This window comes from Paenibacillus sp. QJM3NY_38 (genome assembly GCF_056173265.1).
This window is the reverse complement of sequence record NZ_CM149665.1, coordinates 1,157,843-1,388,528: the sequence shown is the minus strand read 5'-3', so window position 1 is coordinate 1,388,528 and position 230,686 is coordinate 1,157,843. Positions and strand designations below refer to the sequence as shown.

196 protein-coding genes, 4 pseudogenes and 1 riboswitch (2 of these 201 cut by a window edge) are annotated in these 230,686 nt (G+C 46.9%); of the genes and pseudogenes, 45 read left to right on the top strand and 155 right to left on the bottom strand.

Annotation, left to right across the window (positions count from 1 at the left end; translation table 11 throughout):
* Together pyk and AC0VZ8_RS06060 are read left to right on the top strand one after the other, a co-directional pair.
* A protein-coding gene (gene pyk, locus AC0VZ8_RS06065) for a pyruvate kinase (RefSeq protein WP_475486365.1) crosses the window boundary here: on the top strand, nucleotides 1-919 show its 3' portion. It extends 497 nt beyond the left edge of the window; the window shows 919 of its 1,416 coding nt (coding positions 498-1,416); its start codon lies beyond the left edge, outside the window; its stop codon occupies nucleotides 917-919.
* A gap of 145 nt (nucleotides 920-1,064) precedes the next feature.
* Complete coding sequence (locus AC0VZ8_RS06060; RefSeq protein ID WP_475486364.1) at nucleotides 1,065-2,285, top strand: L-dopachrome tautomerase-related protein; 1,221 nt, start codon at nucleotides 1,065-1,067, stop codon at nucleotides 2,283-2,285.
* 133 nt (nucleotides 2,286-2,418) lie between these two features.
* Here AC0VZ8_RS06060 and msrA read toward each other — a convergent pair whose 3' ends face one another.
* The 3 genes from msrA to AC0VZ8_RS06045 all read right to left on the bottom strand — a co-directional run bounded on the left by msrA (nucleotide 2,419) and on the right by AC0VZ8_RS06045 (nucleotide 9,138).
* On the bottom strand, nucleotides 2,419-3,423 hold the full coding sequence (msrA, locus tag AC0VZ8_RS06055; protein ID WP_475486363.1) for a peptide-methionine (S)-S-oxide reductase MsrA: 1,005 nt from the start codon (nucleotides 3,421-3,423) through the stop codon (nucleotides 2,419-2,421).
* A gap of 243 nt (nucleotides 3,424-3,666) precedes the next feature.
* Entirely contained in the window at nucleotides 3,667-6,285 is a 2,619-nt protein-coding gene (locus AC0VZ8_RS06050; RefSeq protein ID WP_475486362.1) for a glycoside hydrolase family 95 protein, read from the bottom strand.
* A 72-nt stretch (nucleotides 6,286-6,357) separates the two neighbouring features.
* A complete protein-coding gene (locus tag AC0VZ8_RS06045; RefSeq protein ID WP_475487647.1) occupies nucleotides 6,358-9,138 on the bottom strand; it encodes a discoidin domain-containing protein in 2,781 nt (926 codons plus the stop codon).
* 286 nt (nucleotides 9,139-9,424) lie between these two features.
* Here AC0VZ8_RS06045 and AC0VZ8_RS06040 point away from each other — a divergent pair, with 286 nt between their 5' ends.
* Nucleotides 9,425-11,254, top strand: a complete 1,830-nt coding sequence (locus AC0VZ8_RS06040) for a glycoside hydrolase family 97 protein (RefSeq protein WP_475486361.1) — start codon at nucleotides 9,425-9,427, stop codon at nucleotides 11,252-11,254.
* 105 nt (nucleotides 11,255-11,359) lie between these two features.
* Here AC0VZ8_RS06040 and AC0VZ8_RS06035 read toward each other — a convergent pair whose 3' ends face one another.
* The 9 genes from AC0VZ8_RS06035 to AC0VZ8_RS05995 all read right to left on the bottom strand — a co-directional run bounded on the left by AC0VZ8_RS06035 (nucleotide 11,360) and on the right by AC0VZ8_RS05995 (nucleotide 23,100).
* Nucleotides 11,360-13,201: a cache domain-containing sensor histidine kinase gene (locus AC0VZ8_RS06035; protein WP_475486360.1), complete on the bottom strand. Its 1,842-nt coding sequence runs from the start codon at nucleotides 13,199-13,201 to the stop codon at nucleotides 11,360-11,362.
* Nucleotides 13,198-14,223 (bottom strand): response regulator transcription factor, encoded by a 1,026-nt coding sequence (locus AC0VZ8_RS06030; RefSeq protein ID WP_475486359.1) that lies wholly within the window; start codon nucleotides 14,221-14,223, stop codon nucleotides 13,198-13,200. The genes AC0VZ8_RS06035 and AC0VZ8_RS06030 overlap by 4 nt, the downstream gene beginning before the upstream one ends.
* 212 nt (nucleotides 14,224-14,435) lie before the next feature.
* Nucleotides 14,436-16,016 carry an extracellular solute-binding protein gene (locus AC0VZ8_RS06025; protein ID WP_475486358.1) on the bottom strand — a complete coding sequence of 527 codons (1,581 nt, stop codon included), beginning with the start codon at nucleotides 16,014-16,016 and terminating at the stop codon, nucleotides 14,436-14,438.
* A 140-nt stretch (nucleotides 16,017-16,156) separates the two neighbouring features.
* A complete protein-coding gene (locus tag AC0VZ8_RS06020) occupies nucleotides 16,157-17,029 on the bottom strand; it encodes a carbohydrate ABC transporter permease (RefSeq protein ID WP_475486357.1) in 873 nt (290 codons plus the stop codon).
* Between the two features lie 17 nt (nucleotides 17,030-17,046).
* On the bottom strand, nucleotides 17,047-17,997 hold the full coding sequence (locus AC0VZ8_RS06015) for an ABC transporter permease (protein WP_071221298.1): 951 nt from the start codon (nucleotides 17,995-17,997) through the stop codon (nucleotides 17,047-17,049).
* A gap of 573 nt (nucleotides 17,998-18,570) precedes the next feature.
* Complete coding sequence (locus AC0VZ8_RS06010; protein ID WP_475486356.1) at nucleotides 18,571-18,798, bottom strand: hypothetical protein; 228 nt, start codon at nucleotides 18,796-18,798, stop codon at nucleotides 18,571-18,573.
* A 21-nt stretch (nucleotides 18,799-18,819) separates the two neighbouring features.
* A complete protein-coding gene (locus AC0VZ8_RS06005) occupies nucleotides 18,820-19,605 on the bottom strand; it encodes a glycoside hydrolase family protein (protein ID WP_475486355.1) in 786 nt (261 codons plus the stop codon).
* On the bottom strand, nucleotides 19,602-21,422 hold the full coding sequence (locus tag AC0VZ8_RS06000) for an alpha-L-fucosidase (protein WP_475486354.1): 1,821 nt from the start codon (nucleotides 21,420-21,422) through the stop codon (nucleotides 19,602-19,604). The genes AC0VZ8_RS06005 and AC0VZ8_RS06000 overlap by 4 nt, the downstream gene beginning before the upstream one ends.
* A 310-nt stretch (nucleotides 21,423-21,732) precedes the next feature.
* A complete protein-coding gene (locus AC0VZ8_RS05995) occupies nucleotides 21,733-23,100 on the bottom strand; it encodes a helix-turn-helix domain-containing protein (RefSeq protein ID WP_475486353.1) in 1,368 nt (455 codons plus the stop codon).
* A gap of 297 nt (nucleotides 23,101-23,397) precedes the next feature.
* Between AC0VZ8_RS05995 and AC0VZ8_RS05990 the strand changes: the two genes are divergently transcribed.
* Nucleotides 23,398-23,718 carry a helix-turn-helix domain-containing protein gene (locus AC0VZ8_RS05990; protein WP_260067122.1) on the top strand — a complete coding sequence of 107 codons (321 nt, stop codon included), beginning with the start codon at nucleotides 23,398-23,400 and terminating at the stop codon, nucleotides 23,716-23,718.
* Between the two features lie 280 nt (nucleotides 23,719-23,998).
* On the opposite strand, the gene AC0VZ8_RS05985 is transcribed toward AC0VZ8_RS05990, so the two are convergent.
* Both AC0VZ8_RS05985 and tnpA read right to left on the bottom strand, forming a co-directional pair.
* Nucleotides 23,999-24,136: a hypothetical protein gene (locus tag AC0VZ8_RS05985; RefSeq protein WP_475487809.1), complete on the bottom strand. Its 138-nt coding sequence runs from the start codon at nucleotides 24,134-24,136 to the stop codon at nucleotides 23,999-24,001.
* 6 nt (nucleotides 24,137-24,142) lie between these two features.
* Nucleotides 24,143-24,426: pseudogene (tnpA, locus tag AC0VZ8_RS05980) on the bottom strand (IS200/IS605 family transposase); the annotation flags it as partial.
* A gap of 702 nt (nucleotides 24,427-25,128) precedes the next feature.
* On the opposite strand from tnpA, the gene AC0VZ8_RS05975 reads away from it, so the two are divergent.
* The gene (locus AC0VZ8_RS05975) at nucleotides 25,129-26,592 is read left to right on the top strand and encodes an Msr family ABC-F type ribosomal protection protein (protein ID WP_475487646.1); all 1,464 of its coding nucleotides are present in this window, start codon (nucleotides 25,129-25,131) and stop codon (nucleotides 26,590-26,592) included.
* 310 nt (nucleotides 26,593-26,902) lie between these two features.
* On the opposite strand, the gene AC0VZ8_RS05970 is transcribed toward AC0VZ8_RS05975, so the two are convergent.
* On the bottom strand, nucleotides 26,903-27,568 hold the full coding sequence (locus AC0VZ8_RS05970; RefSeq protein WP_071221305.1) for a GntR family transcriptional regulator: 666 nt from the start codon (nucleotides 27,566-27,568) through the stop codon (nucleotides 26,903-26,905).
* Nucleotides 27,569-27,743: 175 nt separating this feature from the next.
* On the opposite strand from AC0VZ8_RS05970, the gene AC0VZ8_RS05965 reads away from it, so the two are divergent.
* Genes AC0VZ8_RS05965 through AC0VZ8_RS05955 form a run of 3 tightly spaced genes read left to right on the top strand, consistent with a single transcriptional unit; the run spans nucleotide 27,744 to nucleotide 29,979 of the window.
* Nucleotides 27,744-28,277 carry a YbhB/YbcL family Raf kinase inhibitor-like protein gene (locus tag AC0VZ8_RS05965; RefSeq protein ID WP_071221306.1) on the top strand — a complete coding sequence of 178 codons (534 nt, stop codon included), beginning with the start codon at nucleotides 27,744-27,746 and terminating at the stop codon, nucleotides 28,275-28,277.
* Nucleotides 28,278-28,308: 31 nt separating this feature from the next.
* Nucleotides 28,309-28,590 carry a hypothetical protein gene (locus AC0VZ8_RS05960; protein ID WP_475486352.1) on the top strand — a complete coding sequence of 94 codons (282 nt, stop codon included), beginning with the start codon at nucleotides 28,309-28,311 and terminating at the stop codon, nucleotides 28,588-28,590.
* 9 nt (nucleotides 28,591-28,599) lie between these two features.
* On the top strand, nucleotides 28,600-29,979 hold the full coding sequence (locus tag AC0VZ8_RS05955; protein WP_475486351.1) for an MFS transporter: 1,380 nt from the start codon (nucleotides 28,600-28,602) through the stop codon (nucleotides 29,977-29,979).
* A 179-nt stretch (nucleotides 29,980-30,158) separates the two neighbouring features.
* Here AC0VZ8_RS05955 and AC0VZ8_RS05950 read toward each other — a convergent pair whose 3' ends face one another.
* The 9 genes from AC0VZ8_RS05950 to tenA form a co-directional block, all read right to left on the bottom strand.
* A complete protein-coding gene (locus AC0VZ8_RS05950; RefSeq protein WP_475487645.1) occupies nucleotides 30,159-31,409 on the bottom strand; it encodes a DUF4073 domain-containing protein in 1,251 nt (416 codons plus the stop codon).
* 625 nt (nucleotides 31,410-32,034) lie between these two features.
* Nucleotides 32,035-32,664, bottom strand: a complete 630-nt coding sequence (locus tag AC0VZ8_RS05945) for a TetR/AcrR family transcriptional regulator (protein WP_475486350.1) — start codon at nucleotides 32,662-32,664, stop codon at nucleotides 32,035-32,037.
* A 136-nt stretch (nucleotides 32,665-32,800) separates the two neighbouring features.
* Nucleotides 32,801-33,967 carry a dicarboxylate/amino acid:cation symporter gene (locus AC0VZ8_RS05940; protein WP_216533247.1) on the bottom strand — a complete coding sequence of 389 codons (1,167 nt, stop codon included), beginning with the start codon at nucleotides 33,965-33,967 and terminating at the stop codon, nucleotides 32,801-32,803.
* A gap of 423 nt (nucleotides 33,968-34,390) precedes the next feature.
* Complete coding sequence (locus AC0VZ8_RS05935; RefSeq protein WP_475486349.1) at nucleotides 34,391-36,406, bottom strand: fructose-specific PTS transporter subunit EIIC; 2,016 nt, start codon at nucleotides 36,404-36,406, stop codon at nucleotides 34,391-34,393.
* 262 nt (nucleotides 36,407-36,668) lie between these two features.
* Nucleotides 36,669-38,621, bottom strand: coding sequence for a BglG family transcription antiterminator (locus tag AC0VZ8_RS05930; RefSeq protein ID WP_475486348.1), 1,953 nt, complete (start codon nucleotides 38,619-38,621; stop codon nucleotides 36,669-36,671).
* Between the two features lie 249 nt (nucleotides 38,622-38,870).
* A complete protein-coding gene (thiE, locus tag AC0VZ8_RS05925) occupies nucleotides 38,871-39,545 on the bottom strand; it encodes a thiamine phosphate synthase (RefSeq protein ID WP_475486347.1) in 675 nt (224 codons plus the stop codon).
* A complete protein-coding gene (thiD, locus tag AC0VZ8_RS05920) occupies nucleotides 39,542-40,558 on the bottom strand; it encodes a bifunctional hydroxymethylpyrimidine kinase/phosphomethylpyrimidine kinase (RefSeq protein WP_475486346.1) in 1,017 nt (338 codons plus the stop codon). The genes thiE and thiD overlap by 4 nt, the downstream gene beginning before the upstream one ends.
* Nucleotides 40,555-41,397 carry a hydroxyethylthiazole kinase gene (gene thiM, locus AC0VZ8_RS05915; RefSeq protein WP_475486345.1) on the bottom strand — a complete coding sequence of 281 codons (843 nt, stop codon included), beginning with the start codon at nucleotides 41,395-41,397 and terminating at the stop codon, nucleotides 40,555-40,557. The genes thiD and thiM overlap by 4 nt, the downstream gene beginning before the upstream one ends.
* A gap of 55 nt (nucleotides 41,398-41,452) precedes the next feature.
* Complete coding sequence (gene tenA / locus AC0VZ8_RS05910; protein WP_475486344.1) at nucleotides 41,453-42,139, bottom strand: thiaminase II; 687 nt, start codon at nucleotides 42,137-42,139, stop codon at nucleotides 41,453-41,455.
* A gap of 140 nt (nucleotides 42,140-42,279) precedes the next feature.
* Nucleotides 42,280-42,383, bottom strand: a riboswitch (TPP riboswitch).
* A gap of 262 nt (nucleotides 42,384-42,645) precedes the next feature.
* On the opposite strand from tenA, the gene AC0VZ8_RS05905 reads away from it, so the two are divergent.
* Nucleotides 42,646-43,146: a VOC family protein gene (locus AC0VZ8_RS05905; protein ID WP_475486343.1), complete on the top strand. Its 501-nt coding sequence runs from the start codon at nucleotides 42,646-42,648 to the stop codon at nucleotides 43,144-43,146.
* Nucleotides 43,147-45,608: 2,462 nt separating this feature from the next.
* On the opposite strand, the gene AC0VZ8_RS05900 is transcribed toward AC0VZ8_RS05905, so the two are convergent.
* Nucleotides 45,609-46,634: an ABC transporter substrate-binding protein gene (locus tag AC0VZ8_RS05900; RefSeq protein WP_475486342.1), complete on the bottom strand. Its 1,026-nt coding sequence runs from the start codon at nucleotides 46,632-46,634 to the stop codon at nucleotides 45,609-45,611.
* 197 nt (nucleotides 46,635-46,831) lie between these two features.
* Here AC0VZ8_RS05900 and AC0VZ8_RS05895 point away from each other — a divergent pair, with 197 nt between their 5' ends.
* From AC0VZ8_RS05895 to AC0VZ8_RS05885, 3 genes are read left to right on the top strand one after another with little or no spacing between them, the layout of a single operon-like run.
* Nucleotides 46,832-47,815 (top strand): FecCD family ABC transporter permease, encoded by a 984-nt coding sequence (locus AC0VZ8_RS05895; protein WP_216533128.1) that lies wholly within the window; start codon nucleotides 46,832-46,834, stop codon nucleotides 47,813-47,815.
* Nucleotides 47,812-48,858: a FecCD family ABC transporter permease gene (locus AC0VZ8_RS05890; protein ID WP_475486341.1), complete on the top strand. Its 1,047-nt coding sequence runs from the start codon at nucleotides 47,812-47,814 to the stop codon at nucleotides 48,856-48,858. Before AC0VZ8_RS05895 ends, AC0VZ8_RS05890 begins: the two co-directional genes overlap by 4 nt.
* A 20-nt stretch (nucleotides 48,859-48,878) precedes the next feature.
* Nucleotides 48,879-49,745 carry an ABC transporter ATP-binding protein gene (locus AC0VZ8_RS05885; protein ID WP_475486340.1) on the top strand — a complete coding sequence of 289 codons (867 nt, stop codon included), beginning with the start codon at nucleotides 48,879-48,881 and terminating at the stop codon, nucleotides 49,743-49,745.
* Between the two features lie 323 nt (nucleotides 49,746-50,068).
* On the opposite strand, the gene AC0VZ8_RS05880 is transcribed toward AC0VZ8_RS05885, so the two are convergent.
* Entirely contained in the window at nucleotides 50,069-50,251 is a 183-nt protein-coding gene (locus AC0VZ8_RS05880; RefSeq protein ID WP_113060721.1) for a hypothetical protein, read from the bottom strand.
* A gap of 341 nt (nucleotides 50,252-50,592) precedes the next feature.
* Between AC0VZ8_RS05880 and AC0VZ8_RS05875 the strand changes: the two genes are divergently transcribed.
* Nucleotides 50,593-51,021: a hypothetical protein gene (locus AC0VZ8_RS05875; RefSeq protein WP_475486339.1), complete on the top strand. Its 429-nt coding sequence runs from the start codon at nucleotides 50,593-50,595 to the stop codon at nucleotides 51,019-51,021.
* 137 nt (nucleotides 51,022-51,158) lie between these two features.
* Here the strand turns inward: AC0VZ8_RS05875 and AC0VZ8_RS05870 are convergent, their stop codons facing one another.
* The 19 genes from AC0VZ8_RS05870 to AC0VZ8_RS05780 form a co-directional block, all read right to left on the bottom strand.
* Complete coding sequence (locus AC0VZ8_RS05870; RefSeq protein WP_071221327.1) at nucleotides 51,159-51,737, bottom strand: YecA family protein; 579 nt, start codon at nucleotides 51,735-51,737, stop codon at nucleotides 51,159-51,161.
* A gap of 333 nt (nucleotides 51,738-52,070) precedes the next feature.
* Complete coding sequence (locus tag AC0VZ8_RS05865) at nucleotides 52,071-52,619, bottom strand: SGNH/GDSL hydrolase family protein (RefSeq protein WP_475486338.1); 549 nt, start codon at nucleotides 52,617-52,619, stop codon at nucleotides 52,071-52,073.
* Nucleotides 52,620-52,734: 115 nt separating this feature from the next.
* Nucleotides 52,735-54,051 carry an ABC transporter substrate-binding protein gene (locus AC0VZ8_RS05860; protein ID WP_475486337.1) on the bottom strand — a complete coding sequence of 439 codons (1,317 nt, stop codon included), beginning with the start codon at nucleotides 54,049-54,051 and terminating at the stop codon, nucleotides 52,735-52,737.
* Nucleotides 54,052-54,345: 294 nt separating this feature from the next.
* On the bottom strand, nucleotides 54,346-55,302 hold the full coding sequence (locus AC0VZ8_RS05855; RefSeq protein ID WP_475486336.1) for a glycoside hydrolase family 113: 957 nt from the start codon (nucleotides 55,300-55,302) through the stop codon (nucleotides 54,346-54,348).
* A 36-nt stretch (nucleotides 55,303-55,338) separates the two neighbouring features.
* Entirely contained in the window at nucleotides 55,339-56,169 is an 831-nt protein-coding gene (locus tag AC0VZ8_RS05850) for a carbohydrate ABC transporter permease (protein WP_475486335.1), read from the bottom strand.
* The gene (locus tag AC0VZ8_RS05845; RefSeq protein ID WP_071221331.1) at nucleotides 56,166-57,050 is read right to left on the bottom strand and encodes a carbohydrate ABC transporter permease; all 885 of its coding nucleotides are present in this window, start codon (nucleotides 57,048-57,050) and stop codon (nucleotides 56,166-56,168) included. Before AC0VZ8_RS05845 ends, AC0VZ8_RS05850 begins: the two co-directional genes overlap by 4 nt.
* A 114-nt stretch (nucleotides 57,051-57,164) precedes the next feature.
* The gene (locus AC0VZ8_RS05840) at nucleotides 57,165-58,670 is read right to left on the bottom strand and encodes a response regulator (protein ID WP_475486334.1); all 1,506 of its coding nucleotides are present in this window, start codon (nucleotides 58,668-58,670) and stop codon (nucleotides 57,165-57,167) included.
* Nucleotides 58,663-60,540, bottom strand: coding sequence for a sensor histidine kinase (locus tag AC0VZ8_RS05835; RefSeq protein ID WP_475486333.1), 1,878 nt, complete (start codon nucleotides 60,538-60,540; stop codon nucleotides 58,663-58,665). Before AC0VZ8_RS05835 ends, AC0VZ8_RS05840 begins: the two co-directional genes overlap by 8 nt.
* Nucleotide 60,541: 1 nt before the next feature.
* Nucleotides 60,542-61,600, bottom strand: coding sequence for a LacI family DNA-binding transcriptional regulator (locus tag AC0VZ8_RS05830; RefSeq protein WP_475486332.1), 1,059 nt, complete (start codon nucleotides 61,598-61,600; stop codon nucleotides 60,542-60,544).
* 244 nt (nucleotides 61,601-61,844) lie between these two features.
* Nucleotides 61,845-62,978: an SGNH/GDSL hydrolase family protein gene (locus AC0VZ8_RS05825; RefSeq protein ID WP_475486331.1), complete on the bottom strand. Its 1,134-nt coding sequence runs from the start codon at nucleotides 62,976-62,978 to the stop codon at nucleotides 61,845-61,847.
* A 75-nt stretch (nucleotides 62,979-63,053) separates the two neighbouring features.
* Nucleotides 63,054-64,469: a radical SAM protein gene (locus tag AC0VZ8_RS05820; RefSeq protein WP_194541143.1), complete on the bottom strand. Its 1,416-nt coding sequence runs from the start codon at nucleotides 64,467-64,469 to the stop codon at nucleotides 63,054-63,056.
* Between the two features lie 17 nt (nucleotides 64,470-64,486).
* Entirely contained in the window at nucleotides 64,487-65,275 is a 789-nt protein-coding gene (locus tag AC0VZ8_RS05815) for a prolipoprotein diacylglyceryl transferase family protein (protein ID WP_475486330.1), read from the bottom strand.
* A gap of 68 nt (nucleotides 65,276-65,343) precedes the next feature.
* Nucleotides 65,344-65,607: a B-box zinc finger protein gene (locus AC0VZ8_RS05810; RefSeq protein WP_071221337.1), complete on the bottom strand. Its 264-nt coding sequence runs from the start codon at nucleotides 65,605-65,607 to the stop codon at nucleotides 65,344-65,346.
* 224 nt (nucleotides 65,608-65,831) lie between these two features.
* On the bottom strand, nucleotides 65,832-66,278 hold the full coding sequence (locus tag AC0VZ8_RS05805) for a VOC family protein (RefSeq protein ID WP_071221338.1): 447 nt from the start codon (nucleotides 66,276-66,278) through the stop codon (nucleotides 65,832-65,834).
* A gap of 79 nt (nucleotides 66,279-66,357) precedes the next feature.
* Nucleotides 66,358-67,287, bottom strand: coding sequence for a sigma-70 family RNA polymerase sigma factor (locus tag AC0VZ8_RS05800; protein WP_475486329.1), 930 nt, complete (start codon nucleotides 67,285-67,287; stop codon nucleotides 66,358-66,360).
* Entirely contained in the window at nucleotides 67,287-67,892 is a 606-nt protein-coding gene (locus AC0VZ8_RS05795) for a DUF2087 domain-containing protein (RefSeq protein ID WP_475486328.1), read from the bottom strand. The genes AC0VZ8_RS05800 and AC0VZ8_RS05795 overlap by 1 nt, the downstream gene beginning before the upstream one ends.
* Before the next feature lie 217 nt (nucleotides 67,893-68,109).
* Nucleotides 68,110-68,298 carry a hypothetical protein gene (locus AC0VZ8_RS05790; RefSeq protein ID WP_074961888.1) on the bottom strand — a complete coding sequence of 63 codons (189 nt, stop codon included), beginning with the start codon at nucleotides 68,296-68,298 and terminating at the stop codon, nucleotides 68,110-68,112.
* A 220-nt stretch (nucleotides 68,299-68,518) separates the two neighbouring features.
* Nucleotides 68,519-69,061: a histidine phosphatase family protein gene (locus tag AC0VZ8_RS05785; protein ID WP_475486327.1), complete on the bottom strand. Its 543-nt coding sequence runs from the start codon at nucleotides 69,059-69,061 to the stop codon at nucleotides 68,519-68,521.
* A gap of 15 nt (nucleotides 69,062-69,076) precedes the next feature.
* Entirely contained in the window at nucleotides 69,077-69,523 is a 447-nt protein-coding gene (locus tag AC0VZ8_RS05780) for an NUDIX hydrolase (protein WP_475486326.1), read from the bottom strand.
* A 239-nt stretch (nucleotides 69,524-69,762) separates the two neighbouring features.
* Between AC0VZ8_RS05780 and AC0VZ8_RS05775 the strand changes: the two genes are divergently transcribed.
* The gene (locus AC0VZ8_RS05775; RefSeq protein WP_475486325.1) at nucleotides 69,763-71,001 is read left to right on the top strand and encodes an MFS transporter; all 1,239 of its coding nucleotides are present in this window, start codon (nucleotides 69,763-69,765) and stop codon (nucleotides 70,999-71,001) included.
* Between the two features lie 83 nt (nucleotides 71,002-71,084).
* Here the strand turns inward: AC0VZ8_RS05775 and AC0VZ8_RS05770 are convergent, their stop codons facing one another.
* On the bottom strand, nucleotides 71,085-71,330 hold the full coding sequence (locus AC0VZ8_RS05770) for a PepSY domain-containing protein (protein WP_071221344.1): 246 nt from the start codon (nucleotides 71,328-71,330) through the stop codon (nucleotides 71,085-71,087).
* Nucleotides 71,331-71,565: 235 nt separating this feature from the next.
* Here AC0VZ8_RS05770 and AC0VZ8_RS05765 point away from each other — a divergent pair, with 235 nt between their 5' ends.
* Both AC0VZ8_RS05765 and AC0VZ8_RS05760 read left to right on the top strand, forming a co-directional pair.
* A complete protein-coding gene (locus AC0VZ8_RS05765) occupies nucleotides 71,566-72,084 on the top strand; it encodes a cupin domain-containing protein (RefSeq protein ID WP_475486324.1) in 519 nt (172 codons plus the stop codon).
* A 25-nt stretch (nucleotides 72,085-72,109) separates the two neighbouring features.
* Nucleotides 72,110-72,838, top strand: coding sequence for a class I SAM-dependent DNA methyltransferase (locus AC0VZ8_RS05760; protein WP_475486323.1), 729 nt, complete (start codon nucleotides 72,110-72,112; stop codon nucleotides 72,836-72,838).
* 114 nt (nucleotides 72,839-72,952) lie between these two features.
* Here the strand turns inward: AC0VZ8_RS05760 and AC0VZ8_RS05755 are convergent, their stop codons facing one another.
* The 6 genes from AC0VZ8_RS05755 to AC0VZ8_RS05730 all read right to left on the bottom strand — a co-directional run bounded on the left by AC0VZ8_RS05755 (nucleotide 72,953) and on the right by AC0VZ8_RS05730 (nucleotide 78,512).
* Entirely contained in the window at nucleotides 72,953-74,425 is a 1,473-nt protein-coding gene (locus tag AC0VZ8_RS05755) for a DEAD/DEAH box helicase (RefSeq protein ID WP_475486322.1), read from the bottom strand.
* 211 nt (nucleotides 74,426-74,636) lie between these two features.
* Nucleotides 74,637-74,822, bottom strand: a complete 186-nt coding sequence (locus AC0VZ8_RS05750) for a hypothetical protein (protein WP_411553042.1) — start codon at nucleotides 74,820-74,822, stop codon at nucleotides 74,637-74,639.
* Nucleotides 74,823-75,037: 215 nt separating this feature from the next.
* Complete coding sequence (locus tag AC0VZ8_RS05745) at nucleotides 75,038-75,913, bottom strand: radical SAM/SPASM domain-containing protein (RefSeq protein WP_475486321.1); 876 nt, start codon at nucleotides 75,911-75,913, stop codon at nucleotides 75,038-75,040.
* A gap of 302 nt (nucleotides 75,914-76,215) precedes the next feature.
* Nucleotides 76,216-77,640: a M56 family metallopeptidase gene (locus AC0VZ8_RS05740; RefSeq protein WP_475486320.1), complete on the bottom strand. Its 1,425-nt coding sequence runs from the start codon at nucleotides 77,638-77,640 to the stop codon at nucleotides 76,216-76,218.
* 8 nt (nucleotides 77,641-77,648) lie between these two features.
* Entirely contained in the window at nucleotides 77,649-78,023 is a 375-nt protein-coding gene (locus AC0VZ8_RS05735) for a BlaI/MecI/CopY family transcriptional regulator (RefSeq protein WP_071221350.1), read from the bottom strand.
* A gap of 261 nt (nucleotides 78,024-78,284) precedes the next feature.
* Nucleotides 78,285-78,512 carry a glycine zipper domain-containing protein gene (locus AC0VZ8_RS05730; protein ID WP_071221351.1) on the bottom strand — a complete coding sequence of 76 codons (228 nt, stop codon included), beginning with the start codon at nucleotides 78,510-78,512 and terminating at the stop codon, nucleotides 78,285-78,287.
* Between the two features lie 247 nt (nucleotides 78,513-78,759).
* On the opposite strand from AC0VZ8_RS05730, the gene AC0VZ8_RS05725 reads away from it, so the two are divergent.
* From AC0VZ8_RS05725 to AC0VZ8_RS05705, 5 genes are all read left to right on the top strand, one after another.
* Nucleotides 78,760-79,782: an ABC transporter substrate-binding protein gene (locus AC0VZ8_RS05725; RefSeq protein WP_475486319.1), complete on the top strand. Its 1,023-nt coding sequence runs from the start codon at nucleotides 78,760-78,762 to the stop codon at nucleotides 79,780-79,782.
* 22 nt (nucleotides 79,783-79,804) lie between these two features.
* Nucleotides 79,805-80,914, top strand: a complete 1,110-nt coding sequence (locus AC0VZ8_RS05720; protein WP_260064845.1) for an ABC transporter ATP-binding protein — start codon at nucleotides 79,805-79,807, stop codon at nucleotides 80,912-80,914.
* On the top strand, nucleotides 80,911-82,566 hold the full coding sequence (locus tag AC0VZ8_RS05715) for an ABC transporter permease (RefSeq protein ID WP_216533079.1): 1,656 nt from the start codon (nucleotides 80,911-80,913) through the stop codon (nucleotides 82,564-82,566). Before AC0VZ8_RS05720 ends, AC0VZ8_RS05715 begins: the two co-directional genes overlap by 4 nt.
* A gap of 140 nt (nucleotides 82,567-82,706) precedes the next feature.
* Nucleotides 82,707-84,407: a sensor histidine kinase gene (locus AC0VZ8_RS05710; RefSeq protein WP_475486318.1), complete on the top strand. Its 1,701-nt coding sequence runs from the start codon at nucleotides 82,707-82,709 to the stop codon at nucleotides 84,405-84,407.
* Nucleotides 84,400-85,188: a response regulator transcription factor gene (locus tag AC0VZ8_RS05705; protein WP_260064851.1), complete on the top strand. Its 789-nt coding sequence runs from the start codon at nucleotides 84,400-84,402 to the stop codon at nucleotides 85,186-85,188. The genes AC0VZ8_RS05710 and AC0VZ8_RS05705 overlap by 8 nt, the downstream gene beginning before the upstream one ends.
* A 99-nt stretch (nucleotides 85,189-85,287) precedes the next feature.
* On the opposite strand, the gene AC0VZ8_RS05700 is transcribed toward AC0VZ8_RS05705, so the two are convergent.
* The 17 genes and pseudogenes from AC0VZ8_RS05700 to AC0VZ8_RS05620 form a co-directional block, all read right to left on the bottom strand.
* Nucleotides 85,288-85,839 (bottom strand): delta-aminolevulinic acid dehydratase, encoded by a 552-nt coding sequence (locus AC0VZ8_RS05700; RefSeq protein ID WP_475486317.1) that lies wholly within the window; start codon nucleotides 85,837-85,839, stop codon nucleotides 85,288-85,290.
* 93 nt (nucleotides 85,840-85,932) lie between these two features.
* Complete coding sequence (locus tag AC0VZ8_RS05695) at nucleotides 85,933-86,790, bottom strand: hypothetical protein (RefSeq protein ID WP_475486316.1); 858 nt, start codon at nucleotides 86,788-86,790, stop codon at nucleotides 85,933-85,935.
* Between the two features lie 205 nt (nucleotides 86,791-86,995).
* Nucleotides 86,996-88,471, bottom strand: a complete 1,476-nt coding sequence (locus tag AC0VZ8_RS05690) for a multicopper oxidase family protein (protein ID WP_475486315.1) — start codon at nucleotides 88,469-88,471, stop codon at nucleotides 86,996-86,998.
* Nucleotides 88,472-88,525: 54 nt separating this feature from the next.
* Nucleotides 88,526-89,482 carry an SDR family NAD(P)-dependent oxidoreductase gene (locus tag AC0VZ8_RS05685; RefSeq protein ID WP_475486314.1) on the bottom strand — a complete coding sequence of 319 codons (957 nt, stop codon included), beginning with the start codon at nucleotides 89,480-89,482 and terminating at the stop codon, nucleotides 88,526-88,528.
* Nucleotides 89,483-90,120: 638 nt separating this feature from the next.
* The gene (locus tag AC0VZ8_RS05680; RefSeq protein ID WP_071221372.1) at nucleotides 90,121-90,372 is read right to left on the bottom strand and encodes a hypothetical protein; all 252 of its coding nucleotides are present in this window, start codon (nucleotides 90,370-90,372) and stop codon (nucleotides 90,121-90,123) included.
* A 626-nt stretch (nucleotides 90,373-90,998) separates the two neighbouring features.
* Entirely contained in the window at nucleotides 90,999-93,098 is a 2,100-nt protein-coding gene (locus AC0VZ8_RS05675; protein WP_475486313.1) for a bacterio-opsin activator, read from the bottom strand.
* A gap of 177 nt (nucleotides 93,099-93,275) precedes the next feature.
* The gene (locus AC0VZ8_RS05670; RefSeq protein WP_475486312.1) at nucleotides 93,276-96,611 is read right to left on the bottom strand and encodes an S-layer homology domain-containing protein; all 3,336 of its coding nucleotides are present in this window, start codon (nucleotides 96,609-96,611) and stop codon (nucleotides 93,276-93,278) included.
* 311 nt (nucleotides 96,612-96,922) lie between these two features.
* A complete protein-coding gene (locus tag AC0VZ8_RS05665) occupies nucleotides 96,923-98,911 on the bottom strand; it encodes a DUF2207 domain-containing protein (protein WP_475486311.1) in 1,989 nt (662 codons plus the stop codon).
* Nucleotides 98,912-99,349: 438 nt separating this feature from the next.
* Nucleotides 99,350-99,781: a hypothetical protein gene (locus AC0VZ8_RS05660; protein ID WP_475486310.1), complete on the bottom strand. Its 432-nt coding sequence runs from the start codon at nucleotides 99,779-99,781 to the stop codon at nucleotides 99,350-99,352.
* A 98-nt stretch (nucleotides 99,782-99,879) separates the two neighbouring features.
* Nucleotides 99,880-99,984, bottom strand: a pseudogene (locus tag AC0VZ8_RS05655) (RNA 2'-phosphotransferase); the annotation flags it as partial.
* Nucleotides 99,985-99,987: 3 nt separating this feature from the next.
* The gene (locus AC0VZ8_RS05650) at nucleotides 99,988-100,371 is read right to left on the bottom strand and encodes a DUF6960 family protein (protein WP_475487644.1); all 384 of its coding nucleotides are present in this window, start codon (nucleotides 100,369-100,371) and stop codon (nucleotides 99,988-99,990) included.
* A gap of 694 nt (nucleotides 100,372-101,065) precedes the next feature.
* Nucleotides 101,066-101,467 carry a contact-dependent growth inhibition system immunity protein gene (locus AC0VZ8_RS05645; RefSeq protein WP_475486309.1) on the bottom strand — a complete coding sequence of 134 codons (402 nt, stop codon included), beginning with the start codon at nucleotides 101,465-101,467 and terminating at the stop codon, nucleotides 101,066-101,068.
* Nucleotides 101,468-101,602: 135 nt separating this feature from the next.
* Nucleotides 101,603-102,082 carry a hypothetical protein gene (locus AC0VZ8_RS05640; RefSeq protein WP_475486308.1) on the bottom strand — a complete coding sequence of 160 codons (480 nt, stop codon included), beginning with the start codon at nucleotides 102,080-102,082 and terminating at the stop codon, nucleotides 101,603-101,605.
* Between the two features lie 132 nt (nucleotides 102,083-102,214).
* Nucleotides 102,215-102,730, bottom strand: a complete 516-nt coding sequence (locus AC0VZ8_RS05635; protein WP_475486307.1) for a DUF4241 domain-containing protein — start codon at nucleotides 102,728-102,730, stop codon at nucleotides 102,215-102,217.
* Between the two features lie 147 nt (nucleotides 102,731-102,877).
* A complete protein-coding gene (locus AC0VZ8_RS05630) occupies nucleotides 102,878-103,630 on the bottom strand; it encodes a superoxide dismutase family protein (protein ID WP_475486306.1) in 753 nt (250 codons plus the stop codon).
* Between the two features lie 203 nt (nucleotides 103,631-103,833).
* Complete coding sequence (locus AC0VZ8_RS05625) at nucleotides 103,834-104,274, bottom strand: YhfM domain-containing protein (protein WP_475486305.1); 441 nt, start codon at nucleotides 104,272-104,274, stop codon at nucleotides 103,834-103,836.
* A 31-nt stretch (nucleotides 104,275-104,305) separates the two neighbouring features.
* Entirely contained in the window at nucleotides 104,306-104,458 is a 153-nt protein-coding gene (locus AC0VZ8_RS05620; RefSeq protein ID WP_475486304.1) for a hypothetical protein, read from the bottom strand.
* A 273-nt stretch (nucleotides 104,459-104,731) separates the two neighbouring features.
* Here AC0VZ8_RS05620 and guaD point away from each other — a divergent pair, with 273 nt between their 5' ends.
* Nucleotides 104,732-106,096, top strand: coding sequence for a guanine deaminase (gene guaD / locus AC0VZ8_RS05615; protein ID WP_475486303.1), 1,365 nt, complete (start codon nucleotides 104,732-104,734; stop codon nucleotides 106,094-106,096).
* Nucleotides 106,097-106,153: 57 nt separating this feature from the next.
* A complete protein-coding gene (locus AC0VZ8_RS05610; RefSeq protein ID WP_475486302.1) occupies nucleotides 106,154-107,509 on the top strand; it encodes a uracil-xanthine permease family protein in 1,356 nt (451 codons plus the stop codon).
* Between the two features lie 159 nt (nucleotides 107,510-107,668).
* Here the strand turns inward: AC0VZ8_RS05610 and AC0VZ8_RS05605 are convergent, their stop codons facing one another.
* Nucleotides 107,669-108,046 (bottom strand): winged helix-turn-helix transcriptional regulator, encoded by a 378-nt coding sequence (locus AC0VZ8_RS05605; RefSeq protein WP_194545057.1) that lies wholly within the window; start codon nucleotides 108,044-108,046, stop codon nucleotides 107,669-107,671.
* 149 nt (nucleotides 108,047-108,195) lie between these two features.
* Here AC0VZ8_RS05605 and AC0VZ8_RS05600 point away from each other — a divergent pair, with 149 nt between their 5' ends.
* Nucleotides 108,196-109,218, top strand: a complete 1,023-nt coding sequence (locus tag AC0VZ8_RS05600) for a zinc-binding alcohol dehydrogenase family protein (RefSeq protein WP_260065098.1) — start codon at nucleotides 108,196-108,198, stop codon at nucleotides 109,216-109,218.
* 132 nt (nucleotides 109,219-109,350) lie between these two features.
* Here the strand turns inward: AC0VZ8_RS05600 and AC0VZ8_RS05595 are convergent, their stop codons facing one another.
* Nucleotides 109,351-109,776, bottom strand: a complete 426-nt coding sequence (locus tag AC0VZ8_RS05595) for a DUF6157 family protein (protein ID WP_260064903.1) — start codon at nucleotides 109,774-109,776, stop codon at nucleotides 109,351-109,353.
* A 423-nt stretch (nucleotides 109,777-110,199) separates the two neighbouring features.
* On the opposite strand from AC0VZ8_RS05595, the gene AC0VZ8_RS05590 reads away from it, so the two are divergent.
* The 3 genes from AC0VZ8_RS05590 to AC0VZ8_RS05580 all read left to right on the top strand — a co-directional run bounded on the left by AC0VZ8_RS05590 (nucleotide 110,200) and on the right by AC0VZ8_RS05580 (nucleotide 112,572).
* Nucleotides 110,200-110,928, top strand: coding sequence for a MerR family transcriptional regulator (locus tag AC0VZ8_RS05590; RefSeq protein WP_194541096.1), 729 nt, complete (start codon nucleotides 110,200-110,202; stop codon nucleotides 110,926-110,928).
* A 32-nt stretch (nucleotides 110,929-110,960) separates the two neighbouring features.
* Nucleotides 110,961-111,437, top strand: a complete 477-nt coding sequence (locus tag AC0VZ8_RS05585) for a small multi-drug export protein (RefSeq protein WP_475486301.1) — start codon at nucleotides 110,961-110,963, stop codon at nucleotides 111,435-111,437.
* Nucleotides 111,438-111,702: 265 nt separating this feature from the next.
* A complete protein-coding gene (locus AC0VZ8_RS05580) occupies nucleotides 111,703-112,572 on the top strand; it encodes a helix-turn-helix transcriptional regulator (protein ID WP_475486300.1) in 870 nt (289 codons plus the stop codon).
* 24 nt (nucleotides 112,573-112,596) lie between these two features.
* Here AC0VZ8_RS05580 and AC0VZ8_RS05575 read toward each other — a convergent pair whose 3' ends face one another.
* Both AC0VZ8_RS05575 and AC0VZ8_RS05570 read right to left on the bottom strand, forming a co-directional pair.
* Nucleotides 112,597-113,181: a hypothetical protein gene (locus tag AC0VZ8_RS05575; protein ID WP_475486299.1), complete on the bottom strand. Its 585-nt coding sequence runs from the start codon at nucleotides 113,179-113,181 to the stop codon at nucleotides 112,597-112,599.
* A gap of 414 nt (nucleotides 113,182-113,595) precedes the next feature.
* On the bottom strand, nucleotides 113,596-114,330 hold the full coding sequence (locus AC0VZ8_RS05570) for an SMI1/KNR4 family protein (RefSeq protein WP_475486298.1): 735 nt from the start codon (nucleotides 114,328-114,330) through the stop codon (nucleotides 113,596-113,598).
* A 361-nt stretch (nucleotides 114,331-114,691) separates the two neighbouring features.
* Here AC0VZ8_RS05570 and ssuC point away from each other — a divergent pair, with 361 nt between their 5' ends.
* The 7 genes from ssuC to AC0VZ8_RS05535 all read left to right on the top strand — a co-directional run bounded on the left by ssuC (nucleotide 114,692) and on the right by AC0VZ8_RS05535 (nucleotide 121,497).
* On the top strand, nucleotides 114,692-115,471 hold the full coding sequence (ssuC, locus tag AC0VZ8_RS05565) for an aliphatic sulfonate ABC transporter permease SsuC (protein ID WP_475487643.1): 780 nt from the start codon (nucleotides 114,692-114,694) through the stop codon (nucleotides 115,469-115,471).
* A 22-nt stretch (nucleotides 115,472-115,493) separates the two neighbouring features.
* Nucleotides 115,494-116,282: an ATP-binding cassette domain-containing protein gene (locus tag AC0VZ8_RS05560; RefSeq protein WP_475486297.1), complete on the top strand. Its 789-nt coding sequence runs from the start codon at nucleotides 115,494-115,496 to the stop codon at nucleotides 116,280-116,282.
* 118 nt (nucleotides 116,283-116,400) lie between these two features.
* The gene (locus tag AC0VZ8_RS05555; protein WP_475486296.1) at nucleotides 116,401-117,417 is read left to right on the top strand and encodes an ABC transporter substrate-binding protein; all 1,017 of its coding nucleotides are present in this window, start codon (nucleotides 116,401-116,403) and stop codon (nucleotides 117,415-117,417) included.
* Entirely contained in the window at nucleotides 117,414-118,313 is a 900-nt protein-coding gene (locus tag AC0VZ8_RS05550; protein WP_475486295.1) for an aliphatic sulfonate ABC transporter substrate-binding protein, read from the top strand. Before AC0VZ8_RS05555 ends, AC0VZ8_RS05550 begins: the two co-directional genes overlap by 4 nt.
* Before the next feature lies 1 nt (nucleotide 118,314).
* Complete coding sequence (locus AC0VZ8_RS05545; RefSeq protein WP_260064912.1) at nucleotides 118,315-119,457, top strand: LLM class flavin-dependent oxidoreductase; 1,143 nt, start codon at nucleotides 118,315-118,317, stop codon at nucleotides 119,455-119,457.
* A gap of 27 nt (nucleotides 119,458-119,484) precedes the next feature.
* Nucleotides 119,485-120,471, top strand: a complete 987-nt coding sequence (locus AC0VZ8_RS05540) for an ABC transporter substrate-binding protein (protein ID WP_475486294.1) — start codon at nucleotides 119,485-119,487, stop codon at nucleotides 120,469-120,471.
* A gap of 363 nt (nucleotides 120,472-120,834) precedes the next feature.
* Nucleotides 120,835-121,497, top strand: coding sequence for a hypothetical protein (locus AC0VZ8_RS05535; RefSeq protein WP_475486293.1), 663 nt, complete (start codon nucleotides 120,835-120,837; stop codon nucleotides 121,495-121,497).
* Between the two features lie 192 nt (nucleotides 121,498-121,689).
* Here the strand turns inward: AC0VZ8_RS05535 and AC0VZ8_RS05530 are convergent, their stop codons facing one another.
* The 13 genes from AC0VZ8_RS05530 to AC0VZ8_RS05470 all read right to left on the bottom strand — a co-directional run bounded on the left by AC0VZ8_RS05530 (nucleotide 121,690) and on the right by AC0VZ8_RS05470 (nucleotide 131,070).
* Nucleotides 121,690-122,325 carry a hypothetical protein gene (locus AC0VZ8_RS05530; RefSeq protein ID WP_260064916.1) on the bottom strand — a complete coding sequence of 212 codons (636 nt, stop codon included), beginning with the start codon at nucleotides 122,323-122,325 and terminating at the stop codon, nucleotides 121,690-121,692.
* A 220-nt stretch (nucleotides 122,326-122,545) separates the two neighbouring features.
* Complete coding sequence (gene mazF / locus AC0VZ8_RS05525; RefSeq protein WP_475486292.1) at nucleotides 122,546-122,887, bottom strand: endoribonuclease MazF; 342 nt, start codon at nucleotides 122,885-122,887, stop codon at nucleotides 122,546-122,548.
* Nucleotides 122,881-123,111 (bottom strand): AbrB/MazE/SpoVT family DNA-binding domain-containing protein, encoded by a 231-nt coding sequence (locus AC0VZ8_RS05520; protein ID WP_071221400.1) that lies wholly within the window; start codon nucleotides 123,109-123,111, stop codon nucleotides 122,881-122,883. Before AC0VZ8_RS05520 ends, mazF begins: the two co-directional genes overlap by 7 nt.
* 414 nt (nucleotides 123,112-123,525) lie before the next feature.
* Nucleotides 123,526-123,942, bottom strand: a complete 417-nt coding sequence (locus tag AC0VZ8_RS05515; protein WP_475486291.1) for a hypothetical protein — start codon at nucleotides 123,940-123,942, stop codon at nucleotides 123,526-123,528.
* A 26-nt stretch (nucleotides 123,943-123,968) separates the two neighbouring features.
* Entirely contained in the window at nucleotides 123,969-124,379 is a 411-nt protein-coding gene (locus tag AC0VZ8_RS05510) for an EndoU domain-containing protein (protein ID WP_475486290.1), read from the bottom strand.
* Between the two features lie 361 nt (nucleotides 124,380-124,740).
* On the bottom strand, nucleotides 124,741-124,878 hold the full coding sequence (locus tag AC0VZ8_RS05505) for a restriction endonuclease fold toxin (RefSeq protein WP_475486289.1): 138 nt from the start codon (nucleotides 124,876-124,878) through the stop codon (nucleotides 124,741-124,743).
* 118 nt (nucleotides 124,879-124,996) lie between these two features.
* Nucleotides 124,997-125,494, bottom strand: coding sequence for a hypothetical protein (locus AC0VZ8_RS05500; protein ID WP_475486288.1), 498 nt, complete (start codon nucleotides 125,492-125,494; stop codon nucleotides 124,997-124,999).
* A 232-nt stretch (nucleotides 125,495-125,726) separates the two neighbouring features.
* Nucleotides 125,727-126,053, bottom strand: coding sequence for a ribonuclease toxin immunity protein CdiI (gene cdiI, locus AC0VZ8_RS05495; protein ID WP_475486287.1), 327 nt, complete (start codon nucleotides 126,051-126,053; stop codon nucleotides 125,727-125,729).
* A 100-nt stretch (nucleotides 126,054-126,153) separates the two neighbouring features.
* Nucleotides 126,154-126,591: a hypothetical protein gene (locus tag AC0VZ8_RS05490; RefSeq protein WP_475486286.1), complete on the bottom strand. Its 438-nt coding sequence runs from the start codon at nucleotides 126,589-126,591 to the stop codon at nucleotides 126,154-126,156.
* Nucleotides 126,592-126,999: 408 nt separating this feature from the next.
* On the bottom strand, nucleotides 127,000-127,464 hold the full coding sequence (locus tag AC0VZ8_RS05485; RefSeq protein WP_071221405.1) for a hypothetical protein: 465 nt from the start codon (nucleotides 127,462-127,464) through the stop codon (nucleotides 127,000-127,002).
* Nucleotides 127,465-127,482: 18 nt separating this feature from the next.
* Nucleotides 127,483-128,730: a WXG100 family type VII secretion target gene (locus AC0VZ8_RS05480; protein ID WP_475486285.1), complete on the bottom strand. Its 1,248-nt coding sequence runs from the start codon at nucleotides 128,728-128,730 to the stop codon at nucleotides 127,483-127,485.
* A 781-nt stretch (nucleotides 128,731-129,511) separates the two neighbouring features.
* Entirely contained in the window at nucleotides 129,512-129,859 is a 348-nt protein-coding gene (locus AC0VZ8_RS05475; RefSeq protein WP_475486284.1) for a hypothetical protein, read from the bottom strand.
* A gap of 2 nt (nucleotides 129,860-129,861) precedes the next feature.
* Nucleotides 129,862-131,070 carry a WXG100 family type VII secretion target gene (locus tag AC0VZ8_RS05470; protein ID WP_475486283.1) on the bottom strand — a complete coding sequence of 403 codons (1,209 nt, stop codon included), beginning with the start codon at nucleotides 131,068-131,070 and terminating at the stop codon, nucleotides 129,862-129,864.
* Nucleotides 131,071-132,056: 986 nt separating this feature from the next.
* Here AC0VZ8_RS05470 and AC0VZ8_RS05465 point away from each other — a divergent pair.
* Nucleotides 132,057-132,308, top strand: coding sequence for a helix-turn-helix domain-containing protein (locus AC0VZ8_RS05465; protein WP_007131103.1), 252 nt, complete (start codon nucleotides 132,057-132,059; stop codon nucleotides 132,306-132,308).
* A 439-nt stretch (nucleotides 132,309-132,747) separates the two neighbouring features.
* On the opposite strand, the gene AC0VZ8_RS05460 is transcribed toward AC0VZ8_RS05465, so the two are convergent.
* Both AC0VZ8_RS05460 and AC0VZ8_RS05455 read right to left on the bottom strand, forming a co-directional pair.
* Nucleotides 132,748-133,023, bottom strand: coding sequence for a hypothetical protein (locus AC0VZ8_RS05460; RefSeq protein WP_475486282.1), 276 nt, complete (start codon nucleotides 133,021-133,023; stop codon nucleotides 132,748-132,750).
* Nucleotides 133,024-133,058: 35 nt separating this feature from the next.
* Nucleotides 133,059-134,138 carry an endonuclease NucS domain-containing protein gene (locus AC0VZ8_RS05455; RefSeq protein WP_475486281.1) on the bottom strand — a complete coding sequence of 360 codons (1,080 nt, stop codon included), beginning with the start codon at nucleotides 134,136-134,138 and terminating at the stop codon, nucleotides 133,059-133,061.
* A gap of 174 nt (nucleotides 134,139-134,312) precedes the next feature.
* On the opposite strand from AC0VZ8_RS05455, the gene AC0VZ8_RS05450 reads away from it, so the two are divergent.
* Nucleotides 134,313-135,107, top strand: a complete 795-nt coding sequence (locus AC0VZ8_RS05450) for a hypothetical protein (protein WP_475486280.1) — start codon at nucleotides 134,313-134,315, stop codon at nucleotides 135,105-135,107.
* An 88-nt stretch (nucleotides 135,108-135,195) separates the two neighbouring features.
* On the opposite strand, the gene AC0VZ8_RS05445 is transcribed toward AC0VZ8_RS05450, so the two are convergent.
* The 19 genes and pseudogenes from AC0VZ8_RS05445 to AC0VZ8_RS05355 form a co-directional block, all read right to left on the bottom strand.
* A complete protein-coding gene (locus AC0VZ8_RS05445; RefSeq protein WP_475486279.1) occupies nucleotides 135,196-135,903 on the bottom strand; it encodes a nuclease-related domain-containing protein in 708 nt (235 codons plus the stop codon).
* A 258-nt stretch (nucleotides 135,904-136,161) separates the two neighbouring features.
* Entirely contained in the window at nucleotides 136,162-136,332 is a 171-nt protein-coding gene (locus AC0VZ8_RS05440) for a hypothetical protein (RefSeq protein WP_181469961.1), read from the bottom strand.
* Between the two features lie 237 nt (nucleotides 136,333-136,569).
* Entirely contained in the window at nucleotides 136,570-136,788 is a 219-nt protein-coding gene (locus AC0VZ8_RS05435; RefSeq protein WP_475487808.1) for a hypothetical protein, read from the bottom strand.
* Between the two features lie 360 nt (nucleotides 136,789-137,148).
* Nucleotides 137,149-137,574, bottom strand: coding sequence for a hypothetical protein (locus tag AC0VZ8_RS05430; RefSeq protein WP_475486278.1), 426 nt, complete (start codon nucleotides 137,572-137,574; stop codon nucleotides 137,149-137,151).
* A 14-nt stretch (nucleotides 137,575-137,588) separates the two neighbouring features.
* Entirely contained in the window at nucleotides 137,589-138,509 is a 921-nt protein-coding gene (locus AC0VZ8_RS05425) for a hypothetical protein (protein WP_475486277.1), read from the bottom strand.
* Between the two features lie 213 nt (nucleotides 138,510-138,722).
* Complete coding sequence (locus AC0VZ8_RS05420; protein WP_475486276.1) at nucleotides 138,723-140,006, bottom strand: McrC family protein; 1,284 nt, start codon at nucleotides 140,004-140,006, stop codon at nucleotides 138,723-138,725.
* Nucleotides 139,996-142,350, bottom strand: coding sequence for an AAA family ATPase (locus tag AC0VZ8_RS05415; protein WP_475486275.1), 2,355 nt, complete (start codon nucleotides 142,348-142,350; stop codon nucleotides 139,996-139,998). The genes AC0VZ8_RS05420 and AC0VZ8_RS05415 overlap by 11 nt, the downstream gene beginning before the upstream one ends.
* A 152-nt stretch (nucleotides 142,351-142,502) precedes the next feature.
* The gene (locus tag AC0VZ8_RS05410) at nucleotides 142,503-142,664 is read right to left on the bottom strand and encodes a hypothetical protein (protein ID WP_475486274.1); all 162 of its coding nucleotides are present in this window, start codon (nucleotides 142,662-142,664) and stop codon (nucleotides 142,503-142,505) included.
* A 421-nt stretch (nucleotides 142,665-143,085) separates the two neighbouring features.
* Complete coding sequence (locus AC0VZ8_RS05405) at nucleotides 143,086-147,408, bottom strand: sigma factor-like helix-turn-helix DNA-binding protein (protein WP_475486273.1); 4,323 nt, start codon at nucleotides 147,406-147,408, stop codon at nucleotides 143,086-143,088.
* An 11-nt stretch (nucleotides 147,409-147,419) separates the two neighbouring features.
* Nucleotides 147,420-150,548: a type I restriction endonuclease subunit R gene (locus tag AC0VZ8_RS05400; protein WP_475487642.1), complete on the bottom strand. Its 3,129-nt coding sequence runs from the start codon at nucleotides 150,546-150,548 to the stop codon at nucleotides 147,420-147,422.
* A 56-nt stretch (nucleotides 150,549-150,604) separates the two neighbouring features.
* The gene (locus AC0VZ8_RS05395) at nucleotides 150,605-151,888 is read right to left on the bottom strand and encodes a restriction endonuclease subunit S (protein ID WP_475486272.1); all 1,284 of its coding nucleotides are present in this window, start codon (nucleotides 151,886-151,888) and stop codon (nucleotides 150,605-150,607) included.
* Nucleotides 151,878-153,402: pseudogene (locus AC0VZ8_RS05390) on the bottom strand (class I SAM-dependent DNA methyltransferase). The gene AC0VZ8_RS05395 and the pseudogene AC0VZ8_RS05390 overlap by 11 nt, the downstream one beginning before the upstream one ends.
* 28 nt (nucleotides 153,403-153,430) lie before the next feature.
* Nucleotides 153,431-155,020: an N-6 DNA methylase gene (locus AC0VZ8_RS05385; protein ID WP_475486271.1), complete on the bottom strand. Its 1,590-nt coding sequence runs from the start codon at nucleotides 155,018-155,020 to the stop codon at nucleotides 153,431-153,433.
* A gap of 124 nt (nucleotides 155,021-155,144) precedes the next feature.
* The gene (locus AC0VZ8_RS05380; RefSeq protein ID WP_475486270.1) at nucleotides 155,145-156,584 is read right to left on the bottom strand and encodes a DEAD/DEAH box helicase; all 1,440 of its coding nucleotides are present in this window, start codon (nucleotides 156,582-156,584) and stop codon (nucleotides 155,145-155,147) included.
* An 11-nt stretch (nucleotides 156,585-156,595) separates the two neighbouring features.
* On the bottom strand, nucleotides 156,596-157,432 hold the full coding sequence (locus AC0VZ8_RS05375; RefSeq protein ID WP_475486269.1) for a hypothetical protein: 837 nt from the start codon (nucleotides 157,430-157,432) through the stop codon (nucleotides 156,596-156,598).
* 454 nt (nucleotides 157,433-157,886) lie between these two features.
* Nucleotides 157,887-160,637, bottom strand: coding sequence for a DEAD/DEAH box helicase (locus AC0VZ8_RS05370; RefSeq protein WP_475486268.1), 2,751 nt, complete (start codon nucleotides 160,635-160,637; stop codon nucleotides 157,887-157,889).
* Between the two features lie 15 nt (nucleotides 160,638-160,652).
* Nucleotides 160,653-161,888: a hypothetical protein gene (locus AC0VZ8_RS05365; protein WP_475486267.1), complete on the bottom strand. Its 1,236-nt coding sequence runs from the start codon at nucleotides 161,886-161,888 to the stop codon at nucleotides 160,653-160,655.
* Complete coding sequence (locus AC0VZ8_RS05360; protein ID WP_475486266.1) at nucleotides 161,878-162,612, bottom strand: OmpA/MotB family protein; 735 nt, start codon at nucleotides 162,610-162,612, stop codon at nucleotides 161,878-161,880. The genes AC0VZ8_RS05365 and AC0VZ8_RS05360 overlap by 11 nt, the downstream gene beginning before the upstream one ends.
* A 14-nt stretch (nucleotides 162,613-162,626) precedes the next feature.
* Nucleotides 162,627-164,498, bottom strand: a complete 1,872-nt coding sequence (locus AC0VZ8_RS05355; protein WP_475486265.1) for a hypothetical protein — start codon at nucleotides 164,496-164,498, stop codon at nucleotides 162,627-162,629.
* A 387-nt stretch (nucleotides 164,499-164,885) separates the two neighbouring features.
* Between AC0VZ8_RS05355 and AC0VZ8_RS05350 the strand changes: the two genes are divergently transcribed.
* A complete protein-coding gene (locus AC0VZ8_RS05350; RefSeq protein ID WP_475486264.1) occupies nucleotides 164,886-165,548 on the top strand; it encodes a 3'-5' exonuclease in 663 nt (220 codons plus the stop codon).
* 9 nt (nucleotides 165,549-165,557) lie between these two features.
* On the opposite strand, the gene AC0VZ8_RS05345 is transcribed toward AC0VZ8_RS05350, so the two are convergent.
* The 5 genes from AC0VZ8_RS05345 to AC0VZ8_RS05325 all read right to left on the bottom strand — a co-directional run bounded on the left by AC0VZ8_RS05345 (nucleotide 165,558) and on the right by AC0VZ8_RS05325 (nucleotide 174,355).
* The gene (locus AC0VZ8_RS05345; RefSeq protein ID WP_475486263.1) at nucleotides 165,558-166,514 is read right to left on the bottom strand and encodes a helix-turn-helix transcriptional regulator; all 957 of its coding nucleotides are present in this window, start codon (nucleotides 166,512-166,514) and stop codon (nucleotides 165,558-165,560) included.
* Between the two features lie 164 nt (nucleotides 166,515-166,678).
* Nucleotides 166,679-167,659 (bottom strand): hypothetical protein, encoded by a 981-nt coding sequence (locus tag AC0VZ8_RS05340; protein WP_475486262.1) that lies wholly within the window; start codon nucleotides 167,657-167,659, stop codon nucleotides 166,679-166,681.
* 127 nt (nucleotides 167,660-167,786) lie between these two features.
* Entirely contained in the window at nucleotides 167,787-171,086 is a 3,300-nt protein-coding gene (locus tag AC0VZ8_RS05335; RefSeq protein ID WP_475486261.1) for a UvrD-helicase domain-containing protein, read from the bottom strand.
* A complete protein-coding gene (locus tag AC0VZ8_RS05330; protein WP_475486260.1) occupies nucleotides 171,079-173,973 on the bottom strand; it encodes a PD-(D/E)XK nuclease family protein in 2,895 nt (964 codons plus the stop codon). Before AC0VZ8_RS05330 ends, AC0VZ8_RS05335 begins: the two co-directional genes overlap by 8 nt.
* Nucleotides 173,974-174,058: 85 nt before the next feature.
* Nucleotides 174,059-174,355, bottom strand: a complete 297-nt coding sequence (locus AC0VZ8_RS05325; RefSeq protein WP_475486259.1) for a DNA-binding protein — start codon at nucleotides 174,353-174,355, stop codon at nucleotides 174,059-174,061.
* 330 nt (nucleotides 174,356-174,685) lie between these two features.
* On the opposite strand from AC0VZ8_RS05325, the gene AC0VZ8_RS05320 reads away from it, so the two are divergent.
* On the top strand, nucleotides 174,686-174,913 hold the full coding sequence (locus AC0VZ8_RS05320; RefSeq protein WP_475486258.1) for an HTH-like domain-containing protein: 228 nt from the start codon (nucleotides 174,686-174,688) through the stop codon (nucleotides 174,911-174,913).
* Between the two features lie 64 nt (nucleotides 174,914-174,977).
* On the opposite strand, the gene AC0VZ8_RS05315 is transcribed toward AC0VZ8_RS05320, so the two are convergent.
* The 3 genes from AC0VZ8_RS05315 to AC0VZ8_RS05305 form a co-directional block, all read right to left on the bottom strand.
* Complete coding sequence (locus AC0VZ8_RS05315) at nucleotides 174,978-175,541, bottom strand: hypothetical protein (protein ID WP_475486257.1); 564 nt, start codon at nucleotides 175,539-175,541, stop codon at nucleotides 174,978-174,980.
* Between the two features lie 89 nt (nucleotides 175,542-175,630).
* Nucleotides 175,631-176,380, bottom strand: coding sequence for a DUF6308 family protein (locus tag AC0VZ8_RS05310; RefSeq protein ID WP_475486256.1), 750 nt, complete (start codon nucleotides 176,378-176,380; stop codon nucleotides 175,631-175,633).
* Between the two features lie 20 nt (nucleotides 176,381-176,400).
* The gene (locus AC0VZ8_RS05305) at nucleotides 176,401-177,141 is read right to left on the bottom strand and encodes a uracil-DNA glycosylase family protein (protein WP_475486255.1); all 741 of its coding nucleotides are present in this window, start codon (nucleotides 177,139-177,141) and stop codon (nucleotides 176,401-176,403) included.
* Between the two features lie 123 nt (nucleotides 177,142-177,264).
* Here AC0VZ8_RS05305 and AC0VZ8_RS05300 point away from each other — a divergent pair, with 123 nt between their 5' ends.
* Nucleotides 177,265-178,236: a helix-turn-helix transcriptional regulator gene (locus AC0VZ8_RS05300; protein WP_475486254.1), complete on the top strand. Its 972-nt coding sequence runs from the start codon at nucleotides 177,265-177,267 to the stop codon at nucleotides 178,234-178,236.
* A 114-nt stretch (nucleotides 178,237-178,350) separates the two neighbouring features.
* On the opposite strand, the gene AC0VZ8_RS05295 is transcribed toward AC0VZ8_RS05300, so the two are convergent.
* From AC0VZ8_RS05295 to AC0VZ8_RS05205, 19 genes and pseudogenes are all read right to left on the bottom strand, one after another.
* Nucleotides 178,351-179,178, bottom strand: a complete 828-nt coding sequence (locus tag AC0VZ8_RS05295; RefSeq protein ID WP_475486253.1) for a hypothetical protein — start codon at nucleotides 179,176-179,178, stop codon at nucleotides 178,351-178,353.
* Between the two features lie 560 nt (nucleotides 179,179-179,738).
* Complete coding sequence (locus tag AC0VZ8_RS05290; RefSeq protein WP_475486252.1) at nucleotides 179,739-180,344, bottom strand: hypothetical protein; 606 nt, start codon at nucleotides 180,342-180,344, stop codon at nucleotides 179,739-179,741.
* Between the two features lie 26 nt (nucleotides 180,345-180,370).
* Complete coding sequence (locus AC0VZ8_RS05285) at nucleotides 180,371-182,146, bottom strand: DUF6273 domain-containing protein (protein ID WP_475486251.1); 1,776 nt, start codon at nucleotides 182,144-182,146, stop codon at nucleotides 180,371-180,373.
* A 14-nt stretch (nucleotides 182,147-182,160) separates the two neighbouring features.
* Nucleotides 182,161-183,111, bottom strand: a complete 951-nt coding sequence (locus AC0VZ8_RS05280; protein ID WP_475486250.1) for a patatin-like phospholipase family protein — start codon at nucleotides 183,109-183,111, stop codon at nucleotides 182,161-182,163.
* Nucleotides 183,112-183,115: 4 nt separating this feature from the next.
* The gene (locus AC0VZ8_RS05275; RefSeq protein ID WP_475486249.1) at nucleotides 183,116-184,264 is read right to left on the bottom strand and encodes a DUF4145 domain-containing protein; all 1,149 of its coding nucleotides are present in this window, start codon (nucleotides 184,262-184,264) and stop codon (nucleotides 183,116-183,118) included.
* A 417-nt stretch (nucleotides 184,265-184,681) separates the two neighbouring features.
* Nucleotides 184,682-185,662, bottom strand: coding sequence for a restriction endonuclease PLD domain-containing protein (locus tag AC0VZ8_RS05270; protein WP_475486248.1), 981 nt, complete (start codon nucleotides 185,660-185,662; stop codon nucleotides 184,682-184,684).
* An 89-nt stretch (nucleotides 185,663-185,751) separates the two neighbouring features.
* Nucleotides 185,752-186,081, bottom strand: coding sequence for a nucleoside triphosphate pyrophosphohydrolase (locus AC0VZ8_RS05265; RefSeq protein WP_475486247.1), 330 nt, complete (start codon nucleotides 186,079-186,081; stop codon nucleotides 185,752-185,754).
* Nucleotides 186,082-186,451: 370 nt separating this feature from the next.
* Nucleotides 186,452-186,769 (bottom strand): hypothetical protein, encoded by a 318-nt coding sequence (locus tag AC0VZ8_RS05260; RefSeq protein WP_475486246.1) that lies wholly within the window; start codon nucleotides 186,767-186,769, stop codon nucleotides 186,452-186,454.
* A 125-nt stretch (nucleotides 186,770-186,894) separates the two neighbouring features.
* Nucleotides 186,895-187,164 (bottom strand): annotated as a pseudogene (locus AC0VZ8_RS05255) (transposase); the annotation flags it as partial.
* Between the two features lie 318 nt (nucleotides 187,165-187,482).
* The gene (locus AC0VZ8_RS05250) at nucleotides 187,483-187,830 is read right to left on the bottom strand and encodes a WXG100 family type VII secretion target (RefSeq protein WP_475486245.1); all 348 of its coding nucleotides are present in this window, start codon (nucleotides 187,828-187,830) and stop codon (nucleotides 187,483-187,485) included.
* 577 nt (nucleotides 187,831-188,407) lie between these two features.
* Nucleotides 188,408-189,550, bottom strand: coding sequence for a WXG100 family type VII secretion target (locus tag AC0VZ8_RS05245; protein WP_475486244.1), 1,143 nt, complete (start codon nucleotides 189,548-189,550; stop codon nucleotides 188,408-188,410).
* A gap of 261 nt (nucleotides 189,551-189,811) precedes the next feature.
* Nucleotides 189,812-192,091 carry a glycoside hydrolase family 3 protein gene (locus AC0VZ8_RS05240; RefSeq protein ID WP_475486243.1) on the bottom strand — a complete coding sequence of 760 codons (2,280 nt, stop codon included), beginning with the start codon at nucleotides 192,089-192,091 and terminating at the stop codon, nucleotides 189,812-189,814.
* A 43-nt stretch (nucleotides 192,092-192,134) separates the two neighbouring features.
* Entirely contained in the window at nucleotides 192,135-193,463 is a 1,329-nt protein-coding gene (locus AC0VZ8_RS05235) for an MFS transporter (protein ID WP_260065010.1), read from the bottom strand.
* Nucleotides 193,464-193,638: 175 nt separating this feature from the next.
* Nucleotides 193,639-196,167: a GH39 family glycosyl hydrolase gene (locus tag AC0VZ8_RS05230; protein ID WP_475486242.1), complete on the bottom strand. Its 2,529-nt coding sequence runs from the start codon at nucleotides 196,165-196,167 to the stop codon at nucleotides 193,639-193,641.
* A 192-nt stretch (nucleotides 196,168-196,359) separates the two neighbouring features.
* Complete coding sequence (locus AC0VZ8_RS05225; RefSeq protein ID WP_475486241.1) at nucleotides 196,360-197,136, bottom strand: histidine phosphatase family protein; 777 nt, start codon at nucleotides 197,134-197,136, stop codon at nucleotides 196,360-196,362.
* Nucleotides 197,137-197,403: 267 nt separating this feature from the next.
* Nucleotides 197,404-198,423 (bottom strand): Gfo/Idh/MocA family protein, encoded by a 1,020-nt coding sequence (locus AC0VZ8_RS05220; RefSeq protein WP_475486240.1) that lies wholly within the window; start codon nucleotides 198,421-198,423, stop codon nucleotides 197,404-197,406.
* A 320-nt stretch (nucleotides 198,424-198,743) separates the two neighbouring features.
* The gene (locus AC0VZ8_RS05215; protein ID WP_475487641.1) at nucleotides 198,744-201,071 is read right to left on the bottom strand and encodes an ABC transporter permease; all 2,328 of its coding nucleotides are present in this window, start codon (nucleotides 201,069-201,071) and stop codon (nucleotides 198,744-198,746) included.
* On the bottom strand, nucleotides 201,071-201,775 hold the full coding sequence (locus AC0VZ8_RS05210) for an ABC transporter ATP-binding protein (protein WP_475486239.1): 705 nt from the start codon (nucleotides 201,773-201,775) through the stop codon (nucleotides 201,071-201,073). Before AC0VZ8_RS05210 ends, AC0VZ8_RS05215 begins: the two co-directional genes overlap by 1 nt.
* Before the next feature lie 346 nt (nucleotides 201,776-202,121).
* The gene (locus AC0VZ8_RS05205) at nucleotides 202,122-202,571 is read right to left on the bottom strand and encodes an Lrp/AsnC family transcriptional regulator (RefSeq protein WP_339221886.1); all 450 of its coding nucleotides are present in this window, start codon (nucleotides 202,569-202,571) and stop codon (nucleotides 202,122-202,124) included.
* A gap of 187 nt (nucleotides 202,572-202,758) precedes the next feature.
* Between AC0VZ8_RS05205 and AC0VZ8_RS05200 the strand changes: the two genes are divergently transcribed.
* Both AC0VZ8_RS05200 and AC0VZ8_RS05195 read left to right on the top strand, forming a co-directional pair.
* Nucleotides 202,759-203,520, top strand: a complete 762-nt coding sequence (locus AC0VZ8_RS05200) for an MBL fold metallo-hydrolase (protein WP_475486238.1) — start codon at nucleotides 202,759-202,761, stop codon at nucleotides 203,518-203,520.
* A 298-nt stretch (nucleotides 203,521-203,818) separates the two neighbouring features.
* A complete protein-coding gene (locus tag AC0VZ8_RS05195; RefSeq protein ID WP_475486237.1) occupies nucleotides 203,819-204,997 on the top strand; it encodes an IS110 family RNA-guided transposase in 1,179 nt (392 codons plus the stop codon).
* A 358-nt stretch (nucleotides 204,998-205,355) separates the two neighbouring features.
* Here the strand turns inward: AC0VZ8_RS05195 and AC0VZ8_RS05190 are convergent, their stop codons facing one another.
* Nucleotides 205,356-206,531, bottom strand: a complete 1,176-nt coding sequence (locus tag AC0VZ8_RS05190) for a DUF4317 domain-containing protein (protein WP_194541054.1) — start codon at nucleotides 206,529-206,531, stop codon at nucleotides 205,356-205,358.
* 335 nt (nucleotides 206,532-206,866) lie between these two features.
* Between AC0VZ8_RS05190 and AC0VZ8_RS05185 the strand changes: the two genes are divergently transcribed.
* Both AC0VZ8_RS05185 and AC0VZ8_RS05180 read left to right on the top strand, forming a co-directional pair.
* A complete protein-coding gene (locus AC0VZ8_RS05185) occupies nucleotides 206,867-207,487 on the top strand; it encodes a TetR/AcrR family transcriptional regulator (RefSeq protein WP_475486236.1) in 621 nt (206 codons plus the stop codon).
* A gap of 26 nt (nucleotides 207,488-207,513) precedes the next feature.
* Nucleotides 207,514-209,904 carry an MMPL family transporter gene (locus AC0VZ8_RS05180; protein WP_475486235.1) on the top strand — a complete coding sequence of 797 codons (2,391 nt, stop codon included), beginning with the start codon at nucleotides 207,514-207,516 and terminating at the stop codon, nucleotides 209,902-209,904.
* A gap of 278 nt (nucleotides 209,905-210,182) precedes the next feature.
* Here AC0VZ8_RS05180 and AC0VZ8_RS05175 read toward each other — a convergent pair whose 3' ends face one another.
* From AC0VZ8_RS05175 to AC0VZ8_RS05110, 14 genes are all read right to left on the bottom strand, one after another.
* Nucleotides 210,183-211,760 (bottom strand): hydantoinase/oxoprolinase N-terminal domain-containing protein, encoded by a 1,578-nt coding sequence (locus tag AC0VZ8_RS05175; RefSeq protein WP_475486234.1) that lies wholly within the window; start codon nucleotides 211,758-211,760, stop codon nucleotides 210,183-210,185.
* Nucleotides 211,757-212,872 carry a DUF917 domain-containing protein gene (locus AC0VZ8_RS05170; RefSeq protein ID WP_475486233.1) on the bottom strand — a complete coding sequence of 372 codons (1,116 nt, stop codon included), beginning with the start codon at nucleotides 212,870-212,872 and terminating at the stop codon, nucleotides 211,757-211,759. The genes AC0VZ8_RS05175 and AC0VZ8_RS05170 overlap by 4 nt, the downstream gene beginning before the upstream one ends.
* Nucleotides 212,873-212,876: 4 nt before the next feature.
* Nucleotides 212,877-214,166: a cytosine permease gene (locus AC0VZ8_RS05165; protein WP_475486232.1), complete on the bottom strand. Its 1,290-nt coding sequence runs from the start codon at nucleotides 214,164-214,166 to the stop codon at nucleotides 212,877-212,879.
* A 38-nt stretch (nucleotides 214,167-214,204) separates the two neighbouring features.
* A complete protein-coding gene (locus AC0VZ8_RS05160) occupies nucleotides 214,205-214,792 on the bottom strand; it encodes a TetR/AcrR family transcriptional regulator (protein ID WP_475486231.1) in 588 nt (195 codons plus the stop codon).
* Nucleotides 214,793-215,002: 210 nt separating this feature from the next.
* A complete protein-coding gene (locus tag AC0VZ8_RS05155) occupies nucleotides 215,003-215,812 on the bottom strand; it encodes an AAA family ATPase (RefSeq protein WP_475486230.1) in 810 nt (269 codons plus the stop codon).
* A 13-nt stretch (nucleotides 215,813-215,825) separates the two neighbouring features.
* Complete coding sequence (locus tag AC0VZ8_RS05150) at nucleotides 215,826-219,197, bottom strand: HEAT repeat domain-containing protein (protein WP_475486229.1); 3,372 nt, start codon at nucleotides 219,195-219,197, stop codon at nucleotides 215,826-215,828.
* A gap of 206 nt (nucleotides 219,198-219,403) precedes the next feature.
* Complete coding sequence (locus tag AC0VZ8_RS05145) at nucleotides 219,404-220,564, bottom strand: cobalamin-independent methionine synthase II family protein (protein WP_475486228.1); 1,161 nt, start codon at nucleotides 220,562-220,564, stop codon at nucleotides 219,404-219,406.
* Between the two features lie 209 nt (nucleotides 220,565-220,773).
* A complete protein-coding gene (locus AC0VZ8_RS05140; protein ID WP_475486227.1) occupies nucleotides 220,774-221,763 on the bottom strand; it encodes a tRNA dihydrouridine synthase in 990 nt (329 codons plus the stop codon).
* A gap of 145 nt (nucleotides 221,764-221,908) precedes the next feature.
* On the bottom strand, nucleotides 221,909-222,613 hold the full coding sequence (locus tag AC0VZ8_RS05135; RefSeq protein ID WP_475486226.1) for a demethylmenaquinone methyltransferase: 705 nt from the start codon (nucleotides 222,611-222,613) through the stop codon (nucleotides 221,909-221,911).
* Between the two features lie 60 nt (nucleotides 222,614-222,673).
* Nucleotides 222,674-223,240 (bottom strand): SF0329 family protein, encoded by a 567-nt coding sequence (locus tag AC0VZ8_RS05130; RefSeq protein ID WP_475486225.1) that lies wholly within the window; start codon nucleotides 223,238-223,240, stop codon nucleotides 222,674-222,676.
* Nucleotides 223,241-223,695: 455 nt separating this feature from the next.
* Nucleotides 223,696-223,920, bottom strand: coding sequence for a YgiT-type zinc finger protein (locus AC0VZ8_RS05125; protein ID WP_475486224.1), 225 nt, complete (start codon nucleotides 223,918-223,920; stop codon nucleotides 223,696-223,698).
* 25 nt (nucleotides 223,921-223,945) lie between these two features.
* On the bottom strand, nucleotides 223,946-224,299 hold the full coding sequence (locus AC0VZ8_RS05120) for a hypothetical protein (protein WP_475486223.1): 354 nt from the start codon (nucleotides 224,297-224,299) through the stop codon (nucleotides 223,946-223,948).
* A gap of 24 nt (nucleotides 224,300-224,323) precedes the next feature.
* Nucleotides 224,324-224,623: a hypothetical protein gene (locus AC0VZ8_RS05115; protein WP_475486222.1), complete on the bottom strand. Its 300-nt coding sequence runs from the start codon at nucleotides 224,621-224,623 to the stop codon at nucleotides 224,324-224,326.
* A 61-nt stretch (nucleotides 224,624-224,684) separates the two neighbouring features.
* Nucleotides 224,685-225,365, bottom strand: a complete 681-nt coding sequence (locus tag AC0VZ8_RS05110) for a Fic family protein (RefSeq protein WP_475486221.1) — start codon at nucleotides 225,363-225,365, stop codon at nucleotides 224,685-224,687.
* A gap of 239 nt (nucleotides 225,366-225,604) precedes the next feature.
* Here AC0VZ8_RS05110 and AC0VZ8_RS05105 point away from each other — a divergent pair, with 239 nt between their 5' ends.
* Nucleotides 225,605-225,925 carry a toxin-antitoxin system TumE family protein gene (locus AC0VZ8_RS05105; RefSeq protein ID WP_475486220.1) on the top strand — a complete coding sequence of 107 codons (321 nt, stop codon included), beginning with the start codon at nucleotides 225,605-225,607 and terminating at the stop codon, nucleotides 225,923-225,925.
* Between the two features lie 132 nt (nucleotides 225,926-226,057).
* Here AC0VZ8_RS05105 and AC0VZ8_RS05100 read toward each other — a convergent pair whose 3' ends face one another.
* Genes AC0VZ8_RS05100 through AC0VZ8_RS05090 form a run of 3 tightly spaced genes read right to left on the bottom strand, consistent with a single transcriptional unit; the run spans nucleotide 226,058 to nucleotide 227,262 of the window.
* Nucleotides 226,058-226,393, bottom strand: coding sequence for a hypothetical protein (locus AC0VZ8_RS05100; protein ID WP_475486219.1), 336 nt, complete (start codon nucleotides 226,391-226,393; stop codon nucleotides 226,058-226,060).
* A gap of 16 nt (nucleotides 226,394-226,409) precedes the next feature.
* Nucleotides 226,410-227,003, bottom strand: a complete 594-nt coding sequence (locus tag AC0VZ8_RS05095; RefSeq protein WP_475486218.1) for a hypothetical protein — start codon at nucleotides 227,001-227,003, stop codon at nucleotides 226,410-226,412.
* Between the two features lie 46 nt (nucleotides 227,004-227,049).
* On the bottom strand, nucleotides 227,050-227,262 hold the full coding sequence (locus AC0VZ8_RS05090) for a hypothetical protein (RefSeq protein ID WP_475486217.1): 213 nt from the start codon (nucleotides 227,260-227,262) through the stop codon (nucleotides 227,050-227,052).
* Between the two features lie 384 nt (nucleotides 227,263-227,646).
* Here AC0VZ8_RS05090 and AC0VZ8_RS05085 point away from each other — a divergent pair, with 384 nt between their 5' ends.
* On the top strand, nucleotides 227,647-228,708 hold the full coding sequence (locus AC0VZ8_RS05085; RefSeq protein WP_475486216.1) for an amidoligase family protein: 1,062 nt from the start codon (nucleotides 227,647-227,649) through the stop codon (nucleotides 228,706-228,708).
* On the opposite strand, the gene AC0VZ8_RS05080 is transcribed toward AC0VZ8_RS05085, so the two are convergent.
* From AC0VZ8_RS05080 to AC0VZ8_RS05070, 3 genes are all read right to left on the bottom strand, one after another.
* Nucleotides 228,705-228,893, bottom strand: a complete 189-nt coding sequence (locus AC0VZ8_RS05080) for a hypothetical protein (protein ID WP_475486215.1) — start codon at nucleotides 228,891-228,893, stop codon at nucleotides 228,705-228,707. The two genes, AC0VZ8_RS05085 and AC0VZ8_RS05080, sit on opposite strands and share 4 nt — an antisense overlap.
* Nucleotides 228,894-229,219: 326 nt before the next feature.
* Complete coding sequence (locus tag AC0VZ8_RS05075; RefSeq protein WP_475486214.1) at nucleotides 229,220-230,329, bottom strand: DUF4238 domain-containing protein; 1,110 nt, start codon at nucleotides 230,327-230,329, stop codon at nucleotides 229,220-229,222.
* Between the two features lie 253 nt (nucleotides 230,330-230,582).
* Nucleotides 230,583-230,686: the 3' portion of a helix-turn-helix domain-containing protein gene (locus tag AC0VZ8_RS05070; RefSeq protein ID WP_475486213.1), read on the bottom strand. 541 nt of this gene lie beyond the right edge of the window; only the last 104 of its 645 coding nucleotides appear in the window; its start codon lies beyond the right edge, outside the window; the stop codon is at nucleotides 230,583-230,585.

Here is a 230,686-nt window from a genome sequence, read left to right as displayed (position 1 = left end):
CGGCGTCACCGAGCGTGACGTCATGCATATCGGCTTCGGCCTGGAGAACGACATTGAGATCATTGCCGCTTCTTTCGTGCGCCATGGCGACAACATCCGCGAAATCCGCAGCATCCTGAAAGAACGCGGCGCGGAGCATGTACAGATCATATCCAAGATCGAAAACGGAGAGGGCATGGAGAACCTCGACGACATCATTGAAGCATCCGACGGAATCATGGTTGCCCGCGGAGACCTTGGCGTCGAAGTGCCAATCGAAGAAGTGCCTATGATGCAAAAAGAAATGATCGATAAATGCAACCTGGCAGGCAAACCGGTTATCGTGGCAACGCATATGCTGGAGTCGATGCAGGTCAATCCCCGTCCAACCCGCTCCGAGGTGAGCGACGTGGCTAACGCGGTGATCCAGGGCGCTGACGTGGTCATGCTCTCGGGCAAATCCGCTGCCGGTAAATATCCGGTAGAATCCGTGCGCACGATGGCGGCAGTCGCCCGCCGCGCCGAGACGATGATTGATTATAAAGACCAATTCGCTTTCAAATCCAGACAGCAGGTAGCCGATATTACCGAGGTTATTAGCCAGGGTGCGGTTAGCTCCTCCCTCGTGCTGAATGCCAAAGCGATCATCACGGCAACGGAGAGCGGATTTACAGCACGGATGATTTCGAAATACCGTCCAAAGGCACCGATTATCGCGGTCACGCAGCATGAAGAAGTGCTGGCCAAGATCTGCTTGCTCTCCGGTGTCATTCCGGTAAAAGGCGACAAAGTCACAACGACGGACGAAATGTTCGAATCCGCTACCCGCAATGCCATCAAAACAGGCTACATCGAAAAAGGCGATATTATCGTATTGTCAGCCGGCGTGCCGATCGGTCAATCCGGCAACACGAATCTGATTAAGATTCTGCAAGTGTAACTTTATAATTTCCCAAAAGACCTCCCGGTGATTTAATCGGCGCCAATCCATCCCTCTGGGCATATAACTAACTTGAGGAATAAGCTCGAAGAATAATCTGCGCTGCGTTAATGGATGAACCGAGCATGTTATCGGAGGTATTGAAATGGTTGTACCGCATCATTCAATGAAGGGCCAGTGGCAGCAGCCTGCTGTCCCTCATTGTAAACAAACCCATAGCTATACAAGTCCGTACCAGATGCTCTTCCACTGGAGCCGCCTGGACTGGAACTTCCCGAACCCTGCGATGAAGCAGCGATTCGAGGAGCGTCAGGATTGGAAGCACTGCATGCCCGCAGGCGTCAAAGTAGACCGGCAGGGACGCTTCTATGTATCGGTTCCGCGCTGGGCTGAAGGGGTTCCCGCTACGCTGAATACCATTGCGATGGTGGACGGCAAGCCCGTACTGGAGGCTTTTCCAAGCTGGGAGTGGAATACGCCGGGGGATGTTCGGGTGCTGCAATCCGTCCTTGGCTACGAGATTGATGAACATCATCGGATGTGGATTCTGGATCAAGGAAAAATCGCATACGAAACCTCGCCCGTAGGCTCGCAAAAGCTGCTCATCTGGGATCTGAGCGCTAACCGCCTGCTCGACTCTATTGTCATTCCGGACGATATTGCCCCGCCCCGAACATCGTTCCTGAACGACATCGTGGTGGATAACCGCAACGGTTATGCCTATATTACCGATTCGGGCTCCGGCTGGCCGGACCATCCGCTGTATGGCGGAATCATCGTCTACAATATGAGAACGAAGAAATTTCGGCGCGTCCTCGACAGTCATTACAGCACGCAGGACGTCCCCCGTTTCCGGTTTGAGATCGATACCGAGCCGGTATACCGCAACAAGCCGATTCGGACCGGGGCCGATGGCATAGCGCTGTCCGCGGATCGCGGAACGCTATTCTACTGCCAGGTAACGGGGCGCAATCTGTACGCTGTCGATACGCGGCTTCTGCGGAATTTCAATATTCCCGATTCGATCATCCGGGATTCCGTTCAGACCCTGGGCAGCAAAGGAACGACAACCGACGGCATGCATGCCGACAATCAAGGCCATGTATTCTACACCATGCTCGAAGGCAAGGGAATCGGCTACTATTCACCGTACACAGGCTCGTTCAACAAGCTGCTGTCCGACGACAGAATGCTGTGGGTAGACGGGGTAGCTTTTGATCAGCGCGGCTCGATCATCTTCAACAACAACCGCCTGCACCGCATGTTCGAGGAGCCGCAGAACATCGACTGGGACGATCCTTACAATCTGATTGTATGGAGGGCCTACATCGGGCGGGACGTAAAGTCGTATTTATATGGTTGTTGAGGGTTGTGAAAAAAGGGTTAGGCAGATCGGGCACTCATGCCCTCTGCCTAACCCTTTTGTTATATAACAGCAGCAACTGGACCTCAATGACTGGCAGCCTCCCGCCTGAGATAATAATTCCTGTTCTTTCAGGCTATTCATGTTCTGACATCCTCCAACAAATTTCCCTGTTCCTACTCAAAAGCCCCGCGAATTCACCGTACCCTTCCCGAACCATCTCCCCCTCCGGCACAAAGCGCAGCGCCGCAGAGTTTATCTGGTAATGCAAGCCGCCAGGCTGAGGTCCGTCATGGTATAGGTGACCGAGGTAAGAGCCGGACAACCTGCCATATAGCGCGGTGCGTACCTTGCCGCCGCGAAGATCTCCTTTTTTGCTGATATATCCCTCATGCAGAGGTTTCATAAAAGCCGGCAATCCCGTTCGGGCATCATATTGGTCGGTTGAGCTGAATAAAGGGTCTCCGTTCACCACGTCCACGTAAATCCCCCGGCTGGTGTTATTCCAATACGGATTATGATAGGCAGGCTCGTCCAAGCCTTCTTGCGTCACCGTGTATTGGAGAACGGTAAGAAGCCTGCGCAGTTCATCCTTATCCTGTTTTCGATTCCAATGCCGCTCCGCAAACAAGTCCCGGCCGGAACCCTCATAATATCGGTTATAGTCATACCGGTGTGTAGTATAGTAGTTCTGGTGGACATCCTCCGCGGGATAAAAGGGACACGCCGGCAGGATCGGCGTCACGATCTTCCCCTTGAACCGGCCGCTAAGCTGCAGGTTGCGCTTGGAGGCTTCCGCCTGCTCGCGCTGCGCCTCGTTATGCACGAAAATCGCTGACCGGTACGACGCCCCACGGTCCATGAACTGGCCTTCCGCATCCGTTGGATCAATCAGGCGCCAGTAGATGTCCAGGAGCCTTGTGTACGGGAATACATCCGGTTCAAACCGGATTTGCACAGCTTCGTAATGACCCGTCGTTTCCGTTCCTACTTCTTCGTAGGTTGGATCCTCCGTATGGCCACCCGTGTAACCCGAAACCAAGGAAAGGATACCGGGAAGCTCGTCAAACGGCTTAACCATGCACCAGAAACACCCGCCCGCAAACGTCGCCAATTGCGTCTTTCCACTTGCATGTCTCAAGGCTGTCCCCCCTTTCATTTTGTCTGTTTCATTATGATACTAGTGTAGTCTTAAGGACTTAATCGCAGCAAGTATCCTTACTCTTCACTAGTATTTTGTGCAATCGATCCGTTATTGAGGTCTCAAGTCAAGAATGAGAGAGTAACCCACTTAGGCGCCAACCTTAGGAGTAGGTTACTTTCGTTGTTATAACATTCTATTTGTTCCCTCAAAGATAGATTTCTCTATTCTTTTAAATTAAATTTATTCTTCAACCGCTTTATATGTCTCCCTCACAGACTTTCCCCAGCTACAGCTGGCACCCTGCTGCATCAAGAACGAGTAGCAATACGCTCCTCCGGATATCGTGGTACTTGTCAACGTAATCTCCTCAAGCTGTATCTCCTCCATCAGGACCAGCGGTGAACGGGACCATATCCTGCATTCCCCCGCCTTGTCGGCGCGAATCTTCACCCCGGTCAGTTCGCCTTCCTCCCAGCGCATGTCGACAACAAAGCCGCCGCGGGCACGAAGCCCCTTCACCTCACCGCTGTTCCACTGCGGGGGCAGCGCGGGGAGCAGCCGTAACTCTCCCGTATGCGATTGCAGCAGCATTTCGGCGACACCCGCAATCCCGCCAAAATTACCGTCGATTTGAAAAGGCGGGTGGCAGTCCAGCAGATTCGGATAAGTGGAAGAAGCCAGCAAATGCACCAGTTGCTCGTGCGCTTCCGCGCCGCGCTGCAGCCTGGCGTAATAATTGATAATCCAGGCCCGACTCCAGCCCGTGTGGCCGCCGCCATGCGCAAGCCGCCGTTCCAAGGTCTTGTAAGCCGCATCGGCAAGCTCCTGGGACTTGTCAGGATCAATCTGCTCTCCCGGATACAGGGCGAACAGCTGCGAGATATGCCGGTGTCCGGGATCGGCCTCCTCGTAATCATCCAGCCACTCCATGATCCCTCCATGCCTTCCAATCCGCGGTGCCGGAATTTCTTGTATCGCAGTTTGGAGCTCTCCCAGGAAGGCAGCTTCATCACCAACGAGATGGCCGGCCTCTAGGCAGGCCCGGAACAAGGCCGTCGCAATCTGCGCATCCATGGCGGGTCCCATGCACAAGCTGCCGATGACTCCGTTCGGAAGCACAAATCGGTTCTCCGGCGATACGGAAGGGCCGGTTATCCGTCTTCCTTCCTCATCCACGGTCATGTAATCCAGCAGGAATACCGCCGCTTCCTTCATGACTGGATACGCTCGCTCCCGCAGAAAATCCGCATCCCCGCCAAACCGGTAATGCTCCCATAGATGCAGGCACAGCCACGCGGCTCCCATCGGCCATACGGTACAGGTCATCAATATTCCTTCAGGCCGGGTCTCTCCCCATAGATTTGTGTTATGATGCGCTGCGAAACCCCGGCAGCCATACATCTCGCGAGCCGTGTCCCGGCCATTCGGGAGCATGCGGTGAATCAGGTCGAACAGCGGCTCGTGGCACTCTGCCAGACCCAGCAGTTCTGCCGGCCAATAGTTCATCTGAATATTCACATTGATCGTATACTTCGATTCCCAGGGCGGGGTAAAGCTGTCATTCCATATGCCCTGCAAATTTGCCGCGAGAGATCCGGGTCTCGAGCAGGAGATAAGCAAATAACGCCCGTATTGGACATACAACGCGATCAATTCGGGATCGCTATTCTCTGCAGAGGCTCCCTCGGCCTTGACTCTTTCCTTCAGCAAATTCAACCGCTGATCGATGGGCAGGAATGAACAATCATCCTCTGCACAATCCGAATTTCCAACTGGATCTGAACCGGAGATACGGTCCGTCCCATTCGGAATGCCATTTTCCCTTTCAGTTATGCCTGCTCGATTCACCCCCTTCTTGCTGGAACCGAGAAATATCGAGAACCGTTCAAACTTCTCCCGATATTCCTCCAGATGACGGCTTTCCAGCTGCTCGAACGACATGCCTGCTGCATGATCCAGCTGTTCCAGACATACCTTGTCCGGCTGCTGATACCGAAAGGTCGTCTGGGCTGACAGCAGCAGCGTAACCGAATTCGCCCCTTCAACCGAGAGAAAATCACCGATGGTTCGGACCCTTCCTCCCACAGCGACAGCACGCAGCGCCGTGCAGAAGGAAATGCCGTCCGTACCGCATTCGCCCTTCATCAGCAAGGTATCGTCGTGCCCTAAAGAATCCGTTCCGCTGTCAAAAGGGCGACGCATCAGATTCGCCGCAAAGGTCAGCGCCCCCGGCCGATCGGCAGTTAGACGAATCACCATTACGTCATCCGGCGCACTGACAAAATACTGCCTGCGATAGCCTATGCCGCCCGAAGAATAGGATACGGTCACCATGGACCGTTCCAAATCCAGCTCTCGCTCGTAATGCTCCACCGCTTCCTCGGCATCCAGGAACTTGAGCAGCAGATCGCCCAGCGGCTGGTAAGGCTGCTCGTATTTCGGGGATGAAGTCATCGCCATCCGGGCCAGGTGCTCAGCCTCTGCCTGGCGTCCATCCCGCAGCATCTGCCTGATCTCGCTCAAATATTCAGTAGCGTCGGGATTGGCTCCCCTTCCCGGACCACCATACCAGAGGGAATCCTCGTTAAGCTGCACCCGCTCAAGCGAGGTCTTGCCAAAAACCATGCCGCCCAAGCGCCCATTCCCCAAGGGCAATGCTTCGTTCCACTCGGCCGCCGGGGAAGCGTACCATAACCGCATGCGCCGATTAGCAGATGTATCAGGCTGCCGCCATGCAGTTTCACCTACCGCTTCAATCTTGCCATGCTGTCTTGCACGATCCGACTCCGCATGTTGCCCCCCATGAGGACGTTCCGTATCTCTTCCAGTTGTCTCCCTCTCCACCTTCTCCACCTTCATACACGTCCCCTTCTTCGCGAAGAAGGGGATGATCAGCGTTTCCCCTGATAATCCCCTGTTCGCTCCATATAATTATGGCTGCTCTGGTATATCTATCGAACCGCCGCCCACAGGCGTACGTGCCAAATTATCCACTGCTTGCTGCCCCAGGCGATCCTTCAACTGCTGGACGAATAAGCTCTGAAGCGCTACATGCCGGTCGGCGTATTCCCAATAGCCGTCCTCGCGCGGTCTTGAATCATAATCATTCGGAACGAGCGGTTTCACATTCAGACCGTCTTCGGTCGGGATATGGCCGATGACATAGTTCTGTGCCGTTGGGGGCTTCTGGGCAACCAGCCCGCCTTCGGTATTCCACATGACGTAATTCGCTCCCGCCCAGCCATGTCCGCTGCCCAGCCAGCCGCGGTCGCGGACGCTGATACGCGCACGGACGTTGTCGTACAGGCCGCCCGTGGACCAGCGATGATGCGGCTCGCTTGTATTGTATTCGCGAGTGGCTTTATTGTAATACATGACATTCGGTCCTTGTACGCGGCTCTCAATAACATAAGCATGACGTGAAGTTTCAGCATAATTGCGCTGCACCAGATTTAGTTGCCCCTGGATGAAAAAGCTGTAACGACGACCGCCGGTAATCACGCTGACCATATCGTACATTTCGCTGTCCTGCACGGTGACCCACTTGGCCTGCCGTCCTACCTGCACCAAGGCGTAGGAGAAATGGTAGCCGTACACCTCGCGCACCCAGGCATTCTTCACGCTATTCATCATAATGAATCGTTCCGCATGTGCCTCATCGGAATAATACGGGGTATCCAGAACATCGTTATCCATCTTGGTATCGGTCTTGCTCGGATCAAAATCGGATATGGCTCGCATGTTCTCAATCCCAACCTGTTCGATTCGTGACTCATCCGTCGCCTTGAACAGCTTGCCTCCGCCCCATTGACGTTCAATGGCATTCGCTACTGGAGCATCCACCGTAATCCGGTTGCCGTCAATGGCCGTAATGACGCGGTCAAAATCCAGATTGAACGGGGACCACTGCTGCGTTCCCCCGGTCCCTGGCCGCATGTAGATATGGTCCATGCCGATCTCATGAATCCAGCGGTCATTGCCGATTCTTCGTACAATGACAGAATCGCCCACCTGATAACCGGAGGCATTCTGCACATGGAATGATCGCGATCCTGCCGGAACGTACAGATCCTGGATGTCCGTCTCCGTCCCGTCAACAATCACCGCACCATTCGTTCCGCCCACGACAATCAAATTTCTCGCCGTTGTTCCCGTGCCGCGGATGATGGTGCCGTCCTCGCTCTTGCCTTCACCCCGGAGCACGACCCCGCTGGCCTGAATGTTCAGGGAACCGCCGACCAAATATGTGCCCTTCTTCAGCAGCACCGCCCCCCGGAAACCATCCGCGTCACGCGGCATCCGGGACACCTCATCAATCGCCGCCTGCAGCATCGCCGTATCATCCCCGCCGGTCGGCTGTACGGCTATCCTCGCCTGAACGTCGGGCAGTTTCACACCGCCACCCCTATAACCGACGTTTGAGAAATCGATGATCCGGTTCCCCTTATAATCGGGAACGTACACCATCCTTCCGTCTTTTCCGGTATAGGCGATTTGGCTCTGGCCATCAGGAATTCCCTTCTTGGGCATGACGGTATAAAACAAGCTATCGTAGTACGTTTCCCCGTCAGCGGCTTGGAAAGTCATCCGCACCTCGTACGTGCCCGGTACCTTCATCCCAACCGGAAGCGTTAACGATTGCGTTACCCCTGCCTGCAGCGACTTCGTGCCCAGCGAGCCTCTGGATTGACCGTCCTTGAACCATCTGGCGGATACGGTTCCATCCAAGTTCGGAGCGATCGTTACAACTGGCAGCTCCTTGCCCTCCCCCAAGATCGCCGCCTCGCCAATCTTTTGGACCAATGACGGATGCGTGAACGAACTGAATGCAATGTATTTCGCATCCTGGAATTCCTGGTCGTCCTTCACCACAATCCAGAAATCCGGCGTACGCATCGCTTGGCCGTTGATGCTGGTTTCCGCATACATCCGGGTGGCGCCTACCTTGACACCGGTTACCGTGCCTTCGGAAGTAACCGCAGCGCTGGTTCCCATTACATGATATTGAACATGGCCTTGAGGCAGCGTCATCCCCCCGCCGTTCACCTGTTTGCCGCGCGCCTCCACGACAGATATACCTCCTATGTCCAAGGTAAGTTCATCATTGTTGTTATAAGGGGTTCCATCCGGCTTCACGAAGGCCAGCTCCGTTACATCGGACGGGATTCCTTGATCTCCATCCTGCATATAAAGCTCCAACTCCTTAAGCTGAACATTGAGATTTCGGCTTAGCTGCAGCGATACCCGAATTTGGGAAGCGCTTACGGAATCAAAGGTGATCGATTCCTGACCGTCCGCTCGTATACCCCCGTTCTTCGTGTAGGCTCTGGTCCAGGACTCACCGTCGCGGGAGTAATCCACCTCGATACTTCCCAAATTATCTCCCCGGTTCAAATCCAGGACGACCTGGTTCAAGGACTGCTCGCTTCCCAGATCCACCTGTATGTATACACTCATGTCCTCACGGTCTGTGCTCGCCGGCTGCCAGTAGGTATCACGACTACCGTCAATGGCCTTCACAGCTTCACGCCCGCTGATCTCGGAACTAGCCGTCGCCTGCTTATTCAAAGCCAGGTTGACCCGCTCCATGGCATCCGGAACAGCCGTTTCCCCCTGTATTGGCGGATTGCCGAACGAAAACAGAAGAATACCCAGCAGCAGTATGAAACTTCCTCTTCTTGCCTGCCTGTTACGCTTGCGTACCTGTCTCATCAATCATCACCCATCCTTTGTCATATGTAGTGATTACGATCCACCCGCGATTACATGATTCCCTCCTTTCAAACACCTTTTGATGATGCTTCCATGATAAAACGGCGACTGCCCGCCAGACCATGCCGTAACTTGCGGAATGGCCGTGTTTTTTTATGGAGTAACACAACGTAAGAAAACACAACCCGGAGCGAACGGAGCCGTATGCTAAGGCTTCGCTGTATCCGTTACAATGAAACTGCAATGGATACGACATTCTTGCAGCGACAAGGAAGGAGTTTCGTTTATGGATCATGAGTTATCCCGGCCTCCGTCAGCCCCCTTTCACGCACAGCTTCATTCGCCTGACGGGAATCTGCAGATCACACTGGAACAAGAACATAACGGCCCTCTCTTTTATACGGTTATGAACAAGCAATTCCGGGTTCTCGAGAAGTCACCGCTCGGACTGGTAACCGACAAATACAAATTTCAGCGAGGCATCATTCAAGGGGTTGAGCACAACACGATCACGGAGCATTACGAGCTTGTGACCGGCAAGCAAAAATCGCAGTCTTACGAAGCAAGCGAGATGTTGCTGCTGACTTCGGTGGAGAATCATCAGGTGAAGATTCGTTTCCGTGCTTTTCAAGACGGCGTTGCATACCGGTATGAGCTGCACGGAGAAGGAGATATTCGCATCGAGAACGAGCTCTCCGGATTCCATCTTCCGGAAGACCGGATGCTCAACGTTTGGGCTCAGCCGTTCATGCGGTGTTATGAACGAACCTATGACCATGCCATGCCGGGACATCTTCGGGGAGGACATTTTGGTTTCCCGCTCCTGGTCCAATCGGCAGAGGATCAATGGCTGCTGCTGACAGAAGCTGCCGTGGATGGCGGTTATGGCGCCAGTCATCTCGCAGTGGATGAGCAAGATGGCCGGAAGCTCCGCATTTCTTACGCCCCGGATCAGGAAACGCCGATTGCTGCGCAGCTTCCACTCTCAACGCCTTGGCGTGTTATGATCATCGGATCGCTAGGGGAGCTGGTCTCTTCTTCGGTAACGACTCACCTATGCCCCCCGTCCGTGCTGCAAGATATCTCTTGGATCTCCCCGGGCCGAGCAGCCTGGTCCTGGTACGCGGAAGGCGATTCCTGCGGCGATATGAATATTCAACGACAGCATGTGGATTTTGCCGCCGAGATGGGATGGGAATACAGCGTCGTGGACGGCGGCTGGGAAGGCAAGCTGGACGTGCCGCAGCTTATCGCTTACGCGAAACAGCGTGGCGTCGGCATCTGGCTGTGGACGCATTATAAAGGGCTGAATACGAAGGAGCTTCGTGAAGAGAAATTGCGCCTGTGGGCATCCTGGGGCACCGTTGGCATCAAGGTCGATTTCTTCGACAGCGACAACCAGGAGACACTCCAGGTTTATGATGCCATTGCCGAATCCGCTGCCAGGCATCGGCTGATGGTCAATTTCCATGGATCGACCAAACCAAGCGGCGAGCATCGGACTTGGCCTCATGTGATGACAAGAGAAGGCGTTTACGGTGCGGAATACTACCGGGCGCAGAGTGAAGGGCCTAACGCAGTTCATCTCTGTACGCTGCCGTTCACGAGGAATGTGATCGGCTCCATGGATTTTACGCCGGTCACGTTCAGCAGGCGGACCACGACCACCCAAGGGCAGCAGCTGGCCCTGGCCATCCTCTTCGAATCCGGCATCCAGCACTATGCGGATGCGATCTCGGTCTTCGCGGATCATCCCGGCAAACCGCTTTTGGCCGCCGTTCCAGCCGTCTGGGATGAGATTCGGCTGCTGGAAGGTTATCCAGGCCGGTTCGTTACGATAGCAAGGCGATCGGGTCCGGAATGGTTTGTCGCCTCTATCTGTGCCGCCGGAGGACGGGAAGTCCAGATCCCGCTGGATTTCCTAGAAGATAACCAAGCGTACCAAGCCGTGATCTATCAGGAACAGGCGGAAGCGGACGAATATCGATACCGTTCCATTCTTCCTCCCATTGAGGTCCATACGGAAACGTGCTGCGCCAAGGATACCATCAAGATACGTCTCAAGGTGTACGGCGGCGTTTCCATCCATCTCACGCCGCAAGCGGAGAACGAGTAAAGCCAATCATTCTTGGAGATAAGGAGGATAAGTCTCCGAAGGTTAACCTATCACATCTCTACACAAATGCAAGGCCTGTCCTCCAATCCGGAAGCAGGCCTTGCGTTATGCCCGCGGCGGACGTGGCATGACCATGCGGATAGTGGTTCCCGTTCCCTCGCCTGCCGAGGTTACACGGAGTCCGTAGGTCTCGCCGAATACCAGCTGAATCCGCCGATGCACATTCAGCAGGCCGATGCCTCCGGTACCACTGAGGTTCAGGGAGGATTCAGGCACATGATTCACGTGGTTGTACTCGTAGGACAGCCGTGCCGCAACCTCGCGCAGCTGTTCATCCGTCATGCCGATGCCGTTATCCGTCACGCTGACCCAGAAGGAATCATCATCGCATCCGGCAGAGATCATGATGTACTGCGATGCTTCGATTCCGTCCGGAAAGGCATGCTGGAATGCATTTTCGATTAAGGGCTGGAGCGTCAACCGCACCATTTTATATAGAAGCAGCTCATGGGGTACCTCCACCCGAAGATCGAACTCCAGGTCGTGCCGATGCTTCATGATCGTCATATAGTTCAACACATGCTTGAGCTCATTCGCGATCGTGATCTCCTCCAGCGACGTCAGCAAGGAATACCGCATCATAAAGCCAAGCGAGGACACCATTTCAGTAATCTCCGATGAACCTTCGACCTCGGCATAACACACGATGGTCTCCAGCGTGTTGTACATAAAATGGGGATTGATCTGGAGCTGAAGTGCCTGGAATTCGGCCTTCTGCCGTTCGATAATCGTTTTCTGCTGCTGCAGCTCGGTCTCGTATACCCGCTCGATTAATTCCGACAGCCGGGTCACCATCAGATTGTACCGCTGCATCATTTCCGTCAGCTCGTCCTCGCGTTTAGGAAGCTCTAAGGGAATCCACCGCCCCTGTTCCGTCTGGCGCATCCCACGGATAATCGTCTGGATGGGCTGCGTAATGGACCGGGTAAAGCGGTAAGCAAGCAGGCAAGCGGCAATGAGGCTGATCAAGCCGATCGTCCAGACCGTAGAACGAATGCTGGCAATCGGCTTGCGCCACTCCTCGAGCGGCATCGAAGCCACCAGACGCCAACCGGAATAGGGAGACATCCGCGTCATAAACACCCTCTGCTCTCCATCGGCCGTCGTATATTTGAAGGATTCCTCGTCTGCGCCCATAATGGCGGCAGTCAGCTTCGGGTCCTCGGCCGGAGACGAGGCGTTATGCACCAGTCCCTCAGGCTGGTAGACTACTTGGCCGCTGGCATCCGCGATATAGAAGTATCCGCGTTCGCCAAGATCAATTCCCTTCCAGAGGGAGGATAACTCCTGGGAACGCACTTCCATGGCGAGCACGCCTTTTTCCGCTGTGGAGGATAGACCCTTGATCAGTCTCGTCATGCGTACCACGCTGCCGCTGCGTCCTGGTATAATGCTCTCCGTATGAATCATGAGACCGCTTTCATCCTTCGTCGTATTGCGGAGATCCGTCAGCTGCTTCGCCTTCTCCTCTGCACTGAATACCGGAGCGGTAAAATCAGAGCCGAAGCTATATGTGGCATTTCCGTTGTAAGACAGGAGATACATGGTCAGCAGTTCGGGCCCCCGATCCATGAGGGGACGGAATACCGTATCCTTGATCGTCGAGCTGATTTGATAGTACTCGTAATGGTCCGCCGGGTTAGGCAAATCCACGAATTTCTTCAATTCCCGGTTGGTCAATAAGGAGATCATCGTGCGGTCGTAGGATTTAATGTACAGATCGGTATGGTTCAAGGCATTCTGTACGATTTGCGACATATGCCGGTCCAGCTGGCGGTCCAGCTCGGCTGATGAGCGCGTGTAGGTAACGATGCCGATCAACAAGGTAGTCAGCACAATGATGGATACAAAGTACAGAAACAGCTTGCGGTACAGTTTATTTTTCATCCGTTAAAGCCCAGCATCGTCCGATATTCCGTCGGCGTATGTCCCGTTACCTTCTTGAACATTTTCGTAAAATGGGGATAATCCTCGTAACCGACATTAGCCGCCACGTCGATGATCCGCATATGAGGGAGGGCCAGCAGTTCCTTCGCCCGCTCCATTCGCCGGTGAATCCGGTACCTTACAAAGGTATCGCCAGTCATCTTCTTAAACATCGCGCTAAAATACGTCGGCGTATAACCAGCCATCTCCGCCACTTCCTCAAGGGTGATCTCCTCGGACAGATGCGTGTCGATATACGATTTCACTTCATCCAGCGGGTTCTTGAAATTCCCCCACCGCTGCGTTACCAGATCGGCGGTCATCTGCTTGACCCTCAGCTCGAACCCGTTCAACAGCTGCTCCTGTACCGTGTGGTGACCGATGGGTTCAATTACCGAAACCTCCATGTACCCCTTCGAGACGAGACGTCGGAAAATCATGCCCACCGCATCATCCAGCAGCTGCTGAAGCTGTGGAACACTGAGTCCCGCCGCCTGCAGATGCGCCCTCCAATCGAGCAACAGCCGATCGAGCTGTTCAGTCTGCAGCATCCAGATCTCCTGCCCGATATTTTCAATCCAATCGACATAGGAAGCCAGCGATACAATACCTTTATTGCGGTGTTTGACAATCGCGTCAAACGTTTGGTGCAGCACTACGCCAGTGACCGGCTTTAGCAGATAATGCTTAACCCCGTAAGCCAGACATTGCTGCGCATATTGGAATTCGCCATAACCCGATATAACGATTATTTGAATATGCCCGTACTGCTCATGAAGCTCCTGACACAGCTCCAACCCGCCCATACGTGGCATGCGGATATCGGTCAGCAGTACATCCGGCTCGAATTCCTTGATCAGAGAGAGCGCATGCTCACCATTCACGGCCGTGTCGATGGCATCAAACTGCAGACGGTAGGTCTCCGCCATCTTGACCAGCCCTCTTCGGATTACAGGTTCGTTGTCAGCAATAAGCAACCGCATATCATTTTAGCCTCCTGTATGTAGAAGAATAAGTATGAGGCAAACATCGAATGGAACAATAAGGTATCCGCGGCGGATACCTGTGATGGTAATACCGGCGAATACCTTGATTTTTCATCCTTCGCTCATTTTTGTTTAAACGCTTACATATTGGATCTATTGTACACGATTTAAGGGGCAAACAGGAGATGCCCTGCTTCCTATCTTGGATGTTATCTCGTACGGTCTACCACATTCTCTTTGTTCTTCCAGCGCTCCGTCGCTTCCTTGATGATCTCATCCCCGCCCTTGGCCCGGTATTCCTCCAGCACCTTTGGCCAATCGGAGATCGGCTGTTTGCCGTAAATCATCTTCACCATGCTGTCCAGGATGAATTTAGGTCCCGTATCACCGGTCGAAGCCAAATCCGGGAACTTGGAGAAGCTGTTCAGATTGGCCATGAACGTAATGCCGCCGCGGCCTTCATTGCTCAGCACATCGCTGAATGCCTTGATCACGTCCTGACCATCCTCGGTAAGGGCCGTCTGCTTCTTGTTGTAAGTCAGCTCATGAACGAACCACAGCTGGTTGGCCCGGAAACCCGCCTCATCGACCTCTTGTTTGGTCACAGGCCACTTATAGTTGACATTCCCGTTCTCCATCGTGTAATTCTCGCCCTCAATCCCGAAGGAGAAGAACATATCGGCTTCCTCCGTCAGCATCCAATCCAGGAATTTAATGATTTCGATGGCTTTCTCCTTACCAACCTTGTTATTGATATAATACGTGGTCGATACCGAGCTGTATAAGCCGAGTCCGCCCTTGCCGTCCGGTCCGGTCGGGGACGGGTAAATATCCACCTTCATCGAAGGATCCACTTCCTTCAGCTTGGTGCGGAACCCGATCAGTCCCTCGCCGTTGGAGGCCCACATCCCGGATTTGCCGGCATTGATATTGCGTCCGTAATCCTCCTGGGAGAGCGAGGCGAAATCCTTCGGGATTAGGCCCTCATCGTACATCGTCTTATACGTCTGGAGCGCCTTGGTCATGTTCTCGACATCGAAGAACTTCGGTACGACCTCCCCATCTAGCTCCATGAACTGGAACGGCAGCACATCGTATGCCCCAAGGAAAGTATCCGCATATTTAAAGCCCTCTCGGTACTGGTATGGGTGCTCTACACCCAGCTTCTTAAAGGCACGCAGCATATCCAGGTACTCTTCCACGGTTTTAGGCGCTTCCTTGATGCCGGCCTTCTCCATGAGATCCGTGCGAATGAATGTGGCACGGCGGGACGGATTTTCCAGCCAGGCCGGGATGCCGTAGATTTTGCCGTTATAGGATACTTCCTCCCATGCTGCCGGAGTGACCATTTTCATCAAGTTCGGAGCATGCTCCTTAAGGAGGTCATCCAGCGGCATGAACACCCCGGCTTCCACCGAGCCTGACATGGACCCTGTTGTTGGACCTCCCCGCATATTTCCAACAACGTCCGGGATTTCGTTGCCTGCAAACATCAGACTCATCTTCTGATCAAATTCCTTGTGGGACATCAAGCGGATATCGAGATCGGTGTTCGTCATCTCCTCCAGCTTCAGCACCCATTTGTCCTTATTGATATCGGGTGACGATTCGATGTAGGTGTTGCCGCCCGTGGAGAAAGAAATCGAGAAGGACAGCTTGCTCGAGTCTGTACCTTGCTTCGTTTCTTCCGGCTTGGGACTGACAGCTCCCTCTTCCGGTTTCCCCCCGCATCCCGCGAGCAGTGAGATCATCATGACGCTGATCAGTAAGACCGTCCAACTTTTTTTCATCAACCTCTCCCCTTTTTCGCAAAAAATAGACAAGTGGCTCATTCATGAGGTAAGCGCTTTCGTTAAATCCATTTCATCGTAGCTCATAACCCACATATGCAGTATTGGCGTTCTTATTATGGGATTGTGTTCTTTTACGATCAAGATTTGATCGAACCGATGAGCATGCCCTTAATAAAATATTTCTGCAGAAACGGGTAGACCAGGATGATCGGCAGCGTTGCGATCACAATCGTAGCCATCTTGATGCCCTCCGGGGACATATTCGCCAAATTCTCAAACGTGGTGTCCATCTCTCCCATCTGATCGGTTATGACGATCTCTCTCAGACGAACCTGGAGCGGAAACAGCTGACGGCTATTGATATAGTATAGAGCGGACGAGTACGAATTCCAATGCGCAACGGCGTAAAACAACCCCATCGTCGCCATGACCGGCTTGGACAAAGGCAGCACGATGCTCGATATGATCCGCAGTTCCCCGCACCCGTCGATCCGGGCCGAATCAATAATTTCGTTCGGCAGATTCATGAAGAACGAGCGCATGATGAACAGGTTGTACGCGCTGATCGCGCCCGGAATGATAAGGGCCCATACCGTATCCAGCATGTTCAGCGATTTAATGAGCAGATAATTCGGAATGAGCGGCGCACTGAAAATAAAGGTGACCAGCACGAGCATAAGGATGGCTTTTCGCCCCCGATATTCATTGCGCGACAGCGGATAGGCCAGCGAGGCCGTTGCGATCAGGTTGATCCCGGTTCCCACGACGGTCACGAATACGCTGATCATAAAAGAACGCCATACGGAAGTATCGTTCAAGACGATTGCATAGTTGGAGAGTGTAAACTCAACCGGCCACAGGCCGACGTCTCCCCGCGAAATGGCCACATCGCTGCTGAACGATTGCGCCGCAACGTGCAGAATTGGGAATATCATGGCAGCCGACACAACAGCCAGGAAGATAAAGTTGAAAATTTCGAATACGGATTCACCTTTTGATCGTTTTATCATGTTTTTAAGTCACCTGCCTAGTATAAGGAATTTCCGGTCGTTTTGCGGCTTATGGCGTTTCCGCCCACAATGAGCAGCAGCCCGATGAGAGATTTGAACAGCCCAATGGCCGTGGTGTAGCTGTACTGCTGTCCGAGCAGACCGACACGGTAAATGTACGTATCCAGAATGTCGCCTTTATTCTCGTTCAAGGCATTCAGGAACACAAACACCCGCTCAAACCCGAAATCGAGGAAATTGCCGATGTTCAGCAGGAACAGAATCATAATCGTGGGCAAAATCGACGGAATCGTAATCGCCAGAGTCTGGCGCCACCGATTCGCTCCGTCTACGCGTGCAGCTTCATACAGATCCGGGTTGATCCCGGCCAGCGCCGCCAAATAAATAATCGTTCCCCAGCCTGCTTCCTTCCAAATGCCGGATCCGATCAGAATGCTGCGAATATAGCTTTCCTCGCCAAGGAAGTAAATCGGTTCGAGTCCCACCCACATCAGAATCTGATTAATGATCCCCGTGGTCGGAGACAGAATGCCTACCGCAATCCCCCCGATAATGACCCAGGACAGAAAGTGGGGCATGTAAATGACCGTCTGCAGCACCCGCTTGTACAGGACAAGACGAATCTCGTTTAACAGCAAGGCCAGAAGGATCGGTACCGGAAACGCAAATACAATGCTGTACATCCCGATCAGCAGGGTGTTCCAGAAGATCCGCAGAAACTCCTCGTACTGAAACATCCGGTAGAACTGATCCAGCCCCACCCATGGGCTTTCCCATATGCCTTTGAATAAGTTGTACTCCTGAAATGCCATGGCGCTGCCGAATAAAGGGACATATTTAAATACCAGAAAATAGAGGATGCCCGGAATCGAGATGAGGTATATCGCCTTGTACTTGCGAAAGCTGGATAACCATTCCCGGCTCCGCGCTGACGGTGTTAGCCGCGTGCTTGGGTTGATGTTCGCCATAAGGACCTCCCGTTGTAAGTTTTCCTTCGTATTCATCGTATAAGCGGAGGTCCATACCAACAATGGCGGTATTTGTTTGTCGATGTGTTTTTTTACGATTGTGTATAAGAGGTTGTTCAAAAAGTCCGCTTTTGATCACGAAGCGAATCAGGAAGCAGCTCGGCATCGAATCTTGAATTCAGCCGGGCCTTCCGGTGCTCACGTACCCAAAACGTACGCTCCGCTCCTGACGTCCCTAGCTTCATCCAACCTTCTCGGTGCTGAAAATCGACCTTTTTGAACACGCACTTAAAAATGGGGGATTTAAGGCGGAACAGAGAAAAAAAGCCCTGCTGCTAGCATGGTCTATCCGGCCATGGTAAGCAAAAGGGCTGGCAAGGGAAAGTAAACGCAGTACAGGGACCGCAGAGAACCATCGGGCATGCTTCCAATGATCCGGGCTTCCCCAACAATATGGATCGCGCCTATATATTTTAGTGTGTATTTCCCCTTAAATAGCGCTTCATGGGATACAAGAATACATCCGCTTCAGGTTCTTTTTATGTGATGCTCCGTTTCGGATATGGTTCGCTCCTACTCGTCGTCGTTCTCCGTAATCTCCCGAATCGGAATTGCCATGTTCCAGGTCTCCGTACAATCGTAAAACCCGCGGCTCCCGTCTGATGTCGCAGCAAACATCCAGGCCGGACGTCCGTCCTCCATGAGCAAAAACGGCCGTTCGAGGTTACCCATCAACCGTTCCGTTCCATCGTCCCACCGTACTCTGCGAGAGTATACGGGTTCCCCTGGTTTGGTTGTCATCTTCCACTGTTCCCCGTTCGCTTACCACGCATGGACTCCGCTATAACGCTCTCCGCAGATAGAGCCGTCCATGTCCTTGGCAATCATCTCGTACCCGCGAGCCGTGCGCCAAACGAAGGGATCTTCAATATGAATGGCTGGAGGGAACAGCGGTTCAGGCTGACGAACGTAAGGCCCGTATACCGATTTCGAGCAGGCCAAACCGAGCTGCATGTTGCCATAGGAATGCCTTTCATAGGGACGAGATTTATAGATGAGCTTCACCGAACCGTCCTCATGAACACAGGGGGCCGGATTAGACACCAAAAAGCTGTCAAAATAATTCGGGCGGGGCAGCAGAACCGGATGATCCCTTCGAGTCCACGGGCCGGTTACGGAAGGGGCAGTCGCCACGCCGATCCGTTTGTTGGCCCTGGCAACTGCGGCCAGCGGATCATTCGGCAGCAGCGCCTCCTCTTCGTCAGGCAGCCGGAACGGGAACGTCGTGCCCATATAATAAAGCACGTACGTGCCGTCCACCTTCACGATATGCGGATTGTGCACGCTGCATCCGTCCCAATAGGCCGGCGATCTGGCCCCGAGCACCGTCTCCTCGTATACATACGGTCCGGCAGGATGGTTGGAGACCGCACGGACGATCTCCGAGGCCGCAAGCCAGCCGGGATGCATGGGCAAGGATTTCGGCCAGCGTGAAGCAAACATATGGTACCGTCCGTCCTCACCCTTGATGACGCTGCCGCACCATATCCAATAACCCGGCATTCGAAAGCCTCCTGCAACCGGTGCAGGATCAAATACGATGTTCATGAATCCTCACTCCTCTTCACGGGTAGTAGCGTAACCTTGCGCAAATTCATTAAGGAATCCGATACCAGCGAAAGCCCCCGTACTTCAAGACGGTGTACGCCTGCCGAGAGAATGGTCAGTTGACCCATTTCAAATTCTCTCCAGCATCCGTCACCACCCGTATCTTTAACAGTGCAAGTCAGCTTCTGTTCATCTATGGACAACTCAAAATGTCCCCCTGCCTGATCCGCTGCGGCAGACAAGGTGACGATCACTCGACAGTGAATCGGTATCTCTTCCTCGGAACGAAATGTCCATTGAACAGCCGCACTTGGAGCAATCCAGCCGGTAACGCCATCATGACCACGTTTTCCATTATCGTATCGCAGGCCATCGCCCTCGATAACACCATCATAAGCCCAGAATGTATTCGCCATCTGGGATATAAACCTTGGAGTGAGATTCGTCTCCAACGCTCCATCCAGCCTCAGCTTGATCACCGTCGCATAGGCGCCCTGAGGTACCGAACGCACATCAATCTGCCAATCCCATGTCCCAAGCTGTCGGATCGGCAGGTTGTCTTCCTTTGCTCTCGTTCCAATAGGACTCGCATATTGAACTCCGCTAGCGAGACCGGGCAGTACCAGTAAACCATCCTGCGGCCATTCTCTCACCAGCAGGTACAATAGATTCTCATCCGGCTTCCATGTGCAATAACCCCACTGCGGCGTACCGATCGGACTGCCGCTCGTGCCGTATATCGCTTCGCCGTTCCGCTCCAAGAAGCCGCCCACCGTCTCCAGCAGGCGTCTCGACGTACCGTCAATCGCTCCGCTTCCGAGCGGCCCGATATTCAGTACCAGATTGCCGTTAGCAGCTGCCACGCGGAGCAGCTGTTCGATCAGTTCATCCGGACTCTTCCAGTTGTCATCGTCATAACGGAACCCCCAGGAATCATTTAGCGTATGAATCGATTCCCAGTCCAACTGCACCGGATGGAACCGGAGCTGGTTATCATGCGGATTGCCGTAATCCGCAAACCGGTCATCCCGCAGCCGCTTGTTAATCAAGCAATCCGGCTGCAGCCGGCGTACCAGATCATGGAACCACACGGCATGATCGTCGCTGATCTTATGACCGCAATCAAACCACATCAAACCAATCGGACCGTAGTCGGTCAGCAGCTCCTCCACTTGAGGAAGAGCTTTCTCGTGAAGGTAACGCTCAAAGCGTTCCCGCTTATCGTCATCGTCGATCCATTCCTCCAGCACATCCCACGCGCCGATATTCCCCGGATAATCCAGCGTGTTCCCCTGCGAATCGGGATGATGCCAATCCATGGCATGGGAGTAGTAGATTCCAAGGCGAATCCCCTCCGCTTCGCAGACCTCTGCCAGCTCCTTGATCGGATCCCTTGGAAAATGAGCGTGGCGAGTAATTGAATACTCGCTGACTTTGGAATCGTACATCGCAAACCCATCATGATGCTTCGCCGTCACGATCATATATTTTGCCCCGGACCGCTTGGCCAGCGCTGCCCATTCATGCGCATCAAAAGCCTCCGGGTTCATCCCGGCCGCTGCCTCCGCATACTCGGCCACCGGTATCTTCCCCCTGAGCTGGATATGCTCCGCATAATTCGCATCCACCCGTTGGCCGTTCCACTTCCCGCCCAGCATCGAATAAGGCCCCCAATGCACGAACAGCCCACAGCGAGCTTCGCGCCACCAGGCTATCCGACGGCTACGATCATGATCAATTAGCAGCTTATTGCTTGCGAGAACATAAGACCTTTCCTGCACCAAACCGGCCCCATCCATGTATTCGTCCCGCTTCATACACGCCCTCCTCGCTGGCAGGCCATCGGCCAGAACCGTCTAATAACCTCCATTATAGAAGTTATGCCATGACAGCCTCTTTGTTTTTTTGGGTTGGGGTTGTGTTTTGTTGAGGTTGGCGGGGCAACCTGGACCCATGAATATGATCCTATCTGGGTGCAAGAACAGTTGGAGAAGCTGCTGAAATAATGAACAGAAAAAAACCAAGCATTTAGGGGCAATCCCTGTGAATGCTTGGTTTTTATTATCATCCATTTATGTGCTTTTAGTCCAAGGACTCTACTATACCCACCAAATTACCTCATGGGAATTACCAACCGTAAAGGCCACGGTACTCCAACTGTTCCCATAAATCATTGTATCGTTGCTGAGCTGCATCAGATACTCCATGTCTGAACTGTTCAAATAATTTTACACATTGCAGTGTCGCGTTTTCATTGCGAATTTCAATAGCGGACGCAAGCCCATCCAAAGCAGATTTAGCTCCCTCATCATATCTTCCTTTTATAAAATAATAACGTGACAATTCAGCCTGAAATCGCACATATCGCTCTGCCCTTACTAAATAGTTATATGTGCCGTTGTCCTTTTGATTTAATGACAAAATATGATCTTCAAACTTTAGTAGAACATGATCTATATTGAATTGAAAACGATTAGCAGCTTGAACAATCTTGGTTAACGCAGGCAGAATCTCATCTTCTTTCGTTTCAATAAATTCCACATATTCATCAATAATTTCAAAGTCACCCATCATTACCTTATATAAATATGTATTCGCTATAGCCCACATTTTAAAATTATCCTTAATTGCAAGTGCTTCTTCCGAGACCTCTTTAACCCAGCTCAAGTCAGAATATAACGCCACATATCGTAATGCCTGCTCATAATCGCCACGCTCATCACAGACAGCTGAACACATCAAATATGAATAAATAATATATAGAAACAATGGCTTTTGGGGTTCTTTATCATGATGATAGCGAATGCCTTCATATTTAAAAGCATATTGAATTTTTGCCTTTCGCCCCATTTCTTTAGCCAACATTTCAACCTTACTCCAATGGCGCAGAGAGCAGAATACATTGGCCAAATCTTTTAGTGCATCAAGCTGATCCACTTCATCTAAACGTTCGACAAATTCCTCAAATTTGGTGGCTGCCCGAAGTTTTTTTTCCTGATCATGACCTAACGAGATTGTAAACAATCGGTAATGACATAGAGCTAACCGTTCAGAATGTTGATATTTCTCACATTCAGCTACTGATTCGTACATAATTGCGGCAGATGAATTTTTACCCTGATGAAACAAATCCTCTGCTGTGTCAAAAAGCATCGGCACATAAGCTAGGTTATCCGTCATAAATCGAACAACCTTCTGAATTAACTCCAGCTTATCCAGTTCGGCACAGCGGTACAAAAACGGCTTTAGTCTTCTCCAATTCAGCGGATAAGCAAAACATTCATCCGCATACAGCTCATAAAAGCTGCCTTCGGGAAGTCCCATCGCCGCTACCATTCGATCTAATTGCTGCATAGAAATAGGGCGTACACCCTTAATAATAGTGCTTAACGTCCCAGAGTTTATTTTTGATAGTTCCGAAAATTGATTTATAGTTAATCCCGTCTTTTTCAAGTGAAAATCCAATTCTGATCGTATCGTGGTTGTATGTATCAATTCAACAACCTCCAATAAGAATATCCGAGTTCGGAACATCTATAATTTAGTATGACTCTATAGTAATAGTATAAATGAGTCCAACACCTGTCAATTAATGCTTAAAGTTAGTATTGCACACATAACTCACTTTGCTAAAAGAATACCTTTTGCAATCACTCGCCATACTAGAATATATTTACAATTTAACACATGAAACTTTTAAGGACAATAATTAATAAATAATGGAACTTTTAGTGACTCCAATATTAACTACCTTTTGTCTACACTTCATATATAAGAGGAGTCGATACATATATGGATAAATCGGTTGCAGAGAGATTGGGAATTGCTATACGAGAAATAAGAAAAAACCAGAACTTAACTCAAGAGGAGCTTGCCGAAAAAATCGGGTCCTCGTTTAGCTATATAGGCAGGCTGGAAAGAGGAGAAGGCAATTTCACCGTACAAACCCTCGAGAAAATTACAATAGCGCTAAACATCGACTTCTTTGACTTTATGTCATTAAGTAAACAAGATAATGAGATCATACTTGAAATTAATTCGCTGCTATTGCAGCAGGATGAAGATAGCCAATTAAAAGGATTAAACATCCTTAAAGAGTTGTATCGGAAATAAAGAATGAACATTACTAAAGATACCTATCTTCCTATACGATTCTTTTGAGTCAACATTTCAATCCGATAACTAACTCCTGGTTATACAGGAGTTTTTTTATTTTATGGCTTTAGCCAAGTTGAGTGCGTGAAACGCGCGAAATCATGATCACCCGTCCAACGGGTGGTTTGCTCTTGGGTATAACTCCTTGTTGCCAAACTGCGCCTAAAGACGCTAGCCTGACCATAACTCTGTTCAGGCTCATTGTTATTTGTCACTTTCACTTACCAGTTAAACTGGTTTATTTCTTTTTGCCCCTGTTGCTGCTGAATGGATCTTCGTACTCTTTTACACTCAACTTATCCATGGCTTGATCATGTGTCTCTTGTTCACGAATGTACTTCGCTACTGTTGCTTCATTCAAACCTACTGTACTCACATAATACCCTTCTGCCCAAAATTTTCGATTTCCGTATATATATTTTAGTTGTGTATGCTTCTCGAAGACGAACTTTTCCCCTTTAGATATCCCATGAATGATGAGACTGATATTTTCGGTGGGATAGCCACCAACATATGGACATGATCGGGCATCATGTGGCCTTCTATAATTTCTACTCCTTTGTACTTACATAAGCGTTTGAAAATTTCTATTAAGTCTCTTCTTACTTGATTATAGATCTCTTTCCGTCTATACTTCGGGGTAAATACAATGTGGTATTTGCACATCCACTTTGTGTGAGCTAGGCTGTAGCTCTTATTTGCCATCTAAGACCATTCTTTTCTTTGAGCCTGAACATCTCAATTTTATTGGAATGGTCTCAGTGGTCAAACCCTCAAACCCTCCACCCGCTATGCGGGTGGAGGGTTTGAGGGTTTTTTTGTGCTCGTTTTGGATGGGGGCAGCTGGGGGAACGTCAGGGGCATGTTCGACTTTGGGATGCTGTAAAATCAAAAATCTACTCGGGTTATTGTGGACTGCACTCTACTTTATTGACAGGTGTAGCAGCCAATGTTATCATTCAACGTATCATTTATGAGGAGGCTCGTTATCTATGTTACATTCCATGCGTATAAGATAAGCTGGCAATAAAAAAGCGGATTTTCCAACCACAAATGTGGGCTTTTTTTGAGCTGCTTATTTCCTGCGTATGTAGACATAGATCGCGATCCGGATAGCTTTTTTTGCTATGCCTTTATATCGCCATCTTCTCTCATTATCCATGCAGATTTAAGCCCCGTTGTGGACTCGGATCTGTATTTTTTATTGCCAAAAAACAGCCGGACAATCCGAAATTTAGACAAGTAAATATGAAAAGGGGCAAATCTTATGAGATCCATGCATTGGTACTTCTTTATTTAAACCTCTCTTCTTCAATCGCAGGCAATCCTGCGAACAGAAAACTGCGATTTTTGAAGGAGGCAATAATGATGGAATTATTGATAAAAGCAAAAGATATTTTGGTGGAATATTCGGGGCGCGATGTTTTGGACATTGACGATCTCGAGCTTTACGAATATGACCGTATCGGCCTGGTTGGCGCGAACGGAGCAGGAAAAAGCACACTGCTAAAAGTGCTGCTGGGGGAAATTCCTTTGTCCCACGGTAAAGTTATTCGGGAAGGCAACTTCAGTTATATTCCCCAGTTGGATGATGTCATCGTGCAAGAGATCAAGGACTACGCTTTAATCGGCAAGCTGGGAATTGAAAGCCGCGAAGCGGAGAATATGAGTGGCGGTGAAGAAACACGCCTCAAAATAGCACAGGCCCTGTCCGGTGAGGTGCACGGAATTTTTGCCGATGAACCGACATGTCACCTGGATCGAGATGGCATAGACTTTTTGATCCACCAGCTTAAATATTATTCGGGCGCATTACTCATCATCAGTCACGACCGTTATTTCCTTGACCAAGTCGTTGATAAGATCTGGGAGTTGAATGAGGGGAAAATCACGGAGTACTGGGGCGGATATTCCGATTACCTGCGCCAGAAGGAAGAGGAACGGCATAGCCAGGCTGCAAAATATAAGCAGTTTACTGCTGAACGGGAGCGGCTAGAGAAAGCCATTACTGAAAAGCACAATCAAGCTCGGAAGGTGGATCAAAAGGCCAAGGGCGCATCGCGAAAAAACAGCTCCGATAGCGGCGGCCGCCTGGCTCATCAAAAATCAACGGGCAGCAAACAAAAAAAGCTCCATAATGCCGCTAAACATATGGAGCACCGAATCGAAGCACTCGGTGATGTGAAACCCCCTGAAGCCATGCGATCCATCCGTTTTCGGCAAAGCAAAGCTTTAGAGCTTCATCATCCGTTTCCGATCACCGGGAAAGAGATTTGCAAACAATTTGAGGGCAAGGAGATATTCGAGAAAGCCTCCTTCCAGTTTCCATTAGGTGCCAAGATCGTGATCACCGGCGCGAATGGATCAGGTAAAACGACGCTTTTCAAGATGATTCTCCATCGTGAACATGGTATTTCCGTATCCCCTAAAGCGGAAATCGGCTATTTTGCCCAAACGGGTTACAAGTTTGACCGTGATCAGGGTGTTATGGAGTTCATGTTAGTGAACTGTGATTATGAGGTATCGGAAATTCGCGCTGTTCTGGCATCCATGGGATTTTCTCAGCAAGATGTACGCAAGGATTTATCCGTTTTAAGCGGCGGAGAAATCATGAAATTGCAGCTTGCCAAACTGCTGTTAGGGAGATATAACATCTTGCTGATGGATGAACCCAGCAATTTTCTGGATCTCCCTGCGGTGGAAGCGCTGGAACAATTGATGAAGAACTATGCTGGAACGATCATTTTCATATCGCACGATATCCGTTTGATAGAGAATGTAGCCAATACCGTATATGAAATCGAGGATAAAAAAATTATCCAAAGGGCTTAGCGACTGTTCGTGTCTTCGAGTGGGTAAGCGGGTTTCAAACACAAAAAAATTTGAAGACAGCACTTCGTAATTTGATGAATTAGGGCACCCTTCTGGGTGCCCTAATTCAGTTTCCCCAATGGCCACTGGCGAATCTCAAACAGCCCCGTCCTATCCAAGTCCTTCGAAAACAACACGCAAACTTATGAACCGCGTGCATACAAAAGTAGTGCGGCAGAGCAGCTGTGCTCAAATAATGGGCAGCCACCTTTCCGACTATGTTGCACTTGTCTACAACGGGTTTGAAAGTTGGTATTTGTGCATAAACCCCTTAATGGTTGTCAAACAGGACATCCGCGGTGAGTTGGATGTGTTCCCTAAAGATCTGTACAGCACGATCACTGTCACGGCTAAGAACGGCATCTGTTAATGCCTTATGTTCAGCGAGGCCATCGCGAACTTGCTGTTTAGGGGGCGAATAATGTCGATAAAATTCGCTCAAATCCCAAAGGTTGCTGCAGATATCCAGGAGAACCGGATTGGGACATGCAGCTATAAGTTCGTAATGAAATTGACGGTGGATCTCGGACCATTCTTCGCGAATGGTAATCTTTTCATTTACTTCCTTGTGCTCAGCCGTCTGCGATAATTTGTGATGAACGGCGATTACATTGGACTCCCATGTGAGATCGCCATAAGCGATGGATAAGCGTAAAGCTTCGGATTCATTGATTAACCGTGCTTGTATGATGTTATTCAGCTCTTCTTCCGACGCCGTCTTTACTGAAAATCCGTGGTTAGGGTTTTGCTGTACAAGACCTTTGGTCGCCAATCGGGTCAGCGCTTCTCGAACAACGGCAACCGAGACCTCAAAATCTCTGGCTAATTCCGAAACTTTTAATGGAAAGCCGGGTTCATATTGTCCAGTCAGAATATCGGACTGTAGTTTCTTCGTGACATTCTCGCTTAAGGTCGGCGAACCGTTCCTTTTGGCCATGAAGCAGCACCTTCCTTCATGCACATTATAATTATACGTATTTCGATAGTTTACACCGAAATTTATAAAAAAACAAAGACTAAATTCAATAATGTACACATAAAACGATTATTCTTTACAGAATCGATTATGTTGTGTATTATCGACATTGTAAAATAAAAGGAGGTAATATACAGTGAACAACAATCCATTTTCCAAGTTGCCAGAAGTCGCAGTCTTTCAATTGACGAGTAACGACATTGCGGAGGGCCTTCCTCTACAGCCCCAGCAATACTCGGAGATGTCAGGATTGGAAGGCAGTAAAGATCTTTCGCCCCATTTGAAATGGTCGGGTGCGCCCGAAGGCACAAAGAGTTTTGCCATAACCGCGTATGATCCGGACGCCCCGACCGGATCAGGCTTGTGGCACTGGGCCGTCATCAACATTCCTGCCAATGTCACCGAACTGCCGACCGGTGCAGGTGACGAGCATAGCAGTGGTTTGCCGCAAGGCTCCTTGCAACTGCCGAACGATTTGCGACTTGAACGGTTTATCGGTGCGGCGCCTCCAGCGGGACACGGCCCTCATCGGTATTATTTTGTCGTTCATGCGCTGGATGTCGAGAATATTGGCGTCGCCCCTAACTCCACACCGGCTCTCCTTGGATTTACCATGCTGAGCCATACGCTGGGGAGAGCCGTTCTCATGGCAACAGGGGAAATCAAGTAATCCAAGCTGTTTAGGCATGGGAGACGACGGTATGAAAAATTTTGGTGTTCGTATACAACAAGAGCTGAAAAATCAAATGCTCCAAACGACGCAGCATCAAAATATATGCCCCAAGTGCCAGCAGCCCATTCTAGTTTTGAAGCATACGATCATTTGCGGCTGTGGGAGCAAGATAAAAAACAAATTCAAATTGTCCAAAGTAACTGAAATGTCCTCAATTTTGAGGACTTTTCAGTATTTTGGCGATGAGCATCTACCAAGCAAAGTATTTAAAGGCATTCCCCTGCAATGCTGTTTTATCCTACAGAAATGAGGCATTCCAATGCAATCCAATCAAAGCGTTCAAAAAAATAACAGAGGGTTATTACTTGGTTTACTTGTCTTTACGCTCATTATTTCCGTCATGAATGCAACCATGTTTAATATTGTACTTCCTAATATCAGCGAACAGTTTCAACTTTCTCCATCGCAAGCGAGCTGGATCATCACAGGCTATATGATTGTATACGCAATCGGCTCGGTAACCTATGGAAAATTGACAGACAGATACAGCCTGAAGAATTTGTTGACGTTTGGCCTGCTACTTTTTGCAATTGGATCTGTTGTAGGCTTAGCGGCTATTCAATATTGGATGGTAATTGTGGGTCGAATTGTACAGGCAGCTGGTGCATCGGTCATTCCAGCGATTGCAATGATCGTCCCGGTTCGTTACTTCTCTGCTGAAAGCCGCGGTCGTGCGTTGGGTACCGTTGCAATCGGATTTTCACTCGGGTTGGCAATGGGTCCGATCATTGCTGGAGTGGTAAGCAGTACGTGGAACTGGCGGGTTTTATTTGTAATTTCGCTTTTATCATTGCTTACGTTACCGATGTATCGGAAATATTTAGATGAAGAAAAGGGAGTTGCCAGAAAAATCGACTTTATTGGCGGATTGCTTTTGGCGGGCACAGTGGCCATTCTGTTACTGGCTTTAACAAACGGAAGTATCTGGCTTGCCTTAGTGGGTACTATTACTCTCATTTTTTTCTTATTACGTATACGATACACTTCGGCGCCATTCATTAACCCGGCTATATTTCGAAACAAACCTTTTACATTCGGTCTAATTATTACTTTCGTAATGATCGGGATTAGCTTTGCCATTCCATTCATTACACCTCAGTTGCTTTCTTCTATAAACCATTCGTCACCTGTTTTCATCGGAATGGTTATGTTGCCGTCATCTTTAATGGCCGCGTTTTTGGGTCTGCGCGGCGGCAAATTAGCAGATGAAAAGGGAAATCCGTTCCTTGTTTATACAGCAGCGGCACTTCTTCTGATTGGCTTTATCTCTTTATCTACCGTCGTTGGCATGTCGCCAGTTTTTATTGGGATCTTTCTTATTTTTGGTGCTGTTGGTCAATCGTTCATGCAAATTGCGATGTCGAACACCGTTTCACGAACGCTATCAAAAGAGCATATAGGAGTAGGTATGGGATTATTCTCCATGATCACTTTTATTTCTACGGCAACATCAACAGCTGTTATCGGCAAGATACTGGATTTGGGCACATCGACCATTCGCTTAAATCCGATACCACAAAATAGCACGACTATCATCTATAGCAATATTTTTATGGTGCTTGCTATTCTTATCGTTGTAGTAGCTTCGTTTTATTATGTACAGTTTGGGCGTGCAGTTAAAATGGATGCGGACGAATAGCGAACCAGTTACTTCGAAACGTTGATATTGAAATGCCCAAGTCAGATCGTGTTAGATCACCATCAAATCGGAACATGTTCTTGTGACTTCAATGGAACTATGTTGTTGTTCCCCGATACACATTGATGTACGCAAAAAACAGAGCGTTGATAGAATCAACGCTCTGTTTTTTTCTAACATTATTTTTTAAAAGTCACCTTCTTAGATAATCCATCTTCCAGGTTCATTTCACCTTTATGGCGAACGAATACATTTTGGTTTCCTTCAAATTTCGGAGGGTTCTTTGGATCATAGTCAACCCAGCGACCATTCCCATTCCCATTCCCATTCACAGAGTATTCCATGTATTGGGTAGCACCAATGAGTTCATTTTTTTCATCATCAGCTTGAACATTAGGTGGTAATTGAGCAACCGTACCATGATGCACACCCAGCTCTTTAATAACTTTATCTGTTTTATAATCATACGCTTTGATCTTTACATCATTTCCGTTCACTTCAACCTGAAGTCCCTGTTTAAAATCATTGCCCGTCGACACTTCACCACCATTAGGCCCTGCCGATGCCCAACCCGCTTGAATCCCAGCTGTGTTCACAACAGTAAAACCACGTTGATCTCCACCTTCTACTACCTTTTTACCTGCCCAATCCGGAAGATTCAGATCCCAGTGACTGTGGCTTGTAAAAAGAATGACTTGCGGGTAATCCTTTAAGATCGCTTCTAATTTAGCCTGGTCTAAGTAATCACCTGTATACGGCGATTGATTGGAGCCTGAAATACTGTCCTTAAGGATATGATGACTAAAGAGGAAGATCGGTTTATTTGGATCGTTCTTGGAATATTCCTCAAGATTCTGCTTTAACCAATCAAGCTGCTCATCGCTAAGATAAACCTCATCCCACAAAGACGCATCATGATAGTGCATATATTTTTCGGTTCCTAAGAAAAGGAACGGATATCCGTCTAGCTCTTTTTTATGGTAGACTTTCTCCTCGCCAGTAAAGTTATAAAAATTTTGGAGCATTTCGGATTCCGGCGTATGATTCGGCCACGTGTTTTGCGCTAATTTGTTCGGTGTTGCCCATTTCGGTTTATAAAACTCATGATTTCCTATGCTGTACCAAACATTGTCCGGATGAGGATTATGATCTAACACCTGTTGTACGGCTTGATATTCAAAATCCCAACCTCGGTCCGTAATATCACCGTTCACGATTAATGCTTTTGAAGCAGGGTTTACCTGTTTCATATCGTTAAGTACATGCTTAAAGTCATTGAGATCCCCTTGAATGTCACTGATGACATCAAAAGTAAGACCTGGATCTTTGGAGAATAGGTGTTCATCCAGTTTTGCTTGAGCTGATCCTGAAAAAGCACCTGCATTGAAAACAATAGATGCTGCCATGATACTTGGTAGTAGCTTTTTCACCATGGTTCCTCCTAGTTATCATCATTTTCAGAATATCATCCGCAAAACGCTATAAGTTCCTATTTTATAGTAAACCGGAAATATTAAGGTAATATTCTCCTAGAGTAAATATTGCACAAAAAAATGTAAATAAACTAGAGTTGCAACCATATTTATAGAAAATAAAAAACACATTCGATTAATCATACCAATCCCTTAGCTGCTTTATCTTCATAGAAAATACCATTATCCAAGTCGATCTCATCTAATTCACCAATTGGTTTTCCAGTGTGATCAACAATTTCAATTCTTTATTTGCATGCAAAAAAAAGAGTGCCGGTTCAGCCGACACTCGCTAGTCTTGCGCACTGTACGTCAAACTGTAGGCGTCGTTTAACTCTCCCCACCAAACAGTTCACGAGCTTAATCTTTTTATTGTTTTTCTTCCTTCTTATTTCCTAAGGAGATTAAAAATCGCCTCCAGCCGTACGCTGTGATTGCATGACTCGCAGGAATATTTCCCTTTCTGGTTTTCCTTGAAATTTTTATATCCCACGCTTCCTTCGTACAGCCGAAATGTCTTCTTGCAGCAAAAGCATTCCACCTCATAATAAATCAATATGCTTTCACCTCCCTGGGAGCGTTCTTATTTGCGCGTGGCGTGATCAAAGATCGTAATCAGCTCCTGCACATAAGCCTTTACATGAAGATCGGGGTTTCTCATCAATTCCAGGCTGAATCCATCGATGGCATGCCGGATAGCGAGCGCCATGACTCGGGAGGATAACGGGGTGAATTCTCGAAAGGTTCCTTCTTTCGCCCCTGCATGCAGAATCGCCTCAATCGGTTGAACCACACCTTCATCCGTATCCGCCGAAAAACGAGGTTTCCCCTCCTTTGTCCACATGCCCGTCACGATTTCCACAACGGCAAAAACCATCTTCCGATGCTCCACGATAAACTCCAAATTCGCTTCAATATACTTCTTGAGCCTGTTTCTGGGAGAAGCTTCGCTACGTAGAATCGGCTGCATAAAGGACTCATAGGCGATATAATACTCCGTCACCACCTGCTCCAGGAGCTCATCCTTGCCCGCAAAATGATAGGAAATCACTCCTTTGCTAACGTTGGCGCGCTTGGCGATTTGACCTATCGAAGCTTGGGCATAACCGACCTCGGCAATGGTTTCGATCGCGCATGCCACGATCTGCGCACGGCGAGCCTTCTCAATAAACGACATTTCCTTTTGGTCATCCGTTTTATTTTTAGTATTCATGATTATATTTTAGTACGATCGTACAGAAAAAATCAATAAGAAGCCTGCCCATCTCTTAGGAAATGGGCAGGCTTCTCCCTAACTCTTATAGGGTGATGGATTCTGATCATTCGCGATGTAAATGTGCTCACGTTATTCACGCAGGCTCAGATTTACTCACGCGGTCCGTAATCACGGCGATAGCTCCATCTCCGGTTACATTACAAGCCGTTCCGAAGCTGTCTTGCGCAATATAGAGGGCGATCATGAGCGACGTTAGCGTCGTATCGAAGCCCAGCATGGACTCCAACAAGCCGAGTGCCGCCATAACGGCGCCTCCGGGAACTCCGGGAGCAGCAACCATCGTAATGCCCAGCATCAGAATGAAAGGGAACATCATGCCAAGGGATGTCGGCATCCCTGTCAGCAGCATGACGGCCATCGAGCAGCTTACCAGCGTAATCGTGCTGCCGGATAGATGAATAGTTGCGCATAGAGGGATGACAAAATCAGCGACCTTCCCACTGACTCCGTTCAGCTTGGTTTGGCGCAGCGTAACCGGGATGGCAGCGGCAGAAGACTGCGTACCTATCGCCGTAAAATAAGCTGGCAGCATATTCTTCAGCATGGCAAACGGATTCTTATGCGCGACTTGACCAGCAACCAAGTATTGTATGATCAGGAACAGCACATGCAGGACAATGATCATAATAAATACTTTGGCGAATACCGACAGGATCATGGTCACTTGCCCGCCATAGGTTAAGTTAGCAAACACGCAGAGGATATGATATGGCAGCAGCGGAATGATGATCGAGGCAATCAGCTTCTCAACAATCTCGCGGAAATCAACCATGACCTTCTGCAAGGCTTGCCCCTTGATTACAGCCGCTCCCAGCCCCAGCGTAAAGGCAAGGAGCAGGGCAGTCATCACCCCGAATACAGGCGGCATGTCAACTTTAAAAAAGGGTTCCAGCAGCGCCTCTTCCGGATTGGTGTAGGAATTAACCAGCCCGCCAACCTCCAACATATACGGATACAATAGCGTCGCTGCCAAGAATGCCAGCAGTCCCGCGATTATGGTGGAGAGATAAGCAAGGCCCGTGGTTACGCCCAGCAGGCGACCGGCTCCTCTTCCCAGCTCCCCGATCCCGGGAGCAATGAATCCGATGATAATTAAAGGTATGGCAAACCCAAGAAAGTTTCCAAATAACCCGCTAAAGGTAGCTAATCCGGCAACCAGCCATTCCGGTGAGAACGATCCGATCGCAATGCCGAGCAAAATGGCTATAAGGATTTTCGGAAGTAAGCCAAGTTTTTTCATGTTCATGCTGTTATCACCCACAGATGTTATTTTCGTTTATTGTCCACTCTAAACGGACAAAATCCATTGGACACGGAATGAACAAACTTTATCATATTCTGGATATCATTGTCATTATGCAAAATATGACAGCAAAACATACCCTTAATAGATCAGATGACAGATATACAGATATGAGTACCAAATACATGGAAAGGCGAAATGCCTACTTCGGTTCAAGTATGTGCAAAATTGAAGCCAGCCCCGCTCATTTCTGTGCGGGGCTGGCTTCATTGGAATGGCTTCATAAAACCCTAATATGATGAGATAACGGCAGGATTATCTCCAATAGATCAGCCATCATCCTTCTGCGATAAGCCAAGCTCCTTGGCTACTTTTGCCCACCCAACCAATGGCTAGGTGGAATCACTTTAGCATCTTGAATCAATGCACCTGATCGAGCAATTGATAGGCCTCTTCCTTCGTTGTCACCGCCAAGAGCGCTTCTCTGAAATCATCGTCCATCAGCTTGCGGGACAACATTTGCAGCACTTTTAAATGCGCATTCTGTTTGCTATTACGCGGCACGGCAATCATAAAGATCAGTTTGGCTTCGCTGCCGTCAAGACTCTTCCAGTCTACACCATCCTGCTGGATACCAAAGACCACGCTTGGTTTCAGGACAGCATCCGATTTACCGTGAGGAATCGCAATATTCATGCCGATGCCTGTGGAGCTTTCTTGTTCCCGGGCTAATATGGCCTGTTTAAAATCTCCGTCAGCTCTTACCGCCCCATTCCGCTCCAATACACCGATCATTTCGTCGATAACCGCATCCTGTGTCGTTCCGACCAGATTCAGGTTAATGAGATCCGGTGTAACAATATCCGTCAATTTCTCAACGCGGATAGCAGAAACTTCCGTTGCTGTACCGTTATTCATTACGGTTGGAACCGCTTCGGCTGAGTCCGCAGCCAAAGGTGCATCCACATTTACTACGGACGCTCCACCTGCTTCGGCAGGATCCTCTATCGCTCCTTCTCCAACAACTGCCGGAGTCACAGCTGAAACGTCTTTCTTGAGCAGGCTCACCATGATAACCGATACGGCTGCGCCGACAATGACAGCGAGGAAGAACATCAACACATGATCAACGGCACCGAGCACGGCTACAATCGGGCCGCCATGGGCTACGCTGTCACCGACACTGCCAAACATGGCAACCACCGAACCCGTCATCGATCCGACCATGATGCTCGGAATGACGCGTAGAGGATCTTGCGCCGCGAATGGAATCGCTCCTTCGGTAATACCGAACAGTCCCATCGTAAATGTTGCTTTGCCTGCTTCACGTTCCGCAGGTGTAAACTTCTTTTTGTTAATCATTGCTGCCAGTCCCATTGCAATCGGAGGAACACAGATGGCTACGGCAATTTGGCCCATAATCTCATAGTTTCCTTCACCGATCATGGCCGAGCCGAACAGGAACGCAACCTTATTCACGGGCCCCCCCATGTCAAAAGAAATCATCGCGCCCAAGATAAGCGCCAACAGAATCGAACTTGTACCCTGCATTCCTGCTAGCCAGACGGTTAACGCTTCAAACAGATCCGCAACCGGAGCACCAATCACAAAGACGAAGATTAACCCTACAACTAGTGAAGCCAGTACAGGGATAACGATAATGGGCATAATCGGCTGCAGCGAGCGAGGAACCTTGATCCTTTTAATAGCAAGTGCAACATAACCCGCCAGGAAACCGGCAATAATCCCCCCGATAAATCCAGCTCCCGCTTCACTTCCATAAAAGCTGCCGTTGGCAGCAATGAACCCGCCGACCATACCCGGTGCCAGACCCGGCCTGTCCGCAATACTCATGGCGATAAATCCGGCTAGGATCGGAACCATGAAGGTAAACGCAGCCGCGCCGATACTCTCAATCGTTTTCCAGATCGAACCTTCCGGTATAACCAGCCCACCCGGCGTCTTTACGCCGCCCATCGTCAGTGCGATTGCAATGAGCAGTCCACCGATTACGATAAACGGTACCATATAGGATACGCCGTTCATCAAGTGACGGTAGATCGGATTTTGTTTAGGTTTGTTCTCTCCTGTCATATCTTCAGCAGCAGACTTGGACTGTGCTTGATAGACGGGCACATCCCCTTTCATCATCCGTTGGATCAGCTCTTCTGGACGACGGATACCATCCTGCACACCAACGACAAGCAGTTTTTTACCCACAAACCGGTCCTTCACCACCGTCTTATCCGCCGCGATAATAATGCCATCGGCTTCGTGGATATCCTGCTCCGTGAATTGGTTCTCCACGCCAATGGAGCCTTGGGTCTCCACTTTCATCTCAACGCCAAGCTTCGCGCCTGCCTTCTGCAGATTCTCAGCGGCCATATACGTATGTGCAATTCCGTTAGGACATGAAGTAATCGCTAATATTTTCATGTTCGTCATTCTCCTTTGCTGTCATGTTCCCGCTTACATTTATAGTGTACACGCTGAAAACGCTGTTATCGGATGAACTTTTTACCGGAACTTCCGGAAAAACAGGTTTATTTCGCAATAAAATATCCCACATAGCGGAGCCTATGCTGCGATGTTTTCTAAATACTTTGTAAGTACCCCGAAAAATGTAAAAAACAGGACGTATACCGCCCTGCTTCATCTTCACAGTTTCTAATACTAATCACGGTTTCTAATGCTAATGTTACCCTTTCAACGCACTCAGCAATCGCATCACATCCGTCTCCTTAGTCAACGCACTGACTAAAGCCGGCTGCTCACTGATCAGCGACAATTCTCTGAACAGCTGCCGCATCTCTTTCCGCTCATCATGTTTAACCGCAAGCAAGAACACAAGCTCTACCTTCTCGGTTCCCCAGGGAATCGGCTGCTTCAAAGTCACAACAACGATGCAGGACTGTTTAACCCGCTCCGAGCTGCCATGAGGGATGGCAATGCCACCCCCAATCGTCGTAGCAGACATATGCTCACGATCCAGCACACTTTCCGTATACCCTGCCTCGACATACCCTTTGTCCTCCAGCATTTGCGCAAACTTGGCGATTAACTGTTCTGGACGCTTTACCTCCTGCTGAGGAAAGACCAGAAAAGGAGTTGTATATTTCAAAAAGACCGACTCCTCAGCCGTCCTGCTGTCCGGCTCATCGATCCGCCGGATTGCTTGCTCCAGCTTCCGCTCGTCACTGGCCTCGAGCAGAGGGGAGACGAGGATATGTGGTGATTTTAGCTCGGGTAGATCAACGGTCGTAATGACAAGATCCACCTCATGAGCAGCCAGATAATCCTGCACTTCCGCTCTCGACATCGTTGCCTCCACATGCACGGACGGGAATCTCCGTTCCACCTTCGCGAGAAGCAATTGGGACATCCCAACGCCCATATGACACACAATAATGACCTTCTGAGGGTGGCTCTCATTCTGGTGAAGCCGTTCCACAGACGCCTGAAAGTGCAGTGTCAAATATGCGGCTTCCTCTTCGGGAAAGTACAGATGGAGCGCTCCCCCTACCTCTTCCAGTGCCATGATGACCCGATCGAACATATAGGGATACATCTTTTTGATCTCAGCCAGCATCGGATTGGACACAGCCAGCCCATAATGAAGACGGTTCATGGTCGTGTACAAATGCACTTTCAACCCGTTCAATAATACCTGGTCCTTGGAAAAAGGGATCATATTCAGCTCCGACATCCGCCGAATCAGTTGTTCAACCAATTGGGGCAGAAGGGGGTGGCTGTCTGCCAGATCGGTCCGCCCAGCGCCTCCGTCCTCTTGCGTGTATCGGAACTTCCCTCCAAGCAGGTGCAGGGTTAGATAAGCGGTTTCTTCCTTGGAAAAAGGTACAGCGAACAGCTTTTGCAGCTGCTTCAAAAAGCCTATCGCCCATTCAAATTCCGCTTTGTTCTCCAAAAAGGCCATGTCCTGCTCGGAGAGCGAAATCGGCTGTCCCAGCTTGGTCCGTTTGACCATGAGCAGAATATGCAGCATCAGGCTTTCAAAGGTTTCATCGGTGAAGCGGAGCTGATGCTGCTTTTGCAACGCCTTCAATTCATTGTATACGGTTGCAATCTCATGCGGTTCATACTGATTACGCATCATCTGTCCCGTCAACTCCGGACGGTTGATCAATTGGTTCAACCGCGCCAGCGCCATCCGTTTGTTCTTCTCCGTGCCCTCAATCATGAAACCTACACGCTGTTTCGTCATTAAGCTCAGATCAAAGCTGCGCAGCCAGTCCTCAATCTTTTCCATATCCCGACGGATAATTGCCTTGTTCACATAAAACGGTGAAGCCAGGTTCTGCAGGGTTACGGGCTTCGCGTTCATCAAGAGCCGATAGGCCAGGTGCAGCACCCTTTCCTCATCGGTTTCATTCTCGGTGGTACTCTCGTTGGAATACAAGCGGTGGAATAAATTAGCCTGATCCGCTTCTCCGATCTCCAGATATACGCCAAGTCCCGGCCTTTTCACCAGATGGCCACTGGAGTGCTGAACTATATGTTCTTCAATCACCTTCAGATCGTTTCGGATCGTCTTCTCCGAGCACTCGGTCTGATCCGCCAGATCCTGAACGAGCCACAGCCGGTTCGGTTCCATTAACAAATTACGAAAAATCTCTTTTTGCCTATTATTCATTCCGATCTCCTATTCAACTTATTTGGAGAGCTCACTCATCGTGGAGCAGGTACATTGTCCTACGTATATCATATCCGGGTCGCTATGGCAATCTGATCTGGTATGAAACGCGAGAATGGACCCAAAGAATGGCATGTTGAGGGATAAGCTGAACATATACAGTAATTTAAAATCTGACGTAAACAAAAAAAGAGTGCCGAAGAAATTCGACACTCTTTTTCATGATCCTTATCATGATCCTCTTACATTTTAAAAAATTCGTTCGGTTGCACAGCGTATCTTTCCTATAAAAGCCTCCACAGCCTCTCGCGCCGACTCCGCTCCCGTCACGGCGGATATCACGGCGACGCCATCCGCACCCGCCCCAATCACTTCCTCCACGCGCTCCACGGTAATCCCGCCAATCCCAACGATCGGCAGATGGATGCCAGCTTCGCGCATTTCTCGAAGAATCGCCGGGCCTTGCGCAGCCTTGGCATCATCCTTCGAGCGGGTCGGATAGATCGGCCCGATGCCAAGATAATCGGCACCGTGGAGAATGGCGCGCCTGGCTTCCTCAACAGAATGGGCCGAGACGCCCAGAATCCGATTGCCGATCCGTTCACGTACCGAAGCCGCAGATTCATCGTCCTGGCCGATGTGCACGCCGTCGGCGTTCAGCTTCAGTGCCAGTTCCACATCATCATTGACGATGAAGGGCACGCCTGCTTGGCGGCACTCGGCCTGGATACGGCGGGCCAGCCGAATCATCGGCTCGCCAACAAGTGCGCCCTGTCCCTTCTCGCGGAACTGGACCATGGTCGTGCCGCCAGCCAATGCATCCTGCACGACCCGGCTTGGCTCGACGATGCAATTCACGCTCCCAAGTACGAGGTACATCCGTAGATGCTGCCTCATCATCTCGGGTGTCACTCTGCCCGTCATCGCAGCACCTCCTGATGGCGGCGACGATATGCCCAATGATTTGTTGGGCCGTGTCCCTGTCCCAGGTTTAAGCCGTCCTCAATGGCCGCCTGGATGAATGTACGCCCGTTCTGAATGGCATCGAATGCGCTTAAGCCTTGGGCCAGGCCTGCGGTAATCGCGGCAGAGAAAGTGCAGCCGGTACCGTGCGTATGAACGGTACGAATTCTTTGTCCATATAATTCTGTAAAGGCGATACCATCGTATACGAGGTCCATGACTGGAGGACTGTCGGGATTACCGAATCTGTCATCATTCTTGATCATGGGGGAGCGTCCCTCATTAAACTCCCCGTTATCGCTGGCGGTTCTTGTTTGGCCATACGTACTTTCGGACTGAGACAACTCTTCCTGCTGCGTACCCGCCGCCTTAGCTGATCCCCTGTCTCTTTCGTGATCCGCAACTTCACCGCTGCCGGGCATTCCCTCGTCATGACCGCCTTTGATCACAACGATCCTGGGCCCCAGATCCCGGATGCGCCTCGCCGCTTCCTTCCGATCTTCTTTCGTGCGGATACGCATCCCCGCCAATACTTCTGCCTCCGGTATATTTGGGGTGACAATTAACGCCAGCGGCAGCAAATCCTCTTTTAAAGCCTGCACCGCTTCGCTTTGCAGCAGCTCCGCTCCGCCCTTGGCGATCATCACGGGATCCACAACGACCTTCTCCCAGCCGAATGCCCGAATCCGGTCAGCAGCCAGGCGAATGATCTCGGCATTGAACAGCATGCCTGTCTTCAATGCATCGACTCCGAGGTCCGAGCCAACCACTTCAATCTGCTCAGCAGCTGCTTCGGGAGGCAGCGGATAAACGCCTTGAACCCCCAATGTATTCTGAACCGTGATCGCCGTAATCGCTGACATGCCGTATACCCCAAGCTCCTGGAAGGTTTTCAGATCGGCTTGAATGCCGGCACCGCCGCCGCTGTCAGACCCCGCAATCGTCAGTGCCCGAGGAACGTGAGACTTGCTCATCGTGCGCCACCTGCAGCGGACGCTTCCGCTTCCCGGACAGCGGCATAGCCCTCCAGCGAGCCTGGATGAAGCTTTGCCAGCTCATCCAGGAAAGCAATCTGGAAGCTTCCCGGTCCCTGGTCCGCGGTTCGCTCTGCAGCTCTCGCCGCCGCGGCCCCGTAGAAGGCCAGGCCCGCCGTACCGGCAAGCAGCAGGTTTGCTTCTACTGCGGCAAAGGCACCCAGCACCGAGGTCAGCAGGCACCCTGCCCCGGTCACCTTCGTGAGCAGAACATCCCCGCCGGTAATGATACGTACCTCGTTTCCATCGGTAATCACGTCCTCTTCACCGGTAATGGCCACGATCGTGCCTAATTCGCGCGCAGCCCGCACAGCCAGTTCGGCATGATCACTGCCGGTGCTGTTGCCAGCGTCTACGCCTTTGATCTCGCGGGCCTCTCCGGCAAGGTGAGCGACTTCAGCCGCATTCCCGCGCACGAGCGATACCTTCACTTCGTTTAGGATCCGCAGCGCCGACTCCGTTCGAAAACGGGTCGCACCCGCACCGACCGGGTCCAGCAGGACCGGTACGCCGTGTGCGTTCGCCGATTGTCCGGCTATGATCATCGCATCCATAAGCTCGCGGTTCAGCGTGCCGATGTTCAATACGAGCGCGCCCGCGATGGCGGCCATATCCGCCACTTCCTCCGGCGCGTAAGCCATGACCGGCGACGCGCCCAGCGCATACAAGCCGTTAGCCGTAAAATTCGTAACCACCACGTTCGTCATGTTGTGAACGAGGGGGCTCGTCTGCCGCACCTTTGTTAAAAGCGCCGAAACCTCTTTTTCCCATGTATGCATATGAATCAGCCTCTCTTCGCTATATTGGAATTTATGAGCTTGTAGACTTCGTTCTTTACAGCACGGCAGCCTCCAACGGCACCGGCCATTCCTCCTGCTTATAAGCCATATCCCAAAACATATACTCCAGCTGGCAGCTCAGCATAAAATGCTCCTTCATCCGTTCTCGCTCGGCTGCCGTCGCACGCTCCGCCCATTCATCGACACGGCTGCAGAACTTGGCTGTCGCGTCTTCCCCCCGGTTGCCGTAGAAATAAATCCAATCGTAGAACGGATGGGATTCATCCGGCTTCACTTCATCCAGCAGCTTACGGCCAATCTCCAGGTAGGTCCACGGGCAAGGCAGCAGTACGGCCATAATCTCGCCCAAACTGCCCTCATGCGCCACCGTGAGCATATGACGGATATAGTGATGCGCGGACGGAGCCAGCGGATAGCCTTGAAGCTCTTCGTAGGTCACCCCGGCGGCTGCACAAAAATTCTGATGCGGATGCACCTCGCTATGCAGGATGAATGAAATCTGTTCATTAAAGGTCGCGATCTCTTCCCGGCTGGTCGATTTAGATATGGCGATGCCGTAAATTCGCATGTAGGCATTCAAATACTCAAAATCCTGCTTCACATAGTGGATCAGTTGTTTCCGCTCCAGTTTCCCCTCGGCAATACCTTTTACAAAGGGATGGTCGAAGATTGCTTGAAAAATGCCTCCCGCCTGCTGACGGAGCTCTTGCGTAAAACTCATTTTTGTCCCCACCTCCAACATTATTGAAGAGCAGGAAGTCCATAAGACACGACTTTCCAGGCAACGCTAAAAAGCCGCCCCGAAAACTGGAGCGGCTTCGTCAACAAGCCCGAGTGCGCCAAAAACGCACCAAGACCTTATATACGAAGGCTCCACTTTCCTACGCTAGTACGAACTAGATCAGGTTCAAAGGGTCCAAGATACGCTCTTGTCTCAGCCGCTAACGGCTCCCCTAGTGGACTTCCTATTCTTTTGTCTAATACTGTACATAGGTTTGTAGATGCTGTCAAACGTTAACGGTTCGCGGACAGAACCCCATGTGCGAAATCTTCCGTGATCGGTGGATCATGATGTTGTACGGTGGCAGAGGTCTTTCGCGAATAAAAAACGCCGGCTACCCGACACTTGTTTCAGAAACACTGACGCTGGGTTGTCATGTATTCCCCAACATAATGAGTACATAAACGTTATTCAAATAAATGAAGTTTAAAGGAGCGAGCTTATTTATGACGAACCCATCAAAAGCGGTTAAACCCATTCCGGATGGCTACACCTCCGTGACACCATGGATTATCTCAAGAAACTCCGCAGCGCTGATTGAATTCCTGGAGCAGGCTTTTCAAGCCGAAGAGTTAGCCCGCGTCTATGTTGGCGATAGTGTCATCGGCCATGCCGAGGTGCGAATCGGAGATTCCGTAGTGATGATGTTTGATGCAAAGCCGGAATGGCCGGATAGCCCGGCGTACCTCCGCTTATATGTTGAGGATTGCGATGCTGCTTACCAGCAAGCGCTCGCCGCAGGAGCCGTCTCGGTGACGGAGCCAACGAGTTTGTTCTTCGGCGACCGGGTGGGACGGGTACGGGACCCGTTCGGCAACTTATGGTGGATTCAGACGCGAATGGAGGACCTGACGCCCGAGGAGATGGAACGACGCGCCCAGGACCCGGATTACATGAAGGCAATGACCTATGTGGCCGGAGCGGAAATCGTGGTGAAGATTTCGTAACAAGGTGAAGTGAAGCAAAAGCGTTATTTCAGGGAGAACATCATGGGTGGTTCGGTTCCAAGGGGTATGCTTGGATGGCTGTCGATTATAATCGATGTAGGGACCGGGTAACTCAGAGTAGCTATGGTTTAGAGGTAGAAACCGAGGGAACACAGAGTATGTAGCTGAGGCTACTGCTGGGCATGGTGCTACCTGCTACTATTGGTGCGACTGCTGGGATTGATGCTACTGCTGGGATTGGAGTTACTGCTGGGCTTGGTGCGACTGCTGGGATTGAGGCTACTGCTGGGGCTTGGTGCGACTGCTGGGATTGAGGCTACTGCTGGGATTGGTGCGACTGCTTGAGGCTACTGCTGGGCTTGATGCGACTGCTGGGATTGAGGCTACTGCTGGGCTTGGTGCGACTGCTGTCTTGGTGCTACTGCTGGGCTTGATGCGACTCCTGGGATTGAGGCTACTGCTGGGCTTGGTGCGACTGCTGTCTTGTTGCTACTGCTGTGATTGGTGCTATTACTGATCTTGATGCGGCTACTAGTCTTAATGCGACTTGCTCGAGGCAAACGGACTTAGGATCCGTTATTTAGCCAAATGGGTGTTATTTTCGAGTGAAAGCGGACAACAGATACGTTATTCATAGAATATGATGGCAAATAGGCACCTTATTGAGGTAATAAGAGATCCTGTGTCCGCTAGATTTAAGAATTGGGACCGAATTAGGCAAATAAAGGAACTGGTGTCCGTTAACAGGTGGCCTTGGTGCTAACTGCTGGGATTGAGGCACTGCTGGGCTTGGTGCTATTACTGATCTTGATGCGGCTACTAGTCTTAGTGCGACTTGCTCGAGGCAAACGGACTTAGGATACGTTATTTAGCCAAATGGGTGTTATTTTCGAGTGAAAGCGGACAACAGATACGTTATTCATAGAATATGATGGCAAATAGGCACCTTATTGAGGTAATAAGAGATCCTGTGTCCGCTAGATTTAAGAATTGGGACCGAATTAGGCAAATAAAGGAACTGGTGTCCGTTAACAGGTGGCCTTGGTGCTAACTACAGGTGTTGAGGCTACTATTTGTATTGGTGCTACTACTGATCTTGGTACTACTGCTGGGATTGGTGTTACTGCTGGGATTGGTGTTACTGCTGATCTTGAGCTACTGCTGGTATTGGTACTACAGCAGTGATTGATGCTACTGCTCGAGGGCAAGCGGACTGAGGATACGTTATTTAGCTGAAAAGGCGTAATTTTCGAGAGCTAACGGACACCAGATACGTTATTTCTAGAGCTACTATTTGTATTGGTGCTACTACTGATCTTGGTACTACTGCTGGGATTGGTGTTACTGCTGATCTTGGGCTACTGCTGGTATTGGTACTACAGCAGTGATTGATGCTACTGCTCGAGGGCAAGCGGACTGAGGATACGTTATTTAGCTGAAAAGGCGTAATTTTCGAGAGCTAACGGACACCAGATACGTTATTTCTAGAATATGATGGCAAATAGGCACCTTTTTGCGGTAATAAGGGATCCTGTGTCCGTTAGATTTAGGAATTGGAGGCGAATCAGGCAAATAAGGGAACTGGTGTCCGTTAACAGGTGGCCTTGGTGCTAACAGGTATTGAGGCTACTTCTAGGCTTCTGCTGGTCTTAGTGCTACTACTGATCTTGGTGCTACCTGCTATTATTGGAGCTACTCCTGGTATTGCTGGTATTGTTGCTACTGCTGGTATTGGAGCTACTGCTGGGCTTGGTGCGACTTGCTCAAGGCAAGCGGACTGAGGATACGTTATTTAGCTGAAAAGGCGTAATTTTCGAACGCTAACGGACACCAGATACGTTATTTCTAGAATATGAAGGCAAATAGGCACCTTTTTGAGGTAATAAGGGATCCTGTGTCCGTTAGTTTTAAGAATTGGAGGCCAATCAGGCAAATAAGGGAACTGGTGTCCGTTAACAGAGAGCCTTGTTACTAACTGTTGGATTGATGCTACTACTGATCTTGGTGAGACTACTGATCTTGGTGCGACTAACTGGTCTTAGTGCAACTGCTGGAATTGGTGCTACTTGCTACTACTGGGCTTGGTGCTACTGTTGGGCTTGGTGCTTTGGTGCTACTGCCGATTGCCGACGTGGTGCTACTGCCTACACGCGATACTGCCTACGCGCGATGCTGACCACGCTGCGATGCGACGATGTTGGCTATGCTGTGATTGCCGACGTAGTGGTACTGCCTACACGCGATACTACCTACGTGCGTCGCTAGCGTCGCTGCGTTGCTGCCGACGCAGCGATACTGCCTACGCGGCGATACTGCCTACGCGGCGATACTATCCACGCTGCGATGCAAAAAAAGGAGGCATCCCTCAAGATCTAAGATCTTTTGGAATGCCTCCTTTTTTGCTTTTTCCTAGCATCATCCGCTATACGACAATACTAGTCTGCTGCATTCGTCTTCATTCATTACTGAATGCCGTAAAACTCCTGAAGCTGGTCAATCATCAGATTCGCTGCCAGGATGCCGCCTGCTGTATTCCAGATGGCATCGTCCACTTTGTGGGTTTGACCGTTCTTAACGACGTTCAGGTTTTTCCACAGCGGATCGTTGATCCATTCCTGCTCGGTTTGGTTGGCTCCGCCATCCCCGGTTTCATAAGTGAAGTAGAACAGTCTGTCGGCTTCCACCTCAGGTAAACGCTCCTTCGTGATCTCGTCAACGAAATCGTCCTTGGCGTTCTTGGTCATGTCGTTGCGAGCGATGCCGATTTTATCGAAAATAACGCCCGAGAACGTATTGGTATGGTACACGCGCGTCTTGCCAGCCATGAAACGGACCACGGAGACGGTCTCGTCCAGCTTGCTTCCGGCCTTCTCTTTGAAATCCTGAATCCGCTTGTCGTATGCAGCCAATAGCTCTTCGCCTTCGGATACCTTGTTCAGCGCTTTGGCATACAGCTCAAAATTGTTCTGCCACTCGCCGCGAAGATCCTCAGCAAAAACAGTCGGCGCGATCGCCTTCAATTGCTCGTATACTTTCTCCTGACGCATTTTGTTGCCGATAATCAGGTCCGGCTGCAGGCCGGCGATCAGCTCGATGTTCGGCTGGCTCTCTTCCCCGACAACGGTAACGCCTTCCATCTGGTCTTTAATATGCGGATACCATGGGTCGCCTGTCCAGGATCTAACGGCACCTACAGGCTTCACGCCCAATGCGAGAAGCGCCTCGGTTCCTTCGTTCGTAAGGACGACAACCTTTTGAGGCGTTCCCTTGATCGTCTCCGTCCCCATGGCATGCGTAACTTCATACGATTCGCCGCCGGCTGCAGCGCCGCTGTTGCCCTCTGCGGTTTTCGTTGTGTCGCTGCCCTCGTTGTTTGCATTTTCTTTTGCCGGGCTTGCTCCGCACCCGGCAAGAATCACGATCATGATCAGAGCCAGCAAGCTAAACTTGAGGCCTCTCGTTGGTTTATGTACCACTTTTTTTCCCATTCCTATCTAAATCCCCCTTGTGTCATATCCCTCTACTTGAAAATCATTATCAATCACTGATTCAAAACTATAAAGGGTTTCATGAAAAATATCAAGATATTTATGAGAATGATTATCAAGCTCATTGACAGATGGGGTCCCTTCACCTAAAATTCATATGAACTTAATTATTCATGGACTTAAGAAAGTGAGTATATATGCGCGTATTCGGACTATTCATATCGCTATTGGCGCTGGCTGCTGCGGTCATGGGCAGCATCGCATTTGGAGTAACGAACATACCTCTTCATCAGGTATGGGAATCGTTCACTCACTTCAACGGGAGCAACGAGCATCTGATCATTCTCACAGCAAGACTGCCCCGGGCGCTCATTGCGCTTGCCGTAGGAGCATCCCTCGCTGTTGCGGGTGCGCTCATGCAAGTCATCACGCGCAATCCGATTGCATCGCCCAGCACGCTGGGCGTAAACTCCGGTGCGGCCTTCTTCATTATTATGTCGGCGGGTTGGCTGGGCATCAGCGGACTCCAATCCCTAACCTGGGTCGCGCTGATCGGAGCCGCGGTAAGCGGCGGTATTGTGTTTTTCCTGGGCAGCATCGGCAGGGACGGCATGACGCCGGTAAAAATCACCCTCGCGGGTGCCTCTATAGCCGCCTTCTTCCATTCCCTGACGCAGGGATTGATGCTCTCCGATGGCAAAATGTTCGACCAGGTGCTGGTATGGCTGGTCGGTTCGGTAGCCGGACGCGATTTGAACCAACTCGCAGCCGTGTGGCCGTACATGACCGTTGGCATGCTGGCTGCACTCCTGCTGGGCCGTCATCTGAACGCCCTCTCCATGGGTGACGACATCGCCCAGAGCCTTGGGCAAAAAACAGCCCTCATTAAGCTGTTAGCGGCAGCGGCCGTTATATTGCTGGCTGGAGGTTCCGTTGCCGCTGCTGGACCCATCGCATTCGTCGGAATCATCATCCCGCATATCGTTCGGTATTTAATAGGAAATGATTATCGCTGGATTCTGCCTTACAGCGCGGTGCTGGGCGCACTTCTGCTGGTGACGGCCGATCTCGGTTCCCGATATATTGCCATGCCGAAGGAAGTCCCGGTTGGCGTGATGACCGCAATCATCGGCGTGCCGTTCTTCGTGTACATAGCCAGGAAAGGAAGACGAGCACAATGAGTAAACACCGCATATTCCGCTCCAGGAACGCAAAAGTATCGTTTATGCTGGAGAGAAGAACACTATGGGTATGCCTGATCCTATTCGTGCTTTGCATCGCCGCCATGATTATTAGCACAGGAACGGGAAGCCAGTTTGTTTCGCCGCTTCATGTCATAAAGGCATTGTTCGGCGATGCTCCGCCCATGGAGCAGGTCATCGTCATGCAGCTAAGGCTGCCTCGAATTATTATCGCCGTGCTGATCGGCGCCGCTCTCGCGGTGGCGGGGGCTATTCTGCAGGGCGTCATCCGCAATCCCCTGGCCTCCCCCGATGTCATCGGCATAACGGAGGGAGCATCGCTTGGAGCGGTTCTCTTCATCTTCATATTCACAGGCACCGTATCGATCCATTGGATGCCGCTATTCGCCATCCTCGGTGCTTTTTTCATTACCGGACTGCTGTATATGCTTGCGTGGAAGAATGGCGTATCGCCGCTGCGGCTTGTCTTGATCGGTATCGGAGTATCGGCTGCCATCAAATCAATCTCCTATATGCTGATCATATCCGGACCGCTGCAGTTGGCCGACCGCTCTCTTACCTTCATGGCAGGCAGCATTTACGGCATGTCCTGGGATAAGGACGTTATGACTCTGCTGCCTTGGATTGCGGTACTTCTACCGCTTACTTGGCTGCAAGCCCGCAATGTGAACATTCAAGCCTTAGGAGACGACGTTGCCAGCAGCACAGGCGCCCAGGTTCAGAAGCAGCGTCTGATCCTAATCGGACTTAGTGTAGCTCTGGCCGGAGCTGCCATCTCGATCGGCGGCGCCATCGCCTTCATCGGTCTGATGGCACCGCACATGGCTCGCAGGCTGGTGGGGCCTAACTTCGGAAGCGTACTGCCGGTCAGCGCACTGATCGGTGCGATTCTACTGCTTGTCGCCGACCTGGTAGCACGGACGGCATTTCTGCCGCGCGACGTGCCGGCAGGTGTATTCACCGCCGCGATCGGCGCGCCGTTCTTCCTCTACTTGCTGTATCGTAACCGCAATCGATTCTAGAAACGAAAGGAGCTGGCGTCATGAATACGCTGGAAGCAAAGGGATTGGGTCTGTCCTATGGGGGAGACTTTATATTCGAAAATCTGGATTTAACCGTGCCTATAGGTAAAATCACCGTGTTTATCGGCAGCAACGGCTGCGGCAAGTCCACTTTGCTGCGCTCCATGGCCAGGCTGTTGAAACCGCAGCGCGGCTCGGTTGTATTGAACGGAGCCGATATCGCAAGTTTGTCCACGAAGGACGTGGCGCGTAAGCTCGCTATTTTACCCCAAGGACCTACCGCCCCGGAAGGATTAACGGTGATGCAGCTGGTAAAGCAAGGACGCTATCCGTACCAGAGCTGGCTTCGTCAATGGTCACGCGAGGATGAGGAAGCTGTCACGGCGGCGCTGGCATCCACAGGTTTGACTGAACTGGCTGACCGTACGGTTGACTCGTTATCCGGCGGCCAACGCCAGCGGGCTTGGATCGCGATGACGCTGGCACAAGAGACGCCGCTCATTTTGCTTGATGAACCGACCACCTATCTGGATTTAACCCACCAGATCGAAGTGCTGGATCTGCTGTATGAATTAAATGTTCAAGAGCAACGGACCATTGTCATGGTGCTGCATGATATCAATCTGGCCTGCCGCTATGCCGATCATATCGTCGCCATTCGCGATGGAAGCATCAAGGCCAAGGGCGCACCGGGAGAAATCATTAATTCCGAGCTGATGCAAACCGTGTTCCAACTGCCGTGCGAGATTATTCCGGACCCGTTGTACGGGACCCCGATGTGCGTCCCGCGCGGAAAAGGCATGCGCAGGCCTTCAGCCGTCAAGCAAGAACCAGCGGAACCCAAACAACCAACTACGCCACCCGCCCCTGAACTGGCACCAGTGTAGCATACATGTAATAGAGTCGGCTCCCTTCCGCATTCAAGCGGGAGGGGCCGTTTTTTTAATTTGGGCTTTTCTCGCAGTATAGGTGCTATTATCTAAAACAGGTTTTCGCAAACCAAGACATGGCAGCCGGAACGGCAGCACATCATCTGTTAAACGAATCGGCTAGCCACCCGTCCATCATTTTGGAAACAACAACCGACAAGTGCGTTCTGGAAACATGCCGACCCAAAGAAAAACCACCCTAGCCATCAGGGCAGTCACTGTATTTGGAATAAGTCATGGATCTGTCTGCCATTGCTCACTACTGCTCCGTTATCGATACATCATGACCATTTGCCTACACGCAGGTCTTTTTTCCTTTGGCGATGCGGGAGTACTTTGAACAGCTTGGACTTTTCACGTTTTCGTTGTTCCAGCAGGTTCTTTACCCCTCGCATCAATATCCGGTACCTCATCTCATCCTCGTGGCCGAACTTGCGCATCTCATCAAAATACTCGTCTGTCATCCTATCACTCCACTGTATAAGTCTATAGAACTAGAATATAGGACCGAACTATACAATTTCTAAACAAGATTGGGTTGCACGCTAAGCCGATGACTCTTGCATAGCTGAGCTGCCGGCAGCCTTCAAGGTTTGCTTTCTTCGCCGGAGGAGAGCCAGCTCTTCCTCATCTCGCCAGGCGGCTTCAGGAAGAGCGGAAAGGGGGATTCACCTTTATCTGCCTGCCCTCGTACTCGCTCGATTCGTTCCAATGTTGAACAGCGAATGTTCGTTTCACATCGGATCGACAGGTATTATACAATGAACAAAAAAAGGGGGCGTTGTTCATATGGAGTATATTCAAGTTGAACGGGCCGGTCTGGGCAGGCATCGCGGCGGGCATTCTTCTTGGGCTGTTGCTCAAGATCACCCAGCACATCACCTCGCTGGAGGTCTACACGCTGCTCCTGAACGTCGATTACGTGCCTGTCCTGAAAGAGCTGAAGCTTCCCGAACTGATCGAGTTTGCGCTGCACCTCGTCATCTCCGTCCTGCTGAGCATTCTTCTAGCCATCTTTCTAAAGTCAAAGAACTGGCCTCGGGGGCGAAGCTTGTCTTGGGTTTCCTTGGTCTGTCTGGCCGTAGGACTTCTCCTGTATCCGACTACCGTTTTGTCTAAACGTACGCCGGAGTTAACTGACCTCGCTGCCCTCCTATTCTGGCTGGCCGGTCATCTGTTATACGGCATAACTTTGGGCTGGCTGCTGACGGGTTCATGCAAAGCTTCAGCCTAGGTCCGGTTAGCAGGCCTTACGGAAACGCCGGTTTATGGATTAACGCAAAATGACCGCCACACTTGGGGGCGGTCACAGCTATGAAACCGAATGCGCAAATGCCGCACTCAATACTATGAAGCTTCACTTTGGCAGTGCTAGCGTCCCAAGGACAAGTCCTTGTCCACTTCGCTATCGGATTCCTCATCCTCGACGTTCGCGTCGTCGCCGGATGCAGCTACGCCATCCATGAAATCTTGAATCTGACCGCTGTTGCGGGTCAATGTAGCAACGGAAACCTCATGCTTCTTCGCGATATCAGACTTCGTTGTTGAAATGTTAAGCGATGAAGTTACTATATATTCTAACGCACTTGCATATCCGCCCTGTTTGCGGTACTTCGGATTGGCTTCTCGGGAGAAGCTGTTCCAGACCATCAGAAGGCTGAACACTTGAAACAGCTGCTGATCATCCTGCAATTCGTAATCCCGGCAGATTTGAGGAAACACAGACTCTGCAAGCTCACGATGCTCATCAGCGTTCCAGTCCATCCATCCCAGCTTGTCGTTAATCATCTGCCGCAATTGATCGACCTGTAGCTTAGGCTCTGCTGCTCTCGCACCAGGGAACTGGATGACTTTACCGTATACCGTGCGTTCATCTCTTTCAAGACAACATCTTTTGTACTTTTTCCCGCTTCCGCAGTGACATAGATCGTTTCTTCCTAGCTTTTTCATTTCCTAGCTCCTATTTGAATGATTTCTTCTATTATACATGGAAAATATGAAAATGCGCATCCCAAGCCTGTAGACCCTTAAGGCATGCCGACCTTCCGTGTCATAACACTCTCTTACAGGGGGGGCTTCCGATAAGAAGGTGTCCAGGCAAGTTAGATAGCAAAAAAGCGCGGGTCCCCTCTATGAAAGCCGCGCCCCTTCATATTATTCTATAATATCGTCATAACGCAAGTAGGATGTAACAAATTTGTTAGAACCTATAATAGACTTATGCCATTTTTGGTAAAGATTCCATAGAATCGCGCCTTAAGGCTCATTGGCCTTGCCCAAACGTCACAGATAGCGACCGAGCATCGCCACCACCGAGTCGGCGCACATCCGGTATCCTTCTTGATTCAAGTGAAGGCGGTCATCCGACAAATAACCGCTCAGCTCCTCTTTGACCCTGGCATTCAGATCATGAATCGTAATGCCCATCGGCACAAGCGCCTCCACCGCTGCCTGATTGTAGGCGTCAATCTCTTCATTGCTTCTGCCCTCGGATTCCGGATGCACCGGCGTCGTCGTGGCAAATACAATATGCGCATCTGTCCGCTGCAGCTCGTGGGCAATCCGCTTCAAATTGGTTACATAATCGATGATCGGCGTCAGTAATTCACCCCTCGGAGCCTCGCGGTGCACATCCCACAGGCCATTGTTCCAGTGGACGATATCAGGCGTCCCCAGCTCCTTCATCCAGAGATTGACGCCCCACAGCGTATAAAACGAGAAGCGCCCGTTCTCCCCCGGTGCCACGACCTCTGCAAGGCCTGCCAGCCTTTCTCTAACGTAAGGCTCATATCCCTCCCGGATGGAATCGCCCAGCAACAATATCCTCTTCATATATCCGCCTCCTCTTCAATCCATCTATACTCGTAACCGAAACGGCCTTATCCTGATCACCTCAGGATAAGGCCGCTCGAGCAGCACTACGGCTGAACCTGTTGGTTCCTCCAGATTAATAGCCCAGTGCGGTTTTGGCTTCCTTCCACTTCGCGTTCAGCTTGTCGAACGCAGCCTGCAGATCGTCTGCCACAATATATTCCTGAACATAATCGCCAGTACCCATACCGATTTGCGCTTTATTGGCGATTTCGTTAAACTTCGGATCGGTTGCTTCACTCTCGATCAACGTCGGATTGAACGATTGGAATTCGGCAAGCTGCGATATGGAAGACTCTGCCGACTTGATGATCGGCATGAAGCCGGAATCTTCCACATAGCCGGATTCCTTCACGAAGAAATCGACCCAAGCCGTGGCAAGCTCTTTGTTCTTGCTATCTTTGCTGACGGCGATGAAATAATCCGAACCGAGCGGTGCGTTGTACTTGCCGCTATTATCATACGGGAGCGGGAAGAAGCCGATATCCTCCGAAGCTGCTCCTGCGCCGATCACCTGCGGGATTACCCAGTTGCCCAGGAAGTACATCGCCGCTTTGCCGGAAGCCACTTCGCCCTTCGAAATCTCCCAGTTGTTCGTGTACAGGTCTTTCTCTACCCATTCATTCTGCACGAAGGTGCGTCCGATATTCGCAAGAATTCCCCAAGCATTATCCACCTGGAACGGCGCTTCCTCGGCTACCTGCTTCGAGGCGAACTGCGGATCCCCGTTCACGTACCATGCGGAGTTATCCGCCCAGTTGCCCATTGTCCATTGAGCCCCGAAGTTCATGTACAGCGGAATGATGTCCGCCGCTTTCAGCTTCTCCGCAGCCCCGTGGAGCTCATCCAGCGTGGTTGGCACTTTGTCGACGCCTGCTGCCTCGAACGCTTTTTTGTTATACACAATCCCTTGCGTATTGACGCCTGTGGAGATCCCATAGCGTTTCCCTTCGAAGAGGGTATTGTCCGCAAAATAGACATCCTCGAACATCGCGTCCGGCAGCGGCTCAAAATACTTGCTGTACTCCGAGGTGGCAAGGCCGGTCGGAATCATCAGCACGTCGCCGGCTTCTCCCGTGGTCAGACGGACCTGAATATCCGTCGCATAGTTCGTCAATCCTTCGAATTCAATTTCGGCCTTCGGATATTTTGCTTTGAAGGCCTCCACGTATTTGTCCAGGGTGCCGTCATTCACCAGGTCGGTTCGGTGCGTCAGCACCTTCAGCTTGCCGCCAAGCTCCGCTTTCTCTGATGCCTCGGTCGGCTCGCTGCCTGCGTTATTGCTCGGCGGCGTCTCAGTGCCTGCATTATTCGTTTTATTTCCTCCGCAGGCGGCCAAAATGGATGATACGGTTAAGAGCAGAAGCAGTGCCATCGTGAATCTTTTTTTCATTTCGTCTTCCCCCTGTACTATGAATGTATTACGCTTCCCGTTTTCTCATGAAGCGCTTACTGATATCGCTTACATTTCAAATGATAATCGCTAACACGCCTAAAACAAATGAAGTGTTTTTGTTTTTATTGTCATAAATTATGCTAACATATCATTTTCTTGTTAGGTTCCAGAATATCTCCTTAACTATAGCAAAATCGCACCGCGCGTCTAAAGAAGCAAGCGGTGCGATACCAACCCTATATTCTTAAGCTCAGCTACCTGGCGAACCCGGTAAGTCCAGCCGGTAACAATCTAAACCCGAATTCCGGCAGCATAAAATGTCTTCACCGTCTCCTCGGCCAACTTGCCGTACATGCAATAATCATCGTTCAGGGCCGCTTCCTCCAGACCGTACAGCCGTGCCGGCCAGTCCCACAGCATGTACCCCTGCATCCAATCCCGCTTGGCGCAGGCCGCGAACATTGCTTCATAATAACGCCGCTGCTCCTCCTCCGACGGGCCGCCGGGCAGCGACCAATCGTTCGGCCGGGCCGGGGAGCCCTCGCGGCTCGGGCAGCCAGCTTCCATGAAGAAGAACGGCTTGTTCCATCGGCGGACCGTGCCTTCAATCCGGTCCAGCTGCTCCTCCCACTGATCGATCGGATAATAGCCGCTGGAGGAGATGATATCTACCGCATCCCACCAGCGCACGCGCTCCTCCTGATATTTATCGCAGTTATACGTCACCAGCCCGCTATAAACGCTTCGTACACCGGCAATCAGGGCCCGCCACTCCACGTCCCGCTTGTCGGCCTGCACCATCTCACAGCCCACGCACAGCATCTCGCAGTGCTCTTCCTCCGCGATTTCGGCATAATGGCGAATGAATTCCTCATAGGATCGGAACCATTCGGCCCAGCTCGGTTCACCGGGAACCTCCTCGTCGAAGAAGTTAATATGGGCTCGCCATGTTCCGTTCGCGACGTTCACGACCGGCTTCAAGCACACCTTCAGGCCCAGGCTCTTCGCCTTGCGGATGGCCCATCGCACCTCGTCATCCGTCACCGTCGGTTCCTCCCGGAACGGGATTTCCGTCGACTGCGGCGTTGCCTGCACGGCAGACAGCGCAATGGCCACCCAATTCACGTTCATGTCCGCCATGCGTTCCATGGAGAATTCCGCCTCGGGTCCCGACCAGGAGCCCCGTACGCCAGTCCATCCCCAGGTCATGCCGCATACTTTTTCCGTCCACGTGTTTGTCGAGTTCATATATCGAGTCTCCTCTTCTACATCGTCTAGTGTTCGTTATTTGACTGCTCCGTTCGTAACCCCCGCAAAAATATACCGCTGCATGAACAAGAACAACACGACCGTCGGAATGAAAATAATGAGAATGCCTGCCGAGATCACGTTCAGCTGCGCCGCGTTCGGACCGATGAAAGAATAAATCGCGGTAGACACCACCTTCAGGTCTTGGCTCGGCATATATAGATACGGCGTGTAAAAATCGTTGTAAATCGAGATGCTCTTCAGAATGACCAAGGTGGCCGTAGCCGGCGCAAGCAGCGGGAAGATGATGGAACGGTAGATTTTGAACAGGGACGCCCCCTCCAGCATGGCGCTCTCATCCAGATCCCGCGGGATGCTGTTGACGAATTGCAGATAGATGACGATCTGGAGCACATCAGCCCCCAGGTACAGCAGAATCGGCGCAAACATCGTGTTGTATGCTCCCAGGCTCTGGATGACGCTGAAGGTAGCCACTTGTGTCGTGACCATCGGGATGACCTGAGCGACCAGATACATGCCCATGATGGCTTTTTTCATCTTGAACTCAAACCGTCCGACGGCATAAGCGACCATGGTGCCAAACAGGATATTGCCGACAACCGAAATGACCAGCACGATCAGGATATTGCGAAAGCCAAGTCCCAAATCCCCGATATCGATTACCCGCTTAAAGTTCTCGAAGTTAAAGAAATTATCCGGTAGACTAAGGCCTGATTGATAATACTCCACCTGGGTCTTGAACGCCCCTACAAAGATGAAGTAAATCGGAAAAAACACCACGAACAAAGCGACAACCAGCGTGAAATAGTTGAACATCGTAAAGCCGAGCGAGCGTTCCCTTCTCATGATTGCTTCTCCTCCCTGAACAGCAGCTTCCGCTGGATGACAATGAACAGCAACACGATGATCAGCAGCACGACCGCCATCGCCGAGGCCAGTCCGAAGTTCTGATACTTGAATGCCGTATCCACCGTTTTGATAACGAAGGTCGACGTATCGTTCGCCCCGAGCAGCATCACAAACGGAATATCGAACGCTTCAAGAGCGCCCGTCAAGGTGAGGATGAGCATCAGCTCCAGTACGCCCCGGATGCTAGGCAAGGTAATGTAACGGAACTTCTGCCAACCCGATGCCCCGTCAATCGAGGCTGCCTCGTACAGGTCACCCGGAATCGATTGGAGCGCCCCGATAAAAATAACCATGTTCAGCCCCATGTACTTCCACATCGAGATGAACGCCAGGGCAAAATTCACGATCCCCTTATCGCCCAGCCAGCTCTGCTGCAAGGATTCGAGCCCCAGTGCGCCGAGCAGCGTATTCAGCGAGCCGTATTCCATGTGGTATACGTTCTTGAACATGATGACCGTGGCCACGCTGTGCAGCACGTACGGCAGGAACAAAGCAACCCGGAAGCCGTTCCTCCCCTTCAGCTTGCTTGTCAGAATGACGGCAAAATAGAGGGCAAACACGACCTGGATGAGGCCCCCGACCAGATAATACAGATTGTTCTTGAGTGAACTGAACACTTCAGGCTTCGTAAAAATTTCGACGTAATTATCAAAGCCGATAAAGTTCATATCCCAGCCGAGACCCGACCAGTCCGTCAAGCTGTAATACAACAGCGATAGTGCCGGATAATAAGAGAAGGTCAGTGACAAGAGCACCGGAATGGCAAGGAAACCGAACAGAATAAGATAGCGCTGCGTTTTATAACTGAAATTGAACACGTTCCCTTCCTCGCTTTCTTGATGAAATGGTACCGTTTTCAATCATTATAAAAGACAGCGCCCCGAAAAATAATAGACTTTGTTTGCTTTTATTGTCCTCAGTTTAGATAACAGTCACCTAACAAAATCGCGGTACTCCTTTGGTGTTTTCCCCGTCATTTTTTTGAATACTTTATTAAAATAAGCCGGGTCCGGGTAACCCACGCGTTCGCCGACCATATACGTCTTGAGCCCGTGATCCTCCTTCAGCAGCCGCTTGGCATGCTCGATTCGCACGGCGATACAATAGTCGGTAATCGTCTCCCCCGTCTCGGTCTTGAACAGCTTGCTCAAGTAACTCGGGGTCAAATAGACCAGATCGGCGAGGTGCTGCAGCTCTATTTCCTCGGTATAATGCTGCTGAATATAGGCTTTGATCGTCTCCACAGCCCGGTGCTCGCTCTTCCCTTGATCCAGAAGCCCGGCGGCCTGCTCCACAGCGGTCTTCAGCAGGCCCGCGAAGGAGCGCCAATTCTCGCTGTTTCCCGGCTCCAGGTTCCAATCCACATCCCCGACTGGAATGCCGCGCTGCTTCATCTCTTCCGCCATATATGACTCCAGGGAAAAACAAACCTCTCTCAGCTCGGCCCAGCCCGGCTGCAGGGAAGCCGTCTCATCCAGCCATGTCCGCAGCGCCGCCGGCAAGCGCGCATACTCGCCGGCACGCAGTGCCGGAAGCAGCAGCTTATCCAGCGAACGGACAAGCCGGTAGCGCTCTTCCTTCTGAACCGGCTGTCTGCCTTCACCCCCACAGCAGCGCCTTTCGTCGCTGTACCAAGCCTGCTCCAGCACGCGCGCGGCTTCCCTATAGGCCTCCGGCAGCCATCGGCTTCCACTGAACACGCCGCTGATGCCTGCCTTCGCCGATGTGCACGCGGGAAGCTGCTGCAGGAGCATCGCAGCCCATTCCCTTACGATATTCGCATGGCTGGACTCTGCAATGGACACCAGGATCGCCTGCCGTTCCCCTTCGCAGTCGATAATTTTCTGCTCAGCCCCCCAAGCCGATGTCCATTCAAGCAGCCTCTCTTCCACGATTTCCGGGAATGTGCGAAGCAGGATGACCGCATAATATCCGTGGAACAGCGTCTGCTGATCCAGTCGGTCGCAGACTTCCTCGAACAAATGCCCCGGCATTTTTCGCTGATCCGCGCCTAACAGGAAGCTCACCAGATCGTCCGACTCCAGCTTGCGCTCGTTCTGCTCGCCCTTGACCAGCTCGTCGACGTTCTCCAGCATGCGAAGCAGCTCTTTCATGTTGACCGGCTTGAGCAAATACTCCAGGGCTCCCTGCCGCATGGCGGTCCGGGCATATTCGAAATCGTTATAACCGCTCAGCACGGCGAATTTGGTATGGAAGGCCATCTGCTTGATATTCGCCATCAGCTGGAGCCCGTTCATTTGCGGCATTTTGATATCGGTAATAACCAGATCGGGCTGCAGCTCATGCCATTGATCCAGCAGCTCCTGACCGCTTGCGAACGTCCCCACGACGCGGTACTGCTCGCCTGCATCCTGTATGAGCTTGCCCAGCCCTAACCTGATCCGTTCCTCATCATCCACCACTGCAATGTTAAGCATTCGCAAGTCCTCCTGTTCTCGGTTCTTCTATATGGTCCGCGGGAAAGGTAATCCGAACGGAAGTGCCCTGCCCTTCCTCGCTGTCTACGGCAAGGCCGTAAGGTCTGCCGTATCGGAGCTGAAGTCTCTCATGCACATTGCGCAGCCCGACCCCCCGGCCGTCCGTACCTTGAGGCAGCGCCTGATCCAGCAAGTGGCGCAGCCTGTCAAGCGCTTCTGTCGACATGCCCAGCCCGTCATCCGTTACGGTAAAAACATGGTCCGTACCATCCATGGCATAGGTAATGGTCAGGTGGAGCACGGGTTTGTTCTCGTCAAAGCCATGATTGACGGCATTCTCGATAATCGGCTGAAACAGCAGCTTCATCACCTTAATCGAATTAGCTGCCGGATCATCCGGCAATGTCAGCATGAACCGCTCGCCGTAACGGTAATTGAGCAGCTCGATGTAGGCTTTGACATGCTCCCACTCGTGCTTCACCTCCACGACCTCGCTGCCGGCATGAATGCTGTAACGGAGCTGCTGGCCTAACAGCTGAACCATATCCCCCACCTCATGATCATCATGAAGGACGGCCGTCATCCGGATCGTCTCCAGCGTGTTGTAGATAAAATGCGGATTGATCTGGTGCTGTAGACGCTCCAGCTCCGCCTCCTTCTTCCGCTTCTCGATCGTGTAAATATCATCAATAAGCTGTTTGATGCGTGCCATCATCCGGTTGAACGAAACCCCGATCAGCGATGCCTCGTCACGCCTTCGGACCGGGAACACCACATCCAGCTTGCCGGTCTGCACCTGCTTCATCAGATGGACGATGGACCGCAGCGGTCTTGTCAGTGCATAAATCAGAATCAGGGAAATGATAAGGGCAAAGCTGGTAACGCCGACAGCCGCAGCGATCGTAATTTTGCGGGTCTTAAGCGCATCCTGCATCAGCTGACGCTCCGGCACCGTAATCAGGATCAGCCAGCCCGTCTGCTCGGATTTCCGATAAACGACCAGCTGCTCCTCCCCGCCGACCTCAAGCCGAAAGCTTCCTTCGTTACCGGTGGCCTGGGCAAGCGCCTCATTATCGGTCATGCTGCGGGACAAATATTTCTTCTCGCTGTCATAGATCACGGTCCCGTTGTCATCCAGGATGAAGGTGGTGCCGTGCGTCGTTTCCTCCAGGTCGGTGACGATGTTCTCGATCACGCCGATGTTGGCATCCACCACAATGGTGCCGATAGAATGATACGATTTGTCGATAATGTCGCGGACGACCGTGAACATATACTGCTTGCTGCCGGCGGACACGGCGATCTCCTGCGTGCTGACCAGCACGGGCCGGCCGCCGGCCGCCGTGGCGAGTTTGCGCCAGTTGTCATAGTACTGCTGCAGATTCGAGCGGTTCCCGCCGCTTTTGACCACGTAGTACGGGTTGCCGAAAAGGTCGAACAGATACACGTTACTCGTGCCTTCCTTTATGTTGTTCATGAAATAGATGCTCCGCTCGACCTTGCGCGTGATCTGGAGCTTCAGCTCGCTCTCGTTCAGGCTCGCCGATTCCTTCGGCTCTCCTTCCGCCTGGTAATGCCGATTCGACAGCTCAAGCCCTGACTGAATTTCATTGAGGTACGAGGGAATGATCGAAATTTTCATCATATCGGTCACGTAATCGTCCAGCTTGCCCATCATTTTGCTCGACAGCTGGGACACGTAGGCGACCGTATTGTTCTCGATGGTGGCCGTATAGCGTTCTGCCGCAAAATACGTGATGAGTCCGATCGGCAGAATGATCAGAAACAGAAAGACCACAAACAGCTTCCGGTCCAGACGCCCAGCCGGCCGCTCCTTCCATAGACGGGCAATGCAGCCGCGCATATTCATCTCAATCGACCTTCTTGGCATAAGCCGTGGATTCGCGGAGGATGAAGTCGCCGGCAAGCAGTATTTTTTCCAGCGGGCTATCCGGCTGCTCCACTCGTCTCATCAACATCTCCACAGCTCTGCGTCCGAACGCCTCCTTGTTGACGTGAATGGTGCTCAGCGACGGAGTCGCAAAAGCCGCATCCTCAATGTTGTCAAAACCGGTAACCGAGCAATCTGCGGGCACTTTGGTACCCAGCTTGCCAAGGACCGTCATAACGCAGATGGCAATGGAGTCGTTCGCGCACACAAAGGCGGTCGGGAGCTCATCTATCCGACTTATAATCATCTCCAGCGCCTCCGTCATTTCGGAGCGGTTGTCCCCTTCGAAGCTAAGCAGCTCCTCGTTCTGATTCAGCGGGATCCCCTGCTCGCCGAGAACGGAGCGGTACCCTTGATACCGATCGGTGAAGCTGCGCGAAAACCGGACGTTACCCACGAACTGAAGCTTTCGATGCCCGCACCCCGTCAAGTAATTGGTTACCCGTCTCGTGCACTCCACATTGTTCATGAACAGGGAGTCTGACGGAATCAGCGGATCTTCATGATCGATCAATACGAAGGGGATATCCAGGCTGCGGATTTCGAGAAGCAGCTGCGACGAGATGAATCCGACGCCGATGATGCCTCTCACCCCGCTCGGATTAATCAGGTTCGCAAAGCTGTCCTTGAATTGGTCGGTCACGATGACCATCCCCGTCTCCCTCAGCTCAAGCTCATTTGTGATTCCATCGATAATTCGTCCCCAATACAGGGAATCACGTGTCTGATAACGGACATTCGGAACGAGCACGATTACGGTCTCCCTTGCGGCAAGGGTGCCGCTGGCGTTAGTTTCGTTCTTCTTGCCTCCGGCCTTCGGCGGCTTATTGGCAAAATAGCCGAGTTGGGTCGCGACGTTCACGATTTTCTCCCTTGTCTCCAAACTGACGCCGGATTTACCTGAAAGCGCTTTAGAAACTGCGAACTTTGAAAGGCCGAGATGATCGGCAATTTGCTGCATCGTGACTCTTCCTGCCATAAGCTGCACACATCCTTTAGCATAATCGGTTAGTTATTAGTTATTTGTTATCATAACATTCGATTTATTAGGCAAACAATTAAAACTTTTTGAATTAGGCGAGGGCACAGACAAAAGCCCGTTCCAACCAGGAACGGGCTTTGTAACTTAATGATTCACCTTATTAACGTTTCATTGCGATAAATGAAACTCCATACAGACACCTACATACACCTATTCGCTAACATTTGGACTGTTAACTGCCCTATCGCCCTGCTGCAGCGGCTCTATCGCCAATTACTTGCCTTAGCACAGGCTCAAGCCCATCCGCCATCAGCTTGAAGCCAAGGTCCGTCGGATGAACCCCATCAACGGTCGTTTCCCCGGGATCGTCACCTAACCAATCCGATCCATCCACAAACGTTAGGTTATGGTCTCCGGCCTCAGTCAGTTCCCGAATGAGCTCCATCTGAAACTTTTTCCGCGCGAGCCGTCCTTCGCGAAACTCCGGCATAAACGACTCGGCTCCATGAGGGATGCGGGATACCAGGATGATGGGAACCTCGGGATGAAACTTCCGGTAAGTCTCGATATACTGCGGCAAGGTCTTCCGATAAGCTTCGGTCCCCCCGCAATTCGCCTCATAATCAATCACGAGGCAGGCCGGCGCAGAGATTTGGGCGGCCAGCTCGGCAAGCTCCGGCTCACCCTTGCCGTTCCCCGAGAAGCCCAGGTTGACAAACTCCAGATGCAGCCTGCGGCTTAAGATATTCGTGTACGACATGCCGGGACGCGACGCGCATCCGCCTTGGGTAATGGAGGTTCCGTATACAATCACTTTTTGGGAAGAATCATAGGATTCCGGTGCCCAGACCTCCGCTTCTGGTTCAAGTCCAATCCACATCTCCTCGACGCCCTGGTATAAAGGCATGTTGAGCAGGAACGAGCGTACTTTGCGGTCCTCAACAGTGAAAAGGCTGCTCTCATACTCTACCTGACCTGGCTGGAAACGGGCCGTTCCTGCATGTTTCCACTCGCCTGGGCCGCCGATATACGCATCCACGCCGCACTCCCCCGTTGGCGGCATGTGATACATGCCGGATCCTGCGGTCAGCCGCACGCGGACCGAGACGCTTCGGGAATTCGTGCGGAAGCGGATCTGACCACCTGATGTGCAGTTCGCTAATGCATCCACCTCTGGCCCTATGGGAACATCAGGTACGGTAGGCAGCCTGCGATATTTATGTTCAACGTTGAGCCAGGCAAAGCCCGATACTCGGAACGGCTCCTCCAATGGGGAATACCATAACAGTTCGTCCGCTCCGGCGTTACCAATCTTCATGTTCTGATCCAACTGAAACGGAGACACCTTATCAGTTTCAGGGCTATTGTTCTGCACAATGTATCGCCTCCCTATGTAAGCTCGGGTCGACTTTTCGTTTCATTGGCATGGAGTGCATTGCCTTAGAACGGCTTACCGGTCCCAGGCCGTGGCAACCTCTGCCTTCAGCTCCTTCAGCAGCTCTTCCTTGTCATCCCGGTAGAACATGTTGTAGGTATCGAACGGGATCATCCGTCCGTCGGGATGCATGATGTGGACGCAGGATTTCTTGACGGAGCGGACATCGAAGTTATGGGCATCCAGGAACTGCATGATAATGACCCGGAAGACGTTGTCATAGGTAATCTGCTCCGGTACGGCGGCCAGCGGCAGACAGCAGAGCAGGCTCTTCAGGGAGAGCGCCGAGGATTGCGGCGAATGGCCCGTTGACAGCAGCTCAAACATTTTGCTCCGGATCACCGGATCCTGCTCAAACACAATCGTGTTGCTGTCGCCCTCGAGCAGGATTTCCGGGTCGATCATCCGCGTCAACGGCAGCACTTCCCCGCCCAGTTTCAAGGCGTAGCCCATAGCCAGGCAATCCGGATGGCAAGGCACCGGCAGAATGTCCGCATCCGTAAACACCTCGGACTGATCGATGATCATACGCCGGACTTCGCTCACGGTCAGCCGGTCGGTTGCCGGATCATACCCCTCCAGCCGGCCTGCTGCCTGAATCGGCTGAATCGTCACGCCGCGCACCGCTTTTTGCTGAAGTCCGTACTGAATAATGTCTCCGATCTCGCCGTCATTGAGGCCTTTCTTCAGCGTGACGACCAGCGTCGTGGATATGTTGAATTCATTCAGATGGTCAATGGCCTGCTGGCGGATGCGCCGCAGGTCGGCCCCTCTCAGCTCCTTCAGCACATGCGCCTCAAAGCTGTCGAACTGCAGGTAGATTTCGAAGCCGGGCATATATTCGGCGAGCCTCCGCGCAAAATCGCGGTCCTGGGCAATGCGGATACCGTTCGTGTTCACCATAATATGCTTGATGGGGCGGCTCTTGCACATGTCCAGGATGTCAAAAAAATCCGGATGCGTCGTCGGCTCGCCGCCGCTGATCTGCACGATGTCGGGCTCCCCCTCGTTCTCGACGATCCGGTCTAGCATGAATTCGATCTGTGCAAGCGACCTGTAGGATGTGCGATGCGGCGACGATTCCGCGAAGCAGATCGGGCACTGCAGGTTGCAGTGGTCCGTGATCTCCAGCAGCGTGAGACAGCTGTGCTGCTCATGGTCCGGACAGAGTCCGCAGTCGTAAGGACAGCCGTAACGGATCGGCGTATTCCAGACGAGCGGCATTTCGGACGGCTTGATGAACTTCCGCGTCTGATGGTAATAATCGGCCTCGGTTGCGATCAGCACTTTTTCCGGACCGTGAACGAGGCATCTTTTGAGCATATAGATCATGCCGTTCTCCTCGATGATCTTGGCTTCCACTTTGCGGTAACAGGTCGTGCATATGCTATTGGTCAGTTCATGATACAGATAAGGCCGGTTTTTTGGCATAATCAAGACTCCTTTGGTCAGCTTGGAAGTTGGGAACCCGGCATCGAACGGCGAAGCCTATTTCTGCCGCCGATCAGCCACGCATAATAGATGAGGCCCGCGATGCAGGCTAATTGAATATTGTTCAGTCCCAGGTAAGGATGCGGCGTCGGCTTGATCCAGTCGATCACCAGGCGGAACAGCAGATACCCGGCCATAAACCATTGAAACATCCGCCCGGACACGTAGCCCTCGCGAGTGGATCTGCCCCGGCTTTGGCGGTACAGCGGAAGCAGCAGCAAGGCCAGCACGATCAGGAACAGGATCTCATACAGCTGAGTCGGATGGCGATAAACCCCGTCGCCAAAATCCACACCCGTGAACCAGGTCGTCGGCGTACCGTAGGTATGGTCATCCAGACCGGTCAGAAAACAGCCGATCCGTCCGAGTCCCAGGCCCAGCATCAGCGGATAAACAAAATCATCGCCCGTGGAATGCTTCCATCCCACCAAGCGCTTCGTCAGCTCAACGCCGATCAATCCGCCCAGAAGACCGCCTACAATCGTCTTGCCTCCCCACAGCAGATGGAATTGGCGCAGCTGTTCCCAGGTGGCGGCCGGATCCTCCAGCCAGAATAGCAGCTTGGAGCCAATGGCCGCGCCGGCAATGATTCCAGCCAGAATCTGCAGGCTCATCAGCTTCGTCATGCCGCTCGGCCTGCGGGTCCATAAATACACGCGGAAGCCGATAAAGTAGGCCAGCGATTCAAACAGCACGTGCGGATGAATCCGCCAGGAACCCAGGTACACATAAACAGGAAACTCCATCTGTCCACTCCTTGATATCAAAACTTGAATTGGAAAAGCAATCTAACCGGAAATAGGCACGCGTTATTTTAATAAGAAAACAAGATTGCGCCGCAAATCGTTAGCAGCAGCAGCGCAAGGCCGCCCAAGATGGCCAGTATGGAGATGATCACGGTCACCCATACGTTCCTTTGCCGTCCCGGCATGCCGGGAGCGGGGTTCATCTCACCGCAGCGGTAGCGACAGCGGCCTGTTTCCGGATTATGGCATTCCTGACACACTGGCTTCCCGCAGCGAGTGCACTGAGCGACTGCCTCCCTCTCGGGATGGTTCATGCAGCGGTAGACTTCCATCCAATCACCTCACTTGGCATTTAATCCCTATATCCCCCATTGTAAACGTTACCGGTGAATTAGACTACCACCTACATTTACGACGCTTGTCCCAGGATTATGAGTAACATTGGAAGGCGCCAGACCCAGCAGCAAAGATGGGCCCGGCGCTTTAACAACAAAAAAAGGCAAGCCTCTGCCTTATGAAAGCCAGCGCTTGCCTATCCATTCCCATCTTCTATCCGTCAGCTCGTGGGTGCATCCTGCCAAACATTAAACTTGTTGCCGTCCATATCCTTGAATTTGAACTGCAATCCGCAGGCACCGTGATCAACCAGCGGCTCGACCTCTGCCCCGTTCTCCCGCAGCCGTTTGTGCAGCTCGGTAATATTCTCGACCTCGAAGGTTAACGAGAACATCTCATAGTTCTCCCCATCCCATTGGTTGGTTACAAAATTGGCTGTTCGGTTATCGAGCGTTTCCAGCAGGAATAGCCACTGTCCGTCCCCTAGGATCAGGATAGCGCCCGTATCGTCGCATTTTCTCACAGTAAGGCCAAATAGCTCAGAGTACCATTTTACCGCCAGCGGAAGATTCCTTACCGGGAGATAATTGCAATGAACCCTCTTTAGCAAAGGCTTGTTCACGGATTGGAGCTTGGGCACTTCGTTTAATTGGTTGTCTGTCGTCATCCTATTCACCTCTTGTTTAATGTGGTTACAATATATAGACGATGGAGCCGGATCAATTCCGTCACGAAGTCACTATTTTTTATCCATGTTTTTCAATCGCAAGATACTTATTGCCATCGGGATCATAAAATGCCAGCCATTTGCCGAATACATCATCCTCCCGGATCGGCTCGCTTCTAACCCCTTGCTGATGCAGCTGGTGCCCTAACTGCCCAACGCTCGCTACTTCGAACGTGAGTACTGGCAAGCTGGCCGGTGAGTGATGCTGACATTCGAGCAAATACAATTCCTGTCCGGATTCCAGTACCGGATTTCCGTGCCTGCTGGTTTCCAGATGAAAATGCAGGATAAACCATGCGGTCGCCTGAATTTTATCCGTGACTGGAATATAGAAATGACCGGCTCGCTTAAGGACTTGCTCCGAGACCTGCTGCTCGAAATCCCTCCCCAGACGATGGGTATGGAAATAATGCTCGAAATCACGGGCAAGATGCTGTTTCAAAACTTCTCTGGTACGTCGTATACGGCTTTCAACCGCAGACACCGACATATTAAGGAACTGTCCGATCTCTTTCATGGACCACTCGCTTAAGTAATGCAGCACGACAACGGATCTACTCTTCTCCTCCAATTCCTGCAAGGCTCCCCAGACGGAATCATGGATCACATATTGTTCCAGCCATGGCGTGATATTGTCCGATGATAGAGCCGTTTCATCCAGCGGGAGCGTTCGCCTGCTTCTTTTGGCAAAATCGAGGCTGGTCCGGTGCGCAATCGCATATAGCCAGCTGCCAAGCTTGGCAGGATCGTTCAGGATATGCAGGTTGCGATAGCACTTCAGAAATGCTTCCTGCACCGCATCCTGTGCCTCGTGGAAATCTCCCAGCACGCTGTATGCAACGGATAACAGGGCGTTGGAATACTCGTTGACGATCATCCGGTAGGCATCGAAATCCCCCGCTTTGGCATCCTCGATCCGTTGATAGGATAGCGGCGAATGTTCTTTCATTAGGACAGATCCTCCCACCTTGCCCACATCTCTTGCGGATTAAGCTCATATACCCCATTATCCCTGAACATGAAATGATGCATGATGAACTCCCGGCGAAGAGTCGCAAAGTCCTCATGGTAACCCTGAATAAACTCGTTGATTTCCTTCTCGGTGTACTTACGTCCCTTCTCAAGTCGGGATACCATATGCGTAAGCACGATGAGTTTCTTCTTCAGCTGGGCAGGGATGCTCTTCAGCTTTCCATCGGAAGTGAAAAAATTGTTCACGACAGCGTCCCTCGTCCGCTGATCGTCTTCCTCCAAGCGCTCCGGAACGCCTGCGGGCCTTACTCTCTGATAGATCAATTTCTCCGTCGCTCTCGCACTATTTTCGATAAAATAATCATTTAACGAAAAATAGATTGTGTTCTTATCCCTGCGCTCTTTAATCAGGCTCGCTTCCCGCAGCTTCGCTGCATGGTGCGTAATCGTTGCCGGGGTGACGCCGATCTTCTCAGCCAGCACCTGTCCGTTCAATTCGCCTTCGGCTAACAGGATCAGCATTTTGATTCGCGTCGGGTCTGCAAGCGCCTTATGATAACTAACCACCTTATCCAATTGCATGGATATGTTCACTCCCTAAACAATTTGACGAACATCTAATTTACGTTTCATTAAATCAGATATTATCCCATCCGAAATTCAAAGTAAACCTTCAGTAACGCCCGAACTTCACAGAACATGAAAATAGCCCGCTCCATTGTTATAAAGGAGCGGGCTGCTGCATGACTATCGTTTCTCAAGTTTCGTATTCACATGCAGTTAACCGACGAACCGCGTCTTACACGACAGCAGCGTCGACTCTGGACTGATCGGCATTCTGGCATCTCTTGCATACCTTCAGCGCCGTGCCGTCCGACTTGTTGGCGACGTAGAGGAGCTTGATGCGAGAAGTACTGCATACCGGGCATGTGCCGCGGCCACGTGATGGCATACTCCAGAGTGCGCGGCCCCGTTTTGTTTTGGCCATGTTTCGTATCCCCTTTATTTCATAATCTCTCTAATGTTGTTGCGAACCCATGCAATGCACACAGTTTGTCCTTATTGCGTTTATTCTTTGTTATGAGAATTGTATTCCTCAAGGCGAGCAAGCTGGATATCTGTGCAACTCCATTATAGGGGACGACCTGTCGTCAAATATAGGGAATAAATGCTTATGAATTCTTTTTTACATAAGTTGTTTCAAGCCTTCATGAGGTCCATATTCGTTGTATGCCAGGTACATCTTGCAGAAAGCTAAGACGGTATACATCAGGATTGGACAAGCCCTCCCACTCCCTGAATCCAATTCGGTTGTCGTAATGCTTCAGCAGAAGCGAGATCAGGTTGCCGTGCGACACGATGACAGCATTCTGGCTGGAGCTCTGCTGGATCTCCTCCACCACACGAACGGCGCGGTGCATGGCTGTACGACTTGATTCCCCGCCTTCATAACACATATCCAAATCATCGTAAGTTCGGCGAAGCATCTCCCGCCAAGCAGGCTCATTGCGACCCGATAGAATTCTCTCCGTTAATCTCTCATCCATCACGACTTCCACGCCAATGAGATTCGCTAAGGGTTTTATCGTATCGCAGGCTCTACGGTAAGGGCTCGATACAATATGATCAATCCCTTTATCCGAGAGAAACTCCGCAAGTTCAAGCGCTTGCTGAATACCCTGCCCGGTTAACGGAGCGTCGGCAGCTTGTCCCTCCGCTTTGCAATGTCGCACAATAAATACGTTTTTCATGAAACAGTGCCTCCTTTACAATCCAATATTACCCTTGAGCCCTTGATAGCTTCCGGACTCCGGAAATCCGTGCTGAACGATCGTCATAAACTTCTCGGTGAACCCGTAGCTTGTTAAATCTGCGATTGGGATCAAAACCACATCACCTATGGGATTGGAATCAAACTCGTTCGATGGGAGTCGGATCTCACCCTCTAAGCGTTCCAGCAAAAAAGTAATATGTAACAGGGAGGGCGATGAATCTGGTTTATCACATAGGTACAGGAGTTTCTTCACTTTGGTGGTCAGTCCGGTTTCCTCTACCATTTCCCGAACCATGGCTTCTTCCAGGGTTTCCCCCTGCTCTACCCTTCCTCCGGGAAGCGACCAGCCACGTTCTGCCGAAACGCTCTGTTTGACCAGCAAAATACGTTCGTCTTCAATCAGGATTCCGGTCACTCTAACCTGCAACAGGTTGTTCATTATCACACCTCCAGCTCGTTGGATTCTTCTTATTTTATTACTTTACACGATACGGACCGTTGTTGATAAGGGGGGACGGTGTTTCCGCTGATGAACCAACTTCCATTCACACAGATATTCCAACATTGTTCTCTGAATGTAACTAAGCAACTTTAGTTGTTTTTAACCTGTTGACTCTCACCTTACAGGAGACCGCAAAATAGGTTCCAGCCATTGATTCTGTAAGGAGGAATATCACCGTGCCAAGCTCCATCCGTTTACTACGCAACGCCTTCGTCCGAGCGATCCTGATTTCCAATCTATGCTCCCAACTCGGAATATGGATCCGAAATTTTGCCGTTCTGCTGTATGTCATGGACATGACAGGCGGGAATGCTTTTGCCATTTCCATGATTTCCGTCGCCGAATATGGACCGATCTTTCTGTTTGCGTTCATAGGGGGTGTATTCGCTGACCGTTGGCGTCCCAAAGCAACCATCGTCTGGTGCGAGATACTCAGTGCCTGCTCCGTCTTCATCGTGTTTCTGATGCTGGAATCCGGCTCGTGGGGCGCCGTATTCTTTGCGACCTTATGCTCCTCCATTCTGTCGCAGTTCGCCCAGCCCTCTGGCATGAAGCTGTTCAAAATCCATGTACCGGACGAGGTTGCTTCCATTGGCATGTCGCTGCTGCAAACGCTGTTCTCTCTCTTCATGATCATCGGCCCGATTCTGGGCACATGGGTATTTCAGCAATGGGGCATATCGACTGCCCTCGTGTTTACGAGCGGGTTGTTCATGTTATCTGCCCTAGCCATGCTGTTTGTGCCTAAAGACCAAGAGACATCTATAAACACAGCAGCAGCTCCCTCCATCCATCAAGATATGGTCGACGGCGTTCGTTATGTTTTATTCAAAAGAGACCTGCTGCGGCTAAGCCTCTGCTTCATGGTTGTGGGTCTTGGGGTGGGGTTGATCTCCCCGCTCAGCGTATTTCTGGTAACCGAACGCTTAGGCTTGTCCGCTCAGGACTTGCAGTGGATTACCATCCCTTACGGAGCAGGCGAAATCCTGGGCGGAATCGTGACGTTTATGCTCGCATCCCGAATCGCTCCCGGACGGTTACTGATGATGGGACTGATCGTGAACGGCGCAGGCATTCTCCTGCTGGGTCTGTCGACGGTCCTCTGGCTGACCATGCTCTCGCAATTCCTGATTGCGCTGCTGCAGCCGGCTATTTTTATCGGGAACCACACCTTGGTCATGCAGCAAACGGAACAAGCCTACATCGGTCGGGTTACAGGCTTGCGCACGCCGCTCATGACCGGAGCCATGCTGATCACAATGGGATGCTCCGGTCTATTGAAGCAGGCCATGTCACTAACCTCCGTATACGCTTTGGCTGGCGCATGTTTTCTCGTTGGATTCTTGATGATCATCCCACTTCTCCGTGATGGGAATCACACAATGTCAGGACCTGGTGAAGCAACCGAGACTTAACATTCTACACAAATACAAAACCGAGCGAAACGATGACTTCAGCCGTCTCACTCGGTTTATTTGCTTTTTTAGTCAATGACGTCTTAATCCGCGTCGTCTTCTTCCTCCACCTTTAAGATTCTTCCCGATTTTGCGAGAATTTCGACTTCAAACAATCTGTTATCGGATGTCAGAATAAATATTTCATAAACCAACACGCCGTGCTCCAGATCCATATCGATATGAACGATTTGACCAGGCACACGGGCAAGTGCGATTTCTTGAGCTTGCTGCATGGAGACTCTCTGCCTGGTCATCGGCCCTGATACTTGATAGTAATTTCCGTACATTCGGAAGTAACCCCCTCAATAAAAATGTCCGCTCATGTACCATATGAGAGAGGCTGCTCCTTGGTGCCCATTGACGTCGTCTGATAATTTCATTGTTCGCGTGGATTCATATCGGCACGATAATTTATATCTTAAATCATAGCCTAGGTATTATTCCGGGAGGAACGTTCCGTTATAATGAACCATAAGGAAAAACATCCCCTATTATCCAAAATAACGGATCGAGGTGAGTCATGTGACAGGAAAAACCCTTGTTCATCCTGATGGTCGAACCGTAACTTTACTCGACAGCGGCACAGACGACCAAGGGGACTATCTCTTGGTACAACATACGATTGTTAAGCAAGGTCCGATGAACGGCCCGCATTGGCATCCGGTTCTGCAAGAAACATTTACTGTACAAGAGGGGCTTATGCGATTTGTGATTGACGGAGAAGAGACGATCGTTGAGCAAGGGGGGCAGGCCCGCATCCTTCCGACTCAGATTCACCAATTCTGGAATGTTAGCAAAGACCGACTGGTTGCCCTGCATGAGATTCGCCCTCCGGGACAACATTGGAACATGTTTGAGCTTGTTCACAAATTGGAATGTGAAGGCAAACTTAACAACAAGGGGATTCCGTCGAACCCTTTATGGCTTGGTGCCGCTTGGAGAGTTATGGATGGGTACCTCGCGGGACCGCCCCGGATTTTGCAGACGGCTGTGTTAGGTGGATTAGCACGGCTGGCTGATCTTCTGAAATATCGAGTGTAAGGATCATTCCAAGCAGGAGGTGCCTATGAGCTATAACGGATCCGATTTTTATGACAACCATTCGAACTTTGAGAACTACATGCAGCGACGGCAAGGGCAGGAGAACGCCAACGATACATTGGAGAAGCCCGTCATCTGGCAGCTGCTGGGAGATGTCTCAGACCAGCTTGTATTAGACCTGGGTTGCGGCGATGCTGGCTTTGGCGTGGAATTGTTGGAAAAAGGATGTGCATCATATGTAGGAATCGAGGGTTCCCGTAATATGGTGAAAGCCGCTTCGAACAATCTCGCCGGCTGCAACGGAACCGTTGTACACACGAGGCTCGAAGACTTTACATATCCCCGCGATTCCTATGATCTGGTGCTCTCCAGGCTCGCCATTCATTATCTGCAGGATATCGAGCGCGTCTTTCAATGCATTTATCAGAGCTTGAAGCCAAGCGGCAGGTTTGTCTTCTCCGTCGAGCATCCCGTCATTACCTCCACGCTTCAACCGTCCGGTACCAGAACGAATTGGGTGGTGGACAACTACTTCATCGAAGGCTACCGGGAGCAGCAATGGCTCGGCGGTACCGTTCACAAGTACCATCGAACCGTCGAGGATTATTTCAGGGCGATGCAGAAAGCCGGCTTTATCGTGGAGCAGCTTAGGGAATCCAGTCCCGTGCGAGAACATTTCATAAACGAGGAAACCTATGAGCGCAGGCGCAGAATTCCACTGTTCCTGTTTCTGGCAGGGAGAAAGAGCGCGTAACTCCCATTCCATTCCGAAAAAAAAGCACCCTTCCACATCACAAGTGGAACAGGGTGCTTCTTAAGTTTAGGATGATTATCTGGGATGCCGGGAACGCCTACGCGTCCTTTCCTCTTACTGGGGTCTGCCGGTCTTGCTTCCCTTATTGAATCCACCGGACTTGCGCTTACGGGCTTGACCATCCTTAGGGTTATGAACCGCTTCCGCTTTGAACTTACGTGCCATCTCTGAATACGGATTAAGAACAGCTTCCGCCTTCGGGTTACGTGCCGAATTCGTGCTCGAATGGCGAGCCGCGTCTGATTTCGGTTTACGAGCCGTGTCGGTCTTCGGCTTACGGGTGGCATCGGCCTTCGGTTTAGCAGGTCTAACTGCTGCTGATTTGGCTTTGCCGGGTTTGGCCGAGCCCGATTTCGGCGATCGGTCTACCTTGGCGGCTCTTAATGATCCTGACATCGGGAAGGCATGATCCTTCACTTCGGGAATGGACTTGCCGATTAACTTCTCGATATCCCGGAGAAAAGGCACCTCGTCCACTTCGCAAAACGATATCGCCGTTCCGCTCAGTCCCGCACGCCCCGTCCGGCCAATCCGGTGAACGTACGTTTCCGGAATGTTCGGAAGGTTAAAGTTAATAACATGCGACAGCTCGTCGATATCAATGCCTCGCGCCGCAATATCCGTAGCCACCAGAACCCGGGTCTCCCCGCTTTTGAAATTTTTGAGTGCCGTCTGACGGCTGACCTGCGATTTATTTCCGTGAATGGCTTGTGCCGAGATGTTCACCTTCGTCAGGTCACGCACAACCCGGTCAGCCCCGCGCTTTGTACGTGTGAAGACCAAGGCCGACACGATGGATGGGTCCCTCATCAGCTCATTCAACTGCTTCTGCTTATTTCCTGTTTCCAGCAGGTACACCGATTGCTTGATCCGTTCGGCCGTTGATGAAACCGGCGTAATCTCTACTTTTACAGGGTTTTGCAATAAGGTTTTGACAAGCTGGGTAATCTCCGCAGGCATGGTAGCCGAGAAGAACAGCGTTTGTCTTTTGCTCGGCATTTTGGCAATAATTCGTTTTACGTCATGAATAAAGCCCATATCGAGCATCCGATCGGCCTCATCCAGCACCAGAATCTCCACATGCTGCAAATCGACACGCTTCTGATTCATGAGATCCAGAAGTCTGCCTGGCGTAGCAATGAGGATGTCCGCTCCTTGCTGAAGCGCCCGCTCCTGTGTTTTTTGCGAAACGCCGCCAACAATGGCCGTCGACCGCAGCTTCGTGAACTGACTGTAGGCTTTCACGTTATCCGAAATTTGCAGGGCAAGCTCCCGTGTCGGCGACAATACCAACGCGCGAATACGGCGTACCATCCCCGGTTTAGGGGGTTGTTCGTTCAACAGCTGAATCATCGGTACCGAAAAAGCGGCGGTCTTCCCTGTTCCGGTCTGCGCGCAGCCCAGCAAATCTCTGCCGGCCAACACAGCCGGGATCGCCTGAGCCTGAATAGGCGTTGGCGTCTTGTAATTCTCCTTCGCTAAAGCCTTGAGAATCACGGGGGATATATTTAAATCTTGAAATGTCATGGGGTCTCCTTTAAGGTGAATACCTATATTGTCTCATCACGTAACATGGGGCATCTCATATAGAGTCTCCACAAGCCGTTCCTTTACGTCATAACATATAACGATACCATACATTAGTATAAAAAAAGAAGCGGAATTTTTCTCCGCCTCTTGTTTCGGCTATTATCTACCGCAAAATTTCATTCAACTCACCTTCCTTTGGACATTGATTTTACTTATTCAAGAAGAAAATTAGGAATATGATAAATATTGCTATCAGCGTAGTTAAGCATCCTGTTTGATGACCAATCAATGTTTTTCCAATGGATTGTGAGAAATTTAAAAGTGCATTTTTTTCATACTCTTTCCTTAGTTTGTTCTCAAGTTCTTCCCGTTCATGATCACGGTTGTTATTCATATATATTGCCTCCCCGAATTCCGCTATTAAGTAATTCAAAGGGTAACTCCAGCTTGAAAAATCATGTTTATCCAATTATAAGGTGAATATGCGAAAAACCCATAATAAACTAAATAATTACACAAAAAACGATCCAATTATATTATGGATCGTTTTTTATGACGGCACTGTTCCTATTTTCTAAACTTACACTACGTCTTTATATCCAGTTCCAGTTATGCCCCAAACCGCTGCCGATACCCGCATTTTCTGCATAGCTCCTCAACAGCTTCCCGGCGTGAAAATCCATCTACAAGATTGTTCGCCCGCTCCCCGTCAACGATCTCCGAGAAGGACTTCTGATGGATATTGCCCAAGTTGATGACCCCTTCCCCGTCCAGACAGCACGGCACGACCGTCCCGTCTACCAGAATGGCCGCCTGGCTGCGAAGCGCATGGCAGAAGCCCTTGCCGTCATCCTCCGGTGCCGACAAGCTCGGCCACTGGAACTCATAATCCTGGTTCAGGTAGACGCGTTCGGCTACCCTTACGCCACCGCCGGGTTCAACCTTTTCCTCGATGCGGTAGTCCAAATTGAATTCCTGCTCCAAAATTTCGAGTGTCTGGCGATTGCGGCTCTTCTCTAGGTTCGTTTGGTTGTCCTGGGTCAGATTCCACAAACGGAACGAGAAGATGACTTTATGCTCCTCGGCAGCACGAACAAAGGAAAGAATCTCCCGCAAATATCCCTCCCGATTCGTGGAGCCCTCGTGACCGTCAAAACTGTGGAGCGAGAAGTTCATCTGTCTTAAAGCCGGCTTGCCCAGCAGCTTATGCCGGTTCTTCGCGATCAACGTTCCGTTGGTCGTAATGTTGACCTTGAACCCTTTTTCATGGCTGATATCCAGCAGCTCATCGATCTTCGGATGAAGCAGCGGTTCTCCCTTCACATGCAGATAAATGTAACTCGTATGCGGCTTGATCTCATCCAATCTTCTCGCAAAGTCTTCCACCTTAATGAAGTTGGCCTTACGCTCTGTCGGCGGGCAGAACGTGCAGGCCAGATTACAGATGCTCGTGATTTCTATGTAAACTTTCTTAAACGTCTTCAAGATGTTATCCCCAATCCCTTGTCTATGATCGCATGATTTGCTAGCTAGGTCGCTTGCGAATCCTTCATATCGTACCATAGGCGGGCTTATACAGCTACAACTACAGATGCTATCAGATGCCATTATGTATGAAGTGAACAAGAGGGATCGCCTCTTCTTTAGTTTTATCAACCCATCTTATTGATAAGTAGTGTACAAACCACAAAAAAAGCACTGCCCTAATGACAGTGCTTTTTGTAAAAAATGACGGTTTCTTATTTATCAAAAATTATACTCGGCAAGTTCTTCAGGCGTTATAAAGCTTACCGTGATGGAACTACCTGGGGGAGCTCGTGTGGATCGTCTACAAGACGAGCTTCTTGTGGAGGAGTTACAATGTTGTTTCCTTCATACTCAACAACAGGTACAGGACGAGCTTCTGTTGGAGGAGCTACAACAGTGCTTCCTTCATTCTTAACTTCAGCCACAGGACGAGCTTCTGTTGGATAATCAACAACATCATTTCCTTCATTCTCAACGACAGCTACAGGACGAGCCTCTTGGGGATAATCCACGACATTGCTTCCTTCAGCGACAGCCACGAGACGAGCTTCTTCTGGCTGAGCTACAACATGGTTTCCTTCATTCTCAACGACGGCTTCAGAAGGTACCGGCCTAGGGGCCGCTTCTTGTGGTTGAGCTTCAGCATGACTCTCCTCATTTCCAATGACTTTGGGCGTATGGTTAGAAGCCCATGCCGCTGCGGATGTGCTAATTGCAGCAACCAAAAACACCGCTGTTATCGTGAGATACATCGTTTTCTTTTTTTGTTTCTTTACATTCAGCATCATCATTAGTCTCCTCTTTAATTGTTTGCCGCCACCGGATAAGGAGGCACAAAATTGCACGGGTAAATTCCTTGATCCTGCCATGACGCTTAATATCGTCTCCCCATAGCGTTTTCGCTCGGCATGGGACATCTCTTTTACGACTTCTTCATCACAAGACAGCTCGCTCCATATATGAATGTCCTTGCGAAGTATGTGCACCAAAGGGTTAAACCAATGTAAGGCGCTTGCTCCGAGCGTGAATGCTTTGACCCATAAATCTTTCCGTTTCAGATGGATCAACTCATGTCGGATCACCATGTCCACGTTAACGGTATTCTCTATAGGGAGATAAATGGTTGGTTTCCATAGGCCGACAAGAACAGGACTCCGAATGATGGAGCTGTAGGCAAGCCTGACATTGCTTTTCACACCAAGGGCTTCCTTGATGAAGGAGAGCTGTTTGGCAGCTTCGCTGCTTGTCGGAACGGTGGTACGTGTATGTTCTAGTTTCTTTAAAAATCTGCGATAACAATACATCTGCCATGCAGCAAAAGCTATAGCGCCGACTGCCCATAGGACAATTAGGGGAAGTGCTATGTTTGCTGATATGGTCTGATCTCGGATGAGCGGCTCCGGATGAATCCCTAAGTATGAACCGGGCAGCGCATGCTGCACAGTTGAAGGCAACTCGTTCACGATGGGAACGGTTGCTGTTGCATTGAATGTAAAAAGCGGCGAGATCCACTGAATACCAAGGACTACGGGTAAAAGATAAAAGCCTATTGCCATTTTGTTCATTCCATAACGCCACTTTGTAGGAAAGGCATTGACGGATACGATCCGCAGGACAAGCATGCTGGCTACGACGGCACTTCCAGCAGCGGTAAGGGTAAACAGCACTTCAAGAATCGTATTCATAAGCCCCCCTACTTTTGCGAAAACCATTGCTTCAGCTCTGCAATATCTTTATCTGAAAGCTTTTCGCCGTCATACAAAGCTGAAATTAGATTTTTAACCGAGCCTTGATATAATCCGTCCAGAACATGCTGCGTTTCCATAAGCTTATAATCTTCAGGCGAAATGCGAGGCGTATATTTATTTGTCCGCCCATCCCTCGTAGCCGTGAGTGCCCCTTTGTCCACCAAACGCGATAGGAAGGTGGAAATGGTCTGTGCCTTCCATTCTCTTCCTCTCTGGGCAAACAGAGCGAGTAATTCGGTGGATGTGACAGGCGGCGTACACTCCCAAATCACCTCCATTAGCTCCATTTCGGTATCCGATAATTTTTGAACCTGGTTCACGGTGAACACCTCTTTACGTCGTTATGCGTCCATAACGAACTTAATCACTACACGATGTAGTGATTATAACCTACTACATCGCGTAGTGATATGTCAAGCAAAGGAAGTTGAAATTTTCCACTACATTGAATCTATACGTAAAATTAAAGAACCGCGCGAGAGCGCGGTTCTTATCTACAAAACAGCTCAAATTATCGAGGGCACCTATTTTCCTTGGGTCCTCTTATTTTGTATTCGTACAGATGGTAGTGTTAACGCCGTTTATTTTGAATCATTGTCGTCATTGTCTACAGCGTCGCCAGCTTTGTTTCCCAATGCTGCGCCTGCGATACCGCCGGCAATCGTGCCGATTGGACCCAGAACGGAACCTACAGCAGCACCCACGACGCCGCCGCCAGCTGTTCCTAAAGCTTCTCCAGCTTCAATATCCATGTTGGTCGTGTCGCGGTCAGAATCAACCTTTTGATTACGATCGTTTTTATTAGCCATCCATCTCACTCCCTCAACATTGTGATAGGAACAGCTCCATCTTGCCAGACGTTGTTCCAAACCATATCTTGCCCTAAAGAGTCTAAAAGAATTCTTTAAAAGTATATCGACCCAGATCTCTTTCTACTCCAAAATAGGTTGCGTATTTTAGACGATGTTTGCGGATTATGGGATTATGTAAACGGTACCAAGCTTGCTACAATGAACATGCAATTACGAAATGAACTTTGTTCAAGGGGGATTATACATGAAAAAGCTGTCGATTTTACTGTTAACCTGCGTGTTGATTATGGGGGCGCTAAGCGGTTGCGGAAGCAGCGAGTCCGACTCGGCTTCGTCTAATAAACTCGTCATCTACAGTCCGAATAGCGAGGAGATCATCAAGACCATCATCCCGATGTTCGAGAAGCAGACCGGGATTACGGTTGAGCTTGTAACGGCTGGTACCGGCGAAATTATTAAGCGCTTACAGTCCGAGAAGCAAAACCCTTACGCTGACGTGATGTTCGGCGGTTCTATGGCCGGTTTCCGTGAAAATGAAGCTTTATACGAGCCTTACGTATCACCTGAAGACAAGAACTTAATGGAAGGTCACCGCAATACGTCGGGCTTCGCTACTCCTTATATCTCGGATGGCAGCGTGCTGCTCGTGAACAAAAATCTGATCGGCGACATCAAAATCGAAGGTTATGCGGATTTGTTGAACCCGCAGCTCAAAGGGAAGATTGCTTCCGCTGATCCGGCAAGCTCAAGCTCCGCTTTCGCCCAGTTAACCAATATGCTGAAAGCGATGGGCGGCGATTATGAGAATGAACAAGGCTGGAACTACGTCGGTCAACTGATCGAGAACCTGGACGGCAAAATCGCGAGCGGTTCCGGTGCTGTTCACAAAAGCGTGGCAGACGGTGAATATGTGGTCGGGCTTACCTATGAAGACCCTTCCAGCACCTATGTAAAGAACGGCGCTCCGGTAGAAATCGTATATCCAAAAGAAGGCGCTGTATTCCTGGATGCGGGATCTGCCATTATCAAAGATGCGCCGCATATGGACAACGCCAAGAAATTCATCGACTTCATTCTGTCTCAGGAAGCGCAGGATGCATTCGGCACGCAATTAACGAACCGTCCGCTCCGCCAGGGTACGAAGCTTGGCGACCACATGAAGCCTTATGAAGAGATCCACATGATTGATGAAGACACAGACTATGTTAGCGAGCATAAATCCGAGATCGTTGAGCGTTATGTCGATTTGTTCACTAGCGTTAAATAAACTATAGAATCAGGTGACAACCATGAGCGTAACCATAACCATTCAAGACTTAATCAAAAAATACGGCGACACAACCGTCATTCCCGAGCTGTCCCTGGAGATTAAAAAGGGTGAATTCTTCACCCTTCTCGGGCCTTCCGGGTGCGGCAAGACGACACTGCTGCGCATGATCGCCGGCTTCAACAGCATTGAAGGCGGAACCATTCATTTTAACGAGCGCGTTATTAACCAGGTTGAACCGGGCAAGCGGAATATCGGGATGGTCTTTCAGAGCTATGCGATCTTCCCTCACTTAACTGTCAAAGGAAACATCGCGTTCGGACTGGAGAATCGAAAATTATCCAAAGCGGAGATTAACGCCAAGGTGGATGATATCTTAAAGGTCGTTCAGATCGAGCCCTATAAAGATCGTATGCCAAAGAATCTGTCCGGCGGCCAGCAGCAGCGTGTTGCGCTAGCCAGAGCGATCGTTATCCGTCCGGATGTCCTGCTGATGGATGAGCCTCTATCCAACCTGGATGCCAAGCTTCGGGTCGACATGCGTAATGCCATTAAAGACATTCAGCGAGAAGTCGGGATTACCACCGTCTACGTTACGCACGATCAGGAGGAAGCCATGGCGGTATCCGATCGCATCGCCGTCATGAAATCCGGCGTGATTCAGCATCTCGGAACGCCACAGGAGATTTACCAGCGTCCTGCAAACGTATTCGTTGCAACCTTTATCGGCCGTACCAACATTCTTGGCGGTACATTAACCAAATTGGCAGACAGCTATGTCCTGCACTTCGGCTCCGGTTATATGGAAGAGCTGTCTAACATCGAGGTTCCGAAATCCGATGCCAAGGCTGATACACTTAACGTTCAAACCTCGGTTCGGCCGGAAGAGTTCATTCTAACCGAGGACCAAACCGGCATGAAAGCAACGATTGTGCACAGCGTATTTCTGGGGCAGAACACCCATTATTTTGTGGACTTGTCGTCCGGTCAACGCGTGGAGATCACGCAGGAATCGAAAACGTCACAGATCCTCGAGCCTGGCCAAGTCATCTATCTTAAAGTGAAAAAAGAGAAGATCAATGTGTATGATGCGGCAGGCGAACTGAACTATACTAGGGGCGCTCGGCTATGAGAGAGACGCGCAAACGATTTGACGTCTGGACCAACATTTCGTTACTGATCTTTGTGTTCTACATTCTTTTTCTCGCTCTGCCTTTGTTTACGATGCTGTTCAAGAGTGTGTACAACGGAACGACAGGCGATTTTTCCCTCGCCTATTTCACGAAGTTTTTCAGTAAGCCCTATTATTTAAACGCGCTGTTCAACAGCGTGAAAGTCACCGTCAGCGTAACCTTGCTTGCCGCCATTATCGCAACGCCGCTGGCCTACATCATGGCAACGGTGAAGATTAAAGGCAGTTCGGCCATCCGGGTCATGATTCTGATCTCCTCGATGTCGGCTCCTTTCATTGGCGCTTACTCCTGGATCCTGCTGCTGGGCAGAAGCGGCGTCATTACGAAATTCGTTAGCAGCACATTCGGCATTACGATGCCGGATATCTACGGATTTACGGGGATCTTGGTGGTCCTAACCTTGCAGATGGTTCCTCTGATCTTCATGTATGTATCAGGCGCACTGAAGAATATGGATCAATCGTTGATGGAAGCAGCCGAGAGCATGGGTTATACAGGCTTAGGCAAAATGCGCAAAGTGCTCCTCCCGCTCATTACGCCAACCCTGCTGGCGGGCGGCCTGCTCGTCTTCATGCGTGCGCTTGCCGATTTTGGTACGCCGATGCTGATCGGTGAGGGATACAAGACCGTGCCTGTACTGATCTTTAACGAGTTCATCAGTGAGGTCGGCGGCGATGACGGCTTTGCAGCGGCGATCAGTGTCATCGTCGTTCTGTTCGCCACCACGATCTTCCTGCTGCAAAAATTCGTAGCTAATCGTAAATCCTTTACGATGAGCGCACTGCATCCGATCGAAGCCAAGAAGAAGAAGGGCATCGGCAACATTGCGGCTCATGCCGTTATCTATCTGTATACGTTAATCGCGCTGCTGCCGCAGCTCTATGTCATCTATACTTCGTTCCTGAAATCCAACGGCAGAATTTTTGTAAAGGGATTTTCGCTCCAAAGCTATCAAGATGCTTTCAGTAATATTGGCGGCGTCATTCTGAACACGTTCTTCCTGGCCATCGTGTCGCTGGTCGCCATCATTCTGTTAGCGATACTGATTGCTTACGTAACCGTTCGAAGAAAGAATGCATTAACGAATACGCTGGATATCTTCACCATGTTCCCGTATATCGTTCCGGGCTCCATACTCGGGATTGCTCTATTGATCACGTTCAACAATAAGCCGCTTGCGCTAAGCGGAACAGCCGTCATCATGATCATTTCGTTTGTCATCCGGCGGCTGCCTTATACGATTCGATCCAGCGCGGCCATTCTGCATCAGATTAACGATGGGATCGAGGAAGCGGCGATCAGTCTGGGCGCTTCCCAGATGAAGACGTTCTTCAAGATCACGCTTCCAATGATGCTGGCAGGCGTCGTCTCCGGCGCGATCTTAAGCTGGATTACCATCATAACCGAACTAAGCACCTCGATCATTCTGTATACAGGCAAGACCAAGACCGTAACGGTTGCCATCTACACCGAGGTCATCCGCGGGAACTACGGCGTAGCGGCAGCGCTGTCAACCATTCTTACCGTCATTACGGTCGTGTCGCTGCTCGTCTTCCTGAAGCTCTCCGGACAAAAGGAAGTTTCCATGTAATGTGAAGAATTCATAACAAAAGACTACATCCAAGTCGGCACCTGCAGCATGAAGGTCCGGCTTGGATGTATTTGGATTATCTGCGGTTACCGCGAGTCAGTATAATAGGATCGAGGGCCTTATCGCAGATGGAGGGCAGCATGAAACCAACACATTATCGTAATTTCAAGGAATCAACCCGTCATTTATTTCGCATCTATACGATGATCCCGTTCTCCATCTTAATCGTATTGTTTTTGGCGTTCACGATTATTAATGGCAGAATGAACCTAACCCAAAAAACGACCGAAGCCGCCCAGTCCATCAGTCAGTCCATATCCGGCGTGTATCAGCAGTACGACGAGGAGATTCGCCGGATGGCCGTTTCTCCTACCGTGATCAATTATGTAAGCTCGCATCTGGGCAGCGAACAGGTGTACTCTGCCTTCTATGATTTCAACAACCGGCAGAAGGTAAAGAGTATTTTTCATATCGTCAATACGGACGGGGTCTTTCTGGCAAGCTCCGCCCCGGCGGATGCACTGTATTCCAATTTTGCCTTCGGCAATCTCATTCATCGGATCGATCAGCGGCCCGGCGACACGCTTACCGAAATGAACAGCTTTCGTTATTCGCATGACCGCGATACGAGCTACACGTTTGGCAAAGCCATCGTGAAGGACAAGCGGACGATAGGCTATATCATCTATCAGCTGTACGAATCCGACATTCAGAAGATGATTTTCGAACAAAATAATGAGATTGCCATGATCACGGATGAACATAACACCATCATTGCCACGACCAGCAATGTAACCAAAGGCGTTCTCAACAAATTTAGTCCCAAGTTCGATAACAGGGGACATGTTCTGCTGAACGAAGGCAAGTATTATATGTATGCCAAACGAATCCCTGACACACCGATTCAAGTCATTACGCTGAACTCCTATAAATCGGAGCAATACACCTATTATACGGTGTCTTTCTTTGTCCTTGCGGCCAGCCTGCTGCTGTGGGTGTTAATCCAGTTCCTGGCGAACAAAATGTCGACGCGAAATTCCGAATCGATCGATAAATTAATTCATGCCTTGGCACAGCTGCGCGAAGGAAACTTCAATGGCTATGTCGATATTCAGACGAATGACGAGTTTCAAATTCTGGGCGATGAGTACAATGTGATGCTGGATCGGTTGAAAGAATTGATCGAGAAAAATAAAGAGCTGTCGGAGCTTCGCACCATTATTGAGGTGAAGCAGCTGCAATCGCAGTTCCATCCGCATTTTATTTTTAATGTTCTGGAAACCCTGCGCTATGCCATTAAGATCGACGCCAATCAGGCTCAGGACATCGTGCTGATTCTATCCCGCTTGCTAAGGTACAGCATCGGACATGATCGCAATGTTCAACTGAAGAATGACATGAATTATGTACGGGATTACCTGAAGCTGCAGCAAATTCGGTTCAATGATCGGCTGGAATACAGGATTGCCGTAGCGGAGGAAACGATGGATGTATACGTCCCCAAGCTTCTGCTGCAGCCGATTATCGAAAACGCTATCAAATATGGCTATGAGAATCAAAGTGATGTGTTGATCGAGATTAACATCTACACCTCCACCGGCAAGCTCATTCTCGAGGTTCGCGACAACGGGCAAGGCATGAGTAAAGAGAGACTGCAGGAAGTGAATCAGATTTTGCAAAGCCAGACGAACACGACGCAGCATATCGGGCTGTATAACGTTCATCGTCGTTTAGTTCTTCTATATGGTGAAGAATCCGGCATCCACATTGACAGCGCGCAAGGAAAAGGCACCTGCGTGGCACTAACAATTCCTTACGAATGGAGTGGATATCATGTTTAAAGTACTGCTGGTCGAAGATGAGGATATGATTCGCAGGGGCATCCGGTTTAGCATCGATTGGGTTCAATACGATTGCATCGTCATTGAGGAAGGGTTGAATGGTCAGGATGGTTACGAGAAGATCTGCGAGCTCAAGCCGGATATCGTCATAACCGACATCACTATGCCGATCATGGATGGCATCTCGATGATTCGGGAAGGCCTCAAGCAGCATACCTTCAGCAGCATTATTATCTCCGGTTATAATGAATTCCACCTTGCGCAGCAGGCGCTCCAGTTAGGCGTGAGCGAGTTTCTGGTAAAGCCCTTAGAGGACGAGCAGCTGGTCGCGGCACTCGAATCGGCCAAAGCTAAAGTGGATTTAATCCGCAAATATGAAGTGATCTCGAACCATCCGCAGGAAAAAGAAGAGATTCTAAACAGCAAGTTTCTGGAGAAGGAAACCAAAACCTCGAAATACGTGGCCAAAATGATCGCCTATGTACAGGAGAATTATGCCAAGAAGATCAGCATTCATGATCTCGTGGAGGAGATCGGCTTAAGCGCCTATTACCTGAACCAGAAATTCAAGGCAGAGACCAGCTATACGTTTAATGAGTTTCTCAATCGTTATCGGATCCAGAAATCGATCGAATTACTGAAGTCGGGCAATAACAAAGTTTATACCATCGCGCAGGATATCGGATTTAGCGACTACAAGTATTTTATAAGCATCTTCAAGAAGTACGCCCACGTCACGCCAAGTCAGTATCAGGAGTATTTCGAGGAGAAGAATGGATAGAACGAGTAATCTAGATACTAGAGGTACTCTATCGTACTTATATTGCACATACACCCCTGCTAGGCATGAGCAGGGGTGTAGAATCTTTATCTATGATTGCTATTGTTCATACAGCCGGTACATGGATAGTTCATCACTCATCGCTACAGCTTGCGCAAAGGCTTCCTTTACGTCCCTGCCCTGCTGAACGATCTCATAGAACAGCCGCAGAACGAACATCAGCGCATCGTTGCCGTCCGGATAGTCATCCGGCCCGATATACATCTTGCAGCCCCGCTCCAGGAAAGCTTCAGCCAGTGCTGGGTCCCCCAACGAGCAGCCATTCGCGATCACCGTCTTCCCGTCCAGCTTCGCATAACGCCGAATCTCATCGGCCCCGAAGTCGCCCTTCGGCTCCTCTTCCTCATATACCTCTTCGCCGAGCTCCGGCATGATCAAGCTGCCTTCATCCCCGTGAAAATTCAACAGGATCATATCGGTGCCATCATATACATCGTCGCCTGACAAGACGGAGATCAGATCATTCGGCCTCCCGATCCAGTATGTAAAAACGCGCACCCCGAAACACTCCAGAGCCGCCCTTACCGCTTGGCTCTCCATATCGCAATCCGGTCCGACGACCAGAGCGACCTGCATAACCGGCTTACTCACTTCTGTATCAACTCCTGACAATGATAATTATATGGATTTGGAAATGGAGCCCATTCTATTATTGCCGACCGCATTTCCTTTTTCAACCAGTCATCACACTTTTCTCAGTATCATCCACCATTGCTTATCATACGATTCGACTTCAACCTCTTCCAATCCTAGATTCGCTTCGCTAATCCAGCTTCTAGCCAGTTGGATATAGTTGCTGTGGAATTCAGAGGAATACCCCATTTCATCATATCCAGAATAAGTAATGTTATCGAATATCATGTATCCCCCTCTTTTTAACTGCTTACGGCTTGTGTCAATGATTTGGATAAACGCATGATATGCTGCATCCTTCAATATGCCTTTTCGGTGATAATCCATAACAGCTTGTAACATTTGAGGCTCGATTGTCCACCAATCTTGATTTACTGTATCAATGCCCTCACGATCCGCGATAATGGTCTGGATGATATCGTTAATAGCGTGGTGATAAGCGACAACGTCAAAAGAGGACTCCGGATAATATAAACCGACATTGGCTGCATCGTCCTCAACAACCCGTATACTGACGTCCATCCCTTTCGTTTTCTCCTGAAAGTTTCGTGTCAGATCCCTGTTGAGATTGGCAGTCACATAGGTGCCCATGTTGTTGGAATAAGCATCTAAAGCCTTTGGAATGTAAACAACATCACCGGCACCAACCTCCAAAAGACTTAACGCACGGGGCATATTCAGCTCCATGAAAAGATTCTGCCAAGAGGCCGAATAATACAATTGAAGATATTCGAATACCCTCTGCTTGGATATACCTATCGGTACGGCTAATATGTCTTTCAGTTTGTTTTCCATTTGGACCGCGTTCATCTGTTCTAATTCAGAAATCATGTGCTGTGAAAAGTCACGTTTCAGAATATCGTTAAACACGCCTGCACTCATTCTCTCTGCTAGCGTCTGCATATCCATTAGCGTATCCCTCTCTTCGTATAGTTTCTAGAGTATATTCGAATTCATGGTGTTTTTTCCTCTTTATATTATTGAAGAAACTTTCCATATCATGATGATGGCTGGCGGCTATTTAATAACGCAAAAATGCGCCCAGCTGGGAGCTGGGCGAAGGGAAACAATATGAAGCTTTTCATATCAGGATAAGCGTCTTCCCTAGTTCCGATCATAAGTCCGGTAAATTTCCCGATTTTGTCCCGACCCGAAATGGCGTCGAAATACCTTCATAATTGAACATCATGCTCATTCCCATAGATGCGTGCATCAGATTGTGGCAATGCATCATCCATAGTCCCGGGTTATCCGCCTTTACGTACACCTCGTAAGTATCACCTTCTTGCGTTAATAATGTATCAAGATATACGGGACTTCCGCTCAAAGCCTGGCCGTTATGGCTTAGCACCTGAAATATGTGCCCATGCAAATGAAAAGGGTGGTCACCTCCGCCAGCATTCGTAATCGTCATTTTTACACGCTGGCCTTCCTTGACCACCAGAGGTGGTATTTCATGAAAACTTTTTCCGTTAATGGAGTTGATGAACAGATTCTGATCGAGCTTTAAGGTATAGGACTGATCGTAGGTTAATTTGTCTACAGGAGCATTCGGATCTGGTTCTCCATAGTCGGTCCATCTGAATAAGCTGTGATCCGAACGGATCTCCGGTTCGCTACCGGTCCCGAGTGTCACCTTCAAACCTGATTCACTCGTGACGACAACTTTACCTTGCTGCGGCATCTCAAAGAGAAGATCATAACGCTGGCCCGCTCCCATTAGAAATTTATAATGCTCCAGCATCCCCGGTTCGTGGAGGTCATGGCCATCCATCGCAATTATTCGGTAAGTGGCCCCGTCGACGCGAATCGTTTCCGTTTCGTTCGCAGCATTGATCATCCTCAGTCTGACTTTCTTTCCGGGAGCCGCCTCGATATGCGTTCCCTTTGTTGAACCGTTCATGAGATAAGTTCCATTTAACTGTTGGATAAGTATCGTTTCCTCCTGATCGTATTCGAACCGATCCTGCTGAGGATCGACAATGAAATTCCCCAGCAAGCCTTTTTCAACCTGGATGGAGCTAGCCTGATGAGAGTGATACCAATACGTTCCGGGAGAGTCTGCTATAAATTCGTACGTATACTGCTCTCCGGGCTTTACGGCATCCTGCGTCACACCGGCTACTCCATCCTGCGAACAAGGAAGAACAATCCCGTGCCAATGGATGGTAACCCCTTCTTGAATGTCCTTGTTGTCTAACACAACACGGACTCTTTCACCTTCGGCAACTCGAATTTCTGGTCCTGGCGTGAGGCCGTTGAATGTCCAAACCTTCTCGATATCACCATTATCTAATTTTTTCTCGCTCTGTGAGGCCGTGAGCCGAAACTCGCGTACGGGTGCGTCGCTCTCCCCCTCTGTAATTGCTTCGCATGACCGTGTCGCCAGTGAAGCCTGGTGGGTTGCTGCAGAGGCGGTTCCATGCTGATGGCCCGCCATCCCTTCCATGTGATGCATTTCGCCCATGTTTACTTCATATGGTTTTTGCATGCGAATTTGCCAAAAGTACGTACCAACCATCACACCCAGCAGAATCACCACTCCCAACCCCGCTATACCGACCTTCCCTTTCCAAGTTAGCCTCCGCATAAGCTTTCACTCCTTTTTATGATTGATCAATCAATTACTTGTTTATAAAAATGTTCATCGTTTTTTCTGCAGTTCGCGAATCGTTGCGGCAATTCCATCCGCCGGCTTCGTAGCCGGAATTGGGCCGATAAAACGCTTATATTTATCCCCGCTTAGGCGCAGGGGCTCCTTCGTTAAGTAAAGCATTTCGACAATCTCCTTCATGACGGGGACGAATAGACCGAGCAGCGACAATCCAGCCTTGCCAAGAGCAATAACAGGCTTCTTCATACCGGAGGCTTGCTGGGCGATGCGGACAATCTCATGACCGGAAATAATATCCGCCCCGGGAATATTCCAATTTTGACCATATGCCTGATCCTGTCTCGCAAGCTCTACAATCATAACTGCCGCATCAGGCAAGTACACATATTCGCGAGGAACCTTCATGTTTCCGATGAAAAATGCCATTTTGCCTGCGGCGATCGCTTCGAGTGTCCCTCCAAGATAGGATGCTTGATTTGCAGTCGGTCCGTAATAGTCCGGCAAACGAACAATCATGGCAGACACATTCTTCCATCTGCTGCTAAAGATCATCTGCTCAAAAGCAAGGCGCACTTTACCCTTTTTGGTATGAGGTTTTTTTGGATGCTCCTCGGTTACCCAATCCATCTGTCTTCTTCCATAAGGGTAAATTCCGTCTATTGCGACAACCTTCAAGCTTAATCGATTGGCAGCCTCCATGATGGCTTCGCCGAGCGGAATCAATTTACTCTCCATTTCGTGGTATGGGACGTTCGCACAATGGAACAATACCTCCGCCTCTTTTGCCGCAGATACAATGTCATCCGGCCGGTATGCATCCCCGATTGCTAATGTAAGATGTGAAGGATTGCCGAGTTCTCTTGCAAGCTCCTCCAGCTTTTGCCGCGACCGTCCAAATGCAATCACAGGCAACCCCCTTTTTACCAACTCAGCCGTAATAACAGCACCAGTACCACCCGTTGCACCCACTACAATTGCTTTTTTCATGTTCATCAACACTCCTCTTATTTGTGATTGATCAATCACTAACTTATGATCACACTATAGCAAGTTGTGATTGATTAGTCAATAACCAAATTTCAAATTTATGGCATCGTATTTCTCAAAGCTAATTATTCGGGCATATCCAACAGCGAGGAAATATTGCACAGCATCCCTCTGCCAAGAAACATCGGCAAATGGCCGAACAATTGGCCGGGACGACCGTTAAATAGCCTTACATATTCAAGGTAGCGGTTCCATTTATTCGGAAGGTCCTCTTTCCCCACTTGAAATGGGATACAGCTATTTGAATAAGGTTTATTTTACAGTTCTGTGGGATATCGACCGAGCGATTACCCAACCGTCCGCTTCGACCGGAACCGAGTCATTACCAGCCGGAGCACGGGCTGAGTGGAAGCCAATGGAGTCTCCTTTGCATCAGTACAATCAATGAGTCATATAAAACATGACGTGATCTGATAAAATTCAACAACTTCAATTAAGTGTAATATAACAATGGTATAAAGACTGTCTCAATTTTGTTTCAAGCTCATAGGAAGGTAGTCATAACGAAAAAACCGAGCGAATACAGGGAGCTGCCCTGAGTTTTCGCTCGGCTAAGATTGTGCCTATGATGTTATCAGTTATGATTCAAATGCAGTTCTTTCCGGGAATTTGCCCCCCTCCCGAACCAAACAAACCACCAATCTTTGAGCCGCTCTATCGAAATAAAATTTACTTGGAATACTTGGGTCAGGTAAAGACTCTAACTCAGCAAACTTCCTAGTAGTCTTATTCAATTCAATTTTTCCCATAACATCTTCGTTTGGACCAAATCTGTAAACAACAATATCATCATCTTCGTGTTCTTTTAATAGCAATACATACGAAGCCATTTCACTCCTCCTCAGGTGGATACCAGGGACGACCCGAATCAACTGTTCTATCGTGTGCAGTCCTATAGTCTGTTTTAAAAATACCTTCAAATTTCGATTCAAAAAGTTCAATCGTCCCAATGGTCATGTTATAGGCCATATCCTTAGCGGTGTCAAGCGGGTCTTCTACCAAGGATGTCGCCGTATCCTTCACCGAATTTGCCACGGACTTCGCACCGGTCTGCAGTCCCTGCCAGAAGTCCCCCGCATGGTCCCAGAACGTTTTGGACTCTTAGCGCCACTCGCTGCAGCTGCCGCGATCATGAGATCTTCATGCATATCGGCAGAAATAAACCGGAAGGCAATGGCTTTCAATTCCTGGCCGATAATCCTGAGATGCTCAATCGTATTATTCTCCAGAGTCCTTCATATCAATGGCATGAGAGTTTGCAATCTGGAAGAATCGTGCCTTTTGGTTCAGAAGCCCCACAGCGCTATGCTTCTTGTATCGTGCTAACCGTTTTAGCAGTATCGTGTGTATCTCTAGAAGTATAGAACTCAAAAAACGCACCTCCTAAAGAGATGCGTATTTCACTTGCAGTCCTATGCTACAACCTGCGTAAAGGTGCTATGGGATCCTATAACAATTACGCCTTTACTATGCGTGCCCAGAATCCGGACCGCATCAAATCGCTTAACACAAAAGCCAGATGTTTTTCGGCCAAACGCATATGACGGTAAAAGGTGGCTCTGCTCATATGGAAGGATGCTGCGAGCTGGCTTTTGTTCCGATCCTTGCGCAAATAACTTGCGATGAGAATTTCCTTCTCCAACAGCGTCAAAGGTTCCATCGGACGTCCGTCGGCCAGAATCCCTTGAATGATGTCCCTCACCTGCATCCCGTCCCAACCCAATTGCCGAACGACAGGGAGTTCCTCCAGCTTGTCGGGATCGAACAGCCGTTCCAGCATTTGCTTCATTACGCTTCGATCAATGGCTGGGGGATACTCATCCTCCCGCTGATGTGCCGGTTGTCCTGCTGCTGTCTCCGTTTGCCGGATGATCCGCTGAATCCACTGATCGAAGCTCGTTTGCCTAAAATCCAGCTCCCATGTCGTCAATTCGATGCCCGCATATCCCGTCGCTTTCCCGCACGCTTTGAATCCCAGAATCGACAATAAGGAATTCAACTGTGGATCCCCCGCCGCCAATATCCCCCGCAAACCGCCGGTCATGTGGACCAGCCATTGCTGCATCAGCATGGCCCCCAGCTCCTCGGGACGATACAAGGATTGTTCGGAGTTTACCGCGGATAACAGCACAAATATCGTATCGGCTGCCTCCGGTGGCAGCCGATGCAGCGAAGATACTTCCTCCCCCAGCATCCCCCTGCACCCAGGCGCATATCGTTCCAACAATGGCAAGCTCAAGGCATGCAGCCATACGCCTGCGCAGAACGCCAGCGGTATCCCTTTTTCGTCCCGCACGATAAAGATTCCTTCAGGAAAATGAGCTGCAATCTCCTCCAGCAAAACCGGGTAATCGGCAGAGTCGACCAGTTCGGACTGCCAGTCGGAACCCCGAATAGACGCCTTCAAAAAGCGCTGCAAATACGGGAGATCTTCCTGCTCGAACGGCTTATGCTCGCCGGGTTTCAGGCTTGACGAGAAATTGGCATACGCATGCGCCGAGGGCAGAAACTCACGGTACAGCTCCAAGATGTGGGCGCTCAGGTGCATCTGCATGCGTTGGTCGACCGAATGGAATCGTTCCGCCAGCAGGACGAACACCTGATGGCGAACCGATTCAAATTGTTCGGGGTTTCTGCGCGTAAAGTCATCCCGTAACATTCGAGCAACGACCTGGTGCAGCGTTATCCCATCCACCGTATCCCGTACGAACGAAAGCGCCCTCAGATGGTAATAGTCCGCCCCTTCCAAAGGTGTATCCAACAACCGGTTCAGCATGTTCTCGTCGGCAACAGGCAGAAGCGACAAAACCGTCAGCGCACGGTACACGCCAGGAGACGCCGCTTCCCGCAAAAATTCGGCGCTCAATACAGCCGGAACCTCTCGCCATACATCCCACTGCTCTACAGACTCGGAAAGCAACATATCCACGGTCAAGGCAAGCGACAACGGATGGCCTTCCGTCTTCTCGGCAATAGCCCTTTGCCATTCCGCAGACAAGCCGCTGCCGCCTAAATAATCGTAGACCTCTTCTCGAGTAAACAACCGCAAAGAGAACCTTTTCATTCGGGACTTCCATTCCGGATTCGTCTGCCATTTGAGCGGCAGTCCATTGCGCGAGGCACATACGATCAGCACGCGGGCGGACTTCAACTCAGGAAGAAATCTGGAGAACAGCCACCCTTCCAGCTTTTCGATCTCCTCACCATTGTCTATGAACAAAACGGTTCGCTGCAGCTGAAGCTCGTTAACGATGTATGGCAGCAGCGCGGATTCCGGAGCCCTGGTTCTACCGTATTCAGTTGCAAGACTCATCTCCAGACTCGCCAGAAAAGCGCCCGACGTCGTTAAACCTCCTTGCCCGTCCAGCCAAAGAGAACACACCGAGGACTGCCTTGCCGTGCGGGCCATTTGCAGCAGCAGTGTTGTTTTGCCAATGCCGCCAATTCCTGATATTGAAAAAATGGATGTCTGCGCCCGGGAATCCGCCAGCCAATCCGTGAAACTCATCATTTCCCGATCCAAACCGATAATGCGATGTTTTGCAATCTTCTCCATTCGTTACATCCTCACTCCATCCGCTTCTCGCCCGTTGAATCTTACAACTAATAAACCTGCTATTTTTTTATACTATACTATGTTTCGAGTCTACGAATAGGCTCCATTACGGAATAAACGCAAAAAAAAACGCGCACATTCTCGGTTGGAATGTGCGCGCCATCTATTCAGCTGCAATCAGTTCATGAAATTCAAGTAGAGCAGCATTCGGTTTAAGAGAACCGTGCTTTGTGCGCGCGTGGCAAGCGCCTGCGGAGCGAACGCAGCCTTCTCGACCCCTTCGATCATGCCCGCGGCCAACAGGTCGGCAGTCGCTCCCTTGGCCCAATCGGATACCTGGGCATGGTCCGAGAAGCTTTCCAACGTCGAAGCGTCCTTTGGCGGAAGCTCGCCGGCATATCGTGCTGCTCTGGCCAGCATAACCGCCACCTGCTCTCTCGTGATCCTAGCGTCCGGTCGGAACGAACCGTCGGCGTAGCCTTCAATCAAGCCAGCCGCGGATGCGGCTCCTATCGCACCGGCATACCAAATTTCGTTCGGCCCAACGTCCGAATAGGAAGAAAGCTGCGGTTTCTCGGTGAGTCCGAGCGCACGTACGAGCATCGCAACGAACTCGGCGCGGGTCACCGTACGGTTAGGATCAAACATGCCGTCAGCCGATCCGTTCACGATCAGCTTGTTCGCCATCCGCTCGATGTTACTTTGCGCCCAATGTCCCTGGATATCCTCGAAAGTTCGGTTGGAGCGAACCGCAGTGTACACACCGTTATATGGGCTATAAAAAGTCGCTGTCTCCCCTTCAAAAATGGAAGGGACGAAGCGTGGCTTTCCTGCGCCATCCACCCACACGACGGTGGAACGATCGGATCCTGCCGCATCATTAATCAAGAATGTCCGCTTGAGGTAAGTGTCTTCCCCTTCGATTCTTACATCACCGTTGCTGTATAGCTCAAAGCTCATCGGCTCCGCCAGCATGTCATGCCCTTGGCGAGTCAATACCTCATCCAGCTGGCGCCTTGCGGAATCCGCCATTTTCGCAATAACGACCGTTACGGTCGCTCGGTTCTTGAGGTCACTTAGCACGTGCAGCGGAACGCTGTAGCTTGCCCCGTTCACCCCAATCCGAATGGCTGCACTCGGCTTCGCCGAAAGGAGAACCTGCAGCGCTTCAGCCGGGAGATCGACCTTCACCACCGGATCCTCATTGTCAATGTCAATGACGATATCTTCCCCGCCAGCGACCCATGACCGAACCAGATCGGAGTCCGCTATTAGTCTCAGAACGGTGCGCCCGTCATGCTCCTGCTCTTTTTTGGCGGTTACCCGAACTTGTTTGCCGTTGATCGTTACGACCATTCTTGGGTCTAGCACAGGGGAAGGGGCAGGAACCGGAACCCAGCTATAGGATGGGGGTTCCGGTTCTGGGGTATAGGCATCTCTCAAATCGATGCGCCCTATGTCGACCGTCTCCCCAGCTAAGACATTTACGGTTGTCGCGTAATCCTTATACGTCGCTGCCGTCACCGTGAGTGCATGGCTGCCTGCCGCTACGTTATTCACTGTAAATCTCCCCTCGGCGTCGGTCATATCCTTCGTTCCGCCCACCGATACCGCCGCACCGACCAGAGGCGTATTCCCTGTACCGTAGACTGCGCCGATCACCGTCCCCGTGTCCACTGGAGCCGACTGGACCGTCACTGCTGCGGTGGCCGTGAACCCTCCGTCGACGGTCGTCACCGTAACGACCGCCGTACCTTCTGCAATCGGCGTCACCTCACCGTTCTGATCCACCTGAGCGACGGCCGGATCGCTGGAGTTCCAGGATACCATCTGATTCGACGCATTCACGGGCATAAGGACGGCTGTCAGCTTCTGTGAAGCACCTCCTGCCGCAAGGGTCAATGCCGTCTGATCCAGCGTCACTCCCGTCACGCGGACTTGGTCTCGAATATGTGCGGCTTCCACCTGTACGCTGCTCCATGCCTGGATGCGCTGCTGTGCATCCAGCTCAAATACCTGGAGATACTGCCCCGGAATGGGATCCATAATGTCCGCTCCTAATGAGTAGGAGACCGCTTCGCCAGGCAGCGCATCACCCACTAAAGGACGCACACCGACATCTGGTCCGAGCAAATAAGCAAACGCATGCCCGGAATCGCCCGGAACTGCCGTCGCGCTCGTCGAACCGTTCGCTCTGCCTGGACTAATAGCAAGCCCGTCGATGTCAGGTGCCGGTTCATCCACGTACAGAGTCAATACCGAGCTGACGGTGTTCCGGCCCGCATCGGTCACCGAAACTGTAACCGGGAAAGCGCCGCTCACCGCAGCGCTGCCTTCGATTCTGCCAGAGGCAGTCATCGATAGGCCATTAGGAAGTCCGGAGGCACTCAATGACAAGCCCCCCCTTGCGCCGTCGAAAGCGTCTATCGCAATCGAATAAGGAGCGTCCTTGGCCGCCCGCGGCAGATCGGTTGTCAAAATGACCGGGCGCAGATAGGGATAGCCCCCATTGACGCCAGTGTGGACGGCCCACGTATTCGCAAAATCCCAGCCGCCATAATTGGAGGCCGTCTTCATCTCGTTGGTGGTTAGGCCTGTGAGGTGAGGCGAGCCTATGATATCCCCAACGCCCACGCCAGCGGTTTGGGCCGATGTCGTATTATCGTAATATGAGGCGTCGATGGATGAATGCGTCACGATTCCGATAAAACCGCCCACCGTGTAATAGGTGACGCTTCCGGATTTCATGATTGCAGTTGAAGAATAACTATTGGCTATTGTTCCGTATATCATTTGTCCGGCCAATCCGCCCCCATGGAAATATTGACCTCTCTCCGTATTCGTGACCCTTCCGGTGGCATACGAATCATTGATGCTGCCCAATCCCTGTGAACCGACCAGCCCGCCGGCATACTGATTGGGGGCATCGCCGCTTTTGACGGCAGCGGATGAAGATGAGCGAAGAATGGTCGAATCGCCATTGGCTGCCCCGGCCAACCCGCCTGCTACGCTCACGGAAACCGTATTGCCACTCGTAACGGTGCCCTGCGAATGCGAGTTGAGAATGCTGCCGCCTATCAGGTGTCCCACCAATCCGCCGGCATAACTGCCGCCATTGACTTGTGCGGAAATGCTTAGATTACGGATGGCCCCCGATACGCGGCCGAAGAATCCGACATACTGTAGAGCTCCTCCATCGATGGTGAGACCTTCGATCCGATGTCCCCTTCCGTCGAAAATACCGCTGAAGACGGTCGCTTCATCGGCTATGGGTACCCAATCGTATCCGGTCATATCGATGTCGCCGGTCAATCGGATATTCCGATCCAGGTAAGACGCTTGATTCCGATTGATATAAGCCAGTTCTTCTGCGGTCCCGACCCACACCCAACCGTCCGTTTCGGCCGGAACCGAGTCGTTTCCAGCCCGGAGCACGGGCTGAGCGGAAGCCAAGGGAGCAAGCACCATCGAAAAAATGAGCGTTACTGCCAGCACGATGGACATTTTTTTCATAAACAGGTTTCTCCTTTGCATCAGTACAGTCATCGATGAGTCATAGAAACACGACGTGATCTGATAAAATTCAACATCTTCAATTAAGTGTAATATAACAATGGAATAAAGACTGTCTCAATTTTGTTTCAAATTCATAGGAAAGCAGTCATAACGAAAAAACCGAGCGAATACAGGGAGCGGCCCTGAGTTTTCGTTCGGCTAAGATTGTGCCTATGATGTTATTTACCGTAATGACTGCAGTCCCATCCGGATTGTAGTCTTCCTCCCTTTTCGTGATGTGGGAAGGGAACCATTCCATAACTTCTTAGTCAATCTCCTCCCCCACCACCATCTCCAGAACCTCCATCATAGCCACCGTCACTACTGTAGTCGTATGAGCTCCCTCCGTCTGCTCCACCGTCACCATTACTACTATTTCTTCCGGAAGATGTTCCATCAGATATTCCTTTCCAAGAATGAATAAAGACATAATCGATAGCGGTATCCACATCTTTATCAAACAGAGAAGAAGCCTCTGAGAAAATAAAATCCGGATTTTCTTTGCTTACCTTTTTCATAAAACGTTCTCCTACACCAAGCAATAGCGCATCCTCTCTCATCTTTTCAAGCCGATTACGGTCATATTCACCCCTGCCTTCGCCATGTCCGCCTCTTGCCAGCTTCCGTCGATACCGCTTTATAGCGCTTAGGTAAGCTGCTGAACGCTGATCTAATGCTCCTCGGGGTAAAAAACCAACAAGTAAAAATGAAAGAATTACGAAGTTCAAGTATTCGTCGACCAGTGGATCATACAAAATTGGAGCTGCAACGAAAAAGCAAACGACAAAAAAGATGATGATGTATCTTTTGAGGCGCCAGCGAAAAGAAGCCAATATGAGTCCGCCGCCCAAAATAATGGCCAATACTCCTACCCATCCCCAAGGCGTTACGTCTGCAATGTACAGATAGATGAGCAAAACCAGATGTATGAGAGCTAGAGCAGGTATGATGACTTTTCTCGCCGCGTATTCCTTGTACATGATCCCTTTGCTATTCTCAGTCTCCACAAGCTCTTGCCAGCGGCTGAGTCCCTTTTTAAGACTTCTCATCCGCTTTATGTATTTACCCATAGTCGCTTTATTCCTGCGCTCTGTTTTCGTAGGGCCAGAAATTTTCTCCAGGTTCAGGACAGTTGTACCGTGAGACAGCCAACCAAGCAAATAACGGTCTGGTTTTTTCAGGGCTGTACGATTACCCTTGAATGTAAACTCTGGAAGCCTCTTTGGCGCTCTCGAATCTTCCTGGAATCGCATATCTGATGGCACTAATGAAACACTCACCATGCCTTTACGGCGCAGCGAAAATACACCGGCCAGCCCATCTGCAAGTCGGAGCTTTCCCTTCCGGAAAAGGTAAATCAGATCGATTGGATCCATCGCTGCGAGATCTTCGAAGCTGATCCGCCTACCACTCCACCAGGATGAGATCCTACGCAGCGAAAGGGAATAATAGACGATACCCGCTATGGCTACATAGGTCAGCCAGTGGCTGATATGTTGACCCGCTTTCAGTAAATGTTCACGCTTTTCGAATCTCTGCTGAAGCTTCTGTTCATCTAACAGTCGTTCCGAGAGTGAGGCTGAGGGCTCTTCTGTTTCCCTCTCCGTCAGCACCTCTGGGGGGAAATACAACTTCAGCCTCGCACTATCCCCTTCGGGTAATAGCGCATTTTCGTATCTAATCCAACGATTGTTTATTTCCGTCAAGCTGCCTCTTGAGCGATCGTAGGCAAATCCGGATAAATTCTCTTTTGCAGGCTGTTCTGTATAAACCCTAACGGTTACGTTGTGATGATCAAACCTGTTATCTTTGAGTACGGTCCAATCCAGCTCTCCACGATCGTCATATTTCACAGCTTCTCGATCAAGCCTATAGCGATAATAGATCTGCCTCGTTTCATCTTTAGCTTGTAATTCGATGTAATAAGAACCTGATTTAGTTCTTAAATAGACCGGATAACGCTCCAAATTAACATAACCAAGATTACCGAGCTCTCGGTCATTCGGTGGTACATAAGCTTCAAAAAATTCAATATTCGCTCCCCCGAAATTGTCCATATATCTAGGAATTCTTTCATGCTCTCCTTGTACTGTGTAAGTGAATAGCTCTTCCACATATAAGTCCCCGTCCGCCATTACCTTGGCCACAACGTCCACTTGATCAATAATTAACTCATTGTCGTTGCCACACCCGCCTAAGATAACAACCAAAACAATACTAACAGCCAAAAACAACACATGTTCAATCTTTATTTTCACAGTAAACCTCCTGTTTTCCTGTTAGCTTTACTAGAGGCGCCTTATGTTTTTTGTTGCTAGACTCCACAACTTCTGGTCGCAAAAAGTCATTATAACATTTTTCCTCGTCAGCCTGTACACTTTGCCAGCTTCCTTTCCTTCTCTTAATATTAGGTACGCAAAAAAAGACTCACTCCTCCTCATTTTCAAGCTGGAATAAGCCTTCATATCGGTTGTTTTTTACGATCTTTTTGTTAAGTTTGCTAAACTTCTTATTGCTGTTCTACCACATAGACTTTACTAACTGTATTATCCTCATTAAAAACGTAAGTTCTATCGCAATTAGTACATCTCCACACTTCATTCTTAGGAACAGGTATTAACACTGGATCTATATAATCTCTCATGTTTAATGTCGTTCCATTCTCTATCTGTATAGACATGCACAGAGGATACTTACTACCAATTTCCTCTTTCAAAATCATCATCATCTAGTTCTTTAACATATACCGATATCCACAATACCGTTTGTTCGACAGGGTCTGTTTCAATAAACACCCCCTTGGGGCTAACATAAACTTCTTCAAGATCATCGTATTCAAAACTTGGCTCTATTTGGAGCACCTCATCAATATGCATCCCGATATGTATCTTATCAAATAATAATCCGTTGTATCCTTTCGACGCGGTTATCTTAAAGAGCTTTCCGTTTAATAAATTGAACCATAAATCTACGGAATCTTTAATCTCATATCTTACAAAGAATTTCACTAACAACGATGACTTTTCATCGAGCTTATCAACTAAGTCGTAAAATTGACTTAAATGACTATAAAGTTTAACTCCTCCAAGCCCAACCCATGGTATAATTGGTGAATTATTGTCTATCACTCTATTCCCTCCCTGTAAAGATAATAGTTGCAGTTTCTGCACCGTCCGTTTTATACACTTCTCATGCTGTTTCTCTATTGTTTATCACGGCGTAGCGCTACCTGTTCAATGCTTACCCATCCTTCATCATCTAGTTCTAATTCATATTCCCATGGAGCATGTCTTAAGGCATATGAAACTTCTTTACTTAATTTTTGTAATATCCACTACTCACACTCCATGCTTATTAAATCTTCGCTAAAATATCGGGATGACTTTTTCTTACCGTCCACTTCAATAAAGTACATTTCTTTTTCAGTCTGATTATGCCAGTTGATTTCGGAAATAGTTCCAATAACCTCCGGTTTTTTTCTAAGTCTTACAGTGACACCAAAATTAAATTTTGGCGTTGGGACTTTTTTGAACAGCTGAGGTTTGACCAAGTAACTGTGGCCGATATATTGCAACTCAATAAATTCGTCTCGTTCTCCAACACACCGAAATATTTTTCCATAAGGTTTTAATCTACGAAATTCATCCCTATGGCGTTCTTCAATTAATTCCTCTCCATCTTCCTCAAACCATGGATAAATGCCCCATGTACCTGGCAACAGAAACACCCCATCTTCCCTAGTTTTATAGTAAATGATGATTTCTTCACCAAAAGCTTTCGATTTAGTGATCCATTCTTTGATTTTTGGTATGCAAACAAGACTCATTCCTCCTCATTGCTCAATTAGAATAAGCCTTTGAAAGTTTATCAAGCCAAGTCTTAGATTCCCACTTTCAATTCAGAACTTTCAAAATCATGGTAAGGATTTGAAAAGTTTTCGTCAACTTCCTCAATCGTTACTAGATGTTCTAACCTGCAGTGGATAAGAGAATATAGATTATATAGAAAAAAACCTTGTTGAGTGATAAGCACCCGATCAAGGTTTTAAGTCTGAATATTCACAAGCTTTTCGCAAATTCAACACCTACAATTAAATGTAATACAACAATGAAACAAGGCTGTCCAATCTGTTTCAAGTTCAAGAAAGTCTATCATAATGAAAAAAACGATCGATCCAGGAGCGGCTCTGAATTTTCACTTGGCTAAAATGTTAACCTGTGTTGTCATCCATTTTACGACGATTGCCAATCGATCAGATTAACAATAAAGATGCGTAATCATTCCTGCAAACTTGTAAAAGGCTCATTCCTAACTCATACTTAGATTAGAATAAACCTTGAAAACTTTCACGTATTTCTCAAGTGTGTAGTGAACGATCATTCCCAAACCTGCAAACCAACCTTATATTGAGATTACATCTTATTCATAAAATTAGTTAATAACTCACTATACTCAATCTGATCTTCTTCACTAGACCAATCTAAATTTGAAACATTGTTATTAATCTTCTGTAGAAGAAGCTTAAGCTGAGACAAATCTTTAAAGTCATCTAAATCGACAGCACTAAGTAACTCCAGCAATTGACCATCATAAAACACCCCAGCAATCGGATCCTCCGATAAAATTTCCATCGCCCTTTTTATGCCAAGGTCAATGAATACATTCTGAGATAACATCCTTGAAACATCTTCCAAATCAATCTCGTCCGCTGTTTTATTAATTAGACTATCGTACCATTTATCCAATGCATACTCGGGTTCATCATTCTGATTGTTTGGATTCAATGAATAAATCTCTTTAATGGTTTGACTCATTTATTTCAATCCTGTCAATTTTTTAGTGTGCTTGGTTTGTTGATTACTCACTCTAAGTTGCATAATAGCTTTTCAATAGCTTTTAAAATGCGCTAGTTGTATTGTAAAACCTATTACCAAAGTATTCGTCAGTAACTAAATCGCTAATACTGCGATGGTCTTATCATTGACAGAAATTGATAAAACATCACTTGTTTTTTGAATGTGTACATCATGGTTTGAACTAGTTATTTCGTCCTCAAAAGCTCCATATGTGTCCGAATTAACGAATAAACTCATTTTTTCTAGTTTCAATCTTTCCACATCAACTTCTATCTCAACTCTTTTTATATCGTTATAAGATCGCATAGTCTCAGTTAGACAATACAGATATTTCTCGCCTCGAACTTCCTTAACAACGTTTTCGCCTAATAAACTTAAGATTACTTGGTAATTGGGCTCGCCTTCCTTAAAAATATTTATAAATTCAATAATCATTTCACTTAGAGGACTGTTTCTTAATATTTCCTCCATCCTCTCTCTCGAATCATCTAAAAACCATGAATCTAAATCCACCAATGTATCGTCTATTATCCCTGGAACAAATGGCTTACTATAAAGAAAATCCTTATTCATTGTATACCTACTTTCTATGTATAGTGACGGCCTTGGCAGGCAATTATGGTGTATCTCCAATAAAAACAGCCATAAAAGGATGTCTTCCATGGCTGTTCGCGCTTGCTCGTATTTCGTTACACTGACACTCAACTAGCTCTTAATAAACACAATTTTTACGCCAACCACCTGATCCTGCTCATTCACGGCCTTATACACGCCATATGCACCATCGCCAATGCCGGTCCGGGATACGACGCCTCCATCCAGGACACCCGCTTCTTCTCCGCTCTCGGTGATGTTGCAGCATGCAAGATACCAGTCACTATCCGTATCCGAGCTATCCGATGTCGCATCAGCGTCTGGAATTCGGTACTTCTGAATATCAAAAACCCCGGCCTGCCCGCTATCCACCCCAGCTACAAAAGGACACTTGATCCATTCCAGGAATGCCCCCTGTTCAGCTGCCGAGTGATGGTAAGCCGTTAGCTTGGCGTTGGCTTCGCCCCAATCCGGAATCTCTACCTTCTCCACTTCCGAGGCCCACGTTCCATTTAATACAGCCTCCAACACACCCATGATAATAATGTTCGTATCCAATTCATAACACGGATCCGCGACAACCAATTGTCCTGATTTCACTTCAAAATCGCCCAGTTGAATGATCAATGAAGATACCTCCAATAGCAGTTTATGATGGTTCTATTCTAGCATGTCCCGCCACACAACCATCACAAAAAAACGCACCTCCTAAAAAGATGCGTCTTTCACTGACATCATATACTACAAACCACATGTTACCTGTAGCTTGCAGGGTTACTCGGGGATATTCCCCCCGGCCACCCGGTCGCCGGAATTGCCCGATGGATCGGTTACGCCGTCATCTTCGTCGGCATGAATGATCAGCGAGCGTCCGAGCACCGAGTTTGGCTGGTTCTTTTTAAGGGTGCCATGCTGAATGATGGTCTCCGCTTCCACGGTGCCGTCTGCGCCTACGACCAGATTCGGCATATCGCCAACATGGCTTCCTTGCGGATGCTTGAGGCCATGATGCTTGTCGGTCGGATTAAAATGCCCACCGGCAGATTTGAAATCCCTATGTTTGATCGTGTTCTCATGTACATGGAACCCATGCTTACCTGGTGTGAGGCCGGATGCGGTGATCTTCACCTTCACCCCGTCATTGGTCTGCTCCAAGATAGCGGAACCGGCAGACTCCCCCGCCGCATTGTACAGCTGGACTTCAAGATGCCCCAGAGATTCCTTCCTGAAAGCCTGGTCCCAGAACACGGGTTGATTAACCGGATCCGAAACCATACGAGCGGGTACATCGCTGCTGCCGGTAGGAGTCTCGGAATCCGAGGCCGCCGTCCTTTGTTGCGCAAATGGTCCGTCAGCGGTGGAGTTATCCTTGCCGTTCACGTAGTAGCTTATTTTAGACATCGTGTGTTTAATCGCAGCTAAAGTTCCTTCGGGATTCCCAGCAGCGAACAAAATTCCTGTAAACAGCAGGGCTCCGGCAAGAAATGCTCCAGCCATATATTTTAACTTGTTGGTCTTCTTCTTCACTTCATCGCCTCCTGAATGATGTATTCATTCATCTCCCAATCCCCTGATTTTATACGTCTAAGTCGTTATTTTATGGGATATGAGGCGTTCGGCGTTATTTATTATTCCCTAAGACAGATATACGGATTGGATAACCTACTAAACTAGCTTTTATATCATCTCCAGCTACTGAACATAAAAAAGAGATTCCCTCCGCTACGGCGTTAATGCCCCTCTTGCAAAATGAGTTCTCTCATCCGATCCGTATGTTTGGCGGAAACCACATATACATCTTCTCCCCAATCTTTGAAACCGTAGCTAAACACACTTTCCTGACCCTCTTCCCCCAACCACAGCTTAATGGCGTGAATCGGGGATTGCTGATCATAGATAACCATCACGTCGTAATCCGGGTCTGTTCGTTTGGCAGCATCTGGTTGCTTGCGAGCCGTACGGATCGCTTCCTCAAATGCGCTTACAGCCTTCGCCTCCTTGAAAGAAAACAGTGTATCCCCGTTCATCTCGTCCCATGACTCAAATGCCGAAATCCGAATTTCGACAACCTTCTCGTCCAGCAGCTGCATCGTTTCCCAGCCGGGTTCGTTCTCGCAGCCTGTTAATAGAGCCGCCATATAGAGCAGCATGATCGTTAGAAGACCCTTCATCAAATCGTCCTTCCTTATTCACAAAATAATATTAATGGATGACCCCATGCAACTTCAGCTTGTTCTTCAGCATGGTTCTGTACGTCTCTTGATGATAATAGGAATTATTCATTCGTTCCTTGTTCAGTCCAAGACTGTCCAAGATCCGGTACTCCAGCCTGCGCCGGGCCTCTTCAAGTCTCAAAAATGATGGCAGCTTCAAGTTATTCTGTGGGGGCCGGCTGATATCCTTTTCTCTATACAAAAAAGGCTGCGGACGTTATCTCTCATGAAGAAGCCCCCTGTATCCCCCGGGCAACTCCGAATGATCTCAATCGTGTTCCTGACCTGCCATCACTATGGAGTCTTCGTTAATAACTCAAGCTTATATCTATTCGCCTTTAAACTATGGACATCTCTTTTTTAACGGACTATAATGACAAAAGCGCTCCAAAAAACGAACATTAAGGCGGTAAAAATGAGTAAATATATGTTATTATTTCAAGGGACTTCTTTTTCAAGCAAATCTCCCAAAGAAATTCAAGTATTGAGAGACTATCTTTACTGCATCAACACGGACGGCATGATTGAGCGAGTCGTGGCACCGGAAGACGCCGACTATCAATCCTTGCTGGATACGTATCAAGGCACAGACAGCTTTCACCGACTAGAGGAAGGACAGTATTTCCTGCCTGGTTTTGTCGATTTGCATGTTCATGCCCCGCAATGGGCTCAATCCGGAACCGCATTGGACATTCCGCTCTACGATTGGCTGAATACCTATACGTTCCCGCTGGAATCCAAATTCTCCGATCTGGCGTTTGCGCAAAAGGTTTACGACGATGTGGTAAGTACCCTGCTGGCCAACGGAACAACGACGGCGCTTTATTTTGCCACGGTGCATAAGGAAGCCAGCTTGTTGTTAGCCCAAATTTGTGCGAGCAAAGGCCAACGCGGACTTGTCGGAAAGGTCGTCATGGACGATCCCGAGCAGAATCCGGACTACTACCGCGATGCGGACACATCCACGGCACTGGCGGATACGGAGGAATTTATTATCGCTGTAAAGGAACTCGCCAAGACCACCAAACAAGGCGTGTATCCCGTCGTGACCCCACGCTTCATTCCAAGCTGCACCGATGAGGGGCTGAAGGGTTTAGGCGAACTTGCAGCCAAATACGACACGTATGTGCAGTCCCACTGCAGCGAAAGCGATTGGGCGCACGGCTATGTGAAGGATCGGTTCCAGAAAAACGATGCGTTTGCCCTGCATGATTTTGGCCTGCTCCGCGATAAATCGGTCATGGCTCATTGTAATTTTCTCGATGACCAGGATGCCGAATTGTTCGCTGACACCGGCACCGCGATCGCGCATTGCCCGATATCCAACGCGTATTTCGCCAACAGTGTCATCCCGGTCGCCCGCTTCCACGCCAAAAATGTCGAGATCGGTTTAGGCTCGGATCTATCCGGCGGCTTCTCTCCGAGTCTCTTCGATAATATAAGACAGGCCGTAATGTCCTCGAGGATGCTGGAAGATGGCGTGAACACCTCCCTTCCTGCGGAAACTCGCGGCGTGCCCGAGTCGCGAATTACGGTCCATGAGGCATTCTATCTGGCTACGGCCGGGGGCGGTGAAAGTCTGAGCCTGCCGATTGGCCGCATTCAAGAAAACTACGCATGGGATGTGCAGGTGATCGATACGAGACTTCCATCCGCCAAGCTGCCGATTTTTGATGAGAATGAAGACGTACAAGATATTTTTCAGAAAATCATGTATCTGGCACGTCCTGAACATATTCGCGAGGTGTGGGTGCAAGGGGAAAAGGTTCATACGCGTTAAGAAAGATAGAGGTTGTTCAAAAAGCAATTCATCCTAACATTCGAGGTGTCCAGCGGAGTGAATACACAAGCAGACAAGCAAAATGACGAGCAAACGAAGTCACAGCAGCATTTAACGGTTCCGCCCGACGGCAAAATATCATTCGGGAAATCCGCCATTCTCGGTTTACAGCATGTCGTCGCGATGGACGTCTATGTCGTTCCTTTCCTGATTGCCATGTTAATCGGCTTGGCGCCGAATCAGTCCAGCGCATTGATCCAATCCACGTTTATTGCGGCGGGGCTTGCCACGATCGTGCAAACGTATTTCTGTATGAAGCTGCCGATGGCGCAAGGCCCTTCCTATGTTCCACTCGGCGCGATTGTCGCCATCTATGCCGCCAGCGGCGGTGGAGAGATGGGTTGGAGTTCCGTGTTGGGCGCGAGCTTGATTGGCGCGATTCTCGTAATTATTTTGGGATATACGGGAGTTTTCAATAAAATCGTGAAATCCTTCATCCCGCCCATTGTCGGGGGCACGATCATCTTCATTGTCGGTCTGTCGTTATTGCCTGTTGCGATTCGAGACAATATCTACGGCGCCACGGACGCTAGCATCAATCAGAACGTACTGCTGGCCCTGATCTCAGCGGCTGCACTCATCCTGTTCGTCATCCTGGGTTCTGTGTTCCGAACAAGAGGCGCGATATTCCGCGTTACGTCCGTGATGGTCGCATTAATTATCGGATGTATCTCCGCCAACTTTATGGGTGTGCTGGATTTCAGCGCTGTCGCAAACGCCAAGTGGTTCAGCATGCCGCAGATCCCGTTTAAGGATTTTGGCTTCTCGTTCGACTTCTCGGCGATCATCACCATGATCATTATTTATCTCGTACTGCTGGCAGAAACGACAGGTACATGGTTTGCCATCAGCAATGTCATTGATAAACCGTTAACCGATAAGAACATTAACCGAGGAGTGATCGGCGAAGGGATCAGCTGCCTGATTGCTTCAGGACTCGGCTCGACGCCGGTTACCGGCTATTCCACCAACGCAGGCATTATCTCCATCACCGGTGTGGCTAGTCGTCGGGTCTTCCTGGCGGTAGGCGGATGGTTTATCCTCTTCGGGTGTTCCGGCAAATTAGCCGCTTTGATCTCCTCGATCCCAACCGCGGTCATCGGCGGCATATTCGCCATCGTCTGCGGCATCATCTCGATTAACGGGATCCAGGTCATGAAGAACGTAAAAATCGGTGAAAAAGAAATGTACATTATCGCGATCCCGATGATTTTGACGTTAGCGTTAGTGCTCATTCCTAAAGATTTCTTGTACACACTGCCTACGTTCGTGCAGTATTTACTCGGATCACCGATTCTGGCTGCTTCACTTGCAGCGATCTTGTTGAATAAATTGCTGCCTAGTGCGAAGTAAGTTGTAGAGCGAGGCAGGGCACTTTTTGACTGAGCCTTACATTTGAAATAATAGAATTCATGAAAAACGCTATGCTTCTCGTAAGCTTCTTACGATAAGCACAGCGTTTTTTCTATTTTGAGAGTATGATTTTAACTTTGCTAGATACCTCGACTGTAACTATATTGATGTTTTCGTTTTTTGCGTTTGTACTTGCTCAGCGTATATTTCACCCCATTCTCTCATCTGGATAATGATGTTGGACAATGTCTGGCCAAATTGTGTTAAGGAATATTCTACTTTTGGAGGAATGACATTATACACTTCTCTATGAATAATCCCATCATTTTCAAGCTCTCTCAATTGTAAAGTCAACATCCGCTGAGAAATCCCTGGAACCAATCGTCTAAACTCATTAAATCTACGCGTATCGTTAAGTAAATGATAAATAATGACACCCTTCCATTTACCCCCAATTACATCTAACGTAACCTCTACGGGGCAAGCATGCTGAAGACCATCCGTACACTTTCCGTAACCACTTTTTCGATTGCGCATCATGACACACCTCTTTTTACAGTATACATAATGTTACTATACAACATTAATGTGCGTACTTATTTTTTATATTATTATCACCTATATTATAACTGTACTTATCATTTTGAATTGATCTTAAAATAAAGGAGAGATATCATATGGTGGAAATGAAAGCCGTAGGATTGTATAAATACCTTCCCATTCATCATTCAGAAAGTCTGATCGATATTACAATACCGAAGCCAAAAGCGGTAGGACGCGATATTTTAGTTAAAGTCAATGCAATCTCGATTAATCCGGTTGATGTGAAAGTAAGGGCGCCTAAAGATAAACAAGAGGAAACACCAAAGATTCTTGGATGGGACGCCTCAGGTATTGTAGAAGAAGTTGGAGAAAATTGTAAATTATTCAAACCAGGTGACCAGGTTTATTATGCAGGAAGTATAACTAGACCAGGAACATATAGCGAATATCATTTAGTAGATGAAAGAATCGTTGGTAAGAAACCTGAAACACTTAATGATGCACAAGCAGCTGCATTACCTTTAACCGCCATAACCGCTTGGGAAGGATTATTTGAACGATTAGGTATCGACTTGAACAATACACAAAAAAATAAAGAACGTTCTATTTTAATTATAGGTGGCGCAGGTGGAGTAGGTTCTATAGCTATTCAACTGGCAAAGTTAGCAGGATTAACGGTTATCTCAACAGCTTCCCGACAAGAATCAATAAATTGGTGCAAAAAACTTGGTTCGGACTATGTGATTAATCACTATAAACCTTTTGTTGAACAGTTGGAAGAAATCAACTTGAAAGGTGTTGATTATATCTTTTGTTTAAATAATACGGATCAACACTGGGATCAAATTGCGGCTTCTATACTTCCACAAGGCAAAATTTGTTCGATTGTTGAAACAGCTGAGAAACAAGATTTAAATGTACTCAAGAGTAAAAGTGCTACCTTTGTTTGGGAATTTATGTTTACGAGAGCCATGTTTCAAACAGAAGACATGCAAGAACAACATCAATTACTTTCTGCCTTATCAGAATTTATCGATCAAAAAAGAATAGTAACGACCCTAACCGACGTACTTAGACCGATTAATGCTGAAAATCTAAAAAAAGCCCATGGAATGGTTGAATCCGGGAAAATGGTTGGGAAAGTTGTTATCGAACATTTCGAATAATTCATTTACACGGATCAAAATCATAAAAGTCCAAAAAAGCAGTCCAAAACTGGATTCCAGTTTTGCCTGCTTTTTTTGATTCAACGATTGTTCACATTAGCGTAATTGTGTCTACTGAACCTATGATTGCACTCACTTCTTCTTGTTTCTCATAGCGGCGAGCAGCTTCACCTTCCCGTTGGCTCCTTCCACAAAGCGCCGATAGTCGGGGGATTCCACCGGAACGATCGCGATTTGCCCCTTCGCATTGAAATGAATCCCCCACCCGTATTTCTTCGGGAGCATCGATGCTCTCAAGCATGGTTGCGGCTTCCTAAAAAACTCGTCTCGAATCTGGTTCCCTCTCTCGGCTAACTCCGTCTCCGGAATGTTTTTGTGCCGGATATGCACTTCGTACAAGAGCTCCTCCTGGGTATAGGCGTACGGATTACTCGTGATTAACTCAAACTCGATGCCCGGCTTGGTTTTTCCGTCTTTCTTGTCCGGCGGCTGCGTTCCTGTCTCAACAGGGCAATCTGTTGCAACGGTAATAAACGTATCATAGTAATTCCAATCCATTATCGTTCCTCCTAAACCAATATATATAGCACCGCTCATAACACATCGACTTATTTAAAACTAATTATAACCCTCTATCCCTGACAGAATCGGTCAGTCATTATCGCCGTCTTTTCTTATTCCCCCCATTAAAAAAATGCTTGAACCTCTACCCGCGTCACCTTTTAAGATATGATTCAGACTTCTTATACGAAAGGTGACGAGAATGAAATTAACCACAAGAAAAGAAAAAATGACGGTACAAATCATGCTTGGGACTTCTCTGGTTCTAGGGTTGCCCCAGTGGTTTAAGTATACGTTTTTAATGATTGAAACCTTCATCATATTGTATGCTATGTTTTGCATCGCTCTTCAGAAACCTTATCATTATCCGGCAATACCTTACATCAAAAATAAAGAGATCCATCGAAATGAGGCGCTAAAATGTTAGATCAAATGATGACTATCGGACAATTATCGAACCACACTGGCGAATCGGTCAGAACGTTAAGATACTACGACAAAATCGGCTTGTTAACACCCAGCGATTACAAGGATGGCGGACACCGGCTGTACAGTAGGGATGACTTGGTACGTCTCCAACAGATTCAGGCATTGAAATTCATAGGTTTTTCGCTGAAGGATATTGCGAACATATTGCAGTATGCCCATATCGAACAAGAGCAGATCAAAAGCACGATACAATTCAAAAGAAAACAGCTCACTGCGGAGCTAGAAAGAATACAGGATATGATCGACCAATTAAATCATATGGATATGATCATTTCGAATGAAAACTCAGTGGATATCAGATCCTTTTGCTTTATTATGCACTCCATCCTTTGGGAAGAAGAGAATCTGGATGAAAACAAACGGAACCTGTATAAAATCTATAACTTTCGAGATCCAGAGCGATTCAAGCTCGACCAAGAATACTATAGCTTATTCTCAAGAATTAGACACTTAGTCATGTCCAAGACAAGCCCTGAATCTGAAGAAGCACTAGAATGTATGAGGAGATTGATGTTTCTCCATAAACAAACACTAATCAAGATGGCAAAGCTTCAAGAAGATGCTCCCGAGGCTGAAACATTCAATATATTGGATCCATTTACCGATGAGGAAAAAGTCTTCATCAAGGATGCCATGCGCATGATGTCGGAGTCGGAGTAAAACATCCATATCATCATTAAGGTGGGAATACATTGATACAAGATATTTTGCAAAAAGTAGAGCATATTCCAGTTCTTTATCAATTTATAGCTGTGTTCGCAATCTCGTTTATCCCTTTCCTCGAGGCTCATGTAGCGGTGCCTGTGGGAGTGCTGCTGAAGCTCCCATTCATTCCAATTGCTGTTCTGGCCATCTTGGGCAACTGGCTTTCGGTCTTGACCGTAATCATTTCCTCTTCGTGGATCAAATCCAGATTTTTCAGTGATAGAAGCGATAGTTTTGTTTATCGACGTTTTCAAAAAGGTAAAGTGTATTTCAATCGATATGGCGTTCCTGGCATTTCCCTATTAGGGCCAATCATTGGGGCTAACCATATAGGCGCATTAATTTGCACGATGGCCAATGCGGATAAGAAAAATATCATCATTTGGCAGACCATTAGTATTATCTTGTGGGCGGTAGGGTCTGGGCTGCTTATTCATTTTGGGAGAGAGTACTTGCTTAGATAGATGATTCACCGTTATATCTTGAGGAGCATTTGAAGACAAATTAATGAAAAAGCGGCTACTAAGATGTCAGAAATAAATCTTGGTCGGCCGCTATTTTTATTAAACTTCGTTTCCAGTTAGCTTAATTAATTTTCCATAATACCAACTAATGTATCCCAGCAGTAGTGACCTACTTGGTTAGTAGATTGCGAATTGCCTTCTAAGCGGTATAACGCGTGTGGTATACTTAGCACAAAAAATTAGAGCGTGTGACGAAGGGGTTAGTATGAACCATCACAGGATAATAGAACAAGCATTGATTCATATCGAGGAAAATTTAGAACAGCCTTTATCCGTGACATCCGTTGCGCTTACTTTCAATATGTCCAAATTTTATTTTCATAGGCTTTTTTCTGCCATGATGGGCTGTTCGTTAAATCAGTACATCCTATCTAGAAGATTGAATGCCGCTTTATCACTCATTTATAACAACAACTTGTCATTAACCGATATTGCTTATCAGTTAGCCTTTGGTACGCAAGCCTCATTCACCCGGGCATTCAAACAACATTACGGCGTAGCTCCAAGCTCGCTAAGAACAGGGTTCAAACCAATCACTCCGACTCAAATACCTACTGTAGTTAAAAGACCATTTAAAAATATTCATGGTGATATCGTCACGGACTTCACACTGACAGAGTTCAAAGAGATCCGAATCAGCGGGATTGCCTTTGAAGTGGACCTAGCCACCGATGATTACAAGCAGAAGATTCACTCCCATTCAAAAATGCTGCTGAATCATATTGATGAAAACATAAATGGTTCTTGTTTTGTCATTTATTCAAACTGTCAACCCAATTCAACCCGGTTCAAAGTGCTGTTCGGAATCCCAAGTGACATTCAAATTCATAAACCCTTTTATTTCACGGTTGATGTACCGACTATTTTTTGTGCGAGGTTCAACTATTTTGGTGACCTGCTTGATATTGGAGAAGTGCTCAAAACAGACTATGCAAGATTCTTAAAGATTTCCAAGCAAGAGTCCGATCAATCGGATATTGAACTTATCCAAGTTTTTAATGACGTCCACAATCTGGATTCAGCCTACCATATCTATGCACCCATCAAGAAACTTCCTGACGATCTGGACATTTAATGTTGCACATCTCTAATTCGATGTTCACTTACGTTCCGACCAAATAATATATCCGATCCATATCAGAGCAACGCCCATCGGTATCGCCAATGCCCGATCAAACGGATGGGGAATGATTGCAGCGGCAAAGGTCACTACAGCAGCGAAGGCCAGCAGAATTGCTGCTGGGCGGGGGAAGACTCTGGCACGTAATGCGGCGATGCCTAGCAGCAGACCTCCTAGCATATACAATACGCCCGCGAGCGGTGCTAATATTGGGAAGATCCCCAGATGAACCTCGCTGATTGTTTCTCCAAAGAGCCCAACCATTCCTACCACAAACTTATCAGCATCACTTGTCAACAACGGCAAAACGAATGCCTCGATGAAACTAAAGATTAATGAGATTAACCAGAACAGATTGAACAAAAGGAAACCGATCAGGCCAAGCCACCCCACTTCTTTCGCTTGGCGTACATAGAATCCCGTAATTCCGATCAGGTTAAAGAACGACATAGCCATAGTCAGGCATGCCACCACTGCCCAAGAGTTTGTGTGCACAGAAGAGATGTCATCTGTCGGGTGGATAAACTGAATGACGATATATAGAATCCCCGCTATTATTGCCATGAATCCTGACCACCGGTTGAGAACATGTGCCGTTATTATTGATTTACTTACCTCTGTATTGAGCTCTATATTCACGATGATTCCTCCACTTCTAGATATTAATCACATGATCGCCACATCTTTCTCGACATGACAGGTTTTCGACTCTAACCATCCAACGAGGATATTTTGAAATTTCTTTGCTACAGCCCCTTCCTTAATCTGTTTGTCGAATATAACTTAACAAATATAGCCTCCCCTTACTTTTCAGATCTTGCTGTAATTAGTGAAGAAATCGTAAGGAACCTTATAACGAAAAAAAGCACCTCTCTCGAGGTGCAAACGAATCTACAATATATTTCCCCCATTCAATCAATTGGACCGTAACCATATCAACCATTCGCAGTTACTTGTTCTATTCTCTCCCTCAACCTATCACTGTTCTGCCAGATTCGATCGAAATGTAGGCAAGCTGGCCGCTCTCCCCATCTCGCTAAGCAGCTTCTCCAAACTAGCTCGCTGAAAGGACGCCAGGTATACGGCCAACAGTTCATCCGTCTCTTCTTCGGATACATCGAGTTCAAATACGATCAGCACATCGTCCTTTCCATAGATTTTCCATACATTCAGCTCTGACCCTTCTTCTAGCTCATGCTCTCGCTCCAAATGCATACTGCTGCAGTAATCGGACAAGCCCCACATGCTCTCATCAAAAATGGCCCAATACGGCAGCCGATCCTCAACTCCTAATTGAACGAGTGCCTTGCCAGCGAGAAAGCGTTGAAGCGATCGATTTTCCAGCTGCCAGTCGGGTAAGTTCCACGCGCAGAGATAGACCGGGGGATCTTTCTGCTCCAAATCCTGAATGCGGATCCCGCAATAGATCACGGACTCCTCCACTTGATAGAAGACCAGGAACGCCTTGTCTGTCGTGAAAAAAGTATCATCAGGAATGAACACGTCCTGCAACAGGAGCGGTTCATATTGGTTATTACACCCTTGGGTGATATATGGGGAACGTCCCAAAATCTTATAATATTCCCGCAGCGTCGTCGGCAACGGAAAGCCAAGGCTTTGTTCTTTAGCCTGAATGTCCGCTTCCGAAATGCCGTGGGTCTCTTTATGATGCTCTCCCAATATAAGGAGAAGTCTTTCTATATTCGCTTCCATTAATTGAGTGAACCTCCTCGTGATGCGTCTGGGTATCATCTACTTCTCTAAATATACTTCAGATTTGAGGATGTGCCCAGGAATAGAACGTCATTTCGGGCCTATTATAAATAGGTACCGAGCCCCGCTTTAGTAGCTCAAGCCCTTCCCACTTTCATAGCGTGAATACATTCGAAATTCCTGGTTGACGAAAATAAAATCGAGAAGTATAATCAAATCCATATTAAACTTATAGGAATTATTAATCATTAAGATGCCGACCATTCAAATGGAGGTCACAGCCTCAGCAGGATATTCTGCTGGCGTTGTGGCCTTTTATTTTTGATCATCCTATTTTTGAAAGCTAGGTGAAGTTGAAGTGATGAGAAAGTTCCTTTCCAATCCATTGATCGGAAAATGTTTGCCTTGGATTCTCCCCATCTTACTAATCGTTGTGTGGGCCATATTATCCAATCTTGACGTGATATCGAGGAAAATCCTCCCCCTGCCTCAAGACGTTTTATTTTCTTTCAGAGATTTGCTGTTTTCAGGGAAGTTAATCGAACACATCTCCATCAGCTTTCAAAGAGCGTTCATTGGTTTCTTAATCGGCGGGGGGATCGGTCTTGTACTGGGCTTTATCAACGGCTTATCGTCCATCGCTGAAAAATTGTTGGATACCACGATTCAAATGGTACGCAATGTTCCTCATCTGGCGATGATTCCACTAGTCGTTCTTTGGTTTGGCATTGGCGAGGAGTCGAAAATATTTTTGGTCGCGATCGGCGTGTTATTCCCGGTCTACATCAATACCCTGCACGGCATCCGCTCCGTGGACAACGGGTTGATCGAAATGGGGAACGTATACGGGCTGCGCTCCGCTTCACTCTTTTGGAGAGTCGTTCTGCCTGGCGCACTGCCTTCCATTCTAGTCGGACTACGCTACGCTTTAGGCATCATGTGGTTGACCCTAATCGTATCCGAAACGATCGCTACGAATTCGGGCATCGGCTTTCTGGCCATGAACGCAAGAGAATACATGCAAACCGATATCATTCTGCTTACCATTTTGCTTTATGCCTTATTTGGAAAGCTGGCCGATTCCATCGCGAAGCTCTTAGAGAAGCGGTTCTTACAATGGAACCCGAACTATCAAAAGTAAGCTCTGAAAGGATGTGTCGACCTTGAATTCCTCTACCTATGGTGTACATCTTCGTACAACAAGATTACAGAAAAGCTTCGGCGAACAACCTGTACTTCAAGGCATTGAGCTGGACGTGAAGCCAGGAGAGTTCATTGCCATCATCGGGCGAAGCGGCTGCGGGAAAAGCACGCTATTGCGCGTGATCGCCGGATTGGAAACATCCACGTCGGGAGACATATGGATCAATGACCATCCGGTTCAGCAAGTACATCCCGAAACTCGCATGATGTTTCAAGATGCGAGGCTGCTGCCTTGGAATAAGGTCATCGATAATGTAGCGATCGGACTTCGAAAAGAAGACCGTCATAAAGCCGAAGCCGCTTTAGAGCAGGTTGGACTGAGTGCACGGGCCAATGAATGGCCATCGGTACTGTCCGGCGGCCAGAAACAACGAGTCGCCTTAGCAAGAGCGCTCGCCAGCCAGCCAAAATTATTGCTGCTCGATGAACCTTTAGGAGCGCTCGATGCATTGACCCGCATTGAAATGCAGCAATTAATCGAATCGCTGTGGCAGCAGCAGCAATTCACGACCGTCTTGATTACGCACGATGTCGAAGAGGCTGTCGTTTTGGCCGACCGTGTGGTGCTCATTGAAGAAGGCCGTATCGCGATGGATCGAGCCGTCCCTTTCCCGCGCCCCCGTCAACGGGGAAATGCCGAAGTGGCAGCATTCATCGATCACATCCTGAAACGGGTCATGGGCATAACCGAAACGGCAAGCCGACATGAAGCAGAAGACCTCCCCTATCCCTTAAAGAAAGGGTCATAGGTTTCTAACACGATCCCGCTTGGGAGGGGATTGCCAAAACACCATTTCTTGAAGGAGGTGGATCACAAGCGAGCGTATGACCGGATGTGAAACCGAAAAAAGAAAGGAGCCCTGAAGCATGCCTACCATCGATAACCCGCAAGAAATCGTTAAGGAAATCAGGATTACACGCTGCCCGGTTCCGACAGCAGCCAGTTTGGCCCTTGACCTCGGACTTCTTCAACAGGAGCTTGAAAAGTCCGGATGTACGACGGCAGAACTAACGAGAAACGCCAATCACGCTTTGCCTCATGCGCATTTTAATCACACCTTGCCTTTCCTGGTGCGAGAAGGAGGGAACATTCCGGCTTTATGGGCGCGCTCCACCGGGAGCGATACGCGGCTGATCGGACTAAGCTGGGTCGATGAATATCAAGCCATCCTTACCCTCCCTGACTCGGATATTCAGGAGCCTGGCGATTTGCGTGGAAAACGAATCGGGATTCCTCGTCATCGTTATTTAGAGATTGATTTTCGAGCGGCCCAAGCGCTTCGCGGTTTCCATAATGCGCTCTCGCTGGCGAATCTTACGCTGGTTGATGTCAACATCGTTCATCTTGAGGCGGTTCCTGAAGGAAGAAGGGATTCATGGAATACCGAAATCGAGGCGCTGCAGCGGCGTGAAATCGATGCCGTTTTTGTCAAAGGAGCTACCGGGCTTGAGGCCGCTCGTACGGCCGCCCTAAAGGAAATGATCGAGCTCGGGTTCCATCCGGATCCGCTGGTGCGAGTCAACAATGGCGTGCCCCGAACCGTGACGGTCGATACGGCACTGACGGAGCAGGAACATGTTGTAGAACAGATTCTCACTTCTCTGCTTCGCGCCGCGGATTGGTCCAAAGATCATCCCGATGATTTCATTCGGGTCGTTACGAAGGAAACCGGCGCTTCATCCGAATATGTAGCATCCGCTTATCGCAATATTTCGCTTCGACCGGCACTACGCGAAGACTATTTAACAGCGCTTGATGCCCAGAGCAGGTTCCTGTTCGAGCATGGTTTCCTCCCGAATCCCGTAAACGTATGGGACTGGATTCTTCCAGAACCGTTAGCCGCGGCTGAATATAACATTGCCAAAGGAGTGTCCCTCACATGACTCAAAGTAAAGCAGACGTAACCATCGGCGTTCATCCCAATAATCATTCGTTATTCGTATTGCGCCGCTTAGGCTTTTTAGAAGAGATTCTTAAAGACCATAACGCATCCGTTGCCTGGGTCGACTACAACGATGGAGCGAAGACGCCACTGCGTATTGCTTCCGGAGAGATCGACTTTGGAGGTACAGGGTCTACGCCGCCGTTAACCGCGCAGGCTTCGGATATCGATATTGTGTACGTTGCGGTATCTAATCCTCGTACAGCTAGCGGAGCATTGGTCGTTCGCAAAGCAACGCCGGTGCAATCCGTTGCAGATTTGAAAGGGTTGCGCATTGCGCTTTCCGAAGGGTCATGGCATACGAGTTTTCTGGCAACCGCGCTAGATAAAGAAGGCCTTCTTTATGATGATGTCGCCCGAGTTGATATAGGCAATGATGGGGCGAATGCATTGCTGGCCGGAAAAGTGGAGGCTTGGGTCGGCAACGATCCGCAGCTGACGGAGCTGCATAACGAAGGACTCATTCGTACGCTGGTGCCGCTTGAATCCCATATCTCTCATCGTTCCGTATGGTTTGCCAGCCGAGATTTTGCGACGAATCGGCCGCAATTGCTCAAGGCCGTTATCGAAGCTCTGCAGCAGGCCGATGGTTGGATTCAGGAGAATACGCGCGAAGCGGCAGAGCTGTTTGCCCGGGACCTGCCCCATTGGCCTTCCGTGGATTCATGGGAAGCCGCGCTTCAGCGGAGACCTTGGGGGCTGCAGCCGATTACCGAAGAATTTATAACTGAACAGCAGCGGGTTGCCGATCTGTTAGCACGACAGCATATTTTGCCCAAAGAAATAGTCGTTTCAGAGGCGGTTTTACCTGTCCCCGTAGAAATTGGAGGAGAATAGCATGGCTGTACACAAAGAGAACGTTGAAGTGTATTGGTATTTAACGGCACCGGATGGCCGCAGTCCTTGGTCAACGGAGGGGGCGCGCAAAATCGATTTGCCTTACCTAAGGCAGATTGCCTCGGCTGTCGACCAATTGGGGTTTACCGGCGCATTGCTGGCAACGGGCCCGCATGATACGTGGGTGCTTGGATCATCCCTCATTTCCAGCACGAACAACATGCGCTTTCTGATCGCTGTGCATCCGCCGTTGATCTCGCCCGTGCTCGCTGCGAAAATGGCGCAAACCTTCGATGATTTTTCCGGAGGACGCGTATTATTAAACATCGTGAACGGAAACACGGCGCAAATGCGTGCCTATGGATCAACGCTTGGGCATGATGAGCGTTATGCCTACACGGATGAATGGATTCAGGTGTGGAAACAAGCGGTGGCCGGGGAAAACCTGGATTACCATGGCAAATATATTACCGCCGAAGGCAAAGCCTTACAGCTCTCCTCCACGCAGAAACCAACGCCGCCCCTGTGGTTCGGCGGATCGTCGCAAGCGGCTCATGTCACGGCAGCCAAGCATATCGATACGTATCTGAGCTGGGGCGAAACGCCTCCGCAAGTCGCCGAGAAGATTCAAGATCTTCAAGCTTTAGCTGCAGAGCAAGGGCGTACGATGCGGTATGGCATCCGGCTGTATCTGATCGTTCGCGATACGGACGAAGAAGCTTGGCAAGAAGCGGATCGGCTGCTCAAGACGATGGATCCGCAAACCGTGGAAAATATGCAGACGATTCTTCGAAATAGCGATTCGGTGGGGCAGCAGCGCATGCTTCGCAATCACAACGGTCAGATCCCGAAAGACGCGCGGGAGCTCGAGATTTATCCGGATTTGTGGGCCGGGATGAGTCTGGTACGACCAGGTCCGGGCACAACGATCGTAGGCAGTCCGGCAACAGTTCTGGCACGCATAAGAGAGTATCAGGATGCGGGCATTTCAACGTTTATTTTCTCCGGTGTTCCATTGCTTGAAGAAGCTTACCGTGTAGGAGAATACATCCTGCCCCATCTACGCGTGAACCGTCAGGCCGCAACCATACAGAAGCAAGAAGAACAGGAGAAGGTTTTCACTTGGGCTCATCAAATCCACTAAATGATCCGGCAAAAAGGGAAGTGTCCTATGCGAAAAATAAGCTTACATTTACTTTTAGCAATTCTGTTAGTGACGTTAGCGGCTTGTGGTAAGGCCGGTCAAGCGAAACAAGCCAATGCTGAGGATGAGGCCGTACCCATTCGTCTTGGCATACTGCGCAGTGCCCAGCCATTAAGTTTATCCGAGGAAGGCGGGCCTCTGTATAAAAGGCTGGAAGCAGCCGGGGCGAGCATTGAAAAAACCGGCGGTTTCGCCGCCATGTCGCCGGCGATCGAGGCGTTAAACGCCGGTTCGATCGACATCACGATCGGCTCGATTACGGCAGCCATCAGCGCACTCGTCGGAGGCTCCTCGGAGTTCACCATTTTTACGAAACAGCAAGGCGATTTTCATAATCAAGGGATTGTGGCCAAGCCGGAAGCGGGCATTAAGGGCCCTTCCGACCTTCGGGGTAAAAGAATCGCTGTTAACCGCGGCGGCACGGGCGAATACCTACTATATAAAGCGCTGGAGAAAGGCGGACTCGATGCAAGCGAAGTCGAGATTGTCTATCTTCCGCCAACGGAAGCGGGACCTGCCTTTGAAAGCGGGCAAGTCGACGCTTGGGCGACATGGGGTTCGTTTACGGCCGTGGCGCTCGTCGACTTCGGGGCAGAGCTGGTCATTTCCGCAGGCGACATCGAATCCGAGAACGATACGGTGTATATTGTGCGAAACGGCTTCCTGAAGGAGCATCCTGAGCTCGTCCATGAAGTGTTCGAAGGCTTGAATGAAGAGTCCGCGCTTCTATCTGACGACGTCGATCACACCGTCCAATTAATTCAGGACATCCAAGGCGTCTCCGAACCCGTCGCGCGTCAGCAGCTGGAAGGCTCTTTATACCCGTTTGACCCGATTGATGACACCGTCCGCCAACGTTGGCAAGCGGTGGCCGATTATATGTTTGAGAAAGGGATTATTCCGAATGAAGTGGATGTCCTATCCAATACGGTGGATGTGAGGACGTTGAAGTGAGACCGCTTGAGGAAGCTTAGTGGAGCGGAGGATCAGACATTGTTCGGTAAAAATTCCAGTATGCAACCATTTGAGGACACTAGGTCTGTTTAGGACTTGGTGTCCTTTTTTTCATGTTCAATCATACCAATCGGGCGGTCCATGCAGAAAGTGGTGATGGATCTGTTAAGTTCTGGATTGGGCTTTCGGTTAAAGATACTTTATCACGCAGGCCATTAAAGTATCTTTGATCCGTCCTCACCTTCACCCGTCCCTAAGTATCGTCCTAGCTTGCATTATGCCATGAATTCCATTAACTTATTTTTGATAGCTTCATTAATTAACATGACCATACATGCCGTTCTAAGGAGGATTGGGAAAGGCTTGATTCGCAAAAAGAACCGATATGTCATAGCCATCTTCATGGCCTTCGCTGCCCTTTTGACCGGCTGCAGCACGTCCGTCAAACAAACCGTCCCGCAGAACACGGACCCTAAATCGATGTTAAGCGTAATCTATGATTTGGAAGGGATTAAATCCGCTAGTTCAGTGAAGACAGAACCTTTGACAGAAATCTCGGAGATCGAAGACAATATCAGCATCCGCTACCAATACGTTTTCTTGGTGAAAGATGCCGTCAATCATAATAATCAAGCCGTTCCGGATCGGCTGTATGTTGTGTCTGCGGTCGAGAATACGAGGAAGGATCGGGAAATCAGCATCCAGTACATCGACGGCTCCATCAATGGGGAAATAGTTAAGAACAATCCGCGGCATCTTCCCATTACCGTGAAGATATGCCAAGATGATTCCAAATCTCTTTGCGAGGCTGAGGATTCGAAGACTTATCAAGCGAATGCGATTGTTTTTTCGTTGGACCAATTCCCCCCATTTCGGTCGCACGGCAATGTCGTTGATTTTAGCGTTAAGTATGCATTAGGTAAGAGTAAAAAAGAGCTTCGAGAGCAATTTCTAAGTGATTCGGGGTTGCAGGAAACTGACAAGGCGATCGTTTCCCTGAAGCTGCCGGACACATTGGTGAAATAACAAGAAACGTTATCGTTAACAGTTGGCAGAACATCAATCCATGCAGCAAAGAGAGAGAACAATCAAAGCTGCGAAATACCGCGGCTTTTCGATATGTATGAGGAATATTCCGTCCGGTGGAGTAGAACGACCTATTTTATTGATTCTGTCATTCCTTACACCTCTGAGTTTCATCAGAAGTGTTGGTCACTCTTAACTGTTAAAATAGTCACTTACGATTTTATCTAGTTTTTCATTTCCCTTTTCATTTTCAGATAAATATTCGATAAAAAAATTATTAACATAATCATTTTTAAATTCACTCAAATACAAAAATGCTGTTTCTATATTTTGATTAAACATACGTTTATTCATTTCCTTATGTGATAATCTAATAACCTCTTCAATAAAGTTACTATCCTTTTTTTCTAACAATAACTCAAGTATAGTATCTAGTTCATCTTGATTGTCTCCCTTTATTATTTCACATATTTCTTCTCTGCTCATTTCTAGTTTGTATATATCTTTCTTTGCACTCCGAAAATCATCTACTGAAGTACCTGCTTCATCATATAGCATTGACCAAAACTTGTCATAGCTAATAAATTTATGAGTAAACCTATACTTATTTTCTGATATTTCTTTTTCTAAATAATTAGGATTTTTATCTGAACTGATTTCAAAATACTTAGCATCATACGGAATTACACTTCCGTAATCATCTTGAATTTTAAACATAATATACAGTCTTTCATAAGCATCTGCTATGAACTCACCTTCATAAACTGTATATATTTTATTTATGGTTAAATTAGGATTTTTGCTATTTTCTATACACTTTACTCGCATTATCTCACCTCATTTTCGTAGGAATGAAATTTCATCTAGATCTATAATCCAAATCAAGCAAGCTCATCTCAGGCAACGGGGCCTCATCACTATAGAAGCTTGAGAGAACAAACATAGCAATTTATGATCATGCACATATATACCTTCTAAATGTATTTTATAGGGAAAAACCGTTCCAACAAATCCGATACGGAGGAGCGGCTTATATAATAATGTACGGTTAGTGAATCAACATATCGACCCTACTCAAAACCTCATCCAAGGTCTCCTTTGGAACTCTGCAAATAAACTTGACTTGGCGAGATTGCCAATCAAGGCTCTTGATTTGATCAGACAGGATAACCCCTTCAATCGGTAAATCCTGTGGAATAATCACCTCGAATGGGTAACCTTTAGCCTTGGAAGTAGCAGGACAGAACAAGGCTAAGCCGACTTTTCCATTATATTGCGCAGGTGAGAGGACAAGGGCTGGGCGTTTTCCCGACTGCTCATGGCCAGATTGGGGATTAAACTGAAGCCATACCAAGTCGCCGCGATCAGGAATGTAATTTTCTATTACCATGACTCACGTCCTTGCGGATCACCCGTTTGAACCTCGGAATGGATATTATCAGGCGTTATTTTCGAAAGTAGATCTTCCAGTTTATTGGTCCGTGGCTTGATGACGAGATGGCCATCTTCAACGTCAAGATCGATTTCTGAGCCTTCCTCAAGTCCTACCTCCATGGCCAGTGTCTTGGGGATACGAATGCCTAAACTGTTACCCCATTTTTGAACTTGTGACATACCATCACCCCACACTAATGTTTATACAAAGTATAAACATATTCTGGGATGGAGTCAAATTATTGACCTTTTCGGCGAGTTTTAGTAATCCATGATCGATTAGACTTGCTTTACTTCACAACCACCCGCTGATTTCCATCTTCATAAGCGTAACCAAGCTCAATAGCTCTATGTCCCCGATTTAATCGATTTCTCCAGAGCACTGCCGGATCTATCGTATCCGCGCTTTTCCACTTGTTTCATTAACTCATCATAAGGAAGACTAATTTGAGAAGGTAATGCCCTTGCCTGTAAAATACGTTTTGTAAGTAAGCCGGCCAATAGGCCTTCTTCTTGAATGAATTTCGGATCTGTCCCAAAATGTTCTCCGTCGATTCTGGAGAAGTGGATTCAAACAAGGTATAGAGCGCAAATTTATGAATGTATTTTTGAAAGAAAATCTTGAAGCATATTTTTCACTGGTAAGCTCGAAGTTTCCGATAAAATGTTATTAACACGTTGTATTATTATGGGATTATCTAATATCATTTTCTTACTATCATGATTTGTAAAACTTCTTAGTGTGTCAATGCATCTCTCGAACAACTCAACATCATTAGTGCTCAGCAATGCTATTAAAATGTTAAGTTCATACATATTACACTCATTATCTAAACAATATGCTAATTTTCTTTGCCATTCTACTGGTTTACTTAGGACTTGATTAGATAGTTCATCCCAATCACTTGGACTAAACTCTGCAAGGATCTCGTTTGCAATGACACAGCCATCATCGTACCAAGAATCTACTGTTGTATCCGCAGATAATAGGTCATCTAGTTCTTTGTACATATACATTGCCTCCACTTAATGTTGAATTAAAAACCTGCTGGGCGAGATGCAGTTACCGTTCCTGTTGGATAGCCACTGGTCACATTTTCTCCAGCTTTAATTACATCAACTTCAACATCATTAACAATAGCTCTATGCCAAGTTGCCCCATCTCTTAACCTGGTTGAAATAGCTGGTGCATTACCAACATTAGTTATGCTAATTAGAATTTGTTCTTGAGTCCAAGACTCTGGAAAGAGTGTACTTGTATTAATTTTAGAAAGATTTCCATCTAGGAATTGTGTGGTAAACCTTACTTTTCTCGTACCATCAGGGTTAATAAAGATCTCTTCAACTGCATAATTTGGATTACGGTTAGTGATTTCAGGAGAATGCCCACCAATTAAGTCATTCTTATTTGGGTTTTTGCTTTGTCCCTCCAATATCTTATCTTTCATTTCTGGACTAATAACAATCGGAAGTCAACGAACAAGGAACCGAAAGACAAAAAACAGGTCAATCATCATGGTATCTAACCATAATCGACCTGTTCAATGTAAAGGAATAGCGTTATTAAGGATATAAAATTCAAGAATTTTAGTGCGTACAACAAATTAAAGAAATCATCATACGGGTATTACTTGGGCTATACGTGTTATAGGTTGAATGATGGGTACATCGTGACTGGGTAGCCCCACTGAATGAATTATTTATCCTTCTCTAACACATATGTCTTTGACTTCTTAATCTCTATAATTTGCTTGTGTGTCATGACATCAATATCTCCTGCTGGTTTACCAGTAGATATATTATCTAGTTTTAAGCAGCCTCAAGAGTTGCTTTCATTTGATCACGAACACTTTTGTATACTGTTTGAAGTGCAGGTTTAGATTGAGGAACATACTGGTCACTAATAGCGTCAAACTCTCTATGAGCAGGGTTATTGGAGAACTTCACACGGGTTTGTCAGCCGATTCTGCCAACTATTGCATCTGCCGCCGCATCAGGTTTATTTACAACCTCCAGATTTCTTGAATAGCTACCAGCATTACCCGTCCCCTCATCCCCCGACTTCTTACTGCCAATTCTCATATTTAGGATTTTTATAGCACCAATCAGGATCATAAGGTAACGGTTTTAATCTTTGCATGTCTTCCCAACTGTAGGCCCAATCATAATCTGCTACCCAAAAGTAATCGTCCGGGTTAATCTTAAGGTATTCATAGATAAAACGATAAATAACCTTCTCTGCTCCGTAAACCTCTTCAATAGTCCCTATCCGAAATAATTCGCGGTCTGAATTCAAACCAAGATCATCATAGTCACTGAAAGATATACTCGGATTCTCTCTAGCCTTTACATACAAAATAAATTGGTAGTTATTCTCTCCGCTATTATAGGAATGGTCAAGTATATTCAATGTTGTAGATGAGAATCGTCCCTCTTCGTAATTTTTATAATTTTCAAATATAAGTTTAGCTTCCGAATGAAAGGTTGCTACAATTGTATCCGCCAAGAACTTTTCCGGCGTATATTTTTCACGATCTGTCAAAATAAAAGCAGTGGTTCCCATTCTATCTTAGTGCCTCCTTTAAATCTTCCAATGAATTAACAATGGTTACACCTTGTGACTTTATATCTTCTAGCATCTTAGTATGCTCAGATCTTAAGTTAACTAACGGCTTATCAATATATAGAATTATATTTTTGTTCTCAGGATTGAAAAAATCCGGATGGTTTTGCTTAGTCATCTTCAAAAATTGCTCTGTGTGGCTTGGCAGGTTTTTACGATCTTTTTATTAAAGTTATATACCTAATCTGTTTTTTATTTTTTCTAGTGAGGTATTAATCTTATTTTTATCTTCTGGGTGCTCGTCAAGATGTTTTACACTAAATATAATTAAATAGTTATAAAATTCATCATACTCAGTTACTGCCATTACATTTTCGTCGGAAGCTGGGGGCTCTCCTATAAAGCACACTTTCTTATCCCCAATGTAATACTCCTCTTCTGGCTCATGATAAGATGAACATTGTACCTCTAGTGGACCCGATCCATAGCCATGCCTCCCAATATCCCCAAAATACTCCAAAGCCCTTGGGAAATCAATAACCCAGAAATAAGATTCCACTAGTTTGTCAATTTCGTCTTTTTCTGTAAGTATCCTATACAGTTCTTTTTCTCCTTTAGTTAATAATAATTAAAGCACTTCAAGTATTCTTTGGGTTTGTTCAGTCCTCAAGTTCTGCTTTTAAATTTCCTTTTATTCTTAGACTTGCCCCAATTTCCACACTAACCTTTTCTTCAAATTCCACTAAGACGTTTCTTCCCAGACCTTGAATATCACAAATGAGTGTGTAATCATCTTCTTTTTCCATTATTGTAGCTACAGCGATAATATGTGAGGATTCGCTTATAGGCTGTAGCAACTCTTCAGTAAGTCCTTGTTGTTTAGTAATAATTGAATACTCATTTACCCAATCAATCCCAATCTTTAAGGTTATACTTTGGTTTACATGAAGGAGTTGAGACTGATCTCCCTTTTCCAAGTACTCGTCGTGTTGGATTAGGTGACACCAAAGTTTTTTTTGTATACTAGTTAAGCTTAGATAAATAAGTCGTTCATAACCATCTGCGATTGTTTTTTCAATGATACCTTCAAGTTTCATAGCCTACTCCTTATTTCAACTTGCCAAATGATTTTGGATCACTTGGCATAATTGACTGAAATTTCTCATCTTTAACAATAACCACGACACCCTTTTTAGGATTTTCTGCTCCGTCTAAATAGTATATCTTTTTCCCGTTAACCTCTCTGAGCGGCCCCGATCTTTGGACCCTCCCAAAGTCAACCTCTTCGTCAATTGATTGTAACTATTCCACCCTATTTCAAATAACTGGAGAGGGAGCCAGAGTCCTTTTTAAAGACAGCTGGCTCAGTCGGAAGTACCTATTGGACATACAAAAAAAGCTCATTCCTACATAGGGTCCAAGTGGGAATGAGCCTTTGAGAGTTTATCAACTGTTTGTTAATTGTCTAATTTTTATATCTGTAAGATTCCATTTGTCTCTTATGTCTATCCGTTACTTTCAAGGCTCTTAACTTCTACCATCTGTTGTTCAATCCAATTCATAACCATTTCTGCCTCTTCTGTATTCATCACTTTTTTCTCTTTTTTATATTTATAATTTTCATAAGCCCATAATAATATGATTTTCACAAATTCAACTGTTTCTAACTTACAAATTGGTTCCACTTCATCTTCATCTTCATCATAAAAAATATCTTCAATTGTTGTATACTCCCTATCTGATGTAACAAAAGTCACATTGCCTCCGCGCTCATAACAAGGTAATTTGCCTGTTAATACATCAAGATAGTTTTTGATATCAACCTTCAAATCTTCATATCTTAGAAGTATATCAGATCCTAGAGGATCACTTATCATATTGGCAAACTCAAGTGATTTCTCTTCACTAAAGTCCAACACTACTATATTAAATCTGTCAATCCATTTCAATTTATATTTGTATTTAATCACAGTTCATATCTCCCTCATTTAATACAATGGATAGGCTGAAATGATCTTATCATTTCTTAAAACAAACTCTATTTCCATTCCCTGACTTGTTATCCCTCTATAAACGTTATTTTTTACAACTTCTTTATTAGTAAATGCTTCATTTATAGCATCTACTACCTGTTGAGGTGACCATTCTTTAGGAAAAAATGTTGATTTAACTTTTTTTAGCACTCCGCTAACTTCTATACTGGCCTGATAGACACCCAACTCATTAGGCGGGTCAACATTCCCGACAATTTTACCGTTACTATTTGGCATCCCTTCATAATGATAACCATTGGCCCTTCCACTTTTGAGTACTTCGCCATCAAAAATATGGTTTAATCCATTTTCTTTAGTCCCTATTTTAAAGTTTTCTGTGTTCTGTAGCCCACCGAGCCATTTTCCTTTATCTACTGCAGCAGGTCTGCCACCATCATCGCCACGCTCGCCGCCGCTACCATTTCCGCCTCCAAGATCATCATGCTTATTATTCAGCGGGCCTCTACCCCTAACTCCAGCGCGGTTGAGAATAGCGCCTCCAAGGATCATAGCCGACTGTTGACCCAAGTAATTGGACCAGCCGCCTGCTGAATCGACTTCTTTCATTGTGTCTGCCACGATTTTTTCACGATATTCGTTACTAAAAACCATTCGGCCGGCCCATGCCGCTGTGTCCCAAATATCCTCGACCGTCCCGATGGTTGCATTATAGAGCATGTCTTTCCCGGTTCCAAGCGGATCTTCGTACAAGGATATCGCCGTATCCTTTAAAGAGTTCCCTAACTGGGCGGCCCCGATCTTTACGCCCTCCCATAGTTCCCCTGCTTCTTGCTTCACGGTGTCCCATGCCTTCCCGGCTTCCTGCTGCACCGAATTCCAAGCTTCCTCCGCATCCTCTACGGCACTATAGCCTGCGGGTCCCCTCATAATAGGGAATGTTCCCAGCACATGCCCAGCAACTTGGATCGGTTGTACCCGCTCATCTGCTGCCTTAAATCGTTGGGCAATCCCTCTCAGCTCCAGACTTGTCCGCTGGATATGCTCCGTGGTCAGTGTCATCTCCCGATGCGCCTGCTGAAATTCCGCGTAAAAACGGGATCTCGTCGTACCTTCCCAGGCAGACTCCAACATATGAATGTTCTGGCTCAGCATGTGTATCATTGCTTCCAGCTGTTCATGCGCCCTGGAGCATTGCGCTGCAACGTGCAGCAACATCTCCGGTGTGACCAAAATTCTACTCATAACAACCTCTCCATCTTGCTTCCGGGATTGAACCCGATCTCCGATCATATTTAACTTAAATATTTCACTTCACTAGAATTATATGGAAAAGGTTCTCGAGGCCTTGCTATGTTACTTTAAAACTAGGATCTTTTTCTCAGTTAGATATGGGACTTTATTACGAGCGGGATTATCAGTAATATGACCATTATTATAAGTGTTGGAGGATGAAGGGAGTCACGGAATATTACATACTGTAAAAAAGGAGGGGATAGATGGATTCATTTATCTTTGATTATTCAAGAGTTCTCCTGACAAAAAGGATACAGACTGCATAAATATCAACGAATCCGCATTCATTCCTGAGACCTCAGGGAGCATTCGCAGCATATTTTCTAGTAAAATGTCTGACATAGGCTGCCTTTCCTCCTTTCATTTCAAGTTGCTGTAACCCTTGCTATTCAGCATGTCACCTGCTTCTGTGAGATTGTTTGAGATCAGCCGTTTGTTGACAAGAGAGGTCCAAATTATGAGCATGGGGGTGATTTTCGTTCCCGAATTACTTGCATGAGGTACTGTATTTGAAATAAGCACTATGCGCATGAGGTTTATGTATTTGTGACCAAAAAACTTGCATGAGCTACTGGTATTCAAATACGATCTATTTCTTCATCTGCTGATTCAGTTGCTTTTTAGCGCACGAGTTTCGAATTTAGCGCGCGTTCTATTGTTTAAGGAAGAGGGTAATATAGGGCAAAAAAACCTTGACTGAGTGACGAGCACTCGATCAAGGTTATACTAATTACTCTACGGTTACATTATCACTTCTAAATGTCATTATTTTTATATCTCCTTCACCTTCAAAGACGATTTTTATGTCTTTCGACGTTGAAGAAGAATCCACATTCGTACAACTGATCTCCAAGATTGAATCGGAATCTACCGTATCATTTGTTGAATCTAAATGATAACATTGTACATTTTCAAAAGTAACCTTAATTAATTTCATTTCATCTTCCTCGGGGCTGTAATTTTTTTGTCTCCAATTACAGAGATCGATATCGAGAACCAGTTTCTCGCCGTTAATACTAATATTTTCTAATAGGCTGTCATGCAGATCGTATTCTTCAATAAAAGTAGCTATTTTCATACTTACTCACCGTCCTTTATTACAATATGAGAAGCTTTCGAACCTTTCCCCACAGGATTTCCGTCAATATCAAAATAATAATCGACTTTTTTATCGGTATAATTCGGATTGTGGATATGGTAATGGTCTACCGCTTCAAATCCTGTTCCACCTTTCTTTCCTGGATCATAACTGATTTTTACACCTGTTTCAGGATTATAATATTCCCGAGACATGGTATTCTGGGCTTTCCTTGAATCAGTTACATCCTGCCAGCCTTCGTTGAGTAATTGATCTGGTGTCTTTGTTCTTATGTCGTTGATCATGTTGCCCATGGCTTTTCCAGAACCCTCATCCCCCGACTTCTTACCGTCACCATCACCGCCACGATCGCCACTATCATCACGGCCACCGCTACTGCTTCCATTACCGCTACCATTACCGCCACCAAGATCATCATGCTTATTATTCAGCGGGCCTCTCCCCCTAATTCCAGCACGGTTGAGAATAGCGCCTCCAAGGATCATAGCCGACTGTTGACCCAAGTAATTGGACCAGCCGCCTGCTGAATCGACTTCTTTCATTGTGTCTGCCACGATTTTTTCACGATATTCGTTACTAAAAACCATTCGGCCAGCCCATACAGCTGTGCCCCAAATATCCTCGACCGTCCCGATGGTTGCATTATAGAGCATCTCTTTCCCGGTTCCAAGCGGATCTTCGTACAAGGATATCGCCGTATCCTTTAACGAGTTCCCTAACTGGGCGGCCCCGATCTTTACGCCCTCCCATAGTTCCCCTGCTTCTTGCTTCACGGTGTCCCATGCCTTTCCGGCTTCCTGCTGCACCGAATTCCAGGCTTCCTCCGCTTTTCTCCCGGCATCCTCTACGGCACTATAGCCTGCGGGTCCCCTCATCATAGGGAATGCTCCCAGCACATGCCCAGCAACTTGGATCGGTTGTACCCGCTCATCTACTGACTTAAATCGTTGGGCAATCCCTCTCAGCTCCAGACTTGTACGCTGGATATGCTCCGTGGTCAGTGTCATCTCCCGATGCGCCTGCTGAAAATCCGCATAAAAACGGGATCTCGTCGTACCTTCCCAGCCAGACTCCAGCATATGGATGTTCTGGTTCAGCATGTGTTTCATCGCTTCCAGCTGTTCATGCGCCCTAGAGCATTGCGCTGCAACGTGCAGCAACATCTCCGGTGTGACCAAAATTCTACTCATAACAACCTCTCCATCTTGCTTCCGGGATTGAACCCGATCTCCGATCATAGCTAACTTAAATATTTTACTTCACTTGAATTATATGGAAAAGGCTCTCAAGGCCTTGCTATGTCACTTAAAACTAGGATCTTTTTCTCAGTTAGATACGGGACTTTATTAGGAGCGAGGTTTTCAGTAATATGACCATTATTATAGGCGGATGAAGGGGGTTACGGAACATGACATACCGTAAAAAAGGGGGGAATTAGATGGGTTAATTTATCTTTGATTATTCTCAGCCTGCTTGCTTGCACTGAATATGTTTAGAAAAGAATTATTTGTACTTGTCCTTAGGTCCTATATTTTAAAACGGAGTGGTATGATTGGTAAGGCAATTCTAGCAGGCTGGATATTTGGAGAAGGAGCTCATCCGTTCTCTTGATCAGGTTCATTAGATGTGTAGGCTTCATTTTACTGATCAAAGAGCTCTCCTGTGACAAAAAGGATAAAGATTGTATAAATATCAACGACTCGGCATTCATCCCGGAGCCTTCGGGGAACATCCGTAGCATATCTTCTAGTAAAATGTCTGACGTAGGCTGTCTTCCCTCCTCCTTTATATATAGGGCATTTAACATGGATTTTAACGCCCTGTTGCATAATAATAAACTGACGCAAAGCAGATTTCTATCCAAGAAATGCATGGATAATTTCATGTATTCTTGTGAGCAGTTGACATGAAGAACAATCATATCCTGGTAAAAGCGTCCTGCTTCTTTCTTATGTTGGAAGGATGAGAGATGTGCATTTAGATTGGCATTACTGGTTACCATTGATTTCATATTCCCTTCACTCCCATTTACGAAGAATATAATCTAGTAATCCAAATCACCGTTTCCATTATCTGTATTATATCACTCTAATTGTTTTGTAGGCAATAGCCTACAGAAATTCCCTTATAGAACCACATAAGATTAGTTTAACTATCAAATAAGGGGTTATCGAACGTGGCTAATAGTGAGAAATCCATAGAATTGCTTGCCTTCGGCAGAGCTCTACGAAACCTTCGGAAAGAGAAGAAACTTACCCAAGATGAGCTAAGCCTCTATTCCCGTGTAGACCGGTCCTATATCAGTGAGCTGGAGAACGGCGAAAAAGCGCCCTCTCTGCTAACGATTACCGCATTAGCAAGGGCGCTTCATGTTAAGCCTTCGGCTCTAATTGAGGATTATGAGAGGGAGATGAAACTAGATACCTAGGAGGGCCCCCCCTCGGACTTTTTCAACTAAAGATTAGAAAAGTATTTTCTGAATCTCCTTCATCAAATATGTATAAGACATCGCTCTTGGATAGTAAGCGTTAGGGTGATGATAACGAATAAAGACCGTTTGGATATCGGCCCACATGATGTACTCCAGGCCGCCGGAAGTCTGCTTAAGCTCAAATATACGGGGGCCAGATCTTTTCAATAGTTCATGGACACCTTGGAATATAACATCGCCGCAGCATAGAACCAGGTCGGGATTGACGACCCTGATTTGTTGTAGAAGAAGCTCGCCAGTCTCCTGTATATGGCGCTCGACATCTGTATGATTGGCCTTGGCGCCACCTGCAATCTTCTTTACATTTGCAAAATAGACTTTCCGAAGAAACTCGTCCGCTTCTTCCTTGATGTCTAGATAACGCTGCTCAACTTCGCTATAATCTGGGAATCCATTCAGGATCCCATACGTCCAACAGGAGTACTGGCCAGGTACTGCTTTCTTTTAGATACCCCTTCTCTCTTACGAACTGCTGCAGGTCCCACCCGGCGTCCGAAGAATTAACCTCTTTCAGCAGTACCATCAGTTTAAGCGTTGCTCCTGACCATGCTTCCTCGTCCACATACCCATCCGGAATGAAAATCCCCTCGGTGCACGCATCGTGCATTCTCCATTGCCTAAATAGTTCATCAAGTTGGTTGTTTATATTCATCGTTTTAGAACTTCCTTTGATAGATATTTAATCTATTACTCCTCATCTAACTGAAAATGCTTTGTCAGACGTTCGATCGTGAATTGGTTTCTCAATTTACATGCGGAATTTTGGTTCGCGAACATTCCTTTTTCCCAGATAGCTTCATGCTTCGGAAGCGTCTTAATCCAATCCACGCGCACCACGTACTCGCAGAGATCAGGATCATCGACATCCTTATCCATGCTGACCTGTAAGTCAGCCTCGAGCAGTGGTTTATTCTCCCCTTCGACCAGCATTTGAAAATCCTTAATAGGCACCACTTCATCGGCAACAATACCTACACCGACATAACCTACCTTAGGAATACACGCAAAGATCCGAGCACCCGGCTTAAGGAGATTCAGTGTATTGCTGTACCACCTTCCTTGTCCAGCCGAAATGAAGCCGTATCGTCTGCAATCCTCCCAGTTCCGATGAATTCCGTCTCCCAACGAAACGTAATAGTCTTTTCCGTTCCAAGGAGCCTTTCCTGTCTTTTTGGACGTCACGCTGGAAGCTTTCGCTTCTACTTGGTTGGGATCAATAAGCCAGTTCCTAGCTAAATACTCGTTGTCTCCATCTTTGAAATAATGGAAGAAGAGAGCATTAACAGGTACACCGAAGGTCGTCAAATAATTAATAATGCGTTCAGTGGACGGATCCAGCTCAGCTGATACGATAATTAATTCATGCAACTCATTTAAGGCATCAGGAAAATCAGTCTTGAAATGATCTACAAACTCTGGCTCCAGCTGCTTTCCTGGATTTTTATCACTATAAATACGAATGATATCCGTGTAATCTAGCTGTTGAACCCAGGAGGCATAATCCAGCGTTTGCGCAACAACTTCACGAGGCGTCTTGTTACGCTTAAGCTCAATCACAACCAAATTACCCTCGGCATTCATCGCTAAGATGTCAATGAATTTACCGAACGCCGTACTGATCTGCCTACCGATAAGCATCAAGGAAGGATTAATAATGCTAATATCATCGGCGATGACATCCTCGAGCTTACGCTCGGTTTCTATACTTGAAAAATGGATCTTCTCCACCTTTTCATTGATTTTCCACACTCCTAGTTCGATGGGCATATGAGCTGGCTCCTTTTCCTATCAGTATTAAATGATTACATCACTTAGGAACGTTGGCGGTAAAAGGTTAATAAAATACTTTCCAAATACTATCGATTAAATATAATAGATAATATTGCCCATCCCTATTGGATAATAATACCTACATGTTATCAGAAAGGACAAAATCAAGAAATGAAAAAACTAGCAATTTTAATCGCATTTATCTTTATCCTTACAGTGACATCTGCCTGTGGGAACACTACACCTGAGCAATCAAATACATCCCAAGCATTACAAAGCAACAAAGAACAACCTCAGGGACAAGAGAACAAAGAGAATGATAGCTTAAACATTCCACCTGACAACGAGAAAACTACAACTACTTCACACAATAGTCAACAAGAAGCTAAACCGGGAAATGTTGAGACACAGCCAGATCATGCAGCCCTAGATATTCCGACGTCCGACTCATTAATTCGTTCTCCTGAAGAAAAGAACTTATCTCAAGTAGAGTGGAAGCCTGGTGCGCCTGATGTAACTTTGCCTATACGATTTGGTACAACAGAGGCTGAATTAGTTTTAGGACTAGATCACCCTAACGGGACCAAGGCTGTGATGATCTTCCCTTTTACTTCCGTGGGTTGGCAACTTGACCTGTATGGTATGGATACGGAAGTATTCGACGAATACGGGGAATTACAGGAGGGTTATAAAATACAAGCTGCTCTCCATGATTTTGATCAAGATGGCATTAGCGAATTAATCGTCACAGCTGGCAACTCAATAATTGACTTAAGCATTTGGGTATATTCCTTTACGACCGTTGGGGACTTGCAGAAAATCAATCCAATCAAGCAGGAATTATCAATTACTGGTCAATCGTACATAGTGCTTGATGGTGATGAAATCATTGCCCCTTATGGATCTCAAGGATTATTCGATTATTATAAATATGTGGATAAAGTGTTTATGCAACCAGTTTACTAAGTTCATTGTCTACTATTATGTTTAACCTCCTACATAAAACATTGCCGCTCTCCACTTCCATTAGTGATACAGCGGCAATTTTTATTGACTAATTCTTAATCTTTCTGGCACTCCCTGCCTTCTCTACATGATCATCCCGAATCTTCGGGTCAGTGATATTCGCCTTATTCAATGATTGATAGATCTTCTGAATATCCGACTCTGTTAGAACGGGTTCCGTCTTCTCGGCTTGAATCCGGTTCATTTTACGCTGGATATATTCGGACAGTTCAACGTCGTACACGATCAGCTCGTCCGATTGAATTTTTCTTAGCTCAGGGTCAACACTAAATCGGCAACGCATCGTGAAAGAAACGAGTGATATATATCGACTCTCTTGGTAGTCGGGGAGTAAGCTTTTAATTGCTTGAATATGACCGTAATTCTGCATAAACGGGTTGTACATTTTAAACCGGTTGCTCACTGTCCAAGACTTATTGTCTCTAGTCCCCTTAATCTCTCCGTTGTAGTTCTTTGTCTCGATTACAAATATTCCTTGTGGGGTAATGACCACGTGGTCGATCTGCGAATACCCGGTACGAGACTTCGGATTTGCCACCATTAAATCACTTACGTATTTACACCCTTTAGGGAGCTGATCTAGCTGAATGTTAATCTTATGCTCTCCCAGCTCTCCGATTCGGGTTGGCTGAACTTTAGACTTAGGTTTGCTGCTGGATGTTTTGGTTTTACTGGGTTGGGTAGGCTTCTTATCCGAAGTATCTGACTTGAACATCGACATTAATTTCTTTAGCATATTGGAGCTCCGTTCTTATATGATGTAGAGAATAAGGGTCTTCAAGCGATTTGCACTAGCGTGGTCGATTTATTTTACAATTTCAAACTCCTCTTAATCGTTTTCACAACATCAATCGACGATCCTCGTCAACATATACATCCATTCGCCAGAAATCGGTGAAACCCTTCTATAGAACCATTGCAGATTATTCTTTAACTTCACCACCATTGCTAATGACCTATTACTAATACGACTGACAACCAAATCTTTATTGGTTTAATCCTCTTTATGTGTATCGGGATCGCAGCTTTCATCAGATTTTTGCTCCTCTTCCCTATACTTCTCCTTCATTTCATCATAAAACTCTGTTATTTTATCACTCGTTAAACCTAACTTCTCAATGACTTGTTTAATCTCCAAATTCATTGCACGGTTTCTTGGTTTCATGGGATTCCTCCATCACTAATGCCTCATTTATCCATAGTTTAAAGAATAGTGGTGACAAAGGATTGCCAGCAAACGTAAGTTCGGAACCCAAATCGGCATAAAAAAAGACTGCTCATTGAGCAGCCTTTGATTAGCCTTATGCTACATAGAGAGTAGCTTGGTTAATTACTTCACACCACCCGCTGGTTTTCATCTTCATAAGCGAAGCCAAGCTCAACAGCTCTTTGAATCCCCGATTTAATCGACTTCTCCAGAGCACTGCCGTAGCGCCTTAACGACTTGTTTCGTTAGCTCATCATATGGAAGACTAATTTGAGAAGACAGAATGGATTTCACGGCAACCGCTACCTCTTCCGGTGGTAAATCCTCGGCCATTCGCCGCTGAGCGTCATCTGTGGCTACCCTGTAAATGCCATACTCGGATGGTTTTATTCCCTCTGGCCATAAGAAAGTCATTCCGTTCACTTCCGTATGTTCAGGTTGCACCTTCATCAACAACTCTGTAAACCTCTGATCCAATCGTGCCCCAAGTCTAGTAATGCCCCATGCCTGTAAAATGCGTTTTGAAAGCAAGTTCCGGCTAATAGGTCCTTCTTCTTGAATGATCTTGCAACGCCGGTTCCCCTTCCTCCGTTTCCTGACAGCTCCGAGAAAAGAAGCTCGTACTGTTTCGGATCACCCACGATAACAGACTTTTGCCCCCTTGCAACATGAAAACACGAGAAAATAAAAGATGATTCGTAAAAGACGAATCATCTTGGAAGTTAGTAGATTTATTAATATCTAATTAAGGCAGACATTATTCAGTTTGGCACCTTAAATCTCTATGATTTTGTTACCATTGAGCATGTTGGACAGCTGCTCCATATTTGCGAATGGGCTGCTACTGACAATTTTGCTCAAGCCCTGCATTCCTATAGAAATGAGTTCTTTATCTCCGGAGTCGAGCCCTTTATCGATTAGATCAAACGATTTATTTATGGCGGTTCTTCGCTCATCAAAGATTTGGTCGAAGACTTTATGATACAAATCATACTTGTTTTGAATCTCTAGCAGAACAGATTCTTTCATAGCTTCTATTCTAGCAAGTTCTACCCTAGTAGATTGGGACTGATTATAGGCATCCGTTAATTGATTAAAGAAAGAGAAAACGTCTGCAGCTGGTATAATGTCTGTAACTTGATTAATCTTTTCGACTAGTTGATAATTCGGATCCTTTTTTTGGAATATTTTTTTTAACATCTTTATCCTCCAATTTATTCATCGATCACTGGTGTATCTATTAACAGGGAAAAGTCTGTTGCAAGTCCACCAATATAGGCTATTAATTTCAGGTCAGATTCTGAGTAGTAATCTTGACGAAATAGTTTGTTTCTTACCCATCTGATTAGCTCTGACCATTTTCCATATTTGTTTAGTTCCTTATGGGTACGGATCAACTCCTGTTCGAATACGTCGCGGGCTTTATCGATAGAGACGATTAGTTCATGTGATCTTTCTTCCAAAACTTTCAGCTTTAGGAGATTAGCTTCGATCTGATCAATATAATTCAGAACTTTCTTCATTTCTTGTTCAATTGCGGCTATTTTTTTGCCAGCCTGAATATGGCTGAATACACCTAATAATGCAAGTGCCGGTACAGCAACAATTCCTCCTAAAACAGCTGTACCAGCTGCTATCCCTCCACCGCCTGCTGCGATTGCTCCACCGCCAAACCATGCCAACGTAGCATTTGTAGCTGCAACGCCGGATAAACCTGCGATTGCTGCACCTGTTGAAGCAGTGCCAACAGTCGATACTAATGCCCAAGCCCCTAACGCGGTGCCTACACCAGCTGATATACTCTTTGTAGCTGATAGCGCTACCTGACCAGCGCTAATTGTTTGATCAACACGAGCGAAGTCTACGGTTTCGAAATTGTTTCCTACTTTACGATAAATAATATCTCGATCTTTGCTTTTTAAATTTTTGGAGATGGTGTTTATTTTTTGTAGGCTTTTTAAAGCATATACTTTCGTTTCAATAACATCTTCAAGAACTTTATTTACTTCCCCACGTTTAGCTTCCATCTCCTGGTAGACCTTCTCGTATCGGGCTTTAAGGTCCTCAAAATCATCCATCTTCCTCTCTATCCGCCCGGCAGCCCCAAAAGTAACTATGTTTTTGAAAACTCCCACTTACAAGTCCTCCTATGTACAAGGTAAGTTTTAACAATTCACTATTCGATAATACCAGAAGACTAGTCCAAAGTAACCATTTTGATTTGATTCGCAAGATATTAAGACTATTATTTGCTATCTATACAAAACTCAGCAGTATATAAGTAGTAATATTAGACTACTACTAACACTGCTGAGTTATAATATAAAAGATAGTTTATACGATCCCCGTTAACTATTTATAATTCCCCTCACCAACTTACCCAACTTCTGCTCAAGCTTAATCAAGTCCGTTTCTAATAAATCAATCTCTACCATATATAAATTAACGAGCCTCTCGCCAGCATTAATTTTGAACTGATTTAAGTAATCTGCATCCCATTCATTTCGAATAAACTTCGGATAAAACAGAACCAGTTCGTTAGAATTGAACTTCATCGAATACACTAACATCTGGTATAAATCTGCTTCCGCCGGTTTGACTTGATTGTTATATATAGGATTTTTATATTTCGCATCTCCTACAAGAAGTATCTCATCACGGTTAGCAGCAGAACATAACAGATAATCCGGTTTAACAAGAAACTGTCTATGCTCTTGATCCAAGTATGCCTGCTTCTGGTACTGAATATCGATGAGATGCTTCGATAATCCGTTATCCAATAGTCGATATACGAAGGTTTCGAACAATCTGTTGAGAGGCACTAGAAACGTAAATACCTGATCGTCTCCTCCATATAACCCTGGCAGAGCATTGGAATAAAACAATTTTGCTAAATTAAATACCGGCCGATATACTTTGTTCATTCGATTAAACTTTACACGATTAAACATCTCGGAAGTAAGTTTAATTCGACTGACATCTTCCAGGTACATAAGAGCTTGCGCCAGCTTCTTTTTATTGTCGGCACTTTTTGTTTTTTGTCCGATGATTAACATCACGGTTTTAAAAATTTGATTGAGTAAGGTGTCCTCTGTAAACTCTTGATACGCAACTATATGGGCATGCCGGAGGCCATAATTTTGCCGTAGAGATGGTTGAAACAATATTTTCCCCTTAATAAATTGCAAATTATCTTCTTTGTCCTCATATGAGCGATGAACGTGTCTTTCATATAATTTAAGAAACTGTTCCAGGAATAGATGAATAAACAATTCCAATATATCGTAGTCCAAACGCTGCATGAGTTGTGGGCTTGGGAGTTCACGGACGGATAGAAAACCGGAATAATGAAGTAGTCGCATCAGCAATTGAGCCGAAAACTCAACTTCTTGGTCGGGAGTACCGTATGCCGATGAATCATGAAATATTTTAGGCAGTACCTGAAGATGAAGCCTGGGAGTGGATATAAATCCTACATAGTGCTTGAGCAACAGCCTACCATCCGCATGCAGCGTAAAATTCTGCTTTCCCCATATGCTCTCGAGTGACATCAGATCCTTGCGCTCTTCAGATGTAAAAGCGCATTGTTGTGTTCGATCTTCATATAGGGTGATCATACCTTTACTCATCATTTGCCTTCCCTTTATAGATGTCCATCAACGCACGCTCAAACTCGGAAATTCGCTGCCCCTCTCTATGTTGGTTCAGAAAGATCATGCTGCCGTATTGATCGTAGAATTGAGACCCGACAATTTTCTTAACAGCTGCCGCATCGTTATAAAAGTATTCGCTTATCAACGGAAGCACCTTGTAATACCAAGTATGGTACAAATCGCTGATGGATAGGACATCCATAAAATAAGCCTGGCCAATCCGATGATCACGGTCCAGATGATTCAGAATTCTTTCATTTAAAGTTCTTAATAGTTTCTCTAAATCGACCACATCATTAACCATTGCTGATAGGTTAAGATTCGGATCCGTAAAGACGCTATAATCGGGTTCGATCTCAACAAATGCAAAGCGTCTTCTAAGTGCTGTATCTAGCGCAGTTATAGAGCGATCTGCCGTATTCATGGTTCCGATCAAATAGAGATTCCTCGGAAGTGTAAAAGGTTTCTGCGAATAAGGCAGGGTCACACTCAGCGTCTGCCTCTTATCTTTCTCAATTAATGTAATGAGCTCTCCGAATATTTTAGAGATATTGCCGCGGTTAATTTCATCGATAATTAAATAGTAAGGCTTGGGATCATCAGCTTGCTGAGCAGCTGCAGCATCAGTTGCATGATCCGCCTGGATCATCTGTTGAATATCACTCATATTGAGCCGAGTTAGTTCATAAATCGTCTTTAATGTCAGACGTGTTCGCCCATTAGCGTCATAGATATCATACGGCTGCTCAAACTCTTTCAACCATGCTACCTCACGGATATGCGGAAAAGATTCATTACTGAGATATTTATATCCACTGCGAATTACACCGACATCTCTGATTGTTGTTGGACTATCGTAAATGAGTACAATATCGCCTTCATTCATCTCATTAACGATACTATCAAGGGTGCTTGCATCATTTCCGGGAGCTTGAGCATCGGGTTCCCTCTCACTCTGGAGGATGTCATAAATATCCTCATAATTTTTACCCGTCAAGTTATGGTTACTTAACCAACCTACAGCTATCCAATTGTTCTGCTTACACCGCTCATAAGTTTGATCATCGCTTCGTTTTCCAAGGGAGACTTTCCAAATTCGGGAGCTGTCCTTGGTGTTAGACAGAAGATCTGATTTCAATTCAGATTTTAAGGTTTGTGTAAAAGCTGCTGTTGCCATGCCTTTTAAAACTCCATTTTCAATACCATATTGCAGCGATCCTCCGCTCTCTGAGGCTTCATCCGTATTAAATCTTGGACGAATCCCTTCAATAAATTCTTCGTAGGAGTAGGATTGGTGGAATGTAACAAACTTAACTCGTCCTTCCCTCTCCACCTGTTCAAATGGGACTGTCTGATTGCTGTACCTGTTCTCAAACGCCTCGATAATCTTCTTCGTGGCATAGGTTTTACCAGTACCTGGGGGTCCGTATAATACCAAGTTTGGATTAAACTCCAGTAGTTCTGCATATCTTTTATAACTCTCTTGTATTTCGACTACATCTTCATCCATATCTTGAATGTAAGATTCCGAATTGGTTTGACTGATGGAGCTGTTGTTATCTTTGCTTCTCGGTGTTCTTCTGCGACCGACTAGGATATTATCATACAGCTGGACAGGATTCGACACAGCATACCAACCCTGCTTATTCAATTCATGAAGAACAGTCGAAATGTATCTAGCTTTCTTAGGCGCTTCATTATTGGCGTATTGCAGCAGTTCTTTCAGGGTATATCTTTCTGTCGGTAGATTCCTACTTTCATATAATTTCATTAGCGGCTCATACGGCTCTGTGGAATTTCCGTTTCGCCTGATAACACTTAAGATACGGGTATCCTGAAGATTATCAATTACGACAATAATTTGCTGACTCTCGTTTGGAAGAGACTGATTTTGTAAAGCTACGTAAAAGTTTTGTTTCTGCTTAAAATCAATCTTAAGAGAATCAAAGGATTGATCCCCTTCAAGCGTAATTTCAAAGAAACCGCATCCCTTAGTGGACTTCACCGCTTTATTAAGCAGATTAATATCCAAAGAGAATGCTGGGTTTCGAATAAATTGAGCTACAGGGATTGGGGTACTGAAGGGAGTAACTTCGTCAAATTCAACAACTCCTGAGTCATTCTTGTTAATACGATTGGGTTTATTTGTATAGCCCTTTACTATCCAGAGACCAATCACCTTACCCTCAAAGATCGGGTAAACAAGATCTCCCGATTCAATCCCCCCATACCAAGTATCACCTTTGGGGCCCGCCGCATAAAATTTCTCCGTAATTTGTTCAGGTTTATCTACGCCAAACTTTCCAAAATACAATTTTGCCACGTACCTTCACTCCTTAGCTTAAAAAAGTGTGTTTATCAAGTGAAACAATACCTTAGGAGTTATCCCAGAACGGCATGGTATATATTCCTTACTAATAATACCCTAACCCCCAGACCGAATATTGTTATCGAATTATAAGTTCGCATAGCCAGCTACTTTGCAACTCTCTTCAACCACACGATTCCTGAAATCAATGCATATCCACCAACTATCAGAATAAATGATCTAGCCCCTACATTCTCTATAACTACGGCTACAGCAAACATGATAATAGCAGAACTTAAACGAAGTGAACCTTCCTTTCCATATTTCAAATGAATCCCCCTTAAGACAGATTTTCTGTTTTTCAGGTTACAGAAGAGTTGCCTCCTACTTTGTTTTTCTGCTACCTTCTTCTTTTAATGTTCAAAACGATGCTTAATACACATATCGCAATAGTTAAAAAACAAATATCAAAGATAAAGTTGATAAATCCATAGTGAATAACATTGTCATGCATGTAATTAACATAAATATGTAAAAAGTATTGAATTTAATCATTGCTTCCTCCTTAGTAAGGGGTTAATCATTTTTATAAATAATATATAGTAGGAAAGTAGCAACAGAGTGTCAGCGAATGTTTGTTCTGGAACGAAAGATACCGATTATTTAAAAGTATTGATCTTTCAAAAAGAAAACGGCCATGGCAAATTAACCATGGCCGTTAAATGACATAACTCTTTAAGAACTTTTAATTTAAATGAGAATGTATTTATCCCCGTCTTTTCTTAGACGTCCAACCTCATTTTCAATATCCGTCAATGTGTTATAAAGCAGCTGTCCATCCTGAGAATATCTTAGTTCGGCTAATCTACGATGTAAATCTCTCGCCGGGGCTTGACCATCAAATTCTTTATCTAGAATATAAGCTACAAAGTCACTTTCACGTTGAATTACGGAGTCTTCAATCGAAATAATGATGGAATCATAAGAACCTATTAAGCCAACCTTTTTGCCTTTCTTCAACACATCAATAATGAGGTCTTCCGTCCACTCCACATCATTTTCTAGAGTAGGCAAACCATCAGCAATTAAGATCTGCTCCGCTAATATATACGGTTGCCCTTTGATATCGGCCTCTTGAAGCTTATGGAACACCATATTGATCAGCTGCTGTTCTTTTGCATCATCCCAACCTAAATTATCGCGATGAATATACTCTCCGTACTGCCCCCGTGTGTAATAGAATATATTTTTCGAATTAAATAATACACCATCTAAGGTTTCCTGCCGAGCGCCCAACTCGTCGGTCAACCATTGCCACACCTGCTCCCGGGGAACCTCTAATCCCTGTTCCAATATATATTGTTCGGTTAAATTTTGCATGCTCACGTCCTCAATTTCTTGCCCAGCTCGAACGACAAACGGATATCGGATAAACTTAGTTTCCGTATCCGTATAAGCTTGCATTAAATCATATAGAAGGGAATCCGACTGGATATCAAGGGACTTGCAGTATTCTTTCATTTCTTCGAACAATAATTTGATATGGATAATAGGGCGAGATTCTAACAATGTGGAGAGTTTATTGAATAATTTATTGAAATCATCCCGACCCAGAAAATAAAATTCCCGTAGTGCGACAATACCATAATCTACACGAACATAATCCGTATCTGAGGAAAGATTATATTCGATGGTGAATTTCTTCCACCCTCTCCGTTCTACAAATTCCTGCATGATTTCCTCACGGGTAACCGGACGATTCATCTCACGTATATAACTCTTGATCATTTCCGAGTTATTGATCTGGAAACTATCTTTCTCATGCCAAATATGAGGAAATTTGCGTAACTGTAATGTTGAAGAAGCGTGTTTTCTTAACAATGTGTACAGCGCATACTCATTAGGAACATTTGATCGATTCAGAGCTTCCTCAAACTGCGAATACAACCTTCCTACTGAAATGGGACTGCGCACTTCAAGAAGTTTCTCAGCAGCTGCTGCTATCTCTTTAAGTAATTCTATATCGGGTACAACGAAAGAATAATGAATATACGTGCCGCGGCCCCATAAATACGCCGTGTCCGCAAATTCATCTCTGTTGAATATAGATGTAATTTCCCGATCTTTACAAAATGAATCTGGCCAAATAGCATTTGCCTTTTCCATTAATTCATAAGCCTTCTTATAGATTTCAACCCCAGTTGGATAGCTTCTTAGTACCATCTCAACAATGTCGGCTTTACTGCTATTGGCTAACCAATATCCTTGATCGCATCTTCTTAAAAAAGAACTTGAAAGTAAATAAATTAATTCGTTGGGTAGGACGAATCTAGAAGGAATGGACGCCAACTTCTCCTCTAGCATATTGTTTGTAATTAGCGTGCCTTTACATGTTTCCTTTAACAGTCTATGTATTTCTTGCTGGAGATTCTGAATCTCCTCCGTCGTCCTTTCGGTCCACCAGCCGTACGACTCCAGATAGTTAACCCCAGATCGTTCTAATGTTTCGTTAATCATATAATGGATGAAAGATTCCCTAGGTTGTAACGGATATTTAAAGAAACCATTTAAGGGTTCACAAGCTGTTCTAATTGCAGCCTCAATAAGCTTTACATCTTTCTGCAACTTATCTATCTGTTTGATCAAGATCTGTCTAACTCGTTCACGCGTCAACCCAAAATTCTGGCCCATCTCTTCCAAGGTAGCTTTCTTACCCTCTCTAATAGCGTTCCATCGATACCGCATGAGTTCCAGATCTCTCTCACTTCCCCTGGTCTTATCCTTCCCCTGAAGCCACCCTTGCCATGTTAGCCCGATTTGCTCAATTGCATCTTCGATCCTTGCTTCAGGACTCTTTGAGTTCCATTCAAGATTCTCCTTCTCCCGCAATCTATGCTGAGATAACATTTGAACTAGCTGGCCATGGAACTTGTCAACCGCTGTTGCACCAACACCTGGATATTCCAATAGTTGTTCAAGATGACTTGGAAGTTGTCCAATGGTCTCTATCCCTGCGTTAAGTATCACAGACAATAGTTTGTTAACACCCGAAAAAAAGGAACTGTCTATAGCTACCTGATACTCTACCTCAGCAACAGGTGTTTCTTCATTCCGCCAATAAAATTTGCCCTCTATCCTGACTGGTTTTGCACGATCGATTGGCTGCACAACAACTTCTTCACCAAGAGTGAAAAAATCTCCATTCTTCCCTAACTGCTTTAATTGCTCAAAAAATTTAGATAACGCCGTGGACCCCACACCTTTTATTTTGGAAGGTAAAATATTTAGCACTTCCGGCAAATCTTTGACGTATTGAATATTCCAGTCTTGTTGAATTCCATTTAGCAAAGCATTGCATCCATTAAATTGAAGTTCATCTATCCGCAAGGCGCAGATCTGTTCTGATATCCCAATCTGTTCGCCATTTAGTCTAAAGACCTTATGAAGTTGATCCGTGGAATTGGGGAAATCTGTGTGTTCCGAATGCTGCTCTAACTTCCGAATACACTCAACCGTTTCCGCATGACGCCCTCGAAGTAACCACGCCAACGAAGAAACAGGGAGACCGCTAAGTTGATGGGGGGAGATGATCCCAAAACGGCCAAGCAAACGACAAACATCAGGGGTTAGAATATCTGCCAGATTACTTTCATCATGTATTCTCCCTAAATACTCACCGTTTGGATCATGCTGTAATTTGACGAATCTGCCTAGTTTCCCCTCAAATTGAAACCCGAAAAACCACAATTGCACCATGACATCATGAAGAAGTTTGGGTTGTTGTTCATATAGCTCAAGCAACCGTGTTTCATTCCACTCGCCAAACTTGATAATTCCTAGAGACTCAGATATTGCTACCAATCGATCAGAAGCAAACCCTCTTAAATCCTGATCAAACAATCGTTCAGGAATCCTAACCATTTCTTCTTGAGGGGTGTCCTTTTCCTTATCGACTACAATGACGGTTTGCCCTGTCGTGTTTACATTTGTCTTGTCGACTTCTTCTTCAACGGGCGACGTTGATGTAGTCGATGGGGGACTCATTTCTAAAGAGACAGCATCTGTGTCATTCGTCGCACTCTCCCTGGTTTGAGGTACTGTTTCAATGAATATATCCGCTTGGGTCACACACACTTCTTCGATAGGTTGTGGTTGTGAAATAGTAACCCACCGTTGGGCCGACGGATCCTTCCCTAACATGAACCAGGCCGGCTTACGTTTCGTGGACTGACTTCCATTCTTGGCAAAACGGAAATAGATCCCCTGATCGTTCCATGTACCAAGCGCTTCTTTCAACTCCCAGCCGCCAACAACCCATAGAGCTCCACCAAACGGCCGTTTATCGATCACAGTTAAGTTTTTACTGTTAAGCTCATCAGCAATTTCTATTTGATCAGAAGAGGGAGGAGCCATGGTAACGCCCACGGATTGTACTTCATTATCTGACCCCTTTACTGAACGCTCAGGGCTGTTTACGACTTCTGCTGTAGCGGCAGTCCGAGTTTCCGCAATGCGTTGGAGTGCTTCTTCGATCGAGCGGAACTTCTCATCCAAGGTAGGCAGCAACCTAGCTTCCAATTGGTCGGAGATCACTTTTTCTACAAGGCCGGTATCCAGAACTGGAGGCTGTTCAATCTGGTGATTAGTATGCGCCTGCTGAATCGGCATTTGATAGGAAGGCACCTCGGAATCTACAGAGCCGTACAACTCCACGAACCATGCAGATAACTCGAACATGTTTCTGTGTGCGGTTAAAGCCAAGTCAGAGTGAACTTCGCTGCTGCTATGAGCAGCAGCGTTACCGTTCATCCGGAGCCATTCGAATTTATTACGAATCTCTTCTGTTAATAATCCCTCTCGCGCCAACTTATGCAGACGGTCAATTTGTTTAATTGAATAGACCGGTTCCACTTTTTCCTGAGTAGATATGGTCGTAGCCAGTATCTCTCCAAATAATCTCCCCTGCATAAGCGTACCGCGCGGATTCAGCCAAATGCTTCCCTCCGCCTGCTCGGCAAGGGAGGCTAATTCCGGATGTAACTCCCTTAAAAATGCAAAGTTTGATGCTTCCATTGTCATTCCCCTTAATATCGAAACTCTTGCGAAGCCGACAAGCTCATGACTTCTGCCTGCTTGAGAACCATATCAATCGCCAGCTGTTCCAAATCCGGCGGGTACCCGTATTTCTTCAAAAGCCGTTTGACCGTCACCTTCATCTGGGCCCGTACATTCTGCCGCAGCGTCCAGTCTACGGTAATATTATTTTTGATCGACTGCGTCAGTTCATGAGCGATTTGTTTCAGCATCAGGTCACCCATCAATTCCTTAGCCGATTCGTTGGAAGCGAGCGCATCATAGAAAGCCAACTCCTCCGCGATCATCCCCATATCCTCACCGCGTTTGACGGCCTTATTCACTTCTTTGGCCATCTGAATTAGCTCTTCAATAATTTGCGCCGTCTCAATCGTACGGTTGTTGTATTTACGAATCGATTCGTCGAGCATTTCCGAGAACTTGCGGGATTGAACCACACTCACTTTTTCAAAAGACTTCACTTTGCCCTGAAGAAGACGACGCAGCAGCTCGACCGCCAGATTCTTCTGCTTGAGACCGCGAACGCTTTCAAGGAATTCATCGGACAGAATGGCGATGTTCGGCTTTTGCAAACCTGCTGCTTCCAAGATATCAACGACTTCCTCAGAGATAATAGACTTGGAGATCAATTGATTTAATTCAGCATCCAGCTCAGCGGTTGTCTTCTTCCGATTCTCCATAGTAATCAGCTTGATGATCCCGGATTTAACAGCCTTCAAAAAACCAATCTCTACATTGACCGCTTCAGCCTCAGGCGTAGTCGCACACAAGGCATAGGCTCTGGATAGTTCCGTAACCCAATTCGTAAAATTTCGCTTACCTTCTTCACCGAGTCCAAGTACCGCATCTACAGTCTCCACAATAGCCTGCATGCGCTCGGAAGCTTTAGGTGAATTGTATTTACTGTAATCATGTCCATGAAGGAGATCATGTATCAAATCAAGCCGTTCCAGCATGTAATCAATTGCCTGATCCGTATCGATACCGGCGGTTTTGCGGTCATTCTCTGTATACTGCTGCAGCGCAGATTTCAGCATATCGGCAATCCCAATGTAATCGACAATCAGACCACCCGGCTTATCCCGGAAGACCCGGTTGACCCGGGCAATCGCCTGCATCAGATTGTGTCCTTTCATCGGCTTGTCGATGTACATCGTACTCATGGATGGAACATCAAAGCCAGTTAGCCACATATCGCGCACAATGACGATCTGCAGCGGATCGTTCAAGTCCTTCATCCGTTTGGCGAAATACTCGCGTCGCCGCTTCGTGCCGATATATTGCTGCCACTCTTCAGGGTCGCTTGAAGTGCCGGTCATCACGATCTTGATCTTACCCTCGCTGTCATCATCGCTGTGCCAATCTGGGCGGAGTTCAACAATCGCCTTATACAGATCAATGGCAATTCGACGGGACATGACCACGATCATCGCCTTGCCGAACATGCCCTGCTGCCGCTGTTCATAGTGGGCAACCATATCATTCGCAATGGCCTTGATTCGCTTCTCCGAACCGGCGAGTGCCTCCAGCCGAGCCCATTTGGACTTCAAGCGTTCCTTCTGGGTAACCTCCTGATATTCCGTAATCTCTTCATAAGCGCTGTCGATAATCGGACGTTCAGCCTCGGACAAGTTCAGCCGAGCTACGCGGCTTTCATAATAAATTTTGACCGTCGTACCGTCTTCCACTGCCCGGGTCATATCATAGATGTCAATGTAATCGCCAAAAACAGCAGGGGTATTCTTGTCGCTCAATTCCACAGGCGTCCCCGTAAACCCGATGTAAGACGCATTTGGTAGCGCATCGCGCATATATTTGGCATATCCGTACTTCACGTCGGCTTCGCCTGTCTTCTCGTTAGCCACCATCTCCGCCTGGAAACCGTATTGGCTACGATGCGCTTCGTCCGCCATGACGATAACGTTCTTACGTCCGGTCAGTTCCGGATACGTATCTTCGTCATCCTCAGTGCTGAATTTATGAACCGTCGTAAAAATAATGCCTCCAGATTCGACTGCCAGCAGTTCCCGCAAATGCTTGCGGTCTGCTGCCTGCTTCGGTGTCTGCCGCAGCAAATCCTGCGATTTGCTGAAGGTTGTAAATAGCTGCTCATCCAGATCGTTCCGGTCGGTTACTACCACAATCGTCGGATTATCCATGGTGAGGACGAGCTTGCCAGCATAAAACACCATGGACAAGCTCTTTCCCGAACCTTGCGTATGCCAGACTACACCGATTTTCCGATCCCCTTCAGTTTCGGTAGCTCGCTCAGTGCTTGCTATCGCTTTGTTAGTCGCATGAAACTGATGATATCCAGCTAAAATTTTGGTTACTTTCTCACCGTCTGTTTGAAACAGAACAAAATGCTTAAAGATGTCCATGAGTCGCTTTTTCTCAAACATGCCCTTGATTAGGACTTCAAGTTGAGGAACAGAAGTGGGCGCCACATCACTGCCGTCGATCGTCCGCCACATCATAAATCGCTCTGCATCGGCAGTCAGCGTGCCCGCTCGAGCGTTCACTCCATCACTAATAACCATAAACGAGTTGTATGTAAAAAGAGAAGGTATGCTGCTCTTGTAAGTTTGTACCTGGTTGTATGCTTCGCTTATACCTACTTCTTCGTTCGAGGCACTCTTGAGCTCCATCACGACAAGTGGAATGCCGTTCACAAACACCACGACATCAGGACGTTTCTCGCCGTTTTCCACGACTGTAAACTGGTTCACGACGAGAAAATCGTTCTCCTCCACCCGTTCAGGCTCCGTGGCGAACAGCCACACCTTGGCCGTGCGGTTCTCCCCTGCCGGTGTGCGGTATTCCGCGTCAATCCCATCGGTGATCATCCGTTGGAAAGCCCGGTTATTCACTAGCAAGCTGGGGCTTTGCGGCACCTCGACGATGCGGATGGCTTCCTCAATCGCATCTCGCGGCACGCCAGGATTAATTCGGGTCAGGGCATCCCGTAACCGGTCAGCCAAGATGACATCGGTATAGAACATACGCTCCGGATATTCCCCTTCCGGGGAAATCTCCGGCCCGTATGCCTTGTTGTAATTCAATTCTTCAAACCATTCAATCGCCGCTTGCTCCAGGTCGCTCTCTGCATAAGATGTAATGTACACGGCACACCTCCTAAGCTGGTTGATAGGCTGGTAAGTAATTTGTTTATAAGTTATTCAATGCTGGACGTAAGTTCCTGCTCGTCTATTGGAACCCGAATCTCTCCAAACATGAGTTTGGGGAGAAGGGTGTCGCGAATTGCAGATAGATTATTAATTTCATTAATATTAGCCAATATTTTATTTTGAACACTTTCAATCATATGATTAAAGTTTGACGCTAAAAGTACTGGGGGAATAATAGATTTCAAATTTTTAAAAGTATTCACTGTTATCGCGTCGAAGACAGCTCCAGATGCGTTTTGTTTAAGAATATCAACTAGCGATTTGATAAAGAAAAATGCAAAGTTTTGATTATGCCCCTCTTTAGCTATCAATGCGTAACAAGACTGGTTCATTGCCATAGGGCGTCCAGCTAGCATAATCTTTCCTACTGTACCTCTGGCTGTTATAAATATTGTATTAGGCGGATACAGCTTGCTATTACAATTTGCTAATCCCTCATCAGTAATATACTTTTCTGTATTAATCACAAAAAAAGAATTGGTGCTATCTTTAGGAGTGAAAAAAGGTATATCACCGTTCCAGAATTCAGCTTTCCCTGTCTTAGGTGTGCCACCACTAGCTACATCGAAAACCTCGGTAGCAACACCAACCTTCCACCCCTTCGGAATCGCCCCCAACTCACTTTCCTCAAACTCTCCCCCGCTAGACTTGTAAGGTTCACCATTCTGATTTGGAAATTCAAAATCAATAAACCAGCGTTTAAATAGAGCTTGGGCCATTTCTTCGAGGTTTTTGTTGATGGCGTTGTTGAGTTCAATTTTTTCGTCGATTGGACTAAGAATGTCGGAAATTTGGGTCTGCTCGTTTAATGTAGGAAGCTTAACAATTAATTCTTCACCTAGTCTTTTTCTGGATAACTCGGTTTGTCCAGTTGACCCCTCGCCCATAGATTCAATAACATTCTGTTTTGATTTTAAAAAGTAACCAAGGTATATAGGGTTAACGTCACTTGATGGACGAATAATAGTTACGTGAGAATCAACTGTGTAGTTTCCAGTTAAATCATTAACTTGGGCAACCCTCCCAAGAGTTCCCACTCCCGTAGAGTTGACCAGAATATCATATTTTTTTATTAATTTTTCTTCCGGTACTTTCCGTTTAAAAGGATCCGTGTATTTTATATACTCCATGGACACTTTTCCATTTCTAATGCACTTTTGGTTGATTACCGGTATTCCTTCTTCATCCGTATAAGAAGGGGTAATTCCTCGCGAAATCAAACTAGTCAAATTTATTAGTGGCTTCTCATTCCAATCCTTCTCAAAAATCATACCCAATCCCCCCCAACTGCTTCCGAATCTCATCCTCCAATTGACGAGATTTCGCGAACTGCTCAGCCAGTTCACTTGTCAGGCGCATCATTTTATCCTCAAACGGTTCACTGTCTTCTTCCGCATCCTCAATCCCTACATAACGTCCTGGGGTCAAAATATACTCATGCTCCTGCACCTCTGTCAGCTTTTGCAGCCTTGCAGAAGCCTTTTACATCCTCGTATTGCCCGGCTTCTGTCTGCCCGCGCCACGCATGATACGTATCGGCGATTTTCCGCATATCTTCCGTGCTTAATTCCTTATGGGTACGGTCCACCATGTGGCCCATTTTACGAGCGTCGATGAACAAAATTTCGCCGCGGCGGTCGCCCAGACCACGTGGCGCTTTGTTCTTCGCCATAAACCACAGGCATACCGGGATCTGTGTCGAATAGAACAGCTGACCCGGCAACGTAACGATGCAATCGACTAAATCGGCATCTACAAGCCTGCTGCGGATTTCAAGCTCACTGGTTGTGCTCGTAGACATCGAGCCGTTCGCCAAAACAAACCCAGCTACGCCGCTCGGTGCCAGCTTGGAAACGATATGCTCAATCCATGCATAGTTGGCATTGCCTGCCGGCGGAATTCCGTACTGCCAGCGCGCATCTTCCGTCAGTCGCTGACCGCCCCAGTCGCTGATATTAAATGGCGGATTCGCGAGAATGTAATCGGCCTTCAAGTTTTTATGTAGATCGTTATGGAACGTGTCGGCATTATATTCACCGAGATTGCTGTCAATGCCGCGGATTGCTAGGTTCATTTTGCATAGACGCCATGTGGTAGGATTAGACTCCTGTCCATATACAGCGATATCGCCTACTTTCCCCTGATGCTCTTCCACAAACTTCTCACTTTGTACAAACATACCGCCTGAACCACAGCAAGGGTCATAGATCCTTCCTTTATAAGGTTCAATCATTTCAACCAGCAGACGCACTACGCTGGAAGGCGTATAAAACTCGCCCCCGTTCTTGCCCTCTGCACTGGCGAACTTGCTCAGGAAATATTCATACACCCGGCCAAGTACATCTTTGGAACGGCTCTCTTTGTCCCCTACCTTAAAGGAGAAGACATCAATAACTTCCCCAAGACGAGTCTTGTCCAAAGCCGGACGGGCAAAATCCTTCGGCAGGACGCCTTTTAAAGAAGGGTTTTCCTTCTCAATCAGAATCATGGCGTTATCGATAATCTGGCCGATTTCCGGTTTCTTGGCATTCGCCTGAATATGGCTCCAACGTGCTTCCTTCGGTACCCAGAAAATATTGGCCGCAACATATTCGTCGCGATCTTCAGCATCCGCATAAGGCTCTAGCTCGAGCTCCGCGTATTTCTCCTCGAACGCATCCGATACATATTTTAAGAACAACAGGCCAAGCGCTACGTGCTTGTATTCCGCAGAATCCATGCTGCCTCTTAGCTTGTCCGCCATTGTCCACAGCTTCTCTTCGAATCCAATGTTTGCTGTTGCCATGCTGCAATTTCCCCCTTAATTTGTTTCCTCAATATAATGTTGAATAAATCTGTTCCCGCTGCGCTTCCCAGCGCCGGGAAGCCGCTTGAATCGTTTCCGAATACAGCTGTTTCTCTTTCCTATACGCTTCGCTGATCGCTAGCTGCTTCTCTAACGGAAGAAGGGGAATCTCAATCTCTCCGACATCCGCCGGATTCAGGTTCATCACGGTTGTACCGCGCTGAAAACTCTGGATCAGAGCCATACCTACTGGACTTTCCAAAAAAATTTTCGCATACATGCTGTCCACTTGTTCTTGGAAGCGAATCACGATCATATTGGCTGAAGCGATAACCATCGGCGAATAATTTGGAAATACAGCCAGCTTCGTTTGCGTGCCTCTGCACGTCATGACCAAATCTCCAGGAAGGACTTCATATCGTCTTACCTTCCGCTGTTCTTCCTCAATCGTCTCCAATTGCTCGAGCTTAACTTCCCCATCCTCAAGATTGGAAATATTCAGAACCCCAATCGGGCCCGGACGCAGATCCTGTTTCAGGATCGATTTCCCCCTGAAAATATCCGCGACCACTTTCAGCTTGATTTTGGGAATGGCTGCCTGCTGAAAAGCTGCCAACGTATCGCTGTTCTGCTCCAGCAGGAGTTCGATTCGCCAATCATCAAGCTGCTGGAAAGCGGCGGCCTTCAGCTGAACCTCCTGCTCTTCCTCCAACATCGTATCCTTTAACACATAACGGCCAATTCGTATGTTCTCCGGCTGCTGTCCCCTGCAGAACGTCACAAGATACGTTTTTACAGAGGTATACGGTCTAAACAAGCCTTCAGGCAGGGTATAAACAGCCCCGACAGGGATCAGCTCGTTCATTCTTTTACGCCAATCCCCGATTGCTCCCGATTGGAACATCATCCGCGCTGGTAGAATTGCTGTAAGGCTGCCTCCCGGCGTTAGTAATGGAGCCAGATGCTGAAGTGCAGCTCCTTCCGCTTCCCGGACCCCGGCCGCCTCATCATCAAGCTTTAACCCGAAATTGGGCACGGCCAGAATAGCATCATAGGAATCTGGCAGCGGCAACGGTTGATAGATTGACCCCTGCAGAATCTGAATTTGCTCGTTTCCAGCGAAATACGTCTTCAACAGCCGGCCGATAATATAATTTTCTGTCAGGAGGGTTAGCTTTACGTTTGGAGGCGGCATATATCGTGCCAGCCCCTCCATGAACTTTTCGGCCTCCACGATTAACCAACGCTGCTCTTTCAGTCCATCAGCAGTTTTCTTAAAGGCTTGAAAAATACTCGAATGCACCTGTAAGGAAGCAATCACCCGATCCTGCCGAATCGTTTTCAACCCATATTCTGCCAGGTCTAGTTCTTTTCCCGTATGATACAGTCTGTATAACAACTCTCGATCCCCAGGAAAATGTCCCAGCTCGATTGTTCCGATCCTATCCTGCATCCGTTCGAACAGCTTTGTCGGATTATTCTCAAGCTCTGTCCGTTCCAAGGCAGGTACTTGCTCTATGTATTGCTTCATCTTTATAACGCGTATCGCTTCCCGAAGCAGTTGATCACGCGATTTGATGTCATGATTCAGACATATGTTCCAAAAGTCTTCGATCAATGAATCACCTACTTTGTACCTACTGTTTATAGGTAAACTATACCACAACGATATTTAGTATTACAATACTAAAAATAGAAACACCATAGAATGATGTTTCTCTTCTTTACAAAACGTGGAATTATTATTTTTTCTCTACCATGTCTTGAATCACGTATTGTTTTTCTCCAAGCAGTTCCTCCAAGGCAAGATCTACCGTATCTAACGCGAGGATAGAATATACATTAATTGATTGGTGAACTTGAGCGCCCATTCTCCAGACCCGGCCTATGGCCTGGGAGACAAAGGCTGGGCTAAAATCTTTCGAAGTGAATATGAGATTGGAGGCCGATGTCAATGTCAAGCCTTCTCTGCCGGCTGCCGAAACGCAGAAGATCACCTTACATGACTCGTCCTCTTGGAATTTATCCACTTCGAGTTGACGATCCGACACGGTTTTCGATCCCTCAGCGTAAGAGGAAATATCCCCAGTGACGACTGCTGGATTGTACTTCGAAAAATGACTCGCCATCACATAGGTAAATTTCTTGGAACGGGAGAAAACTACCGCCTTCTCACCACGTAGGACGATTTCCTCCAACAGAATCTCAAGTTCAGATAACTTTGAGGAACCCTTTTTACCTTTGTCGCCGCCGACAATTTCTGTGGATTCCGCGATCTGGGACAATCGGGTGTACTTTACGTATTCGGTGGATATATCCTCAAAATCCAGGTTGGCAAACACGTGGTTTTCATCCGCCGCCTCAATCATTTTGTATAACTTCTTTTGCGCGGCTGTAAGCTCCACATATAGATTGTGGCTCGATACAGGCGGCAAGTCATGAAGAACATCTTGTTTCAATCTTCTAAGCATGTTGTTTTGCAACGTTTGTTTCACTTCATTTGTGTTTCTATAGCCGGTTATACGGCCAGATCGGGACATTTCGCAATAACGGGCTAAAAACTGTTCATACGTATAGGGAATGGCTCTTATCCAGCTCAGAATATTGAAACAGTCAACAATATTGTTAATAATCGGAGTTGCCGTTATCGCATACCGTTGCGGTGTATCTATTTGATGAATCCAATAAGCCACTTCCGTTTGGACATTGCGTATTTTATGGGCTTCGTCCAAGTATACAATACTGAACGGGCTCACTAGATGGACATTATAAAACTGCTGAAAATCCTGTCTAAACATTTCATAAGATACAACAGCTAAATCTACCCGTCCTCTTTCCATATCATTGTACATATCGAATCGTTTATTCAAATGGCCCGCCACGACAGCTACTCTAAGGTTGGTGAATTTTTGAGCCTGATTATATACATCGTAGATTAGGGATGCTTTAGTGATATATAGCCCCATCCCAGCCTTGCCATGCTTTATTTTAGCCTCGTGACTGCACAGGATCGGCGGGGTTTTCCCGACACCCTCCTGATCCGCTATTAAGAAGCTGTCTTTTTGAAGCAGCAAATTAAAGGTAATCATCTGATGGAGCCGTAACGGTCTCTTAGGCGTGTACTCCAGCGCTAAGTCAGTAGAAATGTCGGTCGTAGTCATGCCAGTTATCAAGTCGTTCATATCATCACTCTTTATTTGTTTAATAATTGTTGATTGATTTCGGTTAACATGTTTGGCAAAAGATCAATCTGTGTCAGAAACTCCATATAAGTGTTTGTACTCAGTAACACCTTGGATTCTTTCACCCAATCATCCTTATCCTTTCTTTGCAACGACCACTCAACAATGAAATCTGTTCTGCTTAGAAAATCAATGGATAGCTCATTCCTTTTATTTTTTTGATGTTCAAAGGTCCATCCTCTGCCGCCTTTACCGCCTAAATATCCGCCTGATTTGAATAAGGAAAAAACTTCAGCATTCTGTGCTGCGACCATGCTTAATTTTTCGTCTATTCTGGAATTAATGTTACTTCTAATCTTTTCTCTTATCTGATCAAACGGCATTTTGTTGATCTTAATAACCCGGTCATTGTAGTGTGTGTCACTGAGGTCAGTTAAGCTTTCCGGATACTTGTTTGTCGTAATGCAATAAAAATCATCATAAATATCAACGATATCCGCTTTGGATTTGTATTCTTTCGAATTTAAATATGTTATGCCATTATATAAGTCGCAGGCATTGCTATTTTCGCAATGATATTTGAACTCCTTTTGTTCCAATGAAGTAATAAGATAACAATTGAGGTTCGCCATACTCCATCGTAGAAAATCAATCGCACTTGGGCGAAGCCCTTCTTTGAATATGGCATTATCACAATCTATATATAGGGTAATCAAGGAAGGCTGAGGTTCCGTGAAGCTTTGGGATTCACCTTCCACAAGTTTTTTTTCTAAAGCTTCTACCCGGTTCATCAGTAAGCCTAAGGATTGTTTCAGTGAATCTAACTCATGTGATATATCTTTATCCATAGTTGAAATCCCTCACGATCTTAAGATGTGAAAATTTTTATCTGTCTTATTAAATTTCTACATGACTTCGAGAGTATTCTGCAAAAAATAAATTGAGAGAACCACGTATATAAGCCGATATATACAAGATTCATAGTGAATTTTGCAGCCACTCTATAACAAATGGTTGTTCAGATTTTGTACGGTTTAATCAGTATACATGTATCACATGATCTGCCTTCTAAAATAAATTCTTCCTTCTTGTGAGAATGGAAACTCGGCAACTGATCCTGCCTTCGTCTTAACCGTATGCTTCCGAATTTTAGATTCAACCATGTCAAATTGATAGTGCAGTTGCGCAATTTTCAGTTCGGCTTTAATTCGGTCCGACACCGTAACGCAACTTTCGGCAATAACTTCTTGGAGATCAGATTGATTATATCCATGTATGACTTTCCAGCCCCAAACCTTGATTTTACAACCCCTTCAATACCTCTTCCTCAATATTCATCTTTCTGCTCGAGACAATTACAGATGAAGCCATTTCCTGCTTGTCTGTCAGCAGCTGATGAACAATCTCTTCAACCGTTCCCTTTTTCGTCAATCCTTTCGTATCTGCTACTATCGGATAATAGACGTATACTGGCTTATCCTGCCCTATACGGTAGGCTCGATCTGTCGCTTGGTTCTCAACAGCAGGATTCCACCATCGTGTATAGTGAATGACATGATTGGCAGAAGTAATGGTTAGTCCCGTACCAGCGGCTCTAGGAGAAAGAAGCATCACATCAAATCCTGAGGTACTATTAAACCTGTCTACCTGTTCCTGTCTCCGATCCGTCATTCCATTGATAATCATCGGATTTATATCGAAACAATCACGAACCACTGAGCGAAGGATCTCCTGCATTTTGATGTACTCTGTAAAAATAAGAACCTTCTCACCTTTTTCTTGCACTTTACGGATGATGTTTATCGTTTCATGCAGTTTGGGTACTTGGTCATATGGAACGTTTATAAATTGCTCAGCTACTAACCCAGGGTGTGAACTTAGCGCCTTTAGTTTTTGTATAGCCTGCAATCCATCCATAGCCTTATTACGAACTAAAGTAAGAGCCTCTGCATAAAGTTTAGATTGTTCTGGTCCCAATGGTACCTCTGCAATGATCGACTGCTTCGGAGGAAGCTGGTCGCCTAATTCCTCCGATTTTGTACGGCGTTTGTATACCATGGATATACGAGCCAGCAGTTTCTTCTCATCTTCTGAATCACGCGATTCCCCATCTAACTTGTTCACAAACTCTTCTTTAAACTGACTAAGGCTTCCTAGCAACCCTGGCTGTACATAATCCATAATAGACCACAGTTCACTTAATCCGTTCTCTACCGGGGTTCCGGTCATGGCTAACCTGAACTTCGATTTCATAGCCTTGAGTACCTTAGAGGCCGCTGTCGAAGGATTCTTGATAGCCTGCGCTTCATCACAAATAACAGCCTGCCAATCCACCTGTCCAAATATCAACTGGTCCTTCGCTAACGTATGATAAGTGGTAACCGTGATACCAATGCGCTTCAAGTCTTCTGCATCCTTTAATCGCTGCGTACCACGGTGAAGGTATAGGGATTGCAGTAATGAAGGAGCAAATTTCCTTACTTCTTTCTCCCAGTTATCCATAAGCGTCTTTGGCACGACAACTAGCGTCGGCGTTAGGCATCCAATTTCCTGTAAATACGACAAGAAGGAAATAACTTGAATGGTTTTGCCAAGCCCCATATCATCCGCGAGCAGTCCCCCAAGCTTCCGATAATGCAACGATTTCATCCAGACATAACCGTCCGTTTGAAACGGTTTTAGGGTCGCTGTGAAGGAGGCAGGCGGCTGTTCGGTAAATATGCCTAGATCCTGCATCTCCTGCTGAGCCTTCAATATAGGCTGATTGAATTCCAATTGGCTAATATTATCGTAAATCTCTAAGACATAAGGAAGTTTAGTGACATCTACAAGACTACCTTCACCTAACAACTCTCGCTTCACTGTTTCCGAACGACCTACAAATTGTTCAGCATCTTTAGGCAGCCTTAGCCAGAAACCGTTCCATTCAATGAACTCTTCACCATTCTCTTGTGCTTTCGTAATTAACGTCTGCATTTCGGATGCTTCCCAAGTTTGATGAACTTCTCCGTTCTCATCCTGAGCCGCAAATCCAAAATCCAGTTCGAACCAACCTCTCTCTTGTTCCGTTGCGTGAACGAAAGGCTGTGCTCGATATACTCGGATGCCAAGAGACTTCACGCGTTCCCCAAACCGTGATAAATCAAGTCCTTCTATTTCTGGAAGAAACGCCTCAGGATTTTCAATAAACTTTGGAATATCTGAACCTGTAACAGGGGGAAGCTGCTGAATGCGGTTTGCTTCTTCCACTATAGAAGATTTGACTAACACTTTCCGATTGTTATCATCAACTGCATAGCGAGTAGACAAAGCACTCATGTTGCTCAATAAATCTGGAGATATATCGTCTGAAGAGCCATAGTGTGGACTGAGTGTAATAGCCGTTTGATCATAATTCAACTCAATATCCAACTGATCTACAAACAGATACTCCTGATGCCGCAGATAATCGTCCATCGGATAATCATGGCGTATAGCAGTGTTTCGCACTTCAGCAACGTATGCAAAAATCCGTTCCTTATCCATGGCATTAGGAGCTTCATCTATAAGATGCTGAAATCGGTACTGCTCTTCATCCATTAGCAACACTTGTTGATCAGGGAGAACAATCCATGGTCCAATAAACTTCGCTGTTCGTTCTAAGTGCTCCCAGGACTCAAAATTCTTTTCCAACACAAACTTGAAATGCGGAGTTCCTACGGCACTTTCATGACCAAGCCTCATGTTGAGCTTGGTGGGTCGGGGCAGCCCCAATCGTTCCTGTAGCTCCTGCGGAATTTCTTGAAGCTTATCGGTCGTGAGGACAAAGCCTGATTCCTCAGGTTCCAAATAACCTTCGAACCATAAATCCTCCAAAGTTTCAAGCAATTCGGCATTATTCAACTGCCTGAGTTCGGATATCCGAAGGTTTAATGGAAACTGTAGGTACTGACCTTCTCGTATAATGCTATATAAAAGACCATGCGAGACAAACGTTTTTTCAATTTTAATATTTAGATCTGATGAAGAAGCATTCTTACGCCGTTTATTTATAAAACCAAATATTCCTGCCATGTACCTTACCCCTTATTAAAATACTCCGTCTAGGTAATACCTCATGTAATAGTCGAACTTATCCGCCCAATTCCTGCCGTGATGACCTAACTTATCAATATACAGAGGAATACCTTTTCTTGTTCTTTCAGGTACTTTAAGCATTGCTTCTTTATTTGTCCGACTTCGACTGTTTTTAAAGGAATAGGAAGTACTGATCGGATGGATAATTTGGTCAAATCCTTCACGATGATAGAAGTATGCGGCCCCCATCTGACCATATTCGACAACAACAAACTTATCAAAATAAATAAAAGCGATCATCGGATCCTGAATCAATTCAACATCCTGCATATAGTCGATAAATCTCTTCCAATAGTTAAGGCGTTTATTGTCTTGGTCATCTTTAAAAATGATTTGGAGTTTCTTCTGGATTAGCCAACGCTTGACTTCTTCAAGAGCCTCATCACTCAAAAACTCCCAATCGGTTATTCGTTCTCTAGGATCTCTTAGTCGATCTACTGCTTGCTGGATGAGATTAGCGTGAAATTGATTAAACTTCCGTGCTTCCAGATAAATTCTAATAAGAAGCTTATATTCATCCATCGGATATTTATCGAGCAACCTCACGATAAATTCAGTACCATCTCGTTTAATCAATTCATCTGTAGCCAAACCTTGTTCCAGTACATTTTTCATTAGAGTTGCTTCCAGCTTAGATTCTTCCTCTACCTTTAACTTGTCGAAGATATCTTTGGTTTTCATATCCATTGATAACACCATAGAAGTCAATCCCTGCACCATACCACCTTTATGGCAAACGGCATGTTCCATCCGCTCCTGTAATCGGTCATCCAGTAACAGAAACCCAAAACGATCGACATGATAAACTCCGCGTAATAGATCTTGCAACAAAACTTCTTCAAATTGATGTTGAAAGATAGTCCATGCCGTTTTACCTACCTCTATCGAATAACGCGAAGTAAGAATTCGATTAATTTTCAGTACGGTTTCCTGATTCTCATTGGGGAATGGATAGTCATCGTAAATAAGTAATAATACTTCCATTTTCTTTAGGCTTTGTGCCAATTCTTCAATTTTTTCGATTGGCGTAGAACGTATTAATTCGAGAAGCTTAGGCAGGAGCATCTTCCCTCTGCGTTTAATGATATCAACTGCCTTGTTCTTAAATTTACGTTCAACTCGAATTCTTTCATCCATTAACAGTTGAGGTTTAAATGAGAATAGATAAAAGTACTGATTAATTTCCATTTTTTTCACCCAACCCCTGTAGTTGATCCAACAACTGATCATCCTTCAAACGGAACTTAAACTCTACTCTTCGGGATTTATTAGCGTCAATCTTCCCGTCAGCTTTCAAAATCGGTATACTGAACGATCTTCCATTTGCAGTAATGACGAATTTCAAATCGCCCCTATATTTGAAGTTTGGGAAGGTTGGTTGAAAGATCTGCTGCACTACCGAAAGAGCACGATCTTGGGATAATTGTAAATTGTACAGATACCCTCCTGCCGTATCCGTATGTCCTTCTACAATGATTTGAGAGATTTCATTCCTAAATCGATCTGAGAGAAGAATATTAATATACTGAGGAATAAACTCCTCTAGGTATTTCCTACCAGTGGGAGATACTTCACTACTGTTCGATTCAAAAAAGACTCCTCCCGAAAAACGGATTGCTCCTGTCTGTGGGTCTACCTCCATGGCTAGATCTGAATCCTTAAATGCCTTAATCAATTCCTGAATAATCTCTGATTTTACTCCGACGACTTCCTCTATCATTTGGTTTTTCTCGTTTATAGCTGCTTCTTTTTCCTCATATGCCGATTGTGTATTAAAGATGGTAATCATCAAGACCAAAGCAAAAATAACAAGCAAAGCGGACATTAAATCGGTATACGAGACCCAGAAACTTTCTTTCTCCGCCTCGTGAGATCGGGACATATGCCTTTCATTTCGGAATCCTCTAGCCAAAAAATATCAACACCTTATTCTGAAGTTACCGGATTCAATATCCGTTTTGATTGGCGATTCATCTCATTCACTGCTTGTTTTAATGTCTGCATGGTATCAGGCAAATCGATTAACCCTTCCTGAATCGCATCAACTCCACTGGCTAGATGCTGTACCGATTTAGTTAATTCCTGATCAAATTGGGTGAAAGTATTTTGAAGCCCGCGGTGCATATCATCAGCAAATTGGTTCATTGAAGTTTCGAGATGCTTGTTCGTCTTTGCCATAGATTCGCTGGCAGATTCCCACACCAATCTTAATTGTTCGACTCTTACATCCATGTCAGTTAATTGTTCTGTCAATGTGGTTTGGACTCTGCTCGATATACCATCCATTTCTTTACGTTCTTGCTGAATATCTCTTATTAAGGATCTCAGATCATCTTGGATATGAATAAATTCAGAGTTGTTATGAGTAAATTTATCAAAGATCAACTCCAATTCTTGATTCGACCTTTGGCTCAAATCAGCCTGTTGTGACAACGTAACCGCCAATGTTTGCTGACTTTGTGTGATATTAGAGATTCGCTGCAAATTCTCTTCGAATCGCTGTTGGAGCGAAACCTGAAGTCCTGTCTGATTAACGATTGCCCCTACGTTTTCTTTAAGTGTACTCATGTGACTATTAAAGTACTCGTTAAATAGCTTGCGTTCTTCCATCATTTTATCCAGCAGCTCTGTAGTGATGCTTTGGAGTTCGCTGTTCTTCTCGGTTGTAGCATTTAACTCCGCAACCGTCTTCTCAAGAACCGACTGATAATCCGTGATCCTCTCGGTATAACTATGGATCTGTTCGGTCAATCCTGTAGTTTTATCCACCATTGCCGACTGGCTTGAGGCTGATTCTTGCATGGATTGAACAAGAGCTCCCATTTCTGCATGAACCTTCTGCTGCCATTCGATAGTTGAATTTAAGGCGTCTCCAAGGTTTTTCATATGGTCCCCAGTCAATTCGTTAAGTTGAGTTACAAACTGGTCGATCATTTGCTGCATTCCCTGGGCCTGATTTACGGTGGTCGTCTGCATCAGGTCAGACATCATTTGTTGTGTCTGTTCCATTTGTGGGGCAAGTGATTTCTGTATTGAATCTGCCACACCGTTGACCATATTAGGGATTAGTATTTCAGATAGGAAGGATTGAAAATCCTGCATTTGCTTTTCCTGGCGTTGGTCCATACTATACAAAAGAGTACTTTGATCTTGAGTAGGGAAAGCTTCATCCAGATTTTTTCGAATATCGGAAAAGGAACGCGAAAGCCCTGGATAGTAAGTACCTTTGTCTAACAATTGCCAAAATAATGACAAAACAACTCCAGCTATGGAGGAAGCGAATTTGACTTTCATTCCTGTGAGGAGCACTCCAATGCCAGCTTGCATAACTTCAGAGTTCCCATCTACATGGAGTCCCGAAACGCCAAATGCAATGCCAATAAAAGTGCCCACGATTCCCATGGATAAGAAAATTCCTGCTACAATTTCTGCAAATTTACGCTTTCCAAAGTTATGAACTAACGATTCCTCGAAGAAAAAATCGTAAATATCAGGTGTATAGGAGATCCCTTTCCGCTGGTAGAACATGTATTTTTGGTAATAACTGTTCCATGCCGGAAGGAAACTCTTCTTAATATAACGGTTTTCACTTTGTACTACCCAGTCGTTAAATAGCTGAAATTTTTCAGATACATTCTGAATCTCTACTAACTCAGTTAATTTTGCGTTAATAGATGCAGCAGCTTTATTACTATTAGAATAGGGGCGGAGCACAAAGAACCAGCTTACCGCGAAAATCAAAATCATTAGTCCTATATAACATGAATAAAACAGAGACGATGTAAGAAAGGCCGCCATAAAAAACCTCCAGAATATTTTCTCTAATAAATAAAAAAGGCTCCGCCAAGAGCGAAGTCGTAATATATAAATACTAATTTACGTAAGCATTTCCTCTATGCACTCATGTGACTATTAATTTGTATAGATAACCAAGTATATCTGAATTCCAATCCCCTTCCTTCTAATATAGAGAGAATCAAATCAATCACGCCCAATGTTCTCTTCCTGTTTCATTTTTCGGTAATTCGTTGTGAGAACGATAGTACAATTTGTAAACCTAATCTCTCTTTGCGTATTCTCTTAGAGAACATTATATCTCCCTCATACCGAACACCTATTCCCTGACAACCCCAGCCACTCCCCCCTGCTAAACTAATAACAACCAATGCAGAGAGGAGCATTCCAATGCCAACTTATATCATCTTCGATCTTGAATTCATGGTGGTTCGTAAACATCAGCATCTTGCCGACATTATCGAAATCGGTGCGATTAAAATGACCGAGCGAGAAGGAACACTAGTCATGACCGATGTGTTTCATTCCTATGTAAAGCCATCAAGACAGTATAAATTAACACCGGAAACGACACCCTTTACGGGAATTACGCAGGATCAAGTCGATCAAGCACCGTCATTTTCTGAAGCGTTAAAGGCATTTCAAAAGTGGATCGGCGTGACACCTTATTACCTATGTGCATGGGGGATGGATGATAAATATCAACTCATGCAGCATTGCCGATACCATGAGATCTCCTTAGATTGGCTTCAAAATTATAACGACATCCAGCTAGCGTTTACTCGGCTTCATCAATCGGATCATCGACAGAGATTCGGATTGAAGCGGGCTCTTGATCTTCTGCAGCTTCCATTCATCGGGGAACCGCATCGAGCAACCGATGATGCCTATAACACGGCCAAAATCTTTTTGTCCATCTTCCCTAACATTCAATTGGTTACCAATAATGCCGCGGAAGATCAGCTATACGTCTCGGAAATGGTATATTCCACAGGCTCGGAGGAGAACCACCCATTCAGTAAATTGGCGGAAATGCTGGGAATGGCACAATAGTGCCGTTCCTTACTCTTGCTCATACAGCTTGCGCCATTGTTCAAGCCGCTCCTTCATCCGGTCCCGATAAGACACTGGGGCCAAAATCTCAGCATCCGGTCCGTATTGACTTACCCAATTCATAAATTCCCTGTCGTGATTCAAGGTGACCTCGAATAGCAATCCGCCATCTGGCAAATCCTTCATTTTTGGTCTGACGAACATTTCCTCTTCCTTGATGTAACGAGCGACGTCTGGCGAGAATTTCACTTTGAAATGGATTTGTTCTTCGCCGCGTTCAATCGACCACGTGTTCTTCATATAATTCTTCAGGTTAAAATCCCCGCGCTCAAAAGTGTGGTTGGTCATCTCCATAGAGCGGAAACGACTCAGACGGAAGGTCCGAATATCCTTTGCCTGATGGCAATAGCCGATCAGATAGAATCGTTGATCCCTCGGGACGAGGTAATATGGATCGATCTCTCGTTCCGTTTGTTGGTTTCGGCTCTGTGTATGGTAAACGACGGTGATCGTCTTTTCTTCAACAATGGCCTGAATGACTTGATATAGATAGTTGGGCGCATCCTCCCTATATGCAGGAGAACCCATTTGAATAATATCCGTGACATGTTTGAGGATTTCGCGATCCCGCTTCTTCTGCCGAAAATGTGACGCCATAACCTTATCGTATGCCGTTTCGAATCCCGGCGGCATGTTGCTCTGATCGACAAAGGAAGGAAGCATGGAGAAGACCAGTGCCTCCTGCTGCGTCCAATTGAATGGGAACATGGCAAAATCCCCAGCAAACGTATAGCCCTTGCCATACCCTTCGTTGGTAATCGGCGCCAGCACATCTAGCGAACGTAAATCACGGTATATCGTTCTTTCCTCGGCTTCACACCGTTCCGCCAATTCCTTGGCGCTGATCCCCGGCCTTGCTTGGATGGCATAGATAATTTTGAACCAACGAAACAGTTTATCAGACATAGTTCTAATCTCCTATGATAATATTCCTAATATATACATCATTCGACAGAGATTTACCATCCCCTTCTATACTCTCATAATTCCAATGGATTATTTTTTTGGTGTTCTCATGTTAGACATGCAATTAAAAAGGCAGGCATAGTAATATGCCGTACCTTGTCTCTTCAATCTTCAATTCCCACCTGCAACATATAGTCTTCACGTATTTGTGACAACGTTTTGCCACTTTCCTTATGTATAGCAAAAACATAAGTTTGAACACTTGACCATCCAAAAAGTTCTTTTAGCCAGGTCTGCATGGATAACTCCTGACCATCTACATTCACATTTCCATTCGATAGAAGAATAGCCTCATCGCCCTTACCTTTAGCTACGATAGTATCTCCCTCTCTTACCACTCCCCAGGTGAGCATAGCTTCGATCTTAGGCAGACTTCTTCTAGTGATGTCCTTCTTGGTTTTGATGACGGCGGGAAATGACCTATCTAAAAAATTAATATAATAGTCATCATGGTCCGCAACAGGAAGTAACTTTTCTGCGTTTATATATATGGCACTATTAATTTTGTATGGAACCAACCTAAAACAACTAATATCAACATTATTGCTATTTAACCAGGCTACGGCAGAAAGAGTTTGATCATCGAATTCTGATGCTACCAATATTATTCTTTGTTTGTTGTTAAAGGAGCTTACTGCACCGTTTCTTTCTAAAAACTCATTTAACTTCCTGATGCCAAGTTCATATGAAGTTAACTCGCTTGTTTCGTATTCATTTCGGTATTTTTCAATATAAGGAGCGTATACCTTTTTAACTAGCTCATCTGTAGATTTAATAGTAGCGTAACTAGCTGCATAACGAATGGCCTGGAATTCGAAAGCTTCTTTTCGGTTCTCAATATCTCTGCGGTCTCTTTTGATCTCTATCAAAACAACGTTACCATTGTTATCGATAGCAGTTAAATCACTTCTTCCATTCCTTTCGTTTTTAACCTGTCTTCCCACAATGAGCATAGATTCCTCTTCATCGCATAACATAAAAACACTGTTTCTTAAAATTTCCTCCAAGTCACTTTCCACCATATCTAGCTCCATAAAAGTAACTGATTCTATTTTTTCTGCTTTAGCACCATGAATGCTATACATATATACCTCCATATCATTCAGCAATTAATATTTATTCTCATCAAAAGAAGTTTATTTTCGATACCAAGTTATGACTGTGCCTAGTTAAGCAATCGTCGTACATTGGAACATGTGTTTTTTAGAATCGTTACAGCACCACATACCGCCCAATCCCCGCAAAATAAAGCCCCGCTTCTTTGACTTTGAAGCCAAAGGTATTTTCCCATTCAGCAGCGTAGACAAGGACCTGAGGACGGTAGAAATTAACAAATGATTGCAGTGCACCCTCCTCAACGTGATCGGTTTTGAAGTCAACAATGACCCAGCCGTCTTCTTCTTCGAACAGAAAATCGATGACGCCTCGCATGTAAGCATGCTTTACAGTCTCATCCTCGATTGCCGAAGCCGCGGCCACTTCCAGCTGGATGTCTTCCATTGCCAAGCTATTGTATGTCTTTAGCTCTTCAGTGCTCTTTCGAAGTAACACGGGTAGCTCGAACAACCGGCGGCGGGCATGGAAGCTTCGCTGCCACAACTCGCTGACGATTATACTTCGCGCAATCCGTACGGCTTCGGGTATGTACTCTGCTGCCAATCCTTCTTCGCTCGCAAGTAAATGTACGGACTCTTCTAGATCCGACTCGGCCAACCCTTTGCCGAGCATTTCCAGCGAGCGGTGGACAACGCTGCCGAAAGCCATCCCTTTCCCCTCTGAGGACCATTCCGGGCGGTCATGGAGCGTCTTGGTCTGTTCCGTTACCGATAGCAGCGAATAAGTAGGCCGGCTAATATCATTCAGCTGGCGCTGACGGGTTGCCCGAATGCTGAAGATATCCGGTCCTTCGGTCAACTCCGTTTTTGGTGTTTGTATGAGTTCAGGAACCTGAAGTTCCAGAAGTTCTAGCATTCCATCAACGAGCGGGGTCCATGGGCATTTGGCCGGCTGCTCAGGATATAAGCTGATGACCAGCATTTGCTTGGCCCGAGTAGCAGCTACATATAACAATCGATCTTTCTCTGCCTTTTCGAATGTCCGCTCCCGCTCACTCATTAGGCTCCAACCCGGAGGCTGAGCTACCATTTTCGATTGAAAAGCCCCTACCTTTTTATGGATCGTAAAATACCCTGCCGCCGGATCAGAAGACCGATCGATATATTGCGCGGGATCGTGTTCGGATTCTTCGCATGGACCTGCGAGGAAAACAACAGCGGCTTCCAGTCCTTTCGCTTTATGCAAATTCATCACACGGACCGCTTGATCGCCACCGGCATACAGACTCGATGTTTCCATCCCTTGGCAGGCTCTTTCCATCAGTCGGCATAGTTCGCTCCAGCTTGAACCAGTTCGGGCATCGCTGTGCACAAGCTGCATCAATCCAACCAAGGTTCCAGCGCGTACCGAACCTGCGGGTAATGCCGACACATACGGTACAATTCCCAGATCTTCTACGATAAGGCTGAAAGCCGCCGCAGCGCTTAATGTACGGACCCAATCCGAATACACGCGTAGTTTGGCCAATGCTGCGCCAACTGGCTGCGCATCGTCGCTCAGGTCCCCCGGCGATATCGACTCGTATAGAGAGATCCGGCAGCCTACCTGCTTGTAAGCCCACAGCTGCTGATCGCTTAATCCAAATAACATGCCGCGCAGTACCGCCAGCAATGCAGGCTGATCGGAGGCATCCTCGAGGCAGCAGGCCAGCTGCCACAGCATCAGCATTTCTTCATAAGCGGCCGTGCTCCCTGAAGTATCGGCAGGAATACCGCTCAGATCCAGCTGTTCGGCATAGACGTGGATGAATTGTTTCGTTTTGGTCAGGATCATAAAATCCCCAGGAACCGCATTCCGGCATGTGCCGTCCCTCTGGATCATCTGCAGGTTGCCGTCGGTACAAGCCCATGAAATATAACTCGCAATACGCTTGGCATCTTCGATGGCAGCCGCAGCTTTGCCCCCAGCAATCTTGGGATGGTTCAACACGTGTACACCATGCCCTGCTGCTTGGGTCGAGAGATTCCAGTCCGTTTCCATCTTCGCGAACGCCGCTTGGTATTCCGTTTCGACAGAAGGAAATTTGTCTGCAAACCGACTGTTGATATACTCCCCAATCGATGGAACGGAGCGGAAATTCGATGTTAACTTGAGCACTGCCCCGCACTCCCGGATTCGCGCTTTGACTTCGTTGTAGATCGAGATATCTGCCCTGCGAAAACGATAGATCGACTGCTTCGGGTCCCCAACCAGAAATAGTGAGCCGGGCCTCGGCTTCAGTTCCCTCCAGTCCAGATCCTCCAGTATCGACTCGCTAGCGCCCGTCAGCAGAAATATAAGCTCTGCCTGAACCGGATCCGTATCCTGGAATTCGTCAACAAGAATCCGTTGGTACTTTTGTGCAAAATATGTCCGAACTTCACGATGGCTGCGAAGCAGCTTGGCGGTTTCCAAGAGCAGATCCTGAAAATTCAAACGTCCCGCAGACAAACGGCGTTCTTGGCAATAAGCAATAGCCGGGCGAACGAACGCAATCAGCTTCGGATATAAATATTCGCGCCATTCCTGCAGGAATGGCAGCAACACGGCCTGCTGCCAATCGAGTAATCTTGTCTTCATCTCGATGGCCTTTTCCTTGGATGTCCATCGCTTCTGCGTTACATTGATCTTGCCTTCGAACTCCTCAGCGATTTCAAGAATGCGCATATCGTCCTTCAAGTCGATCAGCCGCATCTTTTGGCGATTTGTACGTACAAGTATTTGAAGCTTGTCCCAGCCTGGATCAGGCTCAATCGATGGAATATACGGTGCCGCCGCGTCAAGCAGTGGAAAGAGCGTCTCCCGAATACGGTCGAAGTTTGGATAATTTCGTCCCTGACAAGGCAGCTCGACATCGGAGAACATGGATACCCGATCATAAATTTCCTTCAGGGTATTCACATTAACGCCGAGCGACGACAGTTCGTCATAGAGCTGCAGCTGCGTGTCATTCAATTCAGCAATATACTCATCCCAACAGGCAGCATGAAAGAGCTTATCCTCCTCTTCGGCCATCTCCTCAAAATAGGGATCGAGCCCCGCTTCGACCGGACGTTCCCGCAGCAGCAAACCGCAGAAGGAATGGATTGTTCCAATAAACATGAGATCAAGATTACTTAGAGCAGCCGAATATCGACTGCCGCTCATTGAACTGGGCTCAGCTGTCCGATTGGCGTTTTCCAACGCGACTCGGAATCGTTCCTTGAGCTCCCCAGCAGCTTTATTCGTAAATGTGATAGCCGCGATTTGTTCCGCATGCACGCCGTGATCAATTAAGGCAAGAAGCCTGCCCACCAAACTAGTCGTTTTACCGGAACCGGCCCCCGCCTCCACAAGCAGCGTCGTATCTAAATCTAGAAGGATCCGTTCACGGTCTGCTTGATCTGGAGGCATGCTTAATATGCTAGATTCAATCAATCTCTTCCACCTCCCGCAGTGAACCTAATGCAGCTTCATTAACAGCGGCTCCACGTTTGTTCACCATCCACTCGGCGTGCGAGCCGCACACCGCCTGGTAATTGCACCACGTACATGTCTTAACATCCTTCGTTGGAATGAACACCCCCTGGTTCATGGAATCCAGAAGCTTAGATACAATGTCGCCCAATTCCTCCCTGCGGTTTTGCTTTCTCCTAACATACTCTCCTCTTCCCCGTACAGTTGGAAAAGCATATTCCGCTTCCGTCACCCTCGCCTCAGGGTCTCTTCCTGTTACATGAAGCCACTGTTCAACCGCGATTGCATACAGGGCATGCTGCAGCTGTGTTCCTCCGCTGAAATATCCAGATGAGGCATACCTTTTTGTATTGCCTGTTTTATAATCAATGATTCGATATTCATGGGGGCCGATTCGGTCAACCCGGTCTACAAAACCTTTCAATCTTATTTGAATTCCGCCAGGCAATGTCAGCACCATCGGCTCACCTTCAGATGTCCCGAGTTCCAACTCGAAATAGCAGGGCTGTTCGGTCTTTCCTTCTTCGTTCATGTAAAAAACCTCTGCATCGCCCCGAATATCCTCAGATTCCTTCTTCAGCACATGCTCGCTTGGAGCTGGTATGGACTGCGTGGCATCTTCAAGCGCTTGGTCTACAATCATTTGCAGCTTGCGTCTGTCATGCAACGGCGGTTTCGTGCCGGACTCCGTAACCTCCTCTAAATACTCCCTGTATATATGATGCAGAAGCGTTCCCCGTTCATCGGGCTGCAGCCAACGGGTACGGTCAAAGACAGGAATTTCTTTAGGACGCAGTTTTAACACGGAATAAAAATAGTACTGCAGTCCGCATGCCGCATATCTCTCCAGTTGACTTACACTGATGGCTTGTTGTCCTAGTATTCCATCCGTACTTGGGGATTCCGCTATGTTCATACTCAGCCACCCGTCATATTTCGATAACCTTTCATCTTGGCGATGAACCCGGGCTAGATATCCCTGTGCCAAGGCTGGATACGCATGTGATACGGCTTCCCATCCATCTCTTGTTCCGCTTGGATCCCGAAGATATTGCGCCCATGCATCGATCTCATCATATGTACTTCTACGTTCTTCCGGATGCAGTACATCCATTACGCTGTACGGCTGGCCTAATACCCTCTCTAAATCACTGAAGTCCTGCGTATCATCCCCAGCTTGCAGCCTCATCATTTGCAGCATCTCGAATGCAGGGCTACGGCTTTCCCGCTCGCCCGGATCGTACGAAGCATAACTAAGCCATATTTCCCCGCAAATCAGTGATAACCTTGCATTACGAGCGCTCCTGATTTGATTAACTTGTTTACGGATCAGCTGCAAATGTGTTGATACCGCCGTCCGTTCTTCATCCAACAGCAGAGGATCTTGTTTGACCGGCACGCTCCAGGCTCGCTCATCCATGCCGACGATCCATGTTCGGTATCTTCCGCCGAAACCGCCGTTATGTATGGAAGTAACATGAACTGCCCCGGGCTTCGGTGTTGCATCGACACGGATTCGTATACTGTTCAAAATTCCCTTTACATATCGTACCGCCCACTCGGATGTCATTGGCCCAACCATAATTCCCGATAGACGTGTGTTCCAAGATTGAATCGCGGTTTTTACGCTCTGGTCGTCGCTCGAATGAACAGGCACATGCTGGTCAACAAAATCCGACAACCATTCGAGCAGCTGATCCGGCCTCCACTCACTTCCTTCCGGAAGATTGTCGAACCAGCCCTGAATCACCTCATGCAGTCTCATTCCCAGCTCTTGCTGCTCATCGCCTATATTTCTGGAATGAAGGATTGCGACATATCGATGTCTGCCCCAGCCGATTCCGCTGCGCTCCAGCAGGCGAATCCAAACTCCCGCGGATGCTTGCTGGTCAGGAATTTTCAGACATCCGTGACGAAGCATCTCGGTAAGCCGTGACACCGGGTAACCTTCCTCGATCCAATCAAGGATGGCCAATACGGCCTTGCCTGCCGTGCAATAAGTGATTGGGAGCCCGTTTGAAAACGTACTTGGAATCCCCAATGCCTCTGCCTGCGAATGGATCACAGGCACATATCGTTCATAATCGGACAACAAAATTTCCATATGATCAAGCGGAGCCGGTTCGGCTTGCATCCTGCGAAACCCTTCACGGACTTCCGCTAAACTTCCGGCAGCGCGAAACATCGTAAATTGATTATTAGAGAATCTTGCGTTGGTATAAAAAGGTTCATCGAAATCGATGATGTGCAGGCGGCTCCCCGCTATTTTTTTTACAAGACACCATTCCGTTCTAGACCAACCCGTGGGCTGGAGGATTAAAAAGTTGGTGTCATTCGCCGCTGGCTTGCAACAATCCGCCAAGCCGACTAAATCCGTCAGGCCATGCTCCCTGAGGAAAGTCTCATAACGACCAAGCAATTGCTGAAGAAACAAGCCTTTGTTCCTGTTCATAAAATCATTCGAATGGAATTCACCTGAACGAACACCAGCCATCCTCAATTCAACGAGCGACTGATGAACTTTACGGACCACCCCGGAGTTGACCATCGATTTTTGTGTAATGTAGCTGTGCGGGTCTGCTTCGACCTGATGGAGCATTAGCTGTCGAACCACCCAGAACAACTGATCCTCATCAAGCAAACGAAGCCCTCTGCGCGCTAGCTCTAATGCCGTATTGGCGTACACCATGCCCTGGAGAGTCTGGACTTCTACATTAAAAATAGAGCCGAATCGTTCGCAAATTCGCTCAAGCAATTGATGCCCTTGTGAATAGGATGGGACAATCAGCACCTTAGGGGATAGCGGATCTTCTATTATTTTCTGATACAATCGATCTACCAGGTCCATGCCAATTCTCCTCCCTCTTAATTCTATATACCTAAATTCGTCAAAGTTCCCACTGTCCCTTCCTAATTCCACAATAAAAAACAAATTACGGCAAATTTCTCTCACTTAAAGGGAATGATTGATGTTCTGTTTGGAGAAAAATATCGAATGCTGCTATACCTTCCATAAGTTCCACTATGACCAAGTCCTTCACAATAAACCGTATCACTCCGTAGACTTGTTGCTCAAATGAATCATAAATCCGACCAGCGCTCCGACATCCTTTAGGCACCGTATGTGTGCTGTTCGCAACGTAACCGATCTGTCCAATCGGAGGAATAACCGCCTGGATCGCCTCCTCGTCATACGGATTGCCAGGATCTTTGACAAGCTGTACGACCATCCCCGGCTTCAAAAAACTCGTGCCGAAATAATGCGAGGTACCTGTTATTGCAATAAAAAGCTTGCTTCATGTATACCTTCTTTCCGTTTCTCACTGAAACTCCTAGTATTTGCACTCCGGAAGTTTAGCCTAGTATCGTTGATTATCATATTTTATACTTCTAAATGAACAGCTGTTTGTCAGCGAATGCATGTTCTAATATAAAAAACCTTCACACGTCAGTCGTGTGAAGATCTGGTCAGGATTTTGCTGTATAAGAGGATTCAATACTTGAAGTCTAGAATTATGTCATTATTCAACAATTTACTATTACTGATAGGAGTGATTGAATTGGACACACGAAAATTAGGAGAAATATTAAGCGATATGTATAATAGGGCCCCGCATGGAAGACAGGTGACCATGATTCATCTTTTTGGAATTAAATATGCGGATGTTATTCTTACTAACCATCTGAACATTAAGGAGATTGTTGGCTTCTCAGGTATAAATTCTTCTTATGCTACGGAAGTAAATAAAGGAATAAACTTATCGGAGTTTGTGATACCGAAAGAATAGTATTCTACAATAAAGACCCCATCATTCCTGATGGGGTCTTTTTGGTCGACAAGATGTTACGACGTTATTCTATTTCTATAACATAAAATTTGCTATGAGCATTTAAGTCATTCCATTCAACCTTATAGTTGCCCTCTAAAGTAATCAAATCTTCATTTTTACCGGAACCTGTCGGTTTGTATATATCTCCATAAACGGCATACTCCTCTCTGAAAAATTTGTAGATGCCGTTATTATTTTTCCCCTGGTAAAATGGTTTGTCAGATACAAGAACAACACAAGCCGTTTTAGTGAATCCTAGTCCCCTCAACTCTTCCATGAATTTGATATCTTTCGTGAAGGAGTATAATTGTTCAGGATACTGTCCATTTAGAGGGCATTTCAACTCAATCGCGTATTTCTCCAGCTTATCCTCTGAAAAAATTGAAATGTCGATTTCTTTTTTGATGGTGCTATAATTGCTTGAAAAATACGAAACATTGCGCTCGAACTGAACTTTGTATTGGGGGAGTATTTCTCTTAGAAAAATCCCCAACTCATGTTGCAGGCTGAATTCGTTATAAATTTCAATATGGTTTTCTTGAACGTGCCTAAAGAATTCTAATATGCTCTTTTTCAGTTCTAGCATCTGCGCCACCTCTATCCGTAGAGAAATCCCACAACTAGCAGGAAACCAATGACATACTTCTAACCCATATGTATTTGTAATGCTCCCAGTCAATTAATGTTCAATCCATCCTGAAGCAAAATCAAATCGATAATTCTTAACGGCGGCAAATTGTACTGTTGGGCCAATTGAAATATTGGTTCCGCCGCCGGTTCATCGTTCAAATAATCTTGTAAAGCAAATATGTATGCATGGTACTTGTAGTAGTCTTCAATTCGCTCGCTTCCAAACACGGCTTTGCAAATTTGCTTGTCGAAGATTGGAAATAGCTCTGGATGCATAAAATGAAGCAGCTTTGTTGTGGTCGCAAAATTCAGCCGGTGATCGTCATAATTAATAATAGCGTTAGCAAGTTGAACAAATTGTTTAATCAATACCGGAGGTCTTCCAAATGCTGCGCCAAAGATCCTCTCTCCGTGGTGAATGCCGATGATCGGATCATTTAGTCCTCCTAAATAAGACTCTGTACCAACCTCCCACAATTGGCTGGCATGGAACACGTTCTCCAAATCAGCAAGCTGGAACATCGATTTTCGATCCAATCGAACGGCCGGAATACGAGCAACCCAGGCAAAAACCAATGCCGCCCGCTCAATCCAAGCCTCCTCGCTGTTATTAAATGCTCTCGTTTCCTTGAACCGATGCAGAATAACCGGGTAAGACTTGCTATACCAAAAGCCTCGATCATTTTGACTCGTTGGATACGACTGCTGCATCACTTGAAGCGAATATTTAATCTTATCATGAGCGAGTAGTCGCTTTAATGATTGTGCTGCATGCTCATAAGGATTCGTTTCCATTTCGCGACCTCTTTCCCCTTTTATCGGTCAGTGACAGTGATTAAATCAGGCATCCTTTCCTCATCCGTTCGTTCCAAATATGCCTTGATTCGCAGCCAATCCGCCTTCTGTTGTTCAAAAGGTCTGTTCCTCCGGCCTAAACTGCCGCAGTGGAACACCGGAAATACTGCTGTATTCCTGTCGACGATGATCGGTGATTCCCGTTCGACCAATTCCTTGAAGTTTACACCCTTATAACCATACTCACGCAATAATGACTTGGTTGCCTTTTCCCCCAATGTGACAACAACCTTGGGTTGAATAATCTCCTCAATGAGAGGCTTAAGAAATGTGGACACGCAATTTCGAAACCAAGATCCTCTCACTTTACCAGCTAGTCCGCCTTCTGTTTTCATGCACAAGATCGCATTGGTGAAAAATAAATCGGCATGTTTGTTTTTAGCGGTACTTTCGTTAATATCCACGCCCGCAATATGTAACAATTGAATCAATGCGCGATTGGTCGAGCTATTATCCACATTACTAACACCTTCTTGTTTTACCAGTGTATTGATATCTCCCCAATCCTGGCCGACAACCATCATTTTGGCATCCAGACTGCCTTGCCACTCTGTCCAGTGTCCGATTTCATTCGTATCGAATCGCCCGTTCTGCGCTTGGCCCGGATTTATCAGTTCACACTGCGCAAGATCGCACATCGTGCAATTCTTCCGTTGATTGACTAGTGCTTCATAAGCCATTTGTTTGTTCGTCCTACTCATATGATCGCTCCTCACTTTTGATAGACTTTATCGATTGTCATGCTAATCCACCTAATCATACCATTTTATGTGGACATAATATGTCCATCTGCTAAAATTATCATCAGGATTATGATTGGAGAGGTGAGGAAGATCAGTAGATCAGAAGCGGGAAATAAACAAAGAATCTTGTATATATTTGATAAATTGCTTGAAGGACAATTGATTCGAAAATCCGAGATGGCAACGAAATTTCAAGTCAGTGAAAAAGCGATTCAACGTGATATTAGAGACCTTCGAATCTATTTTGATGGAATACGGGAGTTAACATATTCTCGCAGCAAAAAAGGCTTCATATTGACCGATACGCAGCAGAAGCAAATGACGAAAGAGGAGATCATCGCCGTATCGAAGATCCTATTAGAAAGCCGCGCTTTTCCTAAAAGTGATGTTGAGGCAGTCCTAAAGAATCTTATCCTTCTAAGCCACCCAGATTTACAAAGTCCGATCGATAAATTTATTCGAAATGAGCTTCATCATTATAAACAGCCTGGACATGGACGAAGTATTTTTACAAAGCTATGGGATCTTCAACAAGCGGTGCAAAACAGGCAAGTCGTCACCATGAGTTACCTAAGGGAGAGTGATCCTCACCCGGTGGAGCGCATAATCAACCCAGTGGGCATTATGTTTGCCGAGTATTATTTTTATCTGATGGCATATTTGCCGGATAAAGACTACGATTCGCCTATCCCCTACCGTCTGGATCGAATCGAGAAATACTCGATCAACCAAGAGCATTTCTTCATTAAAGATACCGAACGCTTTCAAGAGGGTATTTTTCGAGAGCGGGTACAGTTTATGCATACAGGGAAGCTTCAAAGAATAAAATTCCGCTTTAGAGGAAAATCACCGGAAGCCATCTATGATCGGCTGCCTAATATAAGAGAAGTCAGTCGTGATCGAGAGGGAATCGTTTTTGAAGCTGACGTATACGAGCAGGGAATCAAGATGTGGTTACTGAGCCAGGGCACACGAATTGAGGTGCTAGAACCCGCACATTTTCGGTTAGAGATACAAAATACGATTAAAGAGATGTTGGAATTGTATACATGAAATACGTTTTATCGAGGTGCCGAGATATGGCACCTCTTGCTTTTTATACTAGGAAAAAGACAAAGATTCAGATTACAGGCCAAACGTGCTTTACGCATTACATATAATCAAGAATCAATCGGCCCATATTGGAATTTCGTAATTAAGGGCTCTGCATGTTCTTTTTATTTTCCTCTTAAAAGGAGCACACCAGTCCTCTCGTTCATAAATTATCACTTGCCGTTCTTCTTCATGGTTATCATAATACTCCAGCTCCATCTCCAACTCTTGGAGCGTAAAAATCCCATGCTTATCCGATTCTTTACAAGAATAACAATAAAACCAGCTATTCACATACGTATCTGCATCTGTCTCTAATATGTCACCGCAATGGGCTTCGCATATATGTGCTTCGATAAGAGATACATCAACACCGTACTTGCTGCAGAACGGCAGTAATATCTTCAATGCCTCCTCAGCCATATCCCGTCTTTCGAATATATAATTCACTCCCCAGTGATACGGATGTTGATGATGTTCAATTAGAAACGCAAGGAACTCTTCATATCCTTCCAAATATAAGTCTGCACACATATTTTCATATCTTTGCTCTTCCGCCACATCTAAATTTCCATAATCATTGCTGCCGCTAACCCAATAGTACGTCTTTCGTTGAGGCCGCCAAGCAAATATTTGCTTCTGTAGACCTCGCAGCTTTATCGTGTATTGATAGATTTCCCATGCATATGGACCGTCATCACCTTCAGTGAAAATGAAATCATCATGATCATCAATGAGCTCGTCGATGTCCTCCATTAGCTCGTCTACAGCGTCCTCCAAATCTTCAGTTACCTGTTGAAGCGATCTTTCCCAGTTATCAAGCAGATGGATATACGAGCTCCGGATCAATAAATATGTGTCTTCATACGGATGCGGATCAAATGCATATTCACCATCCTCCACGTATTCCTCCAGACAATGTTCCGAACAGAATTGATTTCCTTTCGAATCAATCATATATTTTTCATCGGTTTCTTTATGACAATACTCACACAACATTTCCCAACACTCCTTATTAATCAAAGTGACCAAAACAAAATCGCGATGATAAGCTGCTTGGAGTGTAGCTTCCGAAGCTTTATCATCGCGATATTCCTCAGTACATGAAAATCAATCCCAACATTAATATACACAGGCATTTCATAAAATTCTAAACCTCACTGGCTTAGACCTTCGCCATCTTCCTCGAAATATCCAAGCCGCCAGCCGTATGACCGGCCGTTCTGCTAAGCAAATATAAACAGATTAAAGATGGTGAATGCTCCCATTACACCAAATGCAATCGTAATAAAACCAATCTTCGGATGGCCTCCTTTCACAAGCCCTTTCATGAGATGCCTTGATTCAGATGATAATCAGTCAAGCATGGCTCTTTCGCGATCCGATACTCTTAGTTGCATTGTACGGCATCTCCAACCATCTCAATAAAATAAAGGACGCGATTTACTCGTGTCCTTCTCGGGTTATTTAATAAATACGATGTATACCTTGTCTATCATTAGCGGGTTGCGATCTTCATAAAATTCAACCTTCTCCTGCAGATCAGCCGGTAAATTCTTAATTAAGTGTTGCGCGGCGAGTAACGTATGGTCACCAAAATCATAGATTACCATAAATTTCATTGCTGCTGCAGAGTCAATTGACTTCACTTTTGATTTTCCTTCAAGCAGACCTCTGATATCTTTTACAAGTCCATTTCTTTGAGCTGATCCAAATTTATAACCGTTATTGATTGGTTTATTACATTTGATCTCAGCAATAATGTTGATTTCTCCAGTAACAACGAGATCGTAACCATTATCATTCGGTCTGCTCTGGAGTACTTGATCCAAGTAGACTTGATAATTCTGTTTTACATAAGGGAAGCGTTCACTTACCCAATTAAGGAATCGGACGGTCGCTTTATATGTAATGATGTTATGGATGTCCTTCAACGTAGTCTTAATATCTTCGAAGTCTTCAACTGATAACCGGGAATAATAATCTTCATTGGAGCCGGTTATTTTGTTAGCTATAAATTGGTTAAATCGTTCCTTCAATTCAGCTTCTTTATCGTATGGCAGGCTCATCGTTTCCCCCTTGCTATCATCAAAAACTAATCTTTTATAAAACGAAATGGACTGTCTATTGAACCTGTCCCTTCAAAGGGCTCTAATTTCTTGATGTATAATGCAGGTCTAACTCCGCCAGCTTCTTTATAATCAGCCTGACCTACTCTACCATCGTCATATATACATCTATAAGCACCTTCAGCATAATTTCTTTCTTTAGTTGAGTGATCCCTTGTCCAATAAAAATTAGTAGTTGTTAGATCACTCTCTAATAGACGATATTCTAATCCTTTGTTTCTTAATAAAGTAACGATCTCTTCAATAGATAGCAAAAAAACCTGTTCTTTGCTTGTTAATTTAAAGGCAGTTTCGTATTTTGACAGGCACCTGGAGATCTCCTCATTGTATTCCAAAAGTCTTCTTACAAAATGTTCCTCACCATTCCGCACCTTATGCCAAAAAATATACTTATGCTTCGTTTGAAATATTGAATCAATTTCTTTAAAAGTGAACTCCCTTAAAAATTGATGCTCGGAATTCAAGAACATTTGAATTGAAGTTTCCCCCCATTTGGATGGGACATTCCAAGCAGGTCTGTTCATATCCATCATCGGCATGACATCAAGAACACGATGAGAAAAGAGTAAATAGCGAGATTCATCTGCATCAATTAGCTGCCATATAATTCGATTGCCCTTATATACCCCAAACTCGACGAAATCACCCAATTCTGGAGGTTTCCTTTCTTGTGCCACCTCTTGATTTATTTCAATGCCGCTATTTGTAGTTGATCCTGAGATCATCTGAAGGTTAATGAGCAGCTCCATTGAGAAATCAAATAAGTTGACATCTCTTTCAGTAATCGTATACGCCGTATTCTTAAGATATTGTTTGACGATAGATAACTTTAATTGATGTTCGTCAACAGCAACATCGGACTGTTCCAATTGTTCGGCAATTGTTTCGTAAATGTATCTTTCTTCGTTATCAATTTTAATGGTCTTTTCAATACCTTTAATTAGAGATGCCTGGTAAGGCTCAATGCCAGCTACAGCCTCCATATTGACATCTTGAAATAGTCGATCAATAAGCTCAGGTTTTTTGATCAGTTCCATGAAAAAATCTCTGTAGGAGATTTTCCCTTTAATATTTAACCCCACTTCAGCTAATGCCGCTTTAAGGAGCATTAAATCAAAAGTGTTCCATTCACCTTTTGAAATTGTATAAAAATCATTCAACACACATACAAGCTTTTCAATGTCATGGAGGTCCGTGTAGTCCTGACCATTGTATGACTGATACTCTATCGTTGTTTTCCAATGAAGCAAATTCACATTCCGCTCTATCTTTTCTAATCGAGTTTCAAGCTGCAACATATCTGATCGAACTTGTTTAAAGAATACGACAAGCGTTTTAAAAACCTGATTCATTTCATGATCAATGTCCAGCAAAACCGTGTTCAATTTGTTGTTAACTGCCATAACCAGGTCAAACGTCAATAGATTTTGTTCAGCCAATTTCTGAATGGTTTGCTGTGCGGCATACTGTGACTTTGCTACATTGCGATCAATATCTGCTCGAATCCGCTTATTTACTCCGGTTAGATTGTTCCAACTCCGTTTAAAGAAACCCTGATCGGCCAATTCGCTTGCTCTGGAATCACTTACCGCAAGGCATGTAACGCTCTCCATAGTCAATTTATTGATTTCAGACCGATTATTCTTATGTATTGAAATCATATGTTCGATGAACTTCTCAATTTCTAGCTTTTCAGTCTCGGCCAGTACTTCTGTATTTCTTAGTTGAAGTTCTAATGTCATTCTGTCTGTTCCCCCTAGCTTGATAACAAATCATTGATCTCTGACTTTAACGTCTCGCGTTCATCCAGTAGTTGTTTACGTTTCGCAGAAAATTGTGATTCATGATTTCTCATAGTCTGCAATGTCGATTGTACCTTATTTTGAATTAAACCCATTTCATAGATTGGTCTGAAGATTCTGAGGGTATCGTTGTACCCCTCCTGAATTCGTCTGGCTGCACTTTCCGGAGAGAAGTCCATAGTACCGTTTACAAAATTACCTTGATGTTGTTGTGGCAATATTTCAATGATATTGGCATCAGGAAAACTTGAATGCTCAATCGTATCTTCTCTGTTCAAATGTACAACTATTATTTGCTTATACCCTTCGTCATACAAAGGTTTTATAGGTAGGTTATCCCTTAGCCCTCCGTCTACATACTTGTTGCCACCGATTTCTTCTGCACCATAAATAATCGGTAGTGCCGATGAAGCAAGAAGAATCGATTGAAGACGATTTGAAGTGCAGCTGTTAAGATTGAAGTAAGTGGCTTTCAAGAAAGGTAACTCGCAGCAGGTCGCAAATCCTAAGATGCTTGAATGACTTAAATCCTCTAAGTTCAAGTACTCATTAATAAGCTCAATCATGCCCTCCCTAGAAAAAATACCATGCTGTGAGAAAATTGTAGCCACTCTAAGAATTTGAGACATCGGTAACACGCTGCCAAGTCCCAGACCAAGCAGTGTGGATACAATTTTTTTAGGATTAACTGACAAAAGTTTTTGATGTGATATGGAAAGCCAAACTTTTTCAGCGAGAGCATAATTCCCTTGCATGAATAATGCTGCATTTAACGATCCTACCGAGGTCCCAGCTACTGCTTTAATATTTTTATCTACGCCAAACTCCCTTAGTGCTTTCCATACCCCGATATGGTAAGCACCTTTCCCACCACCACCAGCTAGAACTAAAGCCAAACCATTCAAAGTATCACCCCATTAACGTCATCAAATATTTGTTTCCTTTTTGCTTCTCTTTCAATTGCTTGAACAACTTCTCTACAGTACTGGCCCCGACGTTACTATACTTTCCGAGAATGACAAGTTCCTTTGGCAAGTGTTCAACTCTCGTCATTTGATCCTCGTTTAGCTGTTTCAACAGATTAGGGAATCCAGTGAATTCTTCTGTATTAAGTGGTATTTTTGATAATTCTTCCGTTACAACAATATAATCCTCTTTAAAGAAAAAGAATAACTCTCCAGGGCGTTCTATCATCAATTTTCTGCGAATTTTTTCTTCCTTAATATATTGCTTCAACTCTTCAAAGAATATTTCTTCATGCCTTTCATTGAAACGTTTGACGTATCGGTGCAATCCTTCCAAATGGTTTGGCAGCTCGCTCATGATTCGTGCCTGTTGCTCCGCTCCCAACCGAACAAGAAAGGTTTCCGATTTCTCGAAACGTTGTGGCAGCAGGAATGTATCACGTAAGAAGTATGGAATATCCACATGCTGATCGTTGTACGTTATTGTTCGAATCGTTGTTAAACCAGGCGATATTGATTCAGGAACAGAGATTGTTGCAGCAACCTCCTCTGCCGCTTGGCTTTCAGACTCCTCCTTTGTTTTTCTAAGAGATGAGACAAGCAGCTCCTCAACAGCTTTCAGCCGTTCCTGAATTTCAACGATTCCATAGGATGGATTTTTTTGTGGCGATGGATCTTGATAATTAGGGAACTCCAGACTCACTGGTCCATACACTTCAACATACCATTTCACAATTCGGTAAATAGATTCCCAAGAAGACAACGCTTCAGAATACTTGAACATCCGAGTGTCGTGTGCTGCATCATTCCCAAGTTTGCGAACAGAATGAAGATCGTTTCGAATATCCGGTGTGAGCAATTCATTTTTATTCAGTAAATCAATTTTCTCAAGAAAACTCATTCGCTGATCCTCAGGTAGCTTCTCCACTTGAATCACTTTCTGGAGTATATTTTCAACAAAAATTCTGGCATGAGTAAGCATCATACGCGGACTGTTAAAAATACTGTTCTCAAGCTCACGCGCCACGAAGGCAAGCTCTCTAGATATAGGTTCTAAAAAATGATAAAAATATGTCGAGCGCTCTATTTCCATGGCGTATTCCTCCAATTAACTTATTATTCAAACGTAAATGTAATAGTCGGGTCAAATGAATCATAGACTATCTACCCATTTCGACATACAACTACATTTTCCTTTTCATTCGAACAGTTTTAACGCAATTCCTCTTATCAGAGGAATGCTATTCCCGCCCACTCGAAGGTTTGGCTAATTACACCGTTTAATGATGGTAATTAACCGTTTTATGGATCCCCTAGTGCGTCACTTAAAAGAAATAGGTTATAGTTTTAAAACATTACTGGTATGCACTAAATATTTGCAAAAAAATTGTAGAGGCATTCCATCAGTTATATGGATGAAAGGAGTTGTTTAAGCCCCCTTCTATACAAAAAAGCCTCAGAGTATTGTCTCTGAGGCAAATCTTTTCAATTTGCTATGTAATTTCTTACTCTACTCACTGTATTTCACCTCGAACGCTCTTTGTGCAAACTCTTTTAATTCATTCATGCTCAGTCGCTCTTCCTTAAGCCATTCTAAATAAATCCATAGTTCATTCTTATACTCATCCATATGCCAGTCACTCCTGCGATGAACTAGATTGTGTCTTTCAGCTAACTTAATTTGGTTCTGAACTCCCTCTTCATTTTTCTTCCTACCAAATCTTAGTATTAGACACTTATCATTAGTGTCCAACTTGGCAAAGCCATATCTTTTTTTGTTCGGTTCTTTATGATAGCCTATCCTATAATTTCTTGTAATCTGGTAGTTCGCTTGCAAACTATTAATCAAAAGACTATCAATTTCTCTTGCAATGTACTCAAGATCGTTAAATTGTTTAAACCAAAAGTCGTTATTTTTATTCTTCATAAAAAGATTACTTATCTCCAAATTAAATTTGGGGAATGTTGGTGTTCCCGCTTCTCGAGTATAGCTGTCAATTCTACTAATGATGTTGTCTATTTCTCCAAGTGTTAAAGCATCGCTGCTAACGCTGATTATATTATCAAGGACATTCCTTAAATGATCGGGATCTTCTAGAAGTACGCCCCATTCGTGTTTATGCTTTAACCCTGACTCCGTAAAGTTTGCAGAAGTTATTATCCCCTTGATTAGATCACCACCTCTTGCGGACATGTAAATTTTTCCATGGAGATCATCATCAATGTGTACTCGAAAATGTGTATTTGCAGCTTTACTATTAGCTATAAGAGATCGGAGAGAATTCGCTTTTTTGAACAAATCTGGATCATTATCTTTCAATGTAGTAATCAAAACAATGTTCTTTACACCCGATGGAGTTATTATGTTATTAAAGAAATCATCTAGTGACTCCATTAAGAATGGACTGATTATGTATAACTCATCAACATTCCTACCTAGTTCTTGTAGCTCAACCAAATGAGTTGAATCAATGTTATTAAGTATCTTCATATCTTCATAAACACCATCTTTCTTATTGCTAATCTTCCAGAACCCCTCAAATCACCTCACCCGCAAAGTTTTCTGTAATCAGTTTGACATTAAGCGTTGTCGTCGACATCAATTAGATACACCCGTTCTTGGAATCCGCCTCGAGCTTCCGTCTCCTTCTCTCTCAAGGCTTCAAGCTCTTCCCATGTTGCTCCATGTACGATCGCCAACGCCCGGATAACCTCAAGTATATCTGCAAGCTCTTCCAATGACTCCTTTGAACTTTCAGCGGCAAAGTATTCCTCCGACTCTTCTTTGAGCTTTATGATCAATTCTTTCTTATACTCTTCCTCACCCAAGATCCGTGTGCGAAATTCTTTGCCCGTAGCTTCAATGACTTGGGGAATGAGATCCCGAACTAACTTATTGTAAACCGGCATAGATGCTCATCCTTTACATGGTTAATTATGTATTTACATTGTATCATATCAAAATATCGTTCGAAGAAGCTTCCTTGCGTTAAACGAAGTTTATAAGTTACCTAGATGAGGAGCTCTACTTTTAGGCATTCTCTTGAACCACGTCTTATTGCCATCGATTTAATTTACCCGTTACAATCGCTGTTAGGCTACTTGTGTGTATCACTGCAAAATAATAGGCTGTAGGCTTTAGCAGCTACAGCCATTAATGTAACGTAAGAGCGTTATTAACGTTATAAAATTAAAGCATACATTGAGTACATCTAATTCAAGAAACCTTCATGTCATTTTAACAGACCCGTTATTTCGTCTATTGTTTATTGATTTTTGTTTACTCTATATTATCAAGAAAGTCATGAAATATTTCTCTTGTTACTACGCCAGCTCCAGGTATAATTCCCTTTACTTTTTCTATAATAAAACGGTTTTCACGTATTATTCGTCTATTTTCTTCACTGGTAAAACTCCTTAAAGAGTCAATACAGACTTCAAATAAATCAGCATCCTCAACACTCGCTAAAGTTAGTAAAATTTTTAACTCTTCCAAATTGGAGTCATCACCTAAACAATAAGCTAAATTTTTTTGCCAACCTAGAGATTTTGTCAATAGGTCATCTGATAACTTATTCCAATCTTCTTGTTTAAACATTTTAATTAATTTATCAGCAGTTAAACAACCAACGTCATACCAGTAATTATCTGCATCTTGAAAATCTGTTAAAAGTGTATCAAGTTCCTTATACTGGTCATAGCCCCGTGTAAGTTCGGATTGAGCTTTTTTAGATATTCTACCTGCGCTTTCAGATAAGCATTTTCTTCTTCTGCACTGCTAAAATGCTTCTTCGTCCAGCGTCCCCGGTAATCCTCAAAACTCTCTCCGTTCTGGCTTTTACGTACCCATGTGATAATCTGGCTCTCACTTTTAATTCCAAACTTCTCCATAATCCGGCTGTACGCCCAACCTTCTTCCACTCGCAAACGAACGGCCTCTTTCTTCGTTTCTTCACTATATCGATTAAAAGTTTGACCTTTCTTCGCTGGCATAACAAAAATCCCCTCCGGTATCCAGTGTTTGAGTTCATTGTAACATGTCCTCTTTTTTCACTGTCTACCATCAGGGGATAATACCATACATTTTAATACCTCCTTCTTTTATTTAAAACCTGGTGTCGGCTTTGTTCCTACTGGATAGGCTGAAATCACATCATCGCCCATTTTAATAACATCTATTTTAACCCCATTGACAGTTCCAGTGTGCAGTGTTTTTACACCTTCTATGTCAACACGAGTACCAATACTTGGCTTACCACCAATTTCTTTAACAGCATTGATTACTTCAGTTTCGGGGAATCAAATAGCTTATCAGCTCTTTCGACATAACCTTGGTAAGCACCTTTGGGTATGCCAGCTGTCCAGTAATCTGCCTACCAGAGCAAGAAGCAATAGCTCTTCATCTACTAATATAAATCGATAAGCAATGCGGTTTAATTCATCACTAATTGAATTCATATATTCAATCGTCAGGGTCATTTCGCTGCGGGCTCTATGAAAGTCTTCAAAAAAACGCTGCCGCGTCGTCCCCTCCCACATCAGCATGGTATTCATTTGATGGTCCAGTGAACTTATCATCCATTCCATTTGCAGGGACTGTAAACGGAACTTCTCAGCAACTTGAATCAGCAACTCGGGTGGAACCTGGATTTTGGGCATTTTTATCACTCCATTATCTCTTTACTTTCCGTTCAAGAAGCCATGGAGGAGGATTTAACATTTCCCGAGAATCAGAACTTTCTAGCGCATTTATTGGGATAAATTCATTACCAAGGGTTCGCAGTAGCTCGCTCCACTCCAAAAATTTCAGCCTCCCGTCATTCCAGCCTTCTTCAATGTTCCACCTCTGTCTCCATCTTGAGCATGCAAAAAAGCTCATTCCTCCTTATAATTCAAGTAGAAAAGAGCTTTTAAAAGTTCATCAAGTATGAGCTTTTGATTACGAAGGCTCTATATGAGTGAATCTAGGTACTCTTTCTTTGTATTCTTTCGCCGCATCAAATGGAATCATACATACATGTTCCGGTGCTTTTGTTCGAGATAAATGAATACCGTGTAGACAAACATCGCACCATATGTCTAAAAATCCTACTCTCGACTTCATATCTCCGACATATTGATAATCTATTCCACGTTTTTGGCAATTAGGACATTCAATTTCATGTCTTTTTGTATTGTTATTAGTGATGATAGTGGTTAACTTAATCCAGTCCTTAAAATGTGAGTTAATCAATTACTACCGCCCCTTTCGCTTAAAATATTCCCACCATGCGTCTTCTGAGCCATATGCCCCTTTTTCAAATTCGATTAGCATCTCGTAAACTAGGGGCTTTCCAAAAGTTTTAGTTTGATAGATATGAATTCTCTCGTGTCCTAATGTTTTAACTAAGTTTTCCTTACTGCTAAAAGCATCGGGGTACAACAATATCCTGTTTCCTTTTGGGTCAGCCCACCCGTACAAGTCCTTACCTATCAATTCAGCATCTCGAACTATTTCTATCTTTATTCCCTTTAATCCAATACCTGCATCTTCAGCAATCTTTTCAACGTGTCTTAATTGCATTGGCTCAGAGAGGTTCTCGAATGCTCCTGTATTTGAGGATTTACGATATAAATCCTGTTCAAAGTTACCCTTCCCCTCAGTCCTTCCCTTACCGCCATCTCCCCCCGCATCACGCTTCAATCCATCATTACCTTTTCTAACTTCATACTTAACCCTTGGACTCAATATATCTTTCGGTTTCATAAGAGGTACTGTTGCACCCGTAGCAATTCCTGCTGCTCCTATGATACTAGCAACATGTTCTGTAGACCAAGCTTTTGTAGGAAAAATAGCTTCTCTAATAGTTCCATGCACTCCAAAGGTCATGCCATTGGCGAAGTCATTCGGGGAATCAAATAGCTTATCAGCTCTTTCGGCATAACCTTGGTAAGCACCTTTGGGTATGCCAGCTGTCCAGTAATCCAAAAAGCTCCACACCGAAGAATACCGTTTATCATATCGCTCATTAGAAGCATCCATTATTCCGTTTCCTATTTCTTTCAAGCTGCCCCAGGCCTTTTCAAGCCAAGTTTTGGGCTCCTCTTTTCTGCCTACCAGAGCAAGAGGCAATAGCTCTTCATCTACTAATATAAATCGATAAGCAATGCGGTTTAATTCATCACTAATTGAATTCATATATTCAATCGTCAGGGTCATTTCGCTGCGGGCTCTATGAAAGTCTTCAAAAAAACGCTGCCGCGTCGTCCCCTCCCACATCAGCATGGTATTCATTTGATGGTCCAGTGAACTTATCATCCATTCCATTTGCAGGGACTGTAAACGGAACTTCTCAGCAACTTGAATCAGCAATTCGGGTGGAATCTGGATTTTGGGCATTTATATCACTCCATTATTTGCTAAGCCCATTATACTCAAATACAAATAACTGGAAAACATTCCAAGGTCCTGAATTTCTCGCCTTTGTCCGATCAACCTCATAGAATCGGTTAAACGGTATCGCTTCATTCATCGGTACCCTCCGTTGGTTAAGACTAGCTTTTGTTATGATTACACAAACATCCATAAACACAAAGAAGCTGCCCCAAAAGCCATCATCATGGCAATGGAACAGCTCCTCTCTTATTTATGTTAAAAATATCAGCTTCTACGGTATTTCATCGTTCGCTCATCCTCGATCACGCCGCTCCAGTTCATCCCGAAGGCAAAGTCATATACATGATGCTCCGAATCGACATGGCATTCCATATCGTGCGCGACATCTTCCAGCTGCTCTTCGACGGTTCGCATATGGGCGGGCATTTGCATCGGCAGCAGCCCGGACGGCTCGGCTGCTCCCGTCAATACATCCATCATCGCCTGATCCTGAACGCCGAAGTTCGCCAGAATGGCATCCACTTCCGCTTCAAATTCCGAAACAACCGTGGGATTGCTCAACAGCATCGACACGATGACGGGTTTGCCCTTCATTTTTTCCTTCGTCTCCAGTACCATATCTAGATCCGTCGTATTTTGCGGGATGACGGTTTTTCCTTTGTAAGAACGATTCCGCGGTTCATTCCCGTGTTCATCGCCGGCCAGGCTGACTTCTCGGGCATATTCCGCCGTATACGGCTTGTATTGCAGGCTGATCGGCACATAACCGTTCCCGCCCTGCTCCTCATCCTCTTGGCTGTAGCCGGTGCCGGACTTCGGTGATGCGATAAAGACAAGGCCGAATTCCGCTTCGTCCGGATTGTCGGTTACTTCGAAATACTTCGAGACGACCTCCAGGTTGGCCGGATAATCGTAGCTCTCCGGCGTCGGATTGCCGAACCAGTCTTTTCCCGGCGGAAGAAAATGTTTAGGGATGTATACTTTGCTTTTCGCGCGAAGCGGGAGCACCCCATTTTTGTTTTTGAGCATGACAATCGATTTAAGCTGTGCTTCATAACCTTCCCGCATATATTCGGGGTTCCCAACCAGCTTGACGCTCTCCTGTGGATCGAGGTACGGATTTTCAAATAAACCGAGGCGGAACATATTTTTCAGCAGCCGGACGGCCGATTGCTCGAACCGTTCCCGCATATAGGCTTCACCGTGTTCGCGAACCCCCAGCTTGTAAGCCTCCAACACCGGCTCGATCTCATTATTGCCGCCGAATTGGTCAACCCCGGCCATCAGCAGCTTGTAATGGCGCTCGGCCACGGTCAAATCCTCCACGCCCCATGGTTTTCCGCTCAGAAAAGAATCCCTGGGGCCGGAGACGTCGGCCGTGATCATCCAGTCCGTGCATACAACGCCGTCATATCCGTATTTCCCGCGCAGCAAATCCCGAATCAGGTACGAATTATAAGAGTTGCCGACATTTTCGCCGTTTACGGTGTCCTGACCGGAGGAGATCGTGTAATACGGCATGACGGCTGACGCCTTCCCTGTTTTGCCGTCCAGCTTGAATGCCCCGTCAATAAATGGCACCAAATGCTCGTCAAAGTTGTTTCCCGGATACACCGCATACTTCCCACAGCTGTAATGGGCGTCCCTGCCGGCTTCGCCCGATCCTCCTCCCGGCCAATGCTTCACCATCGCATTGACGCTGTCATATCCCCAACCGTCCGCGATTTCCCGTTCGCCTTCGGAAGCCTGGAAGCCGTCGACATAAGCGCGAGCCATATCGGCAGCAAGCTTCGAATCTTCGCCAAACGTGCCGTTATACCGGAACCAGCGCGGCTCCGTGGCGATATCGATTTGCGGAGACAGGGCGGTTGCTAGCCCTAACGCGCGATATTCCCGGGAAGCGATCCTCCCGAACTCCTTCGTGATCTCGGGATCGAAGGTCGCGGCCAAGCCCAGCGTCTCGGGCCACATGGAGATATGACCTCCCGCACCCGCGTTGAATTCGGAGCTTGAATCCGAAGCGTGGCGGGGATCGGAGCTGTTGTTCGCCGGAATACCGAGACCGGTACCCTCAGCAAACGCCTGTATTTTGTTGTTCCAGCGCGCTGCGACTTCCGGGCTTTCTACCGTGGTCACAAGCACGTGCCGCACATGGTCTTTGACCAAAAATGCGATCTGCTCATCGGTCAGTTCCCAAGGCTTCGCTCCGCTCTCCTCATACGTTTTCCCGCCATACGTGCCTGAAAACCAGCCATTACTAAGCGCGGGAATCGACTGATGGCGGCTGTACAGCATCAGCCCGGCCATTTGCTCGACCGTCATTTTCGACGCCAGGTCTTTCGCCCGTTCCTCCGGCGACAGCCGCCAGTCTTCATATTTGTCCAGCTTGCCGTCACGGCTTAAATCTTTAAAGAACAAGCCGTCCTGCTCGATCAGGCCCACGCCCGATTCCTGATTGTAGCCCAAAGTCGGGCCGCCGGGATTTTTTACATATTGAACGGTTTCTTCTGTCTTATTGATCGTATCTAGAGTATGGTTTCTCACGTTTTCTCTCCCCGATTCTCTTTATTTTAATCCGAGTTTACCTTCAGTTCATAGTTGCAGGCGCAAGGCTGCTGTCAACAGCTTCGGTTCCGTTATCTGTAGCTACCGGTTCGCCTACTTCCGGCAGCGGCTTGATGGATACCATGCCGATTGCCGTGAATATGGCAAGGACGAGGTAGAAGAACGTCCAACTGCCAATTCCAATCGACGTGCCTGCGCTTAACAGAAGCGGTGCAATCGCCGGAACAATCGATTGCGGCAAGGCGTTTGCCACGTTCATAATGCCAAAGTCTTTGGCCGAGTCTTCTTTCCGCGGCAGAATGCGCGCAACCAAAGCCATATCGACGGCGGAAAAACAGCCGAATCCAAGACCAAGCACCGCGGATGCGATGACATAAGCCAAATAATGAGGAACAAACGCAAATATCAGTACGGCAATCACCATAATGAATGCAGACACATACAAGAACGGTTTCTGCTTCCGGAATTTATCCGATAACACCCCGCCGAAAATACTGGTCAACGACATGGCAATCGTGGAAATAATGTTCACGCTAGCCACGCTGGCCGTAGCTTGGGCTTCCGTGTAACCCATCCGGTTAACGAGCATCACCGTGAGGTAAAGGCTGCTGCAATACCCCATCATCATGAGAAATTTCGAAGCGACCGCCCAAGAAAACGCCGGGAACCGCCGCGGACTAGGGTAAATTTTGCTCAGTTTCTCTCTGAGCGGCACGACCGTGTTATTCTCGCTGATAATTTCCACTTTTCCTTCTTGAATGAGAAACAAGCTGATGATCGGACCCACGATGCCGATCGCGGCGATAAGCGTCCATTTCGCGGCCGAGGAGACATCCGTCAACAATGTCATCAATACCATCCCGACGACGATCCCGAGCGGTAAGGACATGCCGAGCAGACCGGAAATCGTGCCTTGTTTTTCTTCTTTCACCTGATCGGGAATAAGCGCCGTATACGCCGCCATCCCAAAGTTGAAGAACAGCTGCGCAACCGCCCATCCTACGATGATGAGCCATAGCGAGGATGTCCAGCCAATCATGAGGAGCGCGGCGCTGCCGACCAAGGGCCCGAGCAAAATCCAGGTGCGCCGGCGTCCAAATTTATTGATCGTCCGATCGCTGATCGCTCCGCCCAAAGGGTTACCGATCAAGGCGAAGAAAGCGCCGATACCGGCCACGAGCCCATAAGACGACGTATATCCATCCGGATCGATCTCGATCATCTTAAATGTCAACAACAGTGTCGCCGGTGTCATGAGTGCGACCATCATCAGGCCGTAGCCCAACATCACGCCGAAAGTCAATCGGCCAAAAGGGGTTTTGACCTGTCCTTTTACTTTAGCTCCAGCCATTTATATAACCTCCCATTATCTTGAAAACGATTACAATCAAATTATAAAAGAAACCGCCTTCATGAAGACAGGCGGTTGTTTATAGACTTATAGGGTAATTCTTAACCTCATTATGAAAGCGTTTTAAAACCACCTTTCCGAAATGCTTAAAAATTGACACAACGTACAATACCGCTCATACCATAGGCGTTAATTCAATCAGCTGCACCTCATGCGGTTTCAAGGTGGAGCCAATCACCGTCCCGTTCTCCACATTCAAGACTTGGACCTGTCTTAACGGGGAGCTCTCCTTCAGATAAGCGATATCCTCAGCCGTCAATGATTCCGGTGCCCCCATTTCCACCCATTTGTCGTAGCTGCTGCCGTGCTTGCGGGTGATCGTTTGGGTAACCATGCGGTACGCGCCCTGAGGTAACCCGCTAAGCGCGATGTCGATTTTTAAGATTTTCTCTTCCTTGAATCCGTTATACCTGTGCGTTTCATCAATAAACGAAGTGTCGCCGAGAGCGTAAAGATCATCATAATGACAGTAATTATACGTCATGATTTGAATGGTATCTCCGCGGGCGGCCACGATATATCCGTCCCCGCTTGCAATCAGCGTCTCCCCCAGCTTGCCCAACAGCCGGTACGCATGCATGGCGGGCTTCGGGATCCCATATTGGGCGATGAGCCCAAGCCCTCCGTGAAACAAACGCGGTGACGGGAACGTCTCCTCGATGTTGTCGCTCAGCACCCAGTAACCAAATCCGTCGATGGCATCCAGATTATCGAGGATGTTTTTGGCGATATAAGCGGCCTTGTATAAGGTATCGTTCGTCAATTCTCGGTGATAGGCGGTCGAGTTCCACTCCGTCATATAAACCTCACGGCCGGATAACCCCTGATCGGTTAACAGCTGCAGCTCGATCGCAAGTCTTTCCCTAAGAAAATCGGGATTCGGCGAAATCCCTCCGAATTTCTCCAGCAGCTTCCGGTACAGATCTTCATCCAGCTTGAGTTCCGCTTCTTCCTGTTGTATTCGTTTTTCGATTTCTTCATGCGGATAAAAATGCAGCGGAATGAAATCGGGAAGACAATCGTTCTTCCGGCAAAACGCGAAAAAATTCGTCGCCGTGTCCGGCGAAGTCACGGTGATGATCCGGCCGGGCGCGCCGATCTTCAGTCCTTCGGATAGCCGTTTGAAGGTTCTGTAGGTGGCCAGGTACAGCTCATGATATTCCTGTTCGGATCCGGGCCAAAATACGTTTAATTCCGGTTCGTTCCAGAACTCGAATCTCCAGCTCTCGACCTCCGCCGCACCGTAACGGTTCATGCAGTGGCGAAGGAAGCTGTCGATAAGTCCGCACCATTTATCCAGCGACTTCGGCGGGCTCGTAAAGCTGGCTCTGTAGAACACCGTCTTCCCGGGATCGGATGCCAGCGCGGAGGGCATAAATCCCAGCTCCACGAACGGCTTCAAGCCAATCAACAGCATAAAATCGAACAGCTGGTCCACCAGCCTGAAATTGTAGCGCGGCCGCCCTTCCTCGTCTTCATCATATACCATCATCCCGTCGTCAAAGATCCCGTGAAAGCGTAAATACCGAAACGGACAATTTTGCTGGACATAGATCAGCTGTTGTTGTACATCGGCATGCAGCCCTTCCTGCGCTTTCCCGATCGTGATGAGATTTTTCCATGTATGCTTCAGTTTTCTTCCCTGAGCGGCCGCGTTCACCTCATAGGTCTTCGTTTCGATTGCCTGGATCGTTTCAACCTCCAACGATTCGGTCCGCCGTAAATACTGACGGATGATCCCCAGTGCGCTGGATTGATTAAACTGAAGATAATTCGAAGAGATGTCTTGCTTTTTGGCTTCCGTCTCCCGGTCAGGTCGATACTGTTTACGGTATTCATGAGGGGTCATACGGTATTTGTTTTTGAACGCCGTGTAAAACGATTTGGCATTGGGAAATCCGTGGCTTAACGCCAGATCAGCAATCGGGAGGTCTTCATAACGAAGCAGCTCCTCCACCGCGTTCTTCAACCGGATGCTTGTCAGATAGGATTGGAAATTAAGCCCGATATTTTCGCTGAAAAATTTGGACAGATAAGGTACGGACAAAAATTCTTGTTTGGCGATCGATTGCAGGGTGATCGGCTCATTGTAATGCTCGTCGATATAATTGATAATACGGAGCATGCGCTCCATATATTTCTCGTTCATCGCGCCGCCGGTTTCGGAGGATTTGAACTGTTTAATGAGCATGGAAAATACCGCCAGCATGCGGATGCCCATATCCAGCTCGTAAGCCTCTCCTTTTTTCTGCTTCAGCTCGACCATCTCTGCCAGCATCTGGCGGATTCGGTTCAACCCGCTTTTCTGTTCCGGCCGGACCGTGGAAGAATTGCACTCAAAGCGGATGTCCTCAATACCTTTAATGTTTTCCTTCAAAAACACCATTGGAATAAGGAACGTGGCGATAATGTTCATGTCCAGCCCAATGACCTCATGGACATGGCTTGAATTGATCACAAATACATCGCCTTCGGTTATCATGTGCTGCTCCGTTCCGACGGTGACTTCCAGATTGCCGGACAGCACGAATATGATCTCCACGCTGTTATGCCAATGGCTCGGCACGTAATTTACCCGGTGCAGCGATACATCAAACGGCAGATCGTCCGCTGTCTCCACCAATTCAAAGATGGACGTTTTCAAAGATGTCCCCCCAGACAAAGATTGCGTATCTTTTTTGTACTATCGTCCATTATACAAAATAGTATGCTTCAATATTTGAGCGCATGGTACAGAATGGCGGCAAGATCCCAAATCTCCAATCAAAACAAAATTACCCTGATCGAAGTCTAAAGACCGCGACTAGGGCATCTTGTTGTATTGTAATTTATCGTTTTATTCTGCTTTTTCGCCTTTTTCAGCGTAGCTCATATCGCCTACGGATTCGATCTTGTACGTACCGTCCTTGTATACAATCTTCGTTACACTCGCATTTTCCAGACCTGCGGGGGGAACTTGGCCAGGATCAATCGTTTGAAGGAGCGCGCTGATTGATAAGCCATGAGAAACGACAAGCACATTGCCGCCGCCGTTTTCGGTTGTTTCTTCGCTGATTTCATCCAAAGCCGTTCTCAAGCGAGTGGAGATCGCTTCCCAATTCTCAGCCTGTCCGGTCTCGTCCGAGGCGGCAATCGTGTCAGCAATTTTCCCCATATCAGACTTCATATCCAGCTGTTTCATATCGGTAATCCCTAAACCCTGCAAAATCACGTTCCACATATTCGCGTTCAGGTCCCCTTCGTACTTGCCGAAATTCCATTCCCGCAGATTCTTGTCGGTCGTAAGCTTCACATCTGTTTGTCCGCTCTCTTCAAGGACGAGGTTCGCCGTTTCAATCGCCCGACCGCTGTCACTACTATATGCGGCAGCGAATGGAATCCCCTTCAATCCTCTTCCGAGCTGTCTGGCAACCGTGACACCGGGCTCCGTCAGCGGCGAATCGGCCCAGCCTTGCACGCGGTCGCTTGTGTTCAGCATTGTTTTTCCATGCCTTGTAATATACAAAGTAACCGTGTTGTCCTTGCTTGCAGCCTGATCCGAGCCGCACGCCGCCAATGAAATGACAAGAGATAAAAGAACGGCAAGAAAAAGCACATTTCTAAGTTTACCCATACCCTATTCCCCCTAAGTAATATCTTTTTCAAGTGAAAGGAAGCTTAACGTCGGAAATACAAACATGTCGGAAAGCGCTTCCAAATATAATTATAAAAAGAAACGCCGTCTCCCGGAGAGACAGCGGTTTATCGTTTTTTGCGTCATCAATTAATTAAAAATTTCAATATTATTTACTTGTTCCAGGATAAGAGGTTAAATAATTACCCATACCATCTTTTCATTCCATCACACCCTAGGGTAGGGCCCACTCACGAACACCATGGATCACCTCAGCTTGATGCCTTGTCCCATCAACTGAGGCCTTACATCCGTAAAGCCCTCACCCGGCTTACGCAGAGCTTCCAAAACAACCTGTGCATTATACCCGTCATGGAAATCATAGATCTGGCCGGGCTCTCCATTTAGAATCTGAATGATTTGCTTCAGGATCGGCAGCGGGCTGACGACGTCGTCCACAGATACAGGCTGCAAGTCGGAATTCTTGCCGCTTCGATACAGATTGCACCAGTTCTCCAATGCCAAGGTTCCTTCCTCACCGTGGACCACCAGGGAGACACGCTCCTCCCCTTCCCGTTGGTCGGTTCCCGACAGGCGAATCTCAATATCATTATGTAATCTCAGAACGGCCTGGACTCGGCTTTCGGACTGATTCGAATCCGGCGGAAACTCGATCTCGCTCTTCACATACGTAATCGGCCCGAACACCTGTTGGATCATCTGGATCCAGTGAATGCCAACCTCCAGCAGGTATCCGCCCTGTTGCCTTGACGTGATCCATGGATTCTGCTGCCAGGCCCTCGGCCACTGCGGAAACTCCAGGTACAGATACATGCTTTGGATCTTGCCGATCGCCTGATCCTCAAGCAATTTCTGCAGCTTCAGAACGGCCGGATCGAGCGGAAGCGAGAAATGAACCGCATGGAGCACGTTGGACTCCTCAGCCAGCTCTACCAGACTCCGGGCTTCAGCCAAGCTGTTGGCCAGCGGCTTCTCGCAGAAGACGTGGACACCTTTCTCAAATGCGATCCGGGCCACATCATAATGCAGGGAGGGCGGAACCGCGATATACACCAGGTCAAGCGGCACCTCGCCCAGCAGTTGGCGATAGTCGGTGTACAGCCTTGGATGAATCCCGGCTTCTGCGACTTCCCGGTGCAGACTGGATTCATCACTGTCGCAAATGGCGACCAATTCGATCTTCTCCGTATATTGGGGCAGTAAGCGGTGAATCATATGCCGACCCATGTGCCCTAAGCCAATGACGGCTATTTTTTGTTTCATCATCCTGTTCTCCTATTCCATTCGCGATTGAATTTTGCCATTGAATGCCACGTCACCTATTATAGATCAAGGTGCTGCTGGCCGTACACTTGGATTACCGAAAAAAAACAGCAAAAAGGCTGCCCGAAATGGGCAGCCTTTGAACTTGTCATCATCGCGGATCGATCCCCCGCCCCTGCGGCACTTCAAACAGCAGGTTAGCGATCATCTCATGATATGCCGCATGTTCTCAGCATGGTACTCCTCGAACTGCACCACAGCATCTGCATCGCTAGCAGATACTCCTTCATACCGGTACTCTGTACTATTTGCGGGCATCCATTTCACTCCACACCCTTCAACGACTCGATCATATGAATCCGCGTCACTTTTTTCCGAAGCATGAGGTTGGAGAGGAGGGTCAGGATGAACGCCAGCACAACCGATGCCAGCATAATCACAAGGTTTAATTGATCCGGAATTTGCTGATGCGTACTCGAAAGCGCCTGTATGATGAGGGAATAGACATAACCGCTGATCGGCAGGGCGACAATGACCGCAAAAGCGGTTAACAGCATGTTCTCAGAGAAGATCAGCCGGTTAATTTTACGTTTGGGATAACCTAATACCTTCAGGGTGGCCAGCTCACGATTCCTTTCATAAATGTTGATGGAAGAGATCGTGTAGATGGCGCCGAAGGACAGAATGACGGCGCAGATGATAAACATGATGAAGATAAAACTGTTTTGCTTCAGCATATATTGCGCTGATTTCTTGAGGTCGTCCTTATCGGCAATGGCCTCCACCTGAGGGTCCTGTTCAAAGAAGCTGCGAACGCCCTCCAGATCGGCAGCGCTATGGACGCTCACTAACAGCGAGGTGGGATCGTAGTCGATACCCAAGCTCTTCATATAACCCGGTGTGCTGTAGAACGACGGATTCGAGTATTGTGTAGAGATGTCCAGAACCTTCATATCGACAATGGTTTGGTTAAGCTCCGGTGCTGTGAATTGAAGCTGGATCGTATCCCCTTCAGCAATATGATACTGATCCGCGTAAGATTTCGGTACCAGCACGCCATGATCTTCTAACGAGAGCCGGTTGCCATGTTCATCATAAAAGCGAATCAGCTCATTATCCTGCTCCGTAACCACCAGCGCAGCGTTTTCTTTGTTTTCTCCTTGGATGAATTCTACAGGGTAGGTGGACAACCCATAATGGTCTGCAATGCCAGAGGGTAGTGCTGCCGGATCCGGGAACGATCCCATCGCATAATCGATTCGTAAATCATACGTATTTACCTCTTCAATCTGGCCAGCTACCTTGAGCAGGGCCGTCTGCGTGCCAAAAGCCGTGATCAACAAAACCGTACTGACCACAACGCCAACGGAGCTCGCGAATGCTTTTTGTTTATTTAAGAAGATATTTCTTAGAATAATCTTGTTGCTGTAGGACAGCCGACTCCAAATCCCTGGAACTTTCTCGATGAGCAGCTTCTTCATCTTCTTCGGCGGTTTCGGACGCATCGCCTGGGCAGCACGTTCTTGCAAAATCGCTCTGCCGCTGAAATAGCAGGACAGCATGCCAAAAACACTAGAGCAGATCATCGGAGGTAGGAGTGTAAAAAACGAAAGGGTGAACGTCAGGTCGGGCAGGGAGTAGGATCTTCCAATTGACGTTGTAATGAGTGGAATGAACAGGGCGGCGGCGATGGCATAGCCCAAGATGGAGCCGATGACGCCTGCCAGCACGGGGTAGCCTATGTAATGGAGCATGATGCTTCTTTTTTTCACCCCTAATGCCTTCATAATGCCCACTTGATTGCGCTGTGAATCTATAATCCTCGACATGATCAGAAACAGGATCACCGCTTCGATCAAAAAGAGAACGATTGGGATCACCCTGCTCATCAGCTTATTATTATGAATCGTTTGCTGGGTCTGGGAATAGTTGAAGGTTCGTTCTTTACTGACCTGGCTTATATAAGGGAGGGACTGGGAATGTGCTTCAATGGCCTGGCCTAACTGGTCAATATCGTAACCGTCCTTGGCATCAATCAGGATCTCATTGTAGAACATACCGCCTGCAATTTCAGGAATGGTCTCTTCGGGGATATAAGCGATTCCATAAGCTTGATGGTCCTGGGTTTCGTTCTTCTTGGCATGCTCCACATTCTCATTCAGGCCGCTAATCGTGAACGTCATGTCCTTGTCATTCACACGGAGGCTGATGGAATCACCGACACGGAAGTGATGCGCCTCGGCATAGTGGGAGTCCAATAGGATCTCATTCGGCCCTGCTGGCATCCAGCCCTCCATCATCCTGGATGTGTTGATTGCATTCGGTACGGGGATTGAGTGCACCGTTAATGCAGCTTTATCATCTTCAAAAGCCTGTTCGGCCTGGACGGTATAACGCCCTTCGATAAGTTGAATGCCTTCAATGCCTCCTAAATCGGCCACATCCTCTGCGGAAATTTGACTGTAATAGACGTTCAAGTCGCTTAGATTATGTTCTTGAAAATACCCCTTCGTATAGCCGCTAAGATTGTCGCTCAATGTGACCAGTCCCGTGTAGAAAAAGGCTCCCACCGCGATTACCAAAACTATGGCTATGAATTGTCCTACCGACTGTTTCATGTCCCTTAATAATTTCAACGCTAAAATCTTCATCACCACTCGATCCCTTCAACGCTTTGTTTGTGATCATTGATCGTGATGCTCTCGATCTTCCCGCTCTTGACGCGGATCACTTTATCCGCCATCGGCGCGATGGCCGAATTATGGGTGACCAGCACGACGCATGTCTTCGTTTCCTGGTTCAAATCTTGAAGAAGCTTTAAGACCGATTTCCCTGTCACATAATCCAAAGCACCGGTGGGTTCGTCACAGAGGAGAAGCGCGGGGTTCTTGGCAACCGCTCTTGCGATCGCAACTCGTTGCTGTTCGCCGCCAGAGAGCTGGGAAGGGAAATTCTTCATCCGATCGGTTAGTCCAACCTTATGTAAAATATCACGGGCGTCCAGATGGTCCTTACATACCTCTGTCGCAAATTCCACGTTCTCGAGCGCATTCAAATTCGGAATCAGGTTATAGAATTGAAATACGAAGCCAACCTGCTCGCCGCGGTATTCGGTTAATCTCTTCTCGCTCCATCCCGTAATCTCTTGATCCCCAACCAACACTTGCCCCGAGGTCGCCGTATCCATCCCGCCGAGGATATTCAAAATCGTGCTTTTCCCCGCCCCGCTGGCCCCTAGAATAACGACGAATTCCCCCTCTAATATGGAGAAGTCAACACCCGCAAGGGCTTGAATCGTCACTTCGCCGATTGGATAGGCCTTGGTTACGTTTTTGAATTCGATTAACGTTGTCACTTCGTACATCTCCCCACACAGAAAATTTCCGGAATTGGGCTGCCCGCCATTCCCGGTCTCTTGTAAAGAAACTACCGTTTCTCACTAACCGCTAGTTTCATTCTATATCCATCATAACTAGCCTCGTGGATATTTCTTCCTGCAGCCGATGTATTTACGTATCGGTCTTCAGAAGGATCTTTGTCGCCGCTTCTCCCTTTTGGCATCATGAACACAAAAAGAGTCATATAGGTAAACAACACCTACATGACTCTTATACTTCCTATCTGAAATTGCAACACAATCCTTTTATTCTCTGTAGTAAGCGTAAAGCCTTCGATGACGGCATCCTCGAATGAAGCTTTTGCTATTCATTTGGTGCGGCGGTCAACGTACTGCGTTGTTTGATTTTTTGTATGGACAGATTCAAGCTGTAATTCCCATAATCGAGAAGTTTATTAAGAAAAAGGTTCAGCTGATCTTGGGATGAAACTTTTATCGTTAAATGGTAACAGCCTTCTCCCGAGATTCGATGTGCTTCAACTATCTCATGTTGATCCATTATAAAACGAATAAACGAATCGTGATTGGCTGTTTTCATATGAATGATAACAAATGCTGTATAAGCAAGCCCTAATTTCATTTCATCGATGATTAGGGAATAGGCTGTAATTACACCGCTCTCCTCAAGTTTTTTGATACGATTGCCTACTGCTTGTCCAGTCATATGAATTTGTTTCCCTAAGTCTTTCCATTGAATCCTAGAATTTTCGGTTAGTAACCGAAGGATCTGATAATCCGTTTGATCAAGTTGCATACCATAATCCTTTCACCGTGAAATGATTTCATGTAAAAGCGTTTCATCAAAGCATCGATTAAATTCAAGATGTCATTTATCATTTTACTATACAACAACCCTTATCCCAAAGTTGACAAAGGGAACCCGTATTGGTTACCTGGCCGTTGAGTAAACTATATCCAAATCAAAAAAGGAGTCTATTGCCATGAAAATACAACTCATTCGAAATGCGACACTTGTTGTCCAATATGCAGGGAAGAAGTTTTTAATCGACCCTTTTTTGGGAGAAAAAGATTCGTATCCGCCTTTCCCTAATTCGTTACGCCAAGATCAAAACAATCCTTTGGTTGGCTTGCCAACCTCGGTTGACCATATTATCAGCAACTTAGATGCTGTGATAGTCACTCATCTACATTTAGACCATTGGGACGATACGGCTAAAGAGGCGCTGCCAAAAGATATTAAAATGTTTGTACAAAACGAAGAAGACGCAGCAGAAGTCAGAAACGCCGGTTTTCAAAATGTAGAAGTGCTGCAAGAAAATTCAGCCTTTGGAGATATTCGATTAGTTAAAACTAAAGGCGAACACGGCAGAGGAGAAATATTACAACTTGCCGGACATGTGTGCGGTGTTGTCTTGAAGCACCCAAGCGAGAAAACATTGTACATTGCTGGAGATACGGTTTGGTATGAAGCTGTTGGGGAAGCAATCGAAACACACAAACCGGAAATCATTGTTGTAAATGGAGGAGATAATCAATTCCTTCAAGGCGGATCTCTAGTAATGGGGAAAGAGGATATCTACCAAGTATATAAAGCAGCCCCTGAGGCAAAAATTATATCTGTCCATATGGAAGCAGTTAATCATTGGACATTATCAAGGGAAGAATTAAATATCTTTACTAACGAAAAAGGAATCTCCTCTAATGTTTTGATCCCAAATGACGGGGAATCCTACACGTTTTAGTGTATCGATGGATTAAAGCCAAAGTTCCTACAAGACCCTAAGAGCTTCTGGGGTCTTTTTCGTATTATTAGGTCAGCCAGAGATTTCTGGTTGGCCTTTTTTCTTAGGTGCATTAAGATGGCGGTAGCCGGGAGAACGTGGGTCTTTTAGGGGCGTAGACCCCGTCAAAAAAACTGTTTTCCTACTACCCCAATGACCATGTTTGAGCTGGTAGAGGCTTTGACCTCGCATCACAAGCGAAGCTATGGGTTTGGAACCATCGTAGGAAGTGCCGGTGAATACGAATTGGGAGGTTATTATGGAACCTGTTGTCGGCGTTGACGTAGCCAAGGGATTCAGTGTGGTACAAGCGTTTTTAAAGCGGAATGAGCCGTATGGGAAGATGATTAGCATCTCGCATGGGGAGGGTGGATTTAAGTATTTGGGGGAGGTACTTGCAGAGCTGCAGACAAAGACAATGCAGCCTCCGGTCGTTATTCTTGAAGCGACAGGTCATTACCACCGCGGACTTGCCACCTATCTAGAGCGCAACGGATGGACATATTTCATCGTCAACCCATTACAAGCAAAACGAGCGAAAGGAACACAGTTGCGCAAGGTAAAGACAGATGCTGCAGATGCCTGGCATTTAGCCGAGATGTATTATCGGGGAGACGTTACCGCGCATCGTACTTGGGATGAGGCATTTAGAGAGCTTCAACATGTCACCAGGCAACATGAGTTTGTGACGGGGATGTATGTGCAAGCGAAGTTAAACATGAGGTCCTTGCTGGATCAAGTTTTTCCAGCGTATGAGAAGGTATTTCGCGATCTATTTTCTGTGACATCTCTCAACGTGCTGGCCCGTTGTCTGGAAGGTCAAGTCGAGAATCTGCATGAGGTCATTCAAAAAGGCGTAGGAAGGTCACATTCACGAAAATGGATGGAAGCTAAGGTGGAACAACTCGAGGAAGCACTGTCTGATTGGAGCGAACAGCCAAGAAGTTATTCTCAAACTTTCGTTTTACGCGGGATGGTTGACTTACTGCTTGCATTTTCAGAGCAACTGAGCGAACTGGAGAAGCAGATCAATGAAATGGCAACGAGTCTTCCAGAGGTCGAATTGGTGAAAAGTATACCGGGAATAGGAGATAGACTTGCAGCCGCGATTGTCGCTGAAATTGGAGACGTTAGGCAGTTTAAAGAAGCGAAACAACTTGTTGCTTTTGCTGGATTGGATCCTGGGATATTCAGTTCGGGGAAATTCACGGCAAGTAGTTCAAAAATTACGAAGCGTAGCTCAAAGAGGCTTCGTCGTGCTTTATATTTAGCCGTACAGTGCGGTATTCGTGGAAGAACTAATCCCAAAATATGGGATTATTACGATAAAAAACGAAAAGAGGGCAAACCCTACAAGGTGGTCGTGATCGCTTGCGCCAACAAGCTTCTCCATCACGTATACGCCATCCTTAGTAAGAGCCAGCCCTACCAATCCTAATATTCCAATATCCAAATTTATCCAAAACCTTCACGCCAATGAAGGTTTTTTGTCTTGCTTAAAAATAGTATATCAAGAAGATCGCCAATCACCAACACCAAATCCTTGACAAGTATTAGCTGGTTTTCTTGCCAAAATATGCTTTTAAATAACAACAGAAGCGGGTTCAGACATTATGGTCTTTATCGCCGCTTCTTCCGCAGCATACTTAACACAAAAAGAGTCATATAGGTTAACAACACCTACATGACTCTTATGCTTCCCATCCGAAATTGCAACACAAGCCTCTTTTACTTATGGCATACCTATATAGTCTCAGGTTTCCGGCACCGCGCCGAAGCTTGTACGATGAACGAGTCTATAAAAGCGTCTCTGAAGCCAGCGTAAACCCTTCAATCGCGACATCTTCGTCGACTTCAATCATGATGCAGCGTTTACCTTGGAAATTCACCTGTTTGACATACCTTAAATCCTGCGGGCTAATCGAAATCGTAGCTACCTTGGTTTCGATCTTAATGGATTTGGAAGTATACTTCGGCATGACGCTGGTTGCTTTCATCTCATAGTTCTTGTTGTCCACGATGGTTTCGAATGCCCGCTCCACCTTCTCGGTCGTCACGTCCTCTACGCCGCTTGCGGTCAGTACGCGCTCCAGATCTTTATAATCCAGCTTCGGAGGTTCTTCCTCCTTCGTCTCTTCGTTCATTTCGATCACCCGGTTAATTTCCTCGTACACCTGAGCAATGGTGGCTGAATCGAGCTGTTCGCCGGCCACTTCCTTGACGATATCCTCGAAGATCGCTCGCTCTTCTAGTGCCGTCACGGATCTTTCCCCGTTCAAGACCTGTTCGACAAAATGCGGATCCGGAAAATTCGATTTTCCCGTACAATACAAAATACGATTCACATCGGAATAATTGTCCGTCACGCTAGGGTACAGGAATCCTTGCTCCGGCGTGCTTAACTTGATAATCGGATCTACGATGACATTGTACTTGAACTCCCGCTCCACATAATCGAACAAGAGCGTCTTCCGTTGTTTCTCCGTAGAATTCACGCTGCATAAAATGAATGGATGGGCGAACACCTCGTTCTTCTCGCTCTCCTCCGCTTCATCGTTTCTCGCCTTGGTCGGCAAATAATACTGTCCCCGAACGAATGTGACTACCATATCCCGCTCATATTGGGCATCCTTCAGCATTCGATCCACCAGCATCAGCATCAAGTCCTGCCATTCTTCCGGATCACCCGACACGAGAGCTTGGTGAAGCATGACCTGCGCCGGTTCCTCCGCTGCTTCCTGGAACCTCAATTCGAACAATTTTTGATCCAGTTCGCCGGTCAGCAGTTTTTTGAAATTCCCCATGTATAACTCTTGCTTCTCCCGATCCACCAGCTCGAACGGCAGGCGCTCCCAGTGGTAGATTTCATTCGTTTCCTTCGTAATATAGACATTGAGAATATCGTAAATATTCATTAAATCGTGATCCAGCTTAAATTGCTTGCGTATATTGGCGACTTCTTTTTTGTTCATAGCTTGTAAGACAACCCCTAGAAAATAAATTAGCAGTTCCTGTCAATCTTATTTCATCTTTATATTAAATAGCAAGTGACAATAGACCCGCTGAGCAGCTGCAACTTAGTCATGTGCGTTCCGTAGGTCCATGTTCAATACTACCAGATTTATTGACGATTTGCTTCTGGCGATCGAGAGTTATCCGTATGCTTCATTCTGGGAGGCGGCAACGAGGTACATATCCATGAACAAATTTTCCCTTTGTGCAATATTGCCCATTGGGCAATATTATATTATACTAAATAACGTTCTAAATGTTTAAACCGAATTCTTGAAAGGAGGGCATATGGGTCTTGAACTCCAAGCCAACCAATTTGCGCGATAAAAAAAAGGAAGCCACCGCCTATGCTTTGGCCGAAGCCTCCTTTATGCTTGCGGTTGAACGAGGCATGGACGGATTCATCGTTGATGACGTCGTCCAGCAGGCCGGTTACTCCCGCAGGACCTTTGCCAATTACTTTTCGTGTAAAGAGGAAGCGGTAGCGGCATATTTTATGGGCAGCAGCTCCAATGAAGATGCGAAGATGCAGTTTGCGGGCTTCCCTCCGGATGCCACTCCGCTTGATGCACTGTACAACTTGCTGAAGATGCAGTTTACTTCTGAGTTTCTGTATAAATTGAGGCAGTTCGTATCTCTCGCGAAGCAGTATCCATCGCTTGAGCCTTATATTCTCAGCGTATTGCGCCGCCTGCAGACCGCAGCACAGGAAGTGCTTGAGCAATTCTCCCATGGACGTTATCCCGACGGATATACCCATCTTCTTGCCGGCGCCGTCTATGGAGCGTTCGTTCCTATTCTGGACGGGCGATTAAACGTCCTCCTGCCAGGAGAAGCACAGGATGATCGTTCTGGTGCTATATTGTTCGATCAGTATTTGAATTCGATGTTTGCTTACTTACGCAACGGCTTCTAACTTAGAGCTACAAAGGAGAAAATCACATGTCAACATTTCTTTACCGATTAGGAAAATCAGCTTACTCCAAGCCATGGTATTTCATCTTGTTTTGGATTGTTGTTCTCGGTGTCGTAGGCACCCTGCTCGGCATCAATGGCATTCAATCCAGCTCTGAAATGAAAATTGAAGGCACAGAATCGCAAAAAGTGCTCGATATGCTGGCTGAGGAGCTTCCCGCCGCTGCGGGTGGCCAGGCGAGTGTCGCCTTTACCGCGCCCGACGGAGAACGTCTAGATACACCGGAACGTGCAGCATTGCTCGCGAAGGCTATCAATGACGTTTACAACATGGAATATATCATTAATCCGATGGAATTGGCCGCTCAAGCCGCCGCAGCAGGCCAAACCGCGGCTGCGGACCCAGCTGCAGCGGGTCAGGCAACCGACGTAGATCCATCAGCAACTGCAGGTCAGGCAACTGAGGTAGACCCTTCAGCCGCTGATGGCCAAGTAGCAGCGGCAGGTGGCCAGTCTGCTCCTTACGGCCCGCTCATGGCGGATGGCGTTCCTGTTCCGGGCGTCATGCTTTCCGCTGACGGCAGCGTCGCCCTGTTCCAGTTTCAGTTTACTGTGCAGCAGACGTCCTTGCCCTCTTCCGTCCCGGATGACGTCATCAAAGTCGTGACAGAAGTAGAGCAAGCAGGCTCCGGTATCACGGCCATTCCAAGCGATTCGCTGAAGAGCACCCCAGCCATCGGATCAACGGAAGCGATCGGCGTAGCCGTTGCCGCCGTTGTACTGTTTATTACGCTGGGATCGATCGTTGCCGCCGGGCTGCCGCTAGCCACCGCACTTCTCGGCGTTGCGATCAGTGTTGGAGGCGCATTTGCCCTCTCTAATGTGATTCAGATGAATGACATCACTCCGATTCTCGCCGTCATGATCGGTCTGGCGGTTGGAATCGACTACTCGCTGTTTATCGTGAATCGCCAGCGCCGGTTGATTCTCGATGAGAACTTGAGCGCGCGTGAAGCGGCAAGCCGGGCGGTCGGCACCGCCGGCAGTGCCGTATTCTTTGCCGGACTAACCGTCATTATCGCCCTGTGCGGCATGCTCGTTATCGGCATCGGCTTCTTGTCAACCATGGCTCTAGTTGCCGCTGTCAGCGTTCTAATCACCGTCCTGCTGGCGCTGACCCTGCTGCCTGCCCTGCTTGGGCTGGTCGGCGAAAAGATCTGTACAACCAAAGCTCGCAATAAGAACGCAGCCGCAGCAAACAAGGCAAGCCATGGATTCTCCCGCCGCTGGGCAAATGCCACGGTGAAATACCGCTGGGTTATCATTATTCTGGTGGTCCTGGTTCTTGGAACAGCGGCGATTCCTGTAACAAAAATGGAGCTTGGCATTCCGTCCGGGGCCTCGGCTAATTTGGATACACCAGCACGCCAAAGCTATGACGTCATCTCCAAAGGCTTCGGGGAAGGCTTCAACGGACCGCTGCTGCTGGTTGCCCAGCCGAAGGAAAAGTCCGACAAAATTTCGATGGAAACCCTGGGTAAGCTGATTCAAGAACTACAAATGCATGATAACGTTACGCTTGTATCCCCAATGGGAGTCAACGAGACCGGGGATATCGCTATTATCAGTCTGATCCCGAAAACAGGCCCAACGGATGTGGAGACAAGAGACCTGGTTCATGATCTGCGCTCTCCTGATTCCAGTCTGGCTTCGAGTAATAATATTTCGCTTGGCGTGACCGGCTTTACAGCCATTAACATCGATATGTCCTCCAAGCTGTCCGAAGCATTCCCTGTTTATGTAGGCATTATTGTCATTCTATCGATAATCATCCTGCTGCTCGTATTCCGGTCAATCATCGTTCCGATCAAAGCGACCGTAGGTTTTATTCTCAGTGTTCTCGCTACTTTTGGCTTAACTACAGCCGTCTACCAGTGGGGATGGCTGCACTCCCTGTTCGGCTTTGACACGGGAGGACCGCTGCTCAGCTTTATGCCGATCCTTGTCACCGGTATTCTGTACGGACTGGCCATGGATTATCAAGTATTCCTGGTCAGCTCCATGCGCGAGTCCTATGTCCATGGACGTCATGGCAACGAAAGCGTGGTTCACGGCTACGAGCTAGCCAGCCGTGTCGTGCTAGCCGCAGGTATTATCATGGTTTCTGTCTTCGCGGGCTTTATTTTCGCACCTGACGCGATGATCAAACAGATCGGTTTTGCCCTGGCATTCGGTATCCTGATCGATGCTTTCATCATCCGGATGACACTCGTTCCAGCTGTCATGGCGGTCTTTGGCGATAAAGCCTGGTGGCTTCCGAAATGGCTGGACCGCTTACTACCGAACCTTGATGTCGAAGGTGACAAGCTAATAGCCAAGCTCCATGCGGAGAGCTCCCAGAGCAGCACCAAGATATAAAAAGAAACGTATAAATGGGGAATCTCAGACTCATTGATCGTTTGGAAATTAAAGCAGAAGAGTTCCTAAATCTTTTACGGATTCTTAAACCCTGCCCATGTTGCGGGAATATAGCTTGCAAAATAAAAAATGGCGGTACGGAGTTGGATCCGTACCGCCATTTTACATGTTACTTTGGTCCCGCGCCGTTCGCCGCGAGCACCGATATACGAATGCTCACAGGCTATGCACACACTCCTCAGCGCTAATGCTGCCGAGCGAGGCACATGCCTTGCGCGTTACAGCTTACCCGCGGCTTTCACTTTCACGAGCAACGCATTGCCCGGCAAATACGCAATCGGAATGTCCTCGACGGACACGATCTGTACGGTCTCCGGATTTGCGCCAGCTGCAGCTGCCTCGTTCATGGCGCTTTCCTTCGCATCGCGGATAACCTCGTCATAGCTCCAGTCGTCCAGCGAATAGATCCGCTCCGACTCGCCGCTAACCTCTCCCAGTGCTGCGCCGATCGCGTTCGCCGCATCATAGTTATCCGGCCGGATGATTCGGCTTGCCCCTGCCAGCGTATCCGGTACCAACAGACTGCCGCCGCCGACCAGAATGACATCGACCGGGTCGGCACTCGTTTTCATCCGATCTATGGCATCCTCCAGAATCTGCTGCATGACGGCATCCACCTTACCGCATACCGCTTCGTCCACGGCATCCGCGTTTGTGCCCGGCCATTCTGCACGGCCCAGCTTCACGGCTACGTCCGTCGTCGTCAGCGTATCTCCGCCAAAGATGCGGGCCCGTGTCGTCAGCTTGTAGCCCACGCTGTCCGGGCCAACCGTCACGCCGCCCGCGTCATCCAGCCGGACGATTGTCCCGCCGCCGAGGCCAATGGACAAAATGTCCGGCATCCGGAAATTCGTGCGAATGCCGCCGATATCCACCGCTGCCGACGACTGGCGCGGAAAGCCTTGCACGAGCACGCCGATATCCGTCGTGGTGCCGCCGATGTCGACGACCAGCGCGTCGCTCAGCCCGGACAAATGCGCCGCGCCCCGAATCGAATTCGTCGGTCCGCACGCAATCGTCAGAATCGGGTAGCGGAGCGCGTATTCGCTCTTCATCAACGTCCCGTCGTTCTGGCAAATATACAGCTTCGCATCAATGCCGAAGCCATTCAGCGCTTCCTCAAAGCCGCGCACCACGCCCGCAATGACTTGCAGCAGCGCCGCATTCAGCACGGAGGCATTCTCCCGCTCCAGCAATCCGATGCTGCCAATCTCGCTGGAGTAGGTAACCGGCATGTCCGAACCCATCACCTCGCGCACGATGTCTCCAACCCGCTTCTCCTGCTCACGATTCACTGGAGCAAATACGCCGCATACCGCCACGGCATCGACTTCTCCGCTCATCCGGCGGCACAGTTCGGCGATCTCCTCTTCGTCCAGATTCGCGATCTTGCGGCCGTCATACTCATAGCCGCCAGAGGCGACATAGCTATGCGGCCCAACTGCCGCGCGCAGCGATTCGTCCCAGCCAGCGAGCGGCGGAACGGCTGTCGTGGCCGGAGCGCCGATACGAATCAGGCCGACCCGGCCGAGATGCTTGCGTTCCACGATGGCATTGGTGCAATGCGTGGTGCCAAGCATCGCATAGCGAATGTCTGCTCCATTCACGCCGCTTTCGTGCAGCAGCCGGCGAACGGCCTCCACAATGCCTTCGTTCACGTCGGCAGTCGTGTGGACCTTCACCTTGTGCACGCAGCGCAAGTCGGAATCCAGCAGGGCGGCGTCCGTGTTCGTGCCCCCCACGTCAATCCCGATACGGTAGACCTGGTTTGTGTCAGTCGTAGTAACCTGGGTCATTTCGCCGCACCTCCTTTCGAAGCCAACGTCTCGATCGGCACATAATCAAAGTCATAACCGAAATATCTCGGCCCGGCCGTCTCGATGCCTTTTGGCGTGCGCCATTTGTCATCGCATGGCAAACCTGCTGCCGTCACCCGGGCACCATACTTCAAGTTCTCCGTCGTCACCGGCATGCCCGTATCCTGATCCAACAGCGTAATCAGGTCAGGCGTAATCGCCAGCGGTTGATCATCAACGGTAGCGAGCAGGAACTCATTCTGGAAAAACAGCCGCATCGTTTTTCCCTTGTTCTCGCCGGTACCTTCGAATACCGCTTCACCGCGCGTAAAACCGCCGTCCATGCGGCGACGGATATCCACGGCCTTGCCATGGAACAGTGCATGGCCGTTCAGCTTCGTGAGCAGTTCACGCACAGGATTCAGCTTCTGCTGCTTCGCTTCGAACAGCGTCCGCCCGATCTCATAGGCGAGCGTCAGCGTGCCGCCGATCGCGCTCTGCTTCGCCTGGGCGCCGGATACCGGATAATCGCAGATGGAGGCAGAACCCCCCATCTCCACTGTCAGCGCACGCGCCATCCGTTCTTCCCACACGCCGTCAATCGTATGCATCAGCGCGCTGTTGCCGCGCTCGTCCGCCATCGCCACCGGGCTGCACGGGATGCCTTCCAGATGGAACGTCACCATCTGCGATTCGGGAAACGCACGCCCCATCGCATCGGCATCGACGAGCGGAATTCCGCGCTGCGCTGCCGCAATGACCGGAACGAGCGAGTTGCCGCCGCCGACCTCGATCGGCATAACGGCATCCACCTTACGGCCGAGCTCTCTCTCCATCAGATCAAGCGGTTTGGTCAGCTGTTCAGCCGAAGGGATTTTCTCGAGCATCACCGTCGGTGCTCCGATCATCGATACCGGCACGATAAGCCCTTCATCGTCCAGCTCTTCGAGCTGGGCGATTCGAACCGGGCCAAACGTGCGGATCGCCTCCATGGCCATCAATTTTCCGACATGAGGATCTCCACCGCCGCCCGTGCCAAGCACCGCAGCTCCGATCGCGATATATTCAATGGCCTGTTCATCCAATGTGGTTAATCTGGTTGCCTTGTTCATGCTTTCATCCCTTCTTTACTACCCATTTGCCTATGATTGCTTGTACGATAAATGCCATCAAGAAGCTGTCCAGCGCCGGAACCTGCGTCACCTGGAACCATCCAAGCCCATCCGGGGCCATCGTTGTCATGAACCCGAAGAACGTGGCTATGACCCATACGACGATGGAGCGGGGAATCCAGCTCCGATTGCTGTCCAGCCCGTCAAACGAGAATCTATTTTTGTTCACCAACAAATACTCAGCCGTATAAATGCCTCCCAGCGGTGCGACTAGCATCGTAATGTACGTCAGGAACGTCATAAAACGGTCATAAATGCCAAAGCAAGCAAGTGCCGTCGCAATGAGACCTGCGATAATCGTGATCACGGATTTAGGCACCCGTTTGAAGACGACGGAGAAGCCCAGCCCAGCGGAATATAAATTGTTCGTATTGGTCGTCCATTGTGCCAGCGTCAGCACGATGATCGCCGGAATACCGAGTCCAAGCGTCAGAAGAATGCCCGTCAGATCGTCGGAATCCATCGTACGCGACAGAAAGATTGCAATAATGGTCATGAAGCTGTTGCCGACAAAGAAACCGATAAATGCTGCGGTAACGGCATGTTTTGGCGTTTTGGCCCAGCGCGCGATGTCAGGGGACAGCGCCGTTCCAAGGATAAAGATACCGATAACCAGCGAAATCGCCGTCCCCATTGGCACAGCCTCACCCTCGAACGGTGCCCAGACGGTGCTTCCGCCTTCCCCGTTAAGCGCCATGACCAGCGCGATAATGATAAATACGACGAGCAGCGGTACCGACCAGACGCTTAATTTTTCAATCGCCCTGTAGCCCCAGATCGCCGTGGACATCATCAGAAGTCCGCCAATGATCGACAGTACCCAGAGCGACCAATGCCAACCCCATAGCTCGCTTAACGCCGTCTGGAAGTTGGAAGCGAAGAAGCCGACCTGAACGCCGAACCAGCCCAGCGATGAAATGCCGAGAATGACCGAGACGATGAGCGCCCCTTGGTTCCCAAACAGAAACCGGCTGATCATGGCCGTCGACAGGCCCGTTTTGGCTCCCACATATGCGCAGACTGCTCCGATTATGCCTAATATGGCTGAACCGACGATGACCGCCGTAAGCGAGTCGCCGATGCTCATGCCCGCGCCGAGCTGCGCACCCAGAAACATTGCGGACAGGTCAATGCCGATCGCAATCCAGACGAATGCCATCGAGAGCCATGATTTCCGCAAATGCTGGGGTACGGGCTCCCGTTCGTAATCTTCTATTTTCGTATCGTTGCTCATGTTCCACCCTCTGCTTTCTGTACGATCTTGTTGATAACCTAAGCCTCGACGGATCTCCAGAACATCTCAAAGGCATGTTTCAGTTTCCGTTCGAACAACTCCGGCGATTTATAGTAGTAATATTGCATGCCCAGCCCGTCCATCAAGGTGAGGTACGAATCCACCAGCGTCTCCATCGGGACGATGGCTAATTCGCCGCGATCCAGACCTTCCTGCATGATCTCGACAATAATGCTGCTCAGAAGCGTATCGAAACGCCCAAACGCCTCCTGCATCCGATCCATTAGGAAATCCGGCGGGAAAACCAAGTACCGGAAGGCAAATACGGCAAGCTCCTGCTTGTCCCGGTGGAAATCATATTGGCGAAGCAGCAGCGCGTGCAATTTTTTCTCCGTGCTCATTCCTTTGCTCGTTTCTGCCATCGCTTGGATATATTCGTTATAGGCGCTCATCGATTCTTCGAAGACCGTCATGAACAGATCTTCCTTGCTCTCGAAAAAGGCGTAGATTGCCGGTGTTTTGACGCCGACCTCCTTTGCGATTTCCGATAATGCCGTTCCGTCGTAGCCCTTCTGTCCGAATAACCTAAGCGCAGCCTCTTTCAGCTTCGATCTGGTCATGTTCATCCCCTTTTCTCCATTTTAATTAACGTTAATTAAGTAGATTATACAACTTTCTGCATAAAAATCAATGTGTTTGATGACTCTGCCAAATTGTCTTTCAATCTTTATACGTTCAACATTCAAGCGGGACCATGTACTAAAGTGGATAAAATCCCCATACCAAAAAAGAGATATCCTATTCGAAGGATACCTCTTCCGGAAACTCAACCCTATTCATTCAAACAGCCTCTGGTGTTTATGAAAAAATCGGTAAAAGAATTGTACATGGTCCAGCTCAAACCATTCGGCCGTTTGCAATATCTTGGCATCAAGATTGTAGATCTTCGCATGAAGCGTACCCAGGACAAAAGGAGAATGCGTAGCAATAATAAACTGACTGTCGAAATAACGCGCCAAATCGTTCATTTGCTCGGCCAGCTTAATTTGATTTGCCGGAGAAAGCGACGTTTCCGGTTCATCCAATAAATACAGTTTCCCGGGAAGCAAATATTCCTCAAAAAACTGCATCGAGCTTTCCCCGTTCGAATACTTCTCCTGAGCGAATTGAATAATGTCCATCTTCTTCTTGAATTCATACGACTGCTCCAGCTCTTCTACCTCGGCCTTGCTCTTTCCCTGAACGAGCTGCTCATGCAGCAGCCCTTCGCGAAGCACGCTTTCCTGCTGTATTTTCTTGATTTCATACAACAGATCCTCTGACTTGATGTACCGGCTCCCGTCGGGAAGCTTATATAGGGGACGCTCCTGTTCATCATGCCCGAGTTGATAGCTGCTTTCCTCGATAAACCGCTGCGCGTAAGCATTGTGACCATAGCTTGTCATTCGCTCAGCGCCCGCGATTCCCAATTTGTTGGCGATCAGATTCAGCAAGGTGGACTTGCCGGAGCCGTTACTGCCGTATAATACCGTGATTCGATCAAACAGCAGAACCTCCCCTGCCATGTGCCTGAACACATGATCGGGATAGATATTCGGGTTGCTCGAAATGGTAGAAGAGAGTTTGAAGTTACTTAAATATAGCATCGCCTCGCTCCCCTCATTCCAGCACGGTCCAAATATCCAGTGCCGCCAGACGGATTGCCTCATGTTCATGTTTCCGGTATGCTCTCAAACGGTCGGTACAAGCCTGGTTCCACAATAAGGCTGTCCCCGCAACCTTGAGCAAAGAAAGACCGAGATATTGGACCGCAAACGACTGCTGATCTCTCAAATAATCCACCAGCTTCAGCATCGCCTCCGGGCTCCAATACGCCTTGCTGGCATTGGCTGCCTGAGCGATCTGTCTGTAAACGTAATCCAGCAGATGTGGTTGCGTGTCCACCATTTGAATTACAGGGTCCACATGCAGGGCCGCCTGATCCGCCTGGCTCCATTCAACCATCGCCAAATATAACTTGATCACGGCGGGTTTCATGGTTTCTTTGGACTTAAGCGCATCGATCATGCCCGTATATAAGGGAACGAGCATCCGCCTTGCATGGAGAGGCAACGAGGTCAGCTTGTCAATCAATGCCACCAAACGCTGCCGCTCTGGTAGGTCTCTCTCCGGGGCTGCATTCCATTCGGCTTTCGTCTCCGTGTCCGCCAATTGTGTGCAAACATCAATGACTTGATCATTCACCTTCCCGTCACGGCAAGCCACAATGAGGGTATCCATCGCCGCCTTCCATCTGGTGTTATCCTCCAAATCAAGAATCGCTTGGCTGGCGGAAGCTGCTACCTTCTCCTCACTTCCATTCACCCAACGGCTCATGGCTTGGAAAGCCTCTCTTGCCACAACGGGGTCGGCATGCCGTGCAATCTCGATAATCAATTGCAAATACCTTGGCCGAGCCTCCACCGGAAGTCCGCCAGCATACTGGTTAAGCAGGCTTCTTGCGATATCACGCTGCGGTGAAGCTGCCATGGCACGCATCAGGGTCCAGCTGCGTTCGTCATCGAGCCATTGTCTGGCAGCGTGTCCTATGGCGATCATCACGTCTTTGTGTACATTCGGTTTCTCGTATTCACGGATGAGCAGCGCCATGCCCTCACTGCTTTTATAGGCCCCCAGCAGCCGGATGGCCTCTTTTCTGACCGTGATTTTCAATTTCTCCCGATTCAGCAGGTCCGACAGCATGGACGTCAACATCACCGGGCTCACCCTGCGCATGCATCTGGGGATCGAATACATGGCGACCCGAGCACGGTCCCCATCCAGGTTGTCCAATAATACAGGCAGTGCCTTCTCCGGCTCTTCCCATAACGAATAGGCGTAGAGCGCCGCCTCGACGACATGCACTGCCTGAACCTGCAGTAGGATCCTCAGTTGATCGGAGAGATAATCCGGCATGACGGCCAAGCTCCGCATCGCCGCCGCACGTTCATGGAAGCTTCGTTTGGCATCCAAGGCCACCCGTTCCAAGAGGGATGCTAATGCCTTTTGCTGGCGCGGCAGCCACCGGTGAAACCCATTATGGGCAGGCACAACATAAATCGTTTTTCCCGATAAATGCTTGCCATTGATGATTTGCCCCGAGATGAACGGGTCCAGCCACTCCTGGCGCTTCAGATGCAGATGCATGAATACGTCGTGGAATGAGATGAAGGATGGGTCCCTGTCCAGTAGTTCACTAACCCTCGCATCCCGGGTTCTATACGGTGCCAGCCAATAATGGACCGCCTGCGGCGATACCGTTTTGGCCTGGAGCAGCTCCTCCAGCAGCAGCTGAAGCTTCGGCAAACGATCCACGGCTTTCCCGAACAAATCCGCCATACGCAGGACCACATTTGTGTTTTCGCGCTTGTTCGCTTCTACACCGAAGGCATAAATCTCATCGAACAACGCTTCCAGTGCAGTACTTGGTATGCTATCCCAATCCATCGAGAAGAGCGCAAACTGACCGTCCCGCATCGTCAATCTGCCAAACGTCCTCAAAGCGAACTTGAACAGCTCGCTCTTCGGCTCCCATGCATGTTCACGCAGGATGGCAAAAGCCAGCTTCTCCACGGCGGACCTTGTCCCGTACGAAGTGTCCCTGGCTTCCACCACGCTATCCACCAGCACGGTCAGATCGTTCACATGCTCTTCCTTAAACATGGGAGCAGGACAGTTTGAGAGCTCGACCATCACTTGCCAGCGCACCGGATCCTGGTCGTTCTTGATTCGAGTCAGGAAGCGCAGCGTCTCATCCATTCCACTTCGGGATAGAGCTGTACTCCGAACGAGGTGGGCATAGGCCGTTGCACGTTCATCGCTATTAGACACCTGGACGGCTTGCTCCAGCTTCTCCCTGGCGTTACCAATGAAACGGCGCGCCGTCGTTTTGAGCATGTCATCCCGATGATCACGAATGTCGCGCAGCTCCAGCATTCGGGCAGCTTCCTTGTCGCGCAGTCGGTGCGGCAGTACATCCAGCAGCGGCATAGGGAAAATGCGTGTCTTCCGCTCGTCTTCCTTATAAGCGGCATCAAACATTGCTTCACGACTAGACGGCGCAAGGGTATCCAGCACCTTGGCTAGATGTACAGGCTTATCTGCGAGCAATGCAGCCAGCGTGGTCCACTGCGCTGTGGTAAACCATTTTCTCTTCTTCAACACGCCTGCCGGAACGCCGTGATTCAGAAGATATTCCCGTGTGTCCTCACGTGTCAGCAGCTCGAATACGTCCTCAGGGCTGGCCTGAATCAGAATGCCCAATTGCTGCTTGAGTACGGGATGAATCATATCCGTCGGCCCAAGCTTCAGGGCACATTCCAACACGATTGCCGGTCTTGAAACACTCAGTACCTCAATCGCGGAAGAGAGCGTCCACCATACACTGATCTTTTCGCGATGCGTTGCGTTCTGCAAAGCATTCTTGAAATACGCTCCAACCAAATCGGGGTAGTGCTTCGTTAAGAGCCGCCAATTGCGTAAAGCATACCCTAGCTCCGGGAGCCTACTGCTTACTGTCTCTTCACTGCACACGGCCAATAATAAAGAAGCTTCTTGTGCGCCCCACTGGCCAAGCACGAGCGGCAGCAGCCGTTCCGCCCAATCCTGACGATATGTATTCACGATGCTCCGCAGCAATTGGTGACGGCAATGATACGACATCCGAGCAATTTCGGATTCAATCGAAAAGTCCGGATCTGTCACCACTTCCGGCAGTAGCCTAGCCGCCCGCCCTCTGACCCCTGCCTTCGGATGCTTCAAGGCAAACAAAACCGCATGAGCATCATTCACTACACACGCACCAGTCAATGCCAAATGCGCCTCATAGGCGGTACCGCTGCCGAGCAAGGATACGAGCAGCGCAGAATAATCCGCATCTCCTTTATGCTGGCGCCCCAGAAGCGCCATCCTCTTCATCCTGTCCGAGTAACCTAGCGAATCCAGCTCCATGAGCAATTGCTCTTTGTTCATCAGATCATGGTTATATGTCAATATTTCCTCTCCCCTCATGTTCTTATAACCGATCAAAATTTCTCCGTAATCGATTTGCACAGTCTCTCCTGGAAGTATATAACTTCTTCATAAACGAAGGCTACTCCTTTGAACGACGGAAAACGCTGCATACAAAAAGAGATGCCTCTCGGGGTCCATTAGCGGCCCTTTGAGTCATCCCTATTAGCTCAAGATGTTTATCCGATTTAGTTATTCCAGTATTGCTTGGCAATCTGTTGACCTTGATCGATTTTTGCCCATTGCTCGGCTTCGCTTAGCTCGTTACCGCCATCGCAGGATGCAAAGCCGCATTGATGCGAGAGCAGCAGACGATCCTTATCAATGATTTTGGATGCTTCGTCAAGCAGACGGATGACGCGTGCTTCATCATCAAGCGTATTGGTTTTGGAGGACAGCAAGCCCAGAACAATCTCCGTTTCCGGTCTGTCCTTGAAAACCTCCAGAGCTTCAATCGAACCCGCACGATCATCATCCCACTCCAGGAAGAAGCGATCATATTTCAACTGCTTCAGGAACAGGTTGGCGATTTTCGCATAAGATCCACCGCCCATGTTGCGGGAATCGTAGTTCCCCCGGCAGTTGTGTGTCCACATTTTCAAGCCGAGGCTATGACCGAAGTCAATCACCGTATTGTTAATCTCAATAAATTCGGTGGCGAGACCCTGTACTTCCGCTTGATTAATATGCTCCCCTGTAAACGGAGAGTTCGGGTTATCGTCTGCAAACAGCTCCCACAAGCAATCATCGAATTGCAGGATTTTGCCGCCTGCCGCAGCGAATTCCGCCACGAATTCTTTATAGGCGCTCACAAGGCCCGCTTTGAGCTCCTGTTTGTTCTGATAAACCGCATCCGTACCGCCAATGTTATCCGACCAGGAAAGTTCACCGTAGATATGGGAAGGCGATGGTACGCAAAGTTTCGTTTGCTGGTCGCCAGCCGTTTCTTGCAGCTGTTTAAACAGCTTAATGAAGTGATGATTCTTTCCGCTCAGTTTGCCAGTAATTCGCAGGCCAATATCTTTGCGTGTTTCATATTTCGAGGTTCCGTCCACATCCCGGAAAAAGTAGCCATGATCCGCGATATAACGCTGGGCTCCGCCAAAGCCCCATACAAAATCCAGATGCCACATCGATTTGGAGAATTCGCCGTCCGTAACAACCGACAGGTTATGCTCGATTTCCTTTTTCACGACCTGTTTGATCGCCTCGGTCTCGCACTCGGCATACCCTTCGAAATTCTCATAGAACGGATACTGGATATCATCACGATGTTCTATTTGCGTTTTATATTTCAGCAGCTCTTCGGGCCGCAACAAACTTCCTACGATCTGAAACTTATCAGTCATGTACATAACCCCCTCGTTGTATAGCGATATCATATCACGACGAGAGGAGTTATAAGGCATACCAAAATCTCATAACTAGTTATAGCTAAAAGCTATAGCAAGAATGACGTCTGAGATTGTCCAAAAGAAAAAACACAGCCAAGTCGGCCATGTTTTCCAAAAGTATTATTTGTTCTCCTGAAGCGCTGCTGTTTCTCCAGCCTGTCCATTTAATTTCCTCGTTCATCTGCCTCATCAGAATTCTTGCTTCCAAATTCATCAAGCAGCGCCCTTACTTCACTTGTTGATTTTGCGTTCATTAAGTTATTTCTCAGTTCACTCGCCCCTCGAAATCCACGGACATAGATTTTGAAGAAGCGGACAAGTGCGCTGAAGGAGCGCCGCATCTGTGCCGAATATTGATCATGGAGATCGAGATGCAGCCGCAGCAGATCAAGCAATTCCTCACTGCTATGATCCCTCGGCTCCTTCTCAAACGCAAATGGATTATGGAAAATCCCACGCCCAATCATAATGCCGTCCACACCATATTGTTCAGCGAGCTTGAGGCCGGTCTGACGGTCAGGAATATCCCCGTTAATGGTTAGCAGCGTATCGGGTGCCACCTCATCACGAAGCTTCTTAATCTCTGGAATCAGTTCCCAGTGCGCGTCTACCTTGCTCATTTCCTCTCTTGTCCGCAGATGAATGGACAGGTTCACAATGTCTTGCTTCAAAATATGGGTCAACCAGTCGCGCCATTCGTCTACAGCCGTGAAACCGAGCCTTGTTTTTACACTGACGGGCAGTCCCCCGGCTTTGGCCGCCTGGATAATATCCGCTGCAATGTCGGGACGGCAGATCAGGCCGCTTCCCTTCCCATTCTCCGCTACATTCGCTACAGGACAACCCATATTAATATCGATGCCTTTAAACCCTTCTTTCTCCATCCCGATACTCATCTGACGAAAGAATTCCGGCTTATCTCCCCAGATATGGGCTACCATCGGCTGTTCATCCTCTGTAAAAGTCAAACGTCCGCGCACACTGTGGTTCCCATCCGGGTGACAATAGCTCTCTGTATTCGCAAACTCCGTAAAAAACACATCCGGTCTGGCTGCTTCACTTACGACATGGCGAAACACAACATCCGTCACATCTTCCATGGGCGCCAGTATAAAGAAAGGCCGCGGTAAATCACGCCAAAAATTATCTGTCATATCCAATACTCCTCTATAATACATACCAGGACAAATCTTGATCCCGAAATAGGAAATACAATCTGTTCATGTCCTTGCTTTTTCTTCACTTATAGCATATTTAAGCAGCGTATATCAAACGGCAGTATATGTTAATCGTAGACCCTTATTTTATCGCCTTATGCATTGCCGAGACACCGCCGCTGTAGCTTTTTACATCTACCTGAGAAAATCCCGCTTCCAAAAACATTTGTTTCAGTACGTTTTTATTGGGGAAATGACGGGCTGATTCTTGCAACCATGAGTATTCATCATAACTTTTGGCAATAAACTTTCCAAGCAAGGGCATGATATGGCGAACATAAAAGAGGGAAGCTTGCCTATAACCGATTAATGTGGGTTGGGATGTTTCTAGACAAACGACTTGTCCGCCTGGCTTCGTTACTCGATACATCTCCCGCAGCACGGTCGAATAATCGGGTACATTTCTTAAACCAAAACCAATGGTTACATAATCAAATGAATCATCTTCAAAAGGAAGCTCCATGGCATTTCCCTGGATAAGGGTAAGCTGCTTTAAAGCTTGTTGCTCCTGCTTATCTTGTGCTATTTTGAGCATGTTTTGGCTAAAATCCAACCCAATGACTTCTCCATGCGTTCCAACAGCCTTTGCTAAAGCAATCGCCCAATCCCCGGTTCCCGTGCACACATCAAGAGCTTTACTTCCTTCTTTCACATTCATCCGTTTCATAACATCATGGCGCCATGCGATATGTCTCCTAAAAGTGATGACCGAGTTCATCGAGTCGTATTGATCCGATATCTTTTCAAATACCTGATGAACTCTTTCCGACTTTGTTTGTTCAGACATGTTATTCCCTCTCTTCCACAAGTCCAATAATATTCTTTCAACGAAAATGATTTATGCTCATCACGCACGGCGCCGCAGTTCATAAAAATATTGCACAATCGGATGCTTTAACTTCATCCTATCTGCCATGTTTACAATCCGCTTTTTGCCAACTCGTCTGTCTACCAAAGCTAGAATATTCAATAAGATATCATCGCTCTCCATGCTTTCTTCTATAGAAGTAGATAAGAACTTATTCGCTGTAGCGACAAAATTGGATTTGCTTAATGCAGCCTGTGCTGACAAAAGCTCCTTTGCGAGGACCGATACTTTTCTATTTCTTGCAATGACGTTGAGACGATCCTCTGGAACGGTCCCTTTGGTTTCCTTTCTGACGGCTTCCAATTCATCATCGCTGATCGGAATGTGGACATTGGGGTCATTCTTAATTTCCAGCTCCGTCTGATACCACCTTATGGAGCTGGTTTTATCATTCATATGGAGTACGTTCTTTTTATCTACCGAAATATAACAAAGCCCTGCCTTATCAGGTAAATAACGATAACCGGTTGCGCGATATTCAACTCTTCCGGCTAATGCAGGACTGAGAAAGCTCTCCAACTGTTGCTTCAATTTGCTCCAGGACATGGTTCCTCCTATGTTTTCGAACCCTGAGGGGCGCGGGATCCATCTGCACATCGTATTCAGTATGAATAAACCCCTGCCAAAAAACAACCCAGACATGTCCCAAATATTGAATGGAATATCTGCTTCTAGGTTCGTTTAGACAGCTCATCAAGGCTTCCTTGTCTAAGGTTCCGAATCCTATATGGGTCAGCAACTCATTCACATTCCATTCCGCTAATTCCGGTTTTTCCATTGGGGCTGCAGATTTCTTTTCATAAAAAAAACTGTCGACAAGTACCATCGACAGTTTGAGGGAGGGGCCTTTCGTTACGCCTCCTGAAACGATCAACCTGATATATTATTAACTTTGTATTGTATGTATATCGAAAACTATAACTACCCCGAATTAGCATAGTTGGGATCAGAAAAAGCCAAGGATAACAGAGACACAATCCCTGTTCCCCCTTGGCTTCTCCTTAAAAACGTATCTCTTTAACTCGCCGTACAGCCGCCTCTTTAACCCTTTGGGCAAAAAGAAGTGAATCAGGTCCACTTGAAAATTTTTCACCACATTCAGGGCAAATATACACAGGCACTCCAAGTACGTTCACAGTATGCTCTCCTAATCGACCATATTCATTAACGAAGTACAGCAATGAGTTCTCACCGCAGATACATTTTGAAATTGCTTCTCTTAGCATTCGTCGGACTCCACCCCAACTCATCTCATCTGATATACATTGAATAAATATCTATAATGCAGTCTAATCCAAAATACAGCTCTTTTACTTCCTCACTTTGTTCGCTATTCACAGAGGAAGTTGATGACGACTTTGCAAATTCTTTCGTTGTTAGGAAGTAGTCCTCTTGCAAATCAAATGCCTGGTTGATTTGTAGAATGTACGAGTTATAAACTGACTCATTTATATTCTCACCGCCGCTTAACAGTAGCTGATCAATCGCTGGTCGAGGAAGGCCTGTTAATTTTGTCAATGACAATCTTGAGTAGCCATTTTTTCGCATATATGCTATCAAATTTCGGACTATGGTTTCTTGATGCTCAAAAAAGTTGGTTATCATCAATTACACCTTCCTTATGCATCACTAATATATGGGAAAACCAACAAGTGCCGCTTTAAACTGTATATTAACCACGCCTTCTACGCCGGACTGTATTAGGTTCTTCTTAGCTTCATTTAACCATTTGTATATTTCTTTCCCACTCATCTTTTCATGATCCAAATCAAGCCTAATACGATCGATTTTCTCGCTTGGGATTTGTTCGAGCTTTGCTGTAACCGAATAAGTATTTAATGGATCAAAATAGTATTTGAACGGCTTCGAACTCCAATCTATATCTTTGTAATACATTGAAAGACTGACTTCAAACACCTCATTTCTCATCAATTTTTCCCCCTCGAAAAATTACTGTGTAATTTAAGACCGCTCGTGCTATCTATCTTGGTTACTGCTTTGGAAGTGAATTCATAAATGCGTTATATCGTTGTTGCTCTTTATTTATATTTTTCGTGGCATACACTGTAAATCCTTTTGCATCTTGATTTTCAAGAAATCGGAAATATTCTTGCTTATGTTCTTTAAGAATCACAAGAGGTGAAATTTGATTTTGTAACAATAAAAGCATTATAATCAATCGACCTGTTCGACCATTTCCATCCGAATACGGATGGATACGCTCAAACTCAATGTGACTGGAACAGACTGAAGCAATGATGTCATCAGGTGATTCAGCTTGTTGCATTTGATCATTTATATTTTGAACCCACTGATACATAAGAGCTGGCGTTTCAGTTGGAGAAGCAGTGTGGAAGGCCGCTCCTACAATCGCATTTTCCTGGGATTTGAATCGCCCTTTCCCATGGTTAAGTCTATCCATCAGTAACGAATGAACATCGTGAATCAGAGAGATTGTAAGCTCTTGATCGATATGTTCGATGATATAGTTGAAAGCCATCCGATGATTCTCAATCTCGAAGAATTCACGCACAGATACTTTGCCAGGAATCGTGCGATGAAGTAGGATGGAAATGTTTTCACTAAGCGTTATGGTATTGTTCTCGATTGCAGAAGAATGATGTGTTATCCGAACTAAAAGATCATCTAAATAATCCTTTGGAAGATGCATTATCTATATCTCCTTTCAGCAAAAAGGAACTTCAATTCGTATCCCATGCTCATCCCCCACATTAAGAGCGTTCTAAAGTTTGATCTATATGAACATACTCAAGCAAGTCGATTTCGTCAATAAAAAGTGGATTCGTTACATTTATAACCACATTCAAAATATACCCACACTCCATATTGCTTTTTGCTCAGGATGGTAATATACATGATGTTACGAACAGACAAAGGGGAGAGATAGGATTGGAGAGGTTAACTGATCTTAAATATCTAACTAAAGAATTTGCCCATGCTATTAAGGCAGTGGAGGATACAGACACCACTGGACTGCGAAGTTCCAAGGTTGTCCAACGTGCAACGATCGTTTTTGTCGACGATACCAGGCTATATGTTACCGAGTGTCTCAACGAAGGCTATTCGTATGATTGGATTTCGAAAGACGGAAAGTTGCTGTTTCATCACGACAATGAGGATAAAACACCGAATTATTACCATAGGGATGTATACTCCATAGTAAGAGGGATTGTTGCTTTTCACCTTATGATAGGAACGAGCAAGGAGTAGCAAGAGAGTAAAGGGATCCTATCGGAGAAGTTAATCGAGAAAGTATGCAAAGTAAGAGCCGAGTGAAATCAGGAGTAATTGCCTGAAGTCAGCTCGGCTTATATCAAAACCTATTACGTTGTTTAATCTTACTTAGTGTATTTCAGGAAAAGAAGCATAAGCAACAGGATTACCACTACCAAATTTCTTCACTAATTCTTTTTCAAATTGCTTTATTCGATCGAATACTTCTTTAGGGGCATCTACTCCCTCAAAATATTTCCTTCCTTGATCAACACCTTCATTTATACTTCCCCAACTAATAGGCTGATAAGCACATGATATTTCTCCTTTGTTAACACCTACGACATATTTTATATTTTCCAATCGACTTTTACTAATTACCCAATTACCTCGAATCGCTTCATAAAAATCTTTACCTTCTGCAAGTGCATTATGTATTTTCAATAACAATATATCTTCATGCATTTTAATAATCCTCCCGTTAGTTATTTAAGAGATGTTCTATAACTATCCAGTTATTATAAAATCTACTGCAATCGTAACTCCCTTCTCTATCATCAATCCATTTACCATGGATTAGATTAATATAAAAGTGATAATTCCCATTTGAGTCAGTAGATTTATGATTACTCCAATCCTTAATGTCATTCTTGTTCATTGTTAAGACATGCAAGTTACCTTGAAAGTCTTTAACTACAAAAAAGAAAAGATCATACTGATTTAATAAATCTTGATGGACTGTAGTCCATCCTGATGGATATCCATCCTTTTCCCTGAAGGATTTAGATGTTCTTATAAGTATCCTTTCAATAGTGGTTACACCATTTGAAATTGTCATTTTACCCAATGCTCGACTCCCATTTGTGAACTGTAACGATGGGTAACTGGAACGAAGTTGATTCTTGATGTATTCACGAACCTCATTAATTGATAGACGTTCTGATTCTACATCTTCATGCGGCTGAATTTTTTGGAGTTGATTCTGCAAATTTGCCACCTCCTCTTTCAAAGTATCAATCTCATTTTTTAATGAACCGATCAATGATAGCACCTTTAATTCAAATTCAGTATGCACTTATTTCCACCTCCTGAGATGATAATAGCAACAATTATCCTGAATGTCAATAATGATATTTGTAAATTTCATAATAAGAATGTATTGTTGTAACCTGAAAGTAATCTGTACCTTCACCCAATCCCATCCTCAAATCACTTTCAGATTTCGAGAACCACAATTTGAAATCCCTACTAAGTCCCCATTCAAATAAGTCTCTCACCCCCTTCCCTCCTACTAAATCCCCCTCACACCAGGCTCCACAAGGCTTCCCATCCATTCCCCCCTCCCTCTGAATAACCGAGGCAGAATCCTTATGTATCAAGGTCTTTTAGGGGACAGCCATTAGGGATGAAGGCAATTGGAGTCCCCTATTTCCTCTCACCTGTACCCCGAAGTCGCTTCGGAAACGTAGGAGAACGGATTTAGGAAAAGCCAGGTTGCCTGGGAAAAGAGTGCAAGGAAAGCTGAGCAAAAATCAGGTGAGTGCCTGTAATTCGTCGGCTTGGTGGTAATCTTTAAGTGATCAGTGGAAGATTTTAAGTGTGGAGTTGCAGACTTAAATGCGGGACTACATATTAGGGAATTGGATGAAAAAGAACGGAGAACTTTTAAACAATTCAACTCAATGTGTCGATATATATAATAACTTATTCAAGGAGGTATGAGACTCATTACCATACTGCATAAACTAAAAGGTCTAATTACCAAAAATTATTTAATATACAAGATCAATAATAGATTAAATGGTTTTACTCCCGTCTATAAACTCAGTATTGATCATCCTACAATAACGTTTGGAATCGAAATAGAATTCAAAGTAGACGATTCAAAAATAATTGAATTGCTTGAGTTTCTTGTAAATAATGAACTTTGTTACAATCGGAAAATATTAGACAAAGTTGAAGCAAAATCAACAAAAGGTTGGAGATTGAGTAAAGAAATGAACGGGGTATACGAAATAATATCCCCTGTACTAAAAGACTTAGAAGCACATTGGTCACAAATTTCATTAATATGCAATAAATTAACTGATGTTGGTGCAGTTACGGATGGAGATTGTGCTTTTCATATTCATATTGGAAGTCAAGAGCTTTTCACGAGAGGAAGACAATGGATTAATTTAAGAAACTTATATCGAAATTTGGAACCACTCACCTACTTACTATCCGCTGGAACAGATTCTGCGATTCCTAAGCAAAGAATTGAGCATTTTGCTGTACCCTTAATCATCGCAGACGAATCATTATATTGTAAAGGGATTGCTCTCAATGAAGCACTAATAAAAATAGAAAATGACGAGGATGAAAAATACTCACTTACAAGTCTGTACGCAGGGAAATATGTAGGGCTAAATTTAAGAAATCTAATCAAAGAATCTAAAACTATTGAATTCCGAACGTTCAATAGTACCCTTGATCCAACTCTCATTCAAACTTATATCATTTATGTTTTATCTATCATTAATAAATCAGTCGATCAGACCTTTAGATTCGACGATAACTTTTTTATAAAGAACTATCAAGTTTCACCATCATTCACACCCACAGTTCAACTCGACCCTTTATATATTTTGAATAGCTTAGATGTTATTATAAAGGATCCAACTATACAAAATAGATTACTTTGGTACATGAAGCAGAACAATTTTGAAATTCCTAACTATGCAAACGATGTACTTAAAGGGAAATTAAGCGATATAAAGAGAACACGACTACTTAACTAATAACCCAGCATAACACTGTCTGGGTTATTTTGTATCATGGTATGATACTTTCTAACAAAAGTTTGCAATCCTCTATCGTTACTTAGTGTTTTTTGATTTTTTTTCTCTTGAGTTTCTTTTGTGGTATTTAAATCTTCAAATCCATAATATTCTTCAATCTTAATTTCATTGGCTCGTATCGGCACTGCAATCCACCCAGTTCCTTGAAGCTTTTCTTAGCTTCACCCGATTTAATAATAAATTTCTCCTTTACTTAATCGAAATTAATTTGAGTACGTCCTTAGCAAGTTTTCTTAATTGCCCCTTCAACCATAAAAACCTCTCCAGTTGTAGCGAAAATCTCAATGCAACAATCTTCAATTATCCTCCTTCTACTTCGAGTGCTTTTCAATATAAAGCTACCTTCTTCATGCCCAGCAACAATTATTATGAAAAGACACGTTTTCGGAAGTTTTGCGAGATTTACCTGTGTTGTTATTTTAATCCTCTACACTTTCTCAGGTCTTATTGCTTAGAACTCTCCAATTCCCTTTTCAATATCAGTCATGCTCACAAGTGCATAATCACTTCGCTTATTGACTATATCGTTCATCATTCTTTCAGCTCCTATAAAGCTATCCCAACAACATTTTTTGAATTTTAATCCGCTTCCACATTTACACGGTTCATTTCTTCCAATGTTCTTATAGTCCATAAATTCATGCAACAAGAAAAAATCCCATGTTTTTTGATCCTTCTCATAAAAGAAAACCTCTTTTTTGAGAGTAGCTCCCGTTGTAGCACCTGATTCAAACCCTGCTATTATTTTTGCTGGTGATTTATATACAAAACTCTTATGTGCATCTATCAAACTTTGTTTATTTTTACCGATGCATTTTATGTATGAATTATTTATAATTGCCTTGTTGATTTCCCTGACTTGTCCTTCGCTGAGTAAATTAATTCTATCAGTCTTAATATATTCAGGAACATTACCGTGAAAATAAGCAATATAATATTTACATGATATTGGCATAAGTATTAACACATTTTTTAAACCCATATGCCTATTACTAATATTAAAAAGGCGATTTTTGATTCCAAGAGCAACTGTTGTGAGATATTGATCACTCAATAAAAAATCGTTGTCGTCAGACTTGATTACCGCAAAACTGTACTTCTCAGTAATGGTACGTGATAATCCTTTTATGTACGGTGAGTTCATAATATTCTCAAGCATTAAACCAATGCGATCATGTTTTCGTTCTCTTTGAAATTCGAATTCATGCAACAAAGCACCGCTTCTATAATAGAAGATAATAACTTCACGCATATATTTCTCAACATAGTTCTTCAAAAGAATATTGGCCATGCCTCCTGTTTCATGCTCATCAATCATTCTTTCTAAATTAACCATGGCTGGACCAAAGTAACTTTCAATTTTCGAAAAATATTTCTCTAATCGATTCCTCTCGATATCTGGATGCTCGTATGTAAATCTCTCCACCATAGAACTTTTACATTTTATAACATAGGGTGGTTTATCACTATCAACTAATACTTCATACACTTGAGATTCATTGGAAAAACGGGTTAAAATACATTGAGGTATATAATGTTGATTTTTCACTAATCCTTCCATTCGTATCCCCTCACTTCCGATATCGATATATAGTTTCAACATATCATAAACTTATTTCGAAAAGGCATGTTTTCTCCATAAATACGATTTCCTCGCCGATTATCAGTGCATCAAGGCTTTAGGATCGAACGGCGGACATCAGAAAAAGCCGAGGATATACAGGAGTAGATACCTGACTTCACTCGGCTCAGTGGCAGACTTTGTGGAATAACGTAGTCTTTTTTTTCTACAGACCCAAGATATTTGTTACTATTCATACATCAAAAGCATCATCAATAAAAACCTTCCAGTTAATTCTTGTATTCTCACCACTTAAAATATAAGTGTTGTCTTCATCTAAACTTACTATTTTTTTTA

What these genes read in the sequence shown, in the direction of transcription:
- tenA (WP_475486344.1), bottom strand. Translation starts at nt 42,139, where the DNA reads ATGAGTTTTACGCAAGAGCTCCGTCAGCAGGCGGGAGGCATTTTTCAA.
- AC0VZ8_RS05345 (WP_475486263.1), bottom strand. Translation starts at nt 166,514, where the DNA reads ATGTCTGATAAACTGTTTCGTTGGTTCAAAATTATCTATGCCATCCAA.
- AC0VZ8_RS05750 (WP_411553042.1), bottom strand. Translation starts at nt 74,822, where the DNA reads ATGAATAACAACCGTGATCATGAACGGGAAGAACTTGAGAACAAACTA.
- AC0VZ8_RS05455 (WP_475486281.1), bottom strand. Translation starts at nt 134,138, where the DNA reads ATGCCCATCGAACTAGGAGTGTGGAAAATCAATGAAAAGGTGGAGAAG.
- AC0VZ8_RS05900 (WP_475486342.1), bottom strand. Translation starts at nt 46,634, where the DNA reads ATGGGAAAAAAAGTGGTACATAAACCAACGAGAGGCCTCAAGTTTAGC.
- AC0VZ8_RS05515 (WP_475486291.1), bottom strand. Translation starts at nt 123,942, where the DNA reads ATGTACAAAGAACTAGATGACCTATTATCTGCGGATACAACAGTAGAT.
- AC0VZ8_RS05800 (WP_475486329.1), bottom strand. Translation starts at nt 67,287, where the DNA reads ATGAAAGAACATTCGCCGCTATCCTATCAACGGATCGAGGATGCCAAA.
- AC0VZ8_RS05820 (WP_194541143.1), bottom strand. Translation starts at nt 64,469, where the DNA reads ATGCCAAAAAACCGGCCTTATCTGTATCATGAACTGACCAATAGCATA.
- AC0VZ8_RS05645 (WP_475486309.1), bottom strand. Translation starts at nt 101,467, where the DNA reads ATGAGTCAAACCATTAAAGAGATTTATTCATTGAATCCAAACAATCAG.
- AC0VZ8_RS05375 (WP_475486269.1), bottom strand. Translation starts at nt 157,432, where the DNA reads ATGGATAAAGATATATCACATGAGTTAGATTCACTGAAACAATCCTTA.
- AC0VZ8_RS05975 (WP_475487646.1), top strand. Translation starts at nt 25,129, where the DNA reads ATGGAATTATTGATAAAAGCAAAAGATATTTTGGTGGAATATTCGGGG.
- AC0VZ8_RS05795 (WP_475486328.1), bottom strand. Translation starts at nt 67,892, where the DNA reads ATGCAATTGGATAAGGTGGTTAGTTATCATAAGGCGCTTGCAGACCCG.
- AC0VZ8_RS06060 (WP_475486364.1), top strand. Translation starts at nt 1,065, where the DNA reads ATGGTTGTACCGCATCATTCAATGAAGGGCCAGTGGCAGCAGCCTGCT.
- thiM (WP_475486345.1), bottom strand. Translation starts at nt 41,397, where the DNA reads ATGCATACATGGGAAAAAGAGGTTTCGGCGCTTTTAACAAAGGTGCGG.
- AC0VZ8_RS05930 (WP_475486348.1), bottom strand. Translation starts at nt 38,621, where the DNA reads ATGAATAATAGGCAAAAAGAGATTTTTCGTAATTTGTTAATGGAACCG.
- AC0VZ8_RS05595 (WP_260064903.1), bottom strand. Translation starts at nt 109,776, where the DNA reads ATGGATTGGAATTACTATGATACGTTTATTACCGTTGCAACAGATTGC.
- AC0VZ8_RS05680 (WP_071221372.1), bottom strand. Translation starts at nt 90,372, where the DNA reads ATGGCTTCGTATGTATTGCTATTAAAAGAACACGAAGATGATGATATT.
- AC0VZ8_RS06000 (WP_475486354.1), bottom strand. Translation starts at nt 21,422, where the DNA reads ATGAAGCGGGACGAATACATGGATGGGGCCGGTTTGGTGCAGGAAAGG.
- AC0VZ8_RS05715 (WP_216533079.1), top strand. Translation starts at nt 80,911, where the DNA reads ATGAGAGAGACGCGCAAACGATTTGACGTCTGGACCAACATTTCGTTA.
- AC0VZ8_RS05865 (WP_475486338.1), bottom strand. Translation starts at nt 52,619, where the DNA reads ATGAAGAGGATATTGTTGCTGGGCGATTCCATCCGGGAGGGATATGAG.
- AC0VZ8_RS05245 (WP_475486244.1), bottom strand. Translation starts at nt 189,550, where the DNA reads ATGCCCAAAATCCAGATTCCACCCGAATTGCTGATTCAAGTTGCTGAG.
- AC0VZ8_RS05370 (WP_475486268.1), bottom strand. Translation starts at nt 160,637, where the DNA reads ATGGCAGGAATATTTGGTTTTATAAATAAACGGCGTAAGAATGCTTCT.
- AC0VZ8_RS05275 (WP_475486249.1), bottom strand. Translation starts at nt 184,264, where the DNA reads ATGGAAATAGAGCGCTCGACATATTTTTATCATTTTTTAGAACCTATA.
- AC0VZ8_RS05480 (WP_475486285.1), bottom strand. Translation starts at nt 128,730, where the DNA reads ATGAGTAGAATTTTGGTCACACCGGAGATGTTGCTGCACGTTGCAGCG.
- AC0VZ8_RS06035 (WP_475486360.1), bottom strand. Translation starts at nt 13,201, where the DNA reads ATGAAAAATAAACTGTACCGCAAGCTGTTTCTGTACTTTGTATCCATC.
- AC0VZ8_RS05460 (WP_475486282.1), bottom strand. Translation starts at nt 133,023, where the DNA reads ATGAATATAAACAACCAACTTGATGAACTATTTAGGCAATGGAGAATG.
- AC0VZ8_RS05330 (WP_475486260.1), bottom strand. Translation starts at nt 173,973, where the DNA reads ATGGACCTGGTAGATCGATTGTATCAGAAAATAATAGAAGATCCGCTA.
- mazF (WP_475486292.1), bottom strand. Translation starts at nt 122,887, where the DNA reads ATGGTAATAGAAAATTACATTCCTGATCGCGGCGACTTGGTATGGCTT.
- AC0VZ8_RS05120 (WP_475486223.1), bottom strand. Translation starts at nt 224,299, where the DNA reads ATGATAACCAACTTTTTTGAGCATCAAGAAACCATAGTCCGAAATTTG.
- AC0VZ8_RS05405 (WP_475486273.1), bottom strand. Translation starts at nt 147,408, where the DNA reads ATGGAAGCATCAAACTTTGCATTTTTAAGGGAGTTACATCCGGAATTA.
- AC0VZ8_RS05575 (WP_475486299.1), bottom strand. Translation starts at nt 113,181, where the DNA reads ATGGCAATAATAGCGGGGATTCTATATATCGTCATTCAGTTTATCCAC.
- guaD (WP_475486303.1), top strand. Translation starts at nt 104,732, where the DNA reads ATGAGTAAATATATGTTATTATTTCAAGGGACTTCTTTTTCAAGCAAA.
- AC0VZ8_RS05790 (WP_074961888.1), bottom strand. Translation starts at nt 68,298, where the DNA reads ATGGCCAAAACAAAACGGGGCCGCGCACTCTGGAGTATGCCATCACGT.
- AC0VZ8_RS05830 (WP_475486332.1), bottom strand. Translation starts at nt 61,600, where the DNA reads ATGGCAGGAAGAGTCACGATGCAGCAAATTGCCGATCATCTCGGCCTT.
- AC0VZ8_RS05770 (WP_071221344.1), bottom strand. Translation starts at nt 71,330, where the DNA reads ATGTACGGAAATTACTATCAAGTATCAGGGCCGATGACCAGGCAGAGA.
- AC0VZ8_RS05960 (WP_475486352.1), top strand. Translation starts at nt 28,309, where the DNA reads ATGAAAAATTTTGGTGTTCGTATACAACAAGAGCTGAAAAATCAAATG.
- AC0VZ8_RS05850 (WP_475486335.1), bottom strand. Translation starts at nt 56,169, where the DNA reads ATGAGAAGGGAACGCTCGCTCGGCTTTACGATGTTCAACTATTTCACG.
- AC0VZ8_RS05855 (WP_475486336.1), bottom strand. Translation starts at nt 55,302, where the DNA reads ATGAACTCGACAAACACGTGGACGGAAAAAGTATGCGGCATGACCTGG.
- AC0VZ8_RS05340 (WP_475486262.1), bottom strand. Translation starts at nt 167,659, where the DNA reads ATGTATAGCATTCATGGTGCTAAAGCAGAAAAAATAGAATCAGTTACT.
- AC0VZ8_RS06030 (WP_475486359.1), bottom strand. Translation starts at nt 14,223, where the DNA reads ATGCGGTTGCTTATTGCTGACAACGAACCTGTAATCCGAAGAGGGCTG.
- AC0VZ8_RS05860 (WP_475486337.1), bottom strand. Translation starts at nt 54,051, where the DNA reads ATGAAAAAAAGATTCACGATGGCACTGCTTCTGCTCTTAACCGTATCA.
- AC0VZ8_RS06020 (WP_475486357.1), bottom strand. Translation starts at nt 17,029, where the DNA reads ATGATAAAACGATCAAAAGGTGAATCCGTATTCGAAATTTTCAACTTT.
- AC0VZ8_RS05110 (WP_475486221.1), bottom strand. Translation starts at nt 225,365, where the DNA reads ATGCATCTTCCAAAGGATTATTTAGATGATCTTTTAGTTCGGATAACA.
- AC0VZ8_RS05625 (WP_475486305.1), bottom strand. Translation starts at nt 104,274, where the DNA reads ATGAAGGGTCTTCTAACGATCATGCTGCTCTATATGGCGGCTCTATTA.
- AC0VZ8_RS05395 (WP_475486272.1), bottom strand. Translation starts at nt 151,888, where the DNA reads ATGATTTTTGAGAAGGATTGGAATGAGAAGCCACTAATAAATTTGACT.
- thiE (WP_475486347.1), bottom strand. Translation starts at nt 39,545, where the DNA reads ATGACGGGCAGAGTGACACCCGAGATGATGAGGCAGCATCTACGGATG.
- AC0VZ8_RS05905 (WP_475486343.1), top strand. Translation starts at nt 42,646, where the DNA reads ATGACGAACCCATCAAAAGCGGTTAAACCCATTCCGGATGGCTACACC.
- thiD (WP_475486346.1), bottom strand. Translation starts at nt 40,558, where the DNA reads ATGAGCAAGTCTCACGTTCCTCGGGCACTGACGATTGCGGGGTCTGAC.
- AC0VZ8_RS05475 (WP_475486284.1), bottom strand. Translation starts at nt 129,859, where the DNA reads ATGAAAATAGCTACTTTTATTGAAGAATACGATCTGCATGACAGCCTA.
- AC0VZ8_RS05880 (WP_113060721.1), bottom strand. Translation starts at nt 50,251, where the DNA reads ATGACAGACGAGTATTTTGATGAGATGCGCAAGTTCGGCCACGAGGAT.
- AC0VZ8_RS05740 (WP_475486320.1), bottom strand. Translation starts at nt 77,640, where the DNA reads ATGAATACGATTCTTGAAGTGCTGTTTACCCTTACCGCTGCTGGAAGT.
- AC0VZ8_RS06005 (WP_475486355.1), bottom strand. Translation starts at nt 19,605, where the DNA reads ATGAACATCGTATTTGATCCTGCACCGGTTGCAGGAGGCTTTCGAATG.
- AC0VZ8_RS05145 (WP_475486228.1), bottom strand. Translation starts at nt 220,564, where the DNA reads ATGACTGATAAGTTTCAGATCGTAGGAAGTTTGTTGCGGCCCGAAGAG.
- AC0VZ8_RS05550 (WP_475486295.1), top strand. Translation starts at nt 117,414, where the DNA reads ATGACTCAAAGTAAAGCAGACGTAACCATCGGCGTTCATCCCAATAAT.
- AC0VZ8_RS05215 (WP_475487641.1), bottom strand. Translation starts at nt 201,071, where the DNA reads ATGAAGATTTTAGCGTTGAAATTATTAAGGGACATGAAACAGTCGGTA.
- AC0VZ8_RS05690 (WP_475486315.1), bottom strand. Translation starts at nt 88,471, where the DNA reads ATGCGGAGGCTAACTTGGAAAGGGAAGGTCGGTATAGCGGGGTTGGGA.
- AC0VZ8_RS05955 (WP_475486351.1), top strand. Translation starts at nt 28,600, where the DNA reads ATGCAATCCAATCAAAGCGTTCAAAAAAATAACAGAGGGTTATTACTT.
- AC0VZ8_RS05430 (WP_475486278.1), bottom strand. Translation starts at nt 137,574, where the DNA reads ATGTTAAAAAAAATATTCCAAAAAAAGGATCCGAATTATCAACTAGTC.
- AC0VZ8_RS05805 (WP_071221338.1), bottom strand. Translation starts at nt 66,278, where the DNA reads ATGACGACAGACAACCAATTAAACGAAGTGCCCAAGCTCCAATCCGTG.
- AC0VZ8_RS05170 (WP_475486233.1), bottom strand. Translation starts at nt 212,872, where the DNA reads ATGAACAAGGCAACCAGATTAACCACATTGGATGAACAGGCCATTGAA.
- AC0VZ8_RS05265 (WP_475486247.1), bottom strand. Translation starts at nt 186,081, where the DNA reads ATGCCGGTTTACAATAAGTTAGTTCGGGATCTCATTCCCCAAGTCATT.
- AC0VZ8_RS05710 (WP_475486318.1), top strand. Translation starts at nt 82,707, where the DNA reads ATGAAACCAACACATTATCGTAATTTCAAGGAATCAACCCGTCATTTA.
- AC0VZ8_RS05420 (WP_475486276.1), bottom strand. Translation starts at nt 140,006, where the DNA reads ATGATGAGTAAAGGTATGATCACCCTATATGAAGATCGAACACAACAA.
- AC0VZ8_RS05125 (WP_475486224.1), bottom strand. Translation starts at nt 223,920, where the DNA reads ATGCTAAGAGAAGCAATTTCAAAATGTATCTGCGGTGAGAACTCATTG.
- AC0VZ8_RS05940 (WP_216533247.1), bottom strand. Translation starts at nt 33,967, where the DNA reads ATGAAAAAACTTGGCTTACTTCCGAAAATCCTTATAGCCATTTTGCTC.
- AC0VZ8_RS06010 (WP_475486356.1), bottom strand. Translation starts at nt 18,798, where the DNA reads ATGACAACCAAACCAGGGGAACCCGTATACTCTCGCAGAGTACGGTGG.
- ssuC (WP_475487643.1), top strand. Translation starts at nt 114,692, where the DNA reads ATGAGAAAGTTCCTTTCCAATCCATTGATCGGAAAATGTTTGCCTTGG.
- AC0VZ8_RS05205 (WP_339221886.1), bottom strand. Translation starts at nt 202,571, where the DNA reads ATGCAACTTGATCAAACGGATTATCAGATCCTTCGGTTACTAACCGAA.
- AC0VZ8_RS05695 (WP_475486316.1), bottom strand. Translation starts at nt 86,790, where the DNA reads ATGGATATGCAGACGCTAGCAGAGAGAATGAGTGCAGGCGTGTTTAAC.
- AC0VZ8_RS05760 (WP_475486323.1), top strand. Translation starts at nt 72,110, where the DNA reads ATGAGCTATAACGGATCCGATTTTTATGACAACCATTCGAACTTTGAG.
- AC0VZ8_RS05175 (WP_475486234.1), bottom strand. Translation starts at nt 211,760, where the DNA reads ATGACCCAGGTTACTACGACTGACACAAACCAGGTCTACCGTATCGGG.
- AC0VZ8_RS06025 (WP_475486358.1), bottom strand. Translation starts at nt 16,016, where the DNA reads ATGAAAAAAAGTTGGACGGTCTTACTGATCAGCGTCATGATGATCTCA.
- AC0VZ8_RS05250 (WP_475486245.1), bottom strand. Translation starts at nt 187,830, where the DNA reads ATGCCCAAAATCCAGGTTCCACCCGAGTTGCTGATTCAAGTTGCTGAG.
- AC0VZ8_RS05945 (WP_475486350.1), bottom strand. Translation starts at nt 32,664, where the DNA reads ATGAATACTAAAAATAAAACGGATGACCAAAAGGAAATGTCGTTTATT.
- AC0VZ8_RS05090 (WP_475486217.1), bottom strand. Translation starts at nt 227,262, where the DNA reads ATGGATGGGAAGCCTTGTGGAGCCTGGTGTGAGGGGGATTTAGTAGGA.
- AC0VZ8_RS05555 (WP_475486296.1), top strand. Translation starts at nt 116,401, where the DNA reads ATGCCTACCATCGATAACCCGCAAGAAATCGTTAAGGAAATCAGGATT.
- AC0VZ8_RS05365 (WP_475486267.1), bottom strand. Translation starts at nt 161,888, where the DNA reads ATGGAAATTAATCAGTACTTTTATCTATTCTCATTTAAACCTCAACTG.
- AC0VZ8_RS05260 (WP_475486246.1), bottom strand. Translation starts at nt 186,769, where the DNA reads ATGTTTAAACAAGAAGATTGGAATAAGTTATCAGATGACCTATTGACA.
- AC0VZ8_RS05085 (WP_475486216.1), top strand. Translation starts at nt 227,647, where the DNA reads ATGAGACTCATTACCATACTGCATAAACTAAAAGGTCTAATTACCAAA.
- AC0VZ8_RS05115 (WP_475486222.1), bottom strand. Translation starts at nt 224,623, where the DNA reads ATGAGAAATGAGGTGTTTGAAGTCAGTCTTTCAATGTATTACAAAGAT.
- AC0VZ8_RS05325 (WP_475486259.1), bottom strand. Translation starts at nt 174,355, where the DNA reads ATGGTCGTACAGCTTGTCAAAGATCCTGGCAATCCGTATGACGAGGAG.
- AC0VZ8_RS05225 (WP_475486241.1), bottom strand. Translation starts at nt 197,136, where the DNA reads ATGGGTAAACTTAGAAATGTGCTTTTTCTTGCCGTTCTTTTATCTCTT.
- AC0VZ8_RS05540 (WP_475486294.1), top strand. Translation starts at nt 119,485, where the DNA reads ATGCGAAAAATAAGCTTACATTTACTTTTAGCAATTCTGTTAGTGACG.
- AC0VZ8_RS05725 (WP_475486319.1), top strand. Translation starts at nt 78,760, where the DNA reads ATGAAAAAGCTGTCGATTTTACTGTTAACCTGCGTGTTGATTATGGGG.
- AC0VZ8_RS05155 (WP_475486230.1), bottom strand. Translation starts at nt 215,812, where the DNA reads ATGCTATATTTAAGTAACTTCAAACTCTCTTCTACCATTTCGAGCAAC.
- AC0VZ8_RS05780 (WP_475486326.1), bottom strand. Translation starts at nt 69,523, where the DNA reads ATGAACAACCTGTTGCAGGTTAGAGTGACCGGAATCCTGATTGAAGAC.
- AC0VZ8_RS05705 (WP_260064851.1), top strand. Translation starts at nt 84,400, where the DNA reads ATGTTTAAAGTACTGCTGGTCGAAGATGAGGATATGATTCGCAGGGGC.
- AC0VZ8_RS05310 (WP_475486256.1), bottom strand. Translation starts at nt 176,380, where the DNA reads ATGGAAACGAATCCTTATGAGCATGCAGCACAATCATTAAAGCGACTA.
- AC0VZ8_RS05195 (WP_475486237.1), top strand. Translation starts at nt 203,819, where the DNA reads ATGGAACCTGTTGTCGGCGTTGACGTAGCCAAGGGATTCAGTGTGGTA.
- AC0VZ8_RS05235 (WP_260065010.1), bottom strand. Translation starts at nt 193,463, where the DNA reads ATGGCTGGAGCTAAAGTAAAAGGACAGGTCAAAACCCCTTTTGGCCGA.
- AC0VZ8_RS05640 (WP_475486308.1), bottom strand. Translation starts at nt 102,082, where the DNA reads ATGAATAAGGATTTTCTTTATAGTAAGCCATTTGTTCCAGGGATAATA.
- AC0VZ8_RS06040 (WP_475486361.1), top strand. Translation starts at nt 9,425, where the DNA reads ATGGATCATGAGTTATCCCGGCCTCCGTCAGCCCCCTTTCACGCACAG.
- AC0VZ8_RS06045 (WP_475487647.1), bottom strand. Translation starts at nt 9,138, where the DNA reads ATGAGACAGGTACGCAAGCGTAACAGGCAGGCAAGAAGAGGAAGTTTC.
- AC0VZ8_RS05510 (WP_475486290.1), bottom strand. Translation starts at nt 124,379, where the DNA reads ATGAAAGATAAGATATTGGAGGGACAAAGCAAAAACCCAAATAAGAAT.
- AC0VZ8_RS05530 (WP_260064916.1), bottom strand. Translation starts at nt 122,325, where the DNA reads ATGCGAGTAAAGTGTATAGAAAATAGCAAAAATCCTAATTTAACCATA.
- AC0VZ8_RS05160 (WP_475486231.1), bottom strand. Translation starts at nt 214,792, where the DNA reads ATGAACATGACCAGATCGAAGCTGAAAGAGGCTGCGCTTAGGTTATTC.
- AC0VZ8_RS05580 (WP_475486300.1), top strand. Translation starts at nt 111,703, where the DNA reads ATGAACCATCACAGGATAATAGAACAAGCATTGATTCATATCGAGGAA.
- AC0VZ8_RS05520 (WP_071221400.1), bottom strand. Translation starts at nt 123,111, where the DNA reads ATGTCACAAGTTCAAAAATGGGGTAACAGTTTAGGCATTCGTATCCCC.
- AC0VZ8_RS06015 (WP_071221298.1), bottom strand. Translation starts at nt 17,997, where the DNA reads ATGGCGAACATCAACCCAAGCACGCGGCTAACACCGTCAGCGCGGAGC.
- AC0VZ8_RS05440 (WP_181469961.1), bottom strand. Translation starts at nt 136,332, where the DNA reads ATGAAACCAAGAAACCGTGCAATGAATTTGGAGATTAAACAAGTCATT.
- AC0VZ8_RS05545 (WP_260064912.1), top strand. Translation starts at nt 118,315, where the DNA reads ATGGCTGTACACAAAGAGAACGTTGAAGTGTATTGGTATTTAACGGCA.
- AC0VZ8_RS06050 (WP_475486362.1), bottom strand. Translation starts at nt 6,285, where the DNA reads ATGAAGGTGGAGAAGGTGGAGAGGGAGACAACTGGAAGAGATACGGAA.
- AC0VZ8_RS05840 (WP_475486334.1), bottom strand. Translation starts at nt 58,670, where the DNA reads ATGCTTAACATTGCAGTGGTGGATGATGAGGAACGGATCAGGTTAGGG.
- AC0VZ8_RS05140 (WP_475486227.1), bottom strand. Translation starts at nt 221,763, where the DNA reads ATGACAGATAATTTTTGGCGTGATTTACCGCGGCCTTTCTTTATACTG.
- AC0VZ8_RS05285 (WP_475486251.1), bottom strand. Translation starts at nt 182,146, where the DNA reads ATGACATTAGAACTTCAACTAAGAAATACAGAAGTACTGGCCGAGACT.
- AC0VZ8_RS05200 (WP_475486238.1), top strand. Translation starts at nt 202,759, where the DNA reads ATGAAAATACAACTCATTCGAAATGCGACACTTGTTGTCCAATATGCA.
- AC0VZ8_RS05490 (WP_475486286.1), bottom strand. Translation starts at nt 126,591, where the DNA reads ATGAAACTTGAAGGTATCATTGAAAAAACAATCGCAGATGGTTATGAA.
- AC0VZ8_RS05570 (WP_475486298.1), bottom strand. Translation starts at nt 114,330, where the DNA reads ATGGAAGCGAATATAGAAAGACTTCTCCTTATATTGGGAGAGCATCAT.
- AC0VZ8_RS05605 (WP_194545057.1), bottom strand. Translation starts at nt 108,046, where the DNA reads ATGCGCAATCGAAAAAGTGGTTACGGAAAGTGTACGGATGGTCTTCAG.
- AC0VZ8_RS05885 (WP_475486340.1), top strand. Translation starts at nt 48,879, where the DNA reads ATGAATACGCTGGAAGCAAAGGGATTGGGTCTGTCCTATGGGGGAGAC.
- AC0VZ8_RS05600 (WP_260065098.1), top strand. Translation starts at nt 108,196, where the DNA reads ATGAAAGCCGTAGGATTGTATAAATACCTTCCCATTCATCATTCAGAA.
- AC0VZ8_RS05435 (WP_475487808.1), bottom strand. Translation starts at nt 136,788, where the DNA reads ATGACTTTCTTATGGCCAGAGGGAATAAAACCATCCGAGTATGGCATT.
- AC0VZ8_RS05730 (WP_071221351.1), bottom strand. Translation starts at nt 78,512, where the DNA reads ATGGCTAATAAAAACGATCGTAATCAAAAGGTTGATTCTGACCGCGAC.
- AC0VZ8_RS05720 (WP_260064845.1), top strand. Translation starts at nt 79,805, where the DNA reads ATGAGCGTAACCATAACCATTCAAGACTTAATCAAAAAATACGGCGAC.
- AC0VZ8_RS05890 (WP_475486341.1), top strand. Translation starts at nt 47,812, where the DNA reads ATGAGTAAACACCGCATATTCCGCTCCAGGAACGCAAAAGTATCGTTT.
- AC0VZ8_RS05190 (WP_194541054.1), bottom strand. Translation starts at nt 206,531, where the DNA reads ATGAACAAAAAAGAAGTCGCCAATATACGCAAGCAATTTAAGCTGGAT.
- AC0VZ8_RS05350 (WP_475486264.1), top strand. Translation starts at nt 164,886, where the DNA reads ATGCCAACTTATATCATCTTCGATCTTGAATTCATGGTGGTTCGTAAA.
- AC0VZ8_RS05315 (WP_475486257.1), bottom strand. Translation starts at nt 175,541, where the DNA reads ATGCTAGAACTGAAAAAGAGCATATTAGAATTCTTTAGGCACGTTCAA.
- AC0VZ8_RS05450 (WP_475486280.1), top strand. Translation starts at nt 134,313, where the DNA reads ATGAAAAAACTAGCAATTTTAATCGCATTTATCTTTATCCTTACAGTG.
- AC0VZ8_RS05130 (WP_475486225.1), bottom strand. Translation starts at nt 223,240, where the DNA reads ATGTCCTGGAGCAAATTGAAGCAACAGTTGGAGAGCTTTCTCAGTCCT.
- AC0VZ8_RS05870 (WP_071221327.1), bottom strand. Translation starts at nt 51,737, where the DNA reads ATGAAAAAGCTAGGAAGAAACGATCTATGTCACTGCGGAAGCGGGAAA.
- AC0VZ8_RS05835 (WP_475486333.1), bottom strand. Translation starts at nt 60,540, where the DNA reads ATGAATATGCGCGGCTGCATTGCCCGTCTATGGAAGGAGCGGCCGGCT.
- AC0VZ8_RS05305 (WP_475486255.1), bottom strand. Translation starts at nt 177,141, where the DNA reads ATGAGTAGGACGAACAAACAAATGGCTTATGAAGCACTAGTCAATCAA.
- AC0VZ8_RS05135 (WP_475486226.1), bottom strand. Translation starts at nt 222,613, where the DNA reads ATGTCTGAACAAACAAAGTCGGAAAGAGTTCATCAGGTATTTGAAAAG.
- AC0VZ8_RS05165 (WP_475486232.1), bottom strand. Translation starts at nt 214,166, where the DNA reads ATGAGCAACGATACGAAAATAGAAGATTACGAACGGGAGCCCGTACCC.
- AC0VZ8_RS05270 (WP_475486248.1), bottom strand. Translation starts at nt 185,662, where the DNA reads ATGAAGATACTTAATAACATTGATTCAACTCATTTGGTTGAGCTACAA.
- AC0VZ8_RS05675 (WP_475486313.1), bottom strand. Translation starts at nt 93,098, where the DNA reads ATGGAGAAGATTGCAAAACATCGCATTATCGGTTTGGATCGGGAAATG.
- AC0VZ8_RS05180 (WP_475486235.1), top strand. Translation starts at nt 207,514, where the DNA reads ATGTCAACATTTCTTTACCGATTAGGAAAATCAGCTTACTCCAAGCCA.
- AC0VZ8_RS05895 (WP_216533128.1), top strand. Translation starts at nt 46,832, where the DNA reads ATGCGCGTATTCGGACTATTCATATCGCTATTGGCGCTGGCTGCTGCG.
- AC0VZ8_RS05815 (WP_475486330.1), bottom strand. Translation starts at nt 65,275, where the DNA reads ATGGAGTTTCCTGTTTATGTGTACCTGGGTTCCTGGCGGATTCATCCG.
- AC0VZ8_RS05220 (WP_475486240.1), bottom strand. Translation starts at nt 198,423, where the DNA reads ATGATGAAACAAAAAATAGCCGTCATTGGCTTAGGGCACATGGGTCGG.
- AC0VZ8_RS05290 (WP_475486252.1), bottom strand. Translation starts at nt 180,344, where the DNA reads ATGAGCCTGCCATACGATAAAGAAGCTGAATTGAAGGAACGATTTAAC.
- AC0VZ8_RS05380 (WP_475486270.1), bottom strand. Translation starts at nt 156,584, where the DNA reads ATGAACGACTTGATAACTGGCATGACTACGACCGACATTTCTACTGAC.
- AC0VZ8_RS05075 (WP_475486214.1), bottom strand. Translation starts at nt 230,329, where the DNA reads ATGGAAGGATTAGTGAAAAATCAACATTATATACCTCAATGTATTTTA.
- AC0VZ8_RS05685 (WP_475486314.1), bottom strand. Translation starts at nt 89,482, where the DNA reads ATGAAAAAAGCAATTGTAGTGGGTGCAACGGGTGGTACTGGTGCTGTT.
- AC0VZ8_RS05990 (WP_260067122.1), top strand. Translation starts at nt 23,398, where the DNA reads ATGGATAAATCGGTTGCAGAGAGATTGGGAATTGCTATACGAGAAATA.
- AC0VZ8_RS05355 (WP_475486265.1), bottom strand. Translation starts at nt 164,498, where the DNA reads ATGGCGGCCTTTCTTACATCGTCTCTGTTTTATTCATGTTATATAGGA.
- AC0VZ8_RS05590 (WP_194541096.1), top strand. Translation starts at nt 110,200, where the DNA reads ATGTTAGATCAAATGATGACTATCGGACAATTATCGAACCACACTGGC.
- AC0VZ8_RS05755 (WP_475486322.1), bottom strand. Translation starts at nt 74,425, where the DNA reads ATGACATTTCAAGATTTAAATATATCCCCCGTGATTCTCAAGGCTTTA.
- AC0VZ8_RS05500 (WP_475486288.1), bottom strand. Translation starts at nt 125,494, where the DNA reads ATGGGAACCACTGCTTTTATTTTGACAGATCGTGAAAAATATACGCCG.
- AC0VZ8_RS05670 (WP_475486312.1), bottom strand. Translation starts at nt 96,611, where the DNA reads ATGAAAAAAATGTCCATCGTGCTGGCAGTAACGCTCATTTTTTCGATG.
- AC0VZ8_RS05970 (WP_071221305.1), bottom strand. Translation starts at nt 27,568, where the DNA reads ATGGCCAAAAGGAACGGTTCGCCGACCTTAAGCGAGAATGTCACGAAG.
- AC0VZ8_RS05100 (WP_475486219.1), bottom strand. Translation starts at nt 226,393, where the DNA reads ATGCATGAAGATATATTGTTATTGAAAATACATAATGCACTTGCAGAA.
- AC0VZ8_RS05785 (WP_475486327.1), bottom strand. Translation starts at nt 69,061, where the DNA reads ATGAAAAACGTATTTATTGTGCGACATTGCAAAGCGGAGGGACAAGCT.
- AC0VZ8_RS05935 (WP_475486349.1), bottom strand. Translation starts at nt 36,406, where the DNA reads ATGAAAATATTAGCGATTACTTCATGTCCTAACGGAATTGCACATACG.
- AC0VZ8_RS05810 (WP_071221337.1), bottom strand. Translation starts at nt 65,607, where the DNA reads ATGGAAGTCTACCGCTGCATGAACCATCCCGAGAGGGAGGCAGTCGCT.
- AC0VZ8_RS05470 (WP_475486283.1), bottom strand. Translation starts at nt 131,070, where the DNA reads ATGAGTAGAATTTTGGTCACACCGGAGATGTTGCTGCACGTTGCAGCG.
- AC0VZ8_RS05445 (WP_475486279.1), bottom strand. Translation starts at nt 135,903, where the DNA reads ATGCTAAAGAAATTAATGTCGATGTTCAAGTCAGATACTTCGGATAAG.